At 59.9% G+C, this 228,005-nt stretch carries 215 protein-coding genes, 3 tRNA genes, 1 other RNA gene and 3 pseudogenes (1 of these 222 running past the window's edge); 116 read left to right on the top strand and 106 right to left on the bottom strand.

Going from position 1 to position 228,005, the window contains the following annotated elements:
• Window positions 1–146, top strand: partial view of a restriction endonuclease gene (locus tag EOW68_RS05930; protein ID WP_128224233.1) — the 3' portion only. 1,216 nt of this gene lie to the left of the window's left edge; the window shows 146 of its 1,362 coding nt (coding positions 1,217–1,362); its start codon lies off the left edge, out of view; the stop codon is at window positions 144–146.
• Here EOW68_RS05930 and EOW68_RS05925 read toward each other — a convergent pair.
• Window positions 126–638: a CinA family protein gene (locus tag EOW68_RS05925; protein ID WP_128224232.1), complete on the bottom strand. Its 513-nt coding sequence runs from the start codon at window positions 636–638 to the stop codon at window positions 126–128. The genes EOW68_RS05930 and EOW68_RS05925 overlap by 21 nt on opposite strands.
• 223 nt (window positions 639–861) lie before the next feature.
• On the opposite strand from EOW68_RS05925, the gene EOW68_RS05920 reads away from it, so the two are divergent.
• Window positions 862–932: transfer RNA gene (locus EOW68_RS05920), tRNA-Gly, on the top strand.
• A 171-nt stretch (window positions 933–1,103) separates the two neighbouring features.
• Here the strand turns inward: EOW68_RS05920 and EOW68_RS05915 are convergent.
• Complete coding sequence (locus tag EOW68_RS05915; protein ID WP_128224231.1) at window positions 1,104–1,634, bottom strand: hypothetical protein; 531 nt, start codon at window positions 1,632–1,634, stop codon at window positions 1,104–1,106.
• A gap of 160 nt (window positions 1,635–1,794) precedes the next feature.
• Between EOW68_RS05915 and EOW68_RS05910 the strand changes: the two genes are divergently transcribed.
• The 3 genes from EOW68_RS05910 (at window position 1,795) to EOW68_RS05900 (ending at window position 3,743) form a co-directional block, all read left to right on the top strand.
• Window positions 1,795–2,130: a HalOD1 output domain-containing protein gene (locus tag EOW68_RS05910; RefSeq protein WP_128224230.1), complete on the top strand. Its 336-nt coding sequence runs from the start codon at window positions 1,795–1,797 to the stop codon at window positions 2,128–2,130.
• A 52-nt stretch (window positions 2,131–2,182) separates the two neighbouring features.
• A complete protein-coding gene (locus tag EOW68_RS05905; RefSeq protein ID WP_128224229.1) occupies window positions 2,183–3,304 on the top strand; it encodes a pyridoxal phosphate-dependent aminotransferase in 1,122 nt (373 codons plus the stop codon).
• A gap of 61 nt (window positions 3,305–3,365) precedes the next feature.
• Window positions 3,366–3,743, top strand: coding sequence for a hypothetical protein (locus tag EOW68_RS05900; protein ID WP_128224228.1), 378 nt, complete (start codon window positions 3,366–3,368; stop codon window positions 3,741–3,743).
• Here EOW68_RS05900 and EOW68_RS05895 read toward each other — a convergent pair.
• The 6 genes from EOW68_RS05895 to EOW68_RS05870 form a co-directional block, all read right to left on the bottom strand.
• The gene (locus EOW68_RS05895; RefSeq protein WP_128224227.1) at window positions 3,740–4,300 is read right to left on the bottom strand and encodes a response regulator; all 561 of its coding nucleotides are present in this window, start codon (window positions 4,298–4,300) and stop codon (window positions 3,740–3,742) included. The genes EOW68_RS05900 and EOW68_RS05895 overlap by 4 nt on opposite strands.
• A 74-nt stretch (window positions 4,301–4,374) precedes the next feature.
• The gene (locus EOW68_RS05890) at window positions 4,375–4,806 is read right to left on the bottom strand and encodes an SRPBCC family protein (protein ID WP_128224226.1); all 432 of its coding nucleotides are present in this window, start codon (window positions 4,804–4,806) and stop codon (window positions 4,375–4,377) included.
• Between the two features lie 32 nt (window positions 4,807–4,838).
• The gene (locus EOW68_RS05885; protein ID WP_128224225.1) at window positions 4,839–5,063 is read right to left on the bottom strand and encodes a DUF7123 family protein; all 225 of its coding nucleotides are present in this window, start codon (window positions 5,061–5,063) and stop codon (window positions 4,839–4,841) included.
• Between the two features lie 59 nt (window positions 5,064–5,122).
• Window positions 5,123–5,338, bottom strand: coding sequence for a hypothetical protein (locus EOW68_RS05880; protein ID WP_128224224.1), 216 nt, complete (start codon window positions 5,336–5,338; stop codon window positions 5,123–5,125).
• A 30-nt stretch (window positions 5,339–5,368) separates the two neighbouring features.
• Window positions 5,369–6,403, bottom strand: a complete 1,035-nt coding sequence (locus tag EOW68_RS05875; RefSeq protein WP_128224223.1) for a PhoU domain-containing protein — start codon at window positions 6,401–6,403, stop codon at window positions 5,369–5,371.
• Window positions 6,404–6,572: 169 nt separating this feature from the next.
• Window positions 6,573–7,640 carry an ATP-NAD kinase family protein gene (locus EOW68_RS05870; protein WP_128224222.1) on the bottom strand — a complete coding sequence of 356 codons (1,068 nt, stop codon included), beginning with the start codon at window positions 7,638–7,640 and terminating at the stop codon, window positions 6,573–6,575.
• A 72-nt stretch (window positions 7,641–7,712) separates the two neighbouring features.
• Here EOW68_RS05870 and EOW68_RS18530 point away from each other — a divergent pair, with 72 nt between their 5' ends.
• Window positions 7,713–7,838, top strand: a complete 126-nt coding sequence (locus EOW68_RS18530) for a hypothetical protein (protein ID WP_431358769.1) — start codon at window positions 7,713–7,715, stop codon at window positions 7,836–7,838.
• Between the two features lie 3 nt (window positions 7,839–7,841).
• Here EOW68_RS18530 and EOW68_RS05865 read toward each other — a convergent pair whose 3' ends face one another.
• The 7 genes from EOW68_RS05865 to EOW68_RS05835 form a co-directional block, all read right to left on the bottom strand.
• A complete protein-coding gene (locus EOW68_RS05865) occupies window positions 7,842–8,528 on the bottom strand; it encodes a competence/damage-inducible protein A (RefSeq protein ID WP_128224221.1) in 687 nt (228 codons plus the stop codon).
• A 68-nt stretch (window positions 8,529–8,596) separates the two neighbouring features.
• On the bottom strand, window positions 8,597–9,376 hold the full coding sequence (locus tag EOW68_RS05860) for a DUF5803 family protein (RefSeq protein ID WP_128224220.1): 780 nt from the start codon (window positions 9,374–9,376) through the stop codon (window positions 8,597–8,599).
• A 2-nt stretch (window positions 9,377–9,378) separates the two neighbouring features.
• On the bottom strand, window positions 9,379–10,047 hold the full coding sequence (locus tag EOW68_RS05855; RefSeq protein WP_128224219.1) for a DUF2110 family protein: 669 nt from the start codon (window positions 10,045–10,047) through the stop codon (window positions 9,379–9,381).
• Window positions 10,047–10,580, bottom strand: coding sequence for a transcription factor E (gene tfe, locus EOW68_RS05850; RefSeq protein ID WP_128224218.1), 534 nt, complete (start codon window positions 10,578–10,580; stop codon window positions 10,047–10,049). Before tfe ends, EOW68_RS05855 begins: the two co-directional genes overlap by 1 nt.
• Before the next feature lie 149 nt (window positions 10,581–10,729).
• Window positions 10,730–11,263 carry a tRNA (cytidine(56)-2'-O)-methyltransferase gene (locus EOW68_RS05845; RefSeq protein WP_128224217.1) on the bottom strand — a complete coding sequence of 178 codons (534 nt, stop codon included), beginning with the start codon at window positions 11,261–11,263 and terminating at the stop codon, window positions 10,730–10,732.
• 17 nt (window positions 11,264–11,280) lie between these two features.
• Window positions 11,281–11,910, bottom strand: coding sequence for a thioredoxin domain-containing protein (locus tag EOW68_RS05840; RefSeq protein WP_128224216.1), 630 nt, complete (start codon window positions 11,908–11,910; stop codon window positions 11,281–11,283).
• Window positions 11,911–11,953: 43 nt separating this feature from the next.
• The gene (locus EOW68_RS05835; protein ID WP_128224215.1) at window positions 11,954–12,400 is read right to left on the bottom strand and encodes a hypothetical protein; all 447 of its coding nucleotides are present in this window, start codon (window positions 12,398–12,400) and stop codon (window positions 11,954–11,956) included.
• A gap of 384 nt (window positions 12,401–12,784) precedes the next feature.
• Between EOW68_RS05835 and EOW68_RS05825 the strand changes: the two genes are divergently transcribed.
• Window positions 12,785–14,044: a tRNA (N(6)-L-threonylcarbamoyladenosine(37)-C(2))-methylthiotransferase gene (locus EOW68_RS05825; RefSeq protein WP_128224214.1), complete on the top strand. Its 1,260-nt coding sequence runs from the start codon at window positions 12,785–12,787 to the stop codon at window positions 14,042–14,044.
• A 30-nt stretch (window positions 14,045–14,074) separates the two neighbouring features.
• Here EOW68_RS05825 and EOW68_RS05820 read toward each other — a convergent pair whose 3' ends face one another.
• Window positions 14,075–15,103 (bottom strand): cation diffusion facilitator family transporter, encoded by a 1,029-nt coding sequence (locus EOW68_RS05820; RefSeq protein WP_128224213.1) that lies wholly within the window; start codon window positions 15,101–15,103, stop codon window positions 14,075–14,077.
• A 78-nt stretch (window positions 15,104–15,181) separates the two neighbouring features.
• A complete protein-coding gene (locus tag EOW68_RS05815; protein ID WP_128224212.1) occupies window positions 15,182–15,424 on the bottom strand; it encodes an amphi-Trp domain-containing protein in 243 nt (80 codons plus the stop codon).
• A gap of 121 nt (window positions 15,425–15,545) precedes the next feature.
• Here EOW68_RS05815 and EOW68_RS05810 point away from each other — a divergent pair, with 121 nt between their 5' ends.
• Together EOW68_RS05810 and rnpB are read left to right on the top strand one after the other, a co-directional pair.
• Complete coding sequence (locus EOW68_RS05810) at window positions 15,546–16,595, top strand: S66 family peptidase (RefSeq protein ID WP_128224211.1); 1,050 nt, start codon at window positions 15,546–15,548, stop codon at window positions 16,593–16,595.
• 77 nt (window positions 16,596–16,672) lie between these two features.
• Window positions 16,673–17,047, top strand: an RNA gene (rnpB, locus tag EOW68_RS05805) — RNase P RNA component.
• A 274-nt stretch (window positions 17,048–17,321) separates the two neighbouring features.
• Here the strand turns inward: rnpB and EOW68_RS05800 are convergent.
• From EOW68_RS05800 to EOW68_RS05785, 5 genes and pseudogenes are all read right to left on the bottom strand, one after another.
• Window positions 17,322–17,756 (bottom strand): chemotaxis protein CheW, encoded by a 435-nt coding sequence (locus EOW68_RS05800; protein ID WP_128224210.1) that lies wholly within the window; start codon window positions 17,754–17,756, stop codon window positions 17,322–17,324.
• Entirely contained in the window at window positions 17,753–19,045 is a 1,293-nt protein-coding gene (locus EOW68_RS18525) for a methyl-accepting chemotaxis protein (protein ID WP_431358770.1), read from the bottom strand. The genes EOW68_RS05800 and EOW68_RS18525 overlap by 4 nt, the downstream gene beginning before the upstream one ends.
• 54 nt (window positions 19,046–19,099) lie before the next feature.
• Window positions 19,100–19,546, bottom strand: a pseudogene (locus tag EOW68_RS18520) (HAMP domain-containing protein); the annotation flags it as partial.
• Window positions 19,547–20,202: 656 nt separating this feature from the next.
• Window positions 20,203–23,796, bottom strand: a complete 3,594-nt coding sequence (locus EOW68_RS05790; protein WP_128224208.1) for a PAS domain S-box protein — start codon at window positions 23,794–23,796, stop codon at window positions 20,203–20,205.
• A 217-nt stretch (window positions 23,797–24,013) separates the two neighbouring features.
• Window positions 24,014–25,060, bottom strand: coding sequence for a DUF5787 family protein (locus EOW68_RS05785; protein ID WP_431358768.1), 1,047 nt, complete (start codon window positions 25,058–25,060; stop codon window positions 24,014–24,016).
• Window positions 25,061–25,140: 80 nt separating this feature from the next.
• Here EOW68_RS05785 and EOW68_RS05780 point away from each other — a divergent pair, with 80 nt between their 5' ends.
• The 7 genes from EOW68_RS05780 (at window position 25,141) to EOW68_RS05750 (ending at window position 30,609) form a co-directional block, all read left to right on the top strand.
• Entirely contained in the window at window positions 25,141–25,458 is a 318-nt protein-coding gene (locus EOW68_RS05780; protein ID WP_128224206.1) for an ASCH domain-containing protein, read from the top strand.
• A gap of 62 nt (window positions 25,459–25,520) precedes the next feature.
• Window positions 25,521–26,162: a 5-(carboxyamino)imidazole ribonucleotide mutase gene (gene purE / locus EOW68_RS05775; RefSeq protein ID WP_128224205.1), complete on the top strand. Its 642-nt coding sequence runs from the start codon at window positions 25,521–25,523 to the stop codon at window positions 26,160–26,162.
• A 131-nt stretch (window positions 26,163–26,293) separates the two neighbouring features.
• Window positions 26,294–26,698 carry an NADH-quinone oxidoreductase subunit A gene (locus EOW68_RS05770; protein ID WP_128224204.1) on the top strand — a complete coding sequence of 135 codons (405 nt, stop codon included), beginning with the start codon at window positions 26,294–26,296 and terminating at the stop codon, window positions 26,696–26,698.
• A gap of 3 nt (window positions 26,699–26,701) precedes the next feature.
• On the top strand, window positions 26,702–27,400 hold the full coding sequence (locus tag EOW68_RS05765; RefSeq protein ID WP_128224203.1) for an NADH-quinone oxidoreductase subunit B: 699 nt from the start codon (window positions 26,702–26,704) through the stop codon (window positions 27,398–27,400).
• Window positions 27,397–29,070, top strand: a complete 1,674-nt coding sequence (locus EOW68_RS05760; RefSeq protein ID WP_128224202.1) for an NADH-quinone oxidoreductase subunit D — start codon at window positions 27,397–27,399, stop codon at window positions 29,068–29,070. Before EOW68_RS05765 ends, EOW68_RS05760 begins: the two co-directional genes overlap by 4 nt.
• Window positions 29,067–30,107: a complex I subunit 1/NuoH family protein gene (locus EOW68_RS05755; protein WP_128224201.1), complete on the top strand. Its 1,041-nt coding sequence runs from the start codon at window positions 29,067–29,069 to the stop codon at window positions 30,105–30,107. The genes EOW68_RS05760 and EOW68_RS05755 overlap by 4 nt, the downstream gene beginning before the upstream one ends.
• A gap of 40 nt (window positions 30,108–30,147) precedes the next feature.
• Window positions 30,148–30,609: a NuoI/complex I 23 kDa subunit family protein gene (locus tag EOW68_RS05750; protein ID WP_128224200.1), complete on the top strand. Its 462-nt coding sequence runs from the start codon at window positions 30,148–30,150 to the stop codon at window positions 30,607–30,609.
• 35 nt (window positions 30,610–30,644) lie between these two features.
• On the opposite strand, the gene EOW68_RS05745 is transcribed toward EOW68_RS05750, so the two are convergent.
• On the bottom strand, window positions 30,645–31,778 hold the full coding sequence (locus EOW68_RS05745; protein ID WP_431358767.1) for an asparaginase: 1,134 nt from the start codon (window positions 31,776–31,778) through the stop codon (window positions 30,645–30,647).
• Window positions 31,779–32,181: 403 nt separating this feature from the next.
• On the opposite strand from EOW68_RS05745, the gene EOW68_RS05740 reads away from it, so the two are divergent.
• Window positions 32,182–32,382, top strand: a complete 201-nt coding sequence (locus EOW68_RS05740; RefSeq protein ID WP_128224198.1) for a dodecin — start codon at window positions 32,182–32,184, stop codon at window positions 32,380–32,382.
• On the opposite strand, the gene EOW68_RS05735 is transcribed toward EOW68_RS05740, so the two are convergent.
• Complete coding sequence (locus EOW68_RS05735; protein ID WP_128224197.1) at window positions 32,379–32,741, bottom strand: HesB/IscA family protein; 363 nt, start codon at window positions 32,739–32,741, stop codon at window positions 32,379–32,381. The genes EOW68_RS05740 and EOW68_RS05735 overlap by 4 nt on opposite strands.
• A 708-nt stretch (window positions 32,742–33,449) precedes the next feature.
• Between EOW68_RS05735 and EOW68_RS05730 the strand changes: the two are divergent.
• Together EOW68_RS05730 and EOW68_RS05725 are read left to right on the top strand one after the other, a co-directional pair.
• Window positions 33,450–34,286, top strand: a pseudogene (locus EOW68_RS05730) (IS5 family transposase).
• A gap of 161 nt (window positions 34,287–34,447) precedes the next feature.
• Entirely contained in the window at window positions 34,448–35,263 is an 816-nt protein-coding gene (locus tag EOW68_RS05725; RefSeq protein WP_128224196.1) for an IS5 family transposase, read from the top strand.
• Window positions 35,264–35,594: 331 nt separating this feature from the next.
• Here EOW68_RS05725 and EOW68_RS18515 read toward each other — a convergent pair whose 3' ends face one another.
• Complete coding sequence (locus tag EOW68_RS18515) at window positions 35,595–36,440, bottom strand: hypothetical protein (protein WP_431358766.1); 846 nt, start codon at window positions 36,438–36,440, stop codon at window positions 35,595–35,597.
• A 280-nt stretch (window positions 36,441–36,720) separates the two neighbouring features.
• On the opposite strand from EOW68_RS18515, the gene EOW68_RS05715 reads away from it, so the two are divergent.
• Window positions 36,721–36,999: a YgaP family membrane protein gene (locus tag EOW68_RS05715; RefSeq protein WP_128224195.1), complete on the top strand. Its 279-nt coding sequence runs from the start codon at window positions 36,721–36,723 to the stop codon at window positions 36,997–36,999.
• Between the two features lie 235 nt (window positions 37,000–37,234).
• On the opposite strand, the gene pstB is transcribed toward EOW68_RS05715, so the two are convergent.
• From pstB to EOW68_RS05690, 5 genes are all read right to left on the bottom strand, one after another.
• Complete coding sequence (gene pstB / locus EOW68_RS05710; RefSeq protein ID WP_128224194.1) at window positions 37,235–38,074, bottom strand: phosphate ABC transporter ATP-binding protein PstB; 840 nt, start codon at window positions 38,072–38,074, stop codon at window positions 37,235–37,237.
• A 352-nt stretch (window positions 38,075–38,426) separates the two neighbouring features.
• Window positions 38,427–39,080 carry a phosphate ABC transporter permease gene (locus EOW68_RS05705; RefSeq protein ID WP_431358765.1) on the bottom strand — a complete coding sequence of 218 codons (654 nt, stop codon included), beginning with the start codon at window positions 39,078–39,080 and terminating at the stop codon, window positions 38,427–38,429.
• Between the two features lie 53 nt (window positions 39,081–39,133).
• Window positions 39,134–40,120: a DNA replication complex subunit Gins51 gene (locus EOW68_RS05700; protein WP_128224192.1), complete on the bottom strand. Its 987-nt coding sequence runs from the start codon at window positions 40,118–40,120 to the stop codon at window positions 39,134–39,136.
• A 13-nt stretch (window positions 40,121–40,133) separates the two neighbouring features.
• Window positions 40,134–41,309, bottom strand: coding sequence for a DNA primase small subunit PriS (priS, locus tag EOW68_RS05695; protein ID WP_128224191.1), 1,176 nt, complete (start codon window positions 41,307–41,309; stop codon window positions 40,134–40,136).
• 126 nt (window positions 41,310–41,435) lie between these two features.
• Entirely contained in the window at window positions 41,436–41,918 is a 483-nt protein-coding gene (locus tag EOW68_RS05690; RefSeq protein ID WP_128224190.1) for a GNAT family N-acetyltransferase, read from the bottom strand.
• A gap of 124 nt (window positions 41,919–42,042) precedes the next feature.
• Here EOW68_RS05690 and EOW68_RS05685 point away from each other — a divergent pair, with 124 nt between their 5' ends.
• From EOW68_RS05685 to EOW68_RS18510, 4 genes are all read left to right on the top strand, one after another.
• On the top strand, window positions 42,043–42,453 hold the full coding sequence (locus tag EOW68_RS05685; protein ID WP_128224189.1) for an archease: 411 nt from the start codon (window positions 42,043–42,045) through the stop codon (window positions 42,451–42,453).
• A gap of 94 nt (window positions 42,454–42,547) precedes the next feature.
• A complete protein-coding gene (locus tag EOW68_RS05680) occupies window positions 42,548–42,745 on the top strand; it encodes a DUF8106 domain-containing protein (protein WP_128224188.1) in 198 nt (65 codons plus the stop codon).
• 51 nt (window positions 42,746–42,796) lie between these two features.
• Window positions 42,797–43,273 (top strand): DUF5788 family protein, encoded by a 477-nt coding sequence (locus EOW68_RS05675; protein WP_128224187.1) that lies wholly within the window; start codon window positions 42,797–42,799, stop codon window positions 43,271–43,273.
• A gap of 87 nt (window positions 43,274–43,360) precedes the next feature.
• Window positions 43,361–43,549, top strand: a complete 189-nt coding sequence (locus EOW68_RS18510; protein ID WP_431358764.1) for a DUF7534 family protein — start codon at window positions 43,361–43,363, stop codon at window positions 43,547–43,549.
• A gap of 49 nt (window positions 43,550–43,598) precedes the next feature.
• On the opposite strand, the gene EOW68_RS05670 is transcribed toward EOW68_RS18510, so the two are convergent.
• Together EOW68_RS05670 and EOW68_RS05665 are read right to left on the bottom strand one after the other, a co-directional pair.
• A complete protein-coding gene (locus EOW68_RS05670; RefSeq protein WP_128224186.1) occupies window positions 43,599–44,258 on the bottom strand; it encodes an alpha/beta hydrolase in 660 nt (219 codons plus the stop codon).
• Window positions 44,259–44,392: 134 nt separating this feature from the next.
• Window positions 44,393–44,818 (bottom strand): hypothetical protein, encoded by a 426-nt coding sequence (locus EOW68_RS05665; RefSeq protein WP_128224185.1) that lies wholly within the window; start codon window positions 44,816–44,818, stop codon window positions 44,393–44,395.
• Window positions 44,819–44,920: 102 nt separating this feature from the next.
• Between EOW68_RS05665 and EOW68_RS05660 the strand changes: the two genes are divergently transcribed.
• The 3 genes from EOW68_RS05660 to EOW68_RS05650 all read left to right on the top strand — a co-directional run bounded on the left by EOW68_RS05660 (window position 44,921) and on the right by EOW68_RS05650 (window position 48,054).
• Window positions 44,921–45,490 (top strand): DUF1684 domain-containing protein, encoded by a 570-nt coding sequence (locus EOW68_RS05660; RefSeq protein WP_128224184.1) that lies wholly within the window; start codon window positions 44,921–44,923, stop codon window positions 45,488–45,490.
• A gap of 73 nt (window positions 45,491–45,563) precedes the next feature.
• Window positions 45,564–46,052 (top strand): GNAT family N-acetyltransferase, encoded by a 489-nt coding sequence (locus tag EOW68_RS05655; protein ID WP_128224183.1) that lies wholly within the window; start codon window positions 45,564–45,566, stop codon window positions 46,050–46,052.
• Window positions 46,053–46,137: 85 nt separating this feature from the next.
• Window positions 46,138–48,054, top strand: coding sequence for an outer membrane protein assembly factor BamB family protein (locus EOW68_RS05650; RefSeq protein ID WP_128224182.1), 1,917 nt, complete (start codon window positions 46,138–46,140; stop codon window positions 48,052–48,054).
• 37 nt (window positions 48,055–48,091) lie between these two features.
• On the opposite strand, the gene serA is transcribed toward EOW68_RS05650, so the two are convergent.
• Window positions 48,092–49,699, bottom strand: coding sequence for a phosphoglycerate dehydrogenase (gene serA / locus EOW68_RS05645; RefSeq protein WP_128224181.1), 1,608 nt, complete (start codon window positions 49,697–49,699; stop codon window positions 48,092–48,094).
• A 182-nt stretch (window positions 49,700–49,881) separates the two neighbouring features.
• Window positions 49,882–50,049, bottom strand: a complete 168-nt coding sequence (locus EOW68_RS18505; protein WP_431358763.1) for a DUF7556 family protein — start codon at window positions 50,047–50,049, stop codon at window positions 49,882–49,884.
• A gap of 229 nt (window positions 50,050–50,278) precedes the next feature.
• On the opposite strand from EOW68_RS18505, the gene EOW68_RS05640 reads away from it, so the two are divergent.
• The 10 genes from EOW68_RS05640 to EOW68_RS05595 all read left to right on the top strand — a co-directional run bounded on the left by EOW68_RS05640 (window position 50,279) and on the right by EOW68_RS05595 (window position 59,756).
• On the top strand, window positions 50,279–51,130 hold the full coding sequence (locus EOW68_RS05640; RefSeq protein ID WP_128224180.1) for a CBS domain-containing protein: 852 nt from the start codon (window positions 50,279–50,281) through the stop codon (window positions 51,128–51,130).
• On the top strand, window positions 51,127–52,869 hold the full coding sequence (gene glyS, locus EOW68_RS05635) for a glycine--tRNA ligase (RefSeq protein ID WP_128224179.1): 1,743 nt from the start codon (window positions 51,127–51,129) through the stop codon (window positions 52,867–52,869). Before EOW68_RS05640 ends, glyS begins: the two co-directional genes overlap by 4 nt.
• A 29-nt stretch (window positions 52,870–52,898) precedes the next feature.
• Window positions 52,899–53,522, top strand: coding sequence for a diacylglycerol/polyprenol kinase family protein (locus EOW68_RS05630; RefSeq protein WP_128224178.1), 624 nt, complete (start codon window positions 52,899–52,901; stop codon window positions 53,520–53,522).
• 139 nt (window positions 53,523–53,661) lie between these two features.
• Entirely contained in the window at window positions 53,662–55,074 is a 1,413-nt protein-coding gene (locus tag EOW68_RS05625) for an APC family permease (RefSeq protein WP_128224177.1), read from the top strand.
• Window positions 55,074–55,793 carry a universal stress protein gene (locus EOW68_RS05620; protein WP_128224176.1) on the top strand — a complete coding sequence of 240 codons (720 nt, stop codon included), beginning with the start codon at window positions 55,074–55,076 and terminating at the stop codon, window positions 55,791–55,793. The genes EOW68_RS05625 and EOW68_RS05620 overlap by 1 nt, the downstream gene beginning before the upstream one ends.
• A 43-nt stretch (window positions 55,794–55,836) precedes the next feature.
• Window positions 55,837–56,694 carry a serine/threonine-protein kinase Rio1 gene (gene rio1 / locus EOW68_RS05615; protein ID WP_128224175.1) on the top strand — a complete coding sequence of 286 codons (858 nt, stop codon included), beginning with the start codon at window positions 55,837–55,839 and terminating at the stop codon, window positions 56,692–56,694.
• A 142-nt stretch (window positions 56,695–56,836) separates the two neighbouring features.
• Window positions 56,837–58,690 carry a cation:proton antiporter domain-containing protein gene (locus tag EOW68_RS05610; RefSeq protein ID WP_431358762.1) on the top strand — a complete coding sequence of 618 codons (1,854 nt, stop codon included), beginning with the start codon at window positions 56,837–56,839 and terminating at the stop codon, window positions 58,688–58,690.
• A gap of 86 nt (window positions 58,691–58,776) precedes the next feature.
• Window positions 58,777–59,319 (top strand): FxsA family protein, encoded by a 543-nt coding sequence (locus EOW68_RS05605; protein WP_128224174.1) that lies wholly within the window; start codon window positions 58,777–58,779, stop codon window positions 59,317–59,319.
• Between the two features lie 89 nt (window positions 59,320–59,408).
• Window positions 59,409–59,482 (top strand) — tRNA-Ile (locus EOW68_RS05600).
• Window positions 59,483–59,573: 91 nt separating this feature from the next.
• Window positions 59,574–59,756 carry a hypothetical protein gene (locus EOW68_RS05595; RefSeq protein ID WP_128224173.1) on the top strand — a complete coding sequence of 61 codons (183 nt, stop codon included), beginning with the start codon at window positions 59,574–59,576 and terminating at the stop codon, window positions 59,754–59,756.
• A gap of 60 nt (window positions 59,757–59,816) precedes the next feature.
• Here the strand turns inward: EOW68_RS05595 and EOW68_RS05590 are convergent, their stop codons facing one another.
• The 3 genes from EOW68_RS05590 to EOW68_RS05580 all read right to left on the bottom strand — a co-directional run bounded on the left by EOW68_RS05590 (window position 59,817) and on the right by EOW68_RS05580 (window position 61,507).
• Window positions 59,817–60,323, bottom strand: coding sequence for a GNAT family N-acetyltransferase (locus EOW68_RS05590; protein WP_128224172.1), 507 nt, complete (start codon window positions 60,321–60,323; stop codon window positions 59,817–59,819).
• A 238-nt stretch (window positions 60,324–60,561) separates the two neighbouring features.
• Window positions 60,562–60,759 (bottom strand): hypothetical protein, encoded by a 198-nt coding sequence (locus tag EOW68_RS05585; protein ID WP_128224171.1) that lies wholly within the window; start codon window positions 60,757–60,759, stop codon window positions 60,562–60,564.
• Window positions 60,760–60,961: 202 nt separating this feature from the next.
• Window positions 60,962–61,507, bottom strand: a complete 546-nt coding sequence (locus EOW68_RS05580; protein WP_128224170.1) for a CDP-2,3-bis-(O-geranylgeranyl)-sn-glycerol synthase — start codon at window positions 61,505–61,507, stop codon at window positions 60,962–60,964.
• 109 nt (window positions 61,508–61,616) lie between these two features.
• Here EOW68_RS05580 and EOW68_RS05575 point away from each other — a divergent pair, with 109 nt between their 5' ends.
• From EOW68_RS05575 to EOW68_RS05545, 7 genes are all read left to right on the top strand, one after another.
• Window positions 61,617–62,315 carry a DUF502 domain-containing protein gene (locus EOW68_RS05575; protein WP_128224169.1) on the top strand — a complete coding sequence of 233 codons (699 nt, stop codon included), beginning with the start codon at window positions 61,617–61,619 and terminating at the stop codon, window positions 62,313–62,315.
• A gap of 117 nt (window positions 62,316–62,432) precedes the next feature.
• The gene (locus EOW68_RS05570) at window positions 62,433–63,128 is read left to right on the top strand and encodes a DUF120 domain-containing protein (protein WP_128224168.1); all 696 of its coding nucleotides are present in this window, start codon (window positions 62,433–62,435) and stop codon (window positions 63,126–63,128) included.
• Complete coding sequence (gene ribB / locus EOW68_RS05565) at window positions 63,115–63,789, top strand: 3,4-dihydroxy-2-butanone-4-phosphate synthase (RefSeq protein ID WP_128224167.1); 675 nt, start codon at window positions 63,115–63,117, stop codon at window positions 63,787–63,789. The genes EOW68_RS05570 and ribB overlap by 14 nt, the downstream gene beginning before the upstream one ends.
• A 57-nt stretch (window positions 63,790–63,846) precedes the next feature.
• Window positions 63,847–64,782, top strand: coding sequence for a branched-chain amino acid transaminase (locus EOW68_RS05560; RefSeq protein ID WP_128224166.1), 936 nt, complete (start codon window positions 63,847–63,849; stop codon window positions 64,780–64,782).
• A gap of 48 nt (window positions 64,783–64,830) precedes the next feature.
• Window positions 64,831–66,267, top strand: coding sequence for a RecJ family nuclease (recJ, locus tag EOW68_RS05555; protein WP_128224165.1), 1,437 nt, complete (start codon window positions 64,831–64,833; stop codon window positions 66,265–66,267).
• Between the two features lie 98 nt (window positions 66,268–66,365).
• The gene (locus EOW68_RS05550; RefSeq protein WP_128224164.1) at window positions 66,366–66,686 is read left to right on the top strand and encodes a DUF5783 family protein; all 321 of its coding nucleotides are present in this window, start codon (window positions 66,366–66,368) and stop codon (window positions 66,684–66,686) included.
• Between the two features lie 57 nt (window positions 66,687–66,743).
• Entirely contained in the window at window positions 66,744–67,118 is a 375-nt protein-coding gene (locus EOW68_RS05545; RefSeq protein ID WP_128224163.1) for a NifU family protein, read from the top strand.
• A 30-nt stretch (window positions 67,119–67,148) separates the two neighbouring features.
• Here EOW68_RS05545 and EOW68_RS05540 read toward each other — a convergent pair whose 3' ends face one another.
• Both EOW68_RS05540 and EOW68_RS05535 read right to left on the bottom strand, forming a co-directional pair.
• Window positions 67,149–68,042, bottom strand: a complete 894-nt coding sequence (locus EOW68_RS05540; RefSeq protein WP_128224162.1) for a ketopantoate reductase family protein — start codon at window positions 68,040–68,042, stop codon at window positions 67,149–67,151.
• A 9-nt stretch (window positions 68,043–68,051) separates the two neighbouring features.
• Window positions 68,052–68,339 (bottom strand): DUF7130 family rubredoxin-like protein, encoded by a 288-nt coding sequence (locus EOW68_RS05535; RefSeq protein WP_128224161.1) that lies wholly within the window; start codon window positions 68,337–68,339, stop codon window positions 68,052–68,054.
• Between the two features lie 165 nt (window positions 68,340–68,504).
• Here EOW68_RS05535 and EOW68_RS05530 point away from each other — a divergent pair, with 165 nt between their 5' ends.
• Complete coding sequence (locus tag EOW68_RS05530; protein WP_128224160.1) at window positions 68,505–68,972, top strand: GNAT family N-acetyltransferase; 468 nt, start codon at window positions 68,505–68,507, stop codon at window positions 68,970–68,972.
• A 70-nt stretch (window positions 68,973–69,042) separates the two neighbouring features.
• On the opposite strand, the gene EOW68_RS05525 is transcribed toward EOW68_RS05530, so the two are convergent.
• On the bottom strand, window positions 69,043–70,224 hold the full coding sequence (locus EOW68_RS05525; protein ID WP_128224159.1) for a redox-regulated ATPase YchF: 1,182 nt from the start codon (window positions 70,222–70,224) through the stop codon (window positions 69,043–69,045).
• Between the two features lie 47 nt (window positions 70,225–70,271).
• Complete coding sequence (locus EOW68_RS05520) at window positions 70,272–71,252, bottom strand: polymer-forming cytoskeletal protein (protein ID WP_128224158.1); 981 nt, start codon at window positions 71,250–71,252, stop codon at window positions 70,272–70,274.
• 130 nt (window positions 71,253–71,382) lie between these two features.
• On the opposite strand from EOW68_RS05520, the gene EOW68_RS05515 reads away from it, so the two are divergent.
• From EOW68_RS05515 to EOW68_RS05500, 4 genes are all read left to right on the top strand, one after another.
• The gene (locus EOW68_RS05515) at window positions 71,383–72,216 is read left to right on the top strand and encodes an endonuclease III domain-containing protein (protein ID WP_431358761.1); all 834 of its coding nucleotides are present in this window, start codon (window positions 71,383–71,385) and stop codon (window positions 72,214–72,216) included.
• A gap of 24 nt (window positions 72,217–72,240) precedes the next feature.
• The gene (locus EOW68_RS05510; RefSeq protein WP_128224157.1) at window positions 72,241–73,878 is read left to right on the top strand and encodes a phospholipase D-like domain-containing protein; all 1,638 of its coding nucleotides are present in this window, start codon (window positions 72,241–72,243) and stop codon (window positions 73,876–73,878) included.
• A gap of 192 nt (window positions 73,879–74,070) precedes the next feature.
• Entirely contained in the window at window positions 74,071–74,661 is a 591-nt protein-coding gene (locus EOW68_RS05505) for a hypothetical protein (protein ID WP_128224156.1), read from the top strand.
• Window positions 74,662–74,710: 49 nt separating this feature from the next.
• Entirely contained in the window at window positions 74,711–75,382 is a 672-nt protein-coding gene (locus EOW68_RS05500) for a DUF4382 domain-containing protein (RefSeq protein ID WP_128224155.1), read from the top strand.
• 39 nt (window positions 75,383–75,421) lie between these two features.
• Here the strand turns inward: EOW68_RS05500 and han are convergent, their stop codons facing one another.
• Window positions 75,422–77,329 (bottom strand): Hef-associated nuclease, encoded by a 1,908-nt coding sequence (gene han, locus EOW68_RS05495; protein ID WP_128224154.1) that lies wholly within the window; start codon window positions 77,327–77,329, stop codon window positions 75,422–75,424.
• Between the two features lie 208 nt (window positions 77,330–77,537).
• Here han and EOW68_RS05490 point away from each other — a divergent pair, with 208 nt between their 5' ends.
• On the top strand, window positions 77,538–77,963 hold the full coding sequence (locus EOW68_RS05490; RefSeq protein WP_128224153.1) for an FAD synthase family protein: 426 nt from the start codon (window positions 77,538–77,540) through the stop codon (window positions 77,961–77,963).
• Here EOW68_RS05490 and EOW68_RS05485 read toward each other — a convergent pair whose 3' ends face one another.
• The 3 genes from EOW68_RS05485 to EOW68_RS05475 all read right to left on the bottom strand — a co-directional run bounded on the left by EOW68_RS05485 (window position 77,964) and on the right by EOW68_RS05475 (window position 80,975).
• Window positions 77,964–78,500 (bottom strand): hypothetical protein, encoded by a 537-nt coding sequence (locus EOW68_RS05485; RefSeq protein ID WP_128224152.1) that lies wholly within the window; start codon window positions 78,498–78,500, stop codon window positions 77,964–77,966.
• Window positions 78,501–78,582: 82 nt separating this feature from the next.
• Window positions 78,583–79,731, bottom strand: coding sequence for a twin-arginine translocation signal domain-containing protein (locus tag EOW68_RS05480; RefSeq protein WP_128224151.1), 1,149 nt, complete (start codon window positions 79,729–79,731; stop codon window positions 78,583–78,585).
• Between the two features lie 2 nt (window positions 79,732–79,733).
• The gene (locus tag EOW68_RS05475) at window positions 79,734–80,975 is read right to left on the bottom strand and encodes a DUF7405 family protein (protein WP_128224150.1); all 1,242 of its coding nucleotides are present in this window, start codon (window positions 80,973–80,975) and stop codon (window positions 79,734–79,736) included.
• A 117-nt stretch (window positions 80,976–81,092) separates the two neighbouring features.
• On the opposite strand from EOW68_RS05475, the gene EOW68_RS05470 reads away from it, so the two are divergent.
• From EOW68_RS05470 to nadC, 4 genes are all read left to right on the top strand, one after another.
• On the top strand, window positions 81,093–82,808 hold the full coding sequence (locus EOW68_RS05470) for a radical SAM protein (RefSeq protein WP_128224149.1): 1,716 nt from the start codon (window positions 81,093–81,095) through the stop codon (window positions 82,806–82,808).
• A 318-nt stretch (window positions 82,809–83,126) separates the two neighbouring features.
• A complete protein-coding gene (nadA, locus tag EOW68_RS05465) occupies window positions 83,127–84,248 on the top strand; it encodes a quinolinate synthase NadA (RefSeq protein ID WP_431358760.1) in 1,122 nt (373 codons plus the stop codon).
• A gap of 2 nt (window positions 84,249–84,250) precedes the next feature.
• Window positions 84,251–85,759: an L-aspartate oxidase gene (locus tag EOW68_RS05460; RefSeq protein WP_128224147.1), complete on the top strand. Its 1,509-nt coding sequence runs from the start codon at window positions 84,251–84,253 to the stop codon at window positions 85,757–85,759.
• A 1-nt stretch (window position 85,760) separates the two neighbouring features.
• Window positions 85,761–86,570, top strand: a complete 810-nt coding sequence (nadC, locus tag EOW68_RS05455; protein WP_128224146.1) for a carboxylating nicotinate-nucleotide diphosphorylase — start codon at window positions 85,761–85,763, stop codon at window positions 86,568–86,570.
• Here the strand turns inward: nadC and EOW68_RS05450 are convergent.
• The 3 genes from EOW68_RS05450 to EOW68_RS05440 form a co-directional block, all read right to left on the bottom strand.
• Window positions 86,546–87,376: a potassium channel family protein gene (locus EOW68_RS05450; RefSeq protein ID WP_128224145.1), complete on the bottom strand. Its 831-nt coding sequence runs from the start codon at window positions 87,374–87,376 to the stop codon at window positions 86,546–86,548. The genes nadC and EOW68_RS05450 overlap by 25 nt on opposite strands.
• Window positions 87,377–87,393: 17 nt before the next feature.
• Entirely contained in the window at window positions 87,394–88,701 is a 1,308-nt protein-coding gene (gene hisS, locus EOW68_RS05445; RefSeq protein WP_128224144.1) for a histidine--tRNA ligase, read from the bottom strand.
• 63 nt (window positions 88,702–88,764) lie between these two features.
• Window positions 88,765–91,635: a bacterio-opsin activator domain-containing protein gene (locus EOW68_RS05440; RefSeq protein ID WP_128224143.1), complete on the bottom strand. Its 2,871-nt coding sequence runs from the start codon at window positions 91,633–91,635 to the stop codon at window positions 88,765–88,767.
• Window positions 91,636–91,860: 225 nt separating this feature from the next.
• Between EOW68_RS05440 and EOW68_RS05435 the strand changes: the two genes are divergently transcribed.
• From EOW68_RS05435 to EOW68_RS05425, 3 genes are all read left to right on the top strand, one after another.
• Complete coding sequence (locus tag EOW68_RS05435; protein WP_431358759.1) at window positions 91,861–92,265, top strand: helix-turn-helix domain-containing protein; 405 nt, start codon at window positions 91,861–91,863, stop codon at window positions 92,263–92,265.
• A 128-nt stretch (window positions 92,266–92,393) separates the two neighbouring features.
• A complete protein-coding gene (locus EOW68_RS05430) occupies window positions 92,394–93,431 on the top strand; it encodes a Brp/Blh family beta-carotene 15,15'-dioxygenase (RefSeq protein WP_128224142.1) in 1,038 nt (345 codons plus the stop codon).
• Window positions 93,432–93,560: 129 nt separating this feature from the next.
• Window positions 93,561–95,087: a phytoene desaturase family protein gene (locus tag EOW68_RS05425; RefSeq protein ID WP_128224141.1), complete on the top strand. Its 1,527-nt coding sequence runs from the start codon at window positions 93,561–93,563 to the stop codon at window positions 95,085–95,087.
• An 18-nt stretch (window positions 95,088–95,105) separates the two neighbouring features.
• Here the strand turns inward: EOW68_RS05425 and EOW68_RS05420 are convergent, their stop codons facing one another.
• The 8 genes from EOW68_RS05420 to EOW68_RS05385 form a co-directional block, all read right to left on the bottom strand.
• Window positions 95,106–95,306, bottom strand: coding sequence for a hypothetical protein (locus tag EOW68_RS05420; RefSeq protein WP_128224140.1), 201 nt, complete (start codon window positions 95,304–95,306; stop codon window positions 95,106–95,108).
• Between the two features lie 45 nt (window positions 95,307–95,351).
• The gene (locus EOW68_RS05415; protein WP_128224139.1) at window positions 95,352–95,795 is read right to left on the bottom strand and encodes an SRPBCC family protein; all 444 of its coding nucleotides are present in this window, start codon (window positions 95,793–95,795) and stop codon (window positions 95,352–95,354) included.
• A gap of 62 nt (window positions 95,796–95,857) precedes the next feature.
• A complete protein-coding gene (locus EOW68_RS05410) occupies window positions 95,858–97,615 on the bottom strand; it encodes a MutS-related protein (protein ID WP_128224138.1) in 1,758 nt (585 codons plus the stop codon).
• A 49-nt stretch (window positions 97,616–97,664) separates the two neighbouring features.
• A complete protein-coding gene (locus EOW68_RS05405; RefSeq protein WP_128224137.1) occupies window positions 97,665–98,180 on the bottom strand; it encodes a DUF7283 family protein in 516 nt (171 codons plus the stop codon).
• Window positions 98,181–98,182: 2 nt separating this feature from the next.
• Window positions 98,183–101,752, bottom strand: a complete 3,570-nt coding sequence (locus EOW68_RS05400; RefSeq protein WP_128224136.1) for a DUF7286 family protein — start codon at window positions 101,750–101,752, stop codon at window positions 98,183–98,185.
• Complete coding sequence (locus EOW68_RS05395) at window positions 101,749–102,690, bottom strand: DUF7284 family protein (RefSeq protein ID WP_128224135.1); 942 nt, start codon at window positions 102,688–102,690, stop codon at window positions 101,749–101,751. The genes EOW68_RS05400 and EOW68_RS05395 overlap by 4 nt, the downstream gene beginning before the upstream one ends.
• Window positions 102,687–103,160, bottom strand: a complete 474-nt coding sequence (locus EOW68_RS05390) for a DUF7285 family protein (protein WP_128224134.1) — start codon at window positions 103,158–103,160, stop codon at window positions 102,687–102,689. The genes EOW68_RS05395 and EOW68_RS05390 overlap by 4 nt, the downstream gene beginning before the upstream one ends.
• Window positions 103,161–103,190: 30 nt before the next feature.
• Window positions 103,191–103,661, bottom strand: a complete 471-nt coding sequence (locus EOW68_RS05385) for a DUF7311 family protein (protein ID WP_128224133.1) — start codon at window positions 103,659–103,661, stop codon at window positions 103,191–103,193.
• 85 nt (window positions 103,662–103,746) lie between these two features.
• On the opposite strand from EOW68_RS05385, the gene EOW68_RS05380 reads away from it, so the two are divergent.
• Both EOW68_RS05380 and EOW68_RS05375 read left to right on the top strand, forming a co-directional pair.
• A complete protein-coding gene (locus tag EOW68_RS05380) occupies window positions 103,747–104,238 on the top strand; it encodes a hypothetical protein (protein WP_128224132.1) in 492 nt (163 codons plus the stop codon).
• A 70-nt stretch (window positions 104,239–104,308) separates the two neighbouring features.
• On the top strand, window positions 104,309–104,914 hold the full coding sequence (locus EOW68_RS05375; protein WP_128224131.1) for a hypothetical protein: 606 nt from the start codon (window positions 104,309–104,311) through the stop codon (window positions 104,912–104,914).
• 24 nt (window positions 104,915–104,938) lie between these two features.
• Here EOW68_RS05375 and EOW68_RS05370 read toward each other — a convergent pair whose 3' ends face one another.
• Both EOW68_RS05370 and EOW68_RS05365 read right to left on the bottom strand, forming a co-directional pair.
• Complete coding sequence (locus EOW68_RS05370; RefSeq protein WP_128224130.1) at window positions 104,939–107,782, bottom strand: DEAD/DEAH box helicase; 2,844 nt, start codon at window positions 107,780–107,782, stop codon at window positions 104,939–104,941.
• Window positions 107,783–107,833: 51 nt separating this feature from the next.
• Window positions 107,834–109,267: an NAD(P)H-hydrate dehydratase gene (locus EOW68_RS05365; RefSeq protein WP_128224129.1), complete on the bottom strand. Its 1,434-nt coding sequence runs from the start codon at window positions 109,265–109,267 to the stop codon at window positions 107,834–107,836.
• A gap of 114 nt (window positions 109,268–109,381) precedes the next feature.
• On the opposite strand from EOW68_RS05365, the gene EOW68_RS05360 reads away from it, so the two are divergent.
• Complete coding sequence (locus EOW68_RS05360; RefSeq protein ID WP_128224128.1) at window positions 109,382–110,839, top strand: RtcB family protein; 1,458 nt, start codon at window positions 109,382–109,384, stop codon at window positions 110,837–110,839.
• Window positions 110,840–110,871: 32 nt separating this feature from the next.
• On the opposite strand, the gene EOW68_RS18500 is transcribed toward EOW68_RS05360, so the two are convergent.
• Window positions 110,872–111,393, bottom strand: coding sequence for an archaellin/type IV pilin N-terminal domain-containing protein (locus EOW68_RS18500; protein ID WP_431358758.1), 522 nt, complete (start codon window positions 111,391–111,393; stop codon window positions 110,872–110,874).
• A 179-nt stretch (window positions 111,394–111,572) separates the two neighbouring features.
• On the opposite strand from EOW68_RS18500, the gene EOW68_RS05355 reads away from it, so the two are divergent.
• The 5 genes from EOW68_RS05355 (at window position 111,573) to EOW68_RS05335 (ending at window position 115,569) form a co-directional block, all read left to right on the top strand.
• Complete coding sequence (locus EOW68_RS05355; RefSeq protein ID WP_128224127.1) at window positions 111,573–112,130, top strand: response regulator; 558 nt, start codon at window positions 111,573–111,575, stop codon at window positions 112,128–112,130.
• Between the two features lie 2 nt (window positions 112,131–112,132).
• A complete protein-coding gene (locus EOW68_RS05350; protein ID WP_128224126.1) occupies window positions 112,133–112,600 on the top strand; it encodes a YbaK/EbsC family protein in 468 nt (155 codons plus the stop codon).
• Window positions 112,601–112,652: 52 nt separating this feature from the next.
• On the top strand, window positions 112,653–113,705 hold the full coding sequence (locus tag EOW68_RS05345; RefSeq protein ID WP_128224125.1) for a saccharopine dehydrogenase family protein: 1,053 nt from the start codon (window positions 112,653–112,655) through the stop codon (window positions 113,703–113,705).
• Window positions 113,706–113,765: 60 nt separating this feature from the next.
• Window positions 113,766–114,347, top strand: coding sequence for a DUF2150 family protein (locus EOW68_RS05340; protein ID WP_128224124.1), 582 nt, complete (start codon window positions 113,766–113,768; stop codon window positions 114,345–114,347).
• A gap of 166 nt (window positions 114,348–114,513) precedes the next feature.
• A complete protein-coding gene (locus EOW68_RS05335; RefSeq protein WP_128224123.1) occupies window positions 114,514–115,569 on the top strand; it encodes a DUF7973 family transport facilitator in 1,056 nt (351 codons plus the stop codon).
• 1 nt (window position 115,570) lies between these two features.
• On the opposite strand, the gene cutA is transcribed toward EOW68_RS05335, so the two are convergent.
• From cutA to EOW68_RS05310, 5 genes are all read right to left on the bottom strand, one after another.
• Complete coding sequence (gene cutA, locus EOW68_RS05330; RefSeq protein ID WP_128224122.1) at window positions 115,571–115,891, bottom strand: divalent-cation tolerance protein CutA; 321 nt, start codon at window positions 115,889–115,891, stop codon at window positions 115,571–115,573.
• Between the two features lie 7 nt (window positions 115,892–115,898).
• A complete protein-coding gene (locus EOW68_RS05325; protein WP_128224121.1) occupies window positions 115,899–116,084 on the bottom strand; it encodes an HEWD family protein in 186 nt (61 codons plus the stop codon).
• A 73-nt stretch (window positions 116,085–116,157) separates the two neighbouring features.
• Window positions 116,158–117,150 (bottom strand): signal peptide peptidase SppA, encoded by a 993-nt coding sequence (gene sppA / locus EOW68_RS05320; RefSeq protein WP_128224120.1) that lies wholly within the window; start codon window positions 117,148–117,150, stop codon window positions 116,158–116,160.
• Between the two features lie 44 nt (window positions 117,151–117,194).
• The gene (locus tag EOW68_RS05315) at window positions 117,195–117,449 is read right to left on the bottom strand and encodes an HAH_0734 family protein (protein ID WP_128224119.1); all 255 of its coding nucleotides are present in this window, start codon (window positions 117,447–117,449) and stop codon (window positions 117,195–117,197) included.
• Window positions 117,450–117,555: 106 nt separating this feature from the next.
• Window positions 117,556–117,975, bottom strand: coding sequence for a hypothetical protein (locus tag EOW68_RS05310; protein WP_128224118.1), 420 nt, complete (start codon window positions 117,973–117,975; stop codon window positions 117,556–117,558).
• Window positions 117,976–118,263: 288 nt separating this feature from the next.
• Between EOW68_RS05310 and EOW68_RS05305 the strand changes: the two genes are divergently transcribed.
• Complete coding sequence (locus EOW68_RS05305) at window positions 118,264–118,476, top strand: DUF1328 family protein (RefSeq protein ID WP_128224240.1); 213 nt, start codon at window positions 118,264–118,266, stop codon at window positions 118,474–118,476.
• 245 nt (window positions 118,477–118,721) lie between these two features.
• Window positions 118,722–119,312 carry a hypothetical protein gene (locus EOW68_RS05300; RefSeq protein WP_128224117.1) on the top strand — a complete coding sequence of 197 codons (591 nt, stop codon included), beginning with the start codon at window positions 118,722–118,724 and terminating at the stop codon, window positions 119,310–119,312.
• On the opposite strand, the gene EOW68_RS05295 is transcribed toward EOW68_RS05300, so the two are convergent.
• Window positions 119,313–120,320, bottom strand: coding sequence for a hypothetical protein (locus EOW68_RS05295; protein ID WP_431358757.1), 1,008 nt, complete (start codon window positions 120,318–120,320; stop codon window positions 119,313–119,315).
• Window positions 120,321–120,642: 322 nt separating this feature from the next.
• On the opposite strand from EOW68_RS05295, the gene EOW68_RS05290 reads away from it, so the two are divergent.
• The 4 genes from EOW68_RS05290 (at window position 120,643) to EOW68_RS05275 (ending at window position 126,390) form a co-directional block, all read left to right on the top strand.
• Window positions 120,643–123,141, top strand: coding sequence for a bacterio-opsin activator domain-containing protein (locus EOW68_RS05290; protein ID WP_128224116.1), 2,499 nt, complete (start codon window positions 120,643–120,645; stop codon window positions 123,139–123,141).
• Window positions 123,142–123,295: 154 nt separating this feature from the next.
• Entirely contained in the window at window positions 123,296–123,553 is a 258-nt protein-coding gene (locus EOW68_RS05285) for a HalOD1 output domain-containing protein (protein WP_128224115.1), read from the top strand.
• 185 nt (window positions 123,554–123,738) lie between these two features.
• Complete coding sequence (locus EOW68_RS05280; protein WP_128224114.1) at window positions 123,739–124,926, top strand: redox-regulated ATPase YchF; 1,188 nt, start codon at window positions 123,739–123,741, stop codon at window positions 124,924–124,926.
• Window positions 124,927–125,016: 90 nt separating this feature from the next.
• Window positions 125,017–126,390 (top strand): cytochrome P450, encoded by a 1,374-nt coding sequence (locus EOW68_RS05275; protein ID WP_128224113.1) that lies wholly within the window; start codon window positions 125,017–125,019, stop codon window positions 126,388–126,390.
• Between the two features lies 1 nt (window position 126,391).
• On the opposite strand, the gene EOW68_RS05270 is transcribed toward EOW68_RS05275, so the two are convergent.
• Complete coding sequence (locus EOW68_RS05270) at window positions 126,392–128,116, bottom strand: hypothetical protein (RefSeq protein ID WP_128224112.1); 1,725 nt, start codon at window positions 128,114–128,116, stop codon at window positions 126,392–126,394.
• A 172-nt stretch (window positions 128,117–128,288) separates the two neighbouring features.
• Between EOW68_RS05270 and EOW68_RS05265 the strand changes: the two genes are divergently transcribed.
• Both EOW68_RS05265 and EOW68_RS05260 read left to right on the top strand, forming a co-directional pair.
• A complete protein-coding gene (locus EOW68_RS05265) occupies window positions 128,289–128,735 on the top strand; it encodes a hypothetical protein (RefSeq protein ID WP_128224111.1) in 447 nt (148 codons plus the stop codon).
• Window positions 128,736–128,854: 119 nt separating this feature from the next.
• Window positions 128,855–129,778 (top strand): manganese-dependent inorganic pyrophosphatase, encoded by a 924-nt coding sequence (locus EOW68_RS05260; protein ID WP_128224110.1) that lies wholly within the window; start codon window positions 128,855–128,857, stop codon window positions 129,776–129,778.
• A gap of 30 nt (window positions 129,779–129,808) precedes the next feature.
• On the opposite strand, the gene EOW68_RS05255 is transcribed toward EOW68_RS05260, so the two are convergent.
• Entirely contained in the window at window positions 129,809–130,105 is a 297-nt protein-coding gene (locus EOW68_RS05255; protein WP_128224109.1) for a hypothetical protein, read from the bottom strand.
• Between the two features lie 455 nt (window positions 130,106–130,560).
• On the opposite strand from EOW68_RS05255, the gene EOW68_RS05250 reads away from it, so the two are divergent.
• The 4 genes from EOW68_RS05250 (at window position 130,561) to glpB (ending at window position 135,002) form a co-directional block, all read left to right on the top strand.
• Entirely contained in the window at window positions 130,561–131,238 is a 678-nt protein-coding gene (locus EOW68_RS05250; RefSeq protein WP_128224108.1) for a hypothetical protein, read from the top strand.
• A 91-nt stretch (window positions 131,239–131,329) separates the two neighbouring features.
• Window positions 131,330–131,851, top strand: a complete 522-nt coding sequence (locus EOW68_RS05245; RefSeq protein WP_128224107.1) for a phosphopantetheine adenylyltransferase — start codon at window positions 131,330–131,332, stop codon at window positions 131,849–131,851.
• 96 nt (window positions 131,852–131,947) lie between these two features.
• The gene (locus tag EOW68_RS05240) at window positions 131,948–133,750 is read left to right on the top strand and encodes an FAD-dependent oxidoreductase (RefSeq protein WP_128224106.1); all 1,803 of its coding nucleotides are present in this window, start codon (window positions 131,948–131,950) and stop codon (window positions 133,748–133,750) included.
• On the top strand, window positions 133,743–135,002 hold the full coding sequence (gene glpB / locus EOW68_RS05235; protein WP_128224105.1) for a glycerol-3-phosphate dehydrogenase subunit GlpB: 1,260 nt from the start codon (window positions 133,743–133,745) through the stop codon (window positions 135,000–135,002). The genes EOW68_RS05240 and glpB overlap by 8 nt, the downstream gene beginning before the upstream one ends.
• Window position 135,003: 1 nt before the next feature.
• On the opposite strand, the gene EOW68_RS05230 is transcribed toward glpB, so the two are convergent.
• Complete coding sequence (locus EOW68_RS05230; protein ID WP_128224238.1) at window positions 135,004–136,146, bottom strand: ABC transporter ATP-binding protein; 1,143 nt, start codon at window positions 136,144–136,146, stop codon at window positions 135,004–135,006.
• A gap of 188 nt (window positions 136,147–136,334) precedes the next feature.
• Between EOW68_RS05230 and EOW68_RS05225 the strand changes: the two genes are divergently transcribed.
• A complete protein-coding gene (locus EOW68_RS05225) occupies window positions 136,335–137,486 on the top strand; it encodes a thiolase family protein (protein ID WP_128224104.1) in 1,152 nt (383 codons plus the stop codon).
• Window positions 137,483–137,860: a Zn-ribbon domain-containing OB-fold protein gene (locus EOW68_RS05220; protein ID WP_128224103.1), complete on the top strand. Its 378-nt coding sequence runs from the start codon at window positions 137,483–137,485 to the stop codon at window positions 137,858–137,860. Before EOW68_RS05225 ends, EOW68_RS05220 begins: the two co-directional genes overlap by 4 nt.
• On the opposite strand, the gene EOW68_RS05215 is transcribed toward EOW68_RS05220, so the two are convergent.
• The 5 genes from EOW68_RS05215 to rpl7ae form a co-directional block, all read right to left on the bottom strand.
• Window positions 137,836–140,403, bottom strand: a complete 2,568-nt coding sequence (locus EOW68_RS05215; protein ID WP_128224237.1) for an efflux RND transporter permease subunit — start codon at window positions 140,401–140,403, stop codon at window positions 137,836–137,838. The genes EOW68_RS05220 and EOW68_RS05215 overlap by 25 nt on opposite strands.
• A 165-nt stretch (window positions 140,404–140,568) precedes the next feature.
• On the bottom strand, window positions 140,569–141,033 hold the full coding sequence (gene ndk / locus EOW68_RS05210) for a nucleoside-diphosphate kinase (protein WP_128224102.1): 465 nt from the start codon (window positions 141,031–141,033) through the stop codon (window positions 140,569–140,571).
• Entirely contained in the window at window positions 141,030–141,449 is a 420-nt protein-coding gene (locus EOW68_RS05205; RefSeq protein WP_128224101.1) for a 50S ribosomal protein L24e, read from the bottom strand. The genes ndk and EOW68_RS05205 overlap by 4 nt, the downstream gene beginning before the upstream one ends.
• On the bottom strand, window positions 141,449–141,676 hold the full coding sequence (locus tag EOW68_RS05200; protein WP_128224100.1) for a 30S ribosomal protein S28e: 228 nt from the start codon (window positions 141,674–141,676) through the stop codon (window positions 141,449–141,451). The genes EOW68_RS05205 and EOW68_RS05200 overlap by 1 nt, the downstream gene beginning before the upstream one ends.
• Window positions 141,677–141,687: 11 nt before the next feature.
• The gene (gene rpl7ae / locus EOW68_RS05195) at window positions 141,688–142,050 is read right to left on the bottom strand and encodes a 50S ribosomal protein L7Ae (protein ID WP_128224099.1); all 363 of its coding nucleotides are present in this window, start codon (window positions 142,048–142,050) and stop codon (window positions 141,688–141,690) included.
• 230 nt (window positions 142,051–142,280) lie between these two features.
• Between rpl7ae and EOW68_RS05190 the strand changes: the two genes are divergently transcribed.
• From EOW68_RS05190 to EOW68_RS18495, 7 genes are all read left to right on the top strand, one after another.
• Window positions 142,281–142,862, top strand: coding sequence for a DUF655 domain-containing protein (locus EOW68_RS05190; RefSeq protein WP_128224098.1), 582 nt, complete (start codon window positions 142,281–142,283; stop codon window positions 142,860–142,862).
• Between the two features lie 67 nt (window positions 142,863–142,929).
• A complete protein-coding gene (locus EOW68_RS05185; RefSeq protein ID WP_128224097.1) occupies window positions 142,930–143,787 on the top strand; it encodes a 16S ribosomal RNA methyltransferase A in 858 nt (285 codons plus the stop codon).
• The gene (locus tag EOW68_RS05180) at window positions 143,784–144,425 is read left to right on the top strand and encodes a HemK2/MTQ2 family protein methyltransferase (RefSeq protein WP_128224096.1); all 642 of its coding nucleotides are present in this window, start codon (window positions 143,784–143,786) and stop codon (window positions 144,423–144,425) included. The genes EOW68_RS05185 and EOW68_RS05180 overlap by 4 nt, the downstream gene beginning before the upstream one ends.
• Before the next feature lie 84 nt (window positions 144,426–144,509).
• The gene (locus EOW68_RS05175; protein WP_128224095.1) at window positions 144,510–145,505 is read left to right on the top strand and encodes a 5-methyltetrahydropteroyltriglutamate--homocysteine methyltransferase; all 996 of its coding nucleotides are present in this window, start codon (window positions 144,510–144,512) and stop codon (window positions 145,503–145,505) included.
• Window positions 145,502–146,563, top strand: coding sequence for a methionine synthase (locus EOW68_RS05170; protein ID WP_128224094.1), 1,062 nt, complete (start codon window positions 145,502–145,504; stop codon window positions 146,561–146,563). Before EOW68_RS05175 ends, EOW68_RS05170 begins: the two co-directional genes overlap by 4 nt.
• 71 nt (window positions 146,564–146,634) lie before the next feature.
• On the top strand, window positions 146,635–149,304 hold the full coding sequence (gene mutS / locus EOW68_RS05165; protein WP_128224093.1) for a DNA mismatch repair protein MutS: 2,670 nt from the start codon (window positions 146,635–146,637) through the stop codon (window positions 149,302–149,304).
• Between the two features lie 56 nt (window positions 149,305–149,360).
• Window positions 149,361–149,480 carry an HVO_2523 family zinc finger protein gene (locus EOW68_RS18495; protein ID WP_431358756.1) on the top strand — a complete coding sequence of 40 codons (120 nt, stop codon included), beginning with the start codon at window positions 149,361–149,363 and terminating at the stop codon, window positions 149,478–149,480.
• A 17-nt stretch (window positions 149,481–149,497) separates the two neighbouring features.
• On the opposite strand, the gene EOW68_RS05160 is transcribed toward EOW68_RS18495, so the two are convergent.
• Entirely contained in the window at window positions 149,498–150,154 is a 657-nt protein-coding gene (locus tag EOW68_RS05160; RefSeq protein ID WP_128224092.1) for a TVP38/TMEM64 family protein, read from the bottom strand.
• Window positions 150,155–150,214: 60 nt separating this feature from the next.
• Here EOW68_RS05160 and EOW68_RS05155 point away from each other — a divergent pair, with 60 nt between their 5' ends.
• Window positions 150,215–150,595: a DUF5830 family protein gene (locus tag EOW68_RS05155; protein WP_128224091.1), complete on the top strand. Its 381-nt coding sequence runs from the start codon at window positions 150,215–150,217 to the stop codon at window positions 150,593–150,595.
• A gap of 28 nt (window positions 150,596–150,623) precedes the next feature.
• Here EOW68_RS05155 and EOW68_RS05150 read toward each other — a convergent pair whose 3' ends face one another.
• Complete coding sequence (locus tag EOW68_RS05150; protein ID WP_128224090.1) at window positions 150,624–151,628, bottom strand: DUF7115 domain-containing protein; 1,005 nt, start codon at window positions 151,626–151,628, stop codon at window positions 150,624–150,626.
• 74 nt (window positions 151,629–151,702) lie between these two features.
• On the bottom strand, window positions 151,703–153,838 hold the full coding sequence (gene purL / locus EOW68_RS05145) for a phosphoribosylformylglycinamidine synthase subunit PurL (RefSeq protein ID WP_128224089.1): 2,136 nt from the start codon (window positions 153,836–153,838) through the stop codon (window positions 151,703–151,705).
• 406 nt (window positions 153,839–154,244) lie between these two features.
• Here purL and EOW68_RS05140 point away from each other — a divergent pair, with 406 nt between their 5' ends.
• Window positions 154,245–154,565, top strand: a complete 321-nt coding sequence (locus tag EOW68_RS05140) for a DUF5783 family protein (RefSeq protein ID WP_128224088.1) — start codon at window positions 154,245–154,247, stop codon at window positions 154,563–154,565.
• Window positions 154,566–154,569: 4 nt separating this feature from the next.
• Here EOW68_RS05140 and EOW68_RS05135 read toward each other — a convergent pair whose 3' ends face one another.
• The 3 genes from EOW68_RS05135 to EOW68_RS05125 all read right to left on the bottom strand — a co-directional run bounded on the left by EOW68_RS05135 (window position 154,570) and on the right by EOW68_RS05125 (window position 156,647).
• Window positions 154,570–155,007, bottom strand: a complete 438-nt coding sequence (locus EOW68_RS05135; protein ID WP_128224087.1) for a DUF8146 domain-containing protein — start codon at window positions 155,005–155,007, stop codon at window positions 154,570–154,572.
• Between the two features lie 107 nt (window positions 155,008–155,114).
• Window positions 155,115–155,708: an RPA family protein gene (locus EOW68_RS05130; protein WP_128224086.1), complete on the bottom strand. Its 594-nt coding sequence runs from the start codon at window positions 155,706–155,708 to the stop codon at window positions 155,115–155,117.
• On the bottom strand, window positions 155,709–156,647 hold the full coding sequence (locus tag EOW68_RS05125) for a replication factor A (protein WP_128224085.1): 939 nt from the start codon (window positions 156,645–156,647) through the stop codon (window positions 155,709–155,711).
• 502 nt (window positions 156,648–157,149) lie between these two features.
• On the opposite strand from EOW68_RS05125, the gene EOW68_RS05120 reads away from it, so the two are divergent.
• Window positions 157,150–158,226 (top strand): hypothetical protein, encoded by a 1,077-nt coding sequence (locus EOW68_RS05120; protein ID WP_128224084.1) that lies wholly within the window; start codon window positions 157,150–157,152, stop codon window positions 158,224–158,226.
• A 393-nt stretch (window positions 158,227–158,619) separates the two neighbouring features.
• On the opposite strand, the gene EOW68_RS05115 is transcribed toward EOW68_RS05120, so the two are convergent.
• Complete coding sequence (locus EOW68_RS05115; protein ID WP_431358755.1) at window positions 158,620–159,093, bottom strand: metal-dependent hydrolase; 474 nt, start codon at window positions 159,091–159,093, stop codon at window positions 158,620–158,622.
• A gap of 218 nt (window positions 159,094–159,311) precedes the next feature.
• Between EOW68_RS05115 and EOW68_RS05110 the strand changes: the two genes are divergently transcribed.
• The 3 genes from EOW68_RS05110 (at window position 159,312) to folP (ending at window position 162,594) form a co-directional block, all read left to right on the top strand.
• Window positions 159,312–159,593, top strand: a complete 282-nt coding sequence (locus EOW68_RS05110) for a DUF7091 family protein (RefSeq protein ID WP_128224082.1) — start codon at window positions 159,312–159,314, stop codon at window positions 159,591–159,593.
• A 148-nt stretch (window positions 159,594–159,741) separates the two neighbouring features.
• A complete protein-coding gene (locus EOW68_RS05105; RefSeq protein ID WP_128224236.1) occupies window positions 159,742–160,017 on the top strand; it encodes a DUF7538 family protein in 276 nt (91 codons plus the stop codon).
• A gap of 63 nt (window positions 160,018–160,080) precedes the next feature.
• Complete coding sequence (gene folP, locus EOW68_RS05100) at window positions 160,081–162,594, top strand: dihydropteroate synthase (protein WP_128224081.1); 2,514 nt, start codon at window positions 160,081–160,083, stop codon at window positions 162,592–162,594.
• 240 nt (window positions 162,595–162,834) lie between these two features.
• On the opposite strand, the gene EOW68_RS05095 is transcribed toward folP, so the two are convergent.
• From EOW68_RS05095 to EOW68_RS05085, 3 genes are read right to left on the bottom strand one after another with little or no spacing between them, the layout of a single operon-like run.
• Window positions 162,835–163,923 carry a M24 family metallopeptidase gene (locus tag EOW68_RS05095; protein ID WP_128224080.1) on the bottom strand — a complete coding sequence of 363 codons (1,089 nt, stop codon included), beginning with the start codon at window positions 163,921–163,923 and terminating at the stop codon, window positions 162,835–162,837.
• 1 nt (window position 163,924) lies between these two features.
• On the bottom strand, window positions 163,925–165,160 hold the full coding sequence (locus tag EOW68_RS05090; protein ID WP_128224079.1) for a mandelate racemase/muconate lactonizing enzyme family protein: 1,236 nt from the start codon (window positions 165,158–165,160) through the stop codon (window positions 163,925–163,927).
• 60 nt (window positions 165,161–165,220) lie between these two features.
• Window positions 165,221–166,135: a dihydrodipicolinate synthase family protein gene (locus EOW68_RS05085; RefSeq protein ID WP_128224078.1), complete on the bottom strand. Its 915-nt coding sequence runs from the start codon at window positions 166,133–166,135 to the stop codon at window positions 165,221–165,223.
• Between the two features lie 175 nt (window positions 166,136–166,310).
• Between EOW68_RS05085 and EOW68_RS05080 the strand changes: the two genes are divergently transcribed.
• The gene (locus tag EOW68_RS05080) at window positions 166,311–167,375 is read left to right on the top strand and encodes a glucose 1-dehydrogenase (RefSeq protein ID WP_128224077.1); all 1,065 of its coding nucleotides are present in this window, start codon (window positions 166,311–166,313) and stop codon (window positions 167,373–167,375) included.
• Window positions 167,376–167,479: 104 nt separating this feature from the next.
• On the top strand, window positions 167,480–167,653 hold the full coding sequence (locus tag EOW68_RS18490; RefSeq protein WP_431358754.1) for a hypothetical protein: 174 nt from the start codon (window positions 167,480–167,482) through the stop codon (window positions 167,651–167,653).
• Window positions 167,654–167,720: 67 nt separating this feature from the next.
• On the opposite strand, the gene EOW68_RS05075 is transcribed toward EOW68_RS18490, so the two are convergent.
• The 6 genes from EOW68_RS05075 to EOW68_RS05050 form a co-directional block, all read right to left on the bottom strand.
• A complete protein-coding gene (locus EOW68_RS05075) occupies window positions 167,721–168,767 on the bottom strand; it encodes a zinc ribbon domain-containing protein (RefSeq protein ID WP_128224076.1) in 1,047 nt (348 codons plus the stop codon).
• Between the two features lie 129 nt (window positions 168,768–168,896).
• On the bottom strand, window positions 168,897–171,161 hold the full coding sequence (locus EOW68_RS05070; protein WP_128224075.1) for a CDC48 family AAA ATPase: 2,265 nt from the start codon (window positions 171,159–171,161) through the stop codon (window positions 168,897–168,899).
• Complete coding sequence (locus EOW68_RS05065) at window positions 171,158–171,400, bottom strand: DUF7127 family protein (protein ID WP_128224074.1); 243 nt, start codon at window positions 171,398–171,400, stop codon at window positions 171,158–171,160. The genes EOW68_RS05070 and EOW68_RS05065 overlap by 4 nt, the downstream gene beginning before the upstream one ends.
• Before the next feature lie 188 nt (window positions 171,401–171,588).
• On the bottom strand, window positions 171,589–172,461 hold the full coding sequence (locus EOW68_RS05060; RefSeq protein WP_128224073.1) for a DMT family transporter: 873 nt from the start codon (window positions 172,459–172,461) through the stop codon (window positions 171,589–171,591).
• 294 nt (window positions 172,462–172,755) lie between these two features.
• A tRNA-Thr gene (locus EOW68_RS05055) sits at window positions 172,756–172,827 on the bottom strand.
• 52 nt (window positions 172,828–172,879) lie between these two features.
• Window positions 172,880–173,557, bottom strand: a complete 678-nt coding sequence (locus EOW68_RS05050) for a DUF7114 family protein (RefSeq protein ID WP_128224072.1) — start codon at window positions 173,555–173,557, stop codon at window positions 172,880–172,882.
• A gap of 145 nt (window positions 173,558–173,702) precedes the next feature.
• Between EOW68_RS05050 and EOW68_RS05045 the strand changes: the two genes are divergently transcribed.
• From EOW68_RS05045 to EOW68_RS05035, 3 genes are all read left to right on the top strand, one after another.
• Window positions 173,703–174,194, top strand: a complete 492-nt coding sequence (locus tag EOW68_RS05045; RefSeq protein WP_128224071.1) for a DUF5804 family protein — start codon at window positions 173,703–173,705, stop codon at window positions 174,192–174,194.
• 95 nt (window positions 174,195–174,289) lie between these two features.
• Entirely contained in the window at window positions 174,290–177,283 is a 2,994-nt protein-coding gene (locus tag EOW68_RS05040) for an oligosaccharyl transferase, archaeosortase A system-associated (protein ID WP_128224070.1), read from the top strand.
• 5 nt (window positions 177,284–177,288) lie between these two features.
• On the top strand, window positions 177,289–178,275 hold the full coding sequence (locus EOW68_RS05035) for a DUF368 domain-containing protein (RefSeq protein WP_431358753.1): 987 nt from the start codon (window positions 177,289–177,291) through the stop codon (window positions 178,273–178,275).
• A 29-nt stretch (window positions 178,276–178,304) separates the two neighbouring features.
• Here the strand turns inward: EOW68_RS05035 and purH are convergent, their stop codons facing one another.
• Entirely contained in the window at window positions 178,305–179,915 is a 1,611-nt protein-coding gene (purH, locus tag EOW68_RS05030) for a bifunctional phosphoribosylaminoimidazolecarboxamide formyltransferase/IMP cyclohydrolase (RefSeq protein WP_128224069.1), read from the bottom strand.
• Window positions 179,916–180,044: 129 nt separating this feature from the next.
• Window positions 180,045–182,267 carry a CDC48 family AAA ATPase gene (locus tag EOW68_RS05025; RefSeq protein ID WP_128224068.1) on the bottom strand — a complete coding sequence of 741 codons (2,223 nt, stop codon included), beginning with the start codon at window positions 182,265–182,267 and terminating at the stop codon, window positions 180,045–180,047.
• A 158-nt stretch (window positions 182,268–182,425) separates the two neighbouring features.
• Between EOW68_RS05025 and EOW68_RS05020 the strand changes: the two genes are divergently transcribed.
• The gene (locus EOW68_RS05020) at window positions 182,426–182,854 is read left to right on the top strand and encodes a universal stress protein (RefSeq protein ID WP_128224067.1); all 429 of its coding nucleotides are present in this window, start codon (window positions 182,426–182,428) and stop codon (window positions 182,852–182,854) included.
• A gap of 53 nt (window positions 182,855–182,907) precedes the next feature.
• Window positions 182,908–184,224: a nickel pincer cofactor biosynthesis protein LarC gene (gene larC, locus EOW68_RS05015; protein ID WP_128224066.1), complete on the top strand. Its 1,317-nt coding sequence runs from the start codon at window positions 182,908–182,910 to the stop codon at window positions 184,222–184,224.
• A gap of 5 nt (window positions 184,225–184,229) precedes the next feature.
• On the opposite strand, the gene EOW68_RS05010 is transcribed toward larC, so the two are convergent.
• The 4 genes from EOW68_RS05010 to EOW68_RS04995 form a co-directional block, all read right to left on the bottom strand.
• Window positions 184,230–184,958, bottom strand: a complete 729-nt coding sequence (locus EOW68_RS05010; protein WP_128224065.1) for a hypothetical protein — start codon at window positions 184,956–184,958, stop codon at window positions 184,230–184,232.
• A 46-nt stretch (window positions 184,959–185,004) separates the two neighbouring features.
• On the bottom strand, window positions 185,005–187,395 hold the full coding sequence (locus EOW68_RS05005; RefSeq protein WP_128224064.1) for a CPBP family intramembrane glutamic endopeptidase: 2,391 nt from the start codon (window positions 187,393–187,395) through the stop codon (window positions 185,005–185,007).
• 2 nt (window positions 187,396–187,397) lie between these two features.
• Window positions 187,398–188,165: an ABC transporter ATP-binding protein gene (locus EOW68_RS05000; RefSeq protein ID WP_128224063.1), complete on the bottom strand. Its 768-nt coding sequence runs from the start codon at window positions 188,163–188,165 to the stop codon at window positions 187,398–187,400.
• A 75-nt stretch (window positions 188,166–188,240) separates the two neighbouring features.
• Window positions 188,241–188,519, bottom strand: coding sequence for a 4a-hydroxytetrahydrobiopterin dehydratase (locus EOW68_RS04995; protein ID WP_128224062.1), 279 nt, complete (start codon window positions 188,517–188,519; stop codon window positions 188,241–188,243).
• A 302-nt stretch (window positions 188,520–188,821) separates the two neighbouring features.
• Between EOW68_RS04995 and EOW68_RS04990 the strand changes: the two genes are divergently transcribed.
• The gene (locus EOW68_RS04990; protein ID WP_431358752.1) at window positions 188,822–190,231 is read left to right on the top strand and encodes a cytochrome ubiquinol oxidase subunit I; all 1,410 of its coding nucleotides are present in this window, start codon (window positions 188,822–188,824) and stop codon (window positions 190,229–190,231) included.
• Entirely contained in the window at window positions 190,224–191,261 is a 1,038-nt protein-coding gene (locus EOW68_RS04985; protein WP_128224060.1) for a cytochrome d ubiquinol oxidase subunit II, read from the top strand. The genes EOW68_RS04990 and EOW68_RS04985 overlap by 8 nt, the downstream gene beginning before the upstream one ends.
• A 12-nt stretch (window positions 191,262–191,273) precedes the next feature.
• Here the strand turns inward: EOW68_RS04985 and hemA are convergent, their stop codons facing one another.
• From hemA to EOW68_RS04965, 4 genes are all read right to left on the bottom strand, one after another.
• Window positions 191,274–192,611 (bottom strand): glutamyl-tRNA reductase, encoded by a 1,338-nt coding sequence (gene hemA / locus EOW68_RS04980; protein ID WP_128224059.1) that lies wholly within the window; start codon window positions 192,609–192,611, stop codon window positions 191,274–191,276.
• A complete protein-coding gene (locus EOW68_RS04975; protein ID WP_128224058.1) occupies window positions 192,608–193,240 on the bottom strand; it encodes a precorrin-2 dehydrogenase/sirohydrochlorin ferrochelatase family protein in 633 nt (210 codons plus the stop codon). The genes hemA and EOW68_RS04975 overlap by 4 nt, the downstream gene beginning before the upstream one ends.
• A 93-nt stretch (window positions 193,241–193,333) precedes the next feature.
• Window positions 193,334–193,771 (bottom strand): DUF5778 family protein, encoded by a 438-nt coding sequence (locus EOW68_RS04970; protein WP_128224057.1) that lies wholly within the window; start codon window positions 193,769–193,771, stop codon window positions 193,334–193,336.
• Window positions 193,772–193,887: 116 nt separating this feature from the next.
• Window positions 193,888–194,082 carry a cold-shock protein gene (locus EOW68_RS04965; RefSeq protein ID WP_128224056.1) on the bottom strand — a complete coding sequence of 65 codons (195 nt, stop codon included), beginning with the start codon at window positions 194,080–194,082 and terminating at the stop codon, window positions 193,888–193,890.
• A 108-nt stretch (window positions 194,083–194,190) separates the two neighbouring features.
• Here EOW68_RS04965 and uppS point away from each other — a divergent pair, with 108 nt between their 5' ends.
• The gene (uppS, locus tag EOW68_RS04960; RefSeq protein WP_128224055.1) at window positions 194,191–195,105 is read left to right on the top strand and encodes a polyprenyl diphosphate synthase; all 915 of its coding nucleotides are present in this window, start codon (window positions 194,191–194,193) and stop codon (window positions 195,103–195,105) included.
• On the opposite strand, the gene EOW68_RS04955 is transcribed toward uppS, so the two are convergent.
• Entirely contained in the window at window positions 195,102–195,623 is a 522-nt protein-coding gene (locus EOW68_RS04955) for a pyridoxamine 5'-phosphate oxidase family protein (protein ID WP_431358751.1), read from the bottom strand. The two genes, uppS and EOW68_RS04955, sit on opposite strands and share 4 nt — an antisense overlap.
• 90 nt (window positions 195,624–195,713) lie before the next feature.
• A complete protein-coding gene (locus EOW68_RS04950; RefSeq protein ID WP_128224054.1) occupies window positions 195,714–196,247 on the bottom strand; it encodes an HTH domain-containing protein in 534 nt (177 codons plus the stop codon).
• 210 nt (window positions 196,248–196,457) lie between these two features.
• On the opposite strand from EOW68_RS04950, the gene EOW68_RS04945 reads away from it, so the two are divergent.
• The 3 genes from EOW68_RS04945 (at window position 196,458) to EOW68_RS04935 (ending at window position 201,577) form a co-directional block, all read left to right on the top strand.
• Window positions 196,458–198,842: a bacterio-opsin activator domain-containing protein gene (locus tag EOW68_RS04945; protein ID WP_128224053.1), complete on the top strand. Its 2,385-nt coding sequence runs from the start codon at window positions 196,458–196,460 to the stop codon at window positions 198,840–198,842.
• Window positions 198,843–199,063: 221 nt separating this feature from the next.
• Window positions 199,064–200,326: a multicopper oxidase domain-containing protein gene (locus tag EOW68_RS04940; RefSeq protein WP_128224052.1), complete on the top strand. Its 1,263-nt coding sequence runs from the start codon at window positions 199,064–199,066 to the stop codon at window positions 200,324–200,326.
• On the top strand, window positions 200,327–201,577 hold the full coding sequence (locus tag EOW68_RS04935) for a ZIP family metal transporter (RefSeq protein ID WP_128224051.1): 1,251 nt from the start codon (window positions 200,327–200,329) through the stop codon (window positions 201,575–201,577).
• Window positions 201,578–201,791: 214 nt separating this feature from the next.
• Here the strand turns inward: EOW68_RS04935 and EOW68_RS04930 are convergent, their stop codons facing one another.
• The gene (locus EOW68_RS04930; RefSeq protein WP_128224050.1) at window positions 201,792–202,241 is read right to left on the bottom strand and encodes a universal stress protein; all 450 of its coding nucleotides are present in this window, start codon (window positions 202,239–202,241) and stop codon (window positions 201,792–201,794) included.
• A 296-nt stretch (window positions 202,242–202,537) separates the two neighbouring features.
• Between EOW68_RS04930 and EOW68_RS04925 the strand changes: the two genes are divergently transcribed.
• The 5 genes from EOW68_RS04925 to EOW68_RS04895 all read left to right on the top strand — a co-directional run bounded on the left by EOW68_RS04925 (window position 202,538) and on the right by EOW68_RS04895 (window position 211,325).
• Window positions 202,538–203,419: a universal stress protein gene (locus EOW68_RS04925; RefSeq protein WP_128224049.1), complete on the top strand. Its 882-nt coding sequence runs from the start codon at window positions 202,538–202,540 to the stop codon at window positions 203,417–203,419.
• 163 nt (window positions 203,420–203,582) lie between these two features.
• A complete protein-coding gene (locus tag EOW68_RS04920) occupies window positions 203,583–206,321 on the top strand; it encodes a cation-translocating P-type ATPase (protein ID WP_128224048.1) in 2,739 nt (912 codons plus the stop codon).
• A 532-nt stretch (window positions 206,322–206,853) separates the two neighbouring features.
• A complete protein-coding gene (locus EOW68_RS04915; RefSeq protein WP_431358750.1) occupies window positions 206,854–207,192 on the top strand; it encodes a DUF7344 domain-containing protein in 339 nt (112 codons plus the stop codon).
• Window positions 207,193–207,373: 181 nt separating this feature from the next.
• Window positions 207,374–210,031 (top strand): PAS domain S-box protein, encoded by a 2,658-nt coding sequence (locus tag EOW68_RS04910; protein ID WP_431358749.1) that lies wholly within the window; start codon window positions 207,374–207,376, stop codon window positions 210,029–210,031.
• Window positions 210,032–210,974: 943 nt separating this feature from the next.
• Window positions 210,975–211,325 (top strand): nuclear transport factor 2 family protein, encoded by a 351-nt coding sequence (locus EOW68_RS04895; protein WP_128224045.1) that lies wholly within the window; start codon window positions 210,975–210,977, stop codon window positions 211,323–211,325.
• Between the two features lie 379 nt (window positions 211,326–211,704).
• Here the strand turns inward: EOW68_RS04895 and EOW68_RS04890 are convergent, their stop codons facing one another.
• From EOW68_RS04890 to EOW68_RS04880, 3 genes are all read right to left on the bottom strand, one after another.
• Window positions 211,705–212,478: a glucose 1-dehydrogenase gene (locus tag EOW68_RS04890; RefSeq protein ID WP_128224044.1), complete on the bottom strand. Its 774-nt coding sequence runs from the start codon at window positions 212,476–212,478 to the stop codon at window positions 211,705–211,707.
• A gap of 408 nt (window positions 212,479–212,886) precedes the next feature.
• Window positions 212,887–213,426, bottom strand: a complete 540-nt coding sequence (locus EOW68_RS04885; RefSeq protein WP_128224043.1) for a PIN domain-containing protein — start codon at window positions 213,424–213,426, stop codon at window positions 212,887–212,889.
• Entirely contained in the window at window positions 213,427–213,747 is a 321-nt protein-coding gene (locus EOW68_RS04880; RefSeq protein ID WP_431358748.1) for a hypothetical protein, read from the bottom strand. It lies immediately after the preceding gene.
• A 1,242-nt stretch (window positions 213,748–214,989) separates the two neighbouring features.
• Between EOW68_RS04880 and EOW68_RS04875 the strand changes: the two genes are divergently transcribed.
• The 6 genes from EOW68_RS04875 to EOW68_RS04845 all read left to right on the top strand — a co-directional run bounded on the left by EOW68_RS04875 (window position 214,990) and on the right by EOW68_RS04845 (window position 227,536).
• On the top strand, window positions 214,990–216,711 hold the full coding sequence (locus EOW68_RS04875) for a PKD domain-containing protein (protein WP_431358747.1): 1,722 nt from the start codon (window positions 214,990–214,992) through the stop codon (window positions 216,709–216,711).
• A 364-nt stretch (window positions 216,712–217,075) separates the two neighbouring features.
• A complete protein-coding gene (locus tag EOW68_RS04870; RefSeq protein ID WP_128224041.1) occupies window positions 217,076–218,590 on the top strand; it encodes a GLUG motif-containing protein in 1,515 nt (504 codons plus the stop codon).
• 207 nt (window positions 218,591–218,797) lie between these two features.
• Window positions 218,798–222,121 carry a GLUG motif-containing protein gene (locus EOW68_RS04860; protein ID WP_128224039.1) on the top strand — a complete coding sequence of 1,108 codons (3,324 nt, stop codon included), beginning with the start codon at window positions 218,798–218,800 and terminating at the stop codon, window positions 222,119–222,121.
• A complete protein-coding gene (locus tag EOW68_RS04855) occupies window positions 222,118–223,125 on the top strand; it encodes a PEGA domain-containing protein (protein ID WP_128224038.1) in 1,008 nt (335 codons plus the stop codon). The genes EOW68_RS04860 and EOW68_RS04855 overlap by 4 nt, the downstream gene beginning before the upstream one ends.
• Window positions 223,126–224,039: 914 nt before the next feature.
• Window positions 224,040–226,637, top strand: a complete 2,598-nt coding sequence (locus EOW68_RS04850) for an outer membrane protein assembly factor BamB family protein (RefSeq protein ID WP_152035116.1) — start codon at window positions 224,040–224,042, stop codon at window positions 226,635–226,637.
• Entirely contained in the window at window positions 226,634–227,536 is a 903-nt protein-coding gene (locus tag EOW68_RS04845) for a COG1361 family protein (protein WP_128224036.1), read from the top strand. Before EOW68_RS04850 ends, EOW68_RS04845 begins: the two co-directional genes overlap by 4 nt.
• A gap of 71 nt (window positions 227,537–227,607) precedes the next feature.
• Here EOW68_RS04845 and EOW68_RS04840 read toward each other — a convergent pair.
• Window positions 227,608–228,005, bottom strand: a pseudogene (locus EOW68_RS04840) (transposase); the annotation flags it as partial.

Genomic DNA, 228,005 nt, shown 5'->3' with positions numbered 1-228,005 from the left:
AGGCGAATCTCGATCAGTTCCGTGGCGAGTACGAGGCGATGCCGATCCACCGGAAAGCACTCGAAAACAAACCACTCGTCGCCGGGACGGCTGCCGCGGCAGTCCTGTTCGTCCTCTTCGTGTTACTAACTGTCGGCGTCGTCTAGCCGGGATTCGACTGCATCGAGCAGGTCACGGAAGGCTTGCTGTGTGAACTGCCCTTTGCAGTCCAGTCGCGGGCCTTCGAACTCGTACCGGGTCGCGGCGACGCGCTTTTCCGCTCCGTTGTAGGCAACACCGATGAATACCGTGCCGACGGGTTTTTCCTCCGTTCCGCCGGCGGGGCCGGCGATCCCGGTCGTGGAGAGGCCCCAGGTGCAGTCTGCCCCGGCTCGGACACCCTCGGCCATCTGCTGGGCTGTCTCGGCGGAGACGGCACCCACTGTTTCGAGTGTCGTTTCCTCGACGCCAAGGAGGTCCACCTTCGCTTCGTTGGAGTAGGTCACCAGTGATCGATCGAAGTAGTTGCTCGATCCGGGGATATCAGTGATCGTCGAGCCGACGAGGCCACCGGTGCTAGATTCGGCGACGGCCAACCGCTGGCCAGCATCGACGAGGCGTGACTGGAGTTGTTCGGCGAGTTCGCGGTTTTCTTCCATATTTCACTGTTCGTCGGTCCCCGAAATCAACCCGGCGGTCCGCCCGCGGCGAAGACGGAAATCTGATTACGGAGGGGGACAACGTTTCCAGTGAGGAGTGCGCTGGGGGTGAGCAACCCCGTGGGTTGCGAACTACAGGGCACGAGGAATGCAATGAACGAGCGCTGGTGGTGAGCGAACCGTCAGGTTCGCGAGCCTCAGCGTGAGTGAATGCAATGAACGAGCGCTGGTGGTCTAGTGGTAGGACATGAGCTTCCCAAGCTCATAGCCCGGGTTCAATTCCCGGCCAGCGCATCGAAGGCGCGAACATCGTGAGCGCCTGGTGTACGCGAACGGGGAACGTAGTGACCCGTGAGCGCAGTGAGCGAGCCTGCGAGCGAACGAGCAGCGCATCGAAGGCGCGAACGCCGTGAGCGCATTACTTCTCACTTCGTCGGGAATCTCCAAATCGCTCGCACGGATGTTTCACGTCAACAACAGCATCGGGGTCACGTGGAGACTGGCGAAGCCGAGCAACAAAAATATCGGCAGCATCGGCGTCGTCTCCCAGAGCTGTGAGTAGTCACCGGATGGCGTCCCGGTGTACAGTGTCGCAATCAGATCGATGCCAACGTACGCAGCCGTCGACAGCAGTGACAACAGGAGAATCACAACGGCGATTTCGACGGAGACTGCGAAACCGACAACGACGGCAACCGGGACCACCACAGCGGCCTGGATCAGTTCTCCGGCGGCGAGAAACCGCTCTATATGCTCGCCGTCTGGATCATACTGCTCGTAGGTCTGGCGATACTGTTCTAGATTGCGTGGCGAGATCCACTCCTCCCCATCGTTGAGCGCCACGTAGCGAGGGAAATACAGCTCGACCACGGTGATCGACTCCGGCGGAATCCCGACGATGTTTCGACCGGCGTAGTAGTGTCCCCACTCGTGGATCGCGATGATCAGCCAGATACCGACGAAGGCGATCCCGAACGTGACGACTGGGCCGACCATACAGACGAGTCAACGACGCAAAGCTACAAATGAGCCACGACTTGACGGAGCCGACAGCCACGACAGTTGTACTCTGTAATTATCTATAACTAAACTATGTGTATATATACCTAACACGTATGCCAGATAGATTAATATACTACAATGTATTATTATATGTATGCCGTCTCATCCTGATCGCTACGTCGGTTCAGTCGAAGAACCTGCTGAATCAGACCACGGGACGTCTGCCGACAGAGCCGCGGTGACTCGCAGCTGGGACCCGGACGACTCGTTTCTACTCCCGTTGATCGAGGCGATCACGGAACGTACAGATCGGAGTACGGAGGAGATAGAGCCGGTGTACTCGGCTATCGATCCGGACGCCCTGGAGACGATACTCTCACGAGACGAACGGACGGGTACAATTCAGGTCTCGTTCACCTACGAAGGGTGTGAGGTTACACTCTCGAACACCGGCGAACTCGTCGTCGACCCTGCTGGCATCGACGGATAGCGGCCAGCCAGAGACACCAACAGTTAATGCCACGGGGCCGTCCCCATACGGTATGACGTCGTTTTCACACCGTGTCGAACAGGTATCTATCAGCGGGATCCGGGAGGTCTTCGAGGCCGCAGGCGAGGATGCGATCAATCTCGGTCTCGGCCAGCCTGACTTTCCGACGCCAGAACACGCCCGCGAGGCGGCCGTCGACGCGATCCGGGCGGGCAAAGCTGACGCCTACACGTCGAACAAAGGGACAGAGTCACTCCGTGAAGCGATCGCCGAGAAACACGCCCGCGACAACGACCTCGACGTCGATCCAGAAGATATCATCGCGACTGCCGGCGGGAGCGAGGCGCTACACATCGCACTCGAAGCCCACGTCGATCCCGGCGAGGAAGTCATCTTCCCGGACCCGGGTTTCGTCTCCTACGAGGCGCTGACACACATCGCTGGCGGGACACCGAAACCCGTCGGCCTCCGCGAGGATCTCACACTCGATCCCCGGACTGTCGAGGAGGCCATCACCGACGAGACTGCCGTCTTCGTCGTCAACAGCCCCGCGAACCCGACCGGGGCCGTCCAGTCACCCGAGGATATGCGCGAGTTCGCCCGCATCGCCGACGAACACGACGTACTCTGTGTCTCCGACGAGGTGTACGAACACCAGGTCTTCGACGGTGAACACCGCTCGCCGGCCGAGTTTACAGAGGGTGACAACGTCGCAATCGTCAACGCCTGCTCGAAAGCCTACTCGATGACCGGCTGGCGACTCGGCTGGATCACCGGCGCAACGGATCGGATCGAGCGCATGCTCCGAGTCCACCAGTACGGCCAGGCCTGTGCCAGCGCACCGTCCCAGTACGCCGCAGAGGCCGCACTGAACGGTCCGCAGGACGTCGTCGAAGAGATGCGAGTCGCCTTCGAGGAGCGTCGAGACCTCCTGTTGGAGGGGTTCGAGGAGATGGGACTGGACTGTCCGCGACCATCCGGTGCGTTCTACGCGATGCCGAAGGTCCCCGACGGCTGGGTCGACGAGGTGATCGAACGGGGAGTGGTCGTCGTCCCCGGGGAGGCCTTCGGTGCGAACGGCGATGGCTACGCACGGATCTCGTATGCGACGGATATGGAGACACTCGCGGAGGCGATCGATATCATGGCTGACGCAACGGAGGCCGTTCGGTAGCGAAGACGGCCAGCGTGATGTGTTCCGACAGACAGATACTGTTTGCAGCCAACTAGCGGTCATGGATCAACTGGCCCCACAGCATGTCCCAGTGTACGAGTCGGACCGAACACGCCGCAACATCTGGGCGGAGTGTACAAAACGCAACCAGCCAGTCGTCGCAATCCGGGACGCGGAGCGTGGCTACATCGTCCGCTACGATATCCAGCATCTCGACGTCGAACTCGACACGGACGCTGTCAGGGCGCTCCGCGAGCAGACCCGGACACTCCGGTCGTACCCGACTGGCACAGATCCCATCTCGCAGGCAGAGGGTGTCGGCGGCGAGGCAGGCGCTGTTTCGGGTGATCTACACACGGATAGCGAACGGGCGGCCCGCAGACTCGCCTCGGAACTCTCCGGATTCGTCTTCGATCGCAGTAACTGGCGGCAGCGCTAGAACAGATCCTGAAAGGCGGTTTTGGGTTCGTCGAATTTCATCACAGTCTCGTCGAGATCCGACTTGAGACGGTCGGCGCGGTCTCTGATCTCCTGGAGTTCCTCGGAGCGTTCGAGTTCCTGTGTCGGTTTCTCCTCTTCGAGGAGCCCGATTTTCGTGTTGAGTTCGAGAAACTCCTCGAAGCGTTCGTCGTACTCGCTGGCTTCGAGCTGGCGTTCGATCGCCTCCACGAGCGCTGCTCTGTCGACCGGTTTTTTCAGATAATCCTCGAACGGCATCTCGACGATGTCGAAATCGGGATCGACTGCAGTTACCATAATGACCCGGCAGTTGATCTCCTGTCTTCGGATCTCTTCGAGGACCTCGTCTCCGGAAACAGCCGGCATGCGCCGGTCCAGCAACGCGATATCAACAGCAGAGTTCACCACCTCGATTGCCTCCTCGCCGCCGTATGCCGTCAGCACTGTGTACTCTTTTTCGAGCTGTGCAGCATACGCATCCGCCACCGCATTTTCATCGTCGACGACGAGGACTGTTGTATCCGTCTCTGCGGCCATACAGACACCTGACCCTGAACTGGCTTGTATCTACTGACTAATTATCACCACTGAGACTCACCCTCTGTTTACGATCAGTCCTGTTGGGCCGCCACATCGTCGATAATTGCCTGTTCGAGGTTTGCCAGTTCGTCGTCAATATTCCGTTTGAAAAAGGTCTCGACACCCGGGAGGCGACCCTCGACGGTGAACGTGTTGTGGAGTTCTGTTCCGTCGTCAGTCTCGGTGAGTTCGTGTTCACCGATCACCCGGAACGCCTTCGACGTCCCGACAAATTCGACGTACTCCGGAGGCGTCCGTTTGCGGTCTTCCGTTTCGATCTGGAACGTGCGGTCTGTAATCGGGAGTGGGAGCGCGACGTGCCAGATCGCCTTTCCGTTGTCGAGCAGTTCGAAATCTGTGACGACGCTGATCGGTCTGGCCCGTTTCTCCGGGTCGTCGATAAACTCCCAGACCTGTTCTCGCGGGGCAGGTATCACGACGACTCTCTCTGCGCGGACAACCATATGTTGGGTTACGAGAGCAACTATAAAAACGGTTAGCTACGTGTGACCCGCCAGGTCGTCGAGCGTGCCCGGCCCCACTTCTCGATCTCGACGTCTTCTGACTCCTCGTCGAGTTTCGGGAGGCGTGCGCCGACCTGTTTGGAGGAGAGTCCGAGCTGTTCCGCGATCGTTTTCGACCGCACGTACTGCTCACCCCGGGAGACGGTATCCCGGAGATGATCGAGTATCTTCCGGTCGATGTCACCGAGTTCGGTCATTATGGAACTACTACGTGCGCGAACGTCTTAACGGTTTTTCGTTTCGGGAAAGTTGGGTCCTACCGGTACAGATGCACCGCAGCGACTGCGATCCCGGCGGCGACGAATGCAACTGCCAGAAAGACACCGGAGAGTATCTGTAAGGAGTCGTCGCCCCCGCCGATCTCGGACTGGTAGGCGCTCGCGGCCGTCCCAACCGCCGCGAGCGCGGTGATAATCCCGAAAACCAGAACGAGGCCCTTGCCCATATCGGATGTCTCGGTCATCTCGGCCATACGTAGCTGTTCTGAAGGTCCGTACTTAATTTACTCGATTGTAATGTGTTCTGACTCTTCGTTCAGGGCGAGGTTCGTCGCGATTTCTGCGTTTCGAACGGCGTACTGTGCGGTCTGGTCGAGACTCACGAGCACCTCCCGGATCTGCAGGAGCTGTTCGTTTTCCATCTCGGGGAGATCCGCGAGAATCTCCTGTTCGAGCGTGCTGATCTCGGCGAACTTCTTGCGGATCTCGATTGCAGTGTCGTAATCGCGTTCGACTGCGGCCTCGACTGCGAGTTCGGTGATCTCGTTGACCTGGTCGGTGAACTCCCGGATGCGCCGCATCGTCCCCTGCTCGACGTTCAGGGAGTGCCCCTCGGCTTCGAGCGCGATCTCGGCAATATCTTCGGCGTTGTCGGCGGTCAGCTCCAGATTCTTCGCGATCGAGCGGTAGCCGATCAGCGGGAAGCCGTCGGTCAGGCCGACGGCCCGCGCCAGATTCGGATTCTGGTAGGAGGTAAAGATCAGGCGCAGCAGTAGCACGAAGATCTTGTTCGCCTGCCGTTCCCGGTTGAGCGCGCGCTGGGCGAGATCCGGGTTGCTGTGGGCGAGCGATTTGATCGCCTCGTTTCGCATCGTCGAGCCGGTCGATTCGAGCCGTTCGAGGAGGTTATCCAGCGTGAAATCCTCGGGATCGACCGAACAGCGGATCGCGATGTTGTCCGGCGTCTCCTCGATGACGCCCAGCCCCATCAGCTGTGTCTCGGCGTTGTAGACGGCGTTGATGTGCGAACTTTCGAGGGTCTCTCCCTCGTCTGCCCGGACGTGGATGACCCGCCGGCCGAGGACGTACTGCGAGACGATCGCCCGTTCGACGGCCGCCGCATCGAGTCCACTCGCGTTGATCACCGCCTCGCTTTCCTCGGAGTGGACCGACTCCGGCATCACTGTCAGCGTTCCCTTGCCACCGAGTCGCAGTGATACTTCGTCTCCTTTCTCTACATCGTACTCCTGTGCCCACTCTGCTGGCAGGGTCATCGCGAGCGTCGACGGACCCAGCCGCTGGACTTTCCGCGTTTCCATATGTCCCTTACATATCTCAGACTACCTTAATCTTATCAATACATCCTTTATTATTGATAAGGATATACATACTATCCCCGGGAACACGGCACAAAGAATATACTGCGTGTAGAAACACGACAGATGGGGGATACTGGGCGTAAAAACACAACGTGTGGAAAATGCGAATCTAGACGATCTCCATCAGTCGACTCTCGAAACGGCCGACGCGGACGCGCTGCCAGCCCCGGAGCCGGTCGTCGAGCTCTTGATCTCCAGTATCGACCCGCAGTGCACCGATCCCGTCGAGTTTCTGCCGGGAGGCCACGATCTCGATCTCGGCCTGGCGGATCACCTCGGGGGAGATCTGCTGGTTGCCCCGGCCGAAGACGAACCCCTGGCCGCCGATCGGTGAGACGACGATCACGTTCTTCTCTCCAAGGGCGTCGAGGATATCCGATTCGGCACCGTCCTCGACGAGCAGTTCACCGTCGCGGTAGACGTCGACCCCCAGTGGGCTCCCCTCGAAGCCGAGGTTGCGCTTGATCGTCCCGAGCGTCCCGCCCGGTCCGAGCACGTAGGTTACTTCCGGGTCGACCTCGTCTGCGAGGCCCTCTGCCAGCCCCTCGACGGTGCCGCTGCTCAACTGTTTGCTCCCCTGGCGTTGCGGGGCGATCGGAACGGTCGCGAGTGCGACCAGTTCGGTGTGGACCTCGCCGCCGCGGTAGTCGTCTTCGTCGATGTCGTTGACTTCTGCCCGCTCCGTCGAGTCGAAGGTGACCGCGATATGTGCTGCGGCCTCTGGCGTCACTGCAAACACCGAGGAGTAGACTTTGGCGCCCGCGGGCACGCCGAGGATCGGACACTCTGAATCTTCGGCTTCGAGCGTTTCCGCGACGTCTGCGGCGGTTCCGTCCCCGCCGACGAAGAGGATCAGCTCGGGATCGTGCTCCAGCACCGCTCGGATCCCGTCGCGGGTATCTGCGGCGGTCGTCTCCTCCCCTGCAGGGTGGCCGACGACTGTCGGTTCGAAGCCGGCCTCGCGGGCCTGGTCTGCCCCCATCAGTCCCCCGTAGGTAACGATCGTACAGTCGGGAGCGATATCGGCGAGTTCACGGAGCATCTCGACTGCCCGGTCGGGGGCACGCATCTCGGCACCGCGCTGGCGTGCCTCCTCGACTTTCCCGTCTGTCCCCTTGAGTCCAACGCGGCCACCCATCCCGGCAATCGGGTTGACCACGAGTCCGAGTCGACACATCACCGTTTCTATGTGGGAGTGTGACAAAAACAAACCGGAACGACTTAGGAGACTGCCCCATCACCGTCGTGTATGCAAACGCCACTCCAAGCAACACAGGTCGGGATCGGTGCGGGTCCGGTCGAAGCTGCGGCCTGGGTCGTTCTCGTCGGTGGAATCATCCTCGCAGTGCTGTGGGCACGCCACCTCACGGCCTGATTCTTACGGCGTTTCGACGCGCTCGCGAAGCCACCTCGCAGCGTCGGCGACGACTGCCTCGTCGGGACTCTCGATTCGCAGTGTGACGTGCGCTCCGGGATAGCTTCCGATAGTCACGTCGAATCGATCCTGCACCTCCTGAATCCGATCCAGAAGCTGACTTTCGGGCTCTGTGGCTTCGACGACTGCTCTGTACCGTTTCTCCCCGCTGAACTGGTCGGCGATCAGCCCGAACATCCCGCGCATCTCGGCGGGGACTCCCGGGAGCACGTAGACGTTCCCGATCGTACAGCCCGGCGCGACTCCCTCGGGATTGCGCAGTAGCTGGGCCGCTTTCGGGATCTGTGTCGTCCCCGGCGCGAGATCGTCCCCGGAGTAGCCTCCCTCCTCGGTCAGCCAGCGCTCGACGGCCTCGTCGGCGGCCAGTTCGGTGCCGAAGGCGGCGGCGACGGCTTCCATCGTCACGTCGTCGTGGGTCGGACCGAGCCCACCGGTGACGATCACGGCGTCGTATTCGGCCTGATACTCGTTGACGACGCGGGCGATTGCGGAAATATTGTCCGGGACTGTCGTCATCCGAGCGACGCGGACACCGGATTCGGTCAGTCGCTCACCGAGCCAGGCTGCATTGGTGTTTACCGTGTCCCCAGAAAGGATCTCGTCGCCGACGGTAACCAGCGCGACACGCATACGACTAGGTTGTCCCTGATGCTACAAAGCCTCACGGTCTTGTCTCTTCGAGCCGACCTCGTACGCTGCTATCCCATCCCGGGTGGTGGCCCGTCGTCATCGATATCGTCGTCGTCGACCTCGACATCCAGCCCGACTTCCTCGCGTTTTTGCTTCGCCCGGCGGATCTGCCGGTAGTAGTAAGTAAACCCACCGATCCCGAGCGAGACGGCGAGTGCGAACAGCCCACCGAAGAGGTACAGATCACGGACGAGATAGTATCTGATACTGAGGGTTTCGCCGTCCTCGATTTCCTCCCAGTACAGCGTCATCTGGTCGCCGTCGAGTGTCTGCTCGTCTGCTCCCGGTGTGGCACGCGAGAGCAGTGGGATACCGACACGCGCGCTTTCGGGGAGATAGGCCAGATAATCACCGGTGACGAACGTCGGTGTCGACCAGCTTTTTCCGTTTCTCGGCGCGGTAAAGCCGACGGTGCCGTTCTCGGCTGGCAACTCGATCGTCGTCGCGTCAGAGCCCTCCCGTGCTGTGAGGTTCCCGTGGGTCGCGTTCACGACAGTCCCGTTTCTGAACTGGAACTGCAGGGCCTTGATGCCGACCGACTGATCACCCTGGATCGCACTCTCGGTGTTGATCTTCAGTTCCTCCCTGTTCGTCAGGTTCAGGACTGCCGTGTAGGAGTCAGAGGAGACGTCGAGATCGTACGTCGCGGTCGCGTTCGAGTCCCACCTGTACTCCTGGTCTTGCAGGAGGTCGTCGTCACTGATCTCGCCGCCACCGCCGAAGATGCCACAGCCAGAGAGGAAGACTGCCGCGACGAGGGCGAGCAACGCGAGCCGTTTCCGGTTCATAGTTAGTTTTCGAGCACGCAGAGCAGTTCCGAGGGGAGATACTCACCGATGCCGGCGAGCAGCCCAGGCGGATCGGTTCCCTCCGCACAGATGATGCTCTGTTCGAGCAGGCCGAGTCGCTCGACAGTGACGATATCCTGTGCGTGGCCGGCGCGGTTGACCGTCGCCCGAACCTCTGCCCGGGTTGCGCTGTTTACGTTTACCCGGCCGCTACCCCGCCGCCAGTCGTACAGCTGGTCGATCTGTGACTCCGCGAGTCGCGGCGGCTCGTCGGAGACGAACCGGAGCGGCATATGCTGAACGAGACCGAACCGGGTCCGGATCGCCTCGGGATCGCCCTGCCCGAGCCCGAGTTCGTCACGCCCGATGCGAACCTCGCGGCCAGCGTCGAGTGTGATCCCCGTCTCGTCCCAGGATTCGAACGTGCCGACGTACTCCTCGCCGCGTTCGAGCGTCTCGGGTATCTCGCCCCACTCCTCGCGGAGGATGTTCGAGCCGGCAGTCTCGTCGGGCCCCTCCAGCAGGACTTCGGGGAAATCGTCGTCACGGATGGTGACCGTCACGTCGACGTCGAGATCGCCGACGTCGTTGTCGATCATCGACCGGAGCGACTGTAGCGAACGCTCCCTGGCATCGCCTTCGACGTACAGTTTCGTCGCGAGTACGACCATTAGACCTCGATTTCGGCTGTCTCGGTGCCGAGTTCGTCCCGTAGTTTCTCGATTCGTTCTTCCATCGCGTCGACCAGCCGGGTGTTCTCCATCGCGTCGACTTCGTTGCCACACTCCGGACACTGGAAGCCAAACTCCATCGCCTCGCCGAACTCGAAGCGGATGCCACACCGTTCACAGAGGTAGAACTCGTTTTCCATCTCGTACTCGTAGCGTCCTTCCAGTGCTGCGAGTAAGCGATGCATCTCCTCTTCGAGCTGTTCCGGGATCTCCTCGTACTCGAAGGTCCAGAGGTAGGTCAGCCAGCCCGAATCCTCGTCACGAAGCCGTCGATAGCTCGCCAGATCGTTCTCGTAGAGAATAAACAGTGCCCGGCGAACGTCGTTCAGTTCGAGCCCGAGTTCCTCGGCCAGTTCCTCGTCAGTGACCTCGCCGTCCGGCGGTGCTGCCGCGACGGGCATCCCCTTCGGACCGACGAGCTCGTGGAGGTACTTCTGAATGACCGGATCCTCGAGCAGTTCCTCAAAAGCCATTACACTGATCTGGGGCTGTCGACCGGTTAAAACCATCGGATGACCGACTGGTGGTCGGTACACGGCGGACCTGATCGTGACGCCGATCGGCGTTGATGATCCACGCTCGTCCCCGAGACTCGTCTCGGATTCGCAGTACTCGTCCGGGGTTACCGATCTTCGACGAGCTTGCCAGTTTCTTTCGGGACGACGACGCTGTCGGCATCGTCCCACTCCTGATCCAGTTCGTCGCCCTCGAACAGGTGATCGAGAAAGATCGCCAGCGAGGCTACCTCGGAGTGGGGCTGGTTGGTCACGCCGACGTTGTACTCCGCCGCCTCGTAGACGTCGAAGGGGACCTTCTCCGCGCCGACGACGACGAGCAGCGACTCGCCATCGTGGTGTCGCTTTCGGATCTCGCCCTCGACGTCCTGGATCGGCAGGCCGTACATCGTGAGGTGGACGATCGGCCCCTCCCAGCCGTCGATGATTTCGAGGGGGTCGCTCGTCTCTTCGACCTCGAAGGGGCCGCCGAACCGGTCGGTAATGTCTCTGACCGTCTCACAGCTCTGTGTCGCGTTGGCGATGATCGCCCTGTCGGCACCGAGTGCGCGTGCTGTCAGCCCGACGTGTGTCGTCATTCGCTCGTCGCGCCCCGGCCGGTGACCCAGCCGGACGACGGCGACCTCGGAATCTTCCTGCATGGTAGCGCTGTGGTGGTCTAGTTTATTCTTGCGTCGATCTCTGCGGTCAGGTCGTCCTCGACGAGCTCCCCGTCGAGGACGAACGACGGTGTTCCAGAGACACCCTGACTCTCGCCACGGCTTTTGTCGTCTTCGAGAATACTGTCGTGTGGACGGTCGGTGGCTGCAGACTGGATCGCCTCGGCGTCGAGATCGAACTCGAGTTCGCTCGCTATCTCGCCGAAAATCTCGGGTGCGCCTGTTCCGAGATCTCCCTGTCGGGCGAACACCGTCGATTTGTACTCCCAGAACGCTTCGTCGCCGTGTTCGAGGTACACCTCACGGGCAGCGTTCGCTGCCTGCCAGGACTGATCGTCGAGAAACGGGAAATCACGGTGTTCGTACCGGATCTGTCCGGGTTCGAGATACTGCTGTGCGAGCGCCGGCAGATCCTGCATATTGAACGTCCGACAGTGTGGGCAGGAGAAATCCTCGTACACTTCGAGCGTGACGTCGGCGTTCGGATCCCCTCGAACCGGTGCTTCGTGGTCTACCTGCGGGTCACCGCCACTCCCGCTGGCGCAGCCTGCGAGTGCCACCGTTCCGGCCCCGACAGCACCGAGAAACAGCCGCCGTGAGACGGTTCGGGAGTCGTCGTTGTCGTTCATGGCCGCGGATACGGCTTAATCGTACTTATGCTATGGCATCTCCTCAGGCCCGCGAGAGCTTCCTCCCGTCGACTTTCTTCTTCTCGCCGCCGGCCGTTTTGATCAACAGTGCTGCCCCGTCGTAGCGCATCTCCATGATGTTGTACACCTCTTCGACGCTGCCGGCCTTGACGCGTGCTAGTCCCTCTTCGTCGATCTCGATGAAGGTTTTTGGTGCCTTCTGGCTGCCGAGCTGAACTTCTTTGTCACCGATCTCGACTTCCTTGCCCTTGCGCCGTCCCCAGGCGAACACACACCGGAACTGGGTGCGTGACTCGTCGGCCCGGTCGTGGTCGATCCGCATCTGCTTGTCGAAATCGAAGCCGTGGTGTTCCGTCCACTTCCGGAACAGTTTGTCGTCGAATCGCTTGCTCGCCGACCCGCTGGCTGCCTTGCGGCTCCACAGCAGGTGTGCCTTCGACGGCCGGCCACGGAAGCTCCCGATTTTCACACCTCCTGCTCAGGAGTGGAGTAATATAAATTCTGTAGCTGTCGGTGAGATCTTGTCTGGAAAATGACCGAACTGCTGTCGATCGACTGCTCCGTGTCTATCGAAATTCATTTGATTCTGTTAGTTCAAGCTACTGTTAGTATGGACGAATCGATGGGCATTCAGTTACTCACGCTGTGGTTCGTTCTTCTGATTTTCTTGCAGACGCTGCCTGGAGGGTCGAACTTCTTTATGTCGGTTGTAGGACTTGTCGCTACGCTACTCGTCTTTGCACTTCCGTTCGTAATTATCACAATATTTACCAGACAGTTCACCGAGGGCTGATCCTCGTCGTCACGGTCGAAACGCCGGCTTTTAGTCTGGACATCTCCGAGTAGTTCTCAGATGGCCCGGTATCATATCGAGACCTATGGGTGTACCTCCAACAGGGGTGAGAGTCGCCAGATCGAGCGTGCGCTGCGCGACGGCGGCCACCACCCCGTCGAGGAGCCGACGGACGCAGACGTTGCGATTCTCAACACCTGTACGGTCGTCGAGAAAACCGAGCACAACATGCTTCGCCGTGCGGCCGAACTCGACGAGGAGACACCTGCGGATCTCGTCATCACTGGCTGCATGGCACTCGCACAGGGCGATGCCTTCCGTGAGGCCGGCATCGACGCCGAAATCCTCCACTGGGACGAGGTCCCCGAACACATCCGCAACGGTGAGTGCCCGACGACGACGCCCGACGCCGAACCGATCGTCGACGGCGTCGTCGGCATTCTGCCGATCGCACGCGGCTGTATGAGCGACTGCTCGTACTGCATCACGAAACAGGCCACGGGACGGATCGAGTCCCCGACAGTCGAGGAGAACGTCCGGAAAGCCCGTGCGCTCGTCCACGCCGGCGCGAAGGAGATCCGGATCACCGGCCAGGACACCGGTGTCTACGGCTGGGACCGCAACCAGGGCGAGAGCCTGCTGCCGGAACTGCTCGAACGGATCTGCGAGGAGATCGAGGGCGACTTTCGGGTGCGTGTCGGGATGGCGAACCCGAAAGGCGTCCACGGCGTGCGGGAGGAACTCGCCGACGTGTTCGCCGAGCAAGACAGGCTCTACAACTTCCTCCACGCGCCAGTTCAGTCCGGCAGCGACGAGATGCTCGCGGATATGCGCCGCCAGCACTCCGTCTCCGAGTACGTCGAGGTCGTCGAAGCCTTCGACGACGCGCTCGATTACTGGACGCTCTCGACGGATTTTATCGTCGGGTTCCCCACGGAGACGGACCACGACCACCAGCAGTCACTCGCCTTGCTCCGGGAGACCCGCCCCGAGAAGATCAACGTCACCCGCTTCTCGAAGCGGCCCGGCACCGACGCCGCGGAGATGAAGGGACTCGGTGGCCAGCTCAAGAAGGACCGCTCCTCGGAGATGACCGACGTAAAGATGGAAGTGGTCGGTGAGGCCTACGAGTCGATGGTCGGCACCGAACGTGAGGTGTTGCTCGTCGAAGATGGGACAGACGAGAGTCTGGTCGGCTACGACAGCGCCTACCGGCAGGTCGCCGTTCCGGGTGCGGAAAATCACGCCGACCTCGGCGATATCGTCACCTGCGAGATTACGGGGCAGAACACCGTCTACGCGCTGGGCGAACTCGTCTGAATCTGACCGGTGCAAACCTTCGACCCGGCGCTACTCGTCAGTTTGCTCGCGAGTGTCCTGTCCTGTGACGCCAGCTGGATCGCCACCGTCCATCGCGGGGTCTGTCTCGTCGTGGTTGGCTCTCTCCGATGGGGGACTTTCCGCCCTGTATCTGTCAGCGAGCTCCGCGACGAGTTCGTCGTCTTTCCACTCCCCAGCCTCCTTCGGGTCGATGTGGACGAACACGTCGTCGATTTCGGGGAGTTCCCCGATCGATTCGACGACCTGGGATTCGATCTCGTGCGCTTCGAGCAGCGTCAGATTACCTTCGACCTCGATGTGGAGGCTCACGTCGATTTCGGGGCCGACGTAGTGGGCGACGACGTCGTGTGCGCCCTCGACATCGGGATGGTCGAGCGCCCGGTCGAGAATCTCCACCCGCAACTCCTCTGGCGGGGCCGCCCCGACGAGGTAGTCGAGATTGTCACGGACGACCTCGACACCGGAGTAGAGGATCGCACCACCGACGAGGATCGCTGCGAGTGGATCGAGCACAGGGTAGCCGGCGACAGCGCCGAGGACGCCAGCCAGCGCTGCTGTCGAGGCGAGGATATCGTTACGGTTGTCGATCGCAGTCGCCTGCAACGCGGGTGAGTTGTGGCTGTTCCCGATCGAGAGACAGTACCGGTAGAGGCCGTACTTGACGACGGCACTGAACGAGAGCACGGCGACGGCTGGCGGTCCACGGGCGACCTGGATCTCTCCGGAGAGTAAGGCGAGCGCGGACTGCCAGATGACGATTCCACCGACGGCGAAGATCCCCAGTGCGATGAACAGGGAGACGAACGGTTCGATCCGCTCGTGGCCATGGGGGTGTTCGAAATCCGGCGGTTTGGTCGTGAGATAGAGGCCACCGACGATGACGAGGCTGTAGCCGAAATCACTGAGGCTGTTGACTGCCTCGGATCCGACCGCCAGGCTGCCGCTTTCGAGATAGACCAGCCCCTTCGCGAGTGCGAGCAGCGCATTCGCTGCGAGGATGACAACTCCCACGCGGCGCAACGCACTCCGTCGCGACATTGCTCCCCCGTAGCGTGTCGACGATAATGGGCGTTTGGAACCTGGGTAGTACCGACTGATACTGCCGGACGGAACCCGCTATTTCGTCCACCTGATCTCGTATTCGAGTTCGTACTGCTGGTCTCCCGTTTCTGAATCTGTGAGTCGTTCGAGTTCGACCTCGAATCGGGGACGATCCGGGACAGGCACGGTTTGTTCTTCTGTGTCGCTCACTAGCGTGACGTCGCCCGATTCGATCTGATCCGCCACACCGCGCAACGTGTCGGCAATCTCTGTTCTCGTAACCTGTCTCTCGGTTTTGAATAGCTCTTCTTCCGGCATAGTTGTGATTACGGACTCGACTGCAATATAGCCGGATATCGATTCTCAAAGAGAAAGAACACGCTCCGAGCTGGTCCAGTCCGGGGAAACGAATAACTGTCCCTGTGTCGACGCCGCTCTCATGGGCAGATTCGTCACGCCGTCGCCTGTCGAACCTGGAAGTTCGGTCGCCGTAATCGCCCCGTCGAGTGGCGCTGCGAGGGCGGTCCCGCACATTCTCGAACTCGCACTGGATCGACTCGAAGAGATTTTTGACCTCGATCCGGTCGTCTATCCCACTGCTCGCCAGTCGGATGCGTTCCTCCGCGAGAACTCCCGAGCGCGCGCCGCGGCAATCCACGAGGCGTTCGCTAACCCCGATATCGACGCCATATTCGCGACCATCGGTGGCGACGACCAGATCCGAGTGCTCAACTATCTCGACCCGGAACTACTCGCCGATCACCCGACCCGGTTGTTCGGGATGAGCGACAACACCAATCTCGCCTTGTTTCTCTGGAATCAGGGCATCGTCTCCTTCTACGGCGGGCAGCTGCTCAATCAGGTCGCGACACCCGAACTCCATCCCTACAGCGAGCGGTATCTCCGCCGTGTGCTGTTCGAAGATTCCATCGGGGAACTCGACGCTGCCGGGGAGTGGGCGGATCTCACTGTCGGCTGGCATCACTCGAAAGCGGAGTACGCGAATGCTGGCCTCGATTACGAGCCACTGGGCTGGCGCTGGCGCGGGAGTTCAGATACCGTCTCCGGGCGGCTCTGGGGTGGCTGTCTGTCGATTGTCGCCTGGCAACTGATGACCGACCGATATCTGCCCGCACCCGAACGACTCGACGGGGCAATTCTCGCCCTCGAAACCTCCGAGGATATCCCCTCTGCCGACCGCGTCAGGCGTGTTCTGACGTGTCTCGGTGAGCGTGGACTGCTGGAACGGTTCGACGGGGTACTCGTCGGCCGGCCGGCGACACAGAACTGGCGGGAGTCCAGATCCGAGGACGAGCGTGAGCAGTATCGAACCACTCAGCGTGAGACGATCACAGAGCAGGTTCACCGCTACAACCCAGAACTGCCGATCGTCTTCGACCTGGATTTCGGACACACAGATCCGACGGCCCCGATCCCGATCGGTGGGCGCGTACGGATCGAACCAGAGCAACGGATCGTCTTCGAGTGATTCGGTTGCAGTGCCCCGAGTTTTCTCGACAGCAGTCGATCGAACGGCTTACTGTCCCCCGTATCCTAGCAGGCAGTGGCAGAGGGAGACCGGCTCCCGTGTCCCGGACCGCTGTGCCGATTGGCAAAGCGTTAGGGACATGAGGAAAGTCCCCCCACCAGTCGGGCAGGTGACCGGGTGCAAACCCGGGGTGGGAGACCGCCGGCTCTGGAACAGAAACGATACCACTCTTCCCGACCGATGAGGTGTGCGAACCCCGCGCGAACGGTCAAACCGCGAAGCAACGGGGAGCTAACCCACCGAGGGACGGTGACTTCGTCACCCTGACGGAAGAGAACGGATGGAACGGTGAATCCTCACCGGTGCAAGTCCGGACCGACAAGGTAGCCCGGCGAATGGTTCGGATGCTTAGCCGAATGCCGACAACAGAAGGGGGCTTACTCCCCTCAGCCACACTAGCCTCCGAGCGACTGCTCGGTCGGCAGAACAGACAGCGAAGACGCCCTACGCCCAATCGTCCAGAATTACGATACTATCGGAAGCGATCCACTCGCCGTCCGCAGGCGTCGAAAATAATGCTTTGTTTCTACGTTCTTCGTACTGTATTTCATCCATCTCGTTATGACAGTGGGCTGAACAGGTGATGAGTTTATCACCTTACCTGATAGGTGTCTGCCCAAACCGAGCATCGACCAGACGAATCTGGTCGAGCGCGCACTATCGACGTCAGTTCTGATCAGTCGAGACCGAGCCGTTGACGGTTTCAGGCTCGACCCAGATGATGAAGCCATCGTCGTTGATGACCCCGCTGACGTACGGACTGTCATCGACGGAATCGACGTCTACGTCACGGAGACTGCTGACCTCTCTGACGCGGTCGACCAGCCAGCCGATCCGCTCCTCGCCCTCGATGATGACGACCTGTTGGCTGTCACCGGACGTCTGTAGATCGAAGATACGCCTCAGATCCAGAACTGTCGTGGTCTGGCCGCGTAGATTCGTGATCCCTGCGACCTGCGGCGGCGAATCCGGTACCGAGGTCAACTCGTTTGCTCTGACGATCTCCTCGACAGCATCGATACTGACACAGTACCGCTGCTCGCCGATGGCGAACTCGAGGATCTGGTCCGGTGGAGTCAGCTCCGGGGCTGCAGTCGTCATTGTTCTGGCTCCATACGATCCGTCTTCTCGTCCTCGGAGTCACCGTTCGTGTCCGGGGCCGTGATATCCGTCCAGGGCTCGATCGTGTCCACGTTCGACTCCCGCGGGTCCTTCGCTGGCTTGCTGTGTTCGTTGTTGGCTCCCTCACTGGCCGTCGGTGCGTCTGACTCGGAGTGGTGGCTGGTCTCCGTTCGCAGAGACTGCTCGGCGACCCCGTGGGCTGCCGACGAACCGAGTGACTGTCCACCCACGTCGAAATCCGCGACGTTGTCGTGGAGCCGATCGGCCAGCTGCGAGAGCTGCTGGATGTTGTTGCTCGCTTCCGACAGCGAGGAGGCCTGTTCCTCGGACGCGGCGGAGACGTTCGTCGCCTCGGCGGCAGTCTGCTGGCTGACACTCGACACCTCGTCGACCATCGAGACGACCTCCTCGGTGGATGCCGCCTGATCGTCGGTCGCGTCACTGATCTCCCTGATACCGCTCTCTGCTTGCTCGACTGCATTCGCAATCTCGTCGAACATCTCGACTGCGTCTTCGATCGTGTCCGCACCACTCTGGACACGCTCGCTCATCTCCTCGATATCCTCGACGGTGTCACCAGTCGTCGCCTGGATCTCCTCGATCCGGTTTTCGATCTTCGTCGTCGCGTTGCCTGCTTCTTCGGCGAGCGACTTGATCTCGTCTGCGACCACACCGAACCCTTCGCCCGCCTCGCCAGCCCGGGCGGCCTCGATCGAGGCGTTCAGTGCGAGCATGTTCGTCTGCTCTGCGATCTCGGAGATCATCTCGACGATCTCGCCGATCTGGTCCATCTCCGCGTCGAGCGCCCCGACCTGTTCGGAGGCATCTTCGGCCCGTAACTCGATCGCCTGGATCTCCTCGGTGGCTTCGGATGCGTACTCCCGGCCGGTCTGGCCGCGTTCGACTGCCGTCTGGGCAGTCGCGGAAACCTCCTCCGCGGAGGAGGCGATCTCTTCGACGGTCGCGGACATGTCGTTCATCTCCCCGGCTACGGTCTGGAGTTTCTCGCTTTGCACGTCTGCACCCTGTGAGATCTCGGTCACAGAGGTGGCGACATCGTCACTTGCCGTCTCGATCTCCTCGGCACTCGCAGCCACTTCCTGGCTGGAGGTAGAGACGTCGTCCGTAATCGCCTGCACATTTCTGACGCTCTCACAGAGATTATCGACGCCGTCCTCGAAGTTCCGCAGCACTTCACCGTACTCACCCGGGTAGTCCGTCTCGATATCCTGGCTCAGGTCGCCCCGTTTGAGGTCGTTGCTTGCCATCGAGATCTGTCCGAAACTCTCGGAGAGTCGGTCAGTGCCCTTCTGGAAGTCTGCCAGGACCGCACCGTACTCGCCCGGACGGTCGGCGTCGATCCGCTGGTCGAGCTGGCCCTGACGCAGCGCCTGGCTCGCCTGCCGGATCTCGTCGAAACTGCCGGTGAGTTCGTCGGTCCCGTCGTCGAGACTCACCATGATATCGCCGTACGTGCCTGGGTACTCTGTCTCGACGTCTCCCTGCAGGTTCCCCGTTTCGAGGTTCGTGCTCACGTCCTGGATATCCCCGAAGACCCCCGAGAGGTTCCGCTGCATGTCGTCGAAGGCGTCGACCATCTCCCCGATCTCGTCGTCCATCTCACGGTCGTCCATCTCGGTGTCGAGGTTCCCCTCGCTGATCGACACAGCGGATTCGGAGAGCTGTTTCAGCGGTGGCGTGATGTGGCGGTTGAGCACCACACCGATGCCGATCGCCGAAATAAAGGCAAGCAGCGTGAGCCCGAGCATCTCCATCTGTGTGGTCTGCGTCGTGCTGTCGGCAACTGCCACCTGTGCCGCCATATCTTCCTGGACGGTCTCTTCGAGTGTGTGGGCCTGGTCTTCCATATCCGTTCGCAGCGTGTTCAGATCATCGAGCGAGGCCGCTGCGGCTGACTCGTCACCGGCAGCCTTGGCCTCGAAATACTCTGTGCCCAGCGCATTGTACTCCTCGTGAGTCTCGACGAGTGCCTGCTTTTCTGCGATCGCCTGCTCGTTATCGAGATCGATCGCCGCTGAATGCTCCTCGAAATTAGCGCTCGCTTCGTCGTAGCTCGTCCGTGCGTCTGGCTCGTCTAACTGTGCGGCCTGCACTGCGACCTGCTGCTGTTCGACCGCGACGAGCATCTCCATCGTCCCGTCGAGGTTCTCACCCTCCTGTGCGATGTGATGGGCCTCGTTGTCCAGCTCCCCGACACTCACGTAGCCGAGTGCGCCGGTCGCGGCGACCAGCATCGCGACGAGTAGAAACGACGCGATGAGTTTCGGCCGGAGATTCAGACTGTCGAGCCGTAATTTCTCTGGAAGACTCATACATCCAGAGAATCACTCCGGCTGGTTCAACTAAGATGATAACCAGTTAAGAGCGGGCCGCCAGCGGGGGTTAGACAGTTAACCCTTCGTTCTCAATCGTTATTTTCAGCCTGTGACTCGAAAATCGTCTCCAGCAGTGTCCGGTGAGCGGCCTGCAGATGGTTGTAGACCGCCGGGCCGGAGATGTCGAAACTCGCCGCGAGATCTTCACCTTTCACCCGGCGCGGCGTCTCGTAGTAGCCGCCGTGAAACGCCGCATTGAGTATCTCGGACTGCCGGTCGGTGAGAATATCCGTGATCTCTTGGGTGTCGGGGATCGCCCGGCTGTGGGCCTGTCGCTTCGCGACGAGGTCGATATTCTGGTACCGGGATGTCAGCGAATCGAACAGCGGCCGTTCGGAGACGTTTTCCGGGATGTCGATGCGAACAGTCGTGCCACACTCCTCGGAGCGTGACTCGCGCAGTTGCCCGCTGTGTTTGCTGACAACTGATGCGAGAAATGGCTTCCGGACGAGCAGACTCAGCTGGCTGTGTTCGGCGTCACCGAACCAGTCGGCGGCGTCGATACTGGTCATCGAGACGGCCCGGTCGAGCACCGTCGTCGCGTCCCCCTCCACGACGGTCACCAGAATACGGACGTGGTCAGCAGAGCGTTCGGCAACCGTATCGAGCCTGATCGCGCTCTCGGCCTCCGTTGCGAGGCGCTGTAGCGGGTACGTCGAGTCGGTGAGTTTGAACTCCAGTTCGGTGTGTATCCGCTGGGAGCCGACCTGTTGCTGATCGAGGATCCGGCTGTAGTTTACAAGTAGCGAGCCGACATCGGCGAACAGATCCTCGTAGATCTCCGTGAAGGCGTCTTCACTACGGGAGTACAGTGTCAGGACACCGTAGAGGACACCGTCGTACACGAGCGGAATACTGGTGACGCTGCTAAACTCGTAGGAGAGGGCGTCTTTCGCCCAGGACCCGTCGAAGACGTGGCCGGCAATACTCCCGAGCGAGTACGTCTGATGGTCGTCTGCGGCCCGCTGTGCCGGAAGCGACTGGTCGGATCTGTCAGTCAAAACCGAGTCCAGATACCCTTCCGCATCACCCGCCCACGCGGCAGGCGAGAGGTCGGTATCCTCGCTTGTCGGTCGGCCGATCCAGACGAAATCGACCTGGTCCATCGCGACCAGTTCCTCACAGACGCCAGTTTCGAGGGCATCCTGGCTGTCACTGTCAGCGAGACGTCGCTGGACAGCCTGCACGGAGTCGATGAATCCCCGCAGTTCGTCGACCCGGGACTGCTGGGCCGACAGCTCCGCTGTGATCGCAGTGTGGACCTTGTCACTGCGGAGGCGCTGGAAGGCGGACTCGGCGTTTTCTGTCAACACGTCTGTGAGACTGATGTCGACGGCATCGAACCCGTCTTCGGCGGTCGTGACGGCAGTCATGACGCCGAAATCACCCACTGGAGCGACCAGCAACTGGGTGGCATCCACGTCGATTCCAGTGAGAAGATCTTCGACAACCGCATCTGCGAACAGCCGCGTCTCACCCGTCCGGTATGCCTCCCAGATAGGGTTCGAACCGGGGGAGACGATACCAATTGTGCAGTCGTTGTCGGAGCTGGGGCCAGACTGAACTGTGGGGACCAGAGCACCTGTTTCCTCGTCGTACTGTTTGACACTCGTACAGTAGACATCGAAAGCGTTCTGTGTGAACTCGACGAGGAACTCGGCGATCTCGTCCAGTGTGCCCGGTGGATAGAACTCGCGGGTCGCAGTGTGCAACTCGTTCAGGATGCGTTCGCGCTTTTCGAGCGCATCGATACGCCGCTTGCGGGCAGTGATATCAGTTACGACACCGACCATCCGCAGATCGCCGCCGTCGTCCGCCGAGACGGCCCCGCGACTGTGGACCCAGCGTTCGGTCTCGTCCGTCTGGACCCTGAACTCGATGTCGAACCGCTCCTCACGCTCCCGCGCGGTTTCGAGGGCGTCCTCGACGAGTGGGCGATCCGCCGGATGGATCAACGCCAGATATCTCTCCAGACTGTGCGCTCCCGGCTCGAAGTCGAACAGCTCTGTCGTCGTTCCGAATGCCCTCACAGTGTCGTCGTCCTGTCCGAGGATCCAGATACCGGTGTCGGTCTCGGTGAGGGCGATATCGAGTAACTGGTTTACGTCACGCAGTTTCCGTTCCTGTTCTTTCCGTTCGGTGATCTCCTGCTGGAAGCCGACGAAGTTGACGACGGTATCTGTCTCGTCACGGACCGGCGCGATGTGGAGTTCGTTCCAGAACTCCGTCCCGTCGGCGCGGTAGTTCCTGAGTTCGACCGAGACCGGTCGCTGGTCGTCGATCGCCTGACGGATCCTGGCCACGGTCTCCGGATCGGTCTCCTCACCCTGCAAGAACCGACAGTTGCGACCCAGCACCGCATCGGAGTCGTAGCCGGAGAGGTCGCTGAACTCACGGTTGACGTAGATCATCGGGTTATCGTCCTGCTCTGGGTCGGTAATCGCGACGCCGACCGGTGCTTCGTCCAGTGCCCGACTTTTCCACCGGAGCTCTTCGGCCCGCTCTTTGCGCTCGGTAATATCCTGCGTCATGCCGATTGCCGCCCGAACGGTGCCATCCTCGTCGGCGACCGGGAGTGTCCGGAGGAGCAGCGTCATATCGTCAATGCTCGTCTCGACACTGGTTGTCTCACCGTTCAGTGCTGCTTGATAGCTCTCGACGAACACGTCGCGGTCCCCCGACTCGATATCCCCGACATTCGATCCCTCGACGTCGGCTGGTGTTTGCGCCAACTCGTCGAACAGTTTTCCACCAGCTAGCTGGTATTCGAGCTGTTCGTCGACGAGTGTCACGGCCCCGTTCGGGAAATTTTCGACGAGCGTCTCGTATCGCCGCTCTCGCCGCCGCTTCGCCGACACGTCCCTGACACTGACGATCGCCTTCCGCGTCCCATCAACTGGCGTACAGTCGAAACAGTACGTCTTCGATCCTGTCGGTGTAGCAAGCTGCAGTTCTACGACTGTCGACTCTTCGGCGGTCCCCTCGAACACCTGCTCCAGTGACGTACGCAACTCTGCTACGTTCGAATCCCCGACGAGCAGGTCCTCGAAGGGCGACAGGATCGACTTCCCGGTGAGTGCCGACACTGAACGGTCGGTCCGTGTCTCTGCAGCAGGGTTCGCATACTCGACAGTGTAGTTGCTGTCGACGACGAAGACGGCGTCGTCTGTCGTCTCGGCGATACTCCGGTACTGTTCGAGCCGCTCTCTGGTGTACTCGGCAGTCACGTCGACGAACTGTTCGAGCTGCCCACCGGCCAGTTGGCCCGTGGTGATCGGTGTCCGGGAGTACCGGAGCCACCGTTCCTCGCGTTCTGCTGCCGGCAGTACGTGGAGATCGACGGAGTTCTCAACACCACCCTCCTGGTCCGGGAACTGGTCCGGTTCCTTCAGGGCGGCCCGGATCGACGACTCGACGAAACACTCTCTCCCGGTATCGACAGCCTGCTCTTCGACAGTATCGAAGTACCGCTGGGCCGCCTCGTCGATGCAGTGAACGATCCCATCCGGGTCGACGACGACCAGACCGACTGTCGGAGCATTCACCAGCGACTCGACGACAGCACCGTCGGTCCCGACTCCGTTCTCCGAGAGCATGGTCCCGGTGTTCGTCTCCGTGCTCATCGTTCCACCAGGCCCCAACCAGACGAATACATATGCTTAATACTCTATATTACTATACAAATACTCCGATTATTCTCGATATGCGGTAATGCAACAGAACTGCTCGACGGGAGTCATACTGGTGGCGATACATTCGTCAAGATAGTCGTTACCGTCGAGGGCGGAGGTGATCAGCGCCGCAGCCCTGGTGGATGTCGTCCAACTGAGGACAGTCCGACTACCGATCTGGCTCTGGTCGCTTCCGATCCCGTTGCGCGGCGAGCAGGCGCTTGATCCCCGCACCGGGTCCGCCCTCGATGGGCCAGCCCTGCTGTCGCCAGGTCGGCGGCTCTGGCTCGAACTCCGGACACGACGAGCCACACTGATTCGGCGTCTGGGCGCAGCACTTGGCCCGACAGTAGGGCCTGGCGACCGATTCTGTGGGTTCGAGTTCGAAATGCCGGCAGTCCGGTCGCATCGATTCGGCGTAGGACCGCCAGCCACGCTCGTAGGCCCGCTCGGCAATCGCCCGGCGTTTTCCGGCTTTCCAGTCTGGATCGGCGTACTCGAACCGGCAGGCAGAGGCGTCGTAGCCCCCACCGTCAGGGCGGTCGAGAATCCGCGTTCCGGGGTCATTGGGTGCCAGCAAGCGAGGCTGCCAGCGGACATTCGCAACAGCCGGTCCGCGGTCACCACGGTCGATCGTCAGAATTCCCGCTTCGACGGGCACATCCTCCAGCAACACCGGTTCGATGCGTTCGTCGGTCGCCTCGGTCGCGATCCAGACCTCGTCGGCGAGACCAAGTGCTACGTCGCGTTCGATCTGGGCGAGCAGATTCCGTGCCGCGCTCGCATCGAGATCGGGTTTGTTCTCGATGGCAATAATTCGGTGTATCCAGTCTGGATACTCGTATTTGCGCCGCAGTTGAATCTTGTTCCCGCTCCGTCGCCGGTCGATCAGCCCGCGGTCGGCCGCGCGGTGGACCGCCTCGCGGACGTACTGCCAGGGGTAGCCTGGATGGGGCAGGGCGTCGCGGTACCACTGCCACTCCGCGGGCGCGTGACGAACGACGTGCAACAGATCAGAGTCGAGTCGGTCGCTGCCGAAGTGGGCACGTTGTCGGAGTCCCGCTGGATCACACTCGATGACGAGGGTATCCCAGCGGCGGTGTCTGGTTCCCAGCTGGCGGGCGACGATCACCGGCCGCTCCCGCGACCGCTCTGGCGGCCAGTACTCTTCGGCCCACTGGCAGACCTGGAGTTCGAAGCCGAATTCAGAGCCCACGTTCACTGTGTGCAGTGTGTGGATAGATTTGAAGCTGTCGGCGTCGGTCCATTCTTTGCCCCGGAGGCCAATCTTCGGATATGGCAGAGATCGATCCCGAAGACCTCTTTCCGAACAGCCGAACTGTCGAGGCCGTCGCGGCCGGCAAGATGAGCCAGATCCACCGCGGTAATCGGTACGCCGACGAGGGTGATACCTTCGAACTCGACGGCGATACCTTCGAGGTAGTAGACGTCACCGAACGGACACTCGGCGATATGACCGACGAGGATGCACGCCGCGAGGGCTCGGAGGATCTCGACGCCTACAGAGAACGGATGGTTCACGCTCACGGTGGCAACTTCGAGTGGGACGAGGACGCCGACGTGGTGCGTCATCGTGTCGAACGCCAGGAGTGAGCGCTCGCGGCCAGCGATCGAAATGCTGAACCCTTAGGTACGGCCGGCCCACAGACCCCGGTATGGGAACCGAGGAACTCGACAGACTCATCGCAGAACTCGAAGCGGAGGCAGAGCTGGAGACATCGTCCGAGGAGACGCCAGAGATCGGGATAATAATGGGGTCAGACTCGGATCTCGACGTGATGGCTGGCTCCGAGACGGGTCGACCAGGTGCGTACGATATTCTGACCGACCTGGGGTTCGAGGAACAGACCGACTACGAGAATCCACCAGAAGCGCGTTACACTTTCGAAACGTACGTCGTCTCCGCACACCGGACCCCCGAACTAATGTACGCGTACGCGGAGACGGCCGCAGATCGAGGTATCGACGTCATCATCGCGGGCGCAGGTGGAAAAAGCGCCGACCTGCCGAACATGACCGCCTCGATCGCGTACCCGCTGCCGGTGATCGGTGTACCCGTCCAGGAGAAATCGCTGCAGTCCGTGATCGGGATGCCACAGGGTGCGCCGATCGTCGCGGTCGACGCCGGCAAGTCGTTCAATGCAGCCCTCTCGGCGACCCAGATCCTCGCCCGCGAGCACACCGAACTCCGGGATCGACTCGTCGACTACCACGAGAATCTCAAAGAGGCTGTGGCGGGTGTCTCGGAGGAACTTCATTCGGGTGGAACAGCGGCGTTTCAGGACTGGCGTGAGTGATCGTCAGGGGCCGAGGCAAATCTTCGAACAAACGGAACAAAATACCCACGGAGCGTGGACAAATCGTCGCTGGAAATCGAAACAATCAATCCTTATATGCGGCCGCTCCAAAACACTCGACAGAGACGGAAATGAGTGAATGGATCGCAATCGGGGCGCTGATCGTCGTCGCTGTCACGATTCCGCTGGCGATGATGTTTGTATCGTGGCTGATACGGCCGAGTGTCCCCGAACAGGGAAAACGAGCGACCTACGAGAGCGGCGAGGTACCGACGGGGAGCAGCCGCCAGCTCCGATTTAATATCCAATACTATATGGTTGCGCTACTGTTTGTCATCTTCGATATCGAGACTGTCTTCATCATCCCGTGGACAGTCATCTTCGACGATGCGGTCTCCGAGATCGGCTTCGTCGATGCCTTCCTGCCGATGGCGGCGTTCATCGGACTGCTCGTCGTCGGACTCGCGTGGGCGTGGCGCAAAGGCGCAGTCAGCTGGGTGAAAAGCCCGAAAGCCGAACGCCAGCGGATAGAGTAACTCATGAGCAAAAACGACCACCTACACGATACACTGGAACAGGCACAGTCCAAACAGGAACAGCGAATGGGTGAGGGCGCCGATTCACGCTTCAACTCGAAGCTCCGGGAAGCCTTCGGGAGCTCCCCGTTCATGTTGACGAAACTCGATACGTTCATGAACTGGGTCAGGGGCAACTCGATGTTCGTGTTGCTGTTCGGGATCGCGTGTTGCAGCATCGAGATGATGCACCACTACGCGACCAAACACGACGTCGACCGCTTCGGCGCGGGGGTACCACGTGCCTCCCCCCGGCAGGCCGACGTGATCATCGTCCCGGGGACGATCGTTTCCAAGTTCGCACCCCGGATGAAACGGGTCTACGACCAGATGCCCGAGCCGAAGTTCGTCGTCTCGATGGGATCGTGTACGATCTCCGGCGGCCCCTTCCAGGAGGGGTACAACGTCATCAAGGGCGCCGAGGAGGTGATCCCAGTCGACATCCACGTCCCCGGCTGTCCACCCCGCCCGGAAGCACTCGTCTACGGCATCCTCAAACTCCAGGAACAGATCAGGGCCGGCGAGAGCGCACCGGTGACGGTCAAACCGTACGAACTCCAGGAGTTCGGCGACCTGGAACCGGACGAACTCGTGCAGGAACTGGCCGACGATATCGACGAAGACGATCTCGTCATGCGGTACAACTGGGCTGACTCACCATGAGTCTGGAGCAACGGGACCTCGATTATGGCGAACGGCCCGAGGGCGAACTGGATTTCGACGAACTCGCCGACTTGCTCGGCGACCACGTCCTCGACCGCGAACAGCACGTTCACACGGAGGGCTTCGTCGTTCGTGCGGACGAAGTCGCGACGGTACTCTCGAAACTGAAACGGCGGGCCGGCTTCGATCACATGTCCTGTGTCACCGCCCAGGAGTATCAGGACCGCTACGAGTCGATCTACCACCTGAAAAAGTACAAAGATCCGACCCAGGAGCTGTCGATCGTCGTTCCGACACCGTCGGACAACCCCACAAGCCAGAGCGGTTCCGGTGTCTACGAGACAGCAAACTGGCACGAACGTGAGGCCTACGACCTCGTCGGCATCGAGTACGACGAGCATCCGGACCTGCGTCGAATCTTGCTCCCCGATACCTGGCAGGGTCATCCCCTCTCCCGCGATTACAACCAGGAGAAACCGCAGATCGTCTCGCTGAAGCAAAACCCCAACCCGATGCAGACGAAAACCAGGGAGTCCGGCGATTCGGATACGATGTTTCTCAACATCGGACCACACCACCCGGCGACCCACGGCGTCTTGCACCTGAAGACGGTGCTCGACGGCGAGCAGGTCGTCGACGTCGATCCAGATATCGGCTACCTGCACCGGTGTGAGGAACAGATGTGCCAGCAGTCGACGTACCGCCACCAGATCATGCCCTACCCCGACCGGTGGGATTATCTCTCCTCCGGAATCCTCAACGAGTGGGCCTACGCCCGAACTGCCGAGGAACTGGCAGATATCGACGTGCCGGAGTACGCACAGGTCATCCGGACGATGGGTGCGGAACTCTGTCGGATCGCATCACATCTGCTCGCAGTGGGCACCTTCGGACTCGACATCTACGGTGACTTCACTGCGCTCTTTATGTACACCATCACCGACCGGGAGCGAATCGAGAACATCCTCGAGGATCTCACCGGACAGCGGCTGATGTTCAACTATCTGCGCCTCGGTGGAGTCGCCTGGGATCTGCCCGAACCCCGCGAGGACTTTTTCCAGAAGATCCGCAACTTCACCGCGGAGTTCCCGGAGAGTCTCCAGGAGTATCACAACATGCTCTCATCGAACGAGATCTTCCACATGCGGGTGCAGGATACCGGCATCCTCCCGCCAGAAGAGGCCAAACAGTACGGCTGTACGGGGCCAGTCGCGCGAGGGTCGGGCATCGATTACGACCTCCGCCGGGACGATCCGTACGGCTACTACGACGAACTCGACTGGAACGTCATCACGGACGATGGCTGTGACAACTACTCGCGTGCGTACGTCCGTCTCGAAGAGATGCGCGAGTCGATCCGGATCATCGACCAGTGTGTGGACGTTCTCGAAGAGTGGCCGGAAGACGACCGTGAGATCCAGTCGAACGTGCCGCGGACACTCAAACCCGATCCGGATACGGAGATCTACCGGGCCGTCGAGGGTGCGAAGGGTGAACTCGGGATCTACATCCGGTCGGACGGCACGGCCAAGCCGGCGCGGTTCAAGATCCGGAGTCCAGCGTTCTGTAACCTCCAGTCACTCGAAGTGATGTCCGAGGGCGAGTACATTCCGGATCTGATCGCCTCACTCGGCAGTCTCGACGTCGTCCTCGGGGAGGTAGATCGATGACGCTGCCGGATACGATCAGCGATCTGCTCGGTATCGGCGGCATCGCTGGTGACCTGGTCGGCGCGTTGCTCGGTGCGGTCCTCGTCGGTTCGATCATCCTCGCACAGGCTGCGGTCGCAGGACCGTGGGCGAAACGGAAGATCACCGCCGCGTTCACGGACCGCATCGCCATCGACAAGATCGGGCCGATGGGACTGGGTTACATCATCGTCGACTCGGTTCGACTCCTCTCGAAGGAACTGATCATCCCCGAAGGTGTCGACCGTCCGGCCTACGACATCGCTCCGGTGTTGCTCGCGGGCTCCGCGTTGCTCGGCTTCGCCGTCATTCCGATGGGGAGTGGCATTCAGCTCGCTGATCCCGAGGTCGGACTGATCTACGTCTTCGCGGTCGCCTCACTGGCCTCGGTTGCGCTGGTGATGGCCGGCTACTCATCGAACAACAAGTACTCCTTTCTGGGTGGGTTGCGCGCTGTCGCACAGAACCTCGCCTACGAGATTCCGCTGATCCTGACCGGGATTTCGGTCGTCATCTTCGCGGGATCCCTGCAGATGAGCGAGATCGTCGCGGCCCAGAGCCAGACACTCGTCGAACTCGGTCCGATCGCGATTCCGGCGTGGTACGCGATCCTCAACCCCTTCGCGTTCGTCCTCTTCCTGGCGGCGAACCTCGCGGAGGTCGGCCGGAACCCGTTCGATCTACCCGAGGCGGGCCAGGAGATCGTCGCCGGTTTTCAGACCGAGTACTCCTCGGTGTATTTCGTCTTGCTGTATCTCGGTGAGTTCGTCCACATCTTCCTGGGTGGTGCGCTGATCGCGACGATCTTCCTCGGCGGGCCGGCCGGGCCGATCCTCCCGGGAATCGTCTGGTTCCTGATCAAGATCTGGGGCGTCTTCTTGCTCACCCAGTGGTTCCGGTCGGCGGTGCCGCGGGTTCGGATCGATCAGATGATCGAGATCGGCTGGAAGGGCCTGCTGGTGCTGGCGTTTGCGAACCTGTTCCTCACTGCGATCATCGTGGGGGTGCTACCAACGTGAACTATTCAACCATCGAGATCCAACGTGGAGGTGACGAGCCATGATCGGAGTCCTCAAAGGCCTCGCAACGACGATGAAACACGCTCTGGACGGGGAAACGTTCACCGTCGCGTACCCCGAAGAGGAGCCGGACGTCTCGCCGCGGTTCCGTGGCGTCCACAAGTTCAGCCAGGAGCGGTGTATCTGGTGTCGACAGTGTGAGAACGTCTGTCCGAACGATACGATCCAGATCGTGATGGACGACAAGCGAAACGGCGAGCAGTACAACCTCCACATCGGCCAGTGTATCTACTGTCGACTCTGTGAAGAGGTCTGTCCCGTCGAAGCGATCGTCCTCACCCAGAATTTCGAGTTCGTCGCCGACACGAAAGACGAATTCGCGCTCAACAAGGAAGAACTGAAAAACGTACCCTGGTACAACGATCTCGATCCGATCGAGTCACGTGAACCCGACCGGCAGGCGTGGGTCGGCGAGGGTGAAGGCGAAGTCGACTACCAATAAAAAGAGCAGTCGTGTGGATCCGTCGGGTTCCGGTTCTAGTTGGTCTCGATGGTCGACGGTGCGGTAACTCGTGTGCCGTACTTGCCTTCGTCGACAGTTTGTCTGACAACCTCCAGTGGCTCCTCCGACGTGGAACTACCCTCTGTCAGTGTGAGTGCCGCAATCATGTGGAGGCGGCCTTTCCACGACGGGAGATCCTCCATAACGACGATGTCACCCTCTCGATCTTCGTCGTAGCCGGGGTTCATCGGTCCCCAGTGGACCCGTGTCGTTCTCCCGACTGGAATACCGGCTTCCAGTGCAGCCTCCGTCGCGTCACTGACTTCCGGCGCTGTGCCACCCCACCACCCTGTCGCCTGGATCACGATCCCGTCGACATCGTACGCGCCGGCGACCGCCTGTTCGATCATGTACGCCTCCGCTCCGGCACCGGTGGCGGCGATTGGCACAGTCATCTCCGACGCAGCATCCAGATTTTCTGTAGCGATGTTGGACGAATAACTCCCCGGGTCGCGGTACAACACGAGTTCGTTGTCAGTGAAGATCCCAATGGGTCCAGCCGGGCCAGAGGTGAATGATTGTACCTGTATCGTGTGGCCTTTGGTCACGTCTCGTGCTGCGTGAATCGTCTCGTTCATCACGAGGTACACACCACTCGGTTCCTCGTCGAGATGGAACTCCCTGCGCGTAATCATCCGAACAGCTGTCAGGAGGTTTTTCGGCCCGTCAGCGCTCGTTGCGTCCGCTGCGCGCTGTGCGCCGACGAACGCAACAGGGATATCTAGATCCAAGACGAGATCGTTGAAGTAGGCATCCTCCTCGATCGCGTCCGTCCCGTGTGTGACGAGTACGCCGTCGACTCCCTCGGCTTCGGCCGCCATCGCAGCTTCTGCCACTGCGACGTAGTCCTCGACGAGCAGACTCGAACTTCCTTTCTGTGCGACTTGCTCGTACGTGATGTCGACGAAATAATCGAGCGCCGGTACTGCCTCGACGATCGCCTCTGCCTGCTCCGATAACGAATAACCACCTTCTTCTGCTGCGCCTTCTGTGCTCGCGATTGTTCCACCGGTTGCGATAACTCTGACCTCTGGCTTTTCACTCTGTTGTGGGAGTGTACTCTGATCGAGCAGTTCCTCCGTTGGTTCTCCCGCAGCCGACCCTGCCAAGAGACTGCCACCTGTGACTGCACCAGTTAATTTTAAAAATTCTCGCCTATTTGGAATCAAACTACCAGTTTCTATTTCTTCAGCCGCGTTTTTGTCCTGAGACATACGACATTTCACCATTATCTAACTGATTCTTAAAGATAGCCCTATAGGTATACTAGGTATTTCAATAATTAGGCATATTTTTGAATGATTAGGTACTTTTATTCCAGAATTACTTAATTATCGACTATAATGTACATAGATTACTATCTGATACTACACTATTAGGCTAGTAGTTGCTTTATCCATGAAGCGGATCATCATCCACAGCTGAGCGGTCAGTCTTCCCCCTAGCTATATTGTCACTCTGTGAGATAGTTAGACTGGATGCACGAAACGGGTCGTGCGCCTGGGGATAATCATGGTATTCAAGAAAGTCACACTGATCGGATCGAGTCCGGAAAGTTTCGAAAATGCAGTCGACAATGCGATCGACAGGGCCGAAGAGACGATCGATAACGTCCACTGGATCGAAGTCGACGAGATGGGCGTCGAAATAGCGAGTGTCGAGGACAGGGAGTACCAGGCAGAAGTAACCGTCGCGTTCGAGCTAGAAGACTAGGTCCGGAAACTCTCACCGCAGCCACATTCACTGACGACATTTGGATTCTCGACGTGGAATCCTTCGCCCTGGAGGCCACCCTCGTAATCGAGCTTCGAGCCTTCGATGTAGTTCATACTCGCCGGATCGACGAACACCCGGAGATCGTGGTGTTCGTAGACAGTGTCGTCTTCTTCCGGTTCGTGTTCGAAGCGCATCCCATACGAGAGGCCGGCACAGCCACCCTGCTGGACGTATAACCGAAGCCCAGCAATGTCCGTGTCGAGGTCTTCACCTTCGAGCAAGTCGAGTGCTTCCGAGGCGGCGCCCTCCGTGACCGAAATTCCGGAGTGCTGGGGACTGTCTTCGGTTGTGCTCATATCCACTCTTACTTTCCGCATGTTGTTAATCCTAACGCTGTTCGACCGTTATATAGCGGCCCAGTGGAGACTCGCGATCCAGGAAATATCCCGAAAAACCGCTTATGAGGGATAGTTAGGGGACGATACTGCGCGGGGGACGACCAGTGTTTACCGGAGTCGAGCGATCAGACGAGCAATCGGGCTCTCTGTCGCATCGAGATCCTCGGGACGGGGGTTGTCCTTGAGTCGAATCTCCGGGGTCTGGGTCGCATCTGTTTTGGTTGCCATTGCATTCTACCGTATGGTCTGTAGCTGTTTAAACTGCGTGCATTTGTCCGATTTTGCCACGCTAATATACATAATTGAAAAATATTTAGCTTAAGAATTGGATGAACAATCATTAATGATGGGTCGTACCACGCGAGTCAGTCACTCCTTCGCACGTGCAGTTCACCCGAGTTCACATTCGTTTCTAATTAGCAGTTTCGAGCTGTCTCGCCAGAAATGTTCCAGAATTGCAGTAATCACTCAGTACGGAACTGGTATACTGGTTACAGAGAGTGCAGTTGCCACGAGTAGCAGACACTGTCCAGAGACTTCTGTTCCGCGGATCTGGAATTTTATGCTTTCTAACCACCCGTAACTGGAGTTGCGCTGAATTTTGGAAAACGGGGCCTTGTTGAAACCCGTGCTGACAAACATGACTGGTGAGTATCGCGAGCCAGAATGGATTCCCTCCCGAAGTCACGTCTCCTCCGATTCGTCGAACGTGCTGTCGTGCTGGCTCGCCGTGCTGTTTCTCGGTTCTCGACGCGCTATTCGCGGAAACGATTCACGCTCCGCCAGCACGTCGTCTTGCTCTGTCTCAAAGTGAAGAAGACGACCACGTACCGCGATCTCGTTGACGAACTCATCGAGATGCCTGCATTCGAGCCGCCCTTGATCTCGATTAGATCCCCGCACCCTCGACACTCTGCAAAGCCTTCGACCGCCTGGAGATGGCCGTCTGGCGGGTGATACTGAACGTCTCGCTCGCGGACTTGCCGCTGAACGGTGTCACCGGTATCGATACCTCTGGGTTTGAACGAGCCCACATCTCAGTCCATTACACGAAGCGAACGAATCTCATCATACAACAATTGAAGACGACGCTGTTGGTCGATACAGCGACCAATGCCGTTCTCGACATTCATCTAACGACGACACGCAGATTGCGCCACGGGTCGTGAAACGGAATGCAGAGTCCAGCGCAGCGTTGACTGGTGACAAGGGATATGATGACCAGACGCTCCGGCAGCTCGCCCGTGACTACGATATTCGGCCACTGATTAAACACCGGGAATTTACATCTCTCCACAAAGCGTGGAATGCACGACTGGACAGCGACCTCTACAATCGCCGAATACGAACGAGACGGTCAACGCTGCGATCAAACAGAAATTCGGGGCATTCGTGCGGTCACATCTTTGGTGGAAGCAGTTCCGCGAACTCGTTATCAAGTCTGTCATCCACAATCTGGAGCGAAGCCTCGCTATTTCACACGAGGAGAGCGAATATCCATGATTCTGAGAAGAACAAGTTGCTGAACACAGAAAGTCTATGTAGCAAACTGAACGCATTCTGTTAACATAGTGCCTTGTTTTGCCACTAGTTGACGACAGCCTCAGAGCCTCTCACGGTAATATTCCGTCAGATTAACCAGTAAATGGACGCCGTCTGGCGATATGGCATCGCTCAGACGGCTTGCCTGGATGTGTCGAAATCTTGCTAAACAGCACGTTGGTGATCCGGACGTACCCGCCGCGCCGGACGGCGCGGACGGGTACGCCGAGTGGGTGCAGATCGCATTGATTCTGTACCGTGTCGAACTGGAGAAGAGTCTCCGTGAGACGGAGGACTACCTCAACGAGATGCCCGGTATTCTCGCCGTGTTCAACCTTGACGAGGCACCGCACTACAGTTCACTGTGCCGATGGGAACAAGAGTACCGGATGCGTGAACTCCGCCGTCTGCTCCGCCGAAGCGCGGAGCAGGCGGGCTGGAGTGGTGAAGCTGCGATTGACGCGAGTGGCTTCCAGCGCGATCAAACCAGCTACCACTACCGCGACCGCGCGAACTATTCGTTCCAATCGATGAAGACGACGATCTTGATCGACGTACATTCGCTAGCGATCAAGGACGTTCATTTCACGACGAAGAAGGCGTGGGACGGCCACATCGGGATGCAGGTCTTCCGCCGGAACGCGGAAGACCTGCGTGTGCTATCTGCTGACGCAAACTACTCGTGGAGCGACCTCCGTGAGGAGTGTCGCTCCGAGTCAACGCGACCGCTAATTAAACACAGGGAACAAACGCCGTTGCAGAAGGCTCACAACGCCCGAATGAACGAGGACTACAACCAACGCTGGATGAGTGAAACGGGCTTCTCGCAATTGAAGGAAGACGACGGCGAGAAGTTGCGTTCCCGGAGCTGGCACGGCCAGTTCCGGGAGCTGACTCGGAAGTGCATCATCCATAACCTAACGCAGGCGGCAAGTTAGGGCTCGCCGCCTGCTCCCTTTCTCCGGACGTATCCGGGAGAGTCATCGCCGTCGTCACCGAAACAACGGAGCAAGATGCCATAGTTTTGACTCATCAGCAATCGCTGTGAGTGACAGCTACCGCATCTTCTGAGGTCGAAAAGTCGTCTTTAGCGCCGTGAAATTGTCGATCAGCAACCCCACCCCGACGCAGTCTTGCGTTCAACAAGGCATAACATAGTCTGGTTGAATCAGCGGTTCGATAGACGTACGGATAGAACAGTTGGCCGTCTCATAGGCCGGCAAGCCCGCAACCGCAAAAGAGATGACCGGAAGAACGAGCTACTGCTGATTATTCGTCGTCATCGTCGTCGTCATCGTCGTCATCGTCGTCATCGTCGTCATCGTCGTCGTCGTCATCGTCGTCATCGTCGTCATCGTCGTCATCGTCGTCATCGTCGTCATCGTCGTAATCTGCATCGGTCGTCCCCGAGACTTCGCTGTCTTCACTAATTGTGATTTCTCCATCGGATTCGATCGATCCCTTAATCTTACTTTCTCCGAAGACCATCACGTCACCCTCGGCATAAACGCCGCCATCGACCTCACTGTATTTGATCTCTACATAACCTTCTGCCTTGACCCGACCGTAAATGGAACTGTTGGTTATGTATACGTCACCCTCGGCATAAACGCCGCCATCGACCTCACTGTATTTGATCTCTACATAACCTTCTGCCTTGACGCCGCCATTGACCTCACTGTATTTGATTTTTACATCACCTTCCGCCTCGACGCCGCCATCAATCTTACTCTCCTCGCTGATCTCTACATCACCTTCCGCCTTGACCCGACCGTAAATGGAACTGTTGGTTATGTATACGTCACCCTCGGTATAAACGCCGCCATAGACCTTACTGTATTTGATCTTTACTTCACCTTCCGCCTTGACCCGACCATAAATTGAACTGTCGGTTATGTATACGTCACCCTCGGCATAAACGCTGCCATAGACCTCCTCATCGCTGATCTCTACATCACCGTCAGTGTCGATTGCTTCCTCATATTCTCCGTCTTCGTCATCTGTCGCAGCACTCGCAGGCCCCGCGAGACCCATCATGCTGATCGCCGCAATACCGCCGATTGCTTTGAGGTGGTCGCGTCGCGAGTGTCCTTCGGTCTGATTTTTATCGGTCATAGATGTAAACCTAGCATTCCGTCAGGCGTAATTTGGTGTGCGATTCTCAAATAATGAGAATAGATAGTAAACAAATATGTGTATATTTGACTAAATGTATGTAATTTTTTACTTTTATATATTATCGCTTGGGCAAACGTCACCTAGCGGTTTCCTGCCTGAATATGCACTCCGTACCCCGCACGGCTGCGAAACTGTCTCTGATTGAGGGTTTCAACAAACCTGAAAACGGTTATATCCTCTCGAATCGTATATAGACTTGTACGTAGGTGACACAACTATGCAAAACAACGTGGGCGGATACGACCGTATCGCCCGTTTCATCCTCGGACCGATACTGATCATTGTGGGGGCAGCAGCACTCGGTGGGCTCCTCACGCTGGCAGCTGGAACGCTCGGACTAGTGCTCGCAGGAATCGCAGTCTTTGTCGGGGCAGTCCTGACAGTCACTGCCACGACCCGGAAGTGCCCACTCAACGCTGCCATTGGCCTGAACACGTACAAAGAACGTTCAGCACAGCACTCGTCTACTGACGAGTCCGGGTCCAGTATCAAGTAACTCGAATCCATGCCTCCTCGTTGCCCGCGAATAGCATGCGAGAGGCAATACAGCACACAGTATACCAATTTATACCAACTTTACAACCAATACTACTGCAAAAGTCAGATAATCTGGAACTGTCTGGAACTGATCTGCCGCACCGGCCCGATAGTGGCCCACCGACAGATACGTGCATCGTATTCAGCGGGATTTTCAAAGCTGAGTAGTACCCGAGAATTTCAGCAGGGCCTCGCTATCCGAACTTGCCGGTGATGTAGTCCTCGACACGCTGGTTTTCCGGATTCTCGAAGATCTTCTGCGTGTCGTCGTACTCGACAAGTTCACCACCAGTCAGGAAGACAGCTGTCTTGTCCGAGATCCGGGCCGCCTGTTGCATGTTGTGAGTAACGACCACGACAGTGTAATCCCGCGCGAGATCCTCGATCAGATCCTCGATCTGGGAGGTCGCGACCGGATCGAGCGCCGACGCCGGCTCGTCCATCAGGATGACCTCTGGATCCGTGGCGATCGCCCGCGCAATACAGAGGCGTTGCTGCTGGCCTCCGGAGAGATCGAGTCCAGAGCTATCGAGCTGGTCTTTGACCTCGTCCCAGAGCGCTGCCCGTTTCAGCGACTGCTCGACCTTTTCGTCGAGGTTGTCGTCTTTGTCCTGGACGCGCAGGCCGTAGGCGACGTTGTCGTAGATGCTCTTCGGGAACGGGTTCGGTTCCTGAAACACCATGCCGACCGTCCGGCGGAGTGCGACCGGATCGACATCGTCGTCGTAGACGTTCTTGTTTCGCAGGAGAAGGTCGCCTTCGACACGACAGCTGTCGATCAGGTCGTTCATCCGGTTGATACAGCGCAAAAAGGTCGATTTGCCACAGCCGGAGGGTCCGATCAGTGCTGTCACCTTCTGTTCGGGCATCTCGAAACTGATATCGCGGAGTGCCTGATCCTCCCCGTAGAACACGTTCAGATTCCGAGATTCGAGGATCGTATCAGCCATCGGCTCGCTCGTCGTCTCTCCCTCGACAGTTGTCCGTGGTTGTGTGATTGATTCTGTCTGTGTGGATTCTTCCTTGTAACTCATAGCTTTTCTCGGATTAGTTGCGGACCTCTCCCGCGCACGATCTGGCAAAAATCAGTGTTGTCCATCGCGACTGTCCCTTCGAACTGTCGATACTGTCCGAAAATTGTCCGACCGGCCGCCGCCCCAGCGCTGCCACGGATGGTTGTGGCAACCCACTCAGGGCCAGCTCTGCCAGTCCTTGACGATGGACGAATAGCCATCAACTCCCTTTACTGCATATCTGCATAAGTAATATTCTATTAAGACTATATACGAGTATGTATCGCTATATACTTTTTTCGGGGGGCTGGACCGCTCCGGAACGCGAAACGTAGTCAGCCGGATCGCTACAAATCAGTGACGGCAACCATCATCAGGCAGTGTCTTTCTCGCCCCGGTTGCGCAACTGCCGTGCTCCCGGGAGGCGCGCGATGAGACTGGTCACCCAGCCGAGTTTGAACAGGCCGAACTGCGAGAGGATACCGAGCACGAACAGGCCGAGGAAGATCGGATCGGTCGGTTCGAGAATCAGCGGTTCGACGACGAACTCTCTCTGGGCGGTTCGAAGTGCTTCCATCGTCAACTGGCGTGAGACCAGTGCCGCACCCATCGCCGAGCTGATGACGACCATCATCGTCTTCGTGAGCAGGGTGCCACTGACTGCAGCTGCGATTCCGACGCCGATCGCGATCAGGGCTGCGAGGGCACCACCACTGTATCCGAGGGCTGGTGCGACGGCGACCAGCCCGAAGTAGGTTCCGACGCCGAAACTCACCGCTGCAACTGCAAAGGAGAGCAACATGTAGGTGAGCAGCACACCTCCGATCATCCCGACCGGGATCGCGACGAGTGTCGCAATCGTCCCTTCGACGCCGAACTGGGCTCCGATCGTCGGAGCGAACAGGTAGCCTCCGCCTCCCCCGAGGACCGCGCCCAGCAGTGCAACACCGTACACGGAGAGGACAGCACCGAAAAACAACAGTATGAATCCTCCTACCACGAGTCCAACATCGAGTAACTCCACCATAACTGCTCTTTCTACCGGAAGAGAAAAAGCTTTGTGTCGGAGAAGGAGATTCCTTACAGCTGCTCGGCCGCGTCGCGTTCGATCAGTAATGTCGCATTTGGCTCCGGTAGCATGACAATATCCTCCTGTTTGAGGTCGTAATCCCGATCGTCTGAACCGACAAACGTCTCGATGTCGTCCGTTACGCGTACCGTACGCCGCTCGACAGTTTGCTGTCCGGGCGGCTGTCCACCGTCGTTTCTGACTGCCTCTCCCTGGTGGGCTGTCGCTTTCGGCTGCTCCCCAGCATCTCTCTTGCTGTCCGGCTCTCTCGCGGTTGGCTCCGTGCGCTCCCCGGCCGCGGGTGGCGCGTATTCGGTTGCCTGTGGCCCGGCCTCTTCGGGGGCTCCCTCCGCCGGTTCGGAAGCTCCGTCGTCCGCTTCTGGACCGGATTGCCCTCCGGTCGGCGCCTGTGATTCGGGTTCGGGTGGGGTGGTGTTCTCCGTCGGTGGCGACGGGTCACCAGTCGCCGGTTGCTCGGGCTGCTCCCGAGACTGTTCTGGCGGCTGTGGCACAGCCTCGGCCGTCTCTTCCCCGGTACCCATGAGATCCGCCGCAGAGACGCCTGTCTCTGCGGGTTCGGTCGCCTCTTCGACGGGCTCTGGTTGCGTCTCCTCGCCCGCGAGCGTGGCCATGACCTGCTCGCGGTTTCCTTTGATATTGTCGACGAGCGTATCGAACAGCTCCTGTTCTTCCGCGGTCATCCCGTCGGCTTCTGCGGGGAGATCAGCGGCCGCAAACGACGCCGCTTTGACGATCTTCCCGACCCGTTTCTCGTAGATCGCCTCCACTGTCTGCTCTGCGGTGTTGATCTCGTCGGTGAGCTGGTTGACCTCCGGCGCGTCGAAGGGGTCGTCGGCCCGGTCTGCTGCGCGGTCGCGCTCGGCGCGCAACTGCTGGATGAACTCGCCCGCGTCGGAGTAAAACGACTCCCGTAGCTGCTGGAGTTTGTCGGTCTGTCGCTCACGGTCGCGCGCGGTCTGGAGTTCTTCTAGGTTCATCTGTGCTCTCTGGTCATTCTTCACCCTTCTCGGCACGCCCCCTGGCCATCAGGAACACACCGAGGTACTCTGGAACGGTATCAACACCCTCCTCCAGTGTAAAACTATCGCCGTCGAGTTCGACCACTCCCGGCCCGGTGATCTCGACGGTGATCTCGTGACTGCGAAAGGTCTCTGGGACGGCGTCGACGAGCGGGTCGAACATCTCGATCGCGTCGCGTGGAATCCGCTGGACCGAGAGCCCGCTCCCGCCGTGGAGGCTCCCCGGCAGGCGGATCAGCCGGTTCGTATCCGTCGAGACTGGCTCGTCGATCGGTGCGTTGTGCTCGGCGACGACTGCAGGTGTGAACTCCTCGGCGAGCTGTTTGAAGACGGCGTGTGCCGAGAGATTCCCCTCCTCGATCTCGACGAAGCGATTCTGTGCGAGGTTGTAGGCTGCGTTCGCTTTCCCCTCTCCGATCCCGTCGTACTGCTGGAGTCGTTCGAGTGCTTCCTCCTCGTCGAGTTCCCGGATCTCGGCCATCATCGAGTACAGGCGTTCGTGGATCCGACTCCCCCACCCGCCCTCTGTCGGTAAGTAGAGGTTATCGGCGGGTGTCTCCCGGCCGACAGTCCCGCCGACGGTCTCCTCGTCGGTCAGCGCGTCGAACTCTAGACCGATCCCGCGGACGTAGTCGACGATCTCCCGGCGCGCGTCGCGGTCGAGCTGCTGGATCCCCTCGTCGCGGACGTGGACGTGATATCCGCGACTCCCCGAGAAGACGACTTCGAGTTCTTCGAAGCCGAAGTCCTCTTCCAGGAAGTCGAGCAGCCTGAAGAGGGCGTCTTTGCAGGCTGCGAGCATCTCCTTGTAGCTATCGTCGGGTGTCGTCGACGGGAGGTGATCTGCATCTAGATCGAAGATGAGATCGGATCGCCGCCAGCCTTTCTGCTGCATCGTCTTCGCGCCGGGGTCGTCGTACCGGCCGGCGGAGAAGTAGACGTGTTTCGGGCGCTCGCGCGCGAGAAAATCTTCGAGATTGCCGATATCGATCAGCGCGTTGTGACGGACGTAACTCTCGCCCGGCCCCTCGGTCCAGGGGACGTACCCCCACTCGCGTTCGTTTGCGTCCGGTGGGGGCGTAATCTCCTGGCGGCGATAGTGGTCGCCGAATCGACCGCGAAGATACGCTCGTGTCCGCTCTTGCACGCTCACCTCTTGCTGGAGTGGTACAATAGGCGTTTTGCTCCTGATGTGTGAGGTGGCTAGTCCCCGATACTACATGTACCCCCTCTCGCACGCCTATCGCGACAGACGATTCCCCCTCTCGCACGCCTATCGCGACAGAAGATTCGCGAGGCGATCGCGGATACTGTCGTCCTCACCGAGTTGGAGATAGAAGGCGTCGCCGCCGTCTTCGTAGTAGTTGTCGATCCGACGCTTGACGCGGAATCCGAGCGCGCGGTAGAAATCCAGCGCCTCGCGGTTCGTCGACCGCGCGTGACAGGTCACCGAGCCGTAATCCTCCGCGACGTTCGCAACGAGTCGCTTGCCGAACCCCTCTCCGCGGTAGGTTTCGTCGACAGCGAGAAACAGGATGTAGCCGTCCCGCCGGACCGCTGCGAAGCCGACGAGTTTGTTGTTCGTCCGGTCGGCAAAGAGGTACACCGTCGAGCGCGTGTACGCGTTCGTGAAGAAATTCTTCCGCTGGCGCAACACACCGTCGGATTCCCGGATCCGCTCTTTTAGCTCCCAGGCAGACTCGACGTACGTATCGCTGCCAGGGTTGACAACCTGCCGCTGGATGTTGACGCTCACCAGCTACTACTATGGAACCGGGGAATAATAATTCCTCTGCGTTGCTGGTGGTCGCGGAGCCACCCTGGCCGGGCTACCCGCGCAAACACAACCGATTAGCACTACCGGCACCGACCATCTGATAATGGGGTACGAGCTCCGCGATCACACGGCCGACGTCGCCGTCGAGGCGACCGGAACGAGCCTCGGCGACGCGTTCAGCGCCGCGGCTGATGGGATGGCAGCCGCGATGTGCGAGGAGTGGCCGCCGGGCGGCGACCGCGTCGAGATTTCTGTGACTGCCGAAAGCCGCGATGCACTCCTGTTCGACTACCTCGACGAACTCATCTACGAACGCGACGTCCGGTCGGTCCTCCCCGTCGACAACGAAGGTACAGTCGAACAAGTCGACGACCAGTTCCGATTCTCCGGCAGCTTCCGTGGTGTTGCGCTCTCGGCGGTCAGCGCCCGCGATCTGAAAGCGGTCACCTACTCGGAGATGTCGATCGCGGAAACAGACGACGGCTGGCGGATTTACGTGGTCTTCGACGTGTGAACCACGCCGAATCGGACAATTATTACCATCTAATGTACATCAGTACCGCCTATCCCCAACAGGCCTTTACCCGTTCAGCACCTACGAAGAAGTGATGACTCAAACCAAGAACTGCGGACCCGTCAGCAGCGGTCGTGAGGAGCGACCGGTCCAGAAGCGACGGAAAGCAGTTCTCAACTGCTCCCGTTGTGACCACGCCAGCCCTCCCGATGGCGACTGGATCGTCCGGATTTCCGACGACGGCACCGAGATCCGCTGTCCGGACTGCCACGATCTGTTGACTGTCCGATAGGGGCTATTTTCGAACGAAGCATCGAAGTAACTGAACGACCAACTGAGCGATGTGAGTGACGACGATAGACCCGTCAGGGAGTTCGAGCGCAAACAACTGCTCGAACGGATCCAGCGCGAGGGTGCCACCGTCGGTGCCTCGATCCCTGACGAAATCAGTATCCAGGGTGAGGAGATCGATCTCCAGCAGTTCGTCTTCGAGATTCGACGCCGCGACACGATCCCCGCCGGCGAACGTGAGCGTGTGGACCGCGCGAAGAAGAATCTCCGCCGGGAACGCCTCCAGCGCAAACAGCGGATCGAAGACGACGAGATAACGCTGGCAGCGGGCAAACACCTCGCAGAGTCGATCATCGGGATCGACCGCGCGCTCAACGAACTCGAATCCCTCGGACCGGTCGATCTCGAAGGCGAGGCCAGAGCACAGGAGACTGCAGACCGAAAACGGTGGATGAAGTTCCTCCGCAAAGCACTGGGTCACTCCGACGACGACAGTGGCCACGGCGTCTCACGGGGCCGCGGGCGGTAACTTCGATCGAGACGCTGATCTGTGGATGCCGAATACCGAGGCGCCGAATATAAAGAATGAACACGGGTCCTGTTCTTTGCCATACATATGATATCCAAAAAGTTCAGACAGTTTGTATTATCTCTGGGCATTTTTGCGATTGGCGCGCTGATTCTGAGCGCAGCGTTCACACCACCAGATCCGTTCATACAGTCCGTCGCCTGGCTGGCGGCCCTGCCTGTCGTTCTGGTCGGGTCTTACTATCTCGTCTACGGTATAGGGTTCGAGTGGACCTGATCCCGTAGGCGGGATCAACTGCCGTTAGCCCGACTATCGATCCAAAATGTCACTCTAGCAGTTCCGCTACCATCCCGGAGATGTACTCTAGCTCGTCCTGGTTGACAGTGTGGCCCATTCCGTCGTAGATCCGTGTCTCGACGTCTGCATTCAGCGTTTCGAGGACAGTGGCCGTCTCGTGGACGCGCTGTTCGGGGATGTGTGGATCGACGTTGCTGCAGCCGAGGAATGCCGGCGTCGCCTCGAGATCGCCCTCGTACTCGTCCGTGTCGATCGTTTCGCCGATCAGTCCACCGCTCAGTGCAACGAGTCCACCGTACCGTCTGGGTGTTCGGGTGACGAACTCGCTCGCGAGACAGGCACCCTGGGAGAAGCCAAGTAGCATGATCCGGTCGGTCGAGATCCCTGCTTCGTTCACCCGCTCGATCGCGTCCTCGATCGCCTGCAGTCCCGACGTTCGGCCGGGTTCGTTCGATTCGACGGGAGCAGTGAAGGGGTTCGGATACCACGTGCTGCCGAGTGCCTGAGGTGCGAGCAAGGCGAGTCCCTGCTGGTGGAACTGCCCGCCCATCTGGAGGATGCTCCGTGCGCTCGCTCCGCGCCCGTGGACGAGAATCGTCGCTGCCGTCGCGTCGCCGAGTTCCGTCCCGGCCATTTCGAGTGGCTGGTCCTGGTGTGGCGCGTCCTGATTTGCGTGTGGATTGTGCATGATTACTGGTCACCGTCGCACCGTGGACGGTCCATACGCTATTCACTTGCCCCAGAAATATAAACGCTCGAGCGTTTTCGGGACAAGTTGATAACATTCTGTTACCACGCGGAGTACCTGACTGCACCTGCTGATTACGCTTTGCCAACTGCCGTCATCAGTGAGAGAAAGAGCAACATCGGAAGCTGACAGAGCAGTATCACCAGCAAGAGCGTATCGAGCGTGATCCCCTCCTGGTACCGGCTCGTCAGTTCGGGGACGACCCACCACGAGACTGCTGCAAGCAGAAAGGAGAGTTCGATGACGACAGAGAGCAGATCAGTCGGCGCGAAGAGAAACTGGTTGTACCGGTCGACACCTTCCTCGGCCAGCAAAAGTACGGTGATGATCAGAAAGATCCCGGTGCCAATGGTCGCGAGCGTCACGATATCGAGTGGTGCGATCCGATCACGGACAGCGTCGATAATTTCCCGATTGAGAGCGACGAACGGAACGAACGAAAGCAGGATATACAGCGTCGTAAAGAAGATAACATCCCGGAGCTTCGCAGCGATACTCATACGTGGTCTCTCCTCTGTGCCCGTATTTAAATGCTGGCCGACCCCCCAACGGCGAGACACGAAAGCCGCCGGATTGATGCCTGTGGCTGCCGAACGGTAGTTATGAGCGACAAGCAGGAGCCGACAGTCGATGTCGGCGACGAGTGGACCGAGGAGTTACAGCAAAACCGTGCCGAAAAAGACGAGTTTCTGAACGAACACCGCCAGTCACCGATCCCGCCGGACCACCGCGACGAGTTCGATGGGCTGGCCTATTTTGATCCAGATCCGGAGTACCGTGTCGCGGCCACAGTCCACGTCTTCGACGAACCCGAGACTGTCGAACTCGAAACCTCCGACGGACGGACTGTCAGCTACAACCGTGTGTTCAGATTCACGTTCGAACTCGACGGCGAACAGTACGATCTGCACGGCTACAGACAGGCCGAGGACGACTCGATTTTCGTCCCGTTCCGCGACAAGACCACCGGCCAGCAAAGCTACAAGGACGGCCGGTACATGGATCTGGAACTCGAACGGGAACTCCAGGACGGGGACAGCATCGTGCTGGATTTCAACCTCGCGTACTCCCCGTTCTGTGCCTACAGCGAAACCTTCTCCTGCCCGCTCCCACCCGAGGAAAACTGGCTGGAGACGACAATCGAGGCCGGGGAGCGATCCCCGCCGTTTTGAAACTGTCGATCAGAGACAACCGAGTGCCGGAAACTGGAAGTTCTATACCGACACAGCCTGTAGGGCCGGGCAGATGGGTGAGTTCACGTATCGAGCGGCCAAGGTCGGTGACGCCGGAGCGATCCTGACGGTCAAGCAGGTCGCGATCAGTGCGATCGACAGCGACGAGTACACGGCCAGACAGCTCGATGCGTGGCGGCCCGACGACGAACTGGTCGAAGAGTTCGGCCGGGCGATCGAGAGCAACCGCTTCGAGATCCTCCTGGTCGAATCCGGCCCGGCGACTGCCGGCTACGGTGTCCTCAACACGGCGGAAAACCGGATCGACGCGGTGTTCGTCCACCCAGAGTACCACGGGGAGGGAATCGGCTCCTCGCTGGTCCGCCAGTTTGAATCCCGTGCACGGATCACGGGGCTGTCCGAGCTACAGCTCGTCTCCTCGCTGAACGCGAAGGAGTTCTACGAAACACTCGGCTACCGAGATATCGACCGCAAAGTACGGGAGATAAACGGGGTCGACCTGAAGTTTGCGGTCATGCGCAAGCTGTTCGATTCATCCTGAGCGGTCCGGATCGTGATATCGCCGGCAGTGATCCCGTCGATCCAAGAGAACGGCGTTTTATACACTCCTGTTCTAGGACCACCCAATGCGATCCGGATCGACCAGACGTGAGTTTCTCGGCACGGTTGCCACACTACCGGCAATCGGTGCCCTTTCTGGCCGTGCGACGGGAGAATCAGGTCCCCGATCAGCGGGTGCGATGCAGACAGCCCAGTCGTGGCCGGAGTTCGCCTTCGACGCCGCGAACACGGGTCACAACCCCGACGGAACCGGCCCGGTCGAGAACGTCGGCGGGCAGTGGGTTGCCAGCGCTGGCGGCCGAACAACAGTCCAGCCGGTCGTCGCCGACGGTGTCGTCTACCTGCCCAGCCAGAACGGCCAGATCTACGCGTTCGATCCGGTCTCTGGTGACAGTGTCGACGGCTGGCCGGTCGACCTCGGCAGTTCGATCGGATCTGTTCCGGCCATCGTCGACGGCACGCTCTACGTGGGTGACGACTCCGGGACACTCCACGCCGTCGACACAGCGGCTGGCGAGGAACTGTGGCGGTTCGGCACCGACGGCCGGATCGATACCCCACCTGCTGTCGCCGACGGGACAGTGTACGTCGGGAGTACCGGCGGCGGGTTTTTTGCGATCGATATCAGCCAGGACGACGAGAGCATCACAGAACGCTGGTCGTTCGATACCGGTGAGGAAGACAATCGAGCGATCAGTTCGGGGGCCGCAGTCGGCTCCGTCGAGACTGAAGATGGACCGAAAGAGCTGGTCGTCTTCGGTACTGATAGCAGCGCGGCCGAGAATGCGTCTCTCTTCGCGCTCGAGGTCTCTTCCGGCGACGAAGTGTGGTCCCGGGAACTGCGGGGGCCGGTGACATCGACCCCGACGATCGCCGATGGCTCGGTGTTTGTCGGCACCGGAGTCGATGGCGATCCGCAAGGCGGCCTCTTGTACAACATCGAAGCCGCAACCGGGTCACCACGGGGTCGTTTCAACGCCCGTGGCAGGGTCGTCGGCTCGCCAGCAGTCGCCGACGGCCGGATCTACGTCGGAAGTCGGAACGGACTCGTCTACGCAGTGAACGCCGAGACAGGGAGCCAGGAGTGGCGATTCAGTACTGGTACGCGAGAGATTGCCTCCTCGCCGGCTGTGGTTGATGGCACAGTGTACGTTACCTCTCGGAACAACGTCGCCTACGGACTCACCACTGACGGAGAGGAACTGTGGTCGTTCGAGACAGCGGGATCCCAGTTCGCGTCGCCGGCCGTTGCCAACGGAGTTGTCTACATCCCGACTGTCGATTCGACGGAGTCGTCGATACTGTACGCACTCGGTGAAGGTGGCGACATCTCGTCCGGGAGTGCGGGCGGGGCGGATAACGATTCAGAGAACATCTCGGAGTCACCCTTCGAGACCGGCGGCAACGAGAGTGACTTCGCCTTCCTGATCATCCCTGCCCTCGTCGGTGGGTTCGCCACGCTGGTCGCCGGTATCGCCTACGCGGTCATCCGTTCGGGGCTGCCCGAAAAATACGCCGTCGACGAGGCACCCGTCGAGCGACTCTACGAGGATGAAGAAGAGTCACCACCCGGCTACGACGACCGAACTCAGTCCGGGGTCTGGGAGGTCGTCGTCGGTGACGTCATCAAGCGGGCGGAGCTGGCAGACAAGACGGCGACCCAGGACGTCATTATCTCGAAATACCTCGACGACACGCTCGATTCACCGGTGACCGCCTTCGAGATCGAGTCCGCGCGGAGTGACCCCGCCAGAGTTCGCATCACCGAACCGTTCGTCGATGCCGATCTGGCCGCGGAGAATCTCTCCGAACAGCCGCTCAACGAGGGCTGGACGATCGACGACTCGGAACTGGTCTTCGAGACGACACTCGGACCAGGTGAAACGCTCAGGACGATGGTGGGTCGACAGGACTGTCCCGACGACGCGGTCGCAAAACTGGAAGAGAAACCGACGATCAGTATCGAATCTGTCGACGCCTGATCTCAGGTCTTCCCGTTCCGGACTGCTCGCAGTTCGGTTACTGCTCTCGGCTGCCCGTGTTCTTGCCGTTGAGCGAGATATACTTCGTGTCGATAATTCGCTCGTCGTTGTTGATCGTCTCCAGTACCTCGTCGGAGACCGGGTCGTCCAGGTTGTAGACGGAGAGTGCTTCGCCACCGATCGTCTCACGGCCGTTGAACATCCCCGCGATGTTGACGTCCGCGTCGCCGAGCACGCTGCCAATGAAGCCGATCACACCGGGCGAGTCCTCGTTGCGCGCGACGAGCATGTGGCCGTGTGGAATGGCGTCGACGCGGAAGCCGTCGACACTGATGATCCGCGGATCGTCGCCCGCGAACTGCGTCCCACAGACACTGACACTCTCTTCTTCGTTGCCGACTGTGACCGTTACCCGCGACCGGAAGTCACCGGTCTGCTTGGATTTCGACTCCGTCACGTCGATGCCGCGCTGCTCTGCGACGCGTGGTGCGTTGACGGCGTTGACCTGCCATTCGAGCGGTTCGAAGACGCCTTTCAGCGCGCTCGCCGTGACGAGATCGACGTCCTCGTCGGCGATATCGCCGTTGTACTCCACTTCGACGAACTCCACACGGTCGTCGAACAGCTGGACTGCGATCTTGCCGGCCGTATCCGCGAGGTCGATGTACGGCTCGATTTTCGGGAACGAGCTCTCGTCGACGGAGGGTGCGTTGAGGGCGTTCATCACCGGCTCGTCGTTGAACGCGGCGACGATCTGGTCGGCCGTCGAGGTCGCGACGTTCTCCTGTGCGGCTTCCGTCGACGCGCCGAGGTGTGGGGTGACGATGATGTCCTCGACCCACAGCAGTGGGTTGTCCCGCGAGACTGGTTCCTGTGCGAAGACGTCGACTGCGGCCCCTTTGAGGATGCCATCGTCGACAGCTTTGGCGAGTGCTTCTTCGTCGACGATCCCACCGCGTGCGCAGTTGATGACGTAGCCGCCTTCGAGCTGGGCGAGCTCCTCGCCACCGATCATGTTCTCGGTTTCGTCGGTCAGCGGCGTGTGGATCGTGAGGAAGTCCGCCTCGCGCAGGCAGGTGTCGAGGTCGTCGACGAGTTCGGCACCGAGCTGGTCGGCCCGCTCCTCGCTGATGTACGGATCGTAGACGAGCAGATCCATCCCGAGGTTGCCGAGGCGTTTCGCGACTTCCTGGCCGACGCGGCCGAAGCCGACGATACCGAGTGTCTTGTCGTTGACCTCTGTTCCCGTGAAATCACCTTTCGCCCACTCGCCGTCAGAGAGCAGTTCGTGGGCCTGCGGGATCGATCGGGCTGTCGCGAACGTCATCGCGACCGTGTGCTCGGCGGCGGCGCGGACGTTCCCCTCGGGTGCGTTGGCGACGATGACGCCGTTGTCCGTCGCAGCCTCGATGTCGATGTTGTCGACACCGATGCCCGCGCGCCCGACGATAATGAGATCGTTTGCCGCTTCGAAAACCTCCCGCGTAACCTCGGTTCCGGAGCGGACGATCAACGCGTTCGCGTCCGAAATTACCTCCAGGAGCTCCTCCTGTGTGAGATCGTAGGCCTTCTGTACGTCGTGGCCCTGCTCCTGTAACCGCTCGATACCCGCATTCGCGATCGGGTCGGTGACCAGTACCTTCATGCGCGACACAAACCGTGGGGTAGAGATAACATTTGTTTTCTCCGCGCGAGAATCTATCGGAGAGATTGCACATGTGTGTTATTCTCAGACAGTATCGACGACAGATACTCCAACGGCTCGCTGTCCGCCGATGCTAACCGCTCTGAGACCGATGGAACACAAAAACCGGGTGAAAACCGGACCTACCGCCAGGCTGGGAGTGACGCGGCCTCGTCGAGGGGCATTGTGATGTAGGCGTCGTCTGTGGTTATATCGGCGAGAACGAACTCGTCTCGTGGTCCGTTTTCGACGGCTGCCATCACTTCTGAACCCTGTTGTTCCTCCGTCTGGGCGACAGTATCCGACTCCATGTGTGTGAACATGTAACAACGGAATATAAGAGTGTCGGATTCAATAGTGACGATCCGGCAACAAGAATGGGATTCTATCTGGCATCGTACCGTGAATGATAGCGTATTTATCGATAGTTCGTTCGAATTTTCGCCGTCGATGGCCGGAGTGTGTGTCAGTGTGGGCAGCTCGATCCGTACCCCGAAATGTGTAAGGTCTTAGTGGGTGGGGCGTGGAGTACGTGGCAACATGAACGTCGAAGACGTTATGACACCGCGTGAAGACGTCGTTACGGTCGAAATTCCTGGTACCCGTGATGACGTCCTGGAGTATCTGCAGGACCGCAAGTTCTCGTCTGTTCCGGCAGTCAAGCAAACAGATGGCGAAGAGATCTACCGCGGGATTATTACACGGAGCGTGCTGATCGACCGACCCAACGAGGATCAGCTCGCGCTTCTCGCCGAGGAGGTGTCGACGACGACGACCGGCACTACTGTGACCGAGGTTGCAAAACTCATGTGGGAACGGGGGGAACGCCGGATTCCCGTCGTCGACGGCGACCAACTCAAAGGAATTCTCACCCTGACAGATATCGTCCGGGCAATAGCACGGGGCGAGGCTGGCGAGTCTATAACAGCGGAGGACGTCGCAGGCGAGGAGGTCAACTGTGTCTACAGTGAGACGCCACTGCCGGTTGCAGAGCGTGAGCTGGCCTTTGCACAGGTCCCGTACGCGGTCGTCCTCGACGAGCACGGCGATCTGACGGGGATGCTGACCGAAGTGGACATCATCGATGTCGCCAGGGTCGTCGAGGGTGAGGAAGACACCGGCGAGTCGATCGCGAACCAGGACGACGAGTGGGCCTGGGAGGGGATCAAGGCCGTCGGAAACAGATACATGCCCACGCGTAACGTCGAGATTCCGGCGGAGCCAGTTTCGGAGTTCATGACTGCTGATCTGCTCACGGTCAGCAAACAGCGCCCGATCACGGAGGTTGCACAGCTTCTGATCGAGCACGATATCGAACAGCTCCCGCTGGTCAGCGGTGGCAATCTCTCGGGCATCGTTCAGGATATAGATCTGCTGGAGGCTTTCGCATGAGCGAGGGTGACAGACTCACAGAGCTGGCCAAGCGTCGCGGCTTTTTCATCCAGACGGCCGGCTCCTACGGCGGTGTGGCTGGCTTTTACACCTACGGCCCCGAGGGTGCCGCGCTGAAAGCCAACATCGAATCGGCCTGGCGCGATCGCTACGTCACCCGCGAGGGCAACATGGAGATCAGCGCGCCGACGATCATGCAAGAAGAGGTATTCGAGGCTTCCGGCCACCTCGACGGCTTCGACGACATGATCATCGAGTGTCCGGAGTGTGGCGAGAGTCACCGTGCGGACCATCTCGTCGAAGACGATCCGGACTCGACTGTCGAAGACGCCGAAGCACTCCCGATCCCTGACGTCGAGGGCCTGTTCGAGGATCACGACATCACCTGCCCGACCTGCGGGTGGGAGCTCGCGGGGGAGCCAGTCGAGGAGTTCAACCTCATGTTCGAGACGAACATCGGCCCCGGCAGCTCCGATCCGGGCTATCTCCGGCCGGAGACCGCCCAGGGCATCTTCGTCGAATTCCCACAGCTCGCAGAGTACGCGCGCAATCAGCTTCCTTTCGGTGTGGCACAGATCGGCCGTGCCTACCGCAACGAGATCTCGCCGCGGAAAGCCCTCGTGCGCGTCCGCGAGTTCACGCAGGCTGAACTCGAACACTTCATCGATCCCGAGACGGACGAACCGCCACTCTGGCGGGTCGAAGACGTCGTGCTCCCGCTGTACTCGGCCGAACAGCAGGACGCAGACGACGGTGGTGTCCAGGAGATCACAGTTGCCGAGGCAGTCGAAGAAGGCATCATCCAGAGCGACTGGATCGCTTTCTATCTCGGGATCTCGAAGGCCTACTACGAGCGCATCGGCGTGGATATGGACCGCTTCCGGTACCGCCAGCATCTCCCGGGCGAACTCGCCCACTACGCCTCCGACTGCTGGGACGCCGAATCCGAGATCGACGGCGACTGGATCGAGATCACCGGCTTCGCCTACCGTGGTGATTACGACCTCGTCAAACACGAGCAATACTCCGGCGAGGAGTACTCGGTGTTCAAACAGTACGACGAACCGGTTACGGTCGAGAAACCGACGGTCGACCCCGACATGGGCTATCTCGGGCCGGAGTTCGGCTCGGCCGCGGGCGAGATTGTGACCGAACTCGAACGACTCGCCGCGAGCGATCCCGATGCGTTCGAGGGCGACGAGGTCACGGTCGAAGCTGACGGCGAGGCGTACACGATTCCCGTCGAGAAGACCGGCTTCGAAATCGAGGAGGTGACCGAATCCGGCGAGCACATCACGCCTCACGTCGTCGAGCCGTCCTTCGGTGTTGGTCGGATGGTGTACACCGTGCTGGCTCACGCTTACGAGACCGACGAAGTCGACGGCGAGGAGCGCACGTACCTCTCCTTGCCTCCGGAAGCGGCCCCGACGACGGTAGGTGTCTTCCCGCTGATGGACAAGGACGGTCTCGCCGAGCGCGCAAAGGAGGTGGCAAACCAGCTTCGAGAGGCAGGTCTCGAAGTGACCTACGACGACTCCGGCGCGATCGGCCGTCGGTACCGCCGCCAGGACGAGGTCGGCACGCCGTTCTGTGTCACAATCGACTACGACAGCCTCGAGGAGGAGACTGTGACGGTGCGAGAGCGGGATACGACGGCACAGAAACGGCTCCCGATCGACGAACTGCCCGGGACACTGTCGGCACTGCGCGACGGTGATGCGACATTCGACGAGTTTTAATCCCACCGGCAAAGCATCTCAGATAGCTAATGGCAACACCTTCGACTCCCGTGGTCCGCCGCACGCTCCAGTGGCTCAAAGGCGAGGTCGGTCGCCGACTCGTCCACTCCAGCGGCGCGGTCATTCCTGCTCTCTACATTCTGGGGCTGATCACGTGGATACAGGTCACGATTCTCTTCGTCGTCGGGGCTGTCGTCGCCCTGGCCCTCGAGTGGCTCCGACTGTACGGCGGGCTCGAACTGTGGGTCCACCGGCATCTGACCCGGGAGTACGAGGAGGACAACCCCGCGGGCTATCTGCTCTACATGCTCTCGGCGGTGGTCGTCACGGTGCTCTTCCAGCCCGACGTCGCCATCCCCGCGATCTTCATGCTCGCGGTCGCCGATCCGTTGAGTGGGATCGCGAGTTCGGGGGAACTCCGGCTGGTCAAACGACCCCGCGCCCTGGTGACGATGTTTCTCGCCTCGTCGGCAATCGCCGCTGCGTTTCTCTACGATACGCCCCTGGCGGTCGTTCTCGGTGGGCTGGGCGCGATGCTCGCCGACGGCCTCAAACCGCGGATCAGAGGCTACATCATCGACGATAACCTGACGATTCCGACTGTCAGCGCGGCAGCGATGCAACTCGGGATCGAGTTGAGTGTGTTTCTCTGACTCTCCGAGTTCGGCGTATATTTTGCCGGGGGCGGAATTTCTGGAACGATCGGGTGCTTTTAACTCGAATTCTCACTTTCGGTCTACGACCGTCCTACCACGGCCAAACAGGCAAGTGTCCCCCGGCTGAGGCAACCATATGGCCTCCGAGGAACTCGGTCAGAACATCGAGGGCGAGAGACCCGACATCGAGCAGACAGTCGAGACTGACGATGCGACGGTCACCAAAACCGCCGAACTCGAGCGAACGATCGGCCTCAGCGGCGGTCTCGCGATCGGGATCGGGACGATGATCGGCGCCGGAATCTTCGTCTTCCCGGGGCTGGCTGCCGGCGAGGCCGGCCCCGCGGCGGCCCTCTCCTTCGCGATCGGTGGCGTCGTCGCACTGCTCGTCGCCCTGCCGACCTCCGAACTCGCGACCGCGATGCCAAAAAGTGGTGGCGGTTACTACTTCATCTCCCGCGGCCTCGGCACACTCCCCGGTGCCGTCGTCGGACTCTCCCTGTGGTTCGGCCTCGTCTTCGCGACCGCGTTCTATCTCGTCGGCTTCGGCTACTACGCGGTCGATGCGCTCGGCGTTGCCGGCATCGCGATCGGCGAGTGGCTGGTCATCCCTGTCGCGGTTGCCGTCGGCGCTGGATTCACGCTCCTGAATGTCACCGGGACCGAAAATGCGGCGAAACTCCAGAACGGGGTCGTTGCACTCCTGCTCTCGATTCTCATCTTCTTTCTCGGATTTGGACTGCTCGACGCAATCGGAATCGTCGGTGAGCCGAGCGCCCCCGAAACCTTCGCACCCCGGGGCACGCTTCCCATCTTCACCGTCGCAGCGCTGGTTTTCACCTCCTATCTCGGCTTCGCACAGGTGGCGACAGTCGCCGGTGAGATGAAAGATCCCGGGCGCACGCTCCCGATGGCGATGGTTGGTTCCGTGGTGATCGTCACGGTGCTGTACGTGGTGACGATTCTCGTCGCGACGAGTGCCTTCGGCGCGGAACGACTCGCCGAGGAGGGTGAGACGGCGATGGTTGCGGTCGGCCGCGATCTGCTCGGCCCCGCGGGTGCGTTTGCGATCGTCTTCGGCGGACTGCTCGCCACGATGTCGAGTGCGAACGCGTCGATCCTCTCCACCTCGCGGGCGATCTACGCCGTCTCGAAGGACGCGATTCTCCCGGGATGGGCGAGTCGGATCAATCTCAAGTACGGCACACCACACGTCGCACTCGGGATGGCGGGTGGGCCGATTCTCCTGCTGACCGCGACCGGGCAGGTCGAGATTCTCGCCGAGGTCGCCTCCTTTCTCCACCTCATCATGTACGCGCTGATGTGCGTGGCACTGATCGCGCTCCGGCGGGACGAACCCGAGTGGTACGATCCCGAGTTCCGAGTGCCGGGGTATCCTGCCGTTCCGATTCTGGGTGCGGTGGCGAGTTTCGCGCTCATCTTGCTGATGAACCGACTCTCACAGATCATCGGCCTCGCGATCATGCTTGGCACAGCCGGGTGGTACTTCTATTACGCTCGCGACGTGACGCTAAGGGGGGCCCTGTAATGACTCACGTACTCGTGCCCGTGGCTATCCTCGAAGGCGGGACCGTCTCCTCGGGGCTGGTGAATCTGCTCTCGACGATGGACGTGACGGTACTCGGCTATCACGTCTTGCCCGAGCAGACACCGCCGGATCAGGCACGCGCCCAGTTCGAAGACCGGGCGAACGAAGCACTCGACGACCTGACCGAGGAGTTCCGGTCGGCAGGCGGCGAGGCCTACCACCGACTCGTCTTCACGCAGAACCGACAGCAGACGATCGATCGCATCGCAGACGAAACGAGCGCTCGCGCCTACGCGATCACCGGCACGACCGGGCCAGTCGACAATGTGCTCGTCTCCTTAGCCGGCGATACAGACGCCACACAGATAGTCGAGTTCGTCGTGGAACTGATCGGCGACCGACCGATCGAAGTAACGCTGTTCATCGCAGACGGCGACGTAGCCAGCGACGACTCTCTCGCAACGGCCACCGAACAGCTCTCGGCGGCAGGCATCGAGACGACGACCAGAGTAGCGGAAGGCAATACCTTCGATGCACTCATCGATGCCGTCGCCGGCCACGATGCAGTCGTCATGGGCGAGCGTGCGCCGTCACTTTCGTCGCTGCTGTTCGGCGAGGAAGCCGACCGTGTCGCGGCTGCCTCTGTCGGCCCTGTGCTCGTCGTTCGATCGAGCGCTGCAGCGGCCGATGCTGACGACAGCGACGACAACGACACCTGATAGAACGTATTCTTTTCAGTGTTCGCCTGTTAGCTCTCTGTAGATGGAACAGGAGTATGGCCTGCTCGATACCGACGAGGTAGAGACGCCGGGTGACGAGTGGGAGGAAATCGACTACACGGATACGGACGCCGACCGGATCGCACGCAAACGCGACAGGGAGTTCAGCCAGTTTCGCGAACGGATCAAGGACGCAGACCAGTTCAAAGTAGAGGCGTCTGTCTTCGACGACGCGACCTACGGCGCACTGTACAAACTCGTCCAGGACGGCCACATCGACGCCTTCGGGGGACCGATCTCGACGGGGAAAGAGGCGAACGTCTACACTGCGCTGTCCGGTGACCACGAAGTCGCTGTCAAGGTCTACCGGATCAACGCCTCGGATTTCCGGGAGATGGGCGAGTATCTCCAGGGCGATCCGCGGTTCGAGGAGATCGCGGGCAACAAGAAGGCAGTCGTGATGGCGTGGGTCCGCAAGGAGTTCGCCAATCTCAAACGCGCGCGAGCAGCCGGGGTCCGGGTCCCGGAACCGATCGCAGTCGAGCGAAACGTCCTCGTCATGGAGTATCTCGGCACCGAGACGGGGCGTGCGAAACGACTCACCGAGGTCCACATCGAGAACCCACGGACGGCATTCGAGGTCGTCCGGGAGTATATGTATCGGCTCTACGACGCCGGCATCGTCCACGGCGACCTCTCCGAGTACAACATCATCGTCCACGAGTCACAGCTGTACATCATCGACGTGGGCCAGGCGGTCACGGTCCACCACCCCAACAGCGACGACTTCCTCGAACGTGACTGTGAGAACGTCGCGAACTTCTTCGCCCGGCAGGGTGTCGATGTCGACGGCGACCAACTGCTGGCCTACATCCGTGAACACGCCAACCCGACCGAGTAGTTCCCGTTACGAGAGGGCCGAGTAAACTCACAGCTATCATCTCACCGTCACCTCCGATAATAGAGACGGAACCATTCACGAGCTACGTTCTCATACCAGTAAGTCAGTAGATTAATTATTTGCACGGTCGATACTCGGGGTAGTGGCAACTCTACTGCCAGCGGTCGCATTGATTATCGTCTCGGGGCTGCTCGTCCAGCTACTCGCAACCCGGTTGCGGATCCCGAGTGTCGTGTTCTATCTCGGTATCGGTGTGCTACTTGGTCCCGAGCTGTTGGGAATCGTCACGCTGGAAACGTTCGGTGAGGGACTCGAAACGATCGTGGGGCTCAGTGTCGCGATCATCGTTTTCGACGGCGCATTCGCACTCAAGGCCAACCGACTTCGGGAGGCCTCACGGACATCGCTGCGACTGGTGACGGTCGGGGCAGTCGTGATGTTCGTCGGGACGTCGGTCGCGATCAAGTTCCTCGAAGGAACGGAGTGGGAGATTGCGCTGCTGGCTGGTGCGTTGCTCGTCGCGACCGGGCCGACCGTCATCACGCCGATTCTGGAAGTCGTTCGCGTGCGCGAACACGTCGCCGCGGCGCTGGAAACCGAGGGGATAGTCAACGACGTGACGGCAGCAATCGGCGCTGTGGTGATTTTCGAGACGCTGTTGCTGGACGACCTCGGGGTATCCGCGACGGTGTTCGAGTTCGTCAAGCGGTTCGGCGTCGGCATCGGGGCCGGATTGCTGGCGACGCTTGTCATCTATCTCCTCCTGGAGTACGATATCACACCCGACGCGGAGGTGCGGGCTGCCCAGTTTCTCGCACTGGGTGGTGCAGTCGGCTCCTTTGGACTCGCCGAGACAGTCGCTGCCGAAGCCGGGATCGCGGCCGCAGCGACCTCCGGGATCGCGCTCGGCAATATGGATCTCGAACACGAACACGAAATCGAGGAGTTTGCCCGGAACACGACGCTCATCGTTCTCGCGTTCGTGTTCGTCTCGCTCGCAGCGCTGATCGATATCGGGGCCATCCGCGAACTCGGTGTGGGCGCGATCGTGCTCGTTGTCGTCGTCATGGTGGTGCTTCGGCCGCTCGTGGCACTCATTTCGACGGTCGGTGTCGAACGGTTCACCTGGCCCGAGCGCTGGTTTCTCGCCTGTGTCGGGCCGCGGGGGATCATCCCGGCCAGTGTCGCAACGCTGTTTGCGATCGAACTCGAACTGGCTGGCAACATCGAGGCCGGGCAGCTCCTCGTCGGTACCGTCTTTACAGTTATTTTTGCGACGGTTACGATCGAAGCCGGATTCGCACGACAGATCGGACAGCTACTCGGAGTGTCACCAATGCGAACAATCATAGTCGGCGGCGGTCGGATCACCCGGCCGCTCGCCAAACGACTGGAGAACAGAGGCGAGTTCGTCGTCATCGTGGAAGAAGACGACGAACAGGTCGAACAGCTCGCAAGCGAGGGATTCACCGTCCATCGGGGCGACGGCACCGAGACGGATGTCCTGCGTAAGGCGGGATGTGACGATGCCAAACGTCTCATCGCAGCGACTGCTGACGACGACGTGAATCTTCTCGCTTGCCAGATCGCCCGCTCGAAGTTCGGCATCGAGTCGATCTATGCACGGGTCAACCAGTCCGACAACATCGACGCGTTCGACTCGCTTGGCATCACCGGCATCGATGCACCGACTGCGACGGCGGTGGCGATCGACGACGAGATCGAACGGCCGGCGATCACCCACTGGATGAACGAAATCGGCGACGGCCACGACGTCCAGGAGATCCGGATCACCGCCGAGGATCTCGTCGGCAGGACGATCCGCGAGATCAACGAGGAGATCCCGCCGGGCTGTATCGTCGCCGTCATCGGTCGCGACGATGAATCACACGTTCCGGACGCTGACGAGGAGTTACAGTACGGCGACCACATCACCTTCATCGGTGATGAAGATGCTGTCCGCCAGGCGATGAAGCGATTCCATCCCCACGACTAGTATTTCCACCGGCAGTTCGCGTTCGAACCGCCGTCAGGACCAGTCAGTCTCGAAAAGTGTTTTGGAGAGGGGCGAAAAGAGGGAGTATGCTCCGTTACATCGGGCTTCTGTTGTTGATCCCGCTGCTCGATGCCATCCTTCTGGTCGTCTTCGGCTGGTATTTCGGCTGGGTAGTGATGGTACTGGTGGTCGTGTTGACGGCCCTGCTCGGGCTGTTGCTCGTGCGCGCCGAGAGCCGCCATACGATACGCAAGATCCAGGTGAAAGCCGCCGAGGGCGACCCGCCGACGAACGAACTGGTCGACGGCGCCTTGTTGATCGTCGCGGGTGCTTTCCTGCTGACGCCGGGACTCGTCACCGACGCACTCGGACTCCTGCTCGTGGTTCCGCTGACGCGGTATCCGATCCGCTTGGCGCTCAAAAAGTACGTGCTCGTCCCCTACGCGGACAAAAAAACCGACGGCTTTGTCACCGGCAACGTCTACATCGGCGGCTTCCCCGGCGATGGTGATGGTTTCGGACAACAGGGCAGCCCCGGCCCGGACGACCCTGGCCCGGACGATTCCGGCCCGAGCGGATTCGACGACGCACAGGATGTCGACTTCGAGGAAGTCGACGACCGGAACTAACCCTGCTCCGTGATGCACTCTCACACAAACGGACCACGAATTAGAAACCCTTAACAGGCACTACCGGATACATCCTGATGCACCCAAGCGGACCAATAGCTCAGTTAGGTTGAGCGCTCGGCTGATAACCGGGAGGCCCGCGGTTCAAATCCGCGTTGGTCCATGCGTTTTTCTGACGCGTTCTAGCCGACCAGTGGCTACCGGTTTCCATCTCCTTCGGATGCCTGTAATCGAACTCACCCAGAGCTGTGCACGTGCCGATATTCGAGGAACATGAGGGCGACGAAACCGCCCAGGAGGAGGAAAATACCAGCGACACCCTGGCGCTGTATCAGCGCGACACCACCTGCCCCGAAGAGGACGAGCGCAACCAGACCCGCTCCCAGATTGAGGCGGTCGTCGAGAACAAACGAACTGCCGGTCATACGACGGGATAGGGCTGAATCCGTTTACCTGTGTTGGCAACACGAATCACACGGTGCCCGACAGTGCGCTGTCTAGAGGTCGCGTTCCATCTCCAGTTCGCCACGGTCTTCGTCGCGGATCTCGAAGCCGGCAGACCGGTAGAGTTTGATCGCAATTCTGTTGTCACGAGCCACAGTCAACCAGACGTGGTTGATCCCCTCTCTCTGGCTGTAGCCCAGCACAGCCCGGATGAGTTTCGTTCCGATCCCCGCCGACTGGTAATCGGGGTGGACGAAAATCGCCAGCTCGGAGGTATCATCGTGTGGGAACATTACCGTGTGCCCGACGGGCCGTCCGTCGTGGAACGCGACGACGTTGTGTCCCTCTGCGAGCAGATGCGTGACCCACTCTTCGATCTGTGTTCGGGTTCTCGGAGGCACGCCCTGGGAGAACGATCCAGAATCGAACTCCGTGTACATCTCGATGAGTGGCTCTGGCTGCCCGTCGTAGTGCTCGATGCGAATCGATCGGTCGGCCTGGTCGGTAAACGACTCTGGCAACCGGGGAAAATACTGCGGGCTGTCGACAGGGCTCGTCATATCCGATATTTGCTAGGAACGTACTAAGGCTATCTATCTAGTTCTCAGAACTTGAAAGTACGCCAGGCTTTGATGTACTTCCAGAATACCGCGATCGAGTTTGTGGCCGGCTGGGATTCTCTCGGTTTCCGGGGCAGTTCGCTCGACCGGGGCGCCAACAAACAGGAATGGGTCGAACAAGATCGGATCAATCGAGACAACTGCAGTTCCCCGACACCACTGCGTTTCCACCTGCTCATCAGTCATCCATCGGTTGGTTGCAGTCCGGACACCGTCGGGTCCGGTTCATGAACGATTCGACGATCGGAAGCTCTCTGTAGCAGTCGCTCCGACAGACTGTCGCACCACAGTGAATACACCTCGCGACACGTTGCCACGAGTCGTGCTCGGCGTCACACCCCGCCACAGCGCACCTGTACGTCTCCTGTACTTGCATAATTAATAATTAATTATATAGCAATATAAATTTTGTTCTGATATGTAATATCTACACACACAGGGCCTGAAATCCCGATAAACTCCTCTGCTTGTCAGGGTAACACATATCTTTTAAATAGGGCAAGTCTCCCTCGGGTAGGTAATCAACCTGTAAGTGGCCTGATACTGCCGACAAAGCTACGTTCACTCGTCCGGGGGTGTCACCACGGCTCGTCCTTGACGCCGATGACGTATGCGATCCCGTTCGTCAGGACGTGCAAAAGCGGCGTCAGAATCAGGACGACTGCCAGGACGGGCGCGGTGAACGTCTCGAAAAACCAGCCAGGGCTGGCGATCGCCCCGAGGAGTAGTGTTCCGGCGACAAAATCCAGCTGATCGACGACCGGGAAAGGGGCACCGCGCTCACGACCGGTGCGGCGTTTCAGAAAGGAGGCACCGATATCACCGAGCATCGCCCCGAGCGGAAAGGCAACGACGATCGGGATCGGGAACTCCGGAAGCGACACCCCGAGCAGGTCACTCGCTGGCCCGTTGAGTTCGTTGAGAAACAGTGCGAGAAGCGCGCCAGCCGTCCAGCCGACTGCCGTTCCGCGCCATGTTTTCCCGTCGCCGAGCATCCGTCGGCCACCGAGCATCCGGCCGCCGTCGATCGGTCGGCCACCACCAGCGAGGACGGCAGCATTGTTCGGAATATACGCTGGAAACATCGCCCACACTGCTGTCGCAACGACTGCATAGACCTCCATACTGCGTGTTGCAACAGCCGCTATTTTAAATACCGTGTTTGCGCTCCGACCAGTCCACCTCTCACGGAAAAGCAAGAACTCATTACTTCGCCGCCGTGAACTGTATCCAATGGCCTCGTGGAAGCGAGATTTCGCGAGTGGACTCATCATCCTCGTTCCGTTACTCGTTACAGTGATCTTTCTTCTGTGGATCTACAACCGACTCGTCCAGATTCCCGTCCCCGTCGAATCGGGGCCGGTCCGGGTCGCGCTGTCGATCGTCATTTTCGTGTTGCTCGTCTTTTCGGTCGGCTACCTGATGCGGACCGCAGTCGGGTCGGTGCTGGAACGGGCGATCGACGATCTGATCAATCAACTTCCTGGGCTCCGTGTGGTGTACAATGCATCGAAGATGGGTGTCGAGACCGCGCTTTCGGGAACGGACGATCTGCAGGCCCCCGTTCGACTCGAGGTGTGGGACGGACTCCGGATGACGGCGTTCAAAACAGGCCGGCAAACGAAGGACGGCCGTGATATTCTGTTTCTGCCGACTGCTCCAAACATCACGAGCGGGTTCGTGATCGAGGTCGAGTCTGACCGGTACGACGAGATCGACGATACTGTCGAGGATGCCCTCACACGGATTCTGAGCGCTGGCTTCGGTGAGAAAGACAACAAGAGCCCGGATAAATCGATCAGACAGCTCATCAGTCGGGCAACAGCGACCGCACCCGTGGAAACGCCGGTCGAAGACGGAGCCGAACCGTCAGATTCCGACTCCGACTCGAAGAGTGGGTCGGACTCACAGGGATCACCGGAGCAGAGCTGAGGCTGTTCTCTCCGAGTGCGGGTGTACCCAGTCTCGTACACTGTCGGCTTCCGTAACATATCTGGGATGAGTCTCATATCCGGTATCCTTATGTTCGATCGATCCTGATTTTGAGCTATGCCAGAGACACAGCCGGCCGTCGGCAGCGCCGAGGTGACGACGCTCAAATATCTCGCGCTTGCCGGGGGACTCGAGGGCGAGGAGAAACTGTCGTGTGCGGCACTCGCAGATCGCCTCGACGCCTCGACACAGACGGCATCACGGCGCCTCCAGCGGCTGGAAGAAAACGACTGTATCACCCGTGAGATCGTCAGCGACGGACAGTGGATCGAGATCCTGGAGACGGGTGAGCAGTTGCTACAGGCCGAGTACGCGAGCTACCGGCGGATCTTCGAGCGCGATCTGGTCGTCGAGTTGCGGGGAACAGTAACCAGTGGGATGGGTGAAGGCCGCCACTACATCACACTGTCGGGTTACATGGAGCAGTTCCGCGAGAAACTCGGCTACGAACCCTACCCCGGAACGCTCAACGTCGATCTCACCGAGGAGAGCATTCGTTCGCGTGCCCGGCTGGACGCCATCGAACCGATCACGATCGAGGGCTGGGAGAGCGAAGACAGGACCTACGGGCCGGCGTACTGCTATCCGGCAGCGATCGAAACCGACGGAACACGGTACGAGGATCTGCACGTCATTACGCCCGAGCGGACCCACCACGGTGACGACCATCTGGAGCTGATCGCCCCGGACGAACTTCGCGAGGAGCTCGATCTCACGGACGAAACGGAGGTGACGGTCTTTGTCACGGAGTAGTGACAGCACCGGCCTGTCGAGCAGTGTCGACCGCGCCCTGGCTGCGTTTCGCCGCGGCGAACCGGTCTGTATCCACGATGCGGCCGACCGGGAAGGCGAGACCGATATCGTCTATCCAGCCGGTGCGGTGACGCCACCGGCAGTTGCACAGCTCCGAAACGACGCTGGCGGACTCGTCTGTGTCGCGATCAGCGACGAGGTCGCCGATAGCTTCGGCCTCCCATTCCTTCAGGAGTCGATCGATCACCCGGTTGCGCGGGATCACGACCTCTCCTACGACGACCGTTCGTCGTTCTCGCTCCCGGTCAACCACCGGGAGACCGAGACCGGAATCACCGACGAAGACCGATCGCTGACGATCCGAGCGATTGCTGATGCGGCTGCCGATCCCGCAGGCACTGATTTCGCCGCGGAGTTTCGCTCCCCGGGACACGTCCACCTTCTCCGGGGTGCGACTGAACTGCTCGCTGATCGGCAGGGCCACACAGAGCTCGGGCTCGCACTCGCCGAGGCTGCGGAGTTGCCGCCCGCGGTCGTCGTCTGCGAGATGCTCGACGACGATTCGAACGAGGCGCTCTCGCCGACAGACGCCGCCTCGTACGCACAGCGTCACGACATTCCGTATCTCGAAGGCACCCAGCTGGTCGAGCGACTGTCCTGAACTCGGGCCACCGCCGAACCGTGAAGCTACTTAATGATGGGGACTCTGGGTTCGGGTATGAGCTTCGACGAGATGGATGTCGAGAGCATCTGGATGGACGGCGAGTTCGTCGAGTGGGACGAGGCACAGATCCACGTGCTCACGCATGGACTTCACTACGGCACCGGCGTTTTCGAGGGGATCCGCTGTTACGACACGGCAAAGGGACCGGCGATCTTCCGGTGGGATGAACATATCGAACGGCTGTACGACTCTGCGAAACCGTACGATATGGAGATCCCGTACGACAAGGAGGAACTGACCGAGGCGACGCTCGAACTGATCCGACGGGAGGGGCTGGAGTCGTGTTACATCCGACCTATCGCCTACTACGGCTACGGCATGCTCGGGCTGAACCCATCTGACTGTGACGAGGAAGTCGCGATTGCAGCCTGGCCGTGGGGTGCGTATCTCGGTGAAGATGCACTCGAAAACGGCGTCGACGTGGCAATCTCCTCCTGGCGCAAGTACGCCTCCAGTCAGATCCCGACCAACGCGAAGACGACGGGCACCTACATCAACAGTGTCCTCGCCTCGCTGGAGGCCGAATCGAACGGCTACGTCGAGGCGATCGTGCTGAACAAGGAAGGCAACGTCGCAGAGGGGCCGGGTGAGAACCTCTTCATCGTGCGCGACGGCGAACTGTACACACCGGGCCTCGCAGAGAGTATCCTCGACGGGATCACCCGGCAGTCCGTCATCGAGATTGCGGAGGATCTGGGTTATACGGTCCACGACGATGCGACGATCTCCCGCGGTGAGCTGTACACTGCCGACGAACTGTTCTTTACCGGGACCGCAGCCGAGGTCACGCCGATCCGCTCGGTCGACGACAACCAGATCGGCTCCGGAACCAAGGGCCCGATCACCGACCAGATCCAGACGAAGTTCTTCGAGATCGTCGAGGAACAGCCAGAAGAGTACGAACACTGGTTTATGCCGGTCGAACAGTAGCCGACGCCATCCAGAGATTTAAACGGGATACCGCGTAAGCTACTTGTAATGGGACCGGTACCCGACCTCACTGATCGCGCGCAGGCCTGTGCGCGCCGACTAACCGAGGCTGACTCTGTTCTCCTTGCCTCGCACATCGACGCCGACGGACTGACGAGTGCTGCCATCGCCTCGACGGCACTCGAACGCGCAGCCGTTCCGCACGACGTCGTATTCAAAAAACAGCTCGACGAGACGGAGATCGCGAGCATCGCGGCCAGCGATCACGATACTGTCCTCTTTACTGACTTCGGCAGCGGCCAGCTCGACGTCATCAGCAAACACGAGGCTGCCGGTGATTTCGAACCGATCATTGCGGATCACCACCAGCCAGCCGACGCCGAGACAGAGTTCCACCTCAACCCGTTGCTGGAGGGGATCAACGGTGCATCCGAACTCTCCGGCGCAGGAGCAAGTTATCTACTCGCACGCGCGCTGGCGGCGGCGACCGGCGATCCCGACGGCAACCGCGATCTGGCCGCGCTGGCCGTCGTCGGAGCGGTCGGCGATATGCAGGCCGTCGACGGGGAACTCGTCGGCGCGAACAGGGGTATCGTCGAGGAAGGGGCCGAAGCTGGCGTCCTCGAAGAGGGGACGGATCTTGCCCTCTACGGTAAACAGACGCGCCCGCTCCCGAAACTGCTCGAATACGCGAGCGAGGTCCGGATTCCCGGCGTGACGAACGACGAGACGGGTGCGGTCGGGTTTCTCGAAGGACTGCCCGTCGATTTTCACCGTGGCGACGGGGAAGCGACTGACGGGGAGTGGCGCCGCTGGGTGGATCTCTCCGACGACGAGAAACAGACTGTCGCGAGTTCCCTGCTCCAGCGCGCGCTCGAACGCGGTGTTCCCCCGGGGAAGGCCGAACGACTCGTCGGAACGACCTACACGCTCACCGACGAGGCAACCGGAACCACGCTCCGAGACGCCAGCGAGTTCTCGACACTGCTGAACGCGACGGCCAGATACGAGCGCGCAGACGTCGGCCTCGCTGTCTGTCTCGGTGACCGCGGCGACGCCTTCGACCGGGCGCGGAAACTACTCGAAAACCACCGCAGGAACCTCTCGGAGGGGCTGGAGCAGGTCAAACGACGCGGTGTCGACCAGGCCGAACACATCCAGTACTTCGACGCCGGCGACGAGATCCGCGAAACGATCGTCGGCATCGTCGCCGGGATGGCACTCGGCGTCGAGGGCGTCGATGGCAGCCGGCCGATCATTGCATTCGCCGAGAAGAACGACGAAGAGACGAAGGTGTCGGCCCGCGGGACCGGTCGGCTCGTCGGAAAGGGGCTCGACCTCTCGACGGTGATGACCGAGGCCTCGCGGTCGGTCGGCGGCGACGGTGGGGGCCACGATATCGCCGCTGGCGCGACGATTCCGACCGGCGAGGAGGAATCCTTCGTGGAAGCAGCAGACAGTATCGTCGCCGAGCAACTGGGATAGTACTCTCCCAGTCCGTCATCCCCTCTCCGACTGCATCGAGTCCAGCGACATGGACGCAAACAGTAAGGATTTGACTGTCGACCAGCAAACAGTGTGTGATGAGCGATTTCGACCCCGACAAGTTCGAGGACAAGTACAAACACTACTTCCCAGAGTTGCAGCGCGCCTACAAACAGGCCTTCGAGACGATGAACGACGCGTACGATTCGGAGCTGATTCACGCCATCGATCAGCAGGTACTCGCCCAGAGCGAACCCTTCTACGAGGGTGACGGCGAGTTCCGGATCGAGATGCCGGACGATCCCGCGAGTCAACTGCAGGGTGTCATCGTCGACGACGAGAAACTCGACACGATTCTGGATCGGTACCTGGACGAAATCGAGAGCGAACTCCGGTCTGTGTTCGGACTCCACGCGTGAACTGCGAACGTGTGAGACCCAAAGCCTAAGACTGCTGACTCCGTATCCGGATGTACAATGAGCACTGAAACCGAGGATCAGGACCCCGAAGACGAACTCCGCGAGCGGATCACCAACTTCCTGCGACGAAACTTCCCGCAGATCCAGATGCACGGCGGGAGCGCGGCTATCCAGAACATCGACCGTGAGGAAGGCACCGTCTCGATCCAGCTCGGCGGCGCGTGTTCAGGCTGTGGGATCTCCCCGATGACGATCCAGGCGATCAAGACCCGAATGACGAAAGAAATCCCGGAAATCGAGGAAGTCCACGCGGACACCGGCATGGGTGGTTCGGAAGGCATGTCCGGCGGCGCAGGCGGGATGAACCCCTCCTTCCCCGGCGAGGGAACCGGCGACTCCGACAGTGACGAAGGCCCAGAAGCGCCGTTCTAAGGCCTATTTTCTTTCGTTTTCGCTACGTAGTCACGGCTGTCTAAGGCCACGTTCGCGCTCCCAGGCCCGGAGTAGTGCGGTGAGCGTCTCGTTTACCAGCGCCGGCTTCTCGGCCCGCTCGACGATGTAGCCGTTGATGGCGTCGATTTCTGTCCGTTTCTCCGCTCGTATATCCTGGTGCATCGAGGACGTGTTCTGTGCTGTCGTCTCCGCGACCTCGAAGGTTCGATCCATGACCTGCTGTCCCGACAGTCTGTGTCCCTGATCGCGAGCGACACGAGCAGCTTCACAGGCTGCCTTCCTCGCTATCTCTCGGATCGATCCCTCAAGCAGCGCACCGTTCTGGATCCTCGCGAGTGCTGTCGTCGCGTTGATCCCAGCGTTGACGGCCAGTTTTTCCCACAGTTTGCGGGGCATCTCCGCCGAGACTCTCGTTTCCAGCCCTGCCTGTTGGAACGCTGTCCCGGTCCGATCGGCGAGTTCCGAGTCGCCTCCATCGGCTGGTCCCAGGGTGATCTCGCCGAGTCCAGTACACTCGACTGTCCCAGGTTCTTCGATCCGAGCGCCATACGTACAGGTGCCCGCGAGCACCGGACAGTCGAGTTCAGCTGCCAGCATCGATTCGTTTCCCATCCCGTTCTGGAGGGAAAGCACACCATCGAGGACACAGCCGCCGAGTTCACGGGCTGCTCTCTCTGTATCGAAGCTCTTGACTGTCACAACGGCGAGATCTGTCTGCTCCGGTGGGGCTGTCGATGCCCGTGGCTGCACGCTATCAGAGATCTCACCTGTGATCTGCAAGCCAGCATCCTCGATCGCACCGACGTGGGGTTCGCGACCGACGAGTATCACGTCGTGTTCCCGCGCGAGTACACCACCGACGAGGCTGCCGAGACTTCCCGCACCGAACACACAGATCTCCATTACCCGACTCTAGTCTTCCTGCCAGTAATAGATCTCCTCTTTTGGCGCGTTGCAGGAGGGACACTCCTCCGGAATGTCCTCGATCTGTCCCATCTCCCCACACTTCCAGCACCGCCACATGATCGCATCCCGGTGGTCGCTACTCGTCGTCTCGTCTTCGAGTACCGTTACATCCTCGTTTGCGGTCACGTAAAACCCACTCTCGTCGAACCCGCGGACGGTTCCGAGTTCGTTCCCCTCGTCGTCGTACACCATCCGCCCTACATCGACTGTCAGTTGCTGTGATTGCTCGCTCATACCATCTAAATGTTAGCCAAGCAACTAAATAAGTCTGTATGCGAATCTCATACATGGTTACGAGCGATATATATCGAATTGCTGTCTCTCTGGTATTCAATATCTGCACGACAGACTGTCTCACACCCTGCGAAATTTAAAGAGGGTGCCGTGGCGGGAGATGGTATGGAGCTAGTCGAAGCCAGTGAGGGCGACCTCGGCGCGCTCGTCGACCGCTGGTACTCTCTCGCAAGAGAGATGGAATCGTACGACGAACTGAACGAACTCCGCTATGGAGATGTCAGCGACGTCCCGGACGATGGCTTCCGTGCCCACCTTGACGACGATCAAATCACCGACTACCTCGTCGTTTACGAAGACGAGACAATCGGTTTCGTTACGCTTCGTGAGGGTCACCACTCTTCGCGACAGCACTCTCACTATCTCCGGATTGTGAACCTCGCTATCGACGACGATCACCGGAACCGGGGGCACGGCTCGGCGATCATCGACCGTCTGGTCGAGATGGGACACGATCAGGGCTACGACCATCTCAAAGTCTCCTGCGAGTGGCACAACGACGATGCACGCCGGTTTTACCGCGAGACTGGGTTTCGACCAAAGCAGGTCGAATACGCACGACCGCTAGAGTGATCAACCCTGTGCTCATCACGACGACCGGCTGAATTGAAACACAAAACACATCTCGATATTCCTGTTGCGCTCAGTTCGCGGTACTTACGATCTTGATCACGTCTCCCTCTTCGAGTTCGTGATCCTCGCCGATCCGGCGGTTCTCCCGGGCGTCGACGGCGTGGAGATACCCCTCGCCGATATCGGAGTGGACGGCGTAGGCCAGATCCAGCGGTGTCGAGCCGGTCGGCAGGAGGTGTGCATCCGGGAGCATCCGCCCCTTGCTGTCGGTCCACTTCGTCTCGTTTTCGACCGGGTAGGCTGTCAGGTGGTCGAGAACGTCGTAGACCACGGTGTCGAGAGCCTGCTGGACGCCGGTACCGCCCCAGTCCTCGATAACGTTCCTGACTTGCTCCAGCCCCTCGCGTTGCTGATCGCTGACATCGTCGCTGACGGTAAATCCCGGGTCTCCGGGGTCGTAGTCGACGAGTCCTGCCTGTGCTCCGCGGCGGAGCGCGAGTTCGCCATCTGCACTCGTCGGAATAACGACGTCCGCTGCCTCGCGCAAACGGTCGATGTTCCCCTCGGGGGCGATGTCGGCCTTGTTCGCGACCACGATCAGCGGCTTGGTCTGCTCGCGGAGATCACTCGCGAGTGATCGCTTCAGTTCGTCGGTCCACTCTCGGGGGTCGTCTGGGTACGCTATATTTCGGAGGACGAGTGCGATGTCTGCCTCAGTCGCGCCGACGCCGGTCAGCATCTCGCCGAGTGCGTCGTCGATATCGAAGCCGGGTGAGCGCGACTGGCGCTCGACGGACTCCCAGTTGCGTTCGACGATCGAGGCGATCCAGCGATCCATCTCTTCTTCGATGAAATCCAGATCTTCGACCGGGTCGTGTTCACCGACCTCGACGGGTTCACCCTCTTCGTTGGTCCCTCCGGAAGCATCGACGACGTGCAAGATCGCGTCGGCGTCGGTCAGTTCGTCCAGAAACTGGTTGCCCAGCCCGCGACCCTCGTGTGCGCCGGGAACAAGTCCAGCCACGTCGTACAGTTCGACCGGGACGTAGCGTTTGCCGTCCTCGCAGTTGTCGCTGTCACAGCGCTGGTCGCGGTCGAGACAGGGACACTCCGTGCGCGCGTAGCTGACCCCTCGGTTGGCGTCGATCGTCGTGAACGGATAGTTCCCGACGTCGACCTCGGCCATCGTCGCCGCCGTATAAAAGGTAGATTTCCCGGCGTTGGGTTTGCCAGCGAGTGCAATAGAGAGCATAGGCTACCTTTCAACCGCCGAGGAAATGGTTTTTCGGTTCTCGGGAGTCAGTCACCGCCGGCCTCGGCTGGCTCCTCGGACTCCGGTTTCCCGTCTGCGCCATCGTCGGTCGATGGCTGGTCTGCCTGCGCTGGCTCCTCGTCGGCTACCTCGCGCCCCGACGACTCGGGAACCACAGCGTCGTCGATGACTGGCTCGGAGACCATCGACATCTCCTCGCTGGCTCGGATGCCGCCTTCGACGGTTGCCTCGCGGTGGACTTCGACGTACTCACCGGAGACGTCGCCACGGATTCGGGCCTCCGGCCCGATCCGGACCGTTCCTTCACGGGTCGTCACGTTGCCGGTGACGTCGGTCTCGGCACCAACTGTAATCCCCTCGCGCGCTCGGAGACTACCGAAAATCTCGTTTTTCCGGCCGACGACGAGCGACTGGGCACGGATGTTTCCGTGGAGTCGACAGTTGTCGCCGATCCGGCCGGGTGTCGAAACCTGCCAGGCGTCGTCGCTGACGCGACTGCCCTTCGGAATCAACACTGGCTTTTGGTCGTTTTTTTCGTCGACGAGCGATTCGACGAGCTGCTCGGCGGCTTCCTCCTTGCCGATTCGGAGCAGTTGCGAGAGATACATGAAGAGGAAGACGATCGTCGGCATCGGATCGCGGATGATGATTCGGCCGTTCGCGTCGAATCCTTCTTCGATCTCGACGTCGTCGCCGATGTCCAGGTCGCCGGCAACGCGAAGGCCCCCCCCGATCTTGATTCGCTCGCCGAGGTAGGCATCATCTCCGACGAGGACGTTGTCGGCCACCTCACACCAGGTATCGAGCCGGCAGTCGCCCTCGGCTTCGATGTGGCCGCCGAAATCGACACGTTCGCCGGCGATGACGTTCGCCGCGCGGACGCCGAAGCCGACCGTACTTTGACTCCCGATGATCACGTCACCCTCGGTCACCAGGTCGTGCTCCTCGACGTGGATTCCGTCCGGAATCACGAGCTCGTCGAGGGGGTCTGAACGAAACGTCGGCACACCAATAAGACTGTTTTCGGGCGTATTAAAGCCCGAGGGAACGTCTGACGGGCGTCTGACGTCTGGCTGACGGAAACTCCGGACACGTGAACCCAAGCCCCTAAGCTTCCGAAACCCCAGTTATCGAACAATGAGTGAGGTAGCTGCAGAGACACGGGCGGAGGCCGTCGTGGACGCGCTGGGGCTGTTGTATCACGACAATCTCGATCCCGAGGAGTTCATGTTGTTTCCCCAGAACCGTGGCGCTGTCATCGAGACCGACGCCGAGGTGAGCAACTGGCAGGAGACCTTCGGCGGCCGCGCTGCCTTCGAGTGTCTCGTTCGGACGATTCTGAGTCAGAACACGAGCGACACGGCGAGCAAACCCGCTCACGAGTCGCTGCTCGAACGGTTCGATTCCGAAGATGGTGACCTCGCGGAGTCTCTCGCTGCTGCCGAGCACAGCGAACTCGTCGAAACGATCAGATCCGCGGGGCTGTACAACCAGAAGGCGACGAAGATTATCGGTGCAGCACAGCGGGTGCTCGACGAGTACGGCTCCGCGGCGGCGTTCGAGGAGTTCGTCACCGGCGAGGATCCCGCGACCGTGCGCGAGACACTGCTCTCGATCGACGGTGTCGGGCCGAAAACCGCGGACTGTGTCCTGCTCTTTGCCGGTGGCCGCGGTGGTGTCTTCCCGGTAGATACCCACGTCCATCGGATCGCTCGCCGAATGGGTCTCGCGTCCCCTGATGCGGACCACGAGAACGTCCGCGAAGCACTCGAAGCGGCTGTGCCCGAAGAGAAATGTGGCTTCGGACACACTGCGATGATCCAGTTCGGCCGGGAGTACTGTTCTGCACGCAAGCCCGCGTGTCTCGACGATCCCGAGGCCTGCCCGCTCGCGGAACTGTGCGATCAGGTCGGTGTCGATCCAATCGAAGGGACTGTGATCGACCCCGCCGAAGAGGGTGAGGGTTTATGAGGGAACACGCGACCAACTTACCGCGTGCGCTCGCTCGTAGTCGCTATCGCGGTAGTCGCCGTCCTCGGGGTCGGTCTGGCTCCCACAGCGACGGCACACGCTCCACAGCAATCCAACCAGCCGACTGAAGAGCCGGCAATCGTCGAACTGTATCCGAATCCAGTCGCAGACGACGATGCGGGTGAGTTCGTCACAGTCCAGTTCACCGAGGGCACCGATCCGAGCGAGTACACACTCACAGACGGAGAGACAGCGGTCCCGCTGGCGGTCAGCAACGTCACAGCAAAACACTCCAAGAATCGATTAGTCACGTTTTCTACGGATCCCAATACAACAGCGCGGGTCACCAATCGAACAGTCCGACAGATCCCCGACCGATTGCGACTTGCGAATACTGGAGAGACAGTCCGTTTGCTTCGAGACGACACCGTCGTCGATACCGCCACCTACGACCGAGCTATCGAAGGCGAACTGTACGACACAGCAGACGAGGGATGGTCGCCGCTCGGCGCAACCGATCGCGCCACCATCACCGCAAAGGGTGGAACCGTCGAAGCGTTCGTCCTCCCGGACGAACCGGACCGGGCTCTCGAATTCGTCGAACAGGGACAGGAGCGCATCCTCCTTGCAGGCTACACCCTCTCCTCGCAGCGAGTCGTCGAGACCCTCATCGACGTAGCCGACCGGGATGTCACGGTTGAGGTACTCGTGGACGGCTCCCCAGTCGGCGGGATGAGCGGTGCGATGGCCGCGTCACTGGACGAACTCACACGAGCCGGCATCGAGGTCCGCGTTCTCGGCGGCGAGCGGGCACGGTACCGGTTCCATCACGCGAAATACGCTATCGTCGACGACCGTGCGCTCGTGACGACAGAGAACTGGAAGCCGGCAGGTCTCGGTGGCCAGTCGAGTCGTGGCTGGGCGGTCATCACGGACCAGCAGCCGATCGTCTCCGAACTCGTCGGGACGTTCCGGGCCGACTCTGGCTGGGTCGATACGGTTTCCTGGCAGGAGTTCGACGATCCGACGCTCGTCGACGACGAGCGATCCAAGGACACCTACCCCTCGAAGTTTACCGTCGAATCGCTCCCTGTCGACCGGACAGAACTACTGCTCGCGCCCGATAACGCCGAAGGGCGGATTCTGGAGACGATCGACAGTGCCAACGAATCTCTCGACATCAAGCAGGTTCGGATCGGCAATAGGGGACTCCCCTTCCTGCAGGCCGTCCTCGACGCTGCCCGGGGTGGCGTCGATGTCCGGATCTTGCTCGGGAGTAGCTGGTACGTCGAAGAAGAGAACAGACAGCTCGAACGCTGGCTCGAAGAGCAGGCTGCTGCCGAGGATCTCCCGCTGGAGGTTCGGCTTGTAGATCCAAACGGCGCATTCGAGAAAATCCACGCCAAGGGGATGATCGTCGACGACGAGCAGGTCCTCCTGGGGAGTCTCAACTGGAACAACAACTCGGTAAGAGAAAATCGTGAGGTCGCGCTCCTGATCCAGAGCGAGTCGGCCGCAGCTTACTTCGGCGACGTGTTCGATTCAGACTGGTCGGCTGACAATCAGCGGCGACTTCCTGCCGGACTCGCGCTCGGTGGACTGTTCGTCGGGGTGCTCGCGATCCTCGCTGCGAGTCGGCTAGAGTTCCAGCCGAGTTCATAGCGAATCGCCGCGCGCTATCACCGTTCGGAGCGGGCACCCGGCTGTCCCTGTCGAGGGCCCGCGAACTGTCCCGAAAGCCGAAAAAATCCGGCTAAAATCGGCTTAAATCGGGCTGTAGATCGCCAAAACGGCCTGAATCCGGCTGTAGGGTATTTCCCTCTTATGTGGCTGTCTCACCCAGCACCGGATGCAATGAGCGCACAAAAACTGCTGACGATCGCCGTCGCATCGGCACTGCTGCTGGGCGCCGTGGCCGGAGTCGGAGCGGCCGCGCCCGCAGACGCAGCGAATGATACTGCACAGACGCCTGACCAGACAAACGCAGACGAAACGAACGAGACCGCAGCTGAAGAAGACCACAGTGACGAACGCACGGACGCCCGTGAGAACCGGCCGGGAGCTGACCAGCGGCCTGACGCTGCTGCCGATCAGTCGGATGCTGCTGACAACCGAGCCGGCAACGCAGGTCCGAGCGGCGGGCTTCCGGACCAGGTCCCTGACCACGTCACTCAGATCCACGAGACCATCAACTCCTTCCTCGATGGCTCCGTCGAGAACCTCGGCGAGTCCCTGAGCGAGATGCTCTCGGACGGCGACGACGAGGCAGACGAGCAGGCAGATGCTGATGAGGCCGACGAGGACGAACAGGCCAAAAACGACGCGATGGACGACGCGGACGAGACCGAAGACGAGACGGACGATGGTGACGCGTCGGAAGATAGCGACGAAGACGGAGACAACGAGGAGACCGAAGACGGTGACGACACCGAGGCAGACGCGTAACACGATCGGAATACCCATCCGTTCATCACGTAATTAATTATCGACTACCATGACTGATTCAACACTCGATAGACGGACGTATCTCGCCGGAGTCGCCGCTGCCGGTGCAGTCGGCCTCGCCGGCTGTTCCGGAAGCGACGGCTCGGGGACAGAAACAGGAACACTCGCGACGAACGTAACAGACCAGCCCGGTGACATCGCGGACTTCGAGTCCTGCGTCGTCACGATCGTCGGCATGTGGCTGGGAACCGAGGAGGCGGAAGCCGACTCCGATGCTGAAGACAACGAAACTGACGACCCCGATGCCGAAGAAGCGAACGGCGACGGGAGCCGGGAGTACTACGAGTACGACGAACCACAGGAAGCGGACCTGGTCCAACTCCAGGGCGAGAGTACCCAACTCGTCGACGAACGGGAACTCGACGTTGGAGCGTACGAGTACGTACAACTCGATACGGACGGCATCGACGCGACACTCGACGGTGGCGAGTCGGCGACGGTCGAGGTACCCGGTGAGGCACCGCTAACGTTCAACGCAGCCTTCGAAATCCGGGCCGATACGGTGACCTCGTTCACCGCCGACTTCACCCCGGTCAAGCGTGGACAGTCAGGCGGCTACATCCTGCAGCCAGTGGCCCAGGGAATCGCTGTCGAGTACGAGACAACCGTTGACGAAGAAGCAGACACTGGCGATAACGAATCGTCCGACAGCGAACAGTAGCGAAACCGAGCCCCGCCGAACCCTCCAGACAGCTCGCTTTTATTCGGGAATTACGGCCGAACTCCCGAGTTCTTCGTCGATCGCAGCGTCGGCCATCTTGTCGACGAGCACGTCGATGACCTCCTCTCGCATCCCCTTGACGAACTTGATCGAGCCGACGACGAGGTGTCCGCCACCGCTGACGCCGCCGCCTGGAACCTCCTCTTTCAGCTCTGCGACCATCTGCGGGATATCCAGACGGACGCCATCGGAGCGTAACACGGCGAAGTCCGGCCCGAAGCCGATCGTAATCACCGGGTCACCGGTCTCTTCGACCTTCTTGTCGTGGATCTTGCCGGTCGTCTTGCCTGGTGCGGGGTAGGTGAACCGTCGGGCGTGGCGTTCGACGTCGATCCGGAACAGGCGTGCGCCGTTGTCGAGACTCTCTTCGGTGACGTGTTGCATCGCAGCCTCCAGCTGGTGGTCGACGTCCCGTTTTGCTCGCTCGGTCAGCAGATCGACGACCCGCTCGTGACGGTCGCGGTCGTCGCAGTTCACGTTCAGCAGATCGTTGACGAACTCGCGGCCGTCGTTGTATTTCAGCCAGTAGGTCGCGTAGTCGAGCGCCTCACCGATATCACGGAGTCGGACCTTCTCGTAGCCTTTCCCCTCGGCCAGTGCGAGATAGTCGTCCATCGCCTCGCTCTCGGAGCGATCCGAGATGCCCGCGACTGCCGGGACGTGATGGAGTTCCTCTGTGATCTCGGGATCGATCATCCGGGCGACCTCGACACACATCATCCCCGTGGTGATCCGGTAATCCTCGTCGTAGAGATATGGGTTGACGTGTTGTTCGACGAGTCCTTCGACAGCCTCCGGATCCGGGTGGTGGTGGTCGACCACGAGAATCGGCACGTCGTAGTGGGCCAGATTCCGGTACGCTGGGGTGTCCTCCTCCGTGCTTCCGTTGTCGAGCATCAAAAAGAGGGGGAGCTTCTGGCCGTGACGGGTCTGATTTTCCAGCGCGAAGTTCAGATCCCGCGTGACGTCTTCGAGTTCGTAAAACGGCGCTTTGCTCGGTAGACGTTTGAGCAGGTGCCGCGGTGCCTCTGGGTCCTCCCACGTCTCGCTGATGAACCGTTCGAGGGCGTACTGCAGGGGAACGCTGGCACAGAGGCCGTCACCGTCAGCGTGGTGGCGAATCCGGATCGGTCGACCGGAGAGCACCGTCTCGCGGAGTCGCTGGGCGACCGCTTCGAGATCGTCCCAGAGCTTCTCGAAGGCTGGCCACTCGACGAGTGGCTCGATATCCGGAATTTCGGTCGTCTCTGCCTTGCTCGCTGCCAGCTCTGTGTCCGCCTCGACTCGCTCCTCGTCGGAGAGCGCTGTAATCTGGTCGACTTCGAGCTGTCGGTACGACTCCCGGGATTCGAGTGTGCCAGAGACACGAACAGTGTCGTCGAGCTCGATCTCGGGGAACGCCCGGATGCCGGCCTCTTCGAAGGCAGCACAGGGGATGACCCGGTTGCCGGTACGAACCTGGAAGATCGTCGGGCCGCCGGTCTGTTTGATCTGGACGACCTGTCCTTCGACGAACACCTGTTCGCCGACGAGCTCGTCGAGATCGCCCGCTGCTTCCGTGCCGGGACCGACCTGGCGGGTTTCGTACTCTGCGACCTGTACTTCGACGAAACTGACGTCGCCATCCTCACGGACGTCGTCGAGTTCGACGATCAGTTCGTCACCGACGTCGTAACTGCCGACGAGATTCGAGCTGTGGACGAGGCCGGACACGTTCTCCGACGCGTCGACGAAGATGCCGTACTCGACGACACCGTTGACTGTTGCGTGATACCTGCTTCCTTCCTCGATGTCGTCTATCGTACACTGTGAATCAAGATCGAAGACGATCGTGGTGGAACTATCGAAGTCGGTACCGTCATCCCCGGTACCATTGGGTGTAGACATGTTGTCATCGTACGGCGCTTGATGGTTTTTAAGCTTCGATATGTCCCTGGGTAACCTGGCGATAGGCGATATCCGGAATGCTTAGAAGGCGGCAGTCCCGATTTCCTCCAATGGGAGCCTCTTGCTGTCCCGGTACCGTCTTTATCACCACAGTCACTACCACGTTCGACGGAAACCGTCCCCGCGGTGGACAACGGGGTGACTGGCGATGAGGCGAGTCGTCGCACAGGGGACGTTCGATATCCTGCATCCCGGGCACGTCCACTATCTGCAGGAAGCGAAGTCGATGGGCGACAGATTACACGTGATCGTCGCCCGCGAAAACAACGTCACCCACAAACCCGATCCGGTCGTCCCCGCTGCCCAGCGTGTCGAAATGGTCGAAGCGCTGGAGCCGGTCGACCACGCCCGACTGGGACATCCATCCGACATTTTCGTCCCGATCGAGGAGATCGATCCCGACGTGATCGTGCTCGGTCACGATCAGCACCACGACGCCGAGGCCATCGAGACACAACTGGCAGAGCGCGGCGTCGACTGTGCGGTCCGACGGGCCAGCGGACGGTCTGCGGATGAGGACGAACTCCTCTCGACGGGCCAGATAATCGACCGGATCCTCGCGACACGAACCTGATCACTCCGGTGTGCCGACTTCGAACGATAGCGGTGGCGAACGCCAGATCTGTTCTCCATCACTGAGGATGTGGACGATCAGTTCGCCCGCTCCTTTTTCGAGCCCTTCGATCGTTGCGACTCCGTCCGACGTCTCGACCGCGAGCAACCCCTCCGGCGTCTCCTCGGTCGGTTCGATTTCGAACTGGAATTTCGTCCCCTCCCCGGATGGAATCTCGTCGAGATCCGGATCCAGGATCCAGATATCGTACTGCTCGCGGCTGCCGGTCGGGATCTCGAGTGGGGCCTGGTGCCACTCGCCGCCGTCCCCGTGCCAGTGGATCTGGGCCACTCTGTTTTCGGTCCCCCGCTCGTAGAACTCGACCGGAAAGGCCGGGCTCATCACCTCCCCGTCGATGCGTAGCCCCTCGTAGACCTCCTCGTCTGGCTCGTCGGAGGTCGTCTCGTCGTCGCCGCCACCTCCGTTGCTACAGCCGGCGAGTGACACTGTTCCCACTCCACCCAGCCCGAGTAGATACTGCCGCCGATCTATTTCCATCTTGGTTGGCCGTAGTCGCTGATCGCGGTCGTTTGTTTCCCGGTTTGACGGACAGTCCGCAAGACCGCAGCCCTCGACACGATCAGGACACCTCCACCGTCACCGGCGGCATATCGATGAAGGTCGTCTCGTACCCCTGGTGTCGTGCGACCTGTGGCGGCGTTTCGACGACGATATCGAACGTGTCGCCGCCTGCGAGGTCGGCAGTCAGGCCGTAGTGATGCCCCAGCTCGCTGTCGAGTGTCTGTGTCAGCGATCCCTCGACGTCCCCCTCGACCGAGAGGGACATATCGGGCAACGGGACCCGGTTGTACGGGGTCCGCGGCGAGACGAACAGGTAGTCGTCACCGTCTGCCAGCCGTGAAGAGCCGAGCTGTCGGACGACGAAATCCGCCTCACCACTGCGCGGCACACCCAGATCGGTGCCCGGGTACGACTCCGCGGCCGGCAGACCGACCCCCGGAGCCATGCCACCCATCCCATCTCCGTGCCCCATCGGTTCGAGCGCTCCGGGTTCACCCCACCGCTTCTCGTCGAGATACTCGACCTCGTCTGCCGCCGTTATGACGAGGTCCGTGTCGTACTCGAAGCGAAATTCGGCCGTCGCGCCCTCTTCGAAGCGGTCGCTGAACGCACCGGTTTTGCGGGTGTCGATCGGATTCAGATCCACCTCGACGTCGTAGCCGCCAGATTCCGGGAACTGGATGTTGTCTCCGAAGTGAAACCCCATCTCCTGTGAGATCATCGGCCAGGGCTGGCGACGGTCGATCTGCTGACCCTCGCGCCGAATCGTCATTCCCAGCCCGATATCGACTGGCAGCATCTTCCCGGTCTCGGCGTCCCAGACTGCGAACATGAAATGCAGCCCTCTCCCCCTCGGATCCGTCTGTTCTGGCTCGTCGTCGTTGCCCCGCATCAGCCAGAACTGGTGCTGGAGGGTGTGGTGTGGCAGGAGCATGTACTCCCCCGCCTGGATCGGATCCAGCATGGTAACCGGTGATCTGTGTGACGGCAGGTACACCGCATCTGGTGGGTCCTCGATCTGGGACGTGCTGGCGGTCGGGGGCTCTCCCCCGTCTGTCGAGTCGCCGTCGTCGTTCGGTCCGGACTCTGTCCCGTCCGAACCGAGACAGCCCGCCAGCCCGACTGCCGCGGCTGTTGCTGTGGCGAGAAATCCTCGCCGTGACACCCGATTTGTCGACGCCTCTCTCTGTGTACTGTCTTCGAACATAGTTACTGTCTCGGCAGAGATCGCTGTCTTCGTGGCGGAACGAGGAAGTTTCCCCGTCGGTTGACGAAAATGTACTGCAGGATACCGTTGTTGTGGGACTGGCCGACCCCGCTGCCGGCGAGATCAGCGCCGGCCATCGCCTCGCGTACGCGGACGAAGTCGGCGACGCTCCGCTGGTGAACCAGGAAATGGACGCCCGGAAAATCACCGTCGACCGTGTTGAAATCCCGCCGGAGCAGTGGTGGGGTGCCGTCCTCGTCACGGGCGCGAGCGGCCTTCTGTGCGTGACCGACGAGGCCATCGGCTGCGTCTTCGGCAGTCCGATCGACGAACTGCTCGATCCCCGTCGACGCACCGAGTTCCTCGCCGATGCCGGGAACGAGATCCTGCTCCGCGTGCTCCGGGCTGAAAAGCTGGGCCACACGCAGGAAGTGATCGTCCTGTTCGAACCAGGTCCGTAGCTGCAGGTCAAGTGACTCGACGTGTGTGGTCGTCCCGCCCTCGTAGGGACCGTCCTGGATCGTAACTCGATCTTCCGGAGCCTGACTGTTCGCGAAACCGCTTTTGAATCCCATAAAGAAGGGTGCGTCTTCGGGGACCGAGTCGGGGACTGCGTCCATCTCGGTGTACTGTGCCGGCAGACCTTCGCCGACGAATCCGGTCCGGCGGGGCTGACCGCGTTCGAAGACACCTTCCAGCGTGGCGTCCATCTCGACTCCGTTCGGTTCAGTTCCCTCACCGAGCAGCGCTTCCTCGGCTTCGAGAACGACCTCCGGATTATTACTCGCGAGGTGGACGAGCGTGTCGAACTCGTCGAGTTCGGGATCTTCGGAACTCGTGATCGCAGTCGGCTGTGGGATCGGTGGCTCGGTACCGATCTGCTCGAAATACGACGAACCGTAGCCGACGGTGAAGAGTAATCCATCAGGATCGTAGGCGTAGGCTCGTTCCAGGGATCGAAAGGCGGTTTCGACTCGCTCTCGGTCGGCCTCGTCGGGAACGCCGGCCAGATCCAGCGCGAGCAGGACGTGGTGTTCTGGGGGTCGGCTGTTCCCGGCCTCGTCTCTGTCGAGTACGTCGTTCCATGCGTGTTGTCGTGACGGCCGTTCGTCTGGGGTGCCCGTCGGGACAGTCTCCTCGTCGACAGTGTCGAGACAGGCTGCCAGTGCGGCCGTGCCACCGGCAGCGACCAGTCCCCGCAGGTAATCCCGTCTGGGGAGGGTATCGGGATCTGGCAGTTCCATCGACAATATATAGACACGCTCTCTTTTTTGTTATTCTGGTACGATCCTCTGTGGACCCAGGGAACCCGACGCAAGGCAGTAGACATCGTTTTCAGCCTCGACGAAGTAGGGGGAGTCATGCAAGATCCGGCGACACTCGACGTTACGATCGTCGACGGCTACGTCGACGAGCCGGCACATTTCGGCGTCCCGCCGTATATCTCGACGTATCCCCGCTACGTCGCCGGCGCGCTCGTCGACGCTGGCGTCCCCGAGTCACAGATCACCTACCACACTATCGACGGCTTGCGCGACGAGCAGGAACGCTGGCTCGACGTCGAAGCTGCGGATCTCATGATCTACGTCGGGGGGATGACCGTCCCCGGCAAGTACGTCGGCGGCACGCCCGCCGAACCCGAGGAAGTCAAACGACTCGCCTGGGCCGCAGACGGCACGACGCTGATGGGTGGCCCGGTCCGCTTCGGCGTCGGTGACTCGAACGAAGGCGCAACTGAAACCGAACGCGACGACCTGGACTACGATTTCGTCGCCAAAGGCGACGTCGAGGCTGCGGCCTACGATCTGGTCCACGGCGGCATGGAGGGCTTTGGCAACCGGATGCGGGACAACGAGGAGATCACCCGCTGGGCACAGGACGGTGCCTTCGTCGTCGAGCAACACCCGAACCACCCCGAGTATCTGATCTGCGAGATGGAGACCTCGCGTGGCTGTCCGTACCGCTGCTCGTTCTGTACGGAGCCACTGTACGGTGCAGATCCGAGTTTCCGCACGCCCGACTCCGTCGTTGGCGAGGTCTCCGCACTCGCGGAGCGCGGCGTCCGAGACTTCCGGCTGGGACGACAGGCCGATATTCTCGCGTACGGTGGCGACGGTGAATCCCCGAATCCGGAGGCACTCCGGCAGCTATACGGCGGAATCAGGGAAGCAGTCCCCGACCTCCGGACGCTACATCTCGACAACATGAACCCGGTGACGATCGTCCGCTGGCCCGAGGAGTCACGGGAGGCGATCCGGATCATCGCCGAACACAACACGCCCGGTGACACAGCCGCGTTCGGGCTGGAGTCTGCCGACCCGCTCGTCCAGGAGCAAAACAACCTCAACGTCACCGCCGACGAGTGTTTCCGCGCGGTGAAGATTGTCAACGAAGAGGCCGGCTGGCGACCGGGGGAGGACAGATCGAACGCCCCGCAGTTCGGCGACGAGTCTGCGAACCGGCTCCCAAAACTCCTGCCGGGGATCAACCTGCTGCACGGACTACAGGGCGAGCGCAGGGAGACATTCGAGCACAACATGGACTTTCTGCAGCGCGTCTACGATGCTGGCTTGATGGTCCGCCGGATCAACATCCGGCAGGTGATGGCCTTCGAGGGGACCGAGATGTCCGAGACGGGTGCCGAGATCGCCCACGACCACAAGAAGCTGTTCAAGCAGTACAAACAGGACGTCCGCGAAGAGATCGACAACCCGATGCTCGAACGGGTCGCTCCACCTGGTACGATCCTCGAAGATGTTCATCTCGAATACCACGAGGGCGGCCGGACCTTCGGCCGACAGCTCGGGACCTACCCCCTCCTCGTCGCAGTTCCGGGTGAACGGTCACTTGGTGAGATCATAGACGTTGCGATCACCGACCACGGCTACCGGTCGGTAACCGGCGTCCCCTACCCGCTGGATGTCAACAAGGCTTCGATGGACGAACTGCAGGCGATTCCGGGTGTGGGAAGCCAGACTGCCGGTGATATCGTCGTCGACCGGCCGTACGAGTCGGTTCCTTCAGTTGGGACGCTGGACGAGTTCGCGACTGTCGATCGGTCTAGAGCAGGCGACTGACAGGCTGGCCGGTCACACAGCGCGTTCCTGTCACCGGATCCTGTGTACGACGACCAGGCACAGCGTTCTCACGGAATTCGAGAACAATTGGCAGAGTTTGTAACCGTTGCCGAAGATTCCCTGGAGATATCTAAATTGCCTCGGTCAAAATGAACACTGGGCGGAAAACTCCCGTTTGTGTGAACATTTATTGAACGTTTTAAGTCGATAAATCGGGAGGTTCGGAGACTTATTCACTCTCTAACCCGTGATTGAATACAAAATTTTTTCAAAGTGCAGTTTCAAAGAATAGTTACAAGGTGACATAGGGTGCCCGAGATGGAAACCGCGACGTTCGAGACCGACCTGAGCCTGTTCAAATACGACAATCTGGAGCAGTTGCCGCCCCAGTACCGCGAGCTAGAGGAAGACGAGCGCCGGCGACGGACCGAGGAGGCAATCGAGACACTCGGTGACGATGTCGTCATTCTGGGCCACAACTACCAGCGTAAGGAGATCGTCGAGCACGCCGATTTCATCGGCGACTCCTATCAGCTGAGCAAGGAGGCAGCAAACGCCGACGCGAAATACGTCATTTTCGGCGGTGTGACCTTCATGGCAGAGTCGGCTGATATCATCACCGACGACGACCAGACGGTGATCCTGCCGAGCATGGAAGCCTCCTGCCCGATGGCAGGGATGGCCGAAGCGCTCCAGGTCGACGACGCCTGGGCGGAGATCACGGCCGAAACTGACGAGAATATTATCCCGATCACGTACATGAACTCCTACGCAGATCTGAAGGCGTTCTGCGCCGAGCAGGGTGGCCTGGTCTGTACGTCCTCGAACGCTCACAAGGCCTTCGAGTACGCCTTCGACAAAGGTGACAAAGTGCTCTTCTTGCCCGACAAACACCTCGGCGAGAACACCGCACACCGCCTCGGGATGGAAGACGAGATCGTCGAGTGGGACCCGTGGGACCCCGAGAGCGCGGAGGCCAGCAAGGCCGCCGAACACGACATCATCCTCTGGGAAGGCTACTGCCAGGTCCACGAGCGGTTCCGCGTCGAACACATCGAGCAGATCAGAGACGAACACCCGGACGCGAACGTCGTCGTCCATCCCGAGTGTCGTCGCGAGGTCGTCGAAGCCGCAGACGTCTCCGGCTCCACCTCGACGATCTGTGAGGTCGTCGAGAACGCAGAGCCCGGCGAGACGTGGGCGATCGGCACCGAGATCCACCTCACGAACCACCTCAGGCGGTGGCATCCGGAGGTCAACGTCGTCCCACTCTGTGGCGACGCCTGTATGGACTGTAACGCGATGCGCCAGATCGATCCGAACTATCTGGTGTGGGTCCTCGAAGAACTCGTCGAGGGCCGGGAGCGCAACGTGATCGAGGTTGCCCCCGAGGAGAAAGAACTCGCACAGGTCGCACTCGATCGAATGCTGGAGATCTAACCATGGAACGCACCGAAACAGACGTCTTGGTCGTCGGCGCAGGAATCGCGGGCCTCTCGGCAGCACTCGCCGCCGAGGAGGCTGGCGCAGACGTCAGGCTCGCGACGAAGGCCAGACGGCCGGAAGAGGCGTCGACGTGGTGGGCGCAGGGTGGCATCGCGATCACTCGCGACGATCCCGAACAGTTCGAACAGGACATCCTCGAAGCCTCGGCCGGCACCGCAGACGAAGCGGCCATCGAGCTACTCGTCGAGAATGCGACGGAGACGGTCAGAGACGTCCTGGTCGACACCGTCGGGATCGAGTTCGATACGAACGGCGAGGAGTTCGATTACGGCCAGGAGGCGGCCCACGACCAGGCCCGAATATTGCACGTCAACGCCGAGACGGGGAAACACATCCACGTCCCCTTCCTGAACTACGTCGCCGACGAGACCGACGTAACTATTCTCGAAGACACCGCAGCGCTGGAACTGATCCGCCACGAGGGCCGTGTTCACGGTGCACTCCTGGAACACGACGGTGAGTGGGCACCGACGTTCGCTGGGTCGACGGTCCTCGCAACGGGTGGTATCGGCGCGCTGTATCCGCGTTCGACGAACCCACCGAGTGCGACCGGCGACGGAATCGCGATGGCAGCACTCGCCGGTGCGGACGTCGACGATATGGAGTACGTCCAGTTCCACCCGACGGCCTGTCACACTGACACTGGGACGTTCCTCGTCAGCGAGGCCGTCCGTGGCGAGGGTGGCATCCTCCGAAATGGAGACGGTGAGCGGTTCATGCCCGACTATCACGAGGATGCGGAACTCGCGCCCCGGGATGTCGTCGCGCGCGCGGTCACGACAGAGCGCGACCGGACCGGCGAGGTCACACTCGACGTTTCCGGTCTCGATTTCGAGACGGAGTTCCCGGATCTCGCCGCCAAATGCGAGCAACACGACGTCGACTGGACGGCAGGCATTTCGATCGCACCGGCACAGCACTTCCTCTGTGGGGGGATTGCCGTCGACGAGTGGGGGCGAACGACACTGGACAAACTGTACGCAGTCGGTGAGTGTTCCAGAACTGGTGTCCACGGTGCGAACCGCCTCGCGAGCACATCCCTGCTCGAAGGCCTCGTCTGGGGACAGCGTGCGGGTGAAGACGCGGCGGGCAACCCGGTCGAACCCATCGAGCCACCGGAGCTGCTCGAACGTGATCCGGACCTGCCGGCAACTTTCGCCAAAGATAAATTCCGCCGGCTCCGGCGCGTGATGGACGAGATGGTCGGGATCGAGCGCACGCCGAGCGGCCTCAAGCGTGCACAGGGAGTCCTCCGGCGACTCAAAGGCGAGGTCGACGCCTACGTCAGGACCCGAACCTCCCGGTCGCTGTACGAACTCCGCTCCGCGTCGATCGTGTCCCTGTTGATCAGCCGGGCTGCGGCCGAAAACGAGCAGTCCGTTGGCTGTCACTACCTGGTCGACGACAGCGAGATCACTCCGAGTCCGGAATCAGCAAAACAGTAGAATGATTCCGGATCAGCAGATCGAACGGTGGCTCCAGGAGGATCTGGGCCACCACGACGTAACGAATCAAGTCCCCGGGACGACGAGTGGCCGCCTCGTCGCGAAAGAGGACGGCGTCGTGGCAGGACTCGACGCCGCGCGTGCGGTCTTCGAGTATCTGGACGTCTCTATCGAGGAGTCTCACGACGATGGAACGCGAATCGAGGCTGGCGAGACGGTGCTCGAAGTCGAGGGGCTGGCCAGGGATGTCCTCCGCGGTGAGCGCGCCGCAGTCAACATAACTGGGCACGCCTCGGGAATTGCCACGAGAACCCGTGACGCCGTCGACGCTGCCCGCGAGGTGAGCGACGATGTCGCAATTGCGGGCACGCGGAAGACCACGCCGGGACTGCGCGGGATCGAGAAACGCGCCATCGTCGCCGGTGGTGGCGACACCCACCGCCTCGATCTCTCGCATATGGTGATGGTCAAAGACAACCACATCGAAGAGATGGGGATGGACAACGCCGTTGCTCACTTCCAGGACCGTGTCTCCTTTGCGACCAAAATCGAGGTCGAAGTCGAGCGTCCGGAAGATGGCAAGCGAGCAGCGGAGGCCGGTGCAGATATCGTTCTCTTCGACAACCTCTCGCCGGCAGCGACCGGACGTGGCGTCGCGTTGCTCCCCGAGGACACACTGGCGGAGGCCAGCGGCGGGATCACAGTCGAGGCGGTGCCAGCGTACGCAGATACCGGGGTCGACGTCATCTCGATGGGGTCGCTGACACACTCCGCAGAGACGCTCGATTACTCGTTCCGGACCGGCGACTGATTCTCGGGCTGTCCAGAGTCGGTGTCGGGCTGTTCGTTCTCTTCGGTGAGGTCGAAACTACACTGGCGACAGTAGCGATCTTTTTTGCCGACTGCCTGCCCACAGCGGGGGCAGGTCTCGGCTTCGTTCGATGCTTCTCGTAGTCGGGTCGCCTGCCAGGGGATGAGAATAAAACCGACGAGCACAGCGGTGATCGTCACCCACCGCCCGGCCACTGTCGTCGGAATGATGTCACCAAAACCGACAGTCGAAACAGCGATCACCGTGTAGTAGAAGGCATCACCGAAGTTCTCGATTCCACTGTTCGTCGGCGCTTCGAACGCGTAGATGAAGCCGGTCGTCGTGAAGAAAATGAGAAAGATCGTCGTCGAGAGTTCGATCCGGCGGATCGTGCGGATCTTCAGTTTCTGCCCGAATAGCTGCTGTTCGTCGACGAGCAGGCGGAGGAACCGGAAGACACGGAGTGTGTGAAACCCACGGAGAAAGCCGGCTTCGAATCCCGGTGAGGCGAACACGGGGAGGACGGCGAGCAGGTCGATGATCGTGTAGGGGTTCGTGATCTCTGCAACCCAGCTGTCGGCGGAGTACACTCGAATGACGTACTCGCCGAGAAAAAGGAAACCGAGACCCAGTTCGAGCCCGTGGATGATTGACAGGAGCAGTTGGGAAAAATCGTACGTCGAGAGAATGTACAGGAGGACGAAGATACCGTTGAGAAAGTACAGCACTGCGTTGGTGGTACGACCTGCATGGGTCTCCTGGTCACGCAGTAAAAACGCAATCCGGTCGATAACTGGTCGAACCATCTGGTGGTGATAGCTGCTCACTTGGCAAAATCGTCGAACGTCGGGCGCTCGTGGTCGCCCGGGAACGAGTCGACAGCTGCGTGCACCTGGTCCCCACTTTCCATATCTTTCAGCGTCACGTTGTCGTCTTCGAGGTCTTGTTCGCCGACGATCACAACGGTTTCGGCGTTGATGCTGTCGGCGTAATCCAGCTGTGCACCGAAACTCCGACCGGCCACGTCCGATTCGACGATGTGGCCACGCTCACGCAGCTCGCGGGCGATATCGGCGGCCACCTCGCGGGTGTCGCCGACCTGCAGCACGTAATAATCTGTCGTCAACTCCTCTTCCGGCCAGACGCCGGCCCGCTGGCAGAGCAAGGAGAGTGTCGCGTAGCCAGGTGCGAAGCCGACAGCGGGCGTCGGCTGGCCACCGAAGCCTTCGATCAGGTCGTCGTATCGCCCGCCGCCGAATACGGCGCGGGAGACCTCTCCCGTCGAGTCGAAACACTCGAAGACGACGCCAGTGTAGTAATCCAGCCCGCGGGCTGTCGTCAGCGAGAGCGTACAGTACTCGCGCACGCCGAAATCAGCCGTCGCAGCGAGCACTGCCTGCAGGTTCTCGACAGCGGATTCGACCCGTTCTGTGCCCGCGAAAGCGACGAGTTCGTCCAGATCGTCTTCTGGCGTATCCAGCAGGTCGTCGAACTCGGCGATCTGACTCTCGGAGAGGCCGGCGTCGCCGAGTAGCTCTGCGTACTCGTCGTGATCGACTTTCGCCCGTTTGTCGACGGCTCGGATCGCCGCCCCCGTCTCGATATCGCCCTCGAACGATTCGAGCAGCCCACCGAGAATATCGCGGTGTGAAACGCGGAAATCGAAATCGTCCTGCGTCAATCCCAGCGAGGTGAGCGCGTCGGCCGCGACGGCGAGGATCTCGGCGTCGGCCGAGGGGTCCGACGAGCCAAAGATATCGACGTTCGTCTGGTAGAACTCCCGGAAGCGACCCTGCTGGGGTTCCTCGTAGCGCCAGAACGGCCGCGTCGAGACCCACTTGATCGGTTTCGACAGCTCCTGCTGTTTCGCGACGGCCATCCGCGCGACAGTCGGTGTCAGCTCGGGCGTCAGGGCAACTGACCGGCCACCCTTGTCCTCGAAGGCGTACAGCTCTTCGAGAATCTCCTCGCCACTCTTGTCGGCGTACATCTCCGCAGACTCCAGGGCGGGTGTTCCGATCTCCCGGAACCCGTACTGCTTCGCGATAGCTTCGACAGTGTCCATTACCTGCCGTCTGGACTGCATCTCCTCGGGATAGAAATCACGAAACCCCTTGATTCGGTCGTACATGTCACCGGATTCGGTGAGCACTCGCTTGAAAGCTTCTACTCGGGGAGCACTCTGGGCCGCTGGCTACTCGAACAGTTCCTCGAACACCTTCTTCTGGGCAGCACGGAGATGCTGGTGGTAGGTCGGCCGGGCGATATCCATCGCCTCCGCGAGTTCGTTGCCGTCGACTTCCCGGGGCCAGTCGAAAAAGCCACCCAGGTATGCCGTCCGGAGTGCCGTCTCCTGGCGGTCGGTAAATCGGTCGCCGAGTGCCGCCTTGAACTCCTGTCGGGTCTCGACGGGGCGTTCACGTTCGTGGTAGCCGAGCAGTTCTGTCGTGGGATACTGGGTCTCGACCAGTTCGAACAGCTCCCGCGCTTCGGCCTCGTACGGCAGTTCGACGGTAAACCGTGCATCGCCGCTTTCTGCCCGGACCTCACGGGGGACGGCACCGTACTCGGTCAGTGTCGAGAGGAGTGACTCCTCGACGACGACCTCCAGCAAACACTCGTCGTCGTGGTTGGCGATCAGTGTCACCGACTCGACTGCCACGTCCTCGGCGACGATCGATTCGAATGCCTCACCTTCGATCCCCGTCGCTGTGAGATAGAGGCGGACACGGCCGTCCGAGAGATAATCCGTGCCAGCCGACTCGATCTGACACTCCGCTGCCGCGGAGAGGCGGCTGAAAAACAGGTCCTGGTCGTTGATCGCGAACTCGAGTTCGATGATCTCGGTCGCGTCGAGAATTCTCCCGCGTTCGATCGCGTTGATCGCGTTGGCGATTACACGCCCGAGCGATTCGAGCACGATCCGCTCGCGTTCGTCGAACTCCTCGCTTTCGGCCGCGAAGACCGAGAGGACGCCGTAGTTGGCATCTTTGTAGACGAGCGGAATCGCGATCAGCGAGCCGGCGGGGCTGTCGGCCGTCAGCTCCGACCAGACACCTGATCCATCGCCGAGATCGGGCAACACCTGCGGTGTCTCCCCACTGAAGGCGAGGCTGACGGGGTCGTCGTTCCGGTCGATGTCGAACGAGCGTCCGCCGACCGGGAGCGACGCCTCGCCTGCCCAGGCCGTCGGCGAGAGCGTCTCCGATGCGACATCCGGCTGGCCGATCCAGGCGAAGGTGTACGGTGGCGCGTTCGACAGCTGGTTTACGACGCCGTCTTCGAGTTCCTCGCGCGTGGTCGCCTGCACCAGCACCTCGACGGTGTCCTGAACGAGCCCGTTGACCCGATCGAGCACACGTTCGGTGTGTTCCTGTGCCTCACGGACGTCCTGTTCGCGTTTGGCTCGCATACAAGCTGCTGCGGCGCTGGTCGCGAGCAGGGCGAGCATCTGCTGGTCGGTCTCGTCGAAGGCTGCCCGTTCGGTCGCACAGATGCTCATCGTTCCGTGGACACCGACCGGATAGTACATCGCAGAGCCTAACTCCCCGAGTGAGAGGTCCGTCTCCGAGAGGTCGTCGACGATGCGGGGTTCACCCGAGGCGAACACCTCCCCGGGATTCCCCTCCCCGACGGCGTACACTGGCCGCTCGCCGAGCAGTTCGATCGTCTCCGCCGTCGCCGCTGCCGGTTCGAGCGTTTGCTCCTCGCTGTTGTACAGCCGGAAGACGCCGATGTCGAAGCCGAGCAACTCTTTCGCGGCGTTGACTGCGATCTCTGCGACGTGATCGCGGTCACGCGCCTGCATCAGGGATCGTGTCGTGTCGAGAATTCCGGAGAGACGTTCGCGCTGCCGTCGTCGTTCCGTGATATCGCGTCCGACGCCGGCGACACCGGTGATCGCTCCTGTCTCGTCCCTGAGCGGTCCGCTGGAAAACTCGAACGGCGTCACTTCCTCGTCGCCGGTTTCGACGGCGGCTTCCACCGAACTCTGTTCGCCCGAAAGCGCCGTCGAGATGGCCTCGTCGAAGGCCGCGCTGTGGTCCTCGGCGACGAACTCCGTGAGCTGTCTGCCCTCGATCTCGCCCGAGCCGATCGTCTCCTCGAAACGGCTGTTCCAGCGGCGCAGCCTTCCCTTCTCGTCGGTGGCGTACAGCGGATCAGGCAGACTATCCATCAGACTCTCCGTGAACGCCCGTTGCTGGTCGAGTTCGTGCTCGTAGACCTGCTGTTCGAGGAGATAGCTGATCCAGTCGGTCAACACCTTCAGAAAGGTCTGTTCGTGTGCGTCGAACGCCGAGTCTCCAGGCTCGGTATCGACGAAACAGACTGTCCCGTAGGCGTCGCCGTTTACGTGGATTGTCGTTCCGAGATAACACCGCAGTCCGAATCTGTCGTAGGGCTTTTGTTCGATCACCTCGCTCGATTCGGCGTCGCGCACGGACAGTGGCTCCTCACGATCGATCGTGTACTGGCAGTACGTTTCCGAGAGTGGAGCTTTCGTCCCCGGCGTAAGTTCGGGATGCTCTCCGACACTTCTGATGACCTCCTGAGTCTCTCCCTCGATCCGGGTGAGAAACGCATCGCTCGTTTCGAGCCTGTCTTTGCCGGCAGTCAACAGCGCGTCGATCTTCTCCGACCGCGACAGCTCCCGGTCTGTCGCGATCTCGTGGAGGCGTTCGAGTGGAAACTCCGTCTCTCCGAGGGCTGTTCCACCGTCAGCGACGAGTGGCCGGTTTCCGGATAGCTCCCGAGTGCGATCAGCCCGTACCGCCTCGCTGTCGGAGCTGACGACTGATTCGATATCTGTCGTGGGAATCGATGCGGCCACGTCTGAACTCTCCGGGCACCGGATCGCTGGCTGTTGGGGGTCGGAAAGCTGTCTCACGATCTGTTCGGCGTCACTGTGGCGTTCTGCCGGTAGTCCGTAGACCAGACAGTCAACGGCCTCTGACCCTGTCGCTTTTGTCGCCGTTTCGGTCTCGAATCCGGCCGCCGACAGCGCTGTCGCGACGCTGTCGCGACGCTGTCTGCAACCCCCGACGACGAGAACTGTGATACTCATTGGCTGAAATTACTAACCTATTAGGTATGAGGCGGCTTAAACACTCCCAAACGTTTCAACTGGTGGACACTGTCGTCCGAAGTTGGTACCAGGTCGAACCGCCGAAACCGTGGCACCGTCGGACGAACGAGAGACGCTCCGTCGGCCGTTTTCGGCCGTCCGTATTTAAAACTACCCACATATCTGTGGTGAGGACTGGTTGTGGGGCAACCCAGATATAGAGGTATGAGTCACCCATCGATGGCTGGCCGGGGAGTCGGGCCAGGAAGCGACACTGAAACCGAACTGACCGCCGAGATGGATATCGAACAGTTGCTCGGAACGCTGGAGGACCCCGACTGCCGGGCGATCATCGAGGCGACAAGCGAGGAGGCCTACTCCGCGAGTGAACTGTCCGACCGCTGTGATCTCCCGCTGTCGACGGCCTACCGAAAACTCGACGCCCTCACCGAGGTTGGGCTACTCAAAGAGCGGATCCGTCTCTCTAACACCGGCCAGCACACGAGCGAGTACACCCTCCAGATCGAACACATCTCGCTCACCGTCGACGACGACGCCGGGATCAGTCTGACGCTGACGAAACAGGACGAGAAGCAGGCTGCCAACTCGATGGTTGCTGGCGCCGACTGAGCTGTGTCTGGGGAGCTTCCTGTCACCTGACGTCTTTCCGACAGTCCCCGAAGATGATCGCGGCGACGGAAAAACCCCCGCAATACCCGGGTCTGCGAACTAACTCTCTGTTTTCCCTGTATTCGACTATGGGCACGCGAACGTGGACGGCTGGCGAGCGGCTGGACTGGTCGATCGAACAGCTCACAGTGTACAGTTCCCGGCTCGCCGTGCTCGCGGTGATGGCCGGCTTCGGCACAGCGACGCTGCTCGGGACTGTGCCGTCGCTCGACATCCAGCTATCGGTGTATCTGGTCGGCATGATCGCGCTGAATCTCCCACACGGCGGCTTCGAGCATTTCTCGAATCTCCGCTATCGTGGCTTTCCTTTCGGACTGCGGTACGTCGGGCTCTATCTGCTCGCGGTGGGTAGTTTCATCGCCCTGTTTTTCCTCGCCCCAGTGCTCGCGCTGGGAATCGCGTTCGCGACTGCAGTTGCCAAAGGCGGGCACGGAGACCTCCACGTCATGGACGCACTGGTGGGGACGGCCCATCTGCAGTCACGCCCCCAGCGAGCACTCGCGGCGCTGGTCCGCGGCGGGGCGGTCACGATCGTTCCGCTGTGGCTCTGGCAGGATACCTACATCTCCTTTTCCGCGCTGATGGTCAGTATCTTCGACCCGGAAGCGGTCCCGCTCCTGATCAGCAGGATCGAGTTCGGGACACCGATTCTGCTCGGCGGCTACGCTGTTGCTGCCCTTGCACATCTCGGCTGGGGCTTTCTCTCCGCACCCTGGAGTCGCTCCTGGGGGCGTGACGCCGCCGAAACACTGCTTCTGATCGCCTATTTCGCCGTCGTGCCCGTCGTGGTCTCGATCGGGCTGTACTTCCCACTGTGGTACTCGCTACGCCAGTCCGGCCGGAGCGTTCAGGTCCATCGTGACCAGTCGGAGACGGACGATGGACTCCCGTCTGTCGTCGTCTGGGGAACGTTCATCGTTGGTGCGCTCGCGACAGGGTTGCTGGCTGCGCTGCTGTGGTGGCTGGCTCCGAACCCGCTCGCAAACGCCGGTCTCCGCGCCGGACTCGTCGCCTTCTATACGATTTTCGTCTGTCTCATCGCGATGCCACACGTCGTCGTCGGCCAGTGGCTCGATCGATCACGTGGGATCTGGTACGTTCCCTGATCACCCGTTCCAGCCCGAGTCAGCCGCTGCTCGCGTTCTGGCCGGTCAATCGACTGGGCCGGTGATGCTTTTCAATCCCCCATATATGCCGGCTCGCCGTTCTCGGCACTCGAATCCTAACCCCCACGCATGTGTTCGAACCACCTGGCTGGCGAGTCGATCGGTATCGTGGGTGCCGGCTTCGGCGGGCTGACTGCAGCGGCGTACCTCGCGGCGGAAGGTGCCGACGTGACGGTCTACGAGAAGCAACCGCAGGTCGGCGGCGTCGCGGGTGTCATCGAGGAAGAGGGGTTCCGCTTCGATACCGGGCCGTCGTGGTATCTCATGCCCGACCTCTTCGAGCGGTTTTTCGGAAACTTCGGTTACGAACCGACCGACTTCTACAAACTCGAACGGCTCGATCCGCAGTACCGCATCCTGTGGACCGACGGCGACGGCGTGGAGATCCCGGCAGATACCAGCGAGGTAATCGACATCTTCGAATCCTACGAAACCGGCGCGGGGGCAGCGCTCGAATCCTACCTGGAACAGTCGGCCGAAACCTACGAGATCGGGATGAACCGGTTCGTGATCCCGAACCGATCCCGGTTCCGGGATTATCTCTCCCTGGACGTGTTGCGGTCTGCCCGCGGACTCTCATTGCTGGGGACGATGGACGATCACGTCGCCGAGTACGTCGACCACCCGAAACTCCAGCAGATTCTACAGTACACGCTGGTCTTTCTCGGCGGTGCCCCGCACAACACCCCGGCGCTGTACAACCTGATGAGCCACGTCGATTTCGAACTCGGCGTCTACTACCCCCAGGGTGGGATGTACGCCGTCGTCGAGGCCATCGCCGCTGTCGCCCGCGACGCCGGAGCCGAGATCCAGACCGAGACCGAAGTGACCGGGCTGCAGCCAGTCCCCGATGGTGTGACCGTGCAGACGGCGACAGCGACCGTGACACACGATCGTGTCGTCTGTAACGCGCCGGCAGCCCACGTCGAACGGGAGTTACTCGGCCCGGAGATGCACGACCGCGACGAGGGTTACTGGACAGATCGCACCTACGCACCCTCAGCGTACATGCTGTATCTCGGCGTCGAGGGCGACCTCCCGGAACTCGAACACCACACGCTCGTCTTGCCGCCGGAGTGGGACGATCACTTCGAGTCGATTTTCGAGACCCAGCAGTGGCCCGCCGAGCCGTCCTACTACGTGAACGTCCCATCGAAGACCGATCCGACTGCTGTGCCCTCGGGTCACGAGACTGTCGTGGTGCTCGTCCCGATTGCACCCGGACTCGCAGACACAGAGGAGGCACGCGAGCGGATGCGCACCAGGGTACTCGATTCACTTGCCGACCACGCCGATACCGACCTCTGTGGTCGGATTGCCTTCGAGCGCGAGATCTGTGTCTCGGAGTACCGCGAGCAGTTCAACAAGCCCCGGGGAACCGCACTCGGGATGGCACACACGCTGTTCCAGACCGGTCCGATGCGTCCCTCGCATCGTGCTCCCGGCGTCGACCGCCTCTACTACGTCGGCGGGGACACGAATCCGGGGATCGGCGTCCCGATGTGTCTGTTGAGTGGTGAGCACGTCACGGAAACGATCGTCGAAGATGCGTCGGAGTCGGGGCCGATCCGGAGTTTCATCGGTTACACTGCCTGAGAGAGACTCGACCGACGCTCACTCGTTGTCTTCGTAGGCGTCGATGACCCAGACAGCTGCGGGTGCGACGACGAACCAGAACAAGGCCAGTGCCAGAAAGACAGGGTTGTCCGTCGCAGCGGCTGTACCGAACGCAGCGATCCCGAGAACGAAGCCGAAGGCGAGCAACAACTGCTGGTACTGGTCCAGCCCTGCGAACCACCGAACGTACTTCTCCATACTGACGGTTGGATGGGGCTCACATAGTAGCTTGTGCCAGCCGGGTCAGTTCTCCGGCTCGGATTCGAGCCGTGTTTTCAGGTTTTCGAGTGTCGTCGACAGTTCCCGTTCGTTGTAGCGCCTGACGAACGGTTTCGCCACCTCCGAGAGTACGCGGCCCGGCAGGTCGTACTCCGCGCTGTAGCGCACCTCCGTGCCACCGTCGACAGATTCGAGGGTGATATCGATCTCTCCCGTGAGTCGCCCCCGCATCTCGAAGTGCAGCCGTTCGTTCTCCACGTGAGTCTGCTCGACGAGTTCGCCGTCGAGGCCGACGCCCGCCATCTTGTAGGTGTGCTCGACACGTTTCCCGCCGTTTTCGAGCGGTTCGATGTTTCGGACCTCCGCGAGACTCGGCGTGATTTCGACGTGATTCCGTGGATCGTCGAGATACTCGAAGACTGCCTCGACTGGCCGGTCGATCTGAATTCTCTCGCTGACAGAGACCATATCTGACAATCAGTTCCGGACAGGAATAAATCTCAATCCAGACGCTGGGGTCTGGCGGCTGCTCACTCCGTCCACTTCGCGTCGACGAGTGTCCGCTGGACGGCCTGCTCACCGACGGCTTCCGCGAGCGTCTCGTAACCAGCCCGCTCGCTTCGGTCGCTCGCATCCGCGACGAGTCGTGAGACGATGAACTCCGGCGTCGACCGACCGACTGTCTCGAAGCGGGGCTGGTAGTCGACTTTCAGTTCGAGATCCTGGGTCAGGCCTTCGGCGAAAATCCCGTCGACGCGGGCCTCCTCCGGGAGCGGTTCCAGATCGTCTGCGAGGTGGGTGACGAATACACCGAGAGCCTCCTTGTCGACTGTGAGCGTCACGAGCCCGTGGAGGAGGTCGGCAGCACTACCGGGCTCTGTGATCGCCTCGAACTCGTCGACGAGCATCAGCGTCCGCCCCGGATCGGACAGCGGCGGAACGACAGACCGGAGCGTCGACTCCAGAACGCCAGCGTTGAAACTCGCGTGACGGCGGTGGAAGACGATCGATTCGACGACCTGGAGCTCGGCGCTGTCCGCTGGCACCGGGAGCCCCATCTGTGCCAGTAACTGAACCTGCGCCAGCGTTTCGAGCAATGTCGTCTTCCCGCCGCTGTTCGCGCCGGTCAACACTGCGACACGGTCGCCCTGCGGTGGGACGGTCGCGCCAGGCACCGAAAGCGAGTGGTCGCCGACGGCGTAGGTGATCGGCTGGACCGACTGCCCGCTATCTTCGAGAAAGAGATTCCGCGCGTTCACGACACCAGCTACCTGGTCGTCGCTGAACGTGGGCTCGACCAGATCGAACGTGGTCGCAAATCTGGCCAGTGAGACCGACAGCGCGATGTCGTCGACTGCCGTGACAGCCTGATCGATCGCTGCACTCGCCGCGTCCAGTATCTCCTCGTACTCCGTCGCGACCTCCCGTTCGCGCGTTTCGACATCTTCCCGGAGCCCATTGGCCAGCCCCCTGAGTGTCTCGCCGGCGAATGCGCGCGCATCGACTGCTTCTGTCACCATCGCATCTCTGACTCGTCCGAGATCGATTCCGGTCTCGTTCGCAATCTCGCGGGCGAGTGCCTCACGTAGCTGGTCGGTCCCGCGGGCGCCGGACTGGACCTCCTCCACGAGGGATTCGGGGGTTGCACTCATGTCCTCGACCCGTCCGAGCTGGTCGCGGAGTTCGTCGAGTCTGTCGTCTGCGCCTTCGCCGACCCGGCTGCCCTCACCCCGCAGCCCGGTCAGCGCGGCGACGGCATCGCGCAGTTCTGATTCGTCGAGAGCGGAAAGCGGTGCGAACACACCCGAATCCACACCGATGTCCTGCAGATCGAGTGCGGTCTGCACTGCTGCTCGTCTGTCGCGTTCGGAGTCGTCGTAGTTCTCGAAGGCATCCATGACCGCAGCCTGCTCCTCCTCGGTGAGTTCCGTCCAGGTCTCCCGGGCGATCCGGACGTCTTCGAGTCGGTCGGCCATCGCCTCCCGGTCCGAAAGTGGTGTCAGGATACGGATCCGGTCGCCCGCGTCGGCCGTGACCGCGTAGCTGCTCACGATATCGAGTAGCTGTTTGTACACCTGGCGGGCATCCCGTGTCGCCAGCACGTCCATCGCTTCGCCACCGTGGGCGTGTCGCAGAATGCGTGTTGCCCGCCCACGGGGGAGTCCGGCATCGGTCAACGCACGGATGTCGGCGGTCTCGATCGCTTCGAGTGCGGCCTCAACCCCGAGATTCTCGGCCAGGAGGTCTCGGGTCTTGGGCCCGATTCCCCAGTACTCCTCCAGTCGCATCGACTGCACAAGGCAGTGCCACGCTCTTAGGTATTTCTTCTCGGCGTGCTCAGGCGTCGACCAGAACAACTGTCTCATCACCGAGACGGACTGCACGAACACGGAGCTTGCCCTCCGCTGCTCGCCAGTTTGTGCCCTCCCGGTCGATACGTAGCCTGGCATCCTCGAGCGCTTCGCGTAGTGCTCGCTCGCTATCGAAACTAGACTCGGCGACGACCCGCGGGGCTGGCTCGCCGTCTACGAGGGCAGTCGCGGCCCGGTGTAGTCCACCCTTCGTCTCGAAGACTGGCGTCATCGAGCCCACGGCGATACTTGCGTGGGTTGTGTCGCCGTCGTTTCGCAGTGCGATCTGTTTCGGCCCGATCCGTACTGCGTCGGCGTCGTGGTCGAAACTGGCGCTCGCACCGTACTGACTCACTGCCACCCGATCGATCGCATTCGCGGCTTCGGTCGCATCCGGTGGTGGCTGGGAAGGAACTCCGAGTGCGACGCCTGCGACACCGACACTGACGATTGCCACACCGACCCAGACGTACCAGGCATCCGCTGGTGTTTCCAACTCCATTCCTATCCACACTCGATTTCTCCCTCCGAGACGACGCCGGTTACAGGCCAGGTCGGTGAACAGTCCGGGCCGTCGTCGTCACGGTCACCGACACCGATGCCACCCGGTGGGACGACGACGACGAGTGCCGAGCGCCCCGAGAAGTCGATCGGCTCGACAGTTCCGAGTGTTCTGGACTCGTCACCGATCTCACGTGTGACTGTCTGCTGTTCGCGGACGTACGTCGTCTTCCCGCCCGTCTCTGGCGATCCCATGTTCGCGGTTACCTCGAACCGGGCGTACTCCCCGTCGACCTGGATATCCCAGACGTTGGCCGTTGCAACCCAGTGGCTGGGTAGTGGGAGCACTGGCATCCCAGCCGGGACGCGGACTGGTGTATCGATACCGTTCACCCAGTCATCGTACCGATCGATATCAAACGCCTTCCCGCTGAGACGATCCTCCAGGCGTTCCTCGACGATATCACCCGACACGCTTTCGAGAGCTTCCCTGATTTCTTCGTCGAGATTCTCGACTGTCCCGGTGTCGCCGATTCTCACCGCAGCACTGTTGGTCGCCTGGGTGACTGCGGGACGGACTGCCGAGGAAACGTGAGCTCGCCACTGCTCGTCTGGTACCGATCTGGTGTACTCCGGCCGATACTCCGTATCGTCGACGCTCTCGAAGACTGCTGTGACAAGTGGCTCGGTGATATTCCCCTCACCGATCGCGACTGCTGTCCCAGCCCGGTCCGTCCCGTAGTTTTCGAGAGCTTGCCGCGTTGCAGCGTCGATCTGTGGTCGGCTTCTTTCGGCGGTCGAGTTTTTCCGGATCTCACAAGACAACGACTCACACACCTCGACAGGATCGATTTCGTACGTACAGGTCCCGTGGGAACAGGCGACTCCGTCGCCGAACTCGCCCTCGATGTGGGCTGTCGTCGACCTCCGACAGCCGCCAGTACAGGGGAGTCTGATATCGTCCGGGTAGAGATGGATCAGGATCTGGTCGGTGACGTCCGTCTGGAACTGATCGAGTGCCGAGTCCACTCCTGATTCGAGTGTCTCGGTCTTCTCCTGGAGTCGTTCGTCGTCTGCGTACGACTGGGTTGTCTCTGTCTGTGCTGCGGTTTCGGCCAGTTCGCCCGCCTGCAAGGCCTCTCCGGCCATTCGAAGCGTCAGTTTCGCATCCGTGTCGCCGAGCCCGATTACCGCCCCGATCCGATCGAGTACCCCCTTCGCGACGGACTCGTAGGGTAATTTGAGATAGTTCCTGTTTCTTGTCGCAAGCGGTGCGAACGCATCGATATCGTTTTTCACCGCTGGCACTTCGTGGGTGGTCACGTTCTCCGCGACGAGGTAGGTCGGAGAGCCGGAGATCTCGTAGCTGATGTTGCCAGTCAGTGAGGATGATTCGAGTGGCACTGACTCCGGTGGCGTTGCGGTCACACCCTGCTGGAGATAGCTCGCGACAGTGTCGAGACCGAGACCGTCGAGTTCGCCGTCGAGTGCGCCCAGTGCTTCGTTGTTTGCTGATTCGAGATCTTCGAGATCCGACTCCAGACTCTCGAAGTAGGCGTATCGTGTCTCGTAGACGATCTTTTGTCCGACGTTCTCGTACGGTTGATCCTGTGTCAGATAACTCTCTTTCTCCGCTCGAACCGCCTCCAGTAGTTTGCCGTACGGGCCGGTGCCCTTACTGTCGTGAACGAGATCCGTTCGCTCGTACTCGATGATGATGTCGCTGATATCTTCCTGGATCGTCGTTATATCCCGGCTCACTACCGCTGTTATATGGCTTTCAGAAACCGAGGACTGGTTGATACCCACATTCCGAGTTTCGTGAGCCCGCAGATCGCCGTCAGAGATCGCATCTGCCCACCGAGTTTCCAGCCAGTCTGAGAGCTGACTCCGACTCGTCCCGCCAGCGAACGCCCGCAAAATCTGGTTCTCTGCACCGTCGTAGTTCTCGAATCCCTCGGGACCGGTCCCACCGGGGACGGTCTGTTCCGCTCTTTCCCCCTTACCGGGCCCCGGTTCGTACTTGTGCTCGGGCTCGATTTCGACTGTCCCACCGCTGGTCTGCTGATAGGCATCGATGTTGGCCGCTGGTGCTGTCTCGGACTCGGTGACGTGAATTTCGAACTCTGCACTGAGGGTCCCCGTATCACTCGTTGTCGTGAAATGTCTCTCCCCCTCGCCGTAGTCAGTGTGTTCTCTCACCTCTTCGACTCTGATCCTCGCATCGCCGCTGATCGTGTAGTAGTGTTCTGGACTGCTCCCCTCGGAAATATTCGTGACGTGGACCCTCGTCCCTTCGTTCGTTCTCGACAGCCGGCGTCCGTCCCCGGAACCGTATCTGCTCGGGGGATCGTGCGTGAATTCCGGCGGTGAGACGTCCGTGAGTATCGTCTCCATTTCCGCTTCGATTTCGAAGATGCGATCGAGTGCGCTCTCGACGGAGTGTTCACCGCCTGGCGATGCCAGTTCACGAAGCGGGAGATAGGCAGTTTCGTTTACACCCAGTTTCTCCGTTGCGTCGATCCCTGGCGGTTGCCCGATGAAATCGGTCGGATTCGACCCGTTGGGTAGCTCTCCCGTCGCCTGATCGCCGAACAGCCACCCGCTCGCATCGCAGAGATCCTCGGCGTAGTCTCTGGTTATTGAACGGTTGTCACCGTTGTAGATTCCCTGGGTATCCTGCATGAATGTACAGAGCCATCCTTTTTGAAGCGCGTTGTCGAGCTGTGGATCAGTTGTACCGAACACGTCCTGCTGTGTCTCGTAGATAGCCGTGTTTGCCGTCGGGACGATGTGGCGATCCGCAATCACCTCGGTCACGGGCATACCGTTGTACTGGGCGTAGCCACGGATCCAGCCGAGTGTGTAGATTCCGGCGTTGAACCGCTGGCTGAAACCAGGCTCGGTGACACCAGCCTCGAGGCGATCCTGGAACCGTTCAGTACGCTCGTGAAGCTGAATGACGGGTGTCGGAACCGTCACAGTCACTGTCTCTGTCTGACTGTCGATCACCTCGCCATCCGTTCGCAGGACGGTGGTAACGTCGGAGAGTGTTACCCGAACGAGGCCAGTTTCGAGATCTGGATTGCTGCCCCGAGGCGTGAGTTCCACGCGATCGATTGCCTCTCCGAGGGATTCAGCATCGGTAATCCTCGGCAGTGAAACCTCCGTTTCGACACCGCCAACGTCCTGGCCGGCCGTTTCGAGCGTTTCCTGTGCTTCCAGATAGATCATCGCCCGCAGGTAAGCAGGGAAGGGATCGTCATCCTCGGTCAGCCTTCCGCCGTAAGTATCGAGGACTTCCCCGAACTCGGTGTCTGCCGTCTCCGTCAGCGGTTGCTGGGTTGCCCGTTCGCTCGCCTGACTGACGGCATCGCGTGTCGCGGTCTGGACTGCAGCGTCTGTCCGCTCCATCGCGCTATCCCTGTCGAGTGACTCCATCGATTGCTCCTGCGTGTCGATCTGGAGGACCAGCACGCCAGCAGAGACTAGCAGCAAAATCCCGATCAATGCGAACGGAATCCGGGCACGCCGGTCACTGACGAGCCGTCGAAGTCGGTTGTTCTCACTCATGATTGCCAGGTCCGCACAGCGATTGTCACCTCGCCGGCCGAGACAGCCGCTGCTGCCTCGCCGGGTGATTCGAACGTCGTTGCCAGCTCGGCTTCGAACTGATCGGTGAGCTGGTCGACGAGATACTCGTTTACCGAATCTGTGTCGACAGAATGCAACTCTACATTCTCGTCTACGCTCTCGTCGTCCGGATCGGCACCGTCGATAGCCCGTGCCATCCGTTCGTACCGCTGGCGAGTGAGTGTTCGATCTGGGCCGCTTCGTTCGAGTGCACGTTTCGATTCGAGTTCGGGAAGATATCCCTCGATTACTGCCCCGGCCAGCAGCTCTGCAATAGCTTCGTACCTGCCACCGTGCTCGACAGCCTCGATTGCGTCTTCGCGGACCGACTCCACAGTACTGGGGACGGTCATCGACGCCGTCGATACGGCTCCGGTGTCGGGTGGTGACTGTCCCACAGCTGTTGTTCCTCTGATCGAAGCACTGTCGAACGGTTTCCAGACCGCAGTAACGTTGGTCTCGAAACTCGACTCGACCAGTGCCGTCTGCACTCGTTCGTCGAGGGCCTTCTCGAAGGCGCTTCCGGTGTTCGTCAGCACTGGCCCAGTGTCGAACCGACCCTTCGCGACGGCGACACTCCCGGCCAGACTCGCGATCGATCCGTGTGTTTCCCGGCGCAGTCCCTCGGTATCCTCGTCTATCTGGTCGCCGGTGGCGCTATCGGCAGCGACGGCGGAGTAGGTGACGTTGATCGTCGACGAGCCGAGCGTCTCTGCCGTATACTCCGCCTGGTGTGGATCGTATTCCCCCTCGTTCTGTAACGGCACCGTCGTCAGCGTCGTTACTGCTACCCCGACGAACAGCAACGCCAGTGAGACATCGACGACCGTATTGACCGCTCGCTCGCCGATTTGCTCTCGCGGTAGCGGATCGCTCATTTCCACACCTCCACAGTGAGGCGACCTGGCCGAATCTCACCCGACGGGAGTCGGACCGATACCGGTCGTTCGATCACCTCGGCCCCTTCTGGTGGCTCCGTCGCTGCGACCGTCCCGGTTTCGTCGAACCGGCCGCTCCCGACAGTCGCCATCGAGGGACCATCGACGACTGTCACCTCGACAGCCACACGATATCCCTGGGGCAGTGACGACGAGGGGAGCGCCGATTCGATATCTGTCCTGCTGTCGTAGATCTCCTCCTCGCTTATCTCCTGCCAGATGCTGTCTGCTGCCGGCTCACCGACAGCCCGGTCGCTTCCCGTTTTCGGGAGAATATCGGCCACAGTTCCGGCGTAGAGGCTGACCGCAAAACAGACTGCAGCGACCGAGACCAGCGCAGCTAGCGGTTCGGTCTGGCCCCGATCGGGACTGATCCAGCAACCACACGATCTCCGGGGATGCGTTACCATGGGATAGGCAATCTGGTTCCATTATCGCACTTAAACGTCGGGCTCTTCGAGAAGGGTTATTTCGACGTATCGCTCGCCGGTTTCGTCCGTTTTCAGTGTCAACCGGAGGTGTACTGTTCCCCGGTGATTGCTCAGATCGAACTGTTCTGTCTCCGGGTGACGGAGCAAGAAATCTAGCGTACGCTGTTTTTCGGCACGATTTCCGACCCTGTATCGCACTCGCGTTGCATCCGCCGCTGTCGCTGGCTCGAACACGAATTGCTCTGTTCCGGCGACAGTGTCGGACGCTTCTGGAATGTCGATTTCAACTGTTCGCTGTGGCCCAGCCGCCGACGGTGTCGGCGTTTCGTCTTCGAGCAATTCCGTCGCAGCCGCTTCGACGGTCGCTATTTCGGCTTCGATCGACCGCTCGGCGTTGGCCGCCGCGGCCTGGTCGAGCGCAGTTGCGGTCATGCCCAGCACTGTGACCGCCAGTGAGATCGCCAGTACGTATCGGATCACTGGCTGCTCTGCTCGCCCGATCGGATATAAACATTCGTCGACCCCTGCACGAACATTCAAATACAGAGACGGAACCATTCTCCCCGTGCGTCGCAATTCGATCCGTAGCGATAGCCGGGCCGTCGAGGGGATGCCGATCAGACTCGTCGTTGCCGTCACTGTCGGCGCAGCAGCGATGAGCCTCCTCGTCCCGATGCTCGATACAGTCGAAGAAACCCAGCAAACTGCAGTTACAGTCGAACCCGAGCGCCACCAGGTCGTTCTCGATTCGGAGACCACGATGCAGGACGTGACGGTTGCTGTGGTTTCCGCAGAGGGGGAACCGATCCCTGAGTCGACAGTGATCGTCTCCGAGCGATCGTTGCCTCTCGTAGATGGCCCGCAAACCTTCGAGACAGGGCCGGACTCCCACGAGGTCACACTGAGTATCGGCGATACGCCAGAGGCGGACGTCCCAGTTTCATTCCGGAGAACCCAGCAGCGGGGAACCATCGAGCTGGGTGTTCGGCCACCGAGCAACGGCGAGTTCACTGTCCGTTCAGACCATCCCGAGATCACCGTCAGCAAACCTGGATAACCGGGTGGCTGTTCCCGACGCGCTACACCCACCGAAGGCTATTCATACTGCTCGTGTGAAGGTTCACTCGATGAGAGACGAGGATGGGAGTGATATCGAACGGTATCACAGTTCCGAGTACAACCTGGATCGGTCACAGGCTCGCTCGGCGGAGGACCCCTCGTTGAGGTCCGGAGAACGAGATTCACCTGCCAGATCCCGCGGTTCAGGTACATCAGGCTCTGGAGCAGGGACGGTCGCCGATCTCGCCGACGCTGGTCGCTCGGTGACAGTCGACTCGGAGTCGATCACTGCGACACTGGTCGGTGTTCCCCGGGTCGACATCCACGAGTACGTCTACGATCACCAGCTCGGCCTCGGTCACGACCCAGAGGAAACCCGTTCGATTGCGACGTTCGATCTGGAAAACACCGGACGACATTCGATCAAGTGGCGTCCCTCCCGAACACGATTCATCGGGACCGACGACTACACCTACCAGCCCTCCAAGCTCTCGGTCGATCCCTCACAACTCGGGCCAGGCTGTCACATCCGACAGGTCGAGATCGAGCCGGACCGGCGTGCGCGAGTCGTGACCCTGGTCGAACAGCTCCCGTCCGGTGTCGAAGTTGCCGAAGTAATTCAAAAGCTGACGATCTTCGGCGACAGCCAGCGGCTGACATTCTCAGTCGAGTAGGAGCCCCAACTCCCTCGCCACCGACTACTCCCAGAACGACCGCGTCCTGGCGTACTCACGTTCACGCGTGAGAATATCTCGGTAGAACTCGTCTTCGTTCTCCCGCAGTTTGTTTATAATCCTGGCAGCGTTGTGCGGCCCCACACCCCGTGCAGCGAGTGCGATCACTGCCCGCTTGCCGTGGCTCTGGACGAGACTCGCGGCCTGGTAGGCACGCTCTGTACGTTTCTCCTGTTCGTCGTCCTTCTGTTCGGCTCGTACTGCTGTGATCGTCTCCTCGTCCCAGGGATTGAGCGCGGCAACCTGGGTCGACTCGCAGTTCGGACAGGCAGGCTGGTCGTCGACCCGGTTGACCGCTTTCGTCCGTTGCCAGTCCTGACAGTGCAGACAGAACAGGATCACCCGGTCGTTCTGTAAGCGCTCTTTGACCGTCTTGATCACGCTCGCGTCGGCGTTTTCCGGCGTCAAAAGCTCCGTGCCCGACCCTCTGCCGCCAGTTCCAAGTGGCGTATGTTCGCCGACAGTCTCGATGTCGATCTCCTCGGACTGGATTGCTTCCAGTACGTCGCTCGTACCCCCGATCGAGAGTTCCTCGTGAATCAGCTCCCGGAGCGCTTCCTCGTAGATCGGTGTCTCCGCCAGTGCTTCGAGCAGACGACGCTTTCCAAAGCGAGCGCTTCCAGAGCCCTGCCACCGCTTGAGCGCGCCGAAAGTCGTCGCGACCTGTGCGAGTTTGAACTTGAGCGCGTCTGCGTTTTTCAGACTGAGTTCGATCAGTCCACGCACGTGGTCGGGATCTGTTTCTTCGAGTACCTGGACGACGTCGGTCGCAGCGATCCCGTGGGGCACGTCGAGTTCGATCCGGTAGGGATCGATCTCCATTCCGACACTGGAGCCGGTCTGTTGCCCGAGCAGGGCCGCGAGGACGCGGCCGAGCGTCTCGTTTATCTTGTGTCCGAAACAGGCGTTGACGACGATCGATCCGGCACTGAACTCGACGAGAATCCGATCGGCAGTCGCGAGGGGGTGACCGGTCGTCGCGTGGTCTTCGAGTTGCTCAAGTCCGGCAACGATCGTCTCGGTCTCGAAGTCGTACCGCCGTTGGAGGTCACGAGCGACTGCCTCGGAGTCCGCACCAGAGTCCAGTTGGTGGCCCGCCACGTCGCGGAGTTCACCGACACCCTGTGCCACCTCTCTGGGGACCGGGATCTCCTGCCCGCTCCAGGATGGCACCTCACCTGCTGGGTCTTCGATCGGCGAGACTGTGACGACCTCCTCTTCGTCGTCGAGTTCGGTGATCCGCCACATCTCGCCGCGCTGGATGAATATTTCGCCGGGTTCGGCGAAGTTGACGACGAACCGTTCGTCGAGTGTTCCGACCTGTTTCCCGCTGGCGACATCCTCCACGTCGTAGGTCGCCTCGTCTGGAATCATCGAGAGATTTCGGTAGAAGTACTGCCAGGTCCCACGGCGTTTCTCCAGTCGGTCCTCGTCCTCTTCGAGCCAGAGCACCCGATTGTCCGCGAGTTCCCGGATAATCTGTTTGAACTGCTCCCGTTCGAGATCCTGGAAGGGGTAGGCTCTGGTGACGATTTCGTACGCTCTGGCAGCCTGTATCTCGCCGTCGTCCATGACGAGTCCCGCGATCTGGTTTGCGACCGTGTCGAGACTGCCGTAGTGGAGGGCTGCCGGCTCGACGTCACCCCCCTTCGCGCGGCGGGCGATCACCATCGACTCCAGCACGTCGTCGGGATGGCTGGCGACGATCGTCCCCTCAGAAATGCTGCCCTCGCGGTGGCCAGCCCGGCCGATCCGCTGGAGCAGGCGTGCGACCTGCCGCGGGCTGTTGTACTGGACGACGTGGTCGACGTGGCCCACGTCGATTCCCAGCTCCATCGAGGACGTACAGAGCAAAGCGTCGAGTTCACCCTGCTTGAAATCCGACTCGATCTCGATACGGGACTCCTTGGCGAGCGAGCCGTGGTGGACACCGACGTCGGTACCGTACTCCTTGAGCCGGGAGCCGAGTGCTTCCGCCGTCTGTCGGGTGTTGACGAACACTAGCGTCGCGTCGTTTTCGGAGACAATCTCGTCGATGACCCGGACGTGACTCGCAATCTCGGGCTCGGTCACCAGCTCCTGTGCGATCTGCCGATCCGTCTCTTCGAGTGTCGGGGAGCGAACAGTCACATCGAGTGCGCTGCCGACAGCCACTTCGGCGACCTCGAACGGTCGATCACCGGTCAGCAGCCGGCCGATCTCCTCGGGGTCGTGGACCGTCGCGGAGAGACCGATCCGCTGGAATGGGCCTGCGAGTTCCCGGAGTCGTTCGAGACCGATCGCGAGCTGTGCCCCACGTTTCGACACTGCGAGTTCGTGGATCTCGTCGACGACGACGTGCTCGACGTCTTCGAGCGCGACTCGAAGCTTCTTGCCCGTGAGCATCGCCTGCAGCGTCTCGGGTGTGGTCACGAGCACGTCCGGCGGATCGTTGGCCTGTTTCTGGCGCTGGTAGTCGGTCGTATCGCCGTGGCGGACATCGATATCGAGGTCGAGCGTCTCGCCCCACCACTCCAGGCGCTCGCGCATGTCGCGGTTCAGCGCCCGTAGCGGTGTAATGTAGAGCGCGCCGATCCCGAACCGTTCCTCCCCGACGAGGGCGTCGAAAACGGGCAACATTGCGGTCTCGGTCTTGCCGCTGCCCGTTGGTGCGATGGCGAGGACGTTCTTCCCGGCGGAGAGCGCGGGCAACGCGCGGCGCTGTGGCTCCGTCGGTGCGTCGAATCCGCGTTCGGAGAGGGCCTCGCGGAGTTCGTTGCCGAGGTTCGCGAACGCAGCTGCCCCGTGGCGCAACTCGCCATCGCTCATCACCCATTAGTTGGTCTTCTGCCGATTAAGCTCGTCGGAGCAGTCCTTCGATTACGATTCCCGGCGCATCGCAGCCGGGATCGCGTCGATGAGATCCGTCGCGACCAGCCCGTGGCCTCGCTCGTCGGCGACGATATCGCCAGCCCGGCCCGTCACGTAGGCTCCGAGTCCGGCTGCGTGGATCGGCTCCTGCACGGCGGCGAGCGCTCCGGTGACACCAGCGAGGATATCGCCGGTTCCGCCGACGGTCATTCCCGGATTCCCGGTCCGGTTCACTCGCGTTCGCTCCCCGTTCGAGAGAATATCGTACATCCCCTTGACGAGCAGTGTGTGCCCCAGTTCTCCCGCAAAGTCGGCGACCGCCGCTTTGCGCTCGCGCCAGTCATCGTGTTCCGGGCCACCCATCTTCACCAGTTCGCCCTGGTGGGGCGTACAGATCAGCGTCGCCTCTGTTTCCAGCCCTGGCACGATCTGGAGTGGATCCGCGTCGACGACGGCAGTGCCGTCGAACCCTTTCAAGATTGCCTCAGCGGCTTCGAGCGTCGCCTCGTTCGCGCCCAGGCCCGGACCGATCACCAGCGTGTCGTGCTGGGCGGCAAACTCCATGACCTGGCCGACGTGGCCGGGGATCAGCTCCCGGCCCTCGACCGGCCGGAGGATCAGATTCTCGCTGTAACCCTGGACCTCGTGGGCGACGGAGGTGGGGCAGGTGACACGAACCAGATCGGCCCCTGCCCGGAGTGCGGCCTGGGCGGCGAGCGCTGGCGCCCCGGTGTAGGGACCACCACCGATGACGAGCACCTCGCCGTGATCCCCCTTGTGGCTGTCCGGCCGTCGTGTAATGCGCTGCAGATCACCGCGTTCGACGAACGCCTCTGCAGCGTCCGGGATGCCGATATCCGCGACCGTCACCTCGGCATCGAGGTCGTCGAGTCCCGGTTTTGCCTCGTGGAAGGTGACGATGTGGTCCGGGTCGACAGTGCCGGGCGGACACTCCCCCGTCTCCCCGTTCATCCCCGAGGGGACGTCGACAGAGACGACAGTCGCGTCTGCATCGTTGATTATCTCGGCTGCTGTCGCCGCTGGTTCGCGGAGTCGACCGCTGATCCCGGTCCCGAGCATCGCGTCGACGACGAGTTCCGACTCGCCCCGGTCGAGTGCTGTCGAGTCGGTGATCTCGTGACGCTCGCAGTCTGCAAGTTCGAGTGCATCCCAGTTTTCACGGGCGATTTCGGTTCCGATCGCATCTGCCCGACCGAGCAGAAAGACCTGCACGTCGAACTCCTCGAGAAAGCGAGCAGCGACGAAGGCGTCGCCACCGTTGTTCCCCCGACCGGCGATGATCGTGATCGAGTCACCCTGGTCGGCGACCGCTCGGACCGTCTCGGCGACCGCGTTGCCACTGGATTCCATCAACTGTTTCTGTGACACGCCGAGGGCGGCGGTGTTCTCGTCGACGACCGCCATTTCGGATCCTGTAATCATATCCACATCTTCGACTGTCTCTCCAATAACTGTGGCGCACTCCCCGATCCGTCGGCCCGCTGCTCGGCCGGTCGCTCCGAACCTTTCTTGCCTGCGCCCGGTGGAGTAACAGGCATGACCAAAACGTTCGACGCTGGCGAGGTTACACTCGAACAGGTACGCGAGTACGTCTGGGAGATCCCACAGGAGGGCCAGATGCGCGTCCCGGCCCGCGTGCTCGCCAGCGAGACACTACTGGAGGAGATCAAACAGGACAAGACGCTGGAGCAGTTGAAAAACACGACCCACCTCCCCGGTATCGAGAAGTACGCCGTCTGCATGCCCGACGGACACCAGGGCTACGGCTTCCCGGTCGGCGGGGTTGCAGCGATCAACGCCGAAAACGGCTGTATCAGCCCTGGAGCTGTGGGCTACGACATCAACTGTGGCGTGCGAATGCTGAAAACGGATCTCACGTACAGCGATCTCCAGGGCCACGAGGAAGAACTGGTAAACGCCCTCTTCGATGCCGTCCCGACGGGACTCGGTGGCGGCGGCGTCATCCAGGACGCCCCGGTCGACGAGATTCTCCGCCGTGGCGTCGAGTGGGCCGTCGAGAACGGCCACGGGATCGAGTCGGATCTCGCACACTGCGAGGACGAGGGATTCCGTCCGGAGGCCGACCCGTCGAAAGTCTCCCAGAAGGCCAAAGACCGCGGGCGAAACCAGGTCGGCAGCCTCGGCAGCGGGAACCACTTCCTCGAAGTCCAGCGCGTGACCGATATCTTCCGCGAGGGCGTCGCGACAGAGTTCGGCCTCGAAGAAGACCAGATCGTCGTGCTGATTCACTGTGGCTCCCGCGGACTGGGCCATCAGGTCTGTACGGACTACCTTCGCGAGATCGAGCAGACCCATCAGGGACTGTTGAACCAGCTTCCCGACAAGGAACTCGCCGCTGCACCCGCCGGCTCACAGTTGGCCGAGGATTACTACGGTGCGATGTGTGCCGCGATCAACTTCGCGTGGGTGAACCGCCAGCTCATCATGCACCAGACTCGCGAGGTTTTCGCCGACGTCTTCGACCGACACCACGAGGAGATGGGGATGGAACTGCTCTACGACGTGGCACACAACATCGCAAAGAAGGAGACTCACGACATCGACGGCACAGACAAGGAGGTGTTCGTCCACCGGAAGGGCGCGACGCGGGCGTTCCCCGCAGGCCGTCCCGAACTGCCACCGGTCTACCGTGACGTCGGACAGCCGATCATCATCCCCGGGAGTATGGGCGCGGGCAGTTACGTCCTGCGCGGTGGGGAGAACTCCCTGTCGGAGACCTTCGGCTCGACAGCCCACGGCGCGGGGCGGCTCATGTCACGTACACAGGCGAAAAACGAGTTCTGGGGCGAGGACGTGATGGACGACCTGAGAGAACAGGACCACATCTACGTCAAAGCAGAAAGCGGCGCGACTGTCGCCGAGGAAGCCCCTGGCGTCTACAAGGACGTCGACGAGGTCGTGGGAGTTTCCGACGCACTCGGGATCGGTGACCGTGTCGCCCGCACGTATCCAGTCTGTAACATCAAGGGTTGAACAGCCCAGTTCCACCGACCTGTGTCACAGCCTCACGGACTCTCAGGTTCCTCCGGTCCTCCTGGACCGTCCGGACCATCGGGTCCTCCGGGTCCGTCCGGGCCGGTAGGGGTGTCGGCCTCCTCGTCGACTTCGTTCCAGGTTGCGAGGACGAACCGCTCCCCTGACCCCGTGAAGTAGACGATATCGAACGTCGCCTCTTCACTGACCCCCGAGCCGTAGGCGGTTTCTGGCCCGACTTCGAGGAAGGCGCCTTGCTCGACCATCCCCTCCGGGCCGAGGTCGTCGGAGAGCTCCGCCCAGGAGACGTTGTTCTCCGGTCCGTCGACGTAGAGCCTGCCGGCCGGCCGATCCGTCCCGTCGTTGTAGTTGATAACTAGCCGGTCACCGAGATGTGTGAACCCGATGTCCGCTGTCTGATCTGCTTCTTGCTGTGAGATAAGCATCACGCCTGCTCCGAGTGCGACTGTTACGAGAAGCGTCATCCCGATGAGAACGACGACTCCGAGCAGTTCGGATACTGCGCGGGACCGGGATGCAGCTGTTATACCCATCTGTGTTCGAGTAGCAGACACGCAAATAAATGTGATTCGAATAGCTGTAATATAGACTAATTATCTATCTTACGTATGGAATCAGTCAGATTATCACTCAGGAGGATACTATCAGATCACTGTCCTGTGCCGGCCTGAAACCGTATGATTATAATTGGACCCGATGCTGAGGTGTACGTGTGACATCTGCGACGGATCTCCCGCAGGTCCTGATAGTGGACGACGAAGAGCGAGTCGCCAACACGTACGACCTCCGACTGAGCGGTGATTACGAGACGGAGATCGCGCTCAGCGGTGAAACAGCCCTTCAGACCGTCGACGAGGAGACCGACGTCGTGTTGCTCGACCGTCGAATGCCGGGGATGACCGGTGACGAAGTGTTAACGGAGATCCGCAAACGGGGGCTCGACTGTCGGGTCGTCATGCTCACAGCTGTCGATCCGGATTTCGAGATCGCTGATATGGATCTCGACGACTACGTCGTCAAACCAGTCGACAGGGATCAGTTGATCGCGGTTGTCGAACGGGCGTTGACGATCTCGGAGTACAACGAGCAGATGCAGGAACTGAGTTCGCTGAAACTCAAACGGAACGTACTGGAAGTCGAACTCTCCGGACGAGAACTCGCAGAGAGTGAGAAATACCAGCGTCTCGAAGCAGATATCGAGCAGCTAGAGGCGGAGATTCAGGAGATGGAGGACACACTGAATATCGAACAGGTCGATCTGTATCTATAACTATGGACGAGGGTACCAGACAGTTCGAAGACCGGGCGAAACGAACCCACGATCTCGATCTTTCGATCGAGGAGTTTCCAGCGGGAACGGAGACGGCCGCCGACGCTGCCGACGCCATCGGCTGTGACACGGCCCAGATAGCGAGTTCACTCGTATTTATGGCCGATCAGTTACTCGTCGTCGTCACGAGCGGCGCGAATACCGTCGATACGCGAAAACTCGCGACGCTTCGGGGTGTTCACACCGCGCGAATGGCCGACCCTGACGAAATCGAGGCGACGCTCGGCTACGAGATCGGTGGCATTCCGCCGTTCTGTCACGACGAGTCTGTCCCCGTCTATCTCGACGAGACGCTCACGGAGTTCGAGACGGTCTGGGCTGCGGCAGGGTCCCCGAACGCTGTCTTCCCGATCGCACCCGAGACGCTCGTAGTGTGTTCCGAGGCGACAGTCGCGGATGTTGTCGAGTGACAGTCCACCAGAATACGATCCATTAATGACAGTATAGCTGCATACCACAGCTATGAGCATCCTCATCTACGGGGCGTACGGCTACACCGGAGAGTTGATCGCGCGGGAAACAGTCGACCGCGACCTCGATGTCGTCCTGGCTGGCCGCAACGGGACCAAAACCCGCGGGCTGGGTGCGATGCTGGGTGCCGACACCCGGGTGTTCGAAGTCGCCGACGCTGTCGACCATCTCGACGATATCGATATCCTGCTCAACTGCGCCGGCCCCTTCGTCAAAACCTACGGCCCGCTCGTGGATGCCTGTCTGGAAACGGGCACCCACTACCTCGACATCACCGGCGAGTTCCCCGTCTTCGAGGAGCTCGCCGAGCGTGACCGCGAGGCCGAAAAGGCCGGCTGCATGCTCCTCCCGGGTATCGGCTTCGATGTGGTTCCGACCGACTGTGTGGCCGGACATCTCCACGAGAGACACCCCGAGGCAACCGAGCTTCGGCTCGGATTCGATGCGCTCGGTACGATCTCGGGCGGGACGGCCGCCTCGGCGCTCGAGCTGGCAGACGGTAGCGGGAAAATCCGACGCGATGGCCAACTGGTCGAAGTTCCCGTTGCCTCCAGTCGCCGGACGATCGACTTCGGTGAGGGGCCCCGCAACGCCGTTCGGATCCCATGGGGTGATGTCTCGACGGCGTACTACACGACTGGCATTGAAAATATCGAGGTGTACGCGCCGATGTCCAACTCTGTCGCACGCGCGCTCCGACTGAGTGCGCCCGCAACGTCGCTGCTCGATGTCGGACCGATCAAGGAAGGTCTCCAGTGGGCTGCCCGGACAGTCGCCAGTGGTCCATCGGAACAGCAGCGCGAACACGGACGGGCGCTGATCTGGGGCGAAGCGAGCGACGGTGAGCGAACAGTCACGACCCGCCTCCGGACGCCGGAGCCGTACGCCCTCACCGTCGATGCCGCGACGACAGCGGTGGCTCGCCTGGACGAGACAGGGGAGGTCCCGATCGGCTACCAGACACCAGCGTCGGCGTTCGATCCGGATTTCGTGCTCGAACTGGACGACGTCGAGGGCTTTTTCGACGAGGACGACGCGGCCTGACTGTTTCGGCGAGAACCGACGGGTCGAAAGTAATAACCCAAGAGGGACGTACCGATGTGTATGAGCAACGAGCCAGGGGAATACTACACTGACGAACGCTGGCAAAACTGGATCGGCCGACTCCGGGAGGAAGAGATCGATCCTGAAGAAGAAGACTCGGCACGACTGCTGTTGAATCTGCAGGACGATACTGCAATCGCAGTCGCAAAAATCATCACTGACTTCGACGACGGCGTCCTCGACGAAGAGCGTGCACTCGGCGAACTCGAAGATATGCAGGAGGTCGTCCTCTCGGAAGTCGAGTTCGACAACGAAGAAAAAGGGATGCTAATCGACGGCGTCCAGACGTCTCTGATGTGTGTCTTCTACGCTGCCGAAGAGTTCGTCGTCGGCGGTCCAGCGGACGAGGGCTCAATCGACGAGTACATCGAGGCCGCAGCAGAGGCGGAAGCCAACGAGGATCTCGATGCAGCGCTCGGCTACTGTGTCCAGGCTGGCACGCTCGTGATCGACGGTGCCGAGCTGGATATCGGGATGGCGGACGATCTCGAATTCGGACTCGTCGCCGAATGGGTCAACGGAATCGACAGTCTCCAGACGGCGATGCGTGATCCCGAAGTCGTCGAAGAAGACGACGAGTAACCCTATTTTTCCGCCGGCCTCTCTGCCCGCATTCTCATTGCCCGAAATCGCAGCGTCACAACTATGAGCCACCTGGACACAAGAAGGGTATAATGCGACAGGTGCAACGGGATAGAACGCAGAGCATAGTTGAAATCCGACGGACAACGCGGCTGCTTGCATCACAATGGTCTTCTCGGAACTGACCGTCGGTGTCGTCCTCGCTGGCGTGGCTGGCGGGATGATCGGTGCCGCGATCGGCGCGCTTCCAGCGCTCAGTCTGGCAGGGATCACCATCGTCGTCGGCGAGGCGGCTGGCGGCTTTCCGGGGAACTCGGGCTCTCTGGGTGTCTTCGAGGTCGCTGCAGCACCGCTCGAAAGCACGGGGATCACTGGCGCTGTCGGCCTCGGACCGGTGTTTGGTCCACACGTCGCCTTCGCCGGTGGCGTCGCGGCTGCTGCCTACGCGGGCCGGAAGGAGACGTTCGATACCAGTTTCCGGTACCACCAGGCGAAACAGATCGCGAAACCGCTGCCGAGCACACCACCCGTCCTGCTCGTCGGTGGCGCGTTCGGACTGTTCAGTGTTCTCGTCGCCAGGGTCGCTGCTGGACTCGAACTGCCACTCGATCCGATCGCCCTGGCTGTCGTTCTCTCGGCCCTGGTCCACCGACTCGCGCTCGGCTATCCGCTGCTTGGACGGCTCCGGGATCTGGACCGGTCAGTGCTCGATATGTCGCCGTTCGAGGACAGTCAGTACTGGGGCGACGCGGACAACGAGACCGCACAGGGGACCGGCGGCCGCCACGTCGTCGAGCCGTGGCTACCCGACCACTACGAGTGGCAAAACGTCGCCGTCCTCGGCGTCGCTGTCGGGATCGGTGCGGGATACATTGCACTCGCGACTGGTAGCGTCTTTCTCGCCTTCGGGATCACACTGGCGAGTCTCCTCTTTCTCTCCCTCGGTGCATTCTCACTGCCGGTGACACACCACATGGCGCTGCCCGCGAGTATCGCCGCACTCGCTGTCGATGCCGAGCCTGTCGTCGGGCTGGTCGTTGCAGGAGTGTTTGGCCTCCTCGCAGCGCTGATCGGAGAACTCGCCCAGCGAGTGCTGTACGCTCACGCTGACACGCATTTCGACCCCGCCTTCGTCTCGATTCTCGTCACCAGCCTCCTGCTCGCTGCGCTCGTGACAGGTGGTGTCTTCGAGGCTGGACCGGTCCCGTATCCAGGTCTCTAGATCAGTCGTACTTTTTCCGATTTGAGGTAGCATCCGCCCGCCAGTCGGCGAACGCTGGGAGAATATCGTCTTCGTCGAACCGTTCGATACACGGCACGTCGTAGGGGTGGAGCTGTTCGACTCGATCCCGGAGATCCTCGTACCGGTCCGCCGTGGTCTTGGCGAGTAGAATGACCTCCTCGTCGTCGTGGATCTCTCCGTCCCAGCGATACACCGAGTCACAGGTCACCCGGTTGACACAGGCCGCCAGACGTTCTTCGACCAGTGTCGTTGCGAGTGCGTCGGCAGCGTCGGGCGGTGCGGTGATAAAAACAGTCGGCATCTCTCCGTCAGGATTCTGGCTGGAGTGGATTGTATTTGCCGTTGATGTCCCACTCGTGGAGGCAGTGCGGATTACCCCGTTCAGAGGCACCGTTGTCCGTTTTCGCGACGAACGTCTGTTTTTCGGCGTCCCACATATCCTCCCGTCCGCACCGCTCGCAGCTCCGCTCCGTTGGGGGGTTGATAGTTACCATACCTGACGGAATGACGTGGAGAATTATTAGACCGTCGGTTGGAACCAGACCGGCTGCTGCCCCTAATTTATCGTCATCGGAACTTGAACCGGCTGTTCTCACCGGTGACTGTGCCTGCGATGCCGGACCCGAATGCGTAGGCCAGCCGTTGCGCACCGAGACTGAGCCGCTGGGCGATCCCCTGTTCGGGTTCGAACTCCCGGACTGTGACGTCCTGTCCGATCTGCTCTTCGACCCGCTGTTCGACGTCTTCGCGCGTGCCGAGTTCGTCGACCAGACCGTTCTCCGCGGCTTCCGTGCCGAGATAGACGCGGGCTTCTGTGGCTTCGATCTCCTCGCGGCCGAGTTCGCGCCGCTTTGCGACGTTCGAGACGAACTGGTCGTAGTAGTCGTCGATAATTCCCTGGAGATACTCGCGCTCGTGCTCTTCGAGGTCCTTCAGCGGGACGCCGGCGTCTTTGTATTTGCCGGCAGTCAGCTGTTCGTACTCCAGCCCGAGTCTGTCGGCCAGTTCCCCTGCCGTCACCCGCGAGCCGATGACACCGATCGAGCCGACGATAGAGCCCTCTCTGGCCCAGATTTCGTCACAGCCGCTCGCGATCTCGTAGCCACCACTCGCACAGGTATCAGTCGTGTAGGCGATTGTCGGGCCGTCGAATCGCTCCGCTGCGAGTTTGATATCCTCGCTCGGGACGATCTCACCACCGGGTGTGTTGAGCCGGACGAGGAGTGCCTCTGCGTTGCTGTCCGCATCAGCACGGTCGATCTGCTCGACGATGTCGTCCGCACCGGCACCGATAGGCGGCGAGCCGATCGAGCCGCTCTTGTTGCGCTTGATCTGTCCTTTGACCGCGACCTCGGCGACGTTGTATTCGGGTGCAACCGAGGCTGCAACCGCGCTCGCCGCCCGCAGTACGACCGGGAGCAACAGGACCACGAAAACGATGCCGAACAACTCGACTAACGATTCCGGGAGTTCGAAAAACAGGAGCCAGCCGGCGACAACGCCGACGGCGGCGACCAGACTGAAGACGAGAGCCCGGAGGATGTTATTGAATGTACCCATGCTTGTGTGTCGGCCGCGAAAAATAAAAAAGACGTTACCTGCGGTCAGGCCGCAGCTTCGACGACCGTAATCTCCTCGGCGTCGGCCGAGTCGACGTCGAGATGCATCGGGATGTACTCACGCCGCTCGTAGGTTTCTTTCTCGTCTGCGTCGCCGATGGTACACCAGAGCTGCATCTCTTCGGGGCCGTTCCACTCGAACTGTTTGTTGATCCCGAAACAGACGTACTCCGAGCCATCGTACTCGATGACTGCTCCTTTCCGGATGCCGGGATCGCCGCGGATGATGAGCTTTTGCATACCTCTCGTTTCGGGGGAGAGTTTCTTAACGACTTCGGAGGAACCCGACTGAACGTCGCTGGGTCCGGGGTGACTGCTGTAGCGGCGCTGGGTCCGCGGCGAGCGGTCAGGCGAGCGCTCGGTCTGCGTACCAGAATACGGAGAAATCCTGTGGGCTCGGAAGCGCACAGCCGAGCCAGGCGATCGTCACAGCGGCTCCGTACGCGTCGCCCGACGCCAGTGGGTTCGGGAGAATGCCCGCAGCACCCAGCACGACGGGCAGTGTGAGCGCCAGCGGTGCAATCGCGGCGAGTCGAATGCCGTACGAAGACACGTCATCTGGGATCTGCTGTGGAGTAACGGTCGCCCAGGAGGCTGTTACTGCACTGTGAAACCGACCCTCCTCTGTTTCCGGGAGCCATCGGATCTCGTACGGGACACCGAGAAATCTGAGCACTGCCGCGTGTGAGAGTTCGTGGATCGTTATTCCTACCCCGATCGTTGCAGAGAGAATCGCCACAGCGATGACAACCTCGATTGGGCCCATACTACCTACATATCTACTGGTAAGGTCGGCATATTTCAACGCTCCGGCCCGAGTATCACAGACGAATGCTGCTGAACGGGAATGGTCTCCCACTTCTCCGGGCGTACTGACGGCGATGGGTCCCGATTGGTCCAGACACTGCTCGTTGCCGAATCATTTTTTATCTATTTTAAATAGTTTATAAACCAAGATCGATATCACGAACTTACCGTGTGGGCTAAATAATATGTAGCAGGTAACTATGCACGCGTAGCCCCGTGTGGTGGTATGGCATTCACACAGTTCGCCATGGCCGGACAGAGTACTGCAGCGACGATACTGGAGCTTGCACCGCTGCAGCAGTTCGGCGGGGATTTGATCGGACTGGCGATCCTATTCCTGGTACTTGCACTTGTCGCTGCAGTGCTCGGGGCAAGTGGCGTCGCAGGTATCAGTATGAGTATTGCCAAGTGGCTCGTGATCATCTTCGTCGTCCTGGCGATAGTCTCATTTGTCTTATAACAGCCTGTCGGCGACCAGCCGGAGGAACCGTTCGGAACAACTGCTGATTTCGCCCTCGGTGAGTGTAGACCGCTCCGCAGATGTCGAACCGAGCAGTCCGCGGATCAGTAACTGCTTCTATCGGACTGGCGCTGGTGTCGTGATCGACTCCGAACGGCGAAGACGGTATTCACTTTCAGTGCGATAGATACTATTTTTTTTGAATAGTCGAAGTACATATTCCTATCCATCACTGAGTGAATATAATGTCCGCTGCAAGCGAGGGTCTCAACAGTATCCGAGGGTTCGTCTGGCCGTACTTTCACAGGCTATTCAAATCTGCTACCGACGTGTACGCGTTGAGTCAAACGACCGAAGACGAGTACGTCGCGACAGTGTCCGAAACACAGGAGAAACTCGAACGCAGACTCCCGCGGATGGGGTTTCAACGAACACCGGTTTCATCGCTGAAGATACGGTTCGACGGGAACATTTCGGACGGCTCGTGGGTGTACCGTGACTCCACGTTCGCCGACGAGCAACTCCACGTCGTGTTACACGAACTCCGAGATCGGAATGGAGTCGACGTCTACGCCCACGTCGAGGATAACTGGATCCGGCACCCGGTTGGACACGTAAGTAAGCGAAATTACAATGCCCAGCGCGGTGTCCAGTCGGTTCGGTCGCTGTTCGACGCCGCCGCAGGAGGGGAGGACGGAATCGAGTACCAGATCGAACCGCGGTACCGTCGAGACGACCAGTGGCTGCTCTATCTCGTCCATCTCGTCTCGAAACCGGCGGCCCGCAAGATCCACGAGATCGTCTCCGAGTCGAAGCTGAAACAGTACTCGACCTGACTACTTGAAGCCGTCACTGGTCAGGTGGTGGTCCATGACAGTCTCGAAGCCATCGACCATCGCTTCGGCGTCGACGCTGTCGAGTTCGCCGGTTCGTTTGCGCACTGCTCGCGACCGGATCTCCCACTCCCGCATGAACTCGGCTTCGATCCCGTGTGATTTGATGCGGTCGACCAGCCGGTCGACAGTCGCCTGATTGGGGTCCGTGACTTCCGCGGGTGTGATGACGCCCCGCTTGAGTGCACAGACGGCGATTCCGGAACTGACGTCGCCTTCGGCCAGTTCGCGTTCCCAGGTTGTGATCCAGTTGCCGATGCGTGCCATCTGCTGGAGTTCACAGAGCAGGCTCCGGAGTGTGCCGAGTTCGCGGGCGTTGAACGTCGGCGAGTACATCAGGTCCACGCACGCGTACGGGAAGACTGCCATGTTGTAGGCGTCGTACCGTTCGGCTTCCGCCCGATTTGCCGCCACCGGGTTGTCGTTCAGCAACCCGGAGTAATCCATCGCGTTGACTGTCTGTCTGAAATCGTACTCGAAGATCCTCGCGAACTCCTCGTACCGCGGTGCCGTTTCGAGTTCCGCTTCGATGCCGTCCCAGAGATCGACGAGAAAGTCGACGATCTCCACGTTGTCGCCCTCGCCACTCACGGTCTCTCCGGGTGCGCGGAACGGGATCCGCCGCGCCCGGTCGAACGTCTCGCTATCACCGTCTAACTCGGCCAGGTCGTCGAGTGTCGTGATGAAAATCGTCAGCAGGGTCTTCTGGTTCCGGACCAGATCTGCTCTGTCCGTGGCAACCGACGAGAGTGTGAACTCGTCGAACAGATTATGAATCCACTTCCAGAGGAACCGATCGCGGTCACCCACGACATCGTCGTACTCGTCTGCGATCCGCTCGACTGATCCCGGAAGGGTTACTGTCTTGATCGACTGTGCATACTCCGCAGCAGTACCGGCCGTGATTTCGGTCCCGTGTGGCGTAACGGTGTGACCCAGCCTGTGTGCCATAGAGATTAGTCAACTCTTACCACTCTTAATACTTTTGTTCGTATTTCATTCCGTGATAAAAAGTATGGTTGCGTGAATTTCATGTCCAATATGGTAATATTATTGAACATCTGCAGTATGGCGATTAGAGATACTATCGGCGATAAGTCTGTCCTACTAACTACGGGGATGCTAGTAGAGTCACGTTGGAAACAGTGTCTGTCGAGTCGTACTGTTGAAGATCACCACCTGTCCTGTCACCGTGATATATAGAGATCTAGTACTATCACTGATTCGTGTACGTAGAGAGAACTTTATTCAGTTGCAACGAGAATACCGGGGTGTGTCAGAGGAGTCTCGTCAGAATGAGTCGCCGGGATCGGAAGCCGAGGACGGGGGCTCGCTGACAGAAGCGTTCGAGCTAGATGGTGAGATTGCAGATAACTTTCGGCCCGGAACGACCGGGTTTCTCGTCGTCGATTCGTCGCTTACCGTAATCGGGGCTTCCGGGATTACTGGACGACTTTCCGAGCTCGTCGTGGACCGTCCGGACCACGAGCAGGCGGTGCTTCACAGCGACATCGTCGACCAGATAACAGCCACCACCAGAGAGGCCTTCGAGACCGGGGAGCCGGTCGACCACGAACTCACTGGTAAACCGGACGAACGACTCGTGGTCCGTGCACTGCCGATCGGGGATGTGGCTGTTCTCCAGCTATGGGACGTGACGGAGTACACCGGGCTCGCACGCGAACTGAAGCGAACACGACAGACACTGGATACACTCGAAGACGGCGTGTACACGCTCGACGAGGCGTTCGTCATCACCTCGATCAACGACGCAGTCGCGGATATCACGGGCTACAGCCGGGACGAACTCGTCGGCTCGCACGCCTCGAAGCTGGCAGGTGACGAGACGCTCTCGATGGCGACTGAAATCATCGAACAGCTACGTGACTCCGACGTGGGGTTGATCGAGTCGTCGATTCAGAGCGCGTCCGGTGAGTCGATCCCGATCGAGACACGGTTCTCGACAGTCGAGTTCGCAAACGGGGATCGACGGCGTGTCGGTGTGTTTCGGGATATCCGGGAGCGTCGCCAACACGAGCACACGCTCGGCGCGCTGAACAAATCGGCTCGAACGTTACTCCGAGCGGAGGATACGGAGACAGTCGCCGAAACGATCGTCGACGTCGCCCAGACTGTCTGGCCCGATGCCACGGTCGTTGCATACAGTTTCGACACGGAACACTCCCGACTCGTTCCCGTGGCTGCTGTGGGCACGGAGTCCGCGCCCGCCGGCCCTGGGACAGACGAGTGGGAGGCCTTCGCAACAGGGACAGCTGTCGTCAGCAAGGGGGACGGCGAGCTACCCGATTCCGACAATCAACAGATCGACGACTCCGGTACGCAACCGACTGGTCGAGTGATCCAGCGTGACGACGACGGCTCGACAGCCGAGGATACACTGTTTGCATCCCTGGAGGAGTATGGATTGTTGCAGATCGAGTTCGGCGCCCATACCTCCCCGAACAGCGCCACGGAATCCGTAGAACTCCTCGCCGCAAATGCGGTCGCTGCGCTGGGTCGGGTCGAGCGCGAGGCCGAACTCTCCCGGCGTCGTGAGGCGCTCGCCGAGCAGAACACCCAGCTCGAACGGGCCCGGGAGTTCAACGACCTGCTCCGACAGATCAACGGGGCGCTGGTCGAAGCTGACTCACTGGGTGACATTGCGGCGGCAGTCTGCGACCATCTGGCTGGTTCTGACAGGATTTCCTTCGCCTGGTTCGGTGAAACCTACCGGAGTGACGGGGGCCTGAACACAGTTGCCCTGGCCGGCGATAGTGATGGCTATCTCGACGAGCTGTCGGTGATCGGTACTGATCCCAGAGAGACTCCGACTGGGGAGAACGCCGAGCCAACGCTGCGCGTCCTCGGGTCCGGCTCACAGGCTATCGTCTCCAACGTTTCTGCTGGCCTCCACGAATCGGACTGGCGTGAGCGCGCACTCGTGCGTGGGTTCCAGTCGATTGCGAGTGTCCCGATCCAGTACAACGATCTCTCCTACGGTGTGTTATCCGTGTACGCGAATCAACCCAGAGCATTCGACGACATCCTCGGTGAACTCCTCGACGATCTCGGTGAGACGATCGGGAACGCGATCAACAGTCTCGAAACGAAACGCTCGCTGCAAAGCGAGTCACAGGTCGAACTGGGGCTGCAGATTGTGGATCCAGAGACGCTCTCCTCACGTATCGCGACTGCACTCGGGGAGCCGATCGAAATCGAAGGGGTCGTTCCAGGCGATGGCGACGGATCGATTCTGTATCTCACCGCTGACGCTGATCCGACTGGACTGACAGAGGCCGTACTCTCCGTCGAGGCTGTCCGAGCACTCGGTGACGCTGACGATCCGCGCTCGGCTGTGACAGTGACAGATCGGACCGTCATCGACCGCCTCGCCGATTACAGTGCAGATGTCGAACGGCTCCGCGCCGACGCCGATGGCATCGAACTAACTGCCGTTCTGCCACGATCTGCAGACGTCAGACAGGTGATCGAGGCACTCGAAACGCGGTACGCAAACGTCGAACTCCGAACACGCACGGAGCGGGTATCGGGCAGGGGCGGGCCAGGTGAACTTCCGGGGTCCGTTTCGGAGACACTCACCGACCGGCAACACGAGGCGCTCCGGACAGCGTATCTCAGTGGCTACTTCGAGTGGCCCCGGGCCAGTACTGGTGAGGAGGTCGCCGAATCGCTCGGTATTACACAGCCAACCTTCAACCGTCATCTGCGAACGACGGAGCGGAAACTGTTTTCACTCCTTTTCGACGAGTAGCGATCTTTCGGACCTGCTGTACTCTCGCCGGTTAGCGTCGTGTGTCTGCAGTCACGACCGGGTCATTCTATACATGTTGTATACGATTCGTTGACATACTACTGGCGTTCTGGTAACGGCCATGCCAGTATAGCTGTACTGTACAAACAGGATGATGGCAGACAACAACGCGGAAACCCTGTGCTGGAATATCGTCACCGCAATCGCCGAGGAACGGGATATCGAACGGGATGAGATCAACGAACGCATTGGAGACGTGATCGATACACAGGCACTGAGTCGGCTCGCAGCACAATCTAGCGGCAACGATTCGATCGAGCTATCGGTCTCGTTTCGTATCGAGGGCTGTTATGTCACCGTCACTGATGGCGGCGAGGTGCGGGCGAGTTGTCCCGGGCTGGTCAGTGCATAAGCACGACTCGATTGGGTCAACCAACGTGGGAGTGGCTGCTGCCGTGGTGAATCTCTGATGATAAATGACACTATTCTCGACGAACTGTCCCAGCCGATACAGCCACGAACCAGTCCCCTGAAAACACACCACACACGCGTGCTGCGGTAGAAATCGCTTTCAGTGCCAGGCCCATTCTCCCGACAATGAGTTATCGGATCGGCCTCGTCGGCAAGCCATCGGTTGGCAAGTCGACACTGTTCAACGCAGCGACGATGAACGACGTTCCCGAAGGTGCCTACCCGTTTACCACGATCGACCCGAGCATCGGGGAAGCCTACGTCCGGACACCGTGTGCAGCCCCGGAGTTCGACGAATCCTGCCAGCCCTCCGTCGGGATGTGTCAGAATGGCACCCGCTTCGTGCCGGTCAAACTCGTGGATATCGCCGGACTGGTTCCGGGTGCACACGAGGGCCGTGGCCTCGGCAATCAGTTTCTCACCGATCTCAACGAGACCGACGTCCTCGTCCACGTCGTCGATTTCTCCGGCAAGACAGATATCGAAGGTGAACAGACGGAGGGTCACGATCCGCGAGCGGATATCGACTTCCTCGAAGAAGAACTCGACGCGTGGTATCTCGATATCCTCGAAAAGGGGGTCCAGCGATTCGAGAGCAAACAGCTCTCGGATCCCGATCCGGAGGATATTCTCGCCGAACAGCTCTCTGCCTTTGGAATCTCGCCGGCCGAGATCAAGCAGGTCATCCTGGCCGCCGACCTCGACGTCGCGCCGCTCTCCTGGGACGACGATGAGAATGAACGACTCGCTCGCGACGTTCGCAAGCGGACGAAACCGATGGTCATCGCGGCCAACAAGATGGATACCGCCGCTGCACAGGACAACTGGGAGGAGATCGCGACTGATCCAGCCTACGAGCATCTCACCTTCGTCCCCGTCTCAGCCCACGCGGAGAAAGCACTCAAAAACGGTGCCGAACAGGACGTCATCGAGTACACGCCGGGCGAGAGTTCCTTCGAGATAACAGCCGATCTCCCCGCAGAGAAGGAAGCCGGGCTCGAACAGATCCGGGAGTTCGTCGGCGAGTTCGACGGCACTGGCGTCCAGCAGGCACTCGAAGCGGCCGTTTTCGACGTGCTGGGGCTGAAGGCCGTCTTCCCTGGTTCGGCCTCGGGCACCTGGTCGAAGGGCCCCTTCCGCGACTGCTTCTTGCTTCCCGAGGGTGCGACAGCCGAGGAGTTCGCCTATCAGCTCCACTCCGACATCGGTGAGGGCTTTCTCCACGGGATCGACTGCCGGAGCGACCGACAGGTCGGTGCCGACACGGTGCTCGACGACCGTGCAGTCGTCGAAGTGATCTCGACAAATCAGTAATCTGCCGGGACGGCGACCGCGACGACCGCTCGTTTCAGTCCCTGCAACTGGCACTCAATACTTATTTTCGCGAGTTGAGAACTGACGGGTATGTCCGAGATGGAGACACCACCGGAATACGCAGCGGAGCCGCCGTCCCACGATGGGCATCCGATAATCGGAAACACCTACCAGCTCGTCAGGAAACAGGGTGGGCTGTTCGAAGCGGCCGCGGAAGACGGTGATATCGTTCGGCTCCGACTGCTCGGGTTCGGAACTCTCTACCAGGTCAACCACCCCGATCTCGTGGAAGAAATCCTGACTGATCGGGAGCGATTCGCCAAGGCTGCACAGTCGAAAGAGGATCTCGGGGATCTTCTGGGCCAGGGACTCGTCCTGAGCGAGGGTGCGCTCTGGGAACGCCAGCGCCAGCGGATCCAGCCGGTTTTCTACATGGATCAGATCGCAGACTACACCGAGACGATGGTCTCGGCCGTCGAACAGTCGGCCGGCGAGTGGACCGGCGAACCGACCGTCAACATCGAAGACGAGATGAAGGCACTGACACTGCGGATTCTCGTCGAATCTATCTTCGGCAGCGATATCGACTACGAGGGCCAGCAGATCCGCGAGACCGTCAAGGGGTTACAGGAGCCAGGGCAGCCGAGAAAACAGCCCATCGCCCGGATGGTTCCGAAATGGGTCCCGATTCCGATGTGGCGTCGGTACAAGCAGGGGATCCGTGAGATGGAGTCAGTCATCGAGACGTTCGTCGAGGCCCGCCGTGGTGAGGCCGAGCAACACGACGACCTGCTCTCGCGGTTACTCACGAGTACCGACGAGGACGGCGACGGCATGTCTGAGAAACTCATCCGGGACGAGCTAATGACGTTTCTGTTCGCTGGCCACGAGACGACGGCGACCGCGCTTACGTTCACCTGGTATCTCCTTTCCCAGCATCCAGAGGTCGAACAGAAACTCCACGCAGAAGTCGACGACGTTCTCGACGGTGGCCCGGCAACCTTCGACGATCTCTCCGACCTCGAATACACGGAACAGGTCATCGAGGAGTCGATGCGGCTCTATCCACCGGTCCCACAGATTCCTCGGGAAACGACGGAACCGGTCGAACTCGGCGGCTACGCCATCCCGGAGGGTGTGACGATTGCACCCTCACAGTGGACGATCCACCGTGACGACCGGTTCTGGGACGAGCCCGAACGGTTCTGTCCGGAACGGTTCGCAACAGAGCGTGATCGCCCACAGTTCGCGTACTTCCCGTTCGGTGGTGGTCCCCGACGGTGTATCGGCCAGCAGTTCGCGATGGTCGAGGCGAAACTCATTCTCGCCACGCTCGCACACCGGTACCGTCTCCGGTTGCAGTCAGATCCAGCGGTCGATCTCGCCGTTAGTATCACGACCCGGCCGATCGATCCGATCGACATGCAGATCGAATCCCGGGACGGCGAAAAATTAGATAGCTAGACTACTCCTCGCCGAGAACGATGTCGAGCGTCCCGTCGTCGACGTACCGTGCTTCTCGACCAGCAGTGTAGGTCTTCGTAAGTGCGATGACACGTCCGGTGTAGGAGTCACCGATCTCGGGTGACAGTTCGGATTCGAGCAGCTCTGTCGTCCACGAACAGTCCTCGTACGCGATATCGCCGCGGACGAGTCCCAGACACAGTGAGACGACCACGCTGTTCATCGCATCGGTGATGTGATCTGGATCTGCACCGCTGATAGCTGAGACCGCACCGACGTCGAGTTCTGTTGCATTGACCGTGGCGGCGAACATGACCGCGCCAGCACCGAGTTCGGCAGGCGTGTACTCTTCGTCCCCATCGTATCGCTCCAGCGAGGTGAGACTCTCCTCCCGAAGGGCCTCCGAGAGTCCGAGTTCGTCGGCAACTTCGCCGATGATCTCGTCTGCATCACGGCGTGGGATCTCGACGTCGACTGTCTCTTCCAAGGTGTCGAGCCGCTGCGTGATGACACGTGGTTCGAACTCCCGTAGTTCGGCGACCTCGACCGTATCTGTGTCGAGATCTTCCATCCGTGCCGCCGCGACGATCACTGCACCGGCCAGTTCGGCGGCATCCTCGACACCTACGTTGTCGACTGCATCACTTACCATCCCGCGTGCGAGCAGTCGGGTCGAGGCGCCGATGTCGAGGTCTTCGACGAGCGCGTCGACCTCCGTCTCGACGGCGTCGACAGTCAGGTCGGCTTCGACGGCGTCCTGTTCGGCTGGAACCCAGACCGTGACCGATCCGGCGCGTTTTTGCTGGATCGTCCCGCTGGTCGACAGCTCGGCAAGTGCTGCGCTGACGGCGTCTGTACTGGCGTCGTGGGCTTCGGCGACGCTCTCTGTCGTCGGGAGTTCGTCCGGATACATCGACCTGACCGTTTCGAGGAACTCGCTTCCTTCCGTTTCTGCTGTCCCCTGTGACTCCTCGCCTGACTCCGCTGTTTCCGTCCTCGAACCAGTCTGCTCGGTTGGTGGCTCTGTCGTGCCGGCACCGTCGGCAGCTGTCGACTGCTCCGTCGTGTCCGTCGCGGGCGCATCTGGTCCGACGCGATACCGGTCGTCCTGCAGGCGGTCCTCTCCGAGGAGGTCTTCGAGCACCTCTCGACGGTTCCGGATCGTTACCTCGTTGGTCCCGGAGACCTTCCCGAGTGCGTCCTGTCCGTAACTCTGCTCCCTGTCGTTTACCGAGGCCGCAAGTGAGAGGACTGCGCCCGCAGTTGCTGCCGGCGACGTCCCGCTCGCGATGACGGACGGGTTCATCTCGAAGCAGTCGTACAGCAGCCGATGGGCGACGTTGATCATGTTCTCCGGCATCTCGACAGCCTCACCGAACCCTTTGACGAGGGCGTTTGGGTGTGGCGGTACTTCGTCGATATCGAGATAGCTGCCGACAGCTTCGAGTTGCTGGTGGGAGATAGTGACCTCGTTGTCCGCGGAATCGAGCGTCTCCGACCACGCTTTCTCGATGTCGTGTTCGCTGACGGGGAGTCCGTCCTCACGACAGGAGAGTGCCAGCGCTGTCGCGGCGACGCCGTCGAGATTGTCCTCGTCGACATCCGGCTCGTTGCTTAGCTGATTCAACCGTACCTGTGTAATCTGTAGTGTATCGTTGGCGACCTGGAGTTTTTCCGCAACCTCGACCAGCCGACGATCTACACTGTCCTCTGACGTTCTCGACATGGTAGCACAATTCGCGCGTCACTGTTTTAAGTTTTGCATACTATTCGGATTATTTACAGTAGAACATATCTAACTAAAATAAAACTGGAATATGATGAACTCATTTATCCGGCCAGGTTCGCCCTGCATTGTCGGAGCTACTAAATAGCACGACCGATGCGATACATCTACCATGGTTTCCGGAGACGTTCAGCTGACAGTCAACGACCACTCGTTTGCGTTCGAACCTGCGGCCGAGGAGTGCCCGAGTTGTACTGCTGCTGACGGGTACAACACCAGTGTGGCAGTGACGACGGCGGAGTCACAGACCGAAGTCGCTGTCACCTTCATCTGTAATCGCTGTGGTACGGATGTCGAAACGATCGAACGAACGGCCTCTTCGGTCGACCCGGATCCTGCCGACAGTGTCACAGACGATACCGACGAACTGTACGACTGGATCGAGAGCTACGCCGAAAAAGAGGGCAGAAATCCGTCGAAATCGAAATGTATCCGGGATTGCCCCTTCGAGGTGTTCGAGGCCCAGGAGTTACTAACCGAACTGCTCGAAGACGACCGAATCGCGGAGGTCGAAGAACTCCGAGCCGGCGGGAAAATAACGGTTTACGAGCCGAGATAATGCTCCTCTCTCTGGCATAACAGGACTGTACTACAGTGTGTTACTGTGCACACACGGCAAATACCCGAACACTCGGCACTATTATATTAGGCATCCCACTGTAGGACGCTAGTGAACCTATGTCACAGTCGATTCACGTCATCGGCCATCAACAGCCGGACACAGACGCGATTACGTCGGCGCTCGCACACGCACGCCTGAAACAGCGACAGGGAGTCGACGCGGTGCCTGCTCGCGCGGGCGAGCTCAACCCGGAGACAGAGTTCGTCCTCGATCACTGGGACGTCGCACCTCCCTCCCTGCTGGCGGATGCGACCGACGAAGAGCTAATTTTGGTCGATCACAACGAGCACAGTCAGACAGTCGACGGCGCCAGGGAGGCGGCTGTCGTCGAAGTTGTCGATCACCACCGGATCGGCGACGTCACGACGAGTAACCCCATCCGCTTCCGGAACGAACCAGTCGGCTCGACAGCCACAGTGCTCACGGGACTGTTCGACGAAGCCGGCGAGGAGATCGACAGCCAGACTGCCGGACTCATGATTAGTGGCCTGCTTAGTGATACAGTCGTCTTGCGATCACCGACGACCACCGACAGGGATCGAGTTGTCGCCGAGCGACTGGCCGATATCGCCGACGTCGACTACGAAGAGTACGGGAGAACACTTCTCACCCAGAAGAGCAAACTCGGAGAAAAGAGCCCGCGGGAGATGGTACTCGGCGACTTCAAGGAATTCGAGTTTGGGGACACGCTCGTCGGGATCGGACAGGTCGAGACGGTCAGCCCGGACGTCGTTCTGGACCAGCGCGATAGCGTGATCGACGCGATGGACGAAGTCCTCGACGAACGATCCTACGACGTGTTCGTGATGCTCGTGACCGACCTCCTCGAAGAGGACTCGAGTGTTTTCGTCGCCGGCGATCACACCGAAACGGTGGCCGAGGCGCTGGATACCACGTTCGAGGATCGAGAGGCATTCCTGCCCGGTGTGATGTCCCGGAAGAAACAGGTCGTCCCGAAGCTCGAAGAAGCACTTCGCTGACGTTTCACAGGTTTCCGCTGTTCGGGGAGTTCACCTCTTCTCGCGGGCAACACGGAGGTGTTCGGTCGCCTCTTCGGGAGTCATCCCACGCACACCGCAGCGACACCCGAGCAGTTCCGGATCGGTGAGTTCGTCGACCTGCTCGCGGCGAGTGCGCTCCAGCGAGTCGGTGCCGGGGTCGTACTCGAAGTACACCCTGTAGTTGACCTGCGTGACCCCTTCGATTTCGTGGTCGGCGTCGGGATCCGGATTCCTGATGGCCTCCTCGTGTTCTTCCTGCATCGTCTCTTTCCACTCTGCCAGATTGGATTCCGGGTCGTCGGTCATGGCACGAGACTCGTGACAGACGGATAAAAAGGCCCGTGACCTCGGCCTCCGACGTCGACGTAAAGCGAATCACCGTCGACGGCGACTTCGCAGATACGGAGCATGTGGTCTGCGTGACGAGATGAATGGGGTGTCGCCCGAAACACTAACGACCGGCATCATTCCCGGCGTCGTGCCTTGGTCAGCCGGCTAACCCTCGTGTCGGGCGGTTGGCCGAAGGCCAACTTTGCCGAGACGGCGATAGCCGTCGAGGCGGTCAGCCGCTAGGCTGACTGATGACCGTAACGTGGTCAGACGTATGTCGCATGCCCGGGTTCACCGCGGTGTCATCGCACCCAAGCGGGTTCGCTCGCGCGGGGACTAGGGCACGCATCTGCTAGTACCGTATCTGGGTGCTTGAACGCTTCGTGCCGCTCCGGGAACACACTGATGTGCACGAGAGACATACACTAGCTATGGCTGACGGAGATCCGTACGAGCTTTTTCGACGAACACTGCAGGGGTTCGATAGCTCCGGGAATCCATTCGATCCGAGCGGCTTCGGGCGGTTCGGCTGGCCGATGACGCCGCTGCCGGTCCAGGGGATGTCGGGGGCAGAGATGACCCCCGAAGCCGGCACGAAACGGGCGGTAACACAGCTCTACAGGAGCATCGAAGCCCTGGACGAGCAACTGTTCTCGGGATCGATACCGGAGAGCTGGCAACAGGCGCTGTCGGGATTCACGTCGGATCCGCCAGATAGAGTCGTCGCTATGCTGCTTGGCACCTACCAGGTCTGGCTGCACAACCTCTCGCAACTGCTCGTCGAGGGGTACACCATACAGATTCTCTACGAGGAACTCGTCGTTCCCGCACACCGTGACGAGGTCGGCACCTCGGAGTGGATGCTCACCCTTTCACAGTCCGACCGCGAACAGCTCCTGTTGCGCTGTACCGACATCGACGACGACCTCGTTGCAGATATGGAGGATCTCCGGACCAGACGAAATGAACTGCTTTTCAGTATGGGTAGCTGGGACGATCTCGCACTCGACACGTCAGTCGAGGATGGCCGCCGGTACGTGGAGTTGCTAGCCGACCTCGACGAGATCGCTGCAGATGGAACCGGCTACCAGTTCTTGTCGGAGGCCTGATTCGACAGCGGCGACCCGATACTCACGACTCTGTGACTGTTTGTAGATCGATACCAGTACGTATAGGTGTTCGAACAGTCTACACGGATCTGTGACAGGGAGCCAACGGACTGCAATTCTGGGCGGCACATTCACACCGATTCACAACGGTCACCGGGCCCTACTGCACAAGGCGTTTCAGACTGCGACACACGACGGCCCGGGGGACGGCCACGTAATTGTCGGGCTCACGTCTCCCGAACTCGCCACAAAAACCCGCGATGTCGAGGGGAAAGAGTCACCACTCGATGCCTATCACGATCGGCGGACAACGCTGGAGAGTGAACTCGACGAGTTGAGCGAACCCTACACGGCATCCTACGAGATCATCAGACTGGAGGACACCTACGGACCAGCACTGACGAAAGTCAACGCCGACGCGCTCGTCGTCTCTCCGGAAGCGAAAGCCCAGCGACGCGCAAACAAGCTCAACGGCGAGCGAATCGACCGTGGGCTGGACCGACTCGAGATCCACACTGCACCCTTCGTGGTCGCGGAGGACGGGAAACGCATCAGTAGCACGCGTATCCGGAACGGCGAGATCGATCCGAACGGTCGGCTGCTCGACTCTTGAACGACTGTTTTCGTCGAAGACTACTCTGTCGCCGACTTCGCCCGGCGATTTTCCAGACAGTATAAGTGTCCGCGCCCCGCAGACACGACCGATTGAATGGGGTATACGCCACACGTTCTGATCGTCGGCGGCGGCGTGCTCGGAACCGCGATCGCCCGTGATTTCGCGATCCGCGGGCTGGAGGTCACACTCGTCGAGCAGGGCACGCTGACCGAGGGCACGACCGGACGGATGCACGGGATGCTGTACAGCGGCGCCCGGTTCGCGGCCACCGACAAGGCCGGTGCGCGGCGCTGTCAGGCCGAAAGCCAACTTCTCCGCGAGATTGCCGACCACTGCGTCCGGAGCACAGCGACCGTCATCACCGAACAACCCGACAGTGACGACCAGTTCGGCGACTACATGGCCGCCTGCGAGGCGTGTTCGATCCCCTTCCAGGAACTCTCCGGATCGGAGATCGACGCGACGGAACTGGACGGAAGCGTCACACAGGCGATCCGTGTCCCGGAAGCTGCCGTCGATCCGTTCAAACTGACACTGTCGAACGCTGCAGGTGCGCGTGAGTTCGGCGCGGAGATCGAGACCGGCGCTACTGTCGAAGATATCACGTTCGAAGACGGCCGCATCGCCGGTGTCACAGTCGAGTACGAACCCACGACCGACTCCCACCCTGCACCGACCACCGGTGTCGAGGTAGATCCCAGCGCCGGCCCTGACGGGGAGACCGCGGCGGACGAGCAGCCGGCGGAGGAAACCGGATCGGAAGTCGACACAGACGAGGACGATGGATCGGGCCGCGAGGGGATGCCCGGTGCAGTCCAGCGGAGTTTCACCGGGGTGACCGAAGACGATTCCGCAGAGTCCGGGGAAAGCGAGGATATCGACGCCGATTTTGTGGTCAACGCGACGGGCGCGTGGGCGGATCGAATCGCAGCGAAAGCAGGAATCACACTCCCGCTGTCGCGGACCCGTGGTCGGATGCTCGTTCTCGACGAGGAGCCTGCACACACGTACACGCAGTACGATCCGGAGCTTCCGCTCTCCCTCTCACAGTTCTGGGGCAACGCGGTGCTCGGACCGATCACGGGTGGCGACGACGCAGTCGAGCAGGCGATCGACGAGATGCCAGTCGAGAATCTCGAAGACGCGACAGTGCTTCGCTCCTACTCGGGAGTGTGGACCCAGCACAGAAGCAGCAAGGATCATCCCTACGGGCCCGGTGCGACGATGATCGACCACGAGAAATACGACGACCAGTGGGGGATGCTCAGCGTGATCGGCGGCACCCTGACGACGCATCGACTGGTGGCCAAACAGGTCGTCAACCGCGTCTGCCGGGAGTTCGGAATCGATCGCGACTGTCAGACTGACGAGATACCTCTCCCCGACCCGACCCCGAATTCGGGCGCCAGCGGCGGCAGGTCGATGGTCGACACGGCAAGCTCGGCGGCGGAAGCCGCTGCAGGGGACGCGACGCACGATCCGGTGCTCTGTGAAACTCGGTCAGTCACCAGGAGTGCCGTCGAAGCAGCGCTGGAAAGCGACGACGTACGTGGCACAGATCTCACGGACGTTCGGATCAGAACGGGGGCGACGATGGGTGCGTGTCAGGGTGGCCGCTGTGGCCACCGGATCGCCAGCCAGCTCTATCCCGACCACGACGTCGAGACAGTCGAGGAATCACTCCAGTATCTGCTCGCGAGTCGCTGGCAGGGCCGGCGTGGGACTCTCTGGGGAACCCAGCTCGCGGCCGCACTCGACGATTACGACTACCACGCGGCTGTGCTGAACCGCCGATCACCGCCCGACGAAGAGATCGATCTGGACGCGTTCGACGCTGGCCCCGAACCGGACGAACGTGAGCGACCGACGATGTGTGAGGCGGTCGTCCATGACTGAGGACTCAAAAAATGAACGCTCGGACGACCTCGTCGTCGTCGGCGGCGGTCTGGCGGGCTACACAGCAGCTCTCGCCGCTGCTCGGCAGGACCGATCGGCATCGGTTCGCCTGCTTTGCCCGTCGGACGACCAGTTTCGGGCACATTCGGGTCTGATCGACGTGCTCGGCTATCTGCCGGAGGGCGACGAGCCATTCTCGGAGCCGCTGTCGGCAATCGAGCAGCTTCCGGCCGACCACTGGTATGCGAACCTCGGCCCGGATCGCATCGAGGAAGCGCTCGCGGTTTTCGACGACGCGACTGGCGAGAGCTACGCTGGCGACCACACCGACCAGAACGCGCTCTTCCCGACTGCTGTCGGGACGACGAAGCCGGCCTCGCGCTATCCGGAGAGTATCGCAGCGGGCATCGTCAGTACTGGTCAGCCGATACGGCTCGTGGGGTTCGACCGCCTTCCGGACCTCGACGCACAACTGGCTGCCGACCGGTTGACCGAGCTGCTCCCCTACGACGTGACTGATTCGTCGATCACGACCGCAGTGCCAGTCGATTCGGTGCCGGCCGCTCCCGCCTTCGCCAAGTCGCTGGAGTCGGGCGAGGAGATGTACCGCGACTCCCTCGCCGATGCGCTCCGATCAGTGTTGGACGTCGAACCACGGATCGGCGTCCCGGCAGTCCTGGGTGAACAGAGTGCCGAAGCGATCCGGACGGAACTCGAAGCGACACTGGGGGTTCGGCTGTTCGAGATCCCGGTCGGCGCCCCGAGTATTCCGGGCCGGCGACTCGAAGCCCGACTCGATGCTGCGCTCGAAGCGGCCGGCGTCTCGATCGAACGTGACGTCTCGCTCGCGGGAGCCGAAACCGCCGATGGGCAGATCGATACAATCCGGACGGCAGTGGAGTCCTTCGAAGCATCTGCGTTCGTACTGGCGACTGGTGGTCTCCAGTCGGGTGGCCTCGTCAGTAATCGAAGTGAGATCACCGAACCACTGTTCGACTGTCCGGTGCAGGCGCCGTCGAGTCGTCAGGACTGGACGGCAGCGGAGTTTCTCGGCGACCACGACGCAGTCCGTGTCGGCGTCGAGACCGACGATCAGCTCCAGCCAGCCGGGAGCAGCGGGCCAGTGTACTCGAACCTGTACGCGGCGGGACAGCTCCTCGAAACGACGAACGTGATCGCAGAACAGTCGACAGATGGCGTTGCTATCCTCACGGGGTACGAGGCCGGTCAGCGGGCTATCGAGCAGGTCTGACTCACTCGGTCGGATACCACGCGAGTTCGTGATCGGCAGAAATATTGACGGCGACGGGCTGGTCGTGTTCGAACGTCTCGACGTGGTTGTGGAGACATCGGACTGTCGTGCCGTTGGTCAGTTTCACACGGTAGACGAAGTTCGGGCCGTTGTACTGTCGGTGGGCGACGTGGCCGTCGGCCGTCGCCTCCTTCGTCGGGACCGCTTCCAGATCGTCCGGGCGGACGAGCAGATCGATCTGTGCGCCGTCGTAGGCTGCCACTGGCCCGTTGAGCTGATCGGTGCCGAGCTGTCCCAGCTTCGTTTCGACGGTGTCACCGCGGACACGGCCGGTGAGGAAACTCGCCCGGCCGAGGAAACTCGCGACGAAGCGTGACTCGGGGTTCTCGAAGACGACCTCTGGCTGGCCGACCTGTTCGAGTTTGCCGTCGTTCATGATCGCGACACGGTCCGAGATCGACAGCGCTTCTTCCTGGTCGTGGGTGACCGAGATTGCCGTCACGCCTGCTGCCTTGAGAATCCGCCGGATCTCCTCGCGCATCTCGATGCGCAGCCGAACGTCCAGATTCGAAAAGGGCTCGTCGAGCAGGAGAATATCCGGCTCGGGGGCGAGCGACCGGGCGAGCGCGACCCGCTGTTGCTGGCCACCGGAGAGTTCCTCGGGCGGTTTGTCCCGATGGTCTTCCAGCCCGACGAGCGCGAGCAGTTCGTCGAGCCGACGTTCTTTCCGGTCCGTCTCCCACTCCCTGATCCCGAAGGTGATGTTCTCGGCAACCGTGAGATGGGGGAACAGCGCAAAATCCTGGAATACGAGCCCGACGTCCCGGTTTTCGGGGGCCGTGGATGCCTGGCTATCGGAGACCGACTCGCCGGCGATCGTGATCGTGCCGTCGGTCGGCTGTTCCAGGCCAGCGATCATCCGGAGCATGGTCGTCTTTCCACAGCCCGATGGGCCGAGCAGTGTCAACAGCTCTCCCTCCTGAACCGAGAGCGAAAAGGAGTCGACCGCGGTCTCCGGTCCGTACTCCCGGGTCAACTCGTCGATCTCCAGAACCGTTTCACCGGTCTTTGAGCGCTGTTCTCCCGACCAGGCTCTCTCCGTTTCCTCTGTCTCGATTCGTGACTGTAGCTCGGATTGTGACATCGTCATGCGTAGAGTGGCTCCCCCCCTGCGATACAGGCACGCGAATCAGAAACTGCAGTCGAGACGAACATTTTCTACAGTTATCTTTTTAGGCAAGCCAAAAATATCTATCGCTTCTGCGCTGGCGGAGTTGTTGCTGGACTCACACGACCGAAACCGACACAATCCCGGCCCGCGAGGAGTTTCGTATGGATGTTGCAGTGATCGGGGCGGCGATGACACCGTTCGGGCAGCGGTCGGCCTGGCTCGACGACCTGCTCGCGACGGCCACAGTCGACTGTCTCGCCGACGCCGGAATCTCGACCGAGACGGTCGATCACCTCTACGTCTCGAATATGGCGAGTGGGGAGTTCGAGGGGACGACCGGCGTGATGAACGCGCTCGCAGCAGATATCGGCGTCACGCCGGCCTACACACAGCGTGTCGGCCAGACCTCCGCCTCGGGTGGGGCCGGGCTGTACGCCGCCTGGCAGTCGATCGCCTCCGGTGCGAGCGAGATGACGCTGCTGGTCGGCGGCGAGAAGATGACCCACCGCAGTACGGGCGACTCCTCGGATATCATCGCCTCGCTCACGCACCCCGTCGAATACAGCCACGGAGTAACCCTCCCTTCTTTTGCGGGGCTGACTGCCCGCCGGTATCTGGATCGGTTCGACGTACCCCGCGAGAGTCTCGCCGAGGTGGCAGTCAAAAATCACGGGAACGCTCTGGACAACCCCGACGCACAGTTTCACAAGGAAATTGACACCGAAGATGTCCTTTCGAGTCCGGTTGTCGCCGACCCACTCCGACTCTACGACTACTGTCCAGTGACCGACGGCAGCGCGGCGCTTCTGTTCTGTCCGGTCCCCGTCGCTGAGGAGTACACCGACGAGTTCGTCCGGCTGTCGGGCGTCGCCGGTGCGTCCGATACCCACGTCGTCCACGAACGTGAGGAGCCGACCTGGATGGGTGCAGTCGCGGAGAGTGGCAAGCAGGCCTTCGAGATGGCCGACTGCGAGCCAGCCGATATCGATATCGCCGAGTTACACGACATGGTCACGCTGCTCGAACCACTCCAGCTGGAGGCGCTGGGCTTCGCCGACCGTGGGAAGGGGTGGCAGTGGGCTCCGGAGGGCCGGACAGCACCGTCAGGTGAACTGCCAGTCAACACCTCTGGAGGACTGAAGGCCCGGGGCCACCCGCTGGGTGCAACGGGAGTCGCACAGGCCGTCGAGATCTACAGACAGTTGCTCGGCGAGGCCGGACAGCGACAGGTCAGCGCAGAGCGCGGGCTGACCTGCAACGTCGGCGGCTTCGGGAACTGTGTCACGACCGCGATTCTGGAGGCAGACCGATGACCGGGCAACCGACCGCCTTCGAGGCCCACGAATGCGAAAACGGACACCTCACCTATCCCGCCCACACTCGGTGTCCGGAGTGTGGAGAGCCCCAGACTGGAACCGTCGATCTCTCGGACCGGGAGGGGGAAGTGCTGACGTGGACGACAGTTTCTGCCTCGCCGACTGGAGTCCGCGAGCCGAACACACTCGCGGTCGTCGAGTTCGCTGTCGACGATCGAACGGTCCGGGCGATCGGCTCGACCACACAGGACGTCGACGTTGGCGATACTGTCCGACCGGTGTACGTCGAGCAGTTGCGCGATCCGGATGCGAGTTTCCGTGCGACCGACCGCCAGTCCTGGGACGGTTACCGGTTCGGACCGATCGAGTGAGTGAGCCGTTCATGGACCACGAGCAGACAGGGTAACAGCGTCACGCTGGCGAAAAAGGCCAGTACGATCGCCGATCCAGTCACCAGGCCGAACCGCTGGAGTGGGGGCGAAAGCGCGAGTGCGAGCACGCCGAACCCGGCGGCTGTCGTCCCTGCGCTCGCGAGGAGTGCCCCGCCCGTCCCGGTCACCGACGCCTCCAGTGCGTCTTCCAGCGAATCCTGGCGTTCGCGTTCGGCGATATATCGCTCGCCAGCGTGGATACTGTAGTCCACCCCCAGACCGATTGCCAGGCTGGTGATGACTGCGGTCTCGCTGTTGAACGGAATGCCGAGAACCGCCATCGCACCGAGCAGCCAGGTCAGCGCGATGACCACCGGTGCGAGGACCACCACCCCCAGCGACGGTTGTCCGTACTGTCGCCAGAACAGGAGGATCAGGAATAGTAAAATCACGACGAGCGTGATCGCGAAGGCTTGGATCAGGTTTTCGAGCAGTGCGTCCTGGAGCACTGCCTCCGTGACGGGAGCGCCAGTCGCGACAGCCCGAACACCCGGTGCGCCCGCCTCGATACTGGTTGCGACCGCTCGCGTGTCTGCAGCGATCTGCTGGGCAGACTCCTCGCTTCTGAGACCGACGAGCAACCGTGCCGACGTTACCTCGCCGTCTTCGCGACTCAGTACCGCCGAGGCGGCCTCATCGTCGATCTCGAAGAGAAGATCGTACACGGCGGTGACGTCGCTGTCCGGCAGGCCGTTCCCCGTCGTATCTCGCTCCTGAATTGCTCCCGCGAGTGTTTCGTTCTCCCGGGCAACCTCCCGGAGTACCGTCTGTGGCCCCTCGATTGCGGCCTGCCCATCGGGTCGGACTGCGATCGAGCGGGCGTCTGCTGTGCGAGTCGCGTTTTCGATCGATTGCAACACTGCGTCGTCGGTCACGTTCCCACGTATCAGGATCTGTGACCGGTCGTCGGATCCCTGGAGCCCGAAGTTGCTGCTCAAATAGGAGAACTCGTCGGCGATCGTATAGCTGCCGGGTTCGAGCGGGCCCGGCAGCTGCTCTGTCCAGCCCGGGGGATCCTCGGGCAGGAAATCAGCCTGATTGAACTCGGTGTCGATCGTCGTCGCGCCGTAGGCACCGCCCGTCGCGAGCAACAGGGCAACGACAATGACGACGACTGGCGAGCGCGAGGCCAGCCCGGCGACACTGGACAGCAACCGATTGGCGACGCCGCGGCCGACACCGAAGGCCGGTTTCGCCCGGTTTCGTCCGAACCGTTCCTCGATCAGCGAATCCAGTTCGACCTTCGCTGCGGGGACGAACACGCCGAAGATGACGAACGTCGCGAGGATGCCACCCGCACTGAGGACAGCGAAGTCACGAATGGCCGGCAGCGGGCTCACGATATTCGAGAAGAATCCGACCCCCGTCGAGAACGTCGCGGCGGCAATCGCGAGAATTACACTCCCGAGTCCGGCGACCATCGCCGGACGAATGGCCCGAGCCGGGCTCTCGGCACCACTACTCCCCGGCTCGTCCAGCCGGCCGCTCCGTGCCTCCCGGTAACGCATCACGATATGCAGGGCGTAATCGATACTCAGCCCGATGAGCAAGAACGGGACGGCGATGAGAATGACGTTCATCGGAATCGCCAGCCAGCCCATGATGCCGCCCAGCCAGGCCATCACGCCGACGATACCGACGAACGCCAGGAGAATATCGAGGACGTCGCGGTAGGCGATGCCCAGGACGAACAGAATGAGTACCAGCGCAACCGGAGTGATGATGGCGAAACTGTCGCCTGTCGCCCGCGAGGAGGCGTCGTCGCGGACGCCCTGGCCGAAAACGAAGCTATCGTCGAACTGTTCTTCGACGAGTTCGTCGATCGCCACCTGGGCATCGTACGCAGCCTGTGGATCCGCGTTCTCCGAACTCTCGTCGGTCTGGATCAAAAGCGTCAACCGGGACTCGGCGGTCGTCTCTCCCGGCGTGTAACTGCTCGGCAGAAACTGGTAGGGGTCCCCATCGCCCAGCACGGTCGATTCGGGATCGAGAACACGTGTTAGCAAGGCCTCGAACTCCGTCTCGTCGAGGGAATCGAGCGCGTCGATCTGTTCCTTGAGTGATGGCTGTTCGGTCGGCGGCGGGCCATCAGTTCGCTCGAAGACGGCCGCCGTCGCGACGACGTTTTCGAGTCCGACGAAGCCCTCGCCCTGGAGTGTCTCCCCCAGTTCCGGCCTGTTCTGTATCTCCTGCTGGAGGGCCAGACTCTGCTGCATCGATTCGAGTGTTAGCACGTCACCGCCACGTTCTCTCACGACGATCTGCGAGAAGACTCCCTCCTGTTGACCGTAGTTGTCCTGAACGAACGTCGCCGCGCGTGTCTCCTCCGAATCGACGTCGAACCGACCGACGTCACCCGCTTCTGTCTCGGTGACCGCGACGCCAGCAGTGACCAGCGCCGTGACCACCACGACGAGCGCGATGACTGTCTTGCTCCTGTGTGCGATCAACTCCGCATACCTGCCCGCGATCGATCCAGTCATGTCTGTTTCGTTGGAGTCACTCGGCGACTGTTCACCGGTGTTCTCTGACACTACACCCGCCCGTTTTATAATTGTTTGTAGAAATGTACTACTAGCTCTGGTCGTCGATCGATGTCGTCTCTCACGACCCGAAGAAAGTGAAAACGATTGTGAGCTCCGCTGGCGCTACTCGTACAGCCAGTCTTCGTCGATCTGCTCCCAGTCGGTCAGTTCGTCCTCGTCGAAGAAGAGGCCGATCTCCCGTTCGTTCGCGCCGGGGTCCTCGTGGTCGGAGCCGTGGATGACGTTCCGGCTCAGATCCAGGCCGAAATCGCCGCGGATCGTCCCGATGTCGGCTTCGGCGGGATCGGTCGCACCCATCATGTTTCGGACCTGCCGGGTGACGTCTTTGCCTTCCCAGACCATCGCCATCACCGGACCGGCGGTGATGAAGCTCACGAGATCCTCGAAGAAGGGTTTGTCCTCGTGTTCGGCGTAATGTTCGCGGGCGAGCTCGTCGTCGATCTGCATGAACTTCGCGCCGACGAGCGTAAAGCCACGGTCCTCGAACCTGGAGATGATCTGGCCGATCAGCCCACGCTGGACGGCATCGGGCTTGATCATCACGAAGGTCCGTTCGTTCTGGCTCATGCTTGTGCTTCTGTCTCTTCTTCGGTCGCGTCGTCGTCCTCGTCGACGTCGCCGTCAGTTTTGACTGCGTCTGCATCAGCATCTTCCTCTTCAGCCGTCTCCTCCTCGTCTTCGGCTGCCTCGGACTCGGTGTCTACTTCTTCGTCTTCAGCCTCGACAGCTTCGGCATCTGCTTGTTCAGACGCTTCTTCGGTGTCAGCCGGGCTTTCTTCTTCCTCGGATGGACTCTCTTCAGCTTCCTCGGTCTCTTCGTAGCCGATCCATTCGAGGTCACGGGCTTCCCGGCCCATCATGTAGTTTTTCTTCGCTTTCGAGTCCTTGAACCAGAGGATGCTCCCGTCAGTTCGGACGAACATCGTTCCGGTTCCGGGCTCGATATCCTCACCGGTGTAATCGCAGGTTCGTTTCTGGACCATTATTGTCCTCCGATGGTGTCGGCTTCGCGGGCTGTTTCGCGCAACTGGAGTACATCGCCCTCGCGGACGGGACCGAGCACGTTCCGGGTGATGATCCGGCCCTTGTTCGACCCCTCGCGGATGCGGCATTTGACCTGCATGGCCTCGCCGTGCATCCCTGTCCGGCCCACGAGTTCGATGACCTCTGCGGGCGTGGAACCGCCGTCTTCAGATTCCTCTGCGCTCATACGTACTCACCTCAGTTGAGCTCCTCGAGTTTCTCGACGATATCCTCGATATCGCCCTCGGCGTCACCGGTGTCGGTGATCGCTGCCGCGGCGCTGCCGACCTCCAGACCGGCGGAGTGGCCGAGATCGTCCTGCGTGGCGACGAAGAGATACGGCACCGATTTCTCGTCTGCCAGCTCCGGCAGATGCATCACGATCTCCTCGGGCTGGACGTCTTCTGCGACATAAACGAGTTCCGCGTTCCCTCGCTCGACAGCTTTTGTTGTTTCGTTCGTTCCTTTCTTTACCGTTCCTGTGTCCCGCGCTACCTCGAGTGCATCGAGTGCGTCGTCCTCGAGATCTGCAGGGACGTCAAAGTCAGCATATACTGGCATGGTTGTGTTCACCTCCTGGGCGTGGGCTCACACTCCCCCGCTCTCCGCGTGTCCTATACTGCCGACGGATGCCGGCATCGCGAGCTGGGAGCGTCATCAACCCCGCACAGGCTGTACACACAACTGGTCCAGCGTACCTTAAAGCGGTTTCGAAGCAGTGATTGTATGCGACGGCTCGGCACGGCCTGGTCTGCGCACGTTTAAGTAAGCCCTCGCCGTAGGAAACTGACATGAGTGATGGCGAACCCGCCGACGATACTGGTGAGGCCACAGGTGTCGTGTTAGATTTCCTGCCACACGGTCGCACATCGGACGACCGGCCCCAGTACGAGAAAGATCCACTCGGATACGTGCTCGATTACGACGATTTTGCCCTCTACGAATTTATTGCGGAGTCCGACGCCAACGTCTCGATCGGTGACCGCATCGACGTCGCCAGCGGCGATTTCGTGACGAGATACAGCGAAATCGAGTACGACGAGCTGCCGGGCGGTGCCCAGTCGGAACTGGCGTACGTGATCGAGGATATCGTCGATGAACAGCAACAGCGGTTCGTCGACTTCTACAACGACGCCCAGCCGATCACGCTCCGGCTCCACCAGCTGAATCTGCTCCCCGGGATCGGGAAGAAACTCCGGAACAACATCCTGGACGAGCGCAAACGCCAACCCTTCGAGAGCTTCGAAGATCTCGAATCCCGCATCGGCGGTCTCCACAACCCCAAGGAAACACTCGTCGACCGGATAATGGAAGAACTCCGCGAGGAGGATCTCAAATACCGCATCTTCGTGCGACAGGACGAACAGGAGTGAGTGGAGTGATCGCCGGACCAGGGTGAAATGAGTAGACAGAAATGAGACGGCCCGCGTAGTGCCCACAATGACAGAGCAGTTTCGTGATCCGGACCGGTTGCGCGCTCGTGCTGGTGTCGCGGGCGATCCGAACCGCGACCAGCATTTCCTCGTCGACGACCGCGTCCTGGATCGACTCCCCAGCTACGCGACCGACGTGGGGATGGACACGGCACACATTCTCGAAATCGGTGCGGGCAACGGCGCGCTGACAGACCGACTCCTCGCCGTCGGCGACCACGTCTCCGTCGTAGAGCGTGATCCCGATCTGGCCACGTTCCTCCGCGAGGAGTTTGCCGACGCCATCGATGCTGGGGATCTTACGGTGATCGAGGGTGATGCACTGGAGGTTCCACTCCCAGATTTCACCGCGTCGATTTCGAATCTTCCCTACGGAATCTCCAGCGAGATTGCATTCCGACTCTTTCCACACGGCCAACCGCTCGTACTCACCTTCCAGCGTGAGTTCGCCGAGCGGATGGCTGCCCATCCGGGTACCGACGAGTACGGCCGACTCTCGGTGACGGCTGGTCACTATGCCGACATCGAGATCGTCGAAGGCATTCCGCCGGAGGCGTTCGATCCCCAGCCGGCCGTCGACAGTGCCGTCATCAGGGCGATCCCGCGCAAACCCGAGTACAGCGTGCCCGACGACGAGTTTTTCATGCGCTTCCTCCGGGCGGTGTTCACACAGCGCCGGAAGACGATGCGAAATGCGATCCGAAACACGGTCCACATCTCCGGACTGGAGGATGGTGATGCCGTCGTCGCGGCCGCAGACGAAGAGCTGATCGACAAGCGTGCCGGCAATCTGACGCCAGCCGACTTCGCACAGCTCGCGACACTCGCCTGGGAAGTGGGCTCACCGGGAGAGCCGACTGCATGACCGACGGCGACACCGGGGATGGGGAGCCGAAAAGCCAGCCCGAACTCACAGCCCAGCGCGACGTCGAGACTGTCTACCAGCCAGCAGAGGACTCGCGCCTGCTCGCGGAGACTGTCGTCGAGGAACTCCAGTCGGGAGCTATCGAACTGGACTCTCACGCCAGAGGCCTCGACGTCGGGACCGGTTCCGGCTACGTTGCCGACCGACTCGAAACTGAAACTGGTCTTCGGATGGTCGGCGTCGATATCAATCCGGACGCCTGCCGACAGGCCGCCGATGTCGGTGTACCGGTCGTCCGCGGTGATATGTTCGAGCCGTTCAGACCGGATACGTTCGACGTCGTACTTTGTAACCCGCCCTATCTACCGACGCCGCCAGAGCAGGAGTGGGACGACTGGATGGAACGGGCACTCTCGGGCGGTGAGGACGGCCGCGCTGTCGTCGACCCCTTCCTCGATGGTGTCGGTCGCGTCCTTCGGGAGCGTGGGCGCGCGTACCTGTTGATCTCGACGTTGACTGGTCCGGGAGAAGTCCGGGAGTTTGCTATCGAGAGAGGGCTAGAGAGTACGATTGTCGCCGAAGAATCCCACCCCTTCGAAAAACTCCTCGTGGTCCGGTTTACCCCCGAGTCGCGGTAAGGCGCTCGGATACTGCCTGTGGAATAACTACAGGGCATATCGGAAAAGAAAATATTAAAGCCCGTCATGGCATAGATCGCTCCAATGACGGAAATCGTTTCGACGACGCCAGGACTGTATCCTCTGCCCGACTGGGCGAAAGAGGACCTGAAAACCCTGAAAGGAAACCAGAAGGAAGACCTGATCAGCGGTGACGAAGGGCCGGAGATCCAGTCGGCCTACGAGGAGGTTCGAACTGAATTTATCGACGCACAAAAGGCAGCCAGTCTCGATCGGATCGTCGAGGGCCAGGGCCGCTGGGACGACATGATCGCCCACCCACTGGTCGTCCACGACGACGTCGAAACGCGGGGGATCGTCCGCTACTACGACAACAACAACTTCTACCGGGAGCCAGTCGTCAACGACGAACTCTCCGCGACCGGCGACGTCGCAGCCGAACTCTCCGCTGGGGCCGAGCAGGTCGACGACGGTCTGCAGGCAGTGCTGCCTGGTCCGTACTCGCTCGCGGATCTCGCGACCGACGAGTACTACGACGACAGTGAGGAGTTCCTCGCTGCAATCGCCGACTTCCTGGCCGAAGAGGCAGACCAGCTCCCGGCTGTCGAGACGCTGTTCTTGCTCGAACCGTCGCTCGTCGAGAACGCACCCGAGGAGGGTGAAGACGAGCGAGCCAGCGAGGCACTCGATACCGTTGCGAACGCGATCGACGCAGACGTCGTCGCCTACCCGTACTGGGGTGCACTGGAGGAGAAGGTCTACGCACACGTGATGGATGCAGATATCGACGCGCTCGGTTTCGACCTCGTCTCCAACCACGACGAGAACGTCTACAACGCACAGGAGTACGGCACGCCGGACGATGTCGCACTCGGCGTCGTCGACGGACAGAACACACTCGTCGAGTCGCCGGAGACGATCACCGAGCGTGTCGAGTGGTTCAGCGAACAGACCCAGCAAAACGACTACGAGCGGATCTACGCGACGACAAACACGGAGACGTTTTACCTCCCAGTCAACCGTTTCGAGGAGAAACTGGAAGCGCTTGGTGCGGTCCAGAAAGCGGAGGTGAAAGCATGACGCGTGAACAATTCAGACCGGACGATCACGAGAACGAACACTTCCTTCTGACGACAGTCGTCGGCTCGTACCCGAAACCGAAGTGGCTCCACCGCGCGCGGGACCTCTTCGAGGACGAGGACAGCAAGTTCGATGCCGAGGACTTCGAGGAGGCAAAAGACGACGCGGCCCGACTGATCACGCAGGAACACGAACGCTGCGGACTCGACGTTGTCTGTGATGGCGAGATGCGACGCAACGAGATGGTCGAGTACTTCGCCCACCGCATCGACGGCTACGAGTTCAACGGCCCCGTCAAGGTCTGGGGTCACAACTACTTCGACAAACCGAGCGTCGTCGACGAGGTCGAGTACGAGGAGGAATGGCTCGTCTCGGAGTACGAGTTTACCTCCGATGTTGCCACCCAGCCAGTCAAAGTCCCGATCACCGGCCCGTACACGCTCGCGAAGTGGTCCTTTAACGAGGTCTACGACGACGAAGCAGAACTCGCCTACGAACTCGCGGAACTGGTCAACGAGGAGATCGAAGCCCTCGTCGATGCAGGCGCACGCTACATCCAGATCGACGAGCCAGCGCTCGCGACGACGCCGGACGACCACGCCATCGTCGGCGAGTGTCTCGACCGGATCGTCGCGGATATCCCCGAAGAGGTGCGACTCGGGCTCCACGTCTGTTACGGCGATTACTCCCGGATCTACCCGGAAATTCTGGAGTACCCTGTCCACGAGTTCGACATCGAACTCTGTAACGGTGGCTACGAACAGCTCGACGTCTTCAAAGAGCCAACGTTCAGCAAGGATCTCGCGATGGGTGTCGTGGATATCCACGCCCGCGAGATCGAAACCGTCGAAGAGATCAAGGAGAACATCAAGAAAGCACTGGAGATCGTGCCGCCGGAGCGACTGACAGTCAGTCCGGACTGCGGCGTGAAACTCCTCCCCCGCGAGGTCGCCTACGGGAAGATGGAGAACATGGTCAAAGCAGCCCGCGAGATCGAGGCAGAACTCGACGCTGGCGAGATCGATATCGAACCACCTGCCCCGAGTGCTGACGACTGACCGATCGAGAGTTTTTCGCCCGGCAGCGCCGACCCGTGACGTTTTAATCGAAGACGCACACAAGAGGTTGTATGACAGGTATCGTCGGCGAGTTCTTCGATCTCAAAGCCGACACTGACGCGGACATTCTCGCGATGCAGGTCGGAGACTTCTACGAGTTCTTCGACGACGACGCCCAGCTCGTCGCCGAGGAGCTCGATCTGAAGGTCTCGGAGAAATCCTCACACGGCTCCTCCTATCCGATGGCCGGTGTTCCGGTCGCCGATCTGACGCCGTATCTCACCGCGCTCGTCGAACGTGGCTACCGCGTCGCCGTCGCGGATCAACATGAATCCGGTGATGGGCACGCACGGGAGATCACGCGCGTGGTCACACCCGGAACCCTGCTCGAACGGACAGACGGCGAGGCACAGTATCTCGCTGCCATCGTCTCGACGGACGACGGGTACGGACTCGCATTCGCCGACGTAACGACAGGCAGGTTCCACGTCGCGAGCGTCGACGGTGCCGATTCCGCGGATCGACTGCTGACCGAACTGTATCGCTTCCGGCCGGTCGAGGTACTCCCCGGTCCCGACCTCCGCACTGACGAGGACCTTCTCGACCGGCTCCGGGATCGACTCGACGCGACCTTCACACTGCACACCACCGAGGCGTTCGCACCTGGTCGAGCACGACACACTGTTCGCGAGCAGTTTGGCGAGGAGACGGCCGACAGTGTGGGTCTCGACGACGAGGGGGCGATCCAGGCTGCCGGAGCGATCCTCTCCTACGTCGAAGAGACCGGGGCTGGCGTGCTGGCGTCGATGACACGACTCCAGGCACACGGCTCCGAGGATCACGTCGAACTGGATGCGACGACACAGCGTAACCTCGAACTGACCGAGACGATGCAGGGCGACCGATCCGGGACTGTGCTCGCGACGATCGACCATACGGAGACGAGTGCCGGCCGTCGATTGCTCGGTGAGTGGTTGCAGCGACCGCGCCGGTCCGTCGAGGAACTCTCACGTCGCCACAGCGCTGTCGAGGCACTCGCCGCCGCTGCAATTGCACGCGAACGCCTGCAGGAACACCTCGACGGCTGTGCGGATCTCGAACGACTCGCGTCGCGGGCGGCATCGGGCACTGCCGACGCAAGGGATCTCCGGGCCGGCGCGGAAACGCTCGCGGTGCTTCCGGATGTCGAGGAACTCGTCACTGGAACCGAGCAGCTTGCAGATTCGTCACTGCCAGGCATTCTCGGCCGACCGGACAGTGATCGCGTCGCCGACCTGCAACAGGAACTCGACGCGGCGCTCGTCGACGAGCCACCGGGAACGATCAGCGAGGGTGGCCTCATCGCCACGGGATACGACGACGAACTGGACGAGATCATCGAGGCTCACGACGAGGCCCTCTCCTGGATCGCGTCACTCGACGACCGGGAAAAACAGAAACACGGGATTACTCACCTGACCGTCGACCGTAACCGGACCGACGGCTACTACATCCAGGTCGGCAACAGCGAAACTGGCGAGGTCCCAGACCACTACGACCAGATAAAATCACTCAAAAACAGTACGCGGTACACGATCGACGAACTCGAAGAACGCGAGCGAGAGATTCTCCGCCTGGAGGAACAACGCCACGAGCTAGAGCGGGAACTGTTCGAGCAGTTGCGCGACCGCGTCGCAGCGAACGCCGAACTTCTCCAGTCGGCCGGTCGCGTACTCGCGGAGACGGACGCCCTCGCGAGTCTGGCGTCACACGCCGTCCGGAACGACTGGACACGGCCGACGCTCCGCGAGGATCGCACCATCGATATCGAGGCCGGTCGGCACCCGGTCGTCGAGCAGACCACCGAGTTCGTCCCGAACGATCTCCATCTCGACCCCGAGCGGCAGTTTCTGATCGTCACGGGGCCGAATATGAGCGGGAAATCGACGTACATGCGCCAGGCCGCGCTGATCACGTTGCTGGCTCAGATCGGGAGCTTCGTCCCCGCGCGGTCGGCGGAGATCGGCGTCGTCGACGGCATCTATACACGGGTGGGCGCACTCGACGAACTCGCACAGGGCCGGTCGACGTTCATGGTCGAGATGCAGGAACTCTCCAACATTCTCCACTCGGCGACGGAGGATTCGCTCGTTATTCTCGACGAAGTAGGTCGGGGGACCGCGACCTACGACGGTATCTCGATCGCCTGGGCTGCAACGGAGTATCTGCATAACACTGTCCGGGCGAAAACGCTGTTTGCAACCCATTACCACGAACTGACCGCGCTCGGGGACCACCTCAACAGGGTGGCCAACGTCCACGTGGCTGCCGACGAGTCCGACGGCGAGGTGACCTTCCTCCGGACGGTCAGAGATGGGCCGACGGATCGGAGTTACGGGATACACGTTGCCGACCTGGCGGGCGTCCCCGAGCCAGTTGTCGACCGCTCCCGAGACGTCCTCGACAGACTCCGCGAGGAGAAAGCGATCGAGGCACGCGGGGACAGCAGTGAACCAGTCCAGGCTGTGTTCGATCTCGGCAGCGGGGAGTTCACGGCCGAGGCTGGGACATCGCCCGATCGGGCCGCCACGACGGATGGCGGCGCAGGGGCACAGACGGAGTCTCCGGAGGAGGTGCCGGCGATTGGCGAGGAAACGCAAGCGGTGCTTGACTCGATTGCCGACCTGAATATCAACGAGACGCCGCCGATCGAGTTGCTCTCGAAAGTCCAGAACTGGCAGGAGCAACTCGACGACTCCTGAACGAAACCGTCGGAACCAGAACAATCATACTCCGTGTCTTCCTACGATGAACTACTGTGACAGACGATGGCGGCCGTCCCTGTCCGAGCTGTGGCGAGCCGATGTACCACCGGCACTGCAAGTACGTCTGCCCACAGCACGGTGTGGTCTACGACTGTTCTGACACGTTCTACTGATTTCTTGAGAAGGGGCGCTACAGTTCGGTCGACTCACTCGCGACCCGACGGTACAGTGGGCCGGCGAGAATCAGCGCCGACAGGCCAGCGAGCGCAACGAGTAACTCGGGAGTCACCGAAAATGCCGAGAGACGAAGCGTTCGCATCGAGGCGCCCCCAATGACAGCGACGAACGCCCACGGAACCTCGCCGAGCACTGTCCCAGTGAGAAACGGGGCGATCGGAACGCCGGACAGCCCCGACGTGTACGAGATCGGATCGCCAGGAATCGGGGAGAATCGTGCTGCGATGACGCCCCGGGTGTGCCCGACCGTGTCGAAGAACTGGTCGCCTGTCGAGCCGACGTAGCCGAACAGTCCGAAATCGCTCTGGACGTATCGTCCGAGTAGATACGGCGGCATCGCGGTCAGGGCGGCACCGGCGAGTGCGAGTCCCAGTCCTGCTGCCGGGCCATACAGGTAGCCGAGCAACACGGCGATAGACGTGACCGGCCACAACAAAAACGGGCGCAGCAGGTAGAGTCCGACGAGTGCGGGAGCGAAAAGCAGCGGGCGAGCAGCGAGTGCCTCCAGCGATTCGAGCAGCGCACGCGGTGAGAACAGCAGCGCCGCAACCCCTGCGATGGTGAGCAGGCCGCCGATACCGATGACCTGTCGTCGGGTTGCGGCCCTCATTATCCTGTAGACCGTCTCGGGGCATCAAACGCTTTGTGGTCCGAGTCCGTTTGGTCTGGTGTGACGACCGACGCTGACCCCACCGTCGAACAGCGGATCGAACTCGGGGTCGAACTGCTCGCGCATCTCGAAGACGACTCGCTGTCACTCGCGGAGACACTCGACCGGATCGAGACGGTAACAACAGATCCGGCGATCACCCGGGAGATACTCGATACAGCCGATATGCGCGGGATTATCGATCGCGAGGATGGCGTCGTCCACACCCGCTCTGGGGAGTTTGTCAGCCTCGAAGCTGACGTTGTCAAGCGAGAGGGTGACTTTACTTGCCGGCGCTGCAACGCCTCGCTCTCGACTGGTCACTTCATCGTCTTCGATTCGGCAGAACACGGTCCCTTCGGCTCGTCGTGTATTCGAAAAGTCACCGGACGGGATGATTAGGGGCGCAATCAACAATCGACAACCAGTATCAGACCTGTTTGCGAAGTTCTTCGATGAGCGTTTCGATAGTTTCGCGCTGACTCTCTAGCTGTTCGTTCTGTCGCTCGACAGCCTCGGTCAACGTCGCGACCTGTTCCTGCATCGCTTCGAACTCCTCGGGATCGATCCCCGATTGCTGGTTCGTTCTGGTCGGGTCCTCGGCTTTCTCGTCGGCAGCGGTCTCTGTCTCACTACTGTTGGTTATCAACCGGGGGCTATCGTCACTGACTGTCTCTGTCGATTCCTCTGACTCTGTCCGAGAGGGCTCTTCCTCGTCTTCGTCGTTACTCACGAGCGGCGAAATGCTGTCGTCGAGCCCCAGCCCAATATCGTCGTCTGGTTCTGCCGTCTCGGATTCGTCACGGACCGCATCGTTGAGTTCTTCGAGCGAGGACACTTCGTGGTAGGCAAAGAGTGCTTTCGTCAGTGTCCGCCGGAACGTCTGGGCCTGATCACTCGGGGCCTTGATCCGTTCTGGTCGTCCGTCGACAGAGATGACCGCAGAGGTCGCAACGCTGCCTTCCTCGAACTCCAGGCCGGTGACCGACGAGAACGGATACTCCTCGAAATCGGGGTCCCAGACGTACGAGCCGATGTGTCTGACGAGTCGCTGGTCGGTGATGACTAGTGTGAGTTCACTGAACCGGAAGACGCCAGCGACCGTCTCCTCCTCGGCAATGACTTCTTTGGTACCCAGAATCCCGGTCAGCAGCCGCTGGAGGACCTGTTCACCGCGCTTTTTGCTCACGCTGAAACTCTCGACGGAGTCGACGTATTCGAGTGAAAACTTCGTCTTCCGGCGCCCCTCGGAGACGTTCAGTCGCTCGACATCGTGGGTGAAAATCTCGGTCGATTCGTCGCTCAGAAGCCCTTCCCCGTTGTACAGTATCGTCCGCGTCGGGGTGAAACAGATCAGATCCTCGTCGCCGAGATTGACGGCCGACTGTATCGTTTCACCCTCTAGTTGCTGTGCGATCCGATCCGGTATCTCCATGCTCGGCATGTTCCCGCCAGTGGTTATAAATCCGCGGGTCCAACTGTCCTGACTGATAGCTCTCCTGAAAACGACTACTCCAGCGTCTCCGGAATCACGTTCCGGTACTCGGCTATTTTTTCGGCAGTGAGCTCTACAGCGTCGGATTCCGCGGAGATTGTCAGTGTTCCTGAACTGTCCGCCGTGCCGATCTCTGTGACCGGTGCGATGCCATCGAGCGCTTCCGTCACGGCCTCTGGCTCAGTCGTCTCGACGACGATCCGACCGGGCTGTTCCTGCAGCAGCGACCGTGCGTCGCCGTCGAGTGTGATCGTTGCGCCGGCATCGTCGGTCACCATCTCCGCGAGCGTAACTGCCAATCCGCCGTGGCTCACGTCGTGGGTCGCGAGTGTTCCCGCCAGATCCGCGACGGTCGCGACAGCGTCGATCAGTGCGCCCGGCTCCGATGGCAGTTCTGGGAACTGATCGCTGCCGTCGAAGGCGGAGAGAAACTCCGAGCCGCCGAGCAGTGGGTCTGTCTCGCCGGCGAGTGCGAGATCGCCGATGACCAGCAGTTCACCCTCCCCTTCGAGTGAGAGCGTCGGTGCGTCGTAGCTGTCTTTCGTGCCAACGACAGCGAGCGTCGGTGTCGGTGGGATCGGCCCGCTCGGGGAGTCGTTGTACAGCGAGACGTTTCCACCGACGACCGGGATATCGAGCGTGGCACACATATCCGCGAGCCCACTGACGGCGTCCGAAAAGCCGCCGTAAACGTCTGGCTTCTCTGGGTTGCCGCCGTTGAGACAGTCGACAGCCGCGAGCGGTCTCGCTCCCTTTGCAGCGAGGTTCGTCGCGTTTTCGAGTGCGACTGCGCGTGAACCCTCGTAGGGTGCGACGTCTGTCCAGTTCGGATCGGCACCGGAACTGAACGCGAGTCCGACGCCGGCTTCTCGGACTGCGAGCAGCGCCGAGTCGTCGCCCGGCCGGACGGCAGTCCGGAGCTGAACTTCGTGGTCGTACTGGCGGTAGACCCAGCGTTTCGAGGCCGTGTTCGGACTGGAGAGGACGGTCTCGATCGCCTCGGAAAGTGCCACGTCTGGAATCTCCTGCTCGACTGCTGGCTGTGGTTCTGTCGCCAGATCGTTCATCGGTGCACCCTCACCGAGGAACTCCGCGTCGACGTCGACGACTGTCTCTCCCTCGAACGTACAGACGTAGTTTCCGTCAGTGACCTCGCCGATGACAGACGCACCGAGGTCGTACCGCTCTGCGATTGCTTCGACCTCCTCGACGTTCTCCGGGCGAACCTCGTAACACATCCGTTCCTGTGATTCCGAGAGGAGAATCTCCAGGGCGTTCATGTTCGGTTCGCGCTGGTGGACGTCTTCGAGGCGGATGTTCGCCCCGAGACCGCCCTTGGCGACCAGTTCACTGGATGCACCGCCGAGTCCGGCCGCGCCGAGATCCCGGGCCGATTCGACGAGGTCGCCGTCGATCAGTTGCTCGCTGGCCTCGATGAGGAGTTTCTCGGAGTAGGGGTCGCCGACCTGTACCGCTGGCCGATCTTCCACTTCGGCGTCCTCACCGAGATCCTCGCTCGCGAAGGACGCCCCGCCGAGTCCGTCGCGGCCGGTCGCGCTGCCAAAGAGGACGAGTTTGTTGCCCGGCTGCTGGGCCTCCGCGGTCACCAGCCGATCCGGATCGTCGATCAGGCCGATACAGGCGACGTTGACCAGCGGGTTCCCCTCGTAGCCGTCGTGAAACGCCACGGAGCCAGTCACCGTTGGGACGCCGATACAGTTGCCGTAGTGGCTGATTCCCTCGACGACACCCTCGAAGAGATACTGTGAGTGTTCCCGTTCGAAATCACCGAAATACAGCGAATCTGCGAGTGCAATCGGATAGGCTCCCATCGAGAGCGTATCGCGGACGATCCCGCCGACGCCAGTCGCTGCGCCGTCGAACGGGTCGACGTAGGATGGGTGGTTGTGACTCTCAATCCCCAGTGTGATGTAGCTCTCGCAATCAGGGAGCGCGACCACAGCGGCGTCGTCACCGGGTCCGATGACGACCTGGTCGCCTTCTGATTCGAAGGCGGAAAGCAGGGGTCGGGAGGAGCGGTACGCGCAGTGTTCGCTCCAGAGATTTTCGAAAAGCGCCACTTCAGCCGGAGAGGGCTCGCGGCCGAGTTCCTCGACGACGAGTTCGTGATCCGAATCGGCCAGACTCATTACCGACCCCTTGCCCGACGCCGGCTAAAGTGCTTTCTATGCGAGTCGAGGATTCTGGGAGATGTGTTTGTTATGAGGGAATGTTCTACAATTGTGAGTTCAAACAGCAAGAAAGCCCCGAGGCTGTCGACTCCCGCGACTCGCTGTCTCAGAAAATCGAAGATTTTCAGGATGACGAAAGCGTCTTTCGAACCACGCGCGCTCCCGTTGGTCGCGTGCTTGCGTCGTCGGGGTTCGCCGACAGCCGCGCCCCTTTCAGTCCCGCCCGGCCTGAAAAACTACATCGGGTAGGACTGAAAGGGGCCGGGCGCTTTCTTGCTGTATACAATCTCGGTGGTAAGCACTGACCGAACCACACTCACTTCTAGACAGCCAGCGTTTTTCGCCTTCAGCACATCCAGTACGTATGACCGACTTTGACGAGGAAAAATTCGAAGAGAAGTACGTCCACTACTTCGAGGAACTCGAAGAGGCCTACTCGGCGGCGTTCGAACATCTCCACGGACGCTGTGATTCGACGGTCCTCAGAGCGATCGACCACCAGGTGTTGAGCGAGAGCGAACCGATCTACGAGGGTGACGGCCAGTTCCGTGTCGAACTCCCCGACGATCCCTACTCGCGTGTCGATGTCCACGTCTCAGAAGCCGAGTTCGACGAGCTACTTCAGGCGTTCGTCGAACAGGTAGAGATCGAACTCCAGCGCGTCTTTGGCTTCGAAACAGAATAGAGCGTTAGAATTTCGAGTCGTCGAAATCGCCGATCCGATAGGGTGAGTCGTCCTCTTTCTCGCCGTCGAGTTCGTCGAGGTGGACGACATCTTCCTGATCGTGCTCGTCGAGTTCCTGGCGCAGTTTCGTCACGTAGCGTTTGTGCTCTTCGAGTTGCTCGCGCAGATGTTCGGCTTCGAGTTCGAGCCGTTCGTGCTCCCGGACGAAACTCTTGGGGACCTCCACCTTCGGCGGGAAACTCGACGTCGAACTCTCTGTACTCGAATCGCTGATCTCGTGTTCCGGCGCGACCTCGACCTGGCCGTCGTGGGCAACGAGCATGTCCACGTAATCCCGGAAAACGGCAGACAACGAGATATCCCGCTCCTCCGCGATATCGCGCAGGGTCTCGAATTTCTCCTGGCTCACGCGAAAGGAGATCGTCTTGTTTTTGTTGCCCATAGCTATGCGAAGCTATGCCACCCTCTCTATTAAAATGTTCGTCAGACAGTTATTTGATCTCTGAACTGAATGAGTTGAAAGAAATGGTGGTTCGCCTGTATCGGCAGCTACGGCGCTGGCTCGGCCGTTTCCTCTTCGAGGCTTTCGAGTGCCTCGACGGCGGCCCGTCGGTAGTTCTCGGTCGGCAGGTCGTACTCGTCTCTCGCCATCTGGACGTACTCGTCGTGTTCGGACTCTTCGAAGGTCTGGATCCGGTCGAGTGTCCGTTCGGCGGTCTCGACGACCCAGCGGTCGCGGACTGCCTCGCCGACCTCGGTGATCGATTCGGGTCTGATGGAGACGTTCACGTCCCCTTCGTCGGTCTCGTAAGTCCGTGGCTTCCCGACGACAGCTACGTAGGCTGGCGGTTCGAGCTCCCGCAGCATCGAGGCCGCCTCCGGCTGGTACTGGCCGGCGTAGGTGAAGTACGTATCACCGTTCGGGTCGACGATCCGGCCCTGCCAGTACTCTGAGTCTTCACCGACATCCTGCGTCTCGGTGAGTGTGCCGACGACGAAGATGCGGTTGGCGCTCTCGCCGGTCGGCAGGAGGACGTACACCGGAGCCCGGTCGTCGTCGCTCTCTTTGAACGTGTACGTTGCATCGTTGAACTCGCGTGCGAAGACGCGCTTGGCGACCTCGCGGGTTGGAACACTCGACATCTAGATCGACCTCGCTTTGATCAGGACTGCCTCTGGATCGGCCGGTTCACGCAGCTGTTCGACCTCGTTTGCCAGCACGTACCGCCCGAAGGTCGGGCCCGTCACGCTGTAGTACTGGCCGAGGATCTTGTCGGTCATCTCGTCGGCGACGACGGACGTATCCAGCGCGTCCATCGCCATCTCCTGGGCTTCCTCCAGGTCGATTCCGGTCAGCTCCTCGGTCGTCTCCTTGTCGAAGATGACCTCGTAGACGTCTGCACCGTCGTCGACGACGGCCTTGATCCGGAGATCGAACTCGCCCTCGACCTCGCCGTGTTCGGAACAGCGCCCGTTCTGGAGCACGCGCGTACAGTCTTCCTCTGGACACCGCTTGATCAGTCCGGAGTCAGACTGGATATCGACGAGTGCGCCCTCGATTTCGACGTCGTCCTCGCCGACTTCGATATCCTCGTCCAGCTCTTCGATCGTCGTCGTCCGGTTGAGTTTGACCGAAAACCGGCCCTGGTACTCGTCGGTGACGACGTTGCGGAGGTTGTAGACCGCCCCCTCTTCGAGACTCGGCAGATCGGATTTCGACCACTTTGTGAACTTGATCGTCCCGGTCTCGTCACCGAGCAGTCCGACCTGCGCGACTGCATCGCTGGTTGCGTCCCAGAGATCGACGACCTTTGCGGTGATGTCGACCCACTCTTCGGGACTGTCGATCTCTGCGATGTCGACGTGCTCGTTGCCGCCGCCACCGCCGAGATCGTCCCGGTCCATCCCCGCCTCGTCGAGGTAGGTGTTGATGACGCTCCGTCTGGCCTCGTTCGTGGGGACCTTGTACTCGTTGACCAGCGTCTCCAGTCGCTCTTCGATCTCCTCGACTGTAACCTCTAGCTGGTCGGAAAACTGTTCGTGTATCTCTGTCGCCTGTGTACGCAAATCGCTCTCAGTCATGTGCTTTCACTGTCTCCACGTGGTTTTCAATGGGAGACATACGATGGTTGGTTCCCCGTCATATAAAAAGTTCCCCACGCGGGGTGAAAGTGGAACTCGGTGAACCTCTCGATTGTCGGGGGATGTTCCAACAGCAACGTGGCTGTCTCCATATTATAGTAACTATTCTGATGGTAGGTACTATAATACGATCTACGTATGCTGGTTTTGTAATTATATTTTTGAACAACATAGAAACTGTTTAACCAAATTTGCGATATCGTTTTATATTATTCCACTCTATGAACAGAGTATTCTTTTTATAACCAATGATTAGGATAGTATTACTTAGCTCAATAAAAATAGTATTCAAATTAATTATTATACAACTCACACTCCACTCCTGTCAATCGAGACGAAGTTGTAACAATACGATACCATCTGTACGGACACCAGATCGAATCGTTGCGGACAGGGGAGGACCGAACAGTTCCACCACCTACACACTAGACAGAGGATGAAAATGAATCAACGAACCACCTACGAAAAGAACGGAATTGAGCTGACAAAGCGCTATGACGAGACGGAGCACAACCTGCCGTCGGTCGTATACAAATTCTCGTCGAGTCGACCGGAGCCGGTTTCGGTTCGGCTCGTCGAACCGATTGCCGACGATCTCGATCCGGGTCACATCGGGTTTCCAAAGGCCAACGGGCGAGACGAGTGGACGCTCGGGGAGACGGAACTCGTTCTCGAATGCACACTCGGACCAGCCGATGAATACGAGACAGCCTACGCATTGCGCCCGGAGCAGTCGTACGACCCAGAGACGGTCGTTTCAGAACCTGACGAATTCGAGGTAAACTCTATCGACACCATCGCGGACCTCTCGGGGGACTTCCTGAGATCAGCAAGTTCCAGCAATAGCAGGGAAAACGGCGCCGACGATCAGTCCGTTGCTTCGCTGAATACAGTAATTGACGCCGACGACGAGGGTAGCTCGCTGCAAGAGATACCGCTAGAGCAGCCAGATAGTGGGGAAACTGGTGGACAGGAACAAAACGAAGCGTCGCTGGTCGACCAACTCGCCAGGGAGTTCGAACAGGGCGCCGGTTCGGCGGAAAGTCGCGCATTTCTGAGAGAAGAGCTCGAGCTGGCCGGCGAATCGAGTAGCACCGACGCCCGGATCCGACAGCTGCAGGCGGATCTGTCCGATTTCAGAGCCTACAAAAATGCACTCGAGGAGTTCCTCGACGACAACGGCTCGGCACAGGAACTGATCGATGATTTCGAAACTCGGATGGATTCGTTCGACGAAGCGGTAACCTCGCTGGAATCTGATTTCCGCGAGCAAGATGATGCCATCGATGCAGTTCGTCACGAGAACGACCAGATTCAGAGCGAACTCGGCTCGATTAATTCCGAAATCGAATCGCTGACAGAGAGCGTCGATGGACTCCAAAAAGAACTGTCGAGTCTCGACGACCGAGTGCCAGACCACGACGTCGGCGAGCATATGTCGGATATAGAAAAGCAAGTAACCGAGCTATCCGAGTTCAGGAACGATCTAAAGAGTGTGTTCGGACGCGAGAGTACCTGAATAAGCAAAATATCGTCGGCTATCTTGATACAGCGAGAGAATCTCGCCGTTCACGGCGGGCGTGAATCGCGTAAGATTGGTGCCGCAAACCACCGGATTTATGCTCGGTGGGTTCGTACAGTACGACAATAACTCGGGAAAAGTGGGTGTGGGTTGGCGTTCACCCGATATCAAAAACGCGAGCCTGCCCGAGTCAGACTCCGCTGCAAGGCGCAGTCAGGCGGATGGCACCGCCCGCACGGGCCAAGCAGATACCCAAGCATCTCACTCCCTCACGGGACTGACGGCTTGCGTGCAAACCGGAGTACCCGCGAGGGGAATGTTGCCACCGTTAGGGTCGGAACGCCCGACTCCAACCGCGTGGAAACCTCGGCGTTTACGCCGAGGAGGATGTCATAGTGTCGCGGTATACCAGACGCCAACAGCGACGATCCCAGCACCGAACAGCGCAACGTTCGCGCGGCGGTTCGCTGCCAACACGATTCCAAAACTGTGATCGAACTCCCAGAGTGGTTCGAACGGACGAATCCCCATCGGCGTCAAACTATCCTCGAACAGATGCGAGAGCAAGGAGAGTGCTACAGCAGTCCCGAATAGCACAGACAGAGCACCCGGCGTACCGATCTGGCTGCCGATCAGCCAACCCACGGCGGCACTGATCACACTGATTGCGAGTACGAACCAGATAGTATGTGTCGGGCCGCGGTGGTCGATAGGTAGCTGCTCGTCGATATCCGGCAGCATCGAGACCCCTGCTGCAATGACGAGCCCGACAGCGCCAAGCTCCGGCTCACCCGCGGCAGAGAGCACGCTGGCGACCGGTGTGTACACGAGCAGTGCACCACCGATATGCCCCAGCGTGTGCATGTACGGGCCTACCCCTGGCGTGTATATCAACCTCGCGGGCTCGAGACGTCTCATAGTGATTATTGCGAGTCTTTCCCGCCGTGCCGGCATGAATATCAGTCGACAATCGCTGAAACAACCGCCTGTGGGACCACTGCTGAAGATAACCGCAATAATCACTATCAGAGGTCGCGCGCCAGGCCTGGAAGATATTTCAGGCTGCCAGCCCAAGGAAGGATATGACTGATCCGGACCGGCTGTCGCGATTCCTGAAGACGAAACTCCAGGACGCTGGCCGGCAGTACGAGGAGGCACGCAAGGCCTTTACCGAGGCACGCGTCAGTGCCGAGACGGATCTTCCGACCGAGAACGGGAAAGCACGCATCGTCTGCCGTCGATACGCGGAGAGACGTGCCGTCAGGCTGGACAGCGACAGCCGCCCAGCCTGTTTCGAGGCGGGACACCCGGACTGTGAGGGTTGTGTCGAAGATATCCACGAGGGCTGTATCGAAACCTGGTGATCCAGCGGGTCGACTAGCCGCTTGCGACCCGGAACGCAAAAGACCACGGCACCGAGTAGCTATCAGTATGAGCGAGGAGGAGTCCACACCGGAGCCGAGCAATCCAGCAGTCCCCGATTCTGATACTGCCACGGAATCAACAGACGAGATGTCGACTGGACTGGACGGACTGGCTGCCCAGGACGGCTGGCAGGTCGAGGGCTCGGCCGCCCGTGTCCACTACAGCGGCGCGACCGATCGGTACAGCATCGAGTACTACGCTCCGAGTGAGTGCGTGCTCTACTGGAAGGTACCCCCAGAAGCGGCCGGCGAGACAGCCGTCCCGGTCGGGCGGGCGACCGTTCCTGCACCGCTCCGTGAACGCATTCGTGAGGATCTCGCGACAGCGGGGATCGATCCAGAAATCGAGGGGCAGAACTTGTAGGAGTATTTTGATGAGAACGCACAGACCGTCAGTTCCAAGAGGAGGGCACCGATGAAAGGAGGCATGAGATTCCATCAGGCGGCCAACTATCTGTTCGATCTCCGGCGGTTCGGCTCGCGTCCGGGGACCGAACCGACACGAGAGTTCCTCGCGGCGCTCGGTGACCCACAGGAGGGGGTGCCCTGTGTGCAGATCACCGGCAGTAACGGGAAAGGCTCGACGGCCCGGATGGTCGAGTCAGTGCTCCGGACTGCCGGACTCGATGTCGGCCTGTATACGTCACCACATCTCGACGATATCCGCGAACGCGTCCGTGTCAACGGCCGGAAACTCTCCGAACAGGCACTCGTCGAATTTGTCGAGGCGGCCGAGGAGTACATCACCGACAAGGCTGCCGACGGCGACGCACCCACGTTTTTCGAGACGATGACTGCGATGGCGCTGTGGGAGTTCGGTCGCCAGGACGTCGACGTCGCGATTCTCGAAGTCGGGATCGGCGGCACTCACGACGCGACGAGTGCTGTCGATCCGATCGCGAGCGCGGTCACGAGTGTCGCCCTCGAGCATACAGATATTCTCGGTGATGATCTGGAAACCATCGCCGCGGACAAGGCAGCGGTCGCACCTGCCGATGGCCCGCTCGTCACCGGTGCGTCAGGTGACGGGCTCGCGGCGATCGAAGCGGCAGTCTCGGAGAGTATCGTGGTCTCCCGAACGGATGCGACAAAAGGGGCGACCCCCGGCGACGTGACCGTCACCTACGGCGGTCGAGAAGGGCTGGAGAATACCGTCTCGATCGAGAGCGACTCGTGGTCAGTCCAGACCAAACTCCCATTGCTGGGTGCCCACCAGGCCCACAACGCAGGCGTCGCGACGGCGCTGGCTCATCAGATCGTCGGGGACGACGCTGTTGGCCCACTCAGCCCGCCAGCGGAGTTGTCCGATGACTCGACAGGTGGACTCCCGGAGGCTGTGCTCTCTCGTGGACTCAGGAACGCCCACTGGCCCGGCCGCTTCGAGGTCATGGACCAGAAGCCACTGGTCGTGCTGGATGGCGCGCACAACCCCCGGGGCTGTGAGTCTCTGATCGAGACGCTGGATTCCTTCGAATACGACAACCTCCATCTCGTTGCCGGTGTGATGGCCGACAAGGACCACCGCGGGATTGCACGTGCCCTCGACGCGGCAGATACCGTTACTGCCTGCGAACCGGCGATCGACCGGGCAGAAGACAACGACGTGCTCGCGCGAGCGTTCGAGGAAGAGACAGACGCCACAGTCGAGACTCGATCTGACGTGGCCGGTGCGCTCAAGGATGCACTCGCCGATGCGACCGACGGAGACTGCGTGCTCGTCACTGGCTCGCTGTACACTGTTGCGGAGGCACGCACGCGCTGGTCGCGACCCAGAATCGAGAAACGCGTCGAGTCGATCCCAGAGGCCGAACAGACGCTGGAAGATGCACACGTCACCGAGGCCGGCCAGTGGCGGATGCGCGGGAAGGCAGTCCACCGCGTCCTCAAGACGCGTGTCCAGCCTCGCCAGGCCCAGTATCTCAAAGAGGAGATGCTCTCCCTGGGTGGTGAGTGTGCCGTCTCGGGACTGAACGATCAGGACCAGGAGAATCTCGGTGTCGTGTTGATGGGAACGATGGCGCAGTTCAAACGACTCGCCGGGAAACTCGACGGCCAGCCATACGGACTCGCGCCCTTCGCAACGGAGATTCGGGAGACACTCTCGATCGAAACCGTACCAGCCAGTCACGGATACCCCTGGGAGGATGGCTGTGCAGTTATGGGGATTCTCAACGTCACGCCCGACAGTTTCCACGACGGCGGCGAGTTCGACGACCAGTCTGACGCGGTCGCTCGCGCCGAAGAGATGGTCGAGGAAGGCGCGGATATCATCGACGTCGGCGGTGAGTCGACCAGACCCGGTGCCGACCCGGTCCCGGCCGAGGCCGAGAAAGACCGCGTCCTGCCGGTCGTCGAGCGGATCAACGATCTCGACGCGCTCGTCTCCGTCGACACACGGAAAGCTGACGTCGCACGCGCCGCGCTGGATGCCGGCGCGGATATCCTCAACGACGTCTCCGGGCTGGAAGATCCCGAGATGCGACTGGTCGCCTCGGAGTACGACGTCCCGGTGATCGTGATGCACTCGATCGACGCTCCAGTCGTCCCGGAGAAAGACATCCACTACGACGATGTCGTCGAGGATGTGATCGACTCGCTGACCGAGCGAGTATTACTCGCGGAGAAGGCCGGGCTCGATCGGTCACAGATTATCGTCGATCCGGGACTCGGGTTCGGGAAAACGTCGGCGGAGAGTTTCGAACTGCTGGATCGGATCGGCGAGTTTCGGGGACTGAACTGTCCAGTGCTGGTCGGCCACTCCCACAAGTCGATGTTCGGGCTGGTCGACCGCGGTGCAGACGAGCGCTACGAACCGACAATCGCCGCGACGACGCTCGCAGCAGAGCGCGGTGCGGATATCGTCCGAGTTCACGACGTGGCCGCGAACAGGGCGGCCGTCGATGTCGTCGAGACTGCCCGTGATCCCGCGAACTCCGAGTAGCGATCGTTGCACAGATTCCCGAACCGACCAGCCAGGCAATTACCAACGAATTGGGTTGCAGGAGTACAATCGCCTCAACGACGGCGATCCAGATGAGAATGAGAACCAGCGATCTGAAAATCGAACGTCTGGAGTCACGCAGATATCCACGAAACCGACCAGTAGTTCTCCGGAAGTTCGTAGCGCATAGGAATCTGATCCGCTCCGGGATACTTTAATTTTTTAAGAGTCTCGGTTCTGTCAGCGGTGCAGGATCGCCGGCCGTTCGAACTGCTCGTCGAATCCGACAGCCTCGACAGTTTCCGTCGGCCAGTCACCCTCGGTCAGCGTCTCGTATCCCGACTCCGTGACAAGGACTGTATCCTCACTTTTCGCGCCCTCGACGGTCGGGTTCCAGGCGTAGGCCATCGGCAGGTGCACTGGCGCTTCGGAGTCGGGGGTCGCGATCCACTCTCGGCCCGCGAAGCCGGCCGCGCCGCCCTGGTGATGGTTACGCCACTCGCCGGACCAACTCAGGCTCTCGTACGCATCCTGAATCTGCTCGAAGATCGACGCTGCCTGCCCGCCCTCTTTTCCGACGGCGCGGGTGGCTACGAGTGCGCTGGCTTCGACGCGTGTTGCAGCCCTGTGGCGCTCTTCGAGCCACTCCGGCGGATCGAACGCGACGGTGCGCGTACAGGAGGCGAATAGCCCGTCTCGCTGGGTGGTGACACTTACGATCGCATATCTATCAAGCGGTGTCTCGGTCGGTGTCAGATGTCGGTACTCCGGCGCACGCTCGCTCCCGCCGACAAGCGCGACCGGTGTTTCGATGCCATGCGCTGCCAGTTTACCACGAAGTCTCGCTGCTGCTTCGCGTTCGGTCGTCTCTGGCGTGACTGAACGACAGACCGACTCGACTGCCTCGGCGACTGTTTCCCCGAGCGCTCGATATTGGTCGATATCCGCGTCGAGGAGTGGCTGGCGCAGTTCCGAGCCAGAAATATCCTCGAATCCGGTAACGTCGAAATCCGCCGCGGCTGGTGTCTGACTCGTCGCTTTGACTGCTTCCGACAGCGTACCCTCGTACCAGTCGAAGCTCTCGACAGTGACTGACTCCGGAAGTTCCTCTTCCTGCAAGCGATTCTGTTCGATGTTGTTCGTGATGACTGTCACCTGTTCGCCGTCGTAGCCCGCCGCGGCGACACCAGCATCGGCCGTTCGATCCACGACGTTGTTTCCGCCCGTGAGCCAGGCAAAGGAGTTCGGCCTTGCAAACCAGACGGCTGACAGCGACTCGGCCGCAAGTAGGGAATCGAGTCGCTCGATCCTGCTCGCCAGCGGATGCATCTCAGGCCTCGTCGAACACGGTCTCGCCGTCGACCTTGTGCTCTTCGACCGCGTCCATATCGAGCGTGATGCCGAGTCCCGGCTCTTCGGGGATCGTGATCGAGCCATTCACGATAACATCTTCCTCGACGAGATCCTCCCACCAGCCGAGCTCGTAGCTGTGGTATTCGACGGCCAGCGAGTTCGAGATTGCGGCCCCGACGTGTGCGCTCGCCATCGTCGCCACCGGCGAGGAGACGTTGTGCATCGCGACAGGGAGGTAGTACTGGTTCGCGATGTCCGCGATCTTGCGCGTCTCGCGCATCCCGCCGACTTTTGGCATATCCGGTGCGATGATGTCGACCGCCTGCGATTCGATGAGTCGCCGGTGTTCGGTCACTCGGTACCGGTTCTCGCCGGCCGTGATCGGCGTGATCGTCGATTTGGTGACCTCCTCCTGGACCTCCAGGTTCTCCGGCGGCACTGGGTCTTCGAGCCACCAGACGTCGTACTCTTCGAGCGCCGCTGCGAGTCGTTTTCCGGAGCCACCCGAGAACGTCCAGTGACAGTCGAAGGCGACGTCGGCGACGTCTTTCACGCGCTCGGTGACTTTTTCGACGATCTCGGCTTTGTGCCGGATCTCGCCGGGGCGAAGGTGTCGGTTCGCGCGGTCCTTTTCGAGTCCCGAGGGGACGTCGAGATCGAATTTGAGCGCATCGTAGCCGAGTTCCTCGACGACACGTTCGGCCTCGTCGGCACAGGCGTCTGCGTCGGCTTCCTCCTCGGTGTGACAGTCACAGTAGACCCGGACCTCGTCTCGGTACTTCCCGCCCAGTAGCTGGTATGCCGGCACGTCGAGAATCTTCCCGGCCAGATCGTGCAGTGCGACCTCGATCCCCGAGATCGCGGTGACGGTGACACCTTCGACGGAGCCCTCGCCGGACATCTTCTGGATCAGATGCTCGTAGAGGCGGTCGATGTCGAGCGGGTTCTCCCCGACGAGAAACGGTTTCATCCGCTCGATCAGTTCCGGGACGCCTGCTCCCCAGTAGGCCTCACCAGTGCCAGTGACGCCTGCGTCGGTGTAGATCCGGACCAGCGTCCACGGAAAGTTGCCGTCGATCATCGTCGTCTGGATATCCGTAATCTCTACATCCCGTGGGCCACGGTCGTTCGTGACACCCATCGTGTCGGACGAGAGGTTCCGCATCGTGTATTCCGCGTTCGGATCGTGGAGATCCGTATAATCCTTCGTCATACGAACAGTTCCCCTCCCAATCGAAAAAGGTCTACCGATTCAGTAGATCTGTTTCTTCGGTTATAGTAGTCCGAGCGATTCGAGATCGGCTTCGAGTGCTGCTTTGTCCTCGTCTCCCATACCTCGCAACGGCGAACGGAGAGTCCCAACGTCGAAGGAGAGATCACGCAACTCGAGTGCGGTTTTGACACCAGCCATGTACGGGCCGCGTTTGAGGGCGTTCCGGATCTCGAACGCTTTCGACTGAAGTTCCCGGGCGCGTTCCTCCTCCCCGGCATCGTATGCCTCGTACAGATCGACGACCAGTTCCGGGAAGACGTTGCCGATGGCGCTTACGAGGCCGGAACAGCCGATCGAAAGTCCCGGATACAGAAGCGAGTCAGAGCCGATCATAAAGCTCAGTTCGGGGTTGCGGTCGATCGCCTGTGCGAGCCACGGGACGTCCTTCGAGGAGTCTTTCACGCCAGCGATACCGTCGATCTCCGCGAGCCGGTCGAGTGCAGCGAGGCTGAGTTCGTTGCCCGTCTTCGAGGGGATGTGGTAGATATAGACCGGAATATCGACCGCGCCGGCGACCTCGCTGTAGTGATTGACTGCTGCTTCGTCGTCGAGCGGATAGTAGTAGGGTGTGACAGCAACGACGCCGTCGGCACCGACCGATTCGGCGTGTTCGGCGTGTGCCACTGTCGTCCGTGTCGCGGGCGCGCCGACGCCTGCGATGACGGGGACATCGACCGCGTCGGCGACCGTTTCGACGACCTGCTGGCGCTCTTCGTCGGTCAGGAGCGGGAACTCACCGTTGGTTCCGAGCGGAAAGACGCCGTTCGCGCCGGCGTCGGCGACGAACTGGGCGTGAGCCGCAGTCGCCTCGTGGTCGACTGCACCCGACTCGTCGAAGGCGGTTACAGTCGGTGGAATGACGCCGGTCGCACCGAGTGGATCGTTCTTTCCTGGTGATGGGGCGTGATCTGTCATGTCTACTCTTTCTCCTTTCCCGCCAAAAACACCATCGCTTGCCGGGGAAGTCGGAAACGAACGGACTACGGCCCACCCGATAGTGATTTTTCCAGCCGACCTCATCAGACTGACTCGACTGAAAATTTACTCGGAAGTAGGTAAATTTTTTATCGCGGAGTGCGTAGCTGCAGGTATGAAAGCAATCGGAGTCACAAAAGACGAGTCAGGTCCACAGATTCTCGACGTTCCGGACCCGGAGCCGGCATCGAACGAGGCACTGGTCCGGACGCTCCGTGTCGGTGTGGACGGAACAGACCACGAAGTTATCGAGGGTTCACACGGGGGATTCCCGGAGGGTGAGAAGTATCACATTCTCGGCCACGAGGCTGTCGGTGTCGTCGAAGAGCCAAACGAGACGAGCTTCGAGAAAGGGGATATCGTCGTACCGACGGTCCGACGGCCGCCCGCCGGCGAGGACAACGGCTATTTCGCGCGCGAGGAAGCCGATATGGCCCCGCCGGAGAAGACACTCGAACGGGGTATCGACGGCGCGCACGGATTCATGAGCGAGTACTTCGTCAGCGAAGAGCGGTTTCTGATCCCGATTCCCGAGGAGCTGGCCGCGCGTGGTTTCCTCGTCGAACCGGTGAGTATCTCTGAGAAGGCACTGGAGCTCGCGTACTCCTCGCGGTCGTCGTTCACCTGGGAGCCCGAATCGGCGCTTGTGCTGGGCAACGGGTCGCTGGGTCTGTTGACCGTCGCGATGTTGACAGCGGAGATGGACGTGTACTGCCTGGGCCGGCGTGACCGGCCCGATCCGACGATCGACCTGATCGAACAGCTCGACGCGACCTATGTGGACTCCCGCGAGACGCCCGTGGAGGAGATTCCCGACGTCCACCAGTCGATGGACCTCGTCTACGAGGGGACCGGCTACGCGAAACACGCGATCACCAGTGTCCACGCGCTCGCCCCGAACGGCGTCGCCGCACTGCTGGGCATTCCGGAGCCCTGGGAGTTCGAGATCGACGGCGGCAAGTTCCACAAGGAGTGTGTGATGTACAACAAGGCGATCGTCGGGAGTGTCAACTCCGGTCCGCGCCATTTCAGGGATGCAGTCGATCGACTGCAGGAACTGCCCGAAGACGCGCTGGATGCGCTTGTGACGCGGATCGTCGACTACGACGATTTCGAGCGGGCGTTCGAAGATTCCGACGAGATCATCAAGACTGCCGTCGAGTTCGAATCTCTCGAATAACACACATCGTAGTTCGGTTAGGGAGCGTTACCGTCGGACCCTTTTCCGGCGAAAGCCGGACAGCCTATCAAAACAGGTTTGTCGTCTCCAGTACAGGACTGAGTATGGAAACGTGGCGCTTTCTGGTCTCGGTAGCCGTGATGATCCTCGTCTGGTCTGTGGTAGTTACGATCGTTTCGGAGCCGCCGGGACCGCTCTCTATCGTTGTCGTGACAGTTCTGTCCGCAGGTGCACTCTTTCTGAGTGACCGGCTCGTCCAGCGGCTGGACAGCGAGTGATCTGTTGCGTGTTCGAAACAGTCGAAAGTGAAGTACCCCGCGCACGGTGGCGCAGGGGCGTCCGTGTTTAGTCTTGCACGCCTGACGCAACGGTCTTTAATTCCTCTCGCGCTTGGGTTTCACCTTGCGCCGACGTTCCGTGTCGGTCAACACCCGAAGCGAACAGTGCTCCGTGAGAGTCGGGGCCTCCACCAGCCCCCGATGCCGCCCGTCTCACCTTCTTCACTCGTGGAAGGGTTTCGAGAGACGGCACATTCTCAGTCTCCTGTTCTTCGAACCAGTTTTGCACCACGCACACCGCCGCCTTTCTGTCGCTATGGTCTTGGAACTCGCACTGCTGGCACTTGAACCGTTTTTTATGCCGGTTCGCTCGTTCTGTGTGCTGGCACTCAGTTCGTGGGCATCGCTGACTCGTGTACGCAGGGTCAACCTCGTCAGACGGAATTCTGACCCACGCAGATTTGTACGAAACCATTTCTTGGAGTGCTGCAAACGGCAGCGAGTGGAGGCGGCGGTTCATACGCGTGCCGTAGTCGATGGAGTCTCGCATGTCCGCATCGTTCTTGCTGGCGACTCTGTGGTTCTTGTGTGTGACGGTGACGTGGAGTTGCCACTCGGTGTGCTTGTGAATGACTTCAGCGGTCCCAACCCGCCACTCTTCATCGTTGAACGCGGTTTGCAGTCTGTCGAAGTGGTCGGGGCTGCCACGAAGTTCGCCTTTGACGTGCGTGCCTCTCGTGGCCGTGATACGGAACCGAACCGTCCCGTTGTCTTCGGGGAACAGGCGATAGCCTTCACGGTGGTTCATCACCATCGGGTACATTTCGTCGATGTACGGGTCTGGCCGACCCCACCCGTCATTTTTATTATCGTGATAGGTTTCAAGTTCGCCAAGTGCCTTGTCAACGATGAGTTGACTGGTGTTTTTGACGTGGGTGGCGTTATCCACGACAACTGATTTGATGTCATCCCATTCACCGCCCTGCCGGTCGAGGCGGTTGGTTTCGTTGCGGATGCGTCGGGCTTCGAGACAGCCGGTTCGCAAGTCGTCGCCACTCCCCGTACGGATGTCTAGTCCGAACGATAGTGTTTGGGTGAGTTTGGACGACTGCACTGGATTCTAGTCTGGTTTGATATTCGTTAAACGGTCGTGTTGTGACGCGCTTCACCCACGGGCACGGTGGCCCGTGGTACTCGCGCTGTTATTCTTTATAGAACTCGATCCGCGTAACAGCCGGCTCGATCAGTGGAAGGTTCGTCCGACTTCGTTTTCCCCGGCCTTGTCGGTATCGCGGCGACCGAATTTGTCTTCGATCTCCTCGTAGCGTTCCCGGGTCTCTTCGTCGACACTCGCGGAGACCTCCTCCAGTGCCTGGTCGAAGTGGGCTGCCGTGACACGGACGTTGCCGACACTGTCGTCGACATCGTCGGGATCGACGCTGTTGATGAACTCGCGCGTCGCGGCCATCGACGCCTCGCGGCTGACGGCCTCGATATCAGCACCGACGTAGCCCTCCGTTTTCTCGGCGAGCTCGTCGAGATCAACGTCGTCGGCGAGCGGTTTGCCGCGGGTGTGGACCTCGAAGATCTTGCGACGACCCTCCTCGTCGGGCACCGGCACGTGGATGTGTCGGTCCAGTCGGCCGGGACGGACGAGCGCCGGATCGATCAGATCCGGACGGTTCGTGGTCGCGATGACCACCACGTCTTCGAGTTCTTCGAGCCCGTCCAGTTCGGTCAGCAGCTGGGAGACGACGCGCTCGCCGACACCCGAATCGCCGCTGTGCTGGCCTCGTTCGCCGGCGATGGAGTCGATCTCGTCGAAGAAGACCACCGTCGGGGCGTTCGCCCGGGCCTTCTCGAACACTTCGCGGACGCCCTTCTCGGATTCACCGACGTATTTGTTGAGCAGCTCCGGTCCCTTGATCGAGATGAAGTTGCTCTGGGACTCGTTGGCGATCGCTTTCGCGAGTAGCGTCTTCCCGGTCCCCGGCGGCCCGTACATCATGACACCCTTTGCGGCCTGCATATCCATCTGCTCGAAGACGCCAGGGTATTCGAGCGGCCACTGGATCGTCTCGCGGAGCCGTTCCTTGGTCTCTTCGAGGCCACCGACATCCTCCCAGGTGATCTCGGGCACTTCGACGAACACCTCCCGCAGCGCCGAGGGTTCGATGCCCTTCATCGCGTGTTTGAAGTCCTGCTCGGTGACCTGCAGTTTCTCCAGCGTGTCCGCATCGATCTCGTCTTCTTCGAGATCGAGCTCCGGACGGATGCGCCGGAGTGCGTTCATCGCGGCTTCTTTCGTGAGGCCTGCGATGTCAGCACCGACGAACCCGTGCGTACTCTCTGCGTACTGGTCGAGGTCGATCCCCTCCACCAGTGGCATCCCGCGGGTGTGGACCTGCAGGATCTCCTTGCGGCCTTCCTTGTCCGGGACGCCGACCTCGATCTCGCGGTCGAAACGGCCGCCACGACGGAGCGCCGGATCGATCGCGTCGACACGGTTGGTCGCACCGATGACGATGACCTGCCCGCGCTCTTCGAGCCCGTCCATCAGGGAGAGCAACTGTGCGACGACGCGCCGTTCCACGTCGCCGGAAGTCTCGCCCCGTTTCGGCGCGATGGAGTCGATCTCGTCGATAAAGATCACTGCCGGGGAGTTCTCCTCTGCTTCCTCGAAGACCTCCCGCATTTGCTCTTCGCTCTCACCGTAGTACTTCGACATGATCTCCGGGCCGGAGATATCAGTGAAGTAGGCGTCGATCTCGTTGGCGACGGCCCGCGCCATCAGCGTCTTCCCGGTCCCCGGTGGGCCGTGCAGCAGCACACCTTTCGGTGGCTCGATACCGAGCTGCTGGAACAGTTCTGGATGACGCATCGGCAGTTCGATCATCTCCCGGACCTGTTCGAGTTCCTTGTCGAGACCACCGATATCCTCGTAGGTGACACTCGGGGTTTCGCGCTCTTTTGCTTCCTCGTCGGTGAGCTGTTCGGCGGGCTGTTCACTGATCTCGATCTCGGTCGAGTCCGTCACGACGACGGTGCCGCCAGGCTCCGTGTTCGCGACTTTCAGCGGGATCCGCTGCCCGGACATCGAGGACAGCGGCCCGAGTCCGAAGGAGACGGGCACAGTCTGTCCCTGCGTGACTGCCTGCCCGCTTAGATTCTGTCGGATCATCGGCCCGACGTTCCCGCGGACGCGCAGATTCTGTGGGAGGGCAACCGTGAGCGAGGTCGCTGGCTGGACGTCTGCCTTCTCGACGTTTACTGTATCGTCGATCCCGACGCCCGTCTCCTTGCGGAGGCGGCCGTCGATCCGGACGATTCCCTTACCCTGGTCTTCCGGGTAGCCAGGCCAGACACGTGCGACAGTCCGGCCGGAGTCGCCCTTGACGATGATGTAATCACCGTTTTCGAGCTCCATCTCGGACATGGCTTGCCTGTCGATCGCTGCCAGTCCACGTCCGGCGTCTTTCTGTTTTAGCGGTTTGACTGTGAGTTTCATGAGTCTGCCTCCTCGTCTAGTTCGATAGTGAGGACGCCATTTTTGATAAACGCTTGCGGGGTGCCGTCGACGTCGATATCGTAGCTCTCCCCGTCGGTCACGACGATCACGGTCTCGCCAACGACATCGACGTCGATGTCCTGAGCGGGACCGAAATCCGCTGCCAGTTCCACATGGTCGCTGTACTCGCGTCGGGCGACTTCTGCCCCGCGCTCTGACAGCTGCTTGTATGCTTCCATACTTACTACAAGTAATCCTTCTAAGTATATATAATTGTCGCAAAATGCGGCAAAGATTGATTACTGTTGCTTCCGTTGAGTAAACGTCCGATAACGAAGTCATTTAAATCCTTCGCATATCTCTGCCTGGTTTGCTAGCGACCCGAGAGACACTCTCGATAGTTCGAGTGACGGCCCGCTACCCGCACTCACACGGAGAGAAGCGTCACGCCGACGACAGCGAGGACAGCGGCGAGCAGACGAAGCCGAAAGTGGCGTTCTCCGAGCAAGATGCCGCCGAGAACGACGGCCACGATCGCCTGGGTGTTGACAATCGGTGAGGCGATGCTGGCTGGCAGTGTCGCGAAAGCGATCGTAGTCAGATGTTCACCGACGGCGACGAGTCCACCAGCGAAGGCGAACTTCGGGAGGTCTGTCCGGTCGACAGCTGGTGGGTTCGAGATCGCCGAGGGCAACAGGAGGACCGCGACGAAGACCAGAAGCAGTGGGACGTAGAGTCGCTGTGCGATCGCAAGCTCCTGCAATGCGACACGGCGACTCACGTCCGAGATAGCGAAACAGGCTGCACTCAATAGGGCCAACTGGGCCGGTCGCGAGTGCGCCGCCTTGATAAAGGGGAGAAAGAACCCACCCGGCTCGTAGTTGGCGACGTACACTGCGAGCGTCGCCACGATGACGCCAAACACCTGCAACGGTGTCAGGAACTGGCCGAGAAAGACGATCTCAACCGGGAGCACGAACACTGGGACGATCTTGTTGATCGGTGTAATGTAGGAAACCTCCCCCGTCGCGAGCGCGCGGAGAAACAGGACTGTTGCTGCGGCGGTCATTCCCGACGCCAGAATGGTAATTCCAAGTTCAGGGATCGCGAAACGGTCGATCGATTCGAGGACCCGAGCGCCGTCGTACCCCACCACGGGTAGATACCAGCCCACCGCAAAGATGTTGACCAGAACGATCAGCCCGGCTGGCGAGTAGCTATCAAAAGACCGTTTCAGTAAATAGATGTATCCTCCCCAGACGAAGGCTGCGAGAACAGCAATACCGAGCGCGGCTTCCATTGTTGGGCCCGATGGCCCTGCCGAACAAGAGGCGTTCGGTCGGCGGTTCGCTCGCTACTCGCTCGATAGATCGGGAGACCGAGTGAGCAACTCCGACAGTAACCTCGTCGATCACAATCGAAGGGCGGAGCTGAAACTCCGCGCAGTTGGTTCGCGAAAAGAGCCTAGGCCGGAATTTGAACCGGAGGCAGACGTGCTCGCTTCGCTGCGCGCGACTGATAGGGATTCAAATCCGTCGTCGGCTTTTCACGCGCTCCGATCCGTCGCTGACGCTTTGATCCGTCGCTTGGAAAAAGCCTAGGCCGGAATTTGAATCCGGGGTCTCGTCCTTACCAAGGACGCGCTTTACCGCTAAGCTACCCAGGCACGCAATTACCGATTGCCGCGAGTTGTCTTTGAACGTTTCGATTTCCACCCGCTAGTCGTCGACGGAGGTCGTCAGGCCGTCTCCGCCGCTGCTGTCGGGCTGTAACCCCCGAAACCAGTCTCGATCGCTCTCGGTGAAAAACTGCTCGGCCGGCGGAAACCCCGCATCTGTCAGCTCACTGCCACGTTCTATCACGTACTCTCGAAGCCGGGTCGGAACCTCGACGTTCGCGAAATCCGAACCGGCGATCGCCGCCAGCTCCAGTGTATCCGCTTCGAGGTTTCTGTCGAAGGAACTATCATCGGTCTCCCGACCGATCGTCTGGTCCCGTCCGAACGCACGCACCGTCTCGACTGCTTTGTCCGCCGCGCCCGTCCGGGCGAGCAAAAAGAACCCGCGAGCGACGAGCACGTCCGACACCAGAATCCGCAGATCTGCCTCGTCACTGTCGCCATCTTTCCAGGGTTCTTCGTGTGATAGCTCCCGAGCCAACCGGAGTCCTTCGTAGATCAGCTGGACACCACCTGCCCGTTCCGCGATCGGATCCCCGAGCGTGTCTTCCTGGCCGACAGGTTGGTCGGTCAACGTGTGCGCACAGTGTATCGTCAGCGCACCCGGTACCATCGATCCTTCTTCGAGCCAGCTTTCGATCCGACCGCGTAACCCGGCAGGTTCGATATCACCGACGGTATCGAGTGCAGCCCGCCTCGTCGCCCCGGCTTCGTCCATCACCCGGATCTAGCGGCGGGAAGGTCAAAGAAGTTTGGAACCACCATCGGCTTTCCTTGCGTGAAACGACACTCTGAAAAGTAGTCTCTCGACAGCTTGGATAGGGGACGAAACCGCTTTCCCCTGTCCGGTCCACTGGCGAGATATGACGCGGGTGTGTCTGGTCGGTACAGAAGGTACGAACCTGCAGTACGAACTCCTGTCCCGGGAAACAGCCAGAGATGCTCTGGCAGCGTACGACCTCAAAGAACCCTACGGGAACACGGTCGCAGTCGAAACAGTCAGCCTCGGCGCGGCTGTTGCACTGCTCAACGATCTCGACTGGTATCTCGTTCGCTTCGTCGAGGAGTGTTTCGTACTGGAACCGTCGGTCAGCGAAACCGAGTGGCTCTCGCGCGACCTCGCGACCGCGATCCGCAACGACGATATCGCACCCGAGGACACGGGTCGATTCCTTCGTGTGTACGGCGTCGAGTATCCCGACACCGACGACGAAGCGGGACCGACTGACGAGCTCCCACGGCTCGTCGAACCGATGCTCGTAACGCGAACTGACGAACAGATTCCCGAATACGACCTTCGAGACGTGGACGAGACCCTGCTCGTTCGCGTTACCGAGGCAGAGTTCGGTGCATAGAGCCGGTTTGCCTCCCGTGTCTGGCTGTCTTATTTTCGGAGGGGACTCATGTGATTACATAAGGCTTATGCACACACTCCCTCTGACACCTGCTAATGAGCAACTGGCGGGAACAGTTATCCGAAGAGTCGGAAAGCAAGGCAGTCGCAGCATGGTTGTACGAATACTACCACTATCCGGCACTCGTCTTCTTGATCGTCTTCGCTTTCTGGAACCGCATCCGCAACTGGTCTAACTTCGTCGTCGACGGAACTGTCTATCTCAGCGGGAACGACCCGTGGTATCACCTCCGATCGACGCAGTACGTCGTCGAAAATAATCTCGCGACGATGCCGTTCGATCCCTGGACGTACTTCCCCGTCGGGACCTCCAACGCACAGTTCGGGACCCTCTTCGATCAGATAATCGGGTTCAGTGCGCTCGTCGTCGGGCTGGGCAATCCCAGTGAGAGTCTCGTCCGGCAGATCGTCCTCGTCGCACCTGCCTTCTTCGCACTCGCACTCTGTATTCCAGCGTACGTCATCGGTCGTCGACTCGGCGGTCGGTTCGGTGGGATCGCCGCTGTTGCATTTATCGCTTTCGCGCCCGATCGATTGCTACAGGTCAGTCTCGCAGGATTTACCGACCACCACGTCGCAGAGGCACTGTTCATGTCGATCGCGATACTGGGGGTCATGGTCGCACTGGCCGTCGCCGAGCGGGAGAAACCCGTCTACGAACTCGTCGCTGCCGGTGAGATACAGGCGCTCCGCGGGACGATCGGCTGGTCGATTCTCGCCGGGATCGCGATGAGTCTCTACATCTGGACGTGGTCGCCCGGCGTCTGGATCTTCGGTATTCTCGGTGCATTTTTCGTACTTCACCTCAGTCTCCAGCATCTTCGCGGTCAGAGTCCCGAGCACGCGGCCTTCGTCGGTAGTATCTCACTACTCACCGCCGGTGTGCTACAGCTAGCTGCCGTCCAGACACTGGAGATATCGGCGACGGCACGGTCGATTCTCCAGCCGGGACTGGCTTTTGCCGTCGCGGGTGGCGTCGTCTTTATGGCATGGCTCTCACGAGAGGTCGAACAGCGAGACGATGTCCCGGCGTACGCGTACCCCGGCGCTGTCTTCGGATTGATACTCGGGAGCGCTCTCATCTTTGCACTGGTGCTCCCGGATCTGTTCGGCTTCTTCGTCAACCAGGTCGACCGTGTACTGGGATTTATGACTCCAACGAGTTCGACAGGTGGCACGATCGCCGAGTTCCAGGCCCCGGATAATCGGCTCGATTATCTTTACAATCAGTATCACTTCGCGGCTGTCACTGCGGCCATCGGAGCGGCGATCATTCTCGTTCGACAGACGATGTCCGACCGGGCGCAGGGGCAAGAACTCCTCGTCCTCGTCTGGGCAGCGTTCATGGTGTCAGCGACGTTCACGCAGGCCCGATTCGGATACTACCTCACCGTTCCGGTTGGTGCGCTGAACGCGGTGGTGGTCGGCTTCCTGATGAAAACACTCGGTTCGGCTGCCGACCAGGAGTTCTCGATCGAGACCTACCAGGTGCTCACCATCGCGATGGTCCTGCTCGTCATGTTCGTTCCGCTGCTGGGTGTACCGTGGATCGGTGCGGACAGTACTGCAGTGGAGCAGGCCGACGGACAGAGCCGCGCCGGTGATGTCCTCGCCTGGGACGACGGTCTCGAATGGATGTCCGAGAACACGCCCGAACAGGGGCAGTACGCGAACCCCGATGGGGAGCCGATGGATCTGTTCGGAACGTACGACCGAACAGATGATCACGACTACCAGGATGGCTCCTATGGGGTGTTATCCTGGTGGGACTACGGCCACTGGATAACCGCTCAGGGTGAGCGAATTCCGAACGCCAACCCGTTCCAGCAGGGTGCCACCGATGCGGCCTACTTCCTGCTGGCACAGAGTGAAGAGGAAGCGATCGACGAACTCGAACAGCGGTTCGACGAAGACGAGAACGCACAGACCCAGTACGTCACGATCGACTGGAAGATGGCCGAGACCGAGGGCATCGTCAACGGGAAGTATTTCGCCCCGATCCAGTTCCACAACGACTACCAGCGAGGCGACTTCTTCGAGCGTGTCTATCTCACGAATTCAGAAGAGATCCGGAGCCAACAGCAACTCTTCTCACAGAGTACGATGGCACAGCAACAACCGTACTACAATTCGATGACAACTCGGCTCTATCACTACCACGGAAGCCACCGTGAACCGGATCCGATCGGCGTCCAGCGTGGTGGGCTCCAGCAGGACCAGAATCCGGTCCAGGCCTTCGACAACGTCTCGGCAGCCCAGGAGTGGGCCGAGCAGCGGACAGACCGGACTGTCGGTGGCATCGGACTCAGTCCCGAAGAGCCAGTCGAGGCACTCGAACACTTCCGACTCGTCCACATGAACAACGTCTCGGCAGTGCCCAGCGGGGGGTCTGCATCACAGCAGGAACGACAGCTGCTGAACTCCGGACTCGGCTTCCAGCAGAGCCTCGTCGCCCAGCGTGATTCACAGATAACCGGGCTCCCGCGGGAGATCCTCGTCGGATCCAACCCTGCGTGGACGAAAACCTTCGAGCGTGTGCCCGGTGCGACGATCGAAGGAACTGGCCCGGCAAACGAGGACCTCGTCGTGAGCGTCCCGATCCAGCCCGAGAACGGAAACGAGTTCACCTACCGCCAGCAAATCGAGACCGACTCGAATGGCGAGTTCACCACTACGGTTCCGTACGCGACCGACGGGTACGACCAGTGGGGTGTCGAGGAGGGATACACGGATACCAACGTCCGCGCGAACGGAAGCTACACGATCCAGACCGACGTCGATCCCTCGAATATCACCGTGGACGGCGAGGAGCTCCCGACGACCTACCGCGGGACCGTGGACGTGACCGAGGGGCAGGTGGTCGGTGAAGACGACTCGGTCGCCGAAGTGACGCTGGAAGAGGAACCACTCCTGCAGCGAACTGACGGTGGTGAGGAACAAAGCTCCGGCGAAGGTACCACCGACGACGGGAGTACCGACGATCAGCAAGGCGACAACCAGACACAGTCGATTCGAACAGTCGTTCCGTAGCAAACGTGGTCCCCGATCCATCAACACAGCAGGCCGAGCCCACAGCCACGGAGCAGGCGACGCTCCGTGACTGGCTGGTGATCTATCTAAAAGGGCTCGCGATGGGTGCAGCTGATGCCGTCCCCGGCGTCTCCGGCGGCACCATCGCATTGATCGTCGGCATCTACGAGCGGCTGATCCGTGCCGTCACGTCGCTCGACCCTGCACCCCTCCGGTATATCCCGCACCTCAACCGGAGAGAATCCCGCAAGGAGTTTTTTTCATCGCTTCGCGAGATGGATATCTGGTTTCTCGTAACGCTTGGAACGGGAATGGTTTCGGCCGTCATCGTGCTTGCACGGCTCGTCCAGTTTGCACTCTCGACGTTTCGCGGCCCGACCTTCGCTTTCTTTTTCGGGCTCATCGGTGCCTCGGCGGTCGTCCTCGGCCGCCGGGAGTGGCTCCTCTCGCCCAAGCATCTCGGTGTTAGTCTGGTCGGTGCAGCGTTTGCCTTCGTGATCGCTGGTGCGACCGGGCAGGGACTCGTCCCACACACGCTGCCTGTCGTCTTCCTCGCTGGCATGGTCGCAATCAGCGGCATGATCTTGCCGGGAATCTCCGGCGCTTTCATCCTCCTGTTGCTCGGACAGTACGACCCTATTACTGCCGCTCTCAACGGCTTCATCGACGGCCTCATCGATCTGGTGTCCCTCGGTGTCACGACGGCCTTTCTCGGGGACGCTGCCGTCGTGGTGACCTTTCTCGCAGGCGCGCTCGTCGGTGTGCTCTCTGTCGCTCACGTAGTCCGGTGGGCGCTGGATACCCACCGGAGTCTGACGCTCGCCTTCCTCGTCAGTCTCATGATCGGTGCCCTCCGGCTCCCTGTCATCGAGGTTCTAGCGGATACCGAGGGGTCGGACCCGACAGCTATCGCTGGTGTGTTGCTGGCTATCGTTCTCGGAGCTGTGGCCGTCTTCGTTCTGGATCGGCACACCGAAGATCTGACGTACTGATCGAAGTACGGTAAAAACGGGTCGACGGTCTAGTCGTGTCGGAACGACCGTGAGCCGGTGAACACCATCGCCATATCGTGCTCGTTAGCTGCCTCGATCACCTTGTCGTCGTTTTTCGATCCACCGGGCTGGATCACAGCCTCGATCCCTGCCTCCGCGGCGTGTTCGATTCCATCCGGGAACGGGAAGAACGCGTCGGAAGCCATGACAGCACCTTCTGCCGCCTTCCCCTCGGCGTGTTCGTCGGCTTTCATCGCCGCGAGTCGGACGGCATCGACGCGGGAGACCTGGCCCATCCCGATCCCGACTGTTTCGGTTCCTTTGGCAAAGAGGATCCCATTGGATTTGACGTGTTTCAGCGTCCGCCAGGCAAAGAGCATCGAGTCGATCTGCTCGTCGGTCGGCTCGCGCTCGGTCACGACCTCCAGATCGTCGCGGTCGAGTGACTGGAGATCACGCTGCTGGACGAGTCGGCCCCCGACGAGCGGTTTCTCGGTGATCGGTTCGGAGATTTCGCCGATGTCGCCGACGTCCAGAATCCGGAGATTCTCCGTCTCTGTGAGCACGTCGAGTGCATCCTCGGTGTATCCCGGTGCGACGACGACCTCCTTGAACGAGTCGATGATCTTCGTCGCTGTCTCTGCGTCACAGGTCCGGTTGAGCGAGACGATGCCCCCGAAGGCGCTCATCGGGTCAGTCGAGAGTGCGCGGTCGTAGGCTTCGGAGATCGAATCCGCGGTTGCACAGCCTGCGGGGTTGGTGTGTTTGATGACTGCTGCAGCGGGTTCGTCGAACTCCTTGATGAGATTGAGTGCGCCGTCCGCGTCGTTGTAGTTGTTGTAGGAGAGAGCTTTCGCGCCCTCGTTGAGTTGCGCTGCGTGAACGACGCTCGCCTCGTCGGTCGTCCGGTCGACGTAGAGGGCTGCGTCCTGATGTGGGTTCTCCCCGTACCGCAACTCGGTGGCTTTGTCGTCCGTGACGAGCCTGCGGTGTGGGAACTGACCACCGGTATCGGCTTCGACTGTCACCTCTTCGTTCTCGTAGTCGACAGTCGCCTGGCCGGTGGCGAACCAGTCGACTGCCCGTGGGTACGCCGAGAACTCCCCCTCGTAGAGGACGCGGTCTTGCAGTTGTTCTTTTGTATCACCCTCGTAGACCGGGACTGGCTCTTGCGTGACGACCGGGCCAGCGTCGACCTTCTCCTCGATCACGTTGCCGTCTTCGTCGGTCGCGTCAGTCACGACGTGGACCGTACAGCCCGTAATAGAGACGCCTGCATCCAGTGCGTCGCCCCAGGCGTCCATCCCGGGGAAGGAGGGCAGCAGCGACGGATGGACGTTCAGTGTCGTCGGCAACTCCGAGAGGAAGGTATCCGAAAGAATCCGCATGTAGCCATCGAGACAGACGAGATCGAAGTCGTAGCCGTCGAGTGCGTCGAGCACTCGCTTCTCGTGGTCGATCCGCGACTCGTCGTCCGTTTGCACGACGGTCTCCGTCGCAATACCTCGGCTGTCGGCCTTTTCGAGGACGGGTGCGTCGTCGCTGTTTGTCAGTACGACGTCGAACTCCACGCCGCCCAGCTGGTCGGCGATATTCATCAGATTCCGGCCGCGATTGCTTGCCATACCGGCGAGTTTCATATCTGACAGGGGGGTCGGCGGTAGCAAAGGAGTTGCGGTCTCCCCGACTGGTATGCACTCACGAACCACCTGTGCGTGACCGACAGTAGCCGGGCTCGAACTGGATCGGCCGAAAAAGAAAAGACAGAGTTACTGGAAGCCGATGCGGCCGCCCCGGCGCTGGTTCGGGTCGCCACCGCCGCCGCGGAACTCCTCTTCCATCTCCTCGTAGTATTCACGCAGGTCGTCCGTGATCGTCGGTCTGACGTTTTCCATCGCCTGCCGGAAGTGGCGCATGTCGACTTCCTCGGCGTCCTCGTCCTGGCGCAGCGCCTCGATAGCTGCTTCCCGGGCGATCGACTCCAGATCCGAGCCGACGTAGCCGCCACTGACCTCGGCGAGTTCGCGCAGACTCACGTCAGCAGCGATCGGCATATCGTCGGTGTGGATCTTGAGGATCTGCTCACGACCCTCGATATCGGGCTCACCGACCATCACCAGTCGGTCGAACCGACCCGAGCGAATTAGTGCTGGATCGATCATGTCCGGTCGGTTCGTCGCACCGATGACCATCACTTCCCCCATCTCTTCGAGCCCGTCGAGCTCTGTCAGGAGCTGATTGACGACCCGTTCGGAGACGTTCGAACCCACATCGCCACCCCGTCCCGGGGCCAGCGAGTCGAGCTCGTCGAAGAAGATGATCGTCGGCGCGACCTGTCGGGCTTTCCGGAAAGTCTGGCGGATCGCCTTCTCGCTCTCGCCGACCCACTTCGAGAGCAGCTGTGGCCCGCGGACGCTGATGAAGTTCGCATCCGTCTCGTTGGCGACCGCTTTCGCCATCAGCGTCTTCCCTGTCCCGGGTGGACCATACAGGAGTACGCCCGACGGTGGGTTGATACCCATCCGCTCGAACTTCTCGGGTTTGTTCATCGGCCATTCGACGCTTTCGCGGACCTCCTTCTTTGGCCCTGGCAAGCCACCGACGTCGTCCCAGTTTATTTTCGGCAGTTCGACGAGGACCTCCCGCATCGCACTCGGCGACACCTCGTTGAGCGCGCCACGGAAGTCCTCGCGTTTGATGATCATCCGGTCGATCAGGCTCGGCGGGATATCCTCCTCGTCCAGATCGATCTCGGGGAGATATCTGCGCAGTGCCTTCATCGCAGCCTCTTTCGTGAGACTCTCGATGTCTGCCCCGACGAAGCCGTGCGTCTCCTCGGCGAGTCGACCGAGATTCACGTCGTCCGACAGCGGCATCCCACGCGTGTGAATCTGGAGGATCTCGTTGCGGCCCGTCTCGTCCGGGACGCCGATCTCGATCTCACGGTCGAACCGGCCAGGTCGACGGAGTGCCGGATCGACGCTGTCGACACGATTCGTCGCCGCGATGACGATGACCTGCCCACGGGATTCGAGGCCGTCCATCATCGTCAACAGCTGGGCGACGACACGCCGTTCGACCTCGCCTGTCACGTCCTCACGCTTGGGCGCGATGGAGTCGAGTTCGTCGATGAAGATGATACTTGGCGACTCCTCGCTCGCATCCTCGAAGATCTCCCGGAGCTGTTGTTCGGACTCCCCGTAGTATTTCGAGATGATTTCGGGGCCAGCGATAGAGAAGAAACTCGCGGACGTCTCGTTTGCCACTGCTTTTGCGAGCAGTGTCTTCCCGGTGCCCGGTGGGCCGTGCAAGAGGACCCCCTGTGGTGGCTCGATCCCCAGTTTCTTGAAGATCTGTGGATGCTTCATCGGGAGTTCGACCATCTCCCGGACACGCTGGATCTCCTTTTGAAGCCCCCCGATATCCTCGTACGTTATCCCCCCACCCGTCTTTTCGAACCCGGATATTGGCTCTTCACGGAGTTCGACGTCTGTGTCTTCCGTGATGAGAACGACCCCCTCGGGCTCCGTTTCGACGGCGATCAACGGGATCGCCTGCCCGGGCGAGCGCATGAATGGGTGGTTCGTCGACGACATCACCGGCACGATGTCGTGTTCGACGACCGGCCGTTTGAGGATCTGCCGTTTCACCATGCCGGCAGCATCGCTACCGAACTGCACACTCGCCTCCTCCGGCGGAGCCAGGACGAGTGTGTCGGCTTTCTCGGCTTCTGCCTTCCGTATTTCGACGCGTTCTCCGATTCCTACGTCGGCATTTTGTCGTGTGAAGCCATCGATACGGACAGTGTCGGTGTTCCAGTCCTGACGGTCGGCCCGCCAGACCTTCGCTGCTGTCGTATCTGCTCCTTCAATCTCGATGATATCTCCCGGCGAAAGCTTGAGGTGCAACAACGTATCTGGGTCCAGACGAGCGATTCCTCGCCCCGAATCGTTCGGATACGCTTTCGCAACCTCGAGTTGCACTTCGTTCATAGTAAACTGTGCCTTGGTTTCACTCAGTCTCCCGCGGAGATATGCTTTTGGTTACCGGCGGCGATTCACGGTGACCGTAACGGTATCAAATTTCTGAAGGTTATCGATTGCTGAGGCGTGACCGTAGATTCTTATACCTCTCTGTGGTATAGACCCACATGGTATTTCTGGTCCCGTACGACGGGTCGCGTGTCGCACAGGCTGCGCTGGACCGCGCAGTTGCACACGGCAAAGCACTCGACGAGGAGGTTGTCGCGGTCAGTTTCGTCCCGACTGGTTCGGAGTACGCAGAGCGACGCAAGTGGATCGAACCGGACGACCAGTTCGCTGCGGAGACGGCCCGATCGACACTCCAGCGGAAGATAGAGGAAGCGACTGACGATTCCGAACGGGTGCTGACGGAATCGAGCGCATCGGCACCACACGATGGCGTGGTTGATCGAATCAAACAGGTCGCCGCCGATATCGACGCCTCGGTGCTGTACGTGGGGACGCAGGAAAACGGTGAAAACGAGGATCTCATGACGCCCTTTGGAACCGTCTCGCACGAGGGAAGCTACGACGTCCATCTCGTCCGGTCGTACTGATCGGTTCCACTCGCTTCGATACGCTATTGTTTCGAGCAAACGGAGAGATGCGTATGAACACGCTCGCGTTCGACGGCCGGATGGGTGCAAGCGGGGATATGATTCTCGGTGCTCTGATAGCTGCGGGGGCCGACCCGTCTGTCCTCCACCCCATCGAGGCTTCTCTGGATGTTTCCTACGAAATCAGTGATCGGAGCCAGGCCGGAATCGCCGCGACCGACGTCCAGGTCCTGTCGACCCACGACCAGATGGACTCGAACGACGACGAGCACGATCATGATCACTCGAACGACGACGAGCACGACCACGTCCACCACCACGACCACGATTCGGAGCATGCCCACCACGATCACGCAGAGGGTGCAGGCCCCCAGCGAACGTATCCGGAGGTAATCGAGGTAGTGGAGTCGATGGCTCTGCCAGCACAAGTCGAATCCGACGCGAAAGCGATCTTCGAGCTACTCGGCGAAGCTGAAGCGGGTGTGCACGGCACTGATCTCGACTCGACGCACTTCCACGAGGTCGGCGCAGACGACGCGATCGCCGACGTCGTCGGGACGGCACTGCTGCTCGACGATCTCGATCCGGACGACATCGTCACGACGCCCCTCGCGACTGGCGGCGGCGACGTCGAGATGAGCCACGGTGTCTACCCGGTCCCGGTGCCGGCTGTCGTCGAACTGGCCGAACGGGCCGACTGGTCGCTACGCGGTGGCCCCGTCGAGACCGAACTGCTGACACCGACCGGGGCGGCGATTCTCACTCACATCGCCGACGGCGTCGAACAACTGCCGACGCTCCGTATCGAAGCGTCGGGATACGGAGCCGGTAACAAGTCGTTCCCGAACCACCCGAACGTTCTCCGCGCACTCGTAGGTGAGTCCACAGCAGGATTCTCCCGTGATCCCGTCACCGTCCTGGAGACGAACCTCGACGACGCGACGCCGGAGGCACTTGGCGGGCTACAGGAAACGCTCACCGATGCCGGCGCACTCGACGTCTCGATTCTCCCCGCGACGATGAAAAAGTCCAGACCGGGCCATCTCGTGAAAGTCATCGTCAAACCAGAGGATGCGAAACGGGTCGCACGCAAACTCGCCGAAGAAACCGGAACGCTCGGGATCCGTGAACACGGCCGCGGTCACCGGTGGATCGCGGATCGGGAGTATCGTACTGTGACTGTCGATGCTGGGGAGACGACAGCCGAGATTGGGGTCAAAATTGCCAGTCTCAGTGACGAGGTGTTCGATGTCAGCGCCGAGTTCGACGACGCACAATCGGTCGCTGTGGAACTCGATTTCCCGGTCAGAGAACTGTTGCGACGCGCCGAACAGCAGGCTCGCGCGGAACTCGATTCCGAGCAGCAGTAGTCGCATCAGTCGCGGTGTTCGTCGAGTGCCTCCCGGACCGTCAACTCACCGAGTGCGACCTGCCGGGCGAGTTTGCCGTCGATCGTCCGGTTCTCGTCGCTCTGTTCCCGGGACTGTTCCTGAATCCGCTTGATCTCGCCTGCTGTCGGTTCGATCTCTCTGGAATCGATCTCCTCGCCCTCGATTCTCGCGATATTGACGGCTGCGAGGACGTCACCGAGTCCGCGGACTCCCGTCCCGAGATACGGTGTCGTCCCGGTCTCGTCGACCAGTTCGACCGGGACATCGTCGAGTTCGTCGACGATTCGGGTCCCGATCAGCCGCGCGCCGTCGCCGATCCTGATCAGCGGGTTCGGTGCGTCAGCAATCTCTTCGTGGACGACATCGGCCACCCGCTCGGGTGGGACCTGAAACGTTGCGACAATCATGTCTCCCGTGAGCACTGCGATACCGGGCTGTTCACCGGGATCGATCCCGACGATCGTTCGCCCGTCGTCGCCGCGCAGCGAGGCGATCACTGCTTCGACTGCGGCTCTGGGATTTTCGGCGCTCCCCTCGACGACATCCATCCCGGCGGGCAGGTCCACGCTGTCGTCTTCACCGACCAGAACTACCGTCGTCTCTTCCGGAAGCTCCGTGCCGGGTTCCATGGTGGTGAACTGCACGCCACGATTCCGTAGCTCCGAGACCACGTCGTGGTACAGTTCGAAGTCCTCGGTGGCGACGACGATCACAGCCGACTTTCGCCGTGGATCTACTTACACGACTCGATAGTTCTGATTACGAGATGCTGAGATACAGCCCGAACACGAGCAACGCATTGTAGAGGCCGTGGATCGCCGAAACGACGACGAGACTCTCCGTCCAGACGTAGATCGTGCCCCACAGAGAGGAGACGACAAACAGCAGCGACAGCGTCACCAGCAGGGGACCGAACCCGGCGGTAACGTAGGCAGGGACGTGTGCAAGTGCGAACACAGCGCTCGCGACCGCGATTGCAGTCGGTCGGGAGAACCGCTCCGTCAGGAACTTCTGGATGACGTTCCGGTAGAGCAGTTCCTCGACCGGTCCGTTGACCAGAAGCATGAGCGGAATGAGCGAGAGTAACAGCGTCGGAGTTCCATCTTCTTCGGCGTCGAAAGCCGCGTGATCGGCCGCCGGCAGCCCGAGTTCGCTGATCAGCACCGAGCCAGCGGCCCAGAGCCCGAACGACAACACGACCCCGACGGCGACGATTCCGATCTCACGGGGAGAGGGGAGCCGGATGTCGAGATACGCCACTCCCCGACGAGTCACGTAGAGGAAGCCGACGGCCACGAGCACGTAGCCCAGATATTCGATGATGAAAAGCAACGGGACGAAAACCCCAGTGAGTTGTCTCGCGCCGAGCAGAAAGATCACACCCAGCGAGATTGCCTGCCCGAGCAAGAAGGCACCAGCAGCCAGCGCGAGTACGGTGTAGATCGCGAATGGTCGATCAGTCCGGACGACTGCCCGCCCGTAATCCCGGAGCCGTGCGGCTGCGTACCGCCGTGAACCATCCGCGATCACACCGATAGCTGCGACGAACACCACGACGACTCCGATCCGAGCCGGGATCGAGAGTGGACTTCCGGTCCATCCCACGGCCAGCGTCCCGGCGAACCCGCCTGCGAGGAGGAGTGTCGCCACGAAGCCGTGGATCACTGCGGCGAAAATCGAGGGTGCGAGCGTTTCGACACTCTCGAAGATTTCGACGGCCTCGAATTTCGGCAGCACCGATCCGATTCCGAGCGCGAAGGCAGCACTGGTGAGGACGGTACACGCGAGGAATCCGAGCCCGAGAAGAGCCAGGGTCGGCGTCACAGCACTGACTGTGGCCGTCACGACTGCGAGCCCACTGACCGAGACTACGAGTCCCAGCAGCGTGCCGGCGAGCAGTCGGGCGTGGACGAACGTCTCGGCGGGTGCCGGTGCCAGGACGAGTTGGGAGAGCATCGTTCCTTCGGCACCGAGCGGGTTCAGACAGAACACCCCGCCGGCGAGCCAGACGCCGAGGACGATCAGTGTCGCACCGGCTGTCGTCGGAAACAGCGCCGGGTTCCCGACAGCCTGCTGGGCGAGAACCGGTGCGACCGGAAACAGATAGTAAAACAGGTAGACGAACTGTCCGGGGTCACGAACACTGCTGCGGGTGTAGCCGAGCGCGGCCCGCAACGTCCGTGAGCGACCGAACACCGAGTCAGCTGTCCGGCCGATCCCCTCGCCCGGTGTCTCGTCGAACTCCCCGGGCTGGATCTGCGCACTCGCATCTGCGCTTTCGGATTCCCCTGGTGTCGCATACCAGTACCGGGGAGCCAGACGGACGACGAGCCCAAAGGTAAGTCCGATTGCCACGGTCACGGTGAGGACGGCACCGAGAGTCTGCATCCCGATCGTCGGTTCCATCGGCGAGCCGAGGAAGAACAGATCCGCGTACCAGCCGATCGGAACGAGTGGCTCACCGGTCGGCAACAGTTCGCGAATCCCGCCCTCGGCGGCCCCTTCCCCGAGTAGCGAACTCCCTGCGTAGATCCCGCCCAGAACGACGATATAAAGCGTTGCTGTCAACAGTTGCTGGTAACTCTTCGAGAGACCGATCCGGTCGACGCCGAGCCAGAGGAGATAGCCGACGGCCAGTCCCGAGAGCAGGACGAGGACGAATATCGGGAGGCCAGCAGCGATAATCGAGAGGACGAAAATCGGTGCCCTGGCACCGGCTGCGTAGGCGAGAACGAGCGAAAATCCCATCCCGAAGAGAACGAGCCAGGAGGCAAGCAGCGAGAGCACTTTCCCGATCACGACCGCACGCGTCGGGGCGCTCGTGAGCACGAGCGGACGGACCGACTCGTTGCCGAGTTGCTGGACGGCTTCGAGACCAGCGACGACCGCAAGAATGGCCATTCCCGGGACCAGGAGATTCCGGGCCGCAGCGACGACCGGGAATCCGACGCCCTCACGCGTCAGGACACCGACAGCGTAGGCTTGCCGGACGAACAGTACGACCCCCGGGACGGCAAACAGTGCGAGGAAGACGAACAGCGCTCTCTTTCGCCGCGAACTCGTCGTCCGACGAAACCGATCTCTGATCTCCGCTCGGGCGACCACCACCCCGACGGCCAGATCAGTCCGCAGGGAACGAACCCACGACATCCTTACAGCCCACGCTCGGTCGTAACTTCGAGGAAGGCCTCCTCGAGTGTCTTCGGTCCCTCTTCGGTTCGTTCGACGAGTCGATCCGGCGAGTCCTCGGCGACGAGTTCACCGCGGTAGAGCACGCCAACCGTATCGGCGAGTTCCTCGACGACCGGCAGGATGTGTGAGGAGAGAAATACCGTCGTCCCCGTATCGACCTGTTCGTTGATCAACTCGATGACACTGCGCGAGGCCCGCGGGTCCAGCCCGCTCGTGGGTTCGTCGAGAAAGACGACCTCGGGCCGGTGTAGCAACGCCTGAACGAGGCCGACTTTCCGGCGCATCCCCTGCGAGTAGGTTCCGATCCGGTCGTTCGACTCGGCGAGCAGGTCGACACGCCCCAGCAGATCCTCGATTCGCTCGTCTGCCGCTTCCGTGTCGATCCCACGAATATCGGCCGCGTACGCGAGCTGTTCTCTCGCCGTGAACGATTCGTAGACTGGTGGCTCGTGTGGGAGATAGCCGATGTACTGTTTGATTGTATCACGGTCCTCGACCGAGGTTCCCATGATCCGGGCCGAGCCAGATGTCGATGGTGTCAGCGTCGTCAGCATCTCGATGGTGGTTGTCTTGCCGGCACCGTTCGGGCCGAGAAAGCCGTAGACTGACCCGGTCCGGATACGCAGATCGAGATCAGACACGGCGACCGTGCTCCCGAACCGTTTCGTCAATCCCTCCGCGCTGATTGCGACTGTCTCCGCCGGTTCGGCGGGATCGGTCTCTGCCATTCGTCCGAACCCAATGCGAGAGTGTGCAAATGTGCTTTGGTTAGTTGCGACTGGCGAAACGGGCCGACAGACTGATCACTCGTAGATTTCGTTCAGTCGGTCGGCCAGTTCGATATCTTTCTCCGTGATCCCTCCGGCGTCGTGTGTCGTAAACCGGACCTCGACTTCGCCCCAGGTGATGATCATCTCCGGGTGGTGCCAGGCGTCTTCCGCGATACCGCCAGCGCCGGCGGCGAAGCCGACACCGTCGAGGTAGCTGTCGAACTCGAAGGTTCGGACTATTTCGTCGTCCTCGCGGTGCCATCCGTCCGGGAGTTGTGCTGTTATCTCGTCGTCTGGGAGTACGTCTGCCATACCTGGATATCGGCGGGAAGCGACTAAATGGTTGGGCTGTGGTCACACTGGTGAGTCTCTGGTGTAGGATTCGAAGTAGACTGAAACCGCCCGTGCTCCGCTCACTGCTCTGTGGCTGATCAGGCGGTGTTGGCTGTCGCGGGAGCGAAGATATGTCAGCTAACATGATGTGACCTCTGGTAAACTGATCGAATCCGGGAATACGGAATGTCTCTTTCTCACTCTCTGGCCAACATCCGTTCGGAATGTCCCTCACAGCATACCTGGCGTCGTGCGTTACAGACGGTGGTATCGTATCCCCGATGGCTGGCTTTCTCTCCCCCGAACTGGCGAGTCGCGCGCAGTTCGGCTGGACGATCAGTGTCCACATCATTTTCGCCGCCCTCTCGATCGGGCTGGCCCCGTTTATCGTCTATTTCACCTGGAAGGACGTCCGGACAGAGTCGGCGGTCTACGCCAGACTCCAGTCGTTCTGGCTGAAGATATTCGCCGTCGGCTTCGTCATGGGGACGGTGACGGGAATCCCGATGAGCTTCCAGTTCGGAACCAACTTCCCGGGCTTTTCCGAGGTGGCAGGCGAACTGATCGGCGGCCCACTCGCTTTCGAGGCAAAGATGGCATTCTTTCTGGAAGCCGTCTTCCTCGGTGTGTTGCTCTTTGGCCGCGACCGGGTCAGTGACCTCCAATACGTCGCCTCCTCGGTACTCGTCGGGGTCGGTGCCTGGCTATCGGGCTTTTGGATACTGGTCGTCAACGCCTGGATGCAGACGCCACGGGGCTACGAGATGATCTCCCGCAATGGGATGGAAGTCGCCAGACTGACCGACCCCGTCGCCGCGTTTTTCAACCCCCGGATGGGGTGGATGTACGTCCACATGGTCAATGCGGCCGTCGTCTCCGTTGCCCTCTTTGTCGGCGGTGTCGCCGCCTACTTCGTCTGGAAGAAACGGGACGCGACGGCCTGGCAGCTGGCACTGAAGATGGCTATCGCCGTCTTGCTGGTGACAGCCCCGCTGCAGGCAGTCCACGGTGACGCCTACGCCCGCCACGTCGAGGATACACAGCCACAGAAATTCGCCGCGATGGAGGGCCACTACGAGACCGGACAGGCGGACCTGCATCTCATCGCCATCCCGACGAGTCCCGATTCGATCACGGATCCCCGTGCGGAGAATCTGTTCACTGTGAGCATCCCCGGCGTCGCCTCTTTTCTCGCGAGCGGGGGTGATTTCGGTGCGGAGGTGACGGGACTCGACGCTTACGAGGAGAATCCGCCAGTCCCACTCGTGTTCTGGTCGTTCCGGATCATGGTTGGCCTCGGCTTCCTCTTTATCGGACTGGCGCTGTGGGGCGGTGTTCGTCTCTATCAGGACAGACTCTCCGAGAGCGATCGATATCTCAAGTCGATGATGGCCACTACACCGCTCGGGTTCGGTGCTCTGCTCACGGGCTGGTATGTCACCGAAATCGGCCGCCAGCCGTGGGTCATCCAGGACGTCCTCAAGACCAGCGAGGCAGCCTCACCGACGCTTTCCTCCGCGGAGGCGACGGGGACGCTGGTGCTTTTTGTCGTCGTCTACGTCGGGCTCATACTGGCTGCGCTGGCAGTTCTGAAGTGGCTGATCGAGGACGAACTCGACCGGATCGACGTCCACGAACGCCCGGGCGACAGCGGCCACGGTCCGATTCCGGAGGTGGGTGGTGATGACTGATCTCTCTCCCGGCGGCACGCTCCCGGCAGGGGGAGCCCTGTCGGTCCTGCCGGCGGATCACTACCTCCACCCGTCACTCCCGACTGTCTGGTTCGGGGCCGTCATGTTCGCGCTGACGATGTACCTGGCGCTGGATGGATTCGATTTCGGGATCGGACTGCTGTATGCCACCCGGGACGAGGAAGCCGACCGCGAGACACTCCTCGCGGCGTTCGGGCCGGTCTGGGACGCGAACGAGGTCTGGCTGGTCGCGTTCGGGACGATGTTGCTCGCGGCGTTCCCGCGTGTATACTCGAAACTGCTCGCCGATCACTATCTTGTCACTATCGCGTTCGTCATGGCCTTGCTGTTTCGCGGTGTCGCGCCAGAACTCCGCGAACAGCGCGACGAGGAGCGCTGGCAGCGAGCCTGTGATCGGTCTTTCGTTGCTGGCAGTGCGCTCGCCCCCCTGTTTTTCGGGCTTCTGGCCGGCAGTTGGGTGTTCGCTGTCTCGCCGGTTTCCCTGCCGGCAGTGCTGACCGGTGTTGGACTGGTCGCGCTCTCGGTCGTGACCGGCGCGGCGTTTCTGGCGGCCAAAACCCGGCCGGAACTTGCGGCGTCGGTCAGCCGGTACGGCATCGCTGCCACAGCCGTCTACCTCGTCGGCGTCGTCGCGTTACTCGGGGTCGTCGTCGCGACTGATGCCAGCGGGGCCGGGACCATCCGTTCGATCCCCGGCGTCGCTGTCGTCGTCCTCTCCGCGCTCGCAGGGTGTTTCGGAGTCGTCTTCGCACACCGCGAACAGTACCGAGCCTGGCTGGTGAGTGCGTTTTCGCTCCCGATTTTGTTGGCCACTCTCCTCGGTGCGCTTCTGTACCCGACTATCTACCCCTCGACGGGACTGACAGTCGCCGACGCCGCTGTCTCGCCGCTCGCGCTCAACATGACGACCGTACTCGGCTTTCCGGTCCTGCTGGTCGTCCTCTGGTATTTCAGATTCCTCTATGGCGTGTTCAGCGGGCCTGTCCGGAGTGAATCGTACAGTCCGTAGGGGACTCGAAAATCAGTTGTCAGTGCTGTCCACTGCCGGCGCGGACTCCGTGTCGGTCACACTCTCCGGGATATTTTCTGGTGCGATCCCCTCGAACAGCCCCTCGCCTGCCTCCTCTTCGAGATGCGGGTTGAACAGGCGCAGTGCAGTGTGGATCGTCGTCCAGTCGTCGTTCTCCGCGGCGTCGCGCAGGCTGTTCGTCGGTGAGGCCAAAAGCTGCGAAACGAGCGTATCGGCCATCGACTCGACGACGGCCTCGCTTTCCTCGTCCAGATCGAGTTTCTCGAAGGTCTCTTCTAGCTCTCTGGCCTTGATCCGTTCTGCGCCCTCGTACATCGCGGAGATGACCTGATCGGCCCGTTTTCGCTTGTACTGGTCGAGCAGCCGGTCGAACTCCTCGTCGACGATCGCCTCGACGTGTTTCGCGGCCCCGCGACGCATCTGTCTGGTCTTGTCCGTGACCGCTTCGAGCCTGTCGAGATCGTAGACGGTCAGATGTTCGAACTCGTCGGCCTCGGGCGGGATATCTCGTGGGCGCGTGATATCGACCACGAACGTGTCGCCGACTGCTTCGAGTGTCTCGGGATCGACGATCCACTCGGAACTCCCCGTCGCCGAAATCACCACGTCACCGCGTGTGAACGTCTCGGCGACAGCATCGATCTCGTCGGTTTCGATATCGCTCGACTCCTCGATGTCCTCGGCGACGGACTCTGCTCGTGTGAGTGTCCGGTTCACGAGGATGAGTTCGTCGACGCGCCCGGCGAGTCGGTTCGCCGCCAGTTCGCCCATCTCACCCGCACCGACGACGACCGCAGTCGCGTCGTCGAGCCCGCGTTTCTCGCTCGCGAGCCTGACTGCCGCGCTGGCGAGCGAGACGACCCCCTCGTTGATCGCCGTCTCCGTCCGCGCTCGTTCGCCGACGCGGATCGCTTTCATGACCGCGTCGTCGAGCAGCGATCCGAGCGCGCCCGCCTGCTGTGCCTCCTGGTAAGCGTCGCGGATCTGGCCGAGAATCTGGTCCTCGCCGAGTACCTGTGATTCCAGCCCCGCAGCGACGCGGAGGAGGTGTTCGAGACTCTCCTCGTGGTCGAGGTCGTCGACGATATCCGCCGGGAGATGTCCGAACAGTTCGACGAGAGCTGTCTCACCGTCGACTGGATCCGCCGTCACGATGTACGCTTCGACGCGATTGCAAGTCTTGAGGACGAAACTCTCCTCGACGCCCGGATACGCCAGAAGCTGGTCGGCCATCTCCTGCTGGCTCCCGTCGGCCGCCGCTTCGAGCTGGTCGATCGTAGCCAGCGAATGCGAAATACTGACTCCGGAGATAATCTTGGAGCCTGTCACACTGACTCACCTGTCACGTCTGCGATCACGTCTGTAGCTACCTGTCGAGGATTCGTTCCCTCGGTATCTAAAGCCTTCCATACCGCGTCGCTACTGACAACTGCTCTGAGTGCCGCTCGACGGTCCGGACCGGTCAACTCCTCACGAAGTGACCCCGTCAACGCGGCCATCTGTCCGGCTCCTTCGATCGCTGTCGCCAGCTCCTGGCGGAGATGTCTGCTCACGACGGGGCTCGTCGCACCTGTCGACACCGAGACGACGACCGGGTCGTCCCTGACCGTCGCGGGAACGACGACACTGCCGACATCCCGTTCGCCAGATTCGTCTGCCCGGTTGCGAAGAATCCCCCGCTCGCTCGCAGCATCGTCGATCGCAGCGTTCAGTTCCGGATCGTCGGTCGCGGCCACGACGAGCGCCGGTTCGATCCGTGTTAGCCACTCTTCGACCGATTCCGGTGTCGGTGCAGCGCGAATCAGCTCGGCACCATCGAAGGAGTCGGCTTCGAACCGGGGACTTACCACCACGACATGCGCCTCCGCTGCAAACCGCCTGGCCTTCCGCGCCCCGACAGAGCCGCCACCGAACACCAGCACACACTCGCCGTCGAAATCGTGCATCAGTGGTATCATCCGCTTGTTGCCAGTCAGTCAGGTGTGGATTGGTTTAAAATCCTCGCTGTTTCTCAGTTCCTAACAGTAGGACTCCGGAGGGATCGCAGTGGTCTACTGATCGACGACTCCTTCTTTCGGTGAGTCAGCCTCCCCCCGGACGACCGTGGCTTGGTACCCCGCTTCTCGCACCGCCTCCAGCAGCGCCATCGAATCCGCGTCCGCCTCGTAATAGAAGACGATGTCGAACGAACTGTTCCGGAGTAGCTGCTGGCACTCCCAGACGAACGATTCGTCGTCGAGTGTAAGTCCCTGATGCTGGTTCGAGGAGAAATCAGAGTCGTTGGTCCCCGAGTAGACGAATGTGTTCGTCGGCTCGAACCCCGCGTGCTCTGCGATCAACTCCCCGACCTCGATCGTCGCCTGGTGCATCTCCGTCTCCTGGCTGCCGTCGAAGCCAGTGTGTACGACGAGTCCGTCGAGTTCGATCTCCCCCGGCTGGAGTAACTCCCACGTTCGCCGCCGCAGGTCGTCGTCGATAACGCTGGTCATACCCTGCCTTCTCGCGGGGGAGATTTACCGCTCACGGTTTCGCCGTTTCAAAAATTGTGGAGATGACGGTAGCTTCCGCTACCCAACCCACTGGTCAGCCAGACAGTGAAGCTGCCTTACAGCCGCTCCAGGTTCTTGGCTCGTGGGCCCTTGTCCGCCTCGACGATTTCAAACTCGACCTCTTGACCTTCTTCGAGGTCAGGGCCGCCAACATCCTCCATGTGGAAGAACACGTCTTCGTCCGAATCTTCTGTCTCGATGAAACCGTAGCCGCCTGTGTCGTTGAAGAAATCAACCGTACCTTTCGCCATTGCATCTAGGAGTACGCAGGCACTCTATTAAAATACTGTGGTAGGTATTCACTCACGGTCGTACCTAGTCACAAGCTACTTGAACGTCTTACACTCACCTACAGCTAGATGATCGACCGGCTGCGCAAACCGATCGAGCAGCTGTACGCGCAGGTGCTCGAAACCGAAATCGGCGATCCACCGTCCCACATTGCAGTTATTATGGACGGCAACCGTCGGTATGCGGACACCCAGGGCGTCGAGAAGACCGAGGGCCACCGCGCAGGGGCTGACACGACGGAAGCGATCCTCCGCTGGTCCGAACAGCTCGGGATCGAGGAGATAACGCTGTACGCGTTTTCGACGGAGAATTTCAACCGGCCGGAGGACGAACGGGAGGCACTGTTCGATCTCATCACAGGAAAACTCCGGGAGTTCGCCGACGCCGAAGATGTCCACGAAAACGAGGTCCGGATCCGTGCCATCGGTGAGACACATCGGCTCCCGGAGCGCGTCCAGGAGGCGATCCAGTACGCCGACGAACGAACCGGCAGCTACGACCGGCTATATCTCAACATCGCGCTCGCGTACGGTGGGCGCGCCGAGCTGCTGGGTGCGACGACGGAGATCGCCGGGCAGGTCGACCGTGGGGAACTGGAACCGGCCGAGGTGACAGTCGACACTGTCGAGCAGGCCCTGTTGGACGGGCCGACACAGAGTGTCGATCTCATTATCCGGACCGGTGGGAACGAACGCACGTCGAATTTCCTCCCCTGGCAGGCAAACGGCAACGAAGCTGCCGTCTACTTTTCTGCGCCCTACTGGCCGGAGTTCCGGAAGATCGACTTCTTGCGAGGGCTCAGAACCTACGGGCACCGCGACGAATCGTGGCATCAGACCCGACTTCGCCGTGGCCGTGCAGCGATGACCGTGCTGGCACAGAAGACGAAACGAGGGGTCGCAGGGATCGGTCGGACGCTGCGCGGCGACCCCCCAGCCAGCGACGAGGAGTCAGCCGAGACTCCACCGAAGTCCGTGGATTAACGACCGTCCTCGCCCCTGTCGGTTTGTTTCGGTGAGGACGGCTCCGGGTTACTGGCGGCTGGACTGTCGGTGATGGCTGTCTGCATCCGGTCGGTGAAATCCCAGGTGTACAGCCGTCTGGGCTCGACTGTGATCACGAGTTCCTCCCGCTCGTCGGTCAAAAGCATCGTCGCGAGCTCCGAGTCGGTTCCGCCCAGATACCGCTCGATCAGTGATTCGAGCAGTTCCTTGTCCTCGTCCGGTGACAGCGACGCCGTCCCTGAGCCTCGAACACCCATGTACGGAGGCCGATTCGTCGAGATCTCGAAGCTGACCGAGTCATCCGCTCTGAGAAAGTCCGCAACATCCGAACCGCTGCTGGTGGCACACCTGATCGTTCCGTCGGTGTACTCGTACCACAGCGAGAGCATCCAGAGTCCACCTCGGGAGTGGTGACAGCCAAGTCTGACTGGCACGAGCGATTCGTCGAGAAACGTTTCGATTTCTGATCGTGACCAGGCACCCTTTACTGTCGTCATTGTCTGTCATTTGGAAGCGAGAACCATAGTGTTTGGCCAGGGCAAAGAGAGCCACAGAAACCCCCGATCCGCAGACGGATCAGCCTCCAGCTAATCCGAGTTCGCTAACTGCTCTGCCATTCGCTCGCTGTTCGCCGTGAGAATGCCGTCGAGGTACGTTTCTGGGCAGTAGTTGACCCCGTCAGCGATACACGGGAAGACGCCGGCCAGTGAGCCGTCGATGTAGATTCCGAGCGTCGTCTCTGGTGGCGAGACGGTCCGGTACTGTTCGCCAGTTATCGAGGATTCCACCTCCCTGTGTGTGAAGCCGCTGGACTGGATCCCCCCCTCACGCCAGTTGACCAGCTCCATCACACGCTCCCGAATCTCTGTGCCAGATCTGAGACTCTGGCATTTCTCGCACATACAGATGTCGGGCCCCAGCGCAGTGACATCGTAGGTTCCAATATGATTTTCCGTCTCTGCCCGTTCCAGTTGTTCGATCAGCTCCTGGCGCAGGTCGTGTGTCCCGTGGGCTGGTGCACGGGACCGGACAAAGACCCGCACGCGATGCTCGTTCGCATGTTTCAGCCGCTCGTCGTGCCGTTTCCACCATCGGTCGAGTGAGTCCGATCTATTTCTCATTCTACTCTACTATACAGTATTCCTTCGTTACTCCTGATAGCTTCCTAGAAGTGATTGGGTGGCTCAGAGCGAATACTGTGGATAGTTTCTCTCTAATCGCGATTATTTCTCTCATGTTACACACTGATACAGACAGATTACATATATATACGTACCGTCAGCTTTTCCATCGACGGAAGATTCAAGAGCTATTCGCGCTATTACATATTAATGAGTCAGAAGTCGCTGACACCGGCGCTGCTGGAAACACTGGGGGTGTTTGATAGCTCCGGAGAGCCGCAGTCGACACCCGAGGTGGCCGAGAAACTCGATCTCGGTCGGCGAACTGTGTACGCTCGCCTCGAGCGACTCGTCGAGGAGGGGTTCCTTCGAACGAAAAAGGTGGGTGCGAACGCCCGGGTGTGGTGGCAGCCCGGAGATGACAGCACGGATCTCACTCCGTCGACCAGCGGTCGCTCCACACAGACAGACAGCGAGGCGCCCTACGTCCACCCGTCGACGCCACACGACGTCGAGTTCTGCATGAAACGTGTCCTGGACGAGGCCCCGGCCGGAATCACTGTCACAGATCCCACACAGTCGGACAATCCGATCATCTACGCGAACGACAAATTCCGTGAGTTGACCGGATACTCCACCCAGGAGATCATCGGGCAAAACTGTCGGTTCCTCCAGGGACCGGAGACCGACTCCGAGCCAGTAGCCGAGATGCGGGACGCGATAGATGCGGCAGAGGACGTGTCGGTCGAGCTGCGGAACTACCGGGCGGACGGGACGGAGTTCTGGAATCAGGTTGCGATCACGCCACTCCGGGACGACGATGGATCGGTGATCAACTACGTCGGGTTCCAGCACGATATCACCGAACGCAAACAGCTTGAACTGGAACGCCAGCGCCGGGTTCGCCAGCAGGAGGTGGTGGCGGAACTCGGCCGGAAAGCACTCGAAAACAACGAACTTCACGTGTTGCTCGCGAACGCTGTCGAGCTGGTGGCGGAGACACTAGACATAGATTACTGCAAGGTGCTGGAACTCGATTCGGAGGGTGACAAACTCCACCTCCGGGAGGGGGTGGGGTGGGACGAGGGAATCGTCGGAAATGCCACTGTCTCGGCCGTCGATTCGGACTCTCAGGCCGCCTACACGCTCGCAAAGAAGGGACCAGTCGTCGTCGAGAACCTCGACACCGACGAACGATTCAGCGGCCCCGAACTGCTCACCGACCACGATATCACCAGCGGTATCAGTATCGTGATCGGATCCTTCCGGAATCCGTGGGGGATTCTCGGAACGCACGACCGGGAGCAGCGGGTGTTCTCGGAAGACGACGTAACCTTCGTCAAGTCGGTCGCAAATATCCTCGCAACTGCGATCAACCGACACACCGACAGGCAGGAGCTACAGCGTCAGCGCACGGAGCTGGCGACACTCGTCAATCTGAATACGATCGTCCACGAGACGACAGCGTCTGTGATCGGCAAATCGACCCGCGAGGAGATCGAACAGGCGGTCTGTGACGGAGTTGCAGCCTCTGCATCCTACGAGTTCGCCTGGGTCGCCGAGATCGACTCCCAGGCTGATCGGCTGGACCTTCGGGCCTCGGCTGGCGAGACTGGGGGTGAACCGATCCCGGGATCGATCGAAACGGGCAGCCCGAAACCGTGGGGGCCAGCAGCGACTGCGATCCACGAACAGAAAACACAGGTCGTCCGCGAGAGGACAGACGCTGCAACTGGGCCGTGGCAAGAGGAACCTGGAGCCTCCGAATGCCGATCGGTTGCAGTGATTCCGATCGTTCACGAGGAGACCGTCTACGGCGTCCTCGCTGTGTACGCTGACCGCGCGGATGCGTTCATGCGAGCAGAGAAGACGGTGATCAGCCGACTCGGTGAGGTCGTCGGCCACGCGATCGCGGCTGTCGAACGAAAACGCGCACTGGTGAGCGAAGACGTCGTCGAACTGACCTTCCAGGTGCGGAACGTATTCGAGGAGTTGCCGGACAGCCCCGACGGAACGATCACCTTCGACGAGGTCATTCCGGCGAAAGACGACGCATTCCTCGTGTATGGGACCGCATCTGCCGACGCCAGAGCGGGGATCGAGAATCTCACTGAAACGTGTCCGGCGTGGGAGTCTCTCTCCTTCCAGGCGGAGACGGGTGAGTCCCACTTCGAACTCAAACTCTCCGATCACCCTGTCCTCTCGACACTGCTCTCGCTGGGCGGTACCCACGAGGAATCGATCATCGAAGATGGCGATTACCGGTTGACTGTCCAGCTGGCACCGAGTGCAGATATCAGACGGCTTATCGATGCCGTTCAGGAGAGTTACGACGGGGTCGAGATGGTGACACGGCGGCAAACAACTCGACAGACGGGCTACAGCGAGGCCGCAGCCTACGATATCTCGGAGTCACTGACCGACCGCCAGCAGAGTGCGATCCGGGCGGCCTACCACGCCGGCATGTTCGAGTGGCCACGGGAGAACACCGCCCAGGACATCGCCGACTCACTGGATATCGCACCGTCGACGTTCCACCACCACCTCAGAAAAGCCGAACAGAAAATCGTCGAATCCGTCCTCTCGGCCGAGTAGTCCCACTTGCCTGCGAGACCGGAGCAATCGTCGTTATTCGCCAGACGCCTGCAATCGTCGTTATTCGTCACAGACTCGTCTCTCTGACCTCGTTTTGCGACATCTTTCGTGGATTTTGGGGATGCCGCTGTGTCCAAAGATTTAGATGCGTCTAATTTTTATATTAGTATAATCCAACAAACGCCTATGGATTTCAAACACACCAGATCGGGGATATCACGATGCCCCGGATAGATTACGGTCGCGCAGCAGAGATCACAGAACAGCTCGAAAACCGTCTCGTCGGCTCTCTCGGGGGTGAGACGACCGTCGACCGTCGGACGGTTCTCGGTGGGCTCGGTGTCGCAGGCAGCGCAGCACTCGGGCTCGGTAGTCGGCGGTCGGAGGCCAGCGCCGGCCACGACGATTCCGGCGACCACGGCAACTTCGGTGCCGTCGACGAGTATCGTGATACCCACTTCGATCCCCACGAGTTCCTGACGACGTTCAATACTGGCGCGGACGGTCAGCAGTCCGTCCCACAGCGTATCTACGAAGAGGACGGACGGACAGTGCGGGAGTTCGAACTCACGGCGGTGGATATCACGATCCAGATCGCACCTGGCATCGAGTTCGAAGCCTGGGCGTTCAACGGGCAGGTGCCGGGGCCGACGCTCCGCGCTGTCGAGGGCGATCTGATCCGCGTCGAGTTCAAAAATGTCGGAGCACACGCGCATACGATTCACCCGCACCTGAAGAATGTCGACCCGGCGATGGACGGTATCCCACAGAATGGACCGGGCGTACTCGATACCGACGAATCGTTCACCTACGAGTGGATCGCCCAGCCCGCTGGCGTTCACTTCTATCACTGCCACTCGCTCCCGCTGAAAGAACACGTCCATCGTGGACTGTACGGGATGATTATCGTCGATCCAGATCCAGAACGTGTCAGGGAGAATCCGAGCGACTACGTGACCGATCACCCGAGCCAGATCACCCCGGCGATGACCGACGATCTCGTCGCGGAAGCGGAGACGCGTAATCACGAGTCCGCAGCAAACGACGACGTAAACGAGATGGTGATGGTGATGAACGGGTTCGACACCAATTTCGACGGCGAGAACGAGGTCTACGCCGCGAACACGCGAGCGTTCGCCTACGGTGTCGGGAAGACCGACGCGAAAGGAAACTGGGAGGCAGGTGAGACGAAACGTCCCATCCAGATCGACAGGAACGAACGACAGCGTGTCTATCTGGTCAACGCGACGGAGTTCGACCCCATCAATTCCTTCCACACCCACTCGCAGTTTTTCGACTACTACGATCACGGAACCACACTGACGGCGACGAAGCAGACGGTCGATACGATCATCCAGGCGCAGGCCCAGCGTGGCATCATCGAGCTGGACTACTCGGACCACCAGCCGGGACTGTACATGTTCCACGCACACCAGTCCGAGTTCGCAGAACTGGGCTGGATGAGCTTCTTCGAGGTGGTCTAGATGTCTGATAAGACGACGGACCTGCCGGCAGATGGCACTGTCCAGAGCGAGACGGCGACTGCCCAGCCGTTCGGCCTCCCACGGTGGGTCTCCGCGGTGCTCCCGATTGCGTTGCTCGTGGTCGTGCTGGGGCTGTTCGTGCTCACGTCACCGCTTGCGGGGATACAGGGCGGTGAACCACTCCCCGACGCGACGATCACGCACACTACCTTGCCCAGCGACGATACGGCTGTCCTGCACGTCACGAACAACGGCCCGGAGGAAATCACGATCGCCCAAGTGCTCGTCGACGACGCCTACTGGAACTTCCAGGTCGAGGGAGCAGGTGGCGACCGGACGCTCGCACCGCGAGAGAGCGCGCGCGTCGTCGTCCCCTACAACTGGAACCCCGGCTGGGACCTGCATCTGAATCTCGTGCTCTCGGACGGGGCGACGGTCGGTCACACCATCGTCGCGCCGCAATCCTCGCCCGGATTCAGCGCCGACATCCTGTGGACGCTGGCACTGATCGGGCTGTTCGTCGGGGTCATCCCTGTCGCACTCGGAATGCTGTGGTTCCCGTTCCTCAAAACGATAAGTGATCGGGCCCTGCATGGGGTGCTCCTGTTCGCTGCGGGGGTGCTCGGATTCCTCGCGTTCGACGCCGGTTTCGAGGCGTTCGAACTCGCCGAACGAATACCAGGTGCCTACGAAGGGAATCTGCTCGTCGTCTTCGGCATCGTCGGTGCGCTCTTGCTCGTCCAGACGATCAGCGCGTGGCGCGAGGGCCGCGCTGCCGCCGGTGACAGTCGAGCAAGCAGCGGTCTCTGGATCGCGTATCTCGTGGCCATCGGGATCGGCCTGCACAACCTCGCGGAGGGGCTCGCGATCGGGAGTTCCTTCGCGCTCGGCCGCGTCTCGCTCGGGGCTTTCCTCGTGATCGGATTCATGCTCCACAACGTCACAGAAGGGCCGGCAGTCGTCGCACCGGTGGCTCGTGACGAGCGACCTGCTCTGTGGCACTTCGTCGCCCTCGGCGTGCTCGCCGGTGCGCCCGTCATCCTCGGGGGATGGATCGGAAGCTTCGCTTACTCGCCGACGGTAGGTGCGTTCTTCCTCGCGATCGGTGTCGGCGCAATCCTCCAGGTTGTCTGGGAGATTGCCGGGATGGTCCGCGAGGCGGACGGCCGCGTGGGGAGCGCGACGAATCTGCTTGCCTTCCTGATCGGCTTCGCCGTGATGTACGCGACCGATCTCTTCGTGGTCCTCTAGCGCCCGCAGCAATCCGGGAGGTCTGCCAATTTTGTCTCATAGTGTTTGTTGCGAGTCTTTACCGCCGTAGTGTAACAAGACATCGGTTACATGGCGTGAAACACCGATATTTGTAACGTGGTCACGAAAATTACCGCAACAAACATTATCAATCGAGTTGGAGTCCGGGGGAGCACGATTCCACGTCTGTTGATCGGTGGCAGACGCGTTGTTATTACACCGGTTCGACAACCGGTGTCTCGGTCGCAGTGTCTACCTCGACGATCTCGGTGTCGGCAGTAGTGTTTTCGCGGAGGTGGTCGCCGACCTCGGGGTCGTTTCCGAGTGTTCGACTCAGTATTTTTCGCCAGGTGGCCTGTTGGTTGGTACCGACGACGATGATGTCTGCGTCGAGCTGGGTCGCTTCTTCGAGGATCTCCTCTTCGACGAGATAGCCCTGCCGTATCATTACAGATGCATCGACGCCGTCGAGCGTCGACGAGACTGCCCGCGTTATCTCACGTTTTTGCGCGGTGGTCCCTCTCTGGTGTAAATTGACGTGGAGGACGGTGAGATCTACGGGGGTGTGATCGCGTGCGAGTCGACCAGCAGTCGCGAGGGTCCGAGCGCTCTGCTCTGTGAGCGGGTACCGGATCGGGACGAGAATCGTCGTTTCGTCAGCCATCTAGTGTCACCACTCTATCTGACGAACCCGGCCTTAATTACCCTACTGTAGAAATTATCAAAACGTATACTCTGATGTAATAAAAGAGCAACGACGCTGTAGTACACAGGGATCTGATACTGCCGGCTGTACAAAACTGAAGACTTGTGCCACCCCGGGGTGAGCCGCGCAGCGCGAGGCGATCCTCGGTAGCCGAACGGCTACCGGTGGTGGCGCATATCTTTCCGAATGTACAGCCGGCAGTATGAATACATCGGGCGCCCCGTTTATTTGTGCATCCGTTTCGTAGTACCAGTATGTACGATGACATTCTCTTCCCGACCGATGGAAGCGACGGGGCGGCGGACACCTTCGACCACGTTCTCGATATTGCAGCCACCCACGATGCCACGGTACACATCCTCTTTGTAACCGACACGACTCAAACGAGCGCGACCCGAATACGAAGTGAACTTCTGGATACGCTCGAAGCGGAGGGCGAAGAAATCGTCGCCGAGACCGCTGCCCGTGCAGAACAGCGGGACGTGTCCACTGTAACCGAAGTCGTTCAGGGTGAGCCCTACCGTGAAATCGTCGAGTACGCTGACTCCCGAGAGATCGATCTCGTCGTCATGCCGACGCACGGCCGCCAGGGACTCGAACGCTTCCTTCTCGGCAGTACCACCGAACGTGTTGTCAGGCAGGCGAACGTCCCCGTACTCACAATCCAACCTGACGACGACAGGACGATCGAATACCCGTACCGCAACGTTCTCGTCCCGACCGACGGCAGTGAGTGTGCCAACCAGGCGCTCGCACTGGGGACCGACGTCGCAACTACCCACGGGGCAGCGCTCCATCTCTTGTCTGTCGTGGCTGTCACGAGTCTCGGTGTCGACGTCCGCAGCGAGGTTCGGACGACGGCCCTGGAAGAACGGGCTAACGACCTGATCGAAGATGCGGAGGGGTTCGCAACCAACGCTGGTGTCGACTCGGTTTCGACGACGGTCGGGTACGGAGCGTCGATCCATCGGGCGATTCTCTCCTATCTCGACGATCACGACATCGATCTCGTCGTTATGGGCACACACGGGCGAACGGGTTTCGATCGGTACGTGCTCGGCAGTGTCACGGAATATCTCGTTCGAACGTCTCCAATTCCGGTGCTAACGGTTCGTGAACCCATCTCCGAAGTGTGATCGACGTCTGCAATCCACGAGAAGAGTTGTGATTTCCGGGAACATTTTAAGCCTGCCCTGTGTCCTGTCAATTGAATATATAACTCGGTAGTTCGGAACTGCACGTATTTCGGAATAGAACAGAGGTACCTGCGGCGTCGCCCGGAAGACCCCTCTCGACAGCATGACCCACTACGACTCGGATACGCCGAACTCGGAGCCGTGGCACGCAACATCGACGGACGAGGTTCTGTCTGCGTTAGCAGTCGATGAATCGGGGCTTTCCGCCGACGAAGCAGATCGCAGGCTCACGGAGTCCGGACCAAACGATATCCACGAAGCTGAACGGGCGTCCCTTCTCGATTTGTTCCTCTCACAGTTCCGTAACCCGCTGATTTATCTGCTAATCGTGGCGGCGCTGTTGTCACTCAGTACCGGATTCATTCCCGGTGGTGAGCCGAGTTACGCCGAGGCGGTGTTCATCGTCCTCATCATCGGTGCCAACGGGGTCTTCGGATTCGTCCAGGATTACCAGGCCACCAGGTCTATCGAAGCGCTCCGTGAACTCGCGAGTCCGGATGCGACCGTCCGCCGCGACGGACGAAAACAGTCCATCGAGGCAGAACAGGTGGTCCCGGGTGATATCATATATTTCGAACAGGGGGATGCGATTCCGGCTGATGCCCGGCTACTCGACGCCGACGAGTTACGAACGAACGAGTCCCCACTCACTGGGGAGAGCACACCCGTCGAAAAGACAACCGAACCCGTAGACGACGACTCACCGCTGGCCGAGCGCCACAACATGGTCTTCAAGAACACGACCGTCGTGAAAGGCCGAGGTAGCGCGGTCGTCGTCGAGACTGGCATGGAGACGGAGGTCGGTGGAATCGCGACCCAGCTGGACGAGGCTGACGACCGACAGACTCCGTTCCAGGCCGAAGTCGAACACCTCGGAAAACAGATTGGGGGGCTCGTCGTCTCGCTGATCGTGCTCGTCGTCGCTGTCCAGTATCTGTTCACCGCCACAGATCCAGTGGCGATCCTCCTCGTCGGCATTACCCTCGCTGTTGCGGGCGTCCCGGAGGGATTACCCGCAGTTGTGACGTTCACCTTGGCCCTGGGTGCGCGGGAGATGGTCGACCGGAACGCGCTCGTGAGACGGCTTCCGGTCGTCGAGAGCCTGGGTTCGGTCGACGTGATCGTCACAGACAAGACAGGTACAGTCACGGAAAACCGGATGACGGTAACCCGACTCTACGCTTCGGGATCTGTCGTCGACCTCTCCTCGTCGAACCCGGAATCAGCGACCGGTGACGAGGAGCCTCAGCAAATTGCTGCCGACGGCGATCGAAACTGTCGTCCGGAACTCGTCCCGGTACTGCGATGTGGCTCCCTCTGTACCAACGTCGATCGAACGGATGACGGCGAGTATCGCGGTGACCCGACCGAGGTCGCGCTCCGGCGAGTGGCAGACGAAGCGGGTATCGATCCGGACGCAGACCGGCTCCGAGAGATCCAGTTCTCCTCCGAGCGAAAGCGGATGACCGTCGTCGTCGACGAAGATGAACCCACAGCCTACACGAAAGGGGCACCGGAAGTCGTTCTGGAGAGATGTGACAGTATCCTCGAAGATGGCGAGGTGCGCGAACTCACCGACGAAACGCGACAGGAGATTCTCGACCAGACCCAGTCGTTCGCAGCGGATGCGTTGCGGGTTCTTGGATTCGCGTCGGAAACTGTCGCGGATCCATCGGCCGACGCAGATGCGATCGAGGACGGGATGGTCTTTCTCGGCCTGCAGGGGATGCTCGATCCACCCCGGGCGGAAGTCGAGGATGCAATCGCCGACTGTCGGTCGGCTGGTATTCGGACTGTGCTGGCGACCGGTGATAATCTCACGACAGCTCAGGCCGTCGGTGAGCAGATCGGGCTCGACCCCGACGGCGCAGTTACCGGCAGCGATGTCAGCGAACAGTCGGACGACGAACTGGGACGAACCATCGAAGATACCGACGTGTTCGCCCGGGTGACTCCGGATCACAAGGTTCGCATCCTGAACGCGCTCCAGGACAACGGTCACAACGTCGTGATGACTGGTGACGGCATCAACGACGCACCGGCACTAACCCAGGCAGATGTCGGGGTGGCGATGGGACAGCGTGGCACCGACGTTGCCCGGCAGGCGTCCGATATGATTCTTCGCGACGATAACTTCGCTACGATCCGTGACGCCATCGAAGAGGGACGTGGTATCTTCGAGAACGTCCGCAAGTTCGTCAACTATCTCGTCTCGACCAACACCGGCGAGGTGCTGGTCGTCTTCCTCGGCGTCTTGCTCGGGAGTCTGCTCTTTCCCGGACGGTTCTCGGGGACGTCACAGGCGCTGATCCTGACACCGATCCTGATTCTCTGGATCAATCTCGTCGCGGATACGCTTCCGGCGCTCGCTCTGGGGGCAGACCCACACGCTGATGGGCTCATGGACCGTCCGCCACGCCCGACAGACGAGGGGGTGATCAATACACGTGTGCTCGTGTCGATCCTGACGATCGCGGTCCTGCTGGCGGTAACTGGGTTGGGGATCTTTTTCTACGCGCTCGACCGCACGGGCTCGCTTCTCCGTGCGCAGTCACTACTGTTCACGTTCATCGTCGTGGTGGAACTGATCCGCATCCAGGTCATTCGCTCGCGGTACAACCAGTCGCTTCGCTCGAATCTGTGGCTAGTCGGTGCGATCGGTGTGTCGCTGCTCGTCCACCTTGTCGTTCTGTACACGCCGCTTCGCAACTTCTTCCAGGTCGTTCCCCTCACGCTCACAGAATGGGGATGGATCGCCGCTGGATTCGTCGTATTCCTCGTTCTCAACGTTGCCGTAGCAAGGATGAACAGTCGGATCTTCGAATCACAGACATCGAATTAGAAGCGAGATGGATGAACTGGGCGACCCGTTCCTGATTCTTGCTGGATTTTTCGACGCTCGATCCCGTGTCGTTCTCGAATCCGTCCTTGAGTCGTCTGTTTGCACCCTATTGGTTTTCCCGCTGTTTCACTTTGTTCAGGTCCCTGAAATCCACTGTGGATTCTCGTGAAAATAAGTTGTGTTTCGGGTTCAAGGATATTGATACCATCTGGTACAGTCCTCGAAACGCAACCGTATATAAAACAGTGTGGAGTGGCTAGTCACCGAGTCTTGCCTGGCGTGCCCAGCAGACGGAACCTGTTTCGTAAATTTGGATCGTATGTCAGCCCCGGTTGGTCATACTGCCGGCTGTAAATTCGTAAAGATATGCGCTACCCCGGGGTGACGCAATTCTTCAGTTTCTTACAGCCGGCAGTATCAGTCCGTCATACTAATCGAAGCGCACAATGTTCTTGAGTCGTGTGATTGTCTATCTCGTGTCTTACCGACTGTCTCACTGAAGTTTATATAACTACTAGTTGAATACTATTACATGTCATTAGATAATGGTAGGAAAGATATTCTGCTGCGCCAGGGGATAGACCAGATATTCGAGAATCTGTCTAACAGTCACCGCCGCCTGATCCTCCTGTTGTTAAAACAGGGACGGATTAAAACGGAAACAGATGTGATGGTTCGGGGAGGAAACAATTCAACAGAGGCTGAACTGGCCCTGATTCACAATCATTTACCACGACTTGACGATGCAGGGTACATCGAATGGGAGCGAGACAGTGGTGATATCTCGAAAGGGCCACGCTTCGAAGAGATCGAACCACTGCTTGAACTGATCGAAACCCACGCCGACGAACTCCCTGCTGACTGGCCCTGAAATCAACTCTCACATCTGGTCTTGATTCTTGTGCACACGATGGCAAGTATTGACAGATTCATACGCTCAGCACATTTTTGACGGTTTGATGTTTCGAAATAGTCTAGCGCACCGCAGGATTATTATTAGTACTTGAGTAACTGATTGTATGCCTCTTGCTCGTCCCGTCACAATTCTCCATGTGGACGATGAGGCCACATTCGGTGACTTCGTCCAAACTGTTCTGCCACAGGAACGAGAGAACTTCGATGTCGTAACCAAAACTAACCCACAAGATGTGTTACCCTATCTCGATGCGAACGACGTCGATTGCGTTGTCAGCGATTTTGATATGCCACAGTCGAATGGTCTCAATCTGCTCGAAACTGTTCGAGAAGAGTACCCGGCTCTCCCATTTATTCTTTTTACTGGCAAAGGGACCGAGAAAGTCGCTAGTAAAGCAATCTCCGCTGGCGTGACTGATTATCTCCAGAAAGAGCGCGGGAAAGACCAGTTCAAGCTTCTCGCAAATCGTATCGAGAACGCAGTTGAATCCAACGAACACCAGCAGAAAGTTGCAGAGATGAACCGCCGGTTTGAGGCCGTGTTGGAGACGATGTCGGCAGCAGTCTTTCTAAAAAATACAAACGGACGGTACCTGCTGGTGAACGATGCCTTCCGGGATCTATTCGGGATGGCTAACGAGAAAGATATCACCGGGATTACCGACGGGGATCTGTTCCCGCAAGACCAGATTGAGAAATACCAAGAAGATGATACACAGGTACTCCAAACCGGTGAGATGGTCGAAACGATCGAGCAAGTCCCCACAGACGCAGGCATGCAGACTCATCTTACGCGAAAGTCCCCAGTGTACGATGAGAACGGAGAAATAAATGCTATCTGTGGGGTCACAACGGACATTACAGAGCAAAAGAAACGCGAGGAGACGATTCGCACGCTCAAAGAGCGGTTCGAGCTGGCTGTCGAGGGTGCAAATCTCGGTGTCTGGGACTGGGATATGACGACTGACGCCGTTGAATTTAACGAACAGTGGGCGAGGATGCTTGGCTACTCAATCGACGATATTGAACCGACGTTAGATGCCTGGGAGCGTCGCGTTCATCCAGATGATTTACCCGCAGTCGAAGAAGCCTTGGAGGCGCATAAGAACGGAGAAACACGATATTACGACACCGAACATCGAATGCGAACAGCAGGCGGTGAGTGGAAATGGATTCGAGATATCGGACAGATCTTCGAACGTGGAGCAGATGGAACGCCACAGCGGGCTGTTGGGATTCATATCGACATTGACGATCGCAAGCGTGCTGAACGGGCACTCAAAGAAGAGCGTGACCTGTTTACCCGTGGGCCCGTGGTCGTCTTCAGATGGGAAGAGACGGAACAGTGGCCCGTCAACTATGTTTCCTCAAATGTGACAGAGGTGCTCGGTTACCAGTCCGAGGCGTTTCTCTCGGAGACGATCCAGTTCGTGGATATCATCCACGAGGACGATCGGAGTCGCGTTCTCACCGAGTGGCAACGACAAGACGAGACGACTGATTCGTTCTCTTTTGACCCATACCGAGTCCAGACAAAGGAAGGGGATGTGCGATGGGTACTCTGTCAGACAATCAAGCCCCACGGTGATGGGATTTCAGAACGGATCGGATATATCATCGATATCACTGAACAACGGAAAGCTGAACAGGAACTCGACGAGTATGCGACGACGTTCAGTGAACTCCAGGAAACAACGCGGAAACTCCTCCGTGCAACGGAACCGGAGGAGGCAGCAACGGTTGTGATCGACAGTCTCGAAACAGTTTTCGAATTCGACGTGGCAGGCATTTGGCTGTCCAACGAGTCGCAGACACGGCTTGAACCAACTGCCATCACCAACCGTGGGAAACAATTGATTGACCAACAGCCAACCTACTCTGCCGAGACGGAATCGCTGTCATGGGACGCCTTCGTCAATCAGCGAATGCGCAAAATCGACGATATGAGCGCACACGAAAAACGACATAATCCGCAGTCTCCGATCCAGAGTGAACTCATTGTCCCGCTGGGCGAGTATGGGATCTTGAATATCGGGTCTGAAACGACCGCTGCGTTTACTGCACAGGATGCGACTCGTATCGAGGTTTGGGCAGATACAGTCACCTCGGCACTGGCCAGACTCGATCAGATACAGCAACTCAGAGCGCGCGAGAACGAACTCCAACGGGAACGTGACCGTCTCGACGAATTCGCCAGTTTCGTCTCTCATGATCTTCGCAATCCACTGAATATGGCCTATCTTCGTCTTGAATTAGCGGCAGACGACTGCGATAGTCCTCATTTGGACGACGTACAACAGGCACTTGATCGGATGGAGGAACTGACTGATGACCTGTTGGCGCTTGCCCAACAGGGCGATACGATTGGAGAAACCGAATCAGTCCACCTCGAACAGCTTGTGTCACAATGCTGGAATAACACCGAAGCAGGCGGTGCAAAACTCGATATACAGACAGACGCGATAATCGATACGGATCGAAGCCGTCTGACAAGTCTGATTGAAAACCTCTTTGCGAATGCTGTTGATCACGGTGGTGATGATGTGACGGTTACTGTCGGTACGCTACCTCACGAGCGTGGCTTCTACGTCGCTGACGACGGGCCTGGTATTCCTGCAGACGAGCGTGAACAGATATTCAAGAGTGGGTATTCAACCGACAATGGGAGTACTGGATTCGGATTAGCTATTGTTGAGCAGATCGCAGACGCACACGACTGGGATATATACGTTACAGAGAGCCAAACTGGTGGCGCACGATTCGATATTACTGATGTTGTATTCTCTACTGAATAGGTTTCTGTATGTACTCCACTACGCCTGAAACGCAGCGGGAATGATACCTGTTGTGCTATTTCATTTTTGAGCTGGATGAACCCACCTTTGGCTGCCAGCTCAGTCGACGCCGAGAGTCGCCGTCACTCATCGCCGTCCGTGCCGAATCGCTCGCGCGCCTCCTCGGCGCTCATCGTTCGCCCCTGGCGGATATCCCCGAGCGCGGTAGGTCAGGGTAGTTCACAACTGAGCCTCTGTATTTAGCACCTTTTTGACAGTATTCTGGCAGTCTGTTTTACCCTGCTGAATAGAGGGTGCGTCTCTCTCACTCAATCGAGCATTTTTTAGAACGATGGTGGGGGACAACGGTCAAGCCTCTAGAATGGTAACTCGACACATGGCACAACGAGACTCAACAAAATCGCTCGAATGCCGGTGTACACGGTGTAAGTACAACAGCAACGGCACGTGCGGGTATCAGGGACGACTGCTCATCAATTCAAATGGCGAGTGTGAAATGATGGAAACGGGGTTCGGTGGGCCTCCCGGGCCACACGGGGAAAACGCCGAGGAGTAATACTGTCGGCTGTACAAAACTGACAAATTGCGCCACCCCGGGGTGAGCCGAGCAGCGCGAGGCGATCCTCGGTAGCCGTTCGGCTACCGGTGGTAGCGCATATCTTTCCGAATGTACAGCCGGCAGTATAAGCTGTCTCGATAGGATCGGTCAGTATTTCTCTGCGTAGCTTTCGGAATGGGAACTACGAGTTCTATATTCAGTATACGATTTCTTCCAGCTCTCAGACAGATTGCGCTGGATCATAATAAATACGCGCGTATTCAGCACAGAGAGTGAGAAAGAGGATGCTGGCCTGCTACGCTGAATACCAGTCACGTCGAATGATACAATTTGGGTGGTAAACTACTATATGACTACTCGTTGTAACTTCTCTTGGGGTGAACCATGAGCAGCACCGAAACCGTGCTTGACCATCATCTTGAGGCATTTGTCAATCAAGACCGTGACGAGATCATGATCGATTACGGTGACGACTCGGTCGTCGTCACGAACATGGGGGTCTTCCGCGGCCTCGACGGGATCGAGCGACTGTTCACGGATCTGTTGTACGAATTCTCCCAAGAAGACGCAACCATTGAACTGAACGACACCATTGTCCAGGGTGATTTTGCCTATCTTCTGTGGCACGGCGAAACGCCGGACAACATCTATGAATTCTGTACCGCCACGTTTTATATTCCCGACGAGACGATCACGTTCCAGAGTTTTGCCGGCAAAATCCAGCCCCAGAATTGATTAAATATAACCGATGACTACGATACCCCAATCTCCCATTTTAATCACGTACACAGAGTTCTGACGCACGCTCTGTATCCATCACGCACTAACTAACAGAATCACTATCGATTGGTGCCTGCCGCACTGAATACAGCGCGCGTCTCTCGCATCTTAGGGGTTCAGATATTCGTCACTCAAAGTAATCAATAGAAGGCCTGCAAACAGGCGAGGTACTATTTTAATGCCGTTCATGTGTTATTACTTCACTTGGTATGAAGACTTTGGCGTTCGAATTTCGTTCCCTCGCGTCAACAAACGTGTACGAAAAGCTCGTTTAGACCTGAGAAGAATACCGCAGGTCGTCATTTGAAGTGGTTCGATCACCCACGTCGACGGGTTACCGGCTGAGGTACCCGCCGTCGATAGCCAGCGTTTCACCGGTAGCAAACGATGCGTCGTCAGATGCAAGCCACAGGACAGCTTCGGCAATTTCCTCTGCTGTCCCGAGTCGCTCCATGGGATGCAGCGCTTCGACCTCAGCGTGCATCTCTTCGTCTGTTGTCACACCAACGTCCTCGAGCATTTGTGTCTCGATGTACGCAGGGCAGACTGCGTTGACCCTGATATCATCAGTTGCACGTTCCAGTGCCGCGACTTTTGTGAGGCCAACGACGCCATGTTTCGCGGCTGTGTACGCCGGTGTCTCCGCTTCACCGACTTTCCCGAGGATAGAGGACGTATTGACGATTGCGCCGCCACCGTCTTCGAGCATTACAGGAATCTCTTTGCGCATACTCCGCCAGACGCCCGATAGGTTCACGTCGATAATTGTTTGCCAGTCCTCCTCCGAGATCTCGTCGGTCGCGTCGAACGTCCCGCCGATCCCTGCATTATTGAACGCTACATCAAGGCCGCCATATTCTGACGTGGCGGTCTGAATCATCTCGTCGATGTCTGCATCTTCGGTAACATCCACCTCGACAAACGTCGCATCCCCCGAGGTCTCGTCCGCTATTGTTGTAGCAGTCTCCGTCCCACTGTCTCGATCAATGTCTGTGACAACGACGTTCGCTTCGGCTTCCCCAAATGCGATGGAAGTTGCCCGACCAATTCCCGACCCAGCACCTGTTACGACGACTGTGTCGCCAGTAAAGTCACTACTTTGTGACATAGTGACGGGTACGACTCATCTGGTGAAAACAAACCACCTTCATTCTCATGGCGTCAGAATGATAATCATTATTATATATTATCAATCCCGTGGTACACTCTTCAATATTGTTCTGCTCAGTAGGCCGCTGTAGCTACCAGACGATTCACGGTAGAACATGCTGAACCCAGCTCGCCTATGAAGAGTTCATTATCTTCCCCTATCATGGGGTATGTTACCTCTTATCAGGTTGGTGGCCTTTGTTCAGGTAGCTAAAATCCAAAATGGATTCTCATAGAAATAGTGTCAAATCACGGGCCCAGTGCTACAAAATTCAGGAGATAGAGAACGTGTATAGGTGGTGTATATAAACCAACCATCGCTTCTCAACGGGTGTTTCGATCGGCTAGCACGTATCTAACGAGCCGATCACTCCAGATCGGGTTGCTCGTTATCGCGTTGCTGTCGAAGCGTGGACTGCGCCCGCTCGACGTAGGAGTTTGACGACCAACTGCGAGCGTCACTCATCTCGGCCAAAAACTCGTCGGCAGCGTCCGGCGAGATCGTGTCGTTGCGAACCAGTGCGGTGAGGAGGATGGGCGTCGTGACGAGGCGGGTCTCGGCCAGCGAGGCGTGGACGAGCGCAAGTCGATTGAACTCGTCACAGAGCAGTTGCACGGCGTCGATATCGTTCGCCAGCGTGACCGCCGCGTTCTCGCCGTCGTCCAGCGGGAACGTCTCGTCCAGTTCGATGGAACGAGTCTCGAACGCAGAGCGACGGTCGAGAACCGCCTGTGCCGCCTCACCGGATGCGTCGTCGTAGGACGCCGTCTCGGTGAGTTCGTCGACAACCTGCTCTGGGACGACCACGGTGTATGAATCGAGGAGAAGATCGAGTGGATTCGGTGAGGTGCCCGCCACCGTCCCGAGGCTTACGAGAGCCGACGTGTCGGCGACTATCAGAACCATCTACGAGTCGGCCAGCTCCTCCGCGACCTCGTCCACGAATTCGTCGGTCAGTTGCTCTTTCAGCAGTCGGAAGTTGGCGGCCTCCTCGTGCCCGACGAGATCTTTCAGTTCCTCGAACGTGATATCGTCGTCGTAGAAGGCCTCCGCGATCTCCTGTTTCACCTCGTCGGAGTGCGCGGCGTCCCGCAAGTAGTCACGAAGCGCGGAGATGAGGATGTCCGTCCGATCCGTCTCGAACACCGCAGCGAGCGCGTCGGCCCGGTTTACCAGTCCCCTCGGTGCACGGAACTGGACGCGCTTCTTCTTGGACTCGGAGCTCATATGTGTACATTGTGAGTGCAGGAGCAAAACGCTTGCGCTCTCGTCACTACCACATCCTTCGGAGCCACCGAAACCGGACACGGTGTTTTTCACCGAGCCTGAATCGAAAGAGCAGCTACCAGACGAACATTCCGAAGACTAAACGGACTCTATACGGCTTGTATTGTCGAATTTCGAGCTATCGGCTCTCCCTTTGCTCGACCTTGTTCAGGTAGCTGAAATCCACCATAGATTCTTGTGAAAATAAGATGTATTTCGGGTTCAAGAGTGTTGATATCATCTTGGTACAGCCCTCGAAACGCAACCGTATATGAATTCTTGATAATGGTAGATATCGAGGAGTTCCTTGAGAGGAATCCAGCGAACCGACCCTATTGACAAAAACAATCCCCAGCATCTTAAGGAGTGTCAAGATTAGATTGTGGCATTGTAAAGTGTAGCGAAGGCTGTGGGCCAAGATCTGGTTGAGTGCGTTGAGCTATTGTGTGAAATTCGATGCCAGAAACACCTGGTTCGGTAGTTGAACAAGCCGAACAAGGCTTCAATCAGCGAGCGATTTCCCCACGTCTCACGTTCGTACTCATACTCTAACAGTTCGAGCGGCCAATCGTCCCAGGGGCCGCGGTCGGCCCGCACATGCGGGCGACCGTGGCAGGCTTTCAGCACCTCCTTGAAAAAAAGCGGTGCATCGAGACTTGATCGGCCGGGCGAGACATCCGCATGTAACACTTCGAGTGTGTCACAATCGACTGCCGCCCAGATATCGACCGAATTGATTGCTATTCAACAGAGCAGTATTCAGGACTCGGATTAAAAACGGATAATAAAGTAATGTAGGATTTAATGAGGATTGTATAACTATTTTTACTGTAACATACAGTTTATTACTAAGTACTCTTCCATTACAACCCGATAGAAATGCCTGATCTGTCAGCGAATTTGAAAAGCTACCTCATTATCGGAGTTATAGTATTGCTCGGTGTCGGCAGCATACCCCTGATTACTGCTGGGTTGGCGGATTCAGCAACTGGGCCGGAAGCATCTGGTTCAGTTATCAGTCAGCAGGACGAGCCGTCTCAATCAAAAGCGTCTGTAGCCGAAAATATGAATTCAGTTGGGACAGCTGTGGACCCATCCGAGTTCAACACACCAGACGGACTCGAACTAGAGGTGTACTCGGAGGCAAGTGAGTTGGGCGGACGAGACGACTTTGGGCCCGGACCGTCCCCAGGTGTTAGAGTGATGCGATTCTACGAGGGGACGTTGTACGCATCCGTTCCATTTCACTCCGACGACCGAACGGACCGGATCGTCGCGTTACCAGACGATAACGGCGATGGCTATCCAGATCGGACTGTGACCGTTCTGGAAAGTCCGGAGATCGCGGACGCGCACGGATTCGACTTCGCAAACGGAAACCTCTATCTAGTCAATCAAGATAGAACTAGTGATAAGAACAACATCGTCAGATACGAGATGGATGGACTCGAACCCGATACAGATACTCGTACCGAACTTACTGACGAGGTGCCAGATGAGGGAGGCTACTATCACTGGACTCGAACACTCGAGGTTCGAGACGACCACATTTACGTGACCGTCGGATCGAATTCCAACGTCGCAGAAGGCGATGACGAACCCGTAGGCGGGTGGTATGCACGGATGACTCGGTGTGACATCGACGGCTCTGATTGTACCAGTTACGCAGAAGGGCTCCGAAATGCAGTTGGATTTACGTTCCACGACGGGAAACTATTCGCATCTGACAACGGTCGGGATGATCTGAGTGATTCTGCGCCACCGGATGAGATCAACATCATCGAAGAGGGGAACGACTACGGGTGGCCATACTGTTACGGTGATAACGTCCCAGATCCAGCACATGACGACGAAAGTCGTTGTGAGGATACGGTCGGTACCGCTGTAAACCTCCGTGCACATACGGTTCCGCTCGGGATCGATTTCTACACCGCTGACTCGTTCCCAGAAGAGTACCAGGGAGACCTCTACGTCGCTATGCACGGGAGTTTCGATGCAGAACCGCCTCGTGGTTTCAAAGTAGTGCGCATCCCGTACGACGGCAACTCACTCGGTGAACCGACTGACTTCGTTACCGGGTGGTACGACAGCGACGGTGACGGCGATCCATACGAAAAGGGTGACGACATTATCGGTCGTCCCGCAGATGTCACCGTCGGCCCCGACGGTCATATGTACATCTCGGACGATTCGAGTGGCGTCATCTACCGCCTCCGGAGTGAGAACACCCCACCGACTGCGGAGTTTTCGGTGTCACCTTCGAGTCCCGAAACGGGTGAAGAAGTCTCGTTCGACGGAACGGATTCGACCGACTCGGACGGCAGTATCGAGTCCTACTCGTGGGATCTTGATGGCGATGGCGAAGAAGAGACCACCGGTGAAACTACGTCCTTCACGTACGCTGAGGCTGGAAGCTTTACTGCATCCCTGACTGTGACAGACGATGACGGTGTAACTAACACGACCACCAGAACCATCGATGTAGAGGAGCCCAATGTGTCACCGACAGCGGAGTTCACGGTGTCTCCATCGAATCCTGACGTTGGTGAGGAGGTGTCTTTCGATGGATCAGATTCGGCTGATTCCGACGGCAGTATCGTATCGTACTCCTGGGACTTCGACGGAGATGGGACAGAAGACGCATCAGGTGAAACGGCGACTTTCACGTACTCAACCAACGGATCGTACACTGTCTCGCTGACCGTTGTCGACGACGACGGGGCCAATGACACGATCAGTGAAACGATCACCGTGCAAGATCAGGAAGCCGACGAGCCATCCCTTGAAGATTACACCAACGAGAACAACGTCGTCGACACGAGTGGACTCCTCGACGCGATCGATGACTGGCGAAGTGCCCAGATCGATACAGCTCTGTTGCTGGATGTGATCGATGCATGGCGAACCGGGACTCCGATATCGTGACCTGAGAAATCAGGGGAATAGCATCGTTACAAGCTATTATACAACGGAATGAATATACATATGTAAAGCACTTGATGATACCAGGTAGAACGTTTGTATCATACGGATAAATGGCACCAGGAATTGTCTAGTAATACTAACTGTTGAATATGATTAGTATTAATTATACCAGGAATATAGTATATAGTGTCAGTTAAAAATATATTCTCCACATAACAATTAGAAGTGCCGATTATTATTGTTGGAGAGTTCTCCGTATGAGCAAGGAAGAAGACCCCACTGTTCGAAAATCGAGCAGCAGACAGGGTGGGACCGAATCAGCATTTGAACTTTACAGTAGCGCGCAGCCCCTTCGGGTGGTTACATGAACGAACAGCCGTTTGATCGTCGGAGATTCCTGAAAACCGGTAGTGTCGCAGTTGCGGGGAGTACACTGTTGCCAGCGACGACAGTCGCACAGGAGACAGCAAGTGAGATAGCGGACTGGAATGATCTGGACAACATCCGTGATAATCTTGGCGAGGACTACGTATTAGTCACTGATCTGGACGCAGAGTCAGACGGCTACGATGACCTCGTCGGCGACCCTGACGATGGATGGACCCCAATTGGGAACCGATCTAACCCATTCACCGGGACACTGGACGGGGATGGATACGAAATCGCAGATCTAACAATCAATCAACCAAATCAAAACTACGTCGGCCTGTTCGGAGAAACAGACGAAGCGAGGATCGTTGATCTGTCGGCGACGGACGCAGATATTACCGGTGATCAGTTTACTGGGACGTTCATCGGAGATGCAGAGCTGACCACGATGGTCGATCTGGCGACAACAGGGGAAGTACAGGGTAGTAAGATGGTTGGCGGGCTCGCAGGGAGGAGTAACAACCTTCACGAAATACGCGATTCACAGTCGTCAACGGCTGTCAGCGGGGACAACAGGGTTGGTGGCCTCGTCGGGGAATTTGCCGAGGGGGACATGATGAACGCCGCTGCGACTGGACCGGTCAGTGGCGACGACTTTGTCGGTGGACTCATCGGCCGAGGTTTTTTCGCGGCGTTCATAGAGAACTCGCATGCAACCGGGGCAGTTTCGGACGGCAGCTCCATGGGCGGCCTCGTCGGACAGGCAAGCGATATGACGATCCGTGAATCGTACGCAACTGGTGACGTAACTGGCGAGACTAGCCTCGGTGGGCTGGTTGGATCGAACGTTTTCGCTTCGGTGGAGCGATCCTACGCTACGGGCACAGTTGACGGGGACGGTAGGGTTGGAGGATTAGTCGGAGCAGTCTCAGAAGGTGGAGAGGTAGTCGATTGCTATGCATCGGGGGCAGTCAGCGGCGAGACCGCTGGTGGGGTCGTTGGTATAACTTACGTCTATGATGGCATACACACCTCGTATGCAGTCGGGTCAGTCTCCGGAACCGAAACCGCCGGCGGGCTCGTTGGAAGAGAGGATACAAGCGAGATACACGACTCGTACTGGGACGTCCCGGCAACCGGACAAACGAACGGTGACGGTGGTGGCACAATCGGGACAGTCGACGAAGACAGTGACGGCGGTGGCATGGGATTTGGGACACTCGACGAAGAGCCACCTGCCGAGGAGATGACTGGTGATGAAGCCGAAGAAAACATGGAAGGCTTCGATTTCGATGAGATGTGGGAGACGGTCGTTGATCCCGACGATTACCCCCGATTGCAGTGGCAAGCGGCAACTGAGTCACCGCTGGAACCGTACACCAACGAGAATAACGTCGTCGACACGAGTGGACTCCTCGACGCGATCAATGACTGGCGAAGTGCCCAGATCGATACAGCTCTGTTGCTGGATGTGATCGATGCATGGCGAACCGGGACTCGGATACCCTAACCTGAAAAATCAGGGTATACCATTCTTCAATATTGCAATAACCTCGAGAACAATAAAATTAACTTTCGATAATAATCTTATTCAGAGGACTACTTTCCCTATAACAATAAGGTATACTCATGAAAACATGGGTATGAGTGAGAAACATGTGCCCTTCGTTGAGACAGTAAGTCGGGGATACCTATTTTTGGAAATATTGGTGACCGTATGACTGACTATTCGTTTAATCGTCGAGAGTTGCTGAAAGCCAGCGGCATCACGGTAGCAGGAATGAGCGCATTTGCAACGCCAACTTTCGCACAATCTGAGGACGACAGCACTGAGATTACAGACTGGCACGATTTGGATGCTATCCGAGACAATCTGGACGGAGAGTACGCACTGGTGGATGATTTGGATGCAGATACACCTGGATATACCGAACACGTTGAAAATCCTGACGGTGGTTGGGAACCAATCGGTACCTCTGATCTTCGATTTGGTGGTAGATTTGATGGAAACGGACACGAAATTGCTGATCTCATCATCAATCGGCCGGACGAAAGCTACGTTGGCCTGTTCGGTGATGCGGATTTGGCAAATATAGGTAATCTATCGGTCGTGGACGCAGATATTACTGGGGATGCGATTGTTGGTGTTCTGGTTGGAGGGATGATTGGGGGGGTAAATGGAGGAAAGATAGTGAACTCAAACGCATCAGGATCTATAACTGGTAATGGCACGGTTGGCGGACTTGTAGGACGGTGTGAGTTTGGAGTTCAAGTTGAAAATTCGTCTGCGACAGTTTCCGTAACAGGTGAGGGCGGGGTTGGCGGTCTCATCGGCTCTCTCGACAATGTGATAATTAAAGATTCATTCGCGTCGGGAACGGTGAAGGGTGACAGCTCTATCGGTGGTCTCGTGGGTTATAGTTTTGATGGTAACATTTCGAATTCTTACGCAACTGGATCAGTTGAGGGTAACAATGCCGATATCGGCGGTTTGGTTGGTTTTACTGTAGGGGCAGGGGGAGAGGTAACAGATTCGTATGCAACAGGGGAAATCAGTGGTGGGAATTCAGTCGGTGGTCTCGTTGGCCAGTCGGAAGATAGCCCAATAACCAGATCATACGCCACAGGCGCAGTCAACGGTGGTAACAAAGTTGGCGGTTTAGTTGGGAATATTTGGGGATTAGGAGGTGAAGTAACAGAGTCATACGCAACAGGCCCAGTCACTGGTGAAGCCGATATTGGTGGTTTGGTAGGCGACGGTTGGGATGGGGCAAGTATAATAAAATCGTACGCAACAGGTGCAGTCAGTGGTGAGAGGCAAGTCGGTGGTCTCGCCGGCGATGGGAATCTGGAAATTTTGACAGAATGTTTTGCAGTTGGTTCGGTCGATGGAACTGAAAACGTCGGCGGCCTTTCGGGCGGCTATGCACGGGATATCTCCTCATCATACTGGGACGTCCCGGCGACCGGGCAAAGCGACAATCCGGGGGGTGGGACAGGATTTGGAACGCTCAATGACGAGCCACCGGCTGATGAGATGACTGGCGATGATGCGGAAGCGAACATGGGCGGGTTCGATTTCGATGAGACGTGGGATGTGGTCACCGACCCCGACGACTATCCGGCACTTCAGTGGCAGGAAATCGACTCTGGTGGCGATGTTGCCATTGCCGCATCGCGTCAGGCGGTTGACGGTGAACTCAGGACGACAGTCCAGTCGCCGATTACAGTCCAGGTGATGGACCCCACGGGGCCAGACTACGAATATCACTGGCGTGTCGCTGACAAACCCGCCGGGAGCGACCCGGGACTTCTCCACGGGGAAGATCACAAAGAGGTCGAGTGGGAGACTGACATTAACACGAGACGAAGAGCGCACGCAGCGTTGCGCCCGGATCAGACCGGCGAGTACGACCTCCACGTTGAGGTCTACGATGGGGCTGGCGAGCTGCTCGGTGAAGAGACGACAACCATCCACGTGAAAGAAGCCGAGTTAGCCGATTACGATGTGGACTTCGATATTGGCGATATCGACTTCGCGGACAACGAGGCAGAACTGGCACAGGAACTTGCGCCAGTATTCCACTTTCATCCGGACGAGCAGTACTTTCCCACGCGGTACGAGGCGTACGTCGAAAACTCGGATCTTCAAATTAACGCGACAGATGGTGGATATAATGACGGCACGACAATCGAACCCGACAGTGACAACGATATTGATCTCACTCTCGTAGTGTTGGGTGCCGACGAGGATTTACAAAACACGCACGGACTCTTTGAAGATGTATCGTACAATCCCAGCGATGACGATAACCGGCTCTGGCTCGGCGGTGAAGACGGCTCAGAAGAGGATTTCCGAGGTGACGAGAATATATGGTTTGGCGAAGGGTTCCAAGGCCAATACCCTCTCACAATCCATGCCAGCGTGACTAATACTATATTCGACGACGAGAGGTATCTTGCAATCACCTACTGGCACTTCTATCTCTATGACCGGAAACCGAGTTTAGCCTCTCGCCTATTCTCCCAACATCCTTCTGACACGGAGACCGTGACAATTCTTGTAAACGAAGACGGCCCACAATGGGTGGCCGCCGCTCAACATAAAAGCGGGGAGTATATGGAATGGGAGAAAGTAGTACCGGAGTCACAGTTACATATATTCCCTGCGCGTGGCGCTCACTCGTCATTCCTGGTCAACAGTGCGTTATTTGAGAGTAATATTCCTGGCCAAGAACGGTGGATTGATGAGGAAAATGACGCAACTTCAAGAATTGGGTTTTCCACGGCCTATTACGACGAGACGGCGAGTGGTAGAGAGTGGTCAAGTGAAAATTATCATCTCGTGATGTTGCCTGGTGATCAACCAGATAATCGACAAGATGAGACGAGGATTGGAGAGGCTGGATGGACATCATTTGGTGGTGATAACGACTTAGATGCAACCCCTGGATCTTCGTTGTTTAATCTGGCAGGGGTAGGAGAGTTGCCCATGCAACTCGACCGATGGGAAGACCCAGGCAACTGGATTAATGACCGGATGCTCGCCGAATGGGAGGGTGAGCAAACCGCTTGGACCGGGTCCAATGTTATGGATGCGGATATAGATAATGTGCGGGTTGACATGATCGAAGACTCGGTTAACGATGGACAATTTGTAATCGACGTTGACAACGAAGGCATGAAACCGCATTCCTTCTTTGTTCGCGCTGAAGTCATGTTACCCAATTCTGATACCCCTATCCTTACTGAAACAAATGAAAACCAATCGGAGGAGTTCTCGGGGGAACCTATCGCCTACAAAGACTCAGGTGCTATTGGAATTCCGTTTGAAGATGTCGATCAACCCAAACGGGAGTACGAGGTCCAATTCCGGCTGTTCGGTTATGATCCTGATATTTTGGAACAGTTATATTCCGACGTCCAGTTCCGTGAACGAGATATCTTAGACGATGAAACAAGGAAAACAACCCTGGAGAGCGCCTCAGGACCAGTTTTTGAGGCAATTAGTATTGGTTTCAGTATCGGTGATACGACATGAGCGATATGAATGCAGATGTAACCGTACAGCCAGGCGATACCGTTGAGGCGACGATGACCGTGGCCAATCCCGAAGACGAATCGATGACATATGCCATCAGAAGTGCTCTCCACCCTCCGGACGGTGGCAGGCGATACCGGGCTGGCGAATCATCTCAGCAGACGGTCGAAGTTGATCCCGGGGAGACACAGGAGGTCGAGTTGGTGTTGGTGGTTGACAAGACCTACCCGGAGGGTGAGTACGATCTTATACTGGAAGCGGGCGTGGGCAAACCGGGTGACGAATTCACGCTCATCCATGATCGGCATACCGCACCCGAAACGGTCGAAGTGGTGAAACCGACCGGCGAGTTGGGTGTCACGACGACGCCGTCCGAGGCGTCAATCAGCGTCGATGGGGAGGTGGTGGGTGAATCGCCACTGACGACCGAGTTGCCAATCGGAAACTACACAGTTGTCGCTAACCGACTGGATTACGAAGCGGTCTCCGGGTTCGTTGAAATCAGCGAAAACGAGACTTCGACGCTCTCACTCGATTTAACTGATCCCGAGCCACCGTTCTTCGATATCACTTCGTTCGTGGTTCCCGATAACGTTGAGGAAGGCGAGGAGTTCGTAATCGAAGTTGGCGTCACTAACGTCGGTGACGAACCGGGCGAGCAATCGGTGACCGTCACAGCCGATACCGGAATCGAGTTCGAGGAAACGAGTAATACAATCGAGGTAACTGGAGCGGACTCAGAACGCATCAGGGTTCGGGCTACCCCAACAACCGCAGGTGAGCGCGAACTCACTGCTCGTACTGACGATGACGAGGAGACGCGTACAATCTCGGTGGCAAGCGACCAGGAGGAGCGGACAGTCGGCGATTACACGAACAGCGAGGGCATCGTTGACACAGATGGCCTCCGCGCTGCGGTTAGCGACTGGCAGGCCGGCGACATCGACACCGACCTGCTCCGGGAAGTGGTCGCTGCCTGGCAATCCGGCGAGCCAATCGAATAACGAGATAGCGGAAATGGCAGTCGGTTCATGTTCCCGAGAGCGTAGAGCCATGTTCAGGGGTTGCTCGTTCTCACGGTTCTATTGGGGACCGTCTGACCGGTAGTTGGGACCGGTGCATCGGCAGAATCCAATCGAAACGTCGCACAGTCAGAACTGGCACTTGGCGAGTTTATATTCGTTACTGTCAGCACGGATGTTGGTGCGATGACAGCTCTGGACTCGACGTTATCTTGGGGGATATTGACACCGACACCGTCTCTGTCGCCTACGAAGTGACCGTCACGGAGAACACCACTTGGACGACGTCCACAATTCCTGAGACAAGAACGAGAGCCGAGCGACGTGAGGTCGATAAAAATAACGCCGGTGCTGTGACGATTGATTCTGCGGAGAGCGATGGAAAGACTGTACATCCGGCACAGTTGGCGAGGGTGGGGTGAGCGAGTCGAAAGTTGACGAGAACGGCAACTCTAAAGAAACCGTCAGCGTAACTCAAGGCGTCGCTCTCGTGCTAACAGTCGTCTTCTTGTGTGTCACTTTACTCTGAAATTGCGACAGATCTGAACCTCAAAGTGATGGAATTTTACATGATACGGTGTGTCTCCTGTCTCAATGGCCTGATATACCGATGTAACCCGATGATGTGTGGCGATACGGTAGACAATGCCAGAGATTGTCGCGTCGTATTATCTAACTGTGAAGCCATTTGTAATAGTATTGTACTGTCGGTTAGTCTGTTAATTGTTTTATATCAACCACTGTTCTGCGGGGACGACAACCGATGTTTGCGAATCGATCAATACATCTCGAAGTAGATGCCTCAAAAATAGGAATCAGAGCAAGCTTGAGAACAGAGGGACGAGTTGAAACTGTCTCAAGACCGTATCGGTCTCTCAGTTGGCAGGAGGCAACAGATGACTGAGCACCCATTTGACCGGCGAACGTTTTTGAAAACCAGTGGGATCACATTGACCGGCACAACTGTACTGACGGAGAGTACCGTCGCTCAAGACTCGTCCGGTGGTGATCTAATTTGGGAGTTCAGAACTGATCGGGTGCGCTCGTCACCGACGGTGGTGGATGGCACCGTCTTCATCGGGAGTGGCGGCATCTTCGTCGGGGAAAGTAACAACGTGTACGCGCTGGATGTGGGCGACGGGAGCGAACAGTGGCGCTTCGAAACCGGCTCTGGGGTCGAATCGTCACCGACAGTGGTGGATGGCACCGTCTTCGTCGGGAGTTACGACGACAACGTGTACGCAATAGACGCAGGCGACGGCACCGAACAATGGCGTTTCGGAACCGGCGGACTGGTTGAATCGTCGCCGACGGTGGTTGATGGCACCGTCTTCGTCGGGAGTACTGACGATAATGTGTACGCGCTGGATGCAGACACTGGCGACGAACAGTGGCGCCTCAAAACCGGCGCAGAAGTACGCTCGTCACCGACGGTGGTGGATGGCACCGTCTTCGTCGGGAGTGAAGACTCCAACGTGTATGCGCTAGATGCAGGCGACGGAAGCGAACAGTGGCGCTTCGAAACCGGTTTTTTACTTGATTCATCGCCGACGGTGGTGGACAACACCGTCTTCGTCGGGAGTCAGGATGGTAACATGTACGCGCTAGATCCGGGTGACGGGAGCGAACAGTGGCGCTTCGGAACAGGCGGACCGGTCTACTCGTCGCCGACAGTGTTGGACAGTACCGTCTTCGTCGGGAGTCAGGATGGTAATATGTACGCGCTAAATGCGGATGACGGGAGCGAACAGTGGCGCTTCGGACTCGGCGGACTGGTTGAATCGTCGCCGACAGTGGTGGATGACCTTGTCTTCGTTGGGAGTTACGACGAAAACGTGTACGCGCTGGATGCGGGCGACGGAAGCGAACAGTGGCGCTTTGAAACCGGCGCAGAAGTGAGCTCGTCACCGACAGTGTTGGATGGCACCGTCTTCGTTGGGAGTGAAGACGGTAACGTGTACGCACTGGATGCGGGCGTTGAAGGCTCTAGCGAGGACTCTCGTGTATTGCTCGGCACGCTCGGACATACCGACACTTTCGCTGAACAGGGTCCGACGGAACCGGGCGTTCCCGAAAATCCCGATGCCAAGTTTACCATCGCTCCCGAAGACCCCAGTATCAACCAACCGATTACCTTCGATGCGTCGGCATCAGAAGCATCCGGCGGAATCGAAGAGTATCGCTGGGATTTCACTGTTGAGGGAGACACTGATGCGACTGGCGAAGTCGTCGAGATCGTGTTTGACGAACAGAACGAGTATCAAGTGACCCTCACTGTCGTCGATTCGGATGGAAGAGAAGCTGAAACAACGCAAACAGTCGAAGTTGGTATTAATGACTTCGAAGCAGCCGTGAAGTCGAAACGCAGAGTTGCAGAGGATATCGATGACGTAGCGCTTTATCTCTCGGAACTAGAGGACGTGAATTCGGTTCTCTCAGGACTGCGGGAATCGCTCTACGGCGGTGAACTCGACACTGATATCACAGAAGGTGCCACCACACGACTCAGACTTGGCGAGGAAATCTCACGGAATCTGTTGATCAATACCAGCGACGAGAGCGCTATAGAAGGTGCAGAAGATGAGAATATTGCTGTTGATACGACAAGGTTCTCGATTGATTTGGGTGTCTCGCTTGCGTTGAGCCAGCTCGCACTCGTCGATGTTGTCGCGGACTCCCGATTTGGATACCTTATTCCGAACTCGGATATTCTTCGTAAAAAACTGGAGTTTGGGATTGAGGAACTCGTTAGCTACACATTCTCCCAAGCGTTACAGAGTGAAGCCCTGTCAGAGATCAATTCTATTGTTCAGGAGGGATATAATCGAATTATTGATGATGAATTCGATAACTTCGAGAACTTTTTTGCCTTCATCTCGGATAGCGTCTCGGCGACTGTCGCAAACCTCACTATCATGCAGACCATCGAAACAGGAGGAGGATTCGTCCCCCGAAGTGGACCCGAGTTTGCCCTCATTGATGCGTTTGCTAATGTTGAGAGCAGCTTAGGCTACCTCAACAACGAGCTGAAAGCCGAATCTCTCGTCGATGAGGGCCTCGATGGAACGAGGGAGGGTGTGGTAGATGCACACGATGATGCTGAGGAGTTACTTAATCAAATAGCCTCAACGACGGATACGTTCCTTTCTGAGCTGAACGAAAGAATAGATATACCAGGGATTCTCAAGGATGCCTTCGATCTCATTGATGGAATTCTCAATGGCGATCCCATTTCAACGGTGGATGCCGTAACCCTCGTCTCTGTGGGTCTCTTGCCAAACGCATCCTTGGCTACGACTGTCGTTCAGAAAATTGGAAAACATGTTGGCGAATTCTCAATCCGTCTTATGATGACGACTCACGCCTGGGGAATCGCTGGCATCCAACGGGGTGATCCAATATCACTTGCAGATATCAATACGCTTGTACCTGATGTTGATAGCGTACTGGAAGATCTTGATCCGACTGAGAGCCGATGGGGTGATTTCGCATGAGCTCCTCGCCCGAGACTCTTTTAGAAACACTTTCTGTCGAGTTGTCGAACGAGGAGTTTGAATCGGCGCGTGCAACGGTGGCAGATCTAGAGGAGGAATACGAAAATCGTCGCGGAGAGGAGGTTGAACGACTCCAGCAGTCACAGGCGCTGTATCTTGATGTTAACCAAGAGGGTGTATCGCTAGAGGAGGCCTCAGAGCTGAACGAAATTTCCGGGCTCGGCGGTGGTACACAGTTCCTTCGGGCGGTGTTGCTAACAGTTGCAACTACATTAGTTGAAGCACATGAAGAACTAGCAACTGAAGGAAGGCTTGCTGAGGTGACTGATGTCGCCCAGGCTGCTATTGATGAACTGTCGGAATCGGAAAATAGACTCGAAGAACAAACCCCCTCAACGCAAGAAATATTAGACAAGTCCACGATACCGCCGTCAGTAAACATCACTATCGACTCCATTGAGCAAAGTCCACTGACACCGAGCGAGGAGACGACACTGACAACCACGGTTATGAACACCGGCGATACCCAAGCGGAGGGCGTTTCCGTAGAAATTAGCTCAACTGATGGCCTCGATGTCAGTCCCAGAGAAACTCCTGTAGGGTCGTTGAAAGGTGGTAACTCTGTTGGGCTGAACTTCGAGATATCCGCTTTGGAACCAGGAGGACAATCGATCGAAATCGAAGCCACATCAGATAATGCTGGGTCTGATGTCGCCACAAGAGTTGTTACTGTCACTCCACCAGAAGCGACTTCAGTCGAGGACTATACGAATGAGGAGGGAGTTGTCGACACCGACGGCCTCCGCGCTGCGGTTGGCGACTGGCAGGCCGGCGACATCGACACCGACCTGCTCCGGGAAGTCGTCACCGCCTGGCAATCTGGTGAACCAGTCGGATGACAAAAAAGTATAGTTGATATATCCGCTATTACTTATTTCGGCTCTGTAGTTTCAGTATACGGCAGTTGATTTCATGGATATCGGACGCTTCGACGGAGGTTGTAGACGGTCGCTTTGAGGATCATTTCGCGGAATTCAAGCCACCAACTTCGCGCACGCACGGCAGCGCCGAGCGTGCGCTTGATGCTTTAGAAGACGGTTTCAGACATGGATCGCTGGTGTTACCGATCACTGTCCATGCGGGCGTTGTGAGCGTGATCGAGTGAGTTGAATAGACGATGCTTAATCAGCGGGCGGATGCCGTTTTGACGGAGTTCATCACGGAAGGCTTTTGCATCGTATCCTTTGTCAGCAGCGAGGCTTCGCAGGTCGCCCGCGTTTCGGCGGGCGACCTGCGGGCCGATCTTGGCGTCGTGTTTCTTTGAGGTGGTCGAGTGGATGTCGGTGATGTACAGCGTTTCGACATCCA

Origin of the sequence: Halovenus amylolytica (assembly GCA_004015825.1) — an archaeon.
In the GTDB taxonomy this organism is placed as follows: domain Archaea; phylum Halobacteriota; class Halobacteria; order Halobacteriales; family Haloarculaceae; genus Halovenus; species Halovenus amylolytica.
This window is presented reverse-complemented; position numbering and strand designations above follow the sequence as displayed.

What these genes read in the sequence shown, in the direction of transcription:
- EOW68_RS05925 (WP_128224232.1), bottom strand. Translation starts at nt 638, where the DNA reads ATGGAAGAAAACCGCGAACTCGCCGAACAACTCCAGTCACGCCTCGTC.
- EOW68_RS05915 (WP_128224231.1), bottom strand. Translation starts at nt 1,634, where the DNA reads ATGGTCGGCCCAGTCGTCACGTTCGGGATCGCCTTCGTCGGTATCTGG.
- EOW68_RS05910 (WP_128224230.1), top strand. Translation starts at nt 1,795, where the DNA reads ATGCCGTCTCATCCTGATCGCTACGTCGGTTCAGTCGAAGAACCTGCT.
- EOW68_RS05905 (WP_128224229.1), top strand. Translation starts at nt 2,183, where the DNA reads ATGACGTCGTTTTCACACCGTGTCGAACAGGTATCTATCAGCGGGATC.
- EOW68_RS05900 (WP_128224228.1), top strand. Translation starts at nt 3,366, where the DNA reads ATGGATCAACTGGCCCCACAGCATGTCCCAGTGTACGAGTCGGACCGA.
- EOW68_RS05895 (WP_128224227.1), bottom strand. Translation starts at nt 4,300, where the DNA reads ATGGCCGCAGAGACGGATACAACAGTCCTCGTCGTCGACGATGAAAAT.
- EOW68_RS05890 (WP_128224226.1), bottom strand. Translation starts at nt 4,806, where the DNA reads ATGGTTGTCCGCGCAGAGAGAGTCGTCGTGATACCTGCCCCGCGAGAA.
- EOW68_RS05885 (WP_128224225.1), bottom strand. Translation starts at nt 5,063, where the DNA reads ATGACCGAACTCGGTGACATCGACCGGAAGATACTCGATCATCTCCGG.
- EOW68_RS05880 (WP_128224224.1), bottom strand. Translation starts at nt 5,338, where the DNA reads ATGGCCGAGATGACCGAGACATCCGATATGGGCAAGGGCCTCGTTCTG.
- EOW68_RS05875 (WP_128224223.1), bottom strand. Translation starts at nt 6,403, where the DNA reads ATGGAAACGCGGAAAGTCCAGCGGCTGGGTCCGTCGACGCTCGCGATG.
- EOW68_RS05870 (WP_128224222.1), bottom strand. Translation starts at nt 7,640, where the DNA reads ATGTGTCGACTCGGACTCGTGGTCAACCCGATTGCCGGGATGGGTGGC.
- EOW68_RS18530 (WP_431358769.1), top strand. Translation starts at nt 7,713, where the DNA reads ATGCAAACGCCACTCCAAGCAACACAGGTCGGGATCGGTGCGGGTCCG.
- EOW68_RS05865 (WP_128224221.1), bottom strand. Translation starts at nt 8,528, where the DNA reads ATGCGTGTCGCGCTGGTTACCGTCGGCGACGAGATCCTTTCTGGGGAC.
- EOW68_RS05860 (WP_128224220.1), bottom strand. Translation starts at nt 9,376, where the DNA reads ATGAACCGGAAACGGCTCGCGTTGCTCGCCCTCGTCGCGGCAGTCTTC.
- EOW68_RS05855 (WP_128224219.1), bottom strand. Translation starts at nt 10,047, where the DNA reads ATGGTCGTACTCGCGACGAAACTGTACGTCGAAGGCGATGCCAGGGAG.
- tfe (WP_128224218.1), bottom strand. Translation starts at nt 10,580, where the DNA reads ATGGCTTTTGAGGAACTGCTCGAGGATCCGGTCATTCAGAAGTACCTC.
- EOW68_RS05845 (WP_128224217.1), bottom strand. Translation starts at nt 11,263, where the DNA reads ATGCAGGAAGATTCCGAGGTCGCCGTCGTCCGGCTGGGTCACCGGCCG.
- EOW68_RS05840 (WP_128224216.1), bottom strand. Translation starts at nt 11,910, where the DNA reads ATGAACGACAACGACGACTCCCGAACCGTCTCACGGCGGCTGTTTCTC.
- EOW68_RS05825 (WP_128224214.1), top strand. Translation starts at nt 12,785, where the DNA reads ATGGCCCGGTATCATATCGAGACCTATGGGTGTACCTCCAACAGGGGT.
- EOW68_RS05820 (WP_128224213.1), bottom strand. Translation starts at nt 15,103, where the DNA reads ATGTCGCGACGGAGTGCGTTGCGCCGCGTGGGAGTTGTCATCCTCGCA.
- EOW68_RS05815 (WP_128224212.1), bottom strand. Translation starts at nt 15,424, where the DNA reads ATGCCGGAAGAAGAGCTATTCAAAACCGAGAGACAGGTTACGAGAACA.
- EOW68_RS05810 (WP_128224211.1), top strand. Translation starts at nt 15,546, where the DNA reads ATGGGCAGATTCGTCACGCCGTCGCCTGTCGAACCTGGAAGTTCGGTC.
- EOW68_RS05800 (WP_128224210.1), bottom strand. Translation starts at nt 17,756, where the DNA reads ATGACGACTGCAGCCCCGGAGCTGACTCCACCGGACCAGATCCTCGAG.
- EOW68_RS18525 (WP_431358770.1), bottom strand. Translation starts at nt 19,045, where the DNA reads ATGGCAAGCAACGACCTCAAACGGGGCGACCTGAGCCAGGATATCGAG.
- EOW68_RS05790 (WP_128224208.1), bottom strand. Translation starts at nt 23,796, where the DNA reads ATGAGCACGGAGACGAACACCGGGACCATGCTCTCGGAGAACGGAGTC.
- EOW68_RS05780 (WP_128224206.1), top strand. Translation starts at nt 25,141, where the DNA reads ATGGCAGAGATCGATCCCGAAGACCTCTTTCCGAACAGCCGAACTGTC.
- purE (WP_128224205.1), top strand. Translation starts at nt 25,521, where the DNA reads ATGGGAACCGAGGAACTCGACAGACTCATCGCAGAACTCGAAGCGGAG.
- EOW68_RS05770 (WP_128224204.1), top strand. Translation starts at nt 26,294, where the DNA reads ATGAGTGAATGGATCGCAATCGGGGCGCTGATCGTCGTCGCTGTCACG.
- EOW68_RS05765 (WP_128224203.1), top strand. Translation starts at nt 26,702, where the DNA reads ATGAGCAAAAACGACCACCTACACGATACACTGGAACAGGCACAGTCC.
- EOW68_RS05760 (WP_128224202.1), top strand. Translation starts at nt 27,397, where the DNA reads ATGAGTCTGGAGCAACGGGACCTCGATTATGGCGAACGGCCCGAGGGC.
- EOW68_RS05755 (WP_128224201.1), top strand. Translation starts at nt 29,067, where the DNA reads ATGACGCTGCCGGATACGATCAGCGATCTGCTCGGTATCGGCGGCATC.
- EOW68_RS05750 (WP_128224200.1), top strand. Translation starts at nt 30,148, where the DNA reads ATGATCGGAGTCCTCAAAGGCCTCGCAACGACGATGAAACACGCTCTG.
- EOW68_RS05740 (WP_128224198.1), top strand. Translation starts at nt 32,182, where the DNA reads ATGGTATTCAAGAAAGTCACACTGATCGGATCGAGTCCGGAAAGTTTC.
- EOW68_RS05735 (WP_128224197.1), bottom strand. Translation starts at nt 32,741, where the DNA reads ATGAGCACAACCGAAGACAGTCCCCAGCACTCCGGAATTTCGGTCACG.
- EOW68_RS05725 (WP_128224196.1), top strand. Translation starts at nt 34,448, where the DNA reads ATGGCATCGCTCAGACGGCTTGCCTGGATGTGTCGAAATCTTGCTAAA.
- EOW68_RS18515 (WP_431358766.1), bottom strand. Translation starts at nt 36,440, where the DNA reads ATGACCGATAAAAATCAGACCGAAGGACACTCGCGACGCGACCACCTC.
- EOW68_RS05715 (WP_128224195.1), top strand. Translation starts at nt 36,721, where the DNA reads ATGCAAAACAACGTGGGCGGATACGACCGTATCGCCCGTTTCATCCTC.
- pstB (WP_128224194.1), bottom strand. Translation starts at nt 38,074, where the DNA reads ATGAGTTACAAGGAAGAATCCACACAGACAGAATCAATCACACAACCA.
- EOW68_RS05705 (WP_431358765.1), bottom strand. Translation starts at nt 39,080, where the DNA reads ATGGTGGAGTTACTCGATGTTGGACTCGTGGTAGGAGGATTCATACTG.
- EOW68_RS05700 (WP_128224192.1), bottom strand. Translation starts at nt 40,120, where the DNA reads ATGAACCTAGAAGAACTCCAGACCGCGCGCGACCGTGAGCGACAGACC.
- EOW68_RS05685 (WP_128224189.1), top strand. Translation starts at nt 42,043, where the DNA reads ATGGGGTACGAGCTCCGCGATCACACGGCCGACGTCGCCGTCGAGGCG.
- EOW68_RS05680 (WP_128224188.1), top strand. Translation starts at nt 42,548, where the DNA reads ATGACTCAAACCAAGAACTGCGGACCCGTCAGCAGCGGTCGTGAGGAG.
- EOW68_RS18510 (WP_431358764.1), top strand. Translation starts at nt 43,361, where the DNA reads ATGATATCCAAAAAGTTCAGACAGTTTGTATTATCTCTGGGCATTTTT.
- EOW68_RS05670 (WP_128224186.1), bottom strand. Translation starts at nt 44,258, where the DNA reads ATGCACAATCCACACGCAAATCAGGACGCGCCACACCAGGACCAGCCA.
- EOW68_RS05665 (WP_128224185.1), bottom strand. Translation starts at nt 44,818, where the DNA reads ATGAGTATCGCTGCGAAGCTCCGGGATGTTATCTTCTTTACGACGCTG.
- EOW68_RS05660 (WP_128224184.1), top strand. Translation starts at nt 44,921, where the DNA reads ATGAGCGACAAGCAGGAGCCGACAGTCGATGTCGGCGACGAGTGGACC.
- EOW68_RS05655 (WP_128224183.1), top strand. Translation starts at nt 45,564, where the DNA reads ATGGGTGAGTTCACGTATCGAGCGGCCAAGGTCGGTGACGCCGGAGCG.
- EOW68_RS05650 (WP_128224182.1), top strand. Translation starts at nt 46,138, where the DNA reads ATGCGATCCGGATCGACCAGACGTGAGTTTCTCGGCACGGTTGCCACA.
- serA (WP_128224181.1), bottom strand. Translation starts at nt 49,699, where the DNA reads ATGAAGGTACTGGTCACCGACCCGATCGCGAATGCGGGTATCGAGCGG.
- EOW68_RS18505 (WP_431358763.1), bottom strand. Translation starts at nt 50,049, where the DNA reads ATGGAGTCGGATACTGTCGCCCAGACGGAGGAACAACAGGGTTCAGAA.
- EOW68_RS05640 (WP_128224180.1), top strand. Translation starts at nt 50,279, where the DNA reads ATGAACGTCGAAGACGTTATGACACCGCGTGAAGACGTCGTTACGGTC.
- glyS (WP_128224179.1), top strand. Translation starts at nt 51,127, where the DNA reads ATGAGCGAGGGTGACAGACTCACAGAGCTGGCCAAGCGTCGCGGCTTT.
- EOW68_RS05630 (WP_128224178.1), top strand. Translation starts at nt 52,899, where the DNA reads ATGGCAACACCTTCGACTCCCGTGGTCCGCCGCACGCTCCAGTGGCTC.
- EOW68_RS05625 (WP_128224177.1), top strand. Translation starts at nt 53,662, where the DNA reads ATGGCCTCCGAGGAACTCGGTCAGAACATCGAGGGCGAGAGACCCGAC.
- EOW68_RS05620 (WP_128224176.1), top strand. Translation starts at nt 55,074, where the DNA reads ATGACTCACGTACTCGTGCCCGTGGCTATCCTCGAAGGCGGGACCGTC.
- rio1 (WP_128224175.1), top strand. Translation starts at nt 55,837, where the DNA reads ATGGAACAGGAGTATGGCCTGCTCGATACCGACGAGGTAGAGACGCCG.
- EOW68_RS05605 (WP_128224174.1), top strand. Translation starts at nt 58,777, where the DNA reads ATGCTCCGTTACATCGGGCTTCTGTTGTTGATCCCGCTGCTCGATGCC.
- EOW68_RS05590 (WP_128224172.1), bottom strand. Translation starts at nt 60,323, where the DNA reads ATGACGAGCCCTGTCGACAGCCCGCAGTATTTTCCCCGGTTGCCAGAG.
- EOW68_RS05585 (WP_128224171.1), bottom strand. Translation starts at nt 60,759, where the DNA reads ATGCAAGTACAGGAGACGTACAGGTGCGCTGTGGCGGGGTGTGACGCC.
- EOW68_RS05580 (WP_128224170.1), bottom strand. Translation starts at nt 61,507, where the DNA reads ATGGAGGTCTATGCAGTCGTTGCGACAGCAGTGTGGGCGATGTTTCCA.
- EOW68_RS05575 (WP_128224169.1), top strand. Translation starts at nt 61,617, where the DNA reads ATGGCCTCGTGGAAGCGAGATTTCGCGAGTGGACTCATCATCCTCGTT.
- EOW68_RS05570 (WP_128224168.1), top strand. Translation starts at nt 62,433, where the DNA reads ATGCCAGAGACACAGCCGGCCGTCGGCAGCGCCGAGGTGACGACGCTC.
- EOW68_RS05560 (WP_128224166.1), top strand. Translation starts at nt 63,847, where the DNA reads ATGAGCTTCGACGAGATGGATGTCGAGAGCATCTGGATGGACGGCGAG.
- recJ (WP_128224165.1), top strand. Translation starts at nt 64,831, where the DNA reads ATGGGACCGGTACCCGACCTCACTGATCGCGCGCAGGCCTGTGCGCGC.
- EOW68_RS05550 (WP_128224164.1), top strand. Translation starts at nt 66,366, where the DNA reads ATGAGCGATTTCGACCCCGACAAGTTCGAGGACAAGTACAAACACTAC.
- EOW68_RS05545 (WP_128224163.1), top strand. Translation starts at nt 66,744, where the DNA reads ATGAGCACTGAAACCGAGGATCAGGACCCCGAAGACGAACTCCGCGAG.
- EOW68_RS05540 (WP_128224162.1), bottom strand. Translation starts at nt 68,042, where the DNA reads ATGGAGATCTGTGTGTTCGGTGCGGGAAGTCTCGGCAGCCTCGTCGGT.
- EOW68_RS05535 (WP_128224161.1), bottom strand. Translation starts at nt 68,339, where the DNA reads ATGAGCGAGCAATCACAGCAACTGACAGTCGATGTAGGGCGGATGGTG.
- EOW68_RS05530 (WP_128224160.1), top strand. Translation starts at nt 68,505, where the DNA reads ATGGAGCTAGTCGAAGCCAGTGAGGGCGACCTCGGCGCGCTCGTCGAC.
- EOW68_RS05525 (WP_128224159.1), bottom strand. Translation starts at nt 70,224, where the DNA reads ATGCTCTCTATTGCACTCGCTGGCAAACCCAACGCCGGGAAATCTACC.
- EOW68_RS05515 (WP_431358761.1), top strand. Translation starts at nt 71,383, where the DNA reads ATGAGTGAGGTAGCTGCAGAGACACGGGCGGAGGCCGTCGTGGACGCG.
- EOW68_RS05505 (WP_128224156.1), top strand. Translation starts at nt 74,071, where the DNA reads ATGAGCGCACAAAAACTGCTGACGATCGCCGTCGCATCGGCACTGCTG.
- EOW68_RS05500 (WP_128224155.1), top strand. Translation starts at nt 74,711, where the DNA reads ATGACTGATTCAACACTCGATAGACGGACGTATCTCGCCGGAGTCGCC.
- han (WP_128224154.1), bottom strand. Translation starts at nt 77,329, where the DNA reads ATGTCTACACCCAATGGTACCGGGGATGACGGTACCGACTTCGATAGT.
- EOW68_RS05490 (WP_128224153.1), top strand. Translation starts at nt 77,538, where the DNA reads ATGAGGCGAGTCGTCGCACAGGGGACGTTCGATATCCTGCATCCCGGG.
- EOW68_RS05485 (WP_128224152.1), bottom strand. Translation starts at nt 78,500, where the DNA reads ATGGAAATAGATCGGCGGCAGTATCTACTCGGGCTGGGTGGAGTGGGA.
- EOW68_RS05480 (WP_128224151.1), bottom strand. Translation starts at nt 79,731, where the DNA reads ATGTTCGAAGACAGTACACAGAGAGAGGCGTCGACAAATCGGGTGTCA.
- EOW68_RS05475 (WP_128224150.1), bottom strand. Translation starts at nt 80,975, where the DNA reads ATGGAACTGCCAGATCCCGATACCCTCCCCAGACGGGATTACCTGCGG.
- EOW68_RS05470 (WP_128224149.1), top strand. Translation starts at nt 81,093, where the DNA reads ATGCAAGATCCGGCGACACTCGACGTTACGATCGTCGACGGCTACGTC.
- nadA (WP_431358760.1), top strand. Translation starts at nt 83,127, where the DNA reads ATGGAAACCGCGACGTTCGAGACCGACCTGAGCCTGTTCAAATACGAC.
- EOW68_RS05460 (WP_128224147.1), top strand. Translation starts at nt 84,251, where the DNA reads ATGGAACGCACCGAAACAGACGTCTTGGTCGTCGGCGCAGGAATCGCG.
- nadC (WP_128224146.1), top strand. Translation starts at nt 85,761, where the DNA reads ATGATTCCGGATCAGCAGATCGAACGGTGGCTCCAGGAGGATCTGGGC.
- EOW68_RS05450 (WP_128224145.1), bottom strand. Translation starts at nt 87,376, where the DNA reads ATGGTTCGACCAGTTATCGACCGGATTGCGTTTTTACTGCGTGACCAG.
- hisS (WP_128224144.1), bottom strand. Translation starts at nt 88,701, where the DNA reads ATGTACGACCGAATCAAGGGGTTTCGTGATTTCTATCCCGAGGAGATG.
- EOW68_RS05440 (WP_128224143.1), bottom strand. Translation starts at nt 91,635, where the DNA reads ATGAGTATCACAGTTCTCGTCGTCGGGGGTTGCAGACAGCGTCGCGAC.
- EOW68_RS05435 (WP_431358759.1), top strand. Translation starts at nt 91,861, where the DNA reads ATGAGTCACCCATCGATGGCTGGCCGGGGAGTCGGGCCAGGAAGCGAC.
- EOW68_RS05430 (WP_128224142.1), top strand. Translation starts at nt 92,394, where the DNA reads ATGGGCACGCGAACGTGGACGGCTGGCGAGCGGCTGGACTGGTCGATC.
- EOW68_RS05425 (WP_128224141.1), top strand. Translation starts at nt 93,561, where the DNA reads ATGTGTTCGAACCACCTGGCTGGCGAGTCGATCGGTATCGTGGGTGCC.
- EOW68_RS05420 (WP_128224140.1), bottom strand. Translation starts at nt 95,306, where the DNA reads ATGGAGAAGTACGTTCGGTGGTTCGCAGGGCTGGACCAGTACCAGCAG.
- EOW68_RS05415 (WP_128224139.1), bottom strand. Translation starts at nt 95,795, where the DNA reads ATGGTCTCTGTCAGCGAGAGAATTCAGATCGACCGGCCAGTCGAGGCA.
- EOW68_RS05410 (WP_128224138.1), bottom strand. Translation starts at nt 97,615, where the DNA reads ATGCGACTGGAGGAGTACTGGGGAATCGGGCCCAAGACCCGAGACCTC.
- EOW68_RS05405 (WP_128224137.1), bottom strand. Translation starts at nt 98,180, where the DNA reads ATGGAGTTGGAAACACCAGCGGATGCCTGGTACGTCTGGGTCGGTGTG.
- EOW68_RS05400 (WP_128224136.1), bottom strand. Translation starts at nt 101,752, where the DNA reads ATGAGTGAGAACAACCGACTTCGACGGCTCGTCAGTGACCGGCGTGCC.
- EOW68_RS05395 (WP_128224135.1), bottom strand. Translation starts at nt 102,690, where the DNA reads ATGAGCGATCCGCTACCGCGAGAGCAAATCGGCGAGCGAGCGGTCAAT.
- EOW68_RS05390 (WP_128224134.1), bottom strand. Translation starts at nt 103,160, where the DNA reads ATGGTAACGCATCCCCGGAGATCGTGTGGTTGCTGGATCAGTCCCGAT.
- EOW68_RS05375 (WP_128224131.1), top strand. Translation starts at nt 104,309, where the DNA reads ATGAGAGACGAGGATGGGAGTGATATCGAACGGTATCACAGTTCCGAG.
- EOW68_RS05370 (WP_128224130.1), bottom strand. Translation starts at nt 107,782, where the DNA reads ATGAGCGATGGCGAGTTGCGCCACGGGGCAGCTGCGTTCGCGAACCTC.
- EOW68_RS05365 (WP_128224129.1), bottom strand. Translation starts at nt 109,267, where the DNA reads ATGATTACAGGATCCGAAATGGCGGTCGTCGACGAGAACACCGCCGCC.
- EOW68_RS05360 (WP_128224128.1), top strand. Translation starts at nt 109,382, where the DNA reads ATGACCAAAACGTTCGACGCTGGCGAGGTTACACTCGAACAGGTACGC.
- EOW68_RS18500 (WP_431358758.1), bottom strand. Translation starts at nt 111,393, where the DNA reads ATGGGTATAACAGCTGCATCCCGGTCCCGCGCAGTATCCGAACTGCTC.
- EOW68_RS05350 (WP_128224126.1), top strand. Translation starts at nt 112,133, where the DNA reads ATGGACGAGGGTACCAGACAGTTCGAAGACCGGGCGAAACGAACCCAC.
- EOW68_RS05345 (WP_128224125.1), top strand. Translation starts at nt 112,653, where the DNA reads ATGAGCATCCTCATCTACGGGGCGTACGGCTACACCGGAGAGTTGATC.
- EOW68_RS05340 (WP_128224124.1), top strand. Translation starts at nt 113,766, where the DNA reads ATGAGCAACGAGCCAGGGGAATACTACACTGACGAACGCTGGCAAAAC.
- EOW68_RS05335 (WP_128224123.1), top strand. Translation starts at nt 114,514, where the DNA reads ATGGTCTTCTCGGAACTGACCGTCGGTGTCGTCCTCGCTGGCGTGGCT.
- cutA (WP_128224122.1), bottom strand. Translation starts at nt 115,891, where the DNA reads ATGCCGACTGTTTTTATCACCGCACCGCCCGACGCTGCCGACGCACTC.
- EOW68_RS05325 (WP_128224121.1), bottom strand. Translation starts at nt 116,084, where the DNA reads ATGGTAACTATCAACCCCCCAACGGAGCGGAGCTGCGAGCGGTGCGGA.
- sppA (WP_128224120.1), bottom strand. Translation starts at nt 117,150, where the DNA reads ATGGGTACATTCAATAACATCCTCCGGGCTCTCGTCTTCAGTCTGGTC.
- EOW68_RS05315 (WP_128224119.1), bottom strand. Translation starts at nt 117,449, where the DNA reads ATGCAAAAGCTCATCATCCGCGGCGATCCCGGCATCCGGAAAGGAGCA.
- EOW68_RS05310 (WP_128224118.1), bottom strand. Translation starts at nt 117,975, where the DNA reads ATGGGCCCAATCGAGGTTGTCATCGCTGTGGCGATTCTCTCTGCAACG.
- EOW68_RS05305 (WP_128224240.1), top strand. Translation starts at nt 118,264, where the DNA reads ATGGCCGGACAGAGTACTGCAGCGACGATACTGGAGCTTGCACCGCTG.
- EOW68_RS05300 (WP_128224117.1), top strand. Translation starts at nt 118,722, where the DNA reads ATGTCCGCTGCAAGCGAGGGTCTCAACAGTATCCGAGGGTTCGTCTGG.
- EOW68_RS05295 (WP_431358757.1), bottom strand. Translation starts at nt 120,320, where the DNA reads ATGGCACACAGGCTGGGTCACACCGTTACGCCACACGGGACCGAAATC.
- EOW68_RS05285 (WP_128224115.1), top strand. Translation starts at nt 123,296, where the DNA reads ATGGCAGACAACAACGCGGAAACCCTGTGCTGGAATATCGTCACCGCA.
- EOW68_RS05280 (WP_128224114.1), top strand. Translation starts at nt 123,739, where the DNA reads ATGAGTTATCGGATCGGCCTCGTCGGCAAGCCATCGGTTGGCAAGTCG.
- EOW68_RS05275 (WP_128224113.1), top strand. Translation starts at nt 125,017, where the DNA reads ATGTCCGAGATGGAGACACCACCGGAATACGCAGCGGAGCCGCCGTCC.
- EOW68_RS05270 (WP_128224112.1), bottom strand. Translation starts at nt 128,116, where the DNA reads ATGTCGAGAACGTCAGAGGACAGTGTAGATCGTCGGCTGGTCGAGGTT.
- EOW68_RS05265 (WP_128224111.1), top strand. Translation starts at nt 128,289, where the DNA reads ATGGTTTCCGGAGACGTTCAGCTGACAGTCAACGACCACTCGTTTGCG.
- EOW68_RS05260 (WP_128224110.1), top strand. Translation starts at nt 128,855, where the DNA reads ATGTCACAGTCGATTCACGTCATCGGCCATCAACAGCCGGACACAGAC.
- EOW68_RS05255 (WP_128224109.1), bottom strand. Translation starts at nt 130,105, where the DNA reads ATGACCGACGACCCGGAATCCAATCTGGCAGAGTGGAAAGAGACGATG.
- EOW68_RS05250 (WP_128224108.1), top strand. Translation starts at nt 130,561, where the DNA reads ATGGCTGACGGAGATCCGTACGAGCTTTTTCGACGAACACTGCAGGGG.
- EOW68_RS05240 (WP_128224106.1), top strand. Translation starts at nt 131,948, where the DNA reads ATGGGGTATACGCCACACGTTCTGATCGTCGGCGGCGGCGTGCTCGGA.
- glpB (WP_128224105.1), top strand. Translation starts at nt 133,743, where the DNA reads ATGACTGAGGACTCAAAAAATGAACGCTCGGACGACCTCGTCGTCGTC.
- EOW68_RS05230 (WP_128224238.1), bottom strand. Translation starts at nt 136,146, where the DNA reads ATGTCACAATCCGAGCTACAGTCACGAATCGAGACAGAGGAAACGGAG.
- EOW68_RS05225 (WP_128224104.1), top strand. Translation starts at nt 136,335, where the DNA reads ATGGATGTTGCAGTGATCGGGGCGGCGATGACACCGTTCGGGCAGCGG.
- EOW68_RS05220 (WP_128224103.1), top strand. Translation starts at nt 137,483, where the DNA reads ATGACCGGGCAACCGACCGCCTTCGAGGCCCACGAATGCGAAAACGGA.
- EOW68_RS05215 (WP_128224237.1), bottom strand. Translation starts at nt 140,403, where the DNA reads ATGACTGGATCGATCGCGGGCAGGTATGCGGAGTTGATCGCACACAGG.
- ndk (WP_128224102.1), bottom strand. Translation starts at nt 141,033, where the DNA reads ATGAGCCAGAACGAACGGACCTTCGTGATGATCAAGCCCGATGCCGTC.
- EOW68_RS05205 (WP_128224101.1), bottom strand. Translation starts at nt 141,449, where the DNA reads ATGGTCCAGAAACGAACCTGCGATTACACCGGTGAGGATATCGAGCCC.
- EOW68_RS05200 (WP_128224100.1), bottom strand. Translation starts at nt 141,676, where the DNA reads ATGAGCGCAGAGGAATCTGAAGACGGCGGTTCCACGCCCGCAGAGGTC.
- rpl7ae (WP_128224099.1), bottom strand. Translation starts at nt 142,050, where the DNA reads ATGCCAGTATATGCTGACTTTGACGTCCCTGCAGATCTCGAGGACGAC.
- EOW68_RS05190 (WP_128224098.1), top strand. Translation starts at nt 142,281, where the DNA reads ATGAGTGATGGCGAACCCGCCGACGATACTGGTGAGGCCACAGGTGTC.
- EOW68_RS05185 (WP_128224097.1), top strand. Translation starts at nt 142,930, where the DNA reads ATGACAGAGCAGTTTCGTGATCCGGACCGGTTGCGCGCTCGTGCTGGT.
- EOW68_RS05180 (WP_128224096.1), top strand. Translation starts at nt 143,784, where the DNA reads ATGACCGACGGCGACACCGGGGATGGGGAGCCGAAAAGCCAGCCCGAA.
- EOW68_RS05175 (WP_128224095.1), top strand. Translation starts at nt 144,510, where the DNA reads ATGACGGAAATCGTTTCGACGACGCCAGGACTGTATCCTCTGCCCGAC.
- EOW68_RS05170 (WP_128224094.1), top strand. Translation starts at nt 145,502, where the DNA reads ATGACGCGTGAACAATTCAGACCGGACGATCACGAGAACGAACACTTC.
- mutS (WP_128224093.1), top strand. Translation starts at nt 146,635, where the DNA reads ATGACAGGTATCGTCGGCGAGTTCTTCGATCTCAAAGCCGACACTGAC.
- EOW68_RS05160 (WP_128224092.1), bottom strand. Translation starts at nt 150,154, where the DNA reads ATGAGGGCCGCAACCCGACGACAGGTCATCGGTATCGGCGGCCTGCTC.
- EOW68_RS05150 (WP_128224090.1), bottom strand. Translation starts at nt 151,628, where the DNA reads ATGGAGATACCGGATCGGATCGCACAGCAACTAGAGGGTGAAACGATA.
- purL (WP_128224089.1), bottom strand. Translation starts at nt 153,838, where the DNA reads ATGAGTCTGGCCGATTCGGATCACGAACTCGTCGTCGAGGAACTCGGC.
- EOW68_RS05140 (WP_128224088.1), top strand. Translation starts at nt 154,245, where the DNA reads ATGACCGACTTTGACGAGGAAAAATTCGAAGAGAAGTACGTCCACTAC.
- EOW68_RS05135 (WP_128224087.1), bottom strand. Translation starts at nt 155,007, where the DNA reads ATGGGCAACAAAAACAAGACGATCTCCTTTCGCGTGAGCCAGGAGAAA.
- EOW68_RS05130 (WP_128224086.1), bottom strand. Translation starts at nt 155,708, where the DNA reads ATGTCGAGTGTTCCAACCCGCGAGGTCGCCAAGCGCGTCTTCGCACGC.
- EOW68_RS05125 (WP_128224085.1), bottom strand. Translation starts at nt 156,647, where the DNA reads ATGACTGAGAGCGATTTGCGTACACAGGCGACAGAGATACACGAACAG.
- EOW68_RS05120 (WP_128224084.1), top strand. Translation starts at nt 157,150, where the DNA reads ATGAATCAACGAACCACCTACGAAAAGAACGGAATTGAGCTGACAAAG.
- EOW68_RS05115 (WP_431358755.1), bottom strand. Translation starts at nt 159,093, where the DNA reads ATGCACACGCTGGGGCATATCGGTGGTGCACTGCTCGTGTACACACCG.
- EOW68_RS05110 (WP_128224082.1), top strand. Translation starts at nt 159,312, where the DNA reads ATGACTGATCCGGACCGGCTGTCGCGATTCCTGAAGACGAAACTCCAG.
- EOW68_RS05105 (WP_128224236.1), top strand. Translation starts at nt 159,742, where the DNA reads ATGTCGACTGGACTGGACGGACTGGCTGCCCAGGACGGCTGGCAGGTC.
- folP (WP_128224081.1), top strand. Translation starts at nt 160,081, where the DNA reads ATGAGATTCCATCAGGCGGCCAACTATCTGTTCGATCTCCGGCGGTTC.
- EOW68_RS05095 (WP_128224080.1), bottom strand. Translation starts at nt 163,923, where the DNA reads ATGCATCCGCTGGCGAGCAGGATCGAGCGACTCGATTCCCTACTTGCG.
- EOW68_RS05090 (WP_128224079.1), bottom strand. Translation starts at nt 165,160, where the DNA reads ATGACGAAGGATTATACGGATCTCCACGATCCGAACGCGGAATACACG.
- EOW68_RS05085 (WP_128224078.1), bottom strand. Translation starts at nt 166,135, where the DNA reads ATGACAGATCACGCCCCATCACCAGGAAAGAACGATCCACTCGGTGCG.
- EOW68_RS05080 (WP_128224077.1), top strand. Translation starts at nt 166,311, where the DNA reads ATGAAAGCAATCGGAGTCACAAAAGACGAGTCAGGTCCACAGATTCTC.
- EOW68_RS18490 (WP_431358754.1), top strand. Translation starts at nt 167,480, where the DNA reads ATGGAAACGTGGCGCTTTCTGGTCTCGGTAGCCGTGATGATCCTCGTC.
- EOW68_RS05070 (WP_128224075.1), bottom strand. Translation starts at nt 171,161, where the DNA reads ATGAAACTCACAGTCAAACCGCTAAAACAGAAAGACGCCGGACGTGGA.
- EOW68_RS05065 (WP_128224074.1), bottom strand. Translation starts at nt 171,400, where the DNA reads ATGGAAGCATACAAGCAGCTGTCAGAGCGCGGGGCAGAAGTCGCCCGA.
- EOW68_RS05060 (WP_128224073.1), bottom strand. Translation starts at nt 172,461, where the DNA reads ATGGAAGCCGCGCTCGGTATTGCTGTTCTCGCAGCCTTCGTCTGGGGA.
- EOW68_RS05050 (WP_128224072.1), bottom strand. Translation starts at nt 173,557, where the DNA reads ATGGACGAAGCCGGGGCGACGAGGCGGGCTGCACTCGATACCGTCGGT.
- EOW68_RS05045 (WP_128224071.1), top strand. Translation starts at nt 173,703, where the DNA reads ATGACGCGGGTGTGTCTGGTCGGTACAGAAGGTACGAACCTGCAGTAC.
- EOW68_RS05040 (WP_128224070.1), top strand. Translation starts at nt 174,290, where the DNA reads ATGAGCAACTGGCGGGAACAGTTATCCGAAGAGTCGGAAAGCAAGGCA.
- purH (WP_128224069.1), bottom strand. Translation starts at nt 179,915, where the DNA reads ATGAAACTCGCCGGTATGGCAAGCAATCGCGGCCGGAATCTGATGAAT.
- EOW68_RS05025 (WP_128224068.1), bottom strand. Translation starts at nt 182,267, where the DNA reads ATGAACGAAGTGCAACTCGAGGTTGCGAAAGCGTATCCGAACGATTCG.
- EOW68_RS05020 (WP_128224067.1), top strand. Translation starts at nt 182,426, where the DNA reads ATGGTATTTCTGGTCCCGTACGACGGGTCGCGTGTCGCACAGGCTGCG.
- larC (WP_128224066.1), top strand. Translation starts at nt 182,908, where the DNA reads ATGAACACGCTCGCGTTCGACGGCCGGATGGGTGCAAGCGGGGATATG.
- EOW68_RS05005 (WP_128224064.1), bottom strand. Translation starts at nt 187,395, where the DNA reads ATGTCGTGGGTTCGTTCCCTGCGGACTGATCTGGCCGTCGGGGTGGTG.
- EOW68_RS05000 (WP_128224063.1), bottom strand. Translation starts at nt 188,165, where the DNA reads ATGGCAGAGACCGATCCCGCCGAACCGGCGGAGACAGTCGCAATCAGC.
- EOW68_RS04995 (WP_128224062.1), bottom strand. Translation starts at nt 188,519, where the DNA reads ATGGCAGACGTACTCCCAGACGACGAGATAACAGCACAACTCCCGGAC.
- EOW68_RS04990 (WP_431358752.1), top strand. Translation starts at nt 188,822, where the DNA reads ATGGCTGGCTTTCTCTCCCCCGAACTGGCGAGTCGCGCGCAGTTCGGC.
- EOW68_RS04985 (WP_128224060.1), top strand. Translation starts at nt 190,224, where the DNA reads ATGACTGATCTCTCTCCCGGCGGCACGCTCCCGGCAGGGGGAGCCCTG.
- EOW68_RS04975 (WP_128224058.1), bottom strand. Translation starts at nt 193,240, where the DNA reads ATGATACCACTGATGCACGATTTCGACGGCGAGTGTGTGCTGGTGTTC.
- EOW68_RS04970 (WP_128224057.1), bottom strand. Translation starts at nt 193,771, where the DNA reads ATGACCAGCGTTATCGACGACGACCTGCGGCGGCGAACGTGGGAGTTA.
- EOW68_RS04965 (WP_128224056.1), bottom strand. Translation starts at nt 194,082, where the DNA reads ATGGCGAAAGGTACGGTTGATTTCTTCAACGACACAGGCGGCTACGGT.
- uppS (WP_128224055.1), top strand. Translation starts at nt 194,191, where the DNA reads ATGATCGACCGGCTGCGCAAACCGATCGAGCAGCTGTACGCGCAGGTG.
- EOW68_RS04955 (WP_431358751.1), bottom strand. Translation starts at nt 195,623, where the DNA reads ATGACGACAGTAAAGGGTGCCTGGTCACGATCAGAAATCGAAACGTTT.
- EOW68_RS04950 (WP_128224054.1), bottom strand. Translation starts at nt 196,247, where the DNA reads ATGAGAAATAGATCGGACTCACTCGACCGATGGTGGAAACGGCACGAC.
- EOW68_RS04945 (WP_128224053.1), top strand. Translation starts at nt 196,458, where the DNA reads ATGAGTCAGAAGTCGCTGACACCGGCGCTGCTGGAAACACTGGGGGTG.
- EOW68_RS04940 (WP_128224052.1), top strand. Translation starts at nt 199,064, where the DNA reads ATGCCCCGGATAGATTACGGTCGCGCAGCAGAGATCACAGAACAGCTC.
- EOW68_RS04935 (WP_128224051.1), top strand. Translation starts at nt 200,327, where the DNA reads ATGTCTGATAAGACGACGGACCTGCCGGCAGATGGCACTGTCCAGAGC.
- EOW68_RS04930 (WP_128224050.1), bottom strand. Translation starts at nt 202,241, where the DNA reads ATGGCTGACGAAACGACGATTCTCGTCCCGATCCGGTACCCGCTCACA.
- EOW68_RS04925 (WP_128224049.1), top strand. Translation starts at nt 202,538, where the DNA reads ATGTACGATGACATTCTCTTCCCGACCGATGGAAGCGACGGGGCGGCG.
- EOW68_RS04920 (WP_128224048.1), top strand. Translation starts at nt 203,583, where the DNA reads ATGACCCACTACGACTCGGATACGCCGAACTCGGAGCCGTGGCACGCA.
- EOW68_RS04915 (WP_431358750.1), top strand. Translation starts at nt 206,854, where the DNA reads ATGTCATTAGATAATGGTAGGAAAGATATTCTGCTGCGCCAGGGGATA.
- EOW68_RS04895 (WP_128224045.1), top strand. Translation starts at nt 210,975, where the DNA reads ATGAGCAGCACCGAAACCGTGCTTGACCATCATCTTGAGGCATTTGTC.
- EOW68_RS04890 (WP_128224044.1), bottom strand. Translation starts at nt 212,478, where the DNA reads ATGTCACAAAGTAGTGACTTTACTGGCGACACAGTCGTCGTAACAGGT.
- EOW68_RS04885 (WP_128224043.1), bottom strand. Translation starts at nt 213,426, where the DNA reads ATGGTTCTGATAGTCGCCGACACGTCGGCTCTCGTAAGCCTCGGGACG.
- EOW68_RS04880 (WP_431358748.1), bottom strand. Translation starts at nt 213,747, where the DNA reads ATGAGCTCCGAGTCCAAGAAGAAGCGCGTCCAGTTCCGTGCACCGAGG.
- EOW68_RS04875 (WP_431358747.1), top strand. Translation starts at nt 214,990, where the DNA reads ATGCGATTCTACGAGGGGACGTTGTACGCATCCGTTCCATTTCACTCC.
- EOW68_RS04870 (WP_128224041.1), top strand. Translation starts at nt 217,076, where the DNA reads ATGAACGAACAGCCGTTTGATCGTCGGAGATTCCTGAAAACCGGTAGT.
- EOW68_RS04860 (WP_128224039.1), top strand. Translation starts at nt 218,798, where the DNA reads ATGACTGACTATTCGTTTAATCGTCGAGAGTTGCTGAAAGCCAGCGGC.
- EOW68_RS04855 (WP_128224038.1), top strand. Translation starts at nt 222,118, where the DNA reads ATGAGCGATATGAATGCAGATGTAACCGTACAGCCAGGCGATACCGTT.
- EOW68_RS04850 (WP_152035116.1), top strand. Translation starts at nt 224,040, where the DNA reads ATGACTGAGCACCCATTTGACCGGCGAACGTTTTTGAAAACCAGTGGG.
- EOW68_RS04845 (WP_128224036.1), top strand. Translation starts at nt 226,634, where the DNA reads ATGAGCTCCTCGCCCGAGACTCTTTTAGAAACACTTTCTGTCGAGTTG.